We start from the raw sequence: 170,576 nt of genomic DNA, 5'->3' as shown, positions 1-170,576 counted from the left end.
GCTTAAGAGACTGGAATAAAGCATAAAAAAAACCTCCCGCCTTCATAAAACCTCCCTCACCTTGAGGCTGCGCGAAGCGCACTCGAAAGGTCTCTTGCACCGGCGGCGCCGCTGGCATGCTTCCCAGCGCCAAGCGTCAGCAGGACCCAGAGGCACTTTCTCCCAGCAAGCCCGCCAAAGCCTCCAGCTCCTCCCGCGACAACCCGCCGTGGGCCGGCGCCAGCAGGCCGCGGCCTTCCAGCAAGGCGGTGAACTCGCCCGGCGTCATGGCCCAAAAGACGACCGGAGTCAGCCCCAACCGCCCGAAGGCCAGGGCCATCAGGCGGCGCCAGTCGATGCGCCACCCGGCTTTCCCGGCGCAGCTTCGGCGGTACCGCCTCCATCCTTGTCCTCGCCCGCCAGCGCCTGGATCAGCAGTTGCGCCGCCACGGGCAGCAGGCGGGCCGCGCCGGCGCGCAGCAGGCGGTCCTCGATCTCCGGCTCCGACAGCGCCTCCGGCCCTTCCTCCAATGCCCCCTCCTGTAATGCAATGGCCAGCAGGGTGACCACCTCGCCGATGCGCCAGCCCTGGCCCGCGACCAGGCGTTCGGCCAGGTCGGGCAGCGGGCCCAACGCCGCCTCGGCGCGGGCCACGAAGGCGAAGGTGGGGCGCAGGCGATGGGTTCGGCCGTTAAGGGTCAGCATCACTTCGCCGCGCTGGGGATTCCCGGGCGCCGTCATGGCGTGCCTCCACCGGCGGTGAAGCTCACCGGCCCACTGCTCTCCAGGGTCAGCGAGAAGGTCTCGGCCTCGTTGTAGCTGCCGGTGCGCACGAAGCGCGCGATGCAGACATCGCCCTGGAAGGAGTCGCCGTTGTCGAAGGTGACGCGGGCGCGCTCCACCTGCCGCGCCACGGCGCTGGCCTGCAGGCGCGCCCAGGCGGCGCTGTCGTTGGCCAGCCCCTCGGCCTCGATGGTCAGGCGCTGCACCCCGGCGTCGGGCAGCAGTTCGCGAAAGCCCTGGGAGTCCAGGGTGGTGGCATCCTGCAGGTCGTTGTCCAGGCTGACCGCATTGCTGCGCAGCCCCGCCACCAGTTCGAAGCTCTCGGGGTCCTGGGGATCGGCCAGGTAGAGGCGGGCCAGGCGCCCGCGATAGGCTTGGTGACTCATGGCGTGCTGCCTCCTTCAGGCTGTGGAAAGTACAGGCCCTCGACCTCCAGGCGGGCCGCGCGCCAGGGCCGCTCCGCCGGTGCCGCCAGCGGCCCGCGACAGGTGAGCGCCGCCAGTTCCCCGCCCGGCCAGGCCAGGTCGGCGCCCTCCAGCAGGCGGCGTGCCCGTCGCAGCGGTGCCTCAAGCTCCTCGGCCGGCGCCTCCTGCCGCGCGAAGGCGGTGAGCGCCAGGCCAAGGCGCGCCAGGCGTACGTCCTGTACGTCCAGGTTGCTCTCCTGCTCCGGCCGCCCGATGGCCAGCAGAGGCAAGGGGGCCGCTGCCGGCACCGGCAGGGCGGTGAAGAGCGCCGGCCCGCCATGAAAGGCGGGCAAGAGTCCGGCCAGCTCGGCATCGCCGCTCAGGCGTTCGTAAAGTGCCGCCGACAGGCTCATGGCGCTGCCTCCGGCCGCACCGCCTCCAGCCGCACCTGCTGCAGGCCGTTCGGCCCTGCAGCGGGCAACAGGGCACGCAGCTCGTAGTCCAGGCCGGCGTGGCGCAGGCGGTCGCCGACCTTTAGCGCCAGATGCCCGGGCAGCCAGGCGCGTCCCGTCACGGCGCTCACATCATAGGGCGCGTCCGGCGCCCCGGCCGGCAGGCGCAACTGAATCTGGCCGAAGACCGGCCCCGCCTCCTGCCAGTCCACCTGCCACCGGCCCTGAGCGTCGCGGCTCTCGACCCGGCGCAGCCAGGTCAGGCGGTCGTTCAATCCCATCATGTCTGCTCCCTCACGGCTTGCGCCAGGGCCGCAGCAACAGGCGCGCCTCACCCGGCAGGCCCTGACCTTGCAGGTTGCGCATTACCTGCTGGTCGCCCAGGCGTTCCTCCTCCCGGCTCAGATCGGCGCCGCGGCCCAACAGGCTGCCGGCCACCAGGCGCAGGGCCTGGCGAATAGCGTCGGGCAGCGGCACCTCCCCCGGCCCTTCGCCCCAGCCCGCCTGCCAGCTTAGCGTCACCGGCACGCCGGCACGGAAACCGCTGGGGCGGGTGACGGCCCAGGGCCGGGCCGTGAAGCCCTCGGGCGCCAGGGCCGATCCGTCGATCTCGACGGCGGAGAGCGCGCTCAGCGGTCCTTCCGGCAGCTCCAGCAGGCGCCGCCGGCGCGGCGGCGTGATCTCGCAGGTCACCTGCCGTGCCGTCAGCGAGGCCGTGCCCAGCCAGGCCGCCACCAGCGCCTCGGCGGACTCGGCGGCCGCCATCAGCCGCGGATGGCCCGCATCCACCCCGGCGAAGGCGGCCAGCTCCGCCTGCGTTAGTAAAGACATCGTTACTTTCGCTCCCTTGCTCGAGAAAAAGCACGGGCGGGTCCAAAGCCAGGGACCCGCCCGTCAGTCAGGGGGGATGGGGTAAGGTCGCTCAGGCCAGGTGGGCCGGCAGGTTGTCGGCCAGCACGATGGCCTCGCCGGTGGCGTACTGGTAATCGGTGCGCGCCGTCATGGTGTACTCCACCACCCGGCGGCGCGGCTGCCACTGGCCGTCCACGGTCATCTGCCGCTGGATGCCGAAGAACAGGTTGCCCGCCGGCGTCATCATGATGCGGTTCCCCGTGGCGCCGGCCAGGTGCGGTTCGGGGATGACCGGGATGCCGAAATAGCGCAGCTCGGGGAAGCCGCCCACCAGCACCCGGTCGCCCAGGGCCGTCTGTCGGCTGGCCGTCTCCTCGGCATAGCGTTCGGCGAAGGCCACCGGCACGAAGATCGCCTGGTCCGTACGCCCGCGGAAGCGGACGGGCTGCTGACGCATTAGCAGGGCCAGGACATCGCGCGCCGTGCTGTCGGTGTCGATGCCGTGGGCCACGTCTTCCAGGTCCAGGTCGTTTACCGTCGCGTCGGCCTCGGCCAGGGCGATCCAGCCGTCGTTGATCGAGCGGAAGGGATCGCCGGTCTCGGCCTCTGCGCCGTTCCAGGCCAGGTCGTTGACGTCGTTGCCGAAGGCCTTGGCCAGCAGGCCGGCGATGGCCTGCTCGGCATCCTGCTGCTCGATGTTGTCCTCCAGGAAGGTCAGGGTCACGTCCTCGGCCCAGATCACCTCCACGGTGGACAGCCCGCGCCGGCGCACGCCCACGGCATCGGCCGGCGTGGGCGCCGTACCCTCGCTGCCCCGGCGCAGGCGGCGCGAGGTCACGGTCAGCTCGTCGGTATGGCCCTCGGGGCTGTTCATGCGCCGCACCTGCACGCGCGACAGGGCGACCTGCTGTTCGATCAGGTAGTCCACGAAGCGGTCGGCCGTCTCGGCGGCCAGCTTGCCGCCGCCGGTGAACAGGCTGGAGTCGATGGCCCGCGTCGCCGCCTCGCCCGAGCGCAGCTGGGCCAGCCGCGCCCGCACCTCGCCGGGATCCGACAGGAAGATGCCGCGGAAGGCCTCGTTGCCGCTCCCCGCCCCGTCGCGGGGCAGGATCGGCCCCGCCCGCTGCAGGCGCAGGCTCTCCCGTGCATCGGCCAGGCGCGCCTCGGCCTCGCCCAGCCGGGCCTCCAGGTCGCTGACCCTGCGGTCGCGCGGCCCGGCGCCGGCCTGCATCTCGGCCAGCAGGCTGCCGCGCAGGGCCTCCACCTCGCGCCGCACGGCGCCGGTCAGCGCCGCCTCCTCCGCCGCTGCATCCGCCGCTTCGCGGTCTCCGGCACCCTCCGGCGCCCGGGTCTCGGTCTCTGACGTCATGCTGTACTCCCTTGCTGTAGGTTGAATCTTCGAACTCGTACTGTCTGTCGGCGCCAGGGCGCGCAGTAGCGCCAGCGCCTGGGGGTTCGAGGGCACGGGCACCAGCGAGACCTCCAGCAGCTCCACGGCATCGAAGACCGTGATGCTGCGCCCGCCTGGCGCCTCCTCCTGGTGGCTCTTCAGCGGCAGGAAGCCCACCGAGACGGCCTGCAGGAAGCCGGCGCGCACCAGGCGCAGGGCCTGTTCGGCGCGCGGGTTCACCTCCGCCCCGGCGAATTCCACCACGATGTCGAAGCCCGCCGCCCCGGCGCTGTGGCGCACCACCCGGCCGATGACGTTGCCCAGCTCCGGCGCCTTGCCCTGGGCGGCATAGCCGTCGTGGCCCCAGAGGAAGACCGGGTTGCGGTCGAAGTCGCCGGTGCTGACCCCGCGGGGGTCGATGCGCGTGCCGTGGCGGTCCACCTCCGGGCCGATGGCGCGGAAAGTCACCCGCCGGCCCTCCGTCCCTTTGCCCGGTCCGTCCTCCGCAGGCAGGGCCGCCCCCTCGGCGCGGCGCAGCACGCCGGCCGCCTGGCCGGCCGTCTCCATCTCAGCTTCCATGCGCTCTTCCTTCCTTTTTGGCCCTTCAGCTCTCGGAAACGCCGGTCTCGCCGCGCGCAGCACCCGGGTCCTCGCCCAGCAGCTCGCGATAGCGGTCCAGCGTGATGGCCCCGTTGGCCAGCAGTTCCCCGGCCCGGCGCAGCAGGTGCTCGCGGTCCTCGCGCACCGGGCTTTCGAATTCGAACCACAGCCGGCCCCCTTCTGCCGGCCCCTCCGCCGCCTCCGCCAGCCGGGGCAGCAGGGCATGATTGATCGCCTCCTCGATGCGGCGCAGGCGCGGCAGCACGGCGTTTTCCTTGTAGGTCGCATCCGCCGCCTCGGCATTGGCACGGTTGGTGTCGGTGGTCAGGCCCACCTTGCTGGCCGGCAGCTTGTAGACGGCGAAGACCTGGTCGCGGCTCAGCTGCGCCAGCTCCAGGAAGGCCAGGTCCTTCAGCTGCCCGCCCAGCTGCTGCACCTGCCCGCCGCGGCCCAGCACCGCCGGCCCGCTGGCCGGGTCGCGATAGCGGTCCAGCCAGCGCTCGCGGATCAGGTCGGCCTGCTCGCTCGTCAGTTCCTCGGCGCTGGTGATGACCAGCTCCGGCGTCGCCCGGTTGCGCAGCAGCGCCCCGGCATAGGCCCGCGCCTGCTGGTCCAGCTCGTGCGACAGGGCCAGGGCCTCCACCGGCGAGGCGCCGCGCAGCGGCTCGGCCGGATGGGGATAGCGCAGGAAGATCACGTCGCGCGCCGGCAGGGTCTGTGGCGCCCGGCCCGGCACCTGCAGGCACCAGCCCGCCAGCTCCAGGCCGGCGCGGTCCAGCACCGGCCCCTCGATCCACTGCGGATAGAGGATCTGCAGCCCCGTGACCCGCGCGCGGCCACGCCCGTCCTGTTCCGTCACCAGGTGCCAGAAGGCCTCGCCCGTCAGGTCCAGGTGCAGCTGCGTCAGCTCCAGCAGGTCGCCCCAGGTCTGCAGCGCGTTGGGCCGGCACAGCAGAGGCGGAATCTCCGTCTCGTCCAGCCGCCGCCAGTGCTGTTTGCGGCCGCTTCTTTGCCAAAGGTCCCAGGGCGCGGCCCGCACGTCCTGGGCCAGCGCCCCGGCCGCCGCGGCGACCCAGCCGGCATAGGCCTCCAGCGCCTGCCGCCGCCCGCGGATGGGCCGCAGCTCCAGCTCCGACCCCTGGCGCAACAGGCCGGTGAAACCCGTCCCGCCACTGCTAAGTGGTCCCGCCACCGGCGCCGCCCGCCGTTTCGTCAGCCAACGCCACATTCACAGCCCTCCCGAGCACGCAGAGACGCCTGCGCCCGGACCAAGCCGGGCGCAGCGCTATGCAATCTTCAGTTTTCAGTGAGTCGTTCGACCCTCAGGTCACTGGCACGAAGCGTCCCAGTGTCACCAGCTCCAGGCCTTGTCGTCGAAGTCCTTGTCGAGCCCATCGGGAATCAGCGGCGCATCGTCACCGCTGGCAGCCATGCGCTCAAAAGCCGTGTTCCAGCCCTCGCGCACAGCACGGCAGGGCGTCAGGATGACGGCTCCGTTTTCGACCCGCAACTCGACCTCGTTCCCCAGGCCCATGTCCCGGGTCAAGGTTTCCGGCAGACGCACCACCTTAGACTTGCCGACGTTTTCCAGCCTGACTTTCATGACTGCTCTCCTTCACGAAGGATCCTACCGCAAGCGCGCGCGGCAGGCCAATCAAGCTTGCCCTCCCCATCACGCGAACACCTGCGGCGGCCGGGCGGCGGTCAGTTCGGCGAAGGCGCGGCTCAGCGCGTCGATCTGGTCCTTGTGGGCGCCGTTGGGAAACAAGCTCGCCTCCTCCAGAAATGCATCGTTCCAGGCGCCGCGGATCAGGCGCAAGTTCCCGGCCTCGGCCTGGGCGGCCACCGGGGCGGCGCGCGTGACCTTGTCGCCGCTTTCCGGGCTGGCCTTCACGCGAAAACCGGCCAGCCGGCGCACCAAGTAGGCCGCCTGGGCCTTGCCCGCCTGCCCCGGATCCTGGGGCAGGGCCACCAGGCAGCCAGCCCCGTCCTGCCGGGCGCAGGTCAGGATGGCGCGCTCGACCTCCAGGCCGCTGCCGCGCAGGCGCAGGATGTCCTCGATGTAGAAGATCCCCTCGGCCGAGCGGCTCAGCTTCACGCCCACGGTCCAGTCCGGGTCGCTGCCGGCGTTGGCTCTGGTGGCCGCCAGGTCCCAGCCGCGTACCGAGGTGCAGTCGGCCGGCAGGGCGCCGGCAAGAGCGAACCAGTCCCGGCGGAACAGTCCGCCTTCCCGCGGCGCCGGCCGCTGCTGCAGCTGGCCGGCGGCGGCGTAGCTGCCCAGCGTGTCCTTCAGGCGCGCGACCTTGCGTGCCGGAAACTGCTCCGGCCACAGCAGCTCACCCGCCCGCCGGCGCGGATCGGCCGGCCCCAGGCGGGTGACGCAGCGCCGGTCGGGCTCGAACTCCATGGGCAGCATCAGGTGCTCGTAGTCCAGGGCGCGGGCCAGGATCAGGCCGCTGACATCGCGCTCGTGCACCCGCTGCATCACCACCACCAGGGCCGAGCGCGCCGGGTCGTTCAGGCGCGTGGGCACCGTTTCCAGGAACCAGCGCAGCGTGGCCTCGCGCACCCGGTCCGAGTCCGTCTGCTGCACGTTGTGCGGATCGTCGATCACAAAACGGTCGCCGCGCTCGCCGGTGGCCAGCCCGCCCACCGAGGTGGCCAGGCGGAAGCCGCCGGCCCGGGTCTCGAACCGGGCCTTGGCGTTCTGCTCGCGCGACAGCTGCACCGCGCCGCCCCAGCGCGCCCGGTACCAGTCCGAGCCCACCAGCCGGCGGCAGCGCAGGTTGTCGCGGATCGACAGCCGCTGGGAATAGCTGGCCAGCACGCCGCGCAGCCAGGGCCGGCCCAGCGGCCCCCATTCCCAGGCCGGCCAGAAGACGCTGACCGTCAAAGATTTCATGGTGCCCGGCGGCACGTTGATCAGCAGGCGCGTGATCTCGCCCCGGCTGACCGCCTCCAGGTGGCGGCAGAGCGCATCGATGTGCCAGTTGCCGCGATAGCGCCGCCCCGGCTCCAGCACCGGCCAGGCCAGCTCGATGAAGGCCGACAGCGAACCCGCCGCCTCCAGCCGGTCCAGCGCCGCCAGGCCGGCCTCCGGAGTCTGAAGGGCCGCCACCTCAGCCAGAGTGGAGTGCTTGCGACCTGTCACGGCGAGGGCTCGTTTCTCCCGAATTTCCGGCCTTCAGGGACCGTCCGGCAGCATCTGCCTGGGTCCTGCCCTGCCGGAATCGCTGGACAGTCGCCGGTCAAATCCCAACCTTTGGATGAATGATTGCCGGATGCACCGGCAACACGGGCGGGTTTTCCCGCCTGCAACCGGCCGCCCCGCACGGCAGGGGCCAGGCCTCTCATAATCTGCACCCAAAGGAGGCATCATGTCTCAGAGCAATGCCCGCACCGCCAAGGACCACACCGCACAGGAGGCCTCGACGGACCCGGCGGACGCCACGCCCACACGCGGCGGCATCAGCCGCCGGGGACTGCTCGCCGGCTCCGCCGGCCTGGGCCTGGGCACGCTGATCGGCGCGCCACCGGCCCTGGCCCAGAAGGCCGGCCAGGTCCAACTGGCCGAGCACGACCACAGCGGCACCATGAGCAACCGTCTCTATTCGGTGAACCCCGCACACCCCGACATGGCGGACATTGCCGAGAACCCGGCGAACGTGCCACCGCCCATCGAGCGCAGCGAACCGGCCACCGTCCAGGTCGAGCTAGAGACCATCGAGCTGGAAGCCCATCTGTCGAACAACAGCACCTTCCGCTTCTGGACCTTCAACGGCACGGTGCCCGGCCCCATCATCCGGGTGCGCGTCGGCGACACGGTCGAAGTGACCCTGAAGAACGCCGACGACAGCTGGATGATGCACAACGTGGACTTCCACGCCGCGACCGGTCCCGGCGGCGGCGCCGAGGCCACCACGGCGGGCCCGGGCGAAACCAAGAAGTTCAGCTTCAAGGCGCTCAATCCCGGCATCTATGTCTATCACTGCGCCGTGCCGCCGGTGGCGCTGCACATCGCCAACGGCATGTACGGCATGATCCTGGTCGAGCCCGAGGAGGGCCTGCCTCCCGTGGACCACGAGTTCTATGTCATGCAGGGCGAAATCTATACCGAGGAATCCTTCGGCACCTCGGGCCTCCTGACCGAAAGCTACGAGAAGCTGCTCAACGAGCGGCCGGAATACTTCGTGATGAACGGCCACGTGGGCGCACTGACCGACCACTACCCCCTGAAGGCCCAGGTGGGCGAGTCGGTGCGCATCTTCTATGGCTCCGGCGGCCCGAACTACTCCGCCTCCTTCCACGTGATCGGCGAGATCTTCGACCGCGTCTATCCCTATGGCGCGCTGACCAGCCCGCCGCTGGAAAACGTGCAGACGGCCACCGTGCCGGCGGGCGGCGCCATCATGACCGAGTTCACCACCCAGGTGCCGGGCACCTATGTGCTGGTGGACCACGCCCTGTCGCGCGCCGAGCGCGGCCTGGCCGGCCACCTGATCGTCGAGGGCGAGGAGAACCACGAAATCTTCAACCCCATGGAAGAAGATGAGGCCTGACATGACGGCGCCCAAAGGGCGCTGACATCAAGGTCCGAAACAGCGGCGCCCCGGGGCATCACACCCCGGGGCGTCGTTCTTTTGTGGGGCGCCGTTCGTTCCGGGCCAGCCGCTTGTTCAGCAGGCGGCGCAGAAAGGCCCGCTCGGAGCGGTCCAGCTGGGCCGCGGTCAGCAGGGCCTCCGCCCGTTCGGCGCCCCCATCCGCTGTATCTCCCGCAACGTTCCTCTTTCCAGAACCGTCCGACGCCGCACCCTCAGCAGGCAAGGCCGCCGCCCGGCGCGTCATCTCCTGCACCCAGCGCCGCGCCTCCATGCGCAGGCGGGCATGGCTCAGCGCCAGGCGCCCGTCGCCCTCCGGGTCCGCCGGCTCGCTGCCGTCCGCAATCTCCAGGATCTCCTCGGCCCACTGCTGGCGCTGAAGCTGCAGGGCCAGGGCGAAGCGCCGCGCCAACTCCGGCTCACCCGCCAGCGCGGCCAGCACCGCCCCGCGCTCGGGAATGCCACGCCGCCCGCAGAGCTGCCCCAGCACCTCCCCCGCCGCCAGCCGGCGACAGAGCCGCTCGCGCCAGTCCTCGACTTCATCTTCCCCGTCCGCAGCCATCGGCCTTTCCCCACGAAAAAACCCGCCGCCCCAGGGGCCGCGGGTTCCGCTCAAACTTTTCGATGATGCGTGAACATAACCGGAACATGCCCCGGCTGTCAAGGGCAATCCAACTAAGCTAAAATTGTCGCGTTTACCATTTACAGCCTTGGGTGGTTATTCGTATGATGCCGAGAATCGAGTAAATATTTGCGAATCGGTTGAAAATGTCATCGCGTCGATCATCACCCCAAGCAAATTTTCTTTATGCTCTAATAAGGAGTGGCTATCTACCCTCTGAAATACCTCCAATAATCACAACAAAATATTTTTCTGATTATTGCAAAAATAACTTTAAGTATTTAAAGAAGAATAGAAAATCGTTACTTAAGAAAGTTACAAAATATAATACATTTACATCACCAAAGCCTAATTACGGTAGAAGAAACTTAGCTTTAGTTCACCCTCTCTCTCAATTAAATTTATCCATAGTTGTTACGGAAAACAGAAAAAATATTAAAGAATTAATAAAAAAGAATAATACATCATTTTATATATTTGAAGAAGATATAAATAATAATAAGGCCTTTAAAGGACTTGATTTTAAAGGATGGAAGAATAGGAAGAATGAAATATATTCTGAGTACAAATACATATTAAAAGCAGACATATCTAGATTCTTCTATACAGCATATACCCACTCTATACCCTGGGCTGTCATAGGCAAAGAAAAAGTAAAAAACTATTTATGCAATAATGATAGAAGACTAAAAAAGCATTGGTCCAGCGAAATAGATAATGGACTTCAATTATGTCAATCACGAGAAACTTTTGGAATACCTGTAGGACCTGATTTATCACGTATAATCGCAGAAATACTAATGAATGGAGTTGAGAATGATAAAAATTTCATAGAATATGCTAATAATAAAAACATTATTAGACTAGTAGATGATTTTTTAATTGGTTTTAATGATAAAGATAGCGCTGAAAATGCTTTAACTAATTTACGAAAATCTTTATGGGATTATAACTTACAATTAAATGAAGATAAAACTTATATAACAGAATCAAAATTTTTGTATAGAGATGAGTGGGAATTAGAGTTTGATCTAATCAATGTATCTAATAATATATTTTATCAAGAAAAAGAAATTCTTCATTTAATAGATAAAACACTTTTTCTTTGTGAAAAATACAATACTGGTGCACCAGCACACTGGGCGTGTAGGAGATTATCAAAATTAAATAATTTTCATAATAATTTTTTTATAATAATAGATGGGTTATTACGGCTTTCACGCGATTATCCATCTTGTACTAATCATGTAGCTGAATTTATTATAAATAATAAAGATATATGCCTCTCAAACGATAGACACGTAGAGAAGATTAGAAGTTGGATTATTTACCATCTTCATCAATATTTTGATCAATCAAAGGATTTTGAAATCAGTTGGGTTCTATTTGTAAGCGGATCCCTAAACATTAAGATTCGAGATATTGATATAAATTATTACGATGTTATGCCTGATCCAATAATTTTTACTATTTTTGGGTTATTAAGAGAGAACCATGTATTAGACATACCACTATCAAAATGGAAATGGAGGAAAGAGCTAAGGAAGAATGGCTTATATAGCGAGTACTGGTTGCCATTTTATGAATCCGTAAGACGAAAATGGACATCAGATCAAAAATTGATTCAAAGCGTTAAATATGATCCTGTATTTAGTAAAATGCTTAATAATAATGTTACATTTTTAGATAATGAAATATTTACTGCTGGAAGAATAGATGTAGTAGGTAGGAGGTATAGTAAATATAAATACCATGTATTTAAACAAACAAAAGATGATAGGTATATATAATTTATACTAATACATAGTAATTTTTTTCTATTTTTATTCTAGAAATTTAAGGATAATTAATTCTTGGGTGAACAGGGAGATCAGGCTTGGCGAAACTACGAAGGCAGTACAGCGTTGGATCTTACCGCACGTTACGAAGCCCTGCAGCCAGAGCTATTGCATACTGGTCTGAGTGACCTGCTGCCCAAAACCCCAGGGACCATCCTGGATGTTGGCGCAGGCTCCGGCAGGGACGCTGCCTGGCTGGCTGGCCTGGGCCATGAAGTGGTTGCAGCGGAGCCTTCGGCTGACATGCGCGCCGAAGCGCAACGCCTGCATCCGGAGGCACTTATCCACTGGGTGGACTCTTACCTGCCTGGCCTTGATGCAGTCTATCGTCTCGGCTTGACCTTCGATTTCATCCTGCTCTCCGCCGTCTGGATGCATGTTCCTCCGAATGAACGCCAGCGTGCCCTCCGCAAGCTGCTCGGCCTACTGCGCCCTGGCGGTACCTTGGCCCTGACCCTGCGGCATGGCCCAGCAGAACCTGAACGCCAGATGCACCCGGTCTCGGCCGAGGAGATTAACCGCCTAGCCAAGAGCCATGGCGCTATGGTGGTACACGAGGAATCGGCCCCGGACGGACAGGGCCGCAGTGAGATCACCTGGACCCAGATGGCGCTACGGCTGCCCGATGACGGCACCGGCGCCCTACCCCTACTGCGTCACGTCATCCTGAACGATCTGAAGACCGCCACTTACAAGCTGGGCCTGTTGCGTTCGGTCGCGCGGGCCGCCGACAGTGCCCAGGGCATGGCCCGCAGTGCCGGTGACGAGGCCGTGTCGGTTCCGCTGGGGCTGATCGCACTCATCTGGCTCAGACTCTACAAGCCGCTGCTCGACAATGACCTGCCCCAATCCCCCCTTAACAGAGCCAGCACACAGGCGCTGGGGTTTGCCAAGCAAGGCTATCAGGCCATCTGTCACCTTTCGCCCCTGGACCTGCGCCCCGGCGCAACATTCACAGGGGCGACGGCAAGTGCACTTCATCAGGCGCTGAAAGAAGCCAGCGCCACGATCCAGCAGATGCCAGCGCACTACATGACCTGGCCGGACTCCGACAGGCCCATTCTGGTCGCAAGGCGCGGACGCGTCGGCAGCGCCCCGCAAACGCTACGCCTGGAGGAAAGCTATCTTCGGCAGTTCGGAGAAATCCAGGTGCCCCTGCATCTCTGGCGGGCGCTGGCCCGTTATGATGCCTGGATCGAACCGGCCCTCGTCAACGAATGGGAACGATTGATGTTCACCTATGCCGAACGGCAGGAACGCCAGCTGGATCGCGACACCCTGGCTCAGGCCCTGCGCTGGTCGGACCCTGAGCGCAATGTTGCCTATGCCCGGAGGCTTGCCGCACCCCTGCTGGAGCAGAACCGGCTTTACTGCGTGTGGAGTGGCAAGCGCCTGTCGGCCAGGTCTCTGGACATCGACCACTGCCTGCCCTGGTCGGCCTGGCCCTGCGAGGACCTCTGGAACCTCATGCCCTCGGACAGAAAGGTGAACCAGAACCAGAAGCGCGAGAAACTGCCGGCAGCAGAGCGCCTTGCACAGGCAAGCGACACGATCATCGACTGGTGGCAGCAGGCCTATATCGACAGCGGCGAAGCCACTTCCACGCGCTTTTTCACCGAGGCCTCCTCATCCCTGCCGGTAGATGATCCTGGGAATGACCCTGGAACAGTCTTCTCCGGCCTCAGCGCCAAACGACTTGCCTTGAAGGCAGACCAGCAGATCAAGGAGTGGTGATCGATTTAACCGTTGTGACCCTATCCATTGAATAGCCAATCAATTCCACTTTTTAACTGCCTTCGATAAGCACTCCAGAAGGGGCATCCTCAAATGACAGATATCAACCATTTCCAGACCTACTCACAACGAGAAAATCACGTCACCAATAATACTCTGCTGATGCTTCGGCACGTATATCGTCTTTCCCCCTTCAAGCTTGAGCAGATTCTCAATTCAATGGTTGGCGAGGAGGTCATCGAGGTAGGGCCGCGATTTACGCAACAGAGAAGGGCTGCATACAGCGTACCTGACTGCGTTATTGAGCAGGCAAGTTTCCATATATACGTGGAGGCCAAGCTTGATTGTCCTCTCTCAGAACAGCAGCTAGACGCGCACCTTCTATCGATACACGAGCATAGCCATAAGAAGGGTTCTGCCTTTCTGGTCGGATTGGCTCCGGAAGCGCTTCCTGAAGAAATTCTGAAGCGTGTTCAATCGAACGCCGCAGAGTTTGGAATCCAGTTCAGCGTTGTTTCCTTCGCTGAACTGCTGTCCGGGCTTCAGGAAGTCTGTGAAGATGAACCTGAACTAGAAGATATTCTCAATGATTATCACTCATTCATTGCCAATGAAGGCCTGCTGCCGGATCAACACGAAAAGCTGGTCGCCTTTCTCTGCGGCACCTCATGGCATGAGAACATAACACATGGCGTTTATTATGAACCCGCATCTCGCAACCCAAAATGGGCACAAGCCCACTTGATCGGGACTTATAAGGACAAGTGCATAACGCACATAGGGAGAATCAAGGCAGTTGCTATATGCCAAAGAGGCGGAAAAGGACTCGAAGTCCTAAATGACGAATTTGGAGAATTAAAAGACGAGGATCATTATAGAATCGAAGCCGCCATTGACGGAGCAGCATACTACTATCCTGATTTTGCCCAAGAGCCACACAGATTCTATGTTGTGGAAAGCTTCTTTGAAGCAAATTTAAATAAGGCATCCTCTGGCGGCATGCTTGGACATCGATACTTCAACCTCGTCAAGGACTTCAATATTGATCTAGACAAATTCAGCGACATTGAAGCTATTGCTGAGGAGCTTAGTAACAAAACATTTAGTTAGACACATACCTTTCGGGTATCCTGGTCCTAGGTCATGTGGACTCCGCGCATCTGGTGGGAACGCTGGATGACCCTCTGTAACTATCAGGCACGACAGTCGATAGCATCTTGCGCGAAGCCATGGTCAGCAGTGGACAAAGGCAGCTCGCCAGAACCTGCCAAGTTGGATAGCAAGGAATAATCAGCCCAGTCTGTCTAGCTCCATAGTAAGGTATAGAGATGAACAGCGAACACTTCACGTCTGTGTGGGATGCCATCGAGGATACCCCGGAGCAGGCCGCAAACATGAAGCTGCGATCGACGCTGATGATGGCAATCAAGGATCACATTGTCCGCGCGGACCTCACCCAATCCCAGGCCGCCAGGCTGCTGGGCGTGACCCAATCACGTGTGTCGGACCTCATGCGCGGGAAGAGCGAGCCGTTCGGGCTGGAGTCCCTCGTCAACATGGCCACGGCCGCCGACCTGGAGATCGATTTGCAGATCAAACCGCGGACGCTGGAGACGGCGTAAGCCACCGGCCAGTTGCCTCACTCATTTGCTTTGCACACGGTCTGGACAGGGCGCTGACACGCGATGAAGCGCGCCACGATCAGCGCGCAATCGTCCAGCTGCTTGTATGTTGTCAGAAAATTTAATATGTTTCTGACAACTGTAGAAACGACCATGATATCGATAGCCGAAAACATACTGAACGAAGCCAGGAAACAACCTGAGGGCACCGTCATCACGGCCAGGGGCATGCTGCACCTGGGCAGCCGGGCGGCAGTGGACCAGGCACTCTCGCGTCTAGTTCGGAGCGGGCATTTGATGCGCATTGCCCGCGGCGCCTATGTCGTCCCTGTCAAAAGCCGCTTCGGAGCCCGCCCGCCCTCCGCCAAAAGGGTCATCGAGGCCCTGGCCGCCACAGGCGGCGAAAGCATCGCCGCGCATGGCGCGGCCGCTGCGAATGCCCTTGGCCTGACCAGCCAGGTCCCCGTTCAGCAATGCTTCGTCACATCGGGGCGCGGAAAGCGCCTGAGCCTCGGTGCCCAGACGTTGGAGATCCGACATGTGCCGCACTGGCAGATGGCCTTGAAAAGCCGGCCGGCCGGCGATGCCATTCGGGCGGTCGCGTGGCTGGGCGAACGGCATGCGCGACAGGCTTTCGCGAAGCTCCGTAAAACCCTGCCCGAAACCGAGTGGCAGGCCCTGACGTCGGCACGCCCCCTGCTGCCCACCTGGATGGCCAAGGCCGTGAGTGAAGCCGCCGCAAATGAAACCGGGGCCAATAGGTAAGGCGATCTTCGAGCTCTCTGCCGAGGATCAGGGCAAAGCACTGGAGACCGCTGCCGCTCATTCGAGCCAACCAGCCTATCTCCTCGAAAAGGTATACAAATGAACAGCGAACGTTTCACATCTGTGTGGGATGCCATCGAAGACACTCTGGAGCAGGCCGCGAACATGAAGCTGCGATCGGCGCTGATGATGGCCATTAAGGATCATATTGTCCGCACTGGCCTCACCCAGTCCCAGGCCGCCAGGTTGCTGGGCGTGACCCAGCCCCGTGTATCCGATCTCATGCGCGGGAAAATCGAACAGTTTGGGCTGGACTCCCTCGTCAACATGGCCACGGCCGCCGACCTGGATATCGATCTGCAGATCAAACCGCGGACGCTGGAGACGGCGTAGGCGATCAACCTTTCAAGCCCACGCCTCAGGCATCCTGCTTCTCTTCTGCGCCCTGAAGCTGCGCGCGCAGTTCGGTCTTCAGGACCTTGCCGTAGTTGTTCTTGGGCAGCTCTTCCACAAAGACGTACTTCTTGGGCTTCTTGAAACGCGCGATCTCCGCGCTGCAGGCGGCGTCCAGGGCGGACGGCTCGGGCCAGGCGCCGTCGGCGGCCACGACGAAGGCCACGACGATCTCGCCCCACTCGGGGTCGGGCGCGCCCACCACGGCCACTTCCCGCACCGCTGCGTGGGTCAGCAGGGCCTCTTCCACCTCGCGCGGATAGATGTTGGTCCCGCCCGAGATCACCAGGTCCTTGGCGCGGTCGTGCAGGGTCAGATAGCCCTGTTCGTCCAGCTGCCCCAGGTCGCCGGTCCACAGCCAGCCGTCGCGCAGGGACTTGGCGTTGGCCTCGGGATTGTCCAGATAGCCCTGCATGACCGAGGCGCCGCGCACCACCACCTCGCCCACTTCGCCGGCGGGCCGGTCACGCCCCTGGTCGTCCACGACGCGCACCTCCACCACGCTCTGCGCCCGGCCAACCGAGGCCAGGCGCCGCGTCCAGTCGGGATGGGCGCTGTCGGCCACTTCGCTGCGCGACAGGGCCGTGATGCACATGGGGCTTTCGCCCTGGCCATAGATCTGCACGAAAAGGGGCCCGAAGACCTGCAGCGCCTGCTGAATATCGGCGACGTACATGGGCCCGCCGCCATAGATGATGGTCTTGATCCCTTCTCCGTCTACACCCCGACGCTGGGCCTCCTCGGTCAGGCGCTTGACCACGGTGGGGGCCGCAAACATGGAGATGTTGCCGATGCGCGGCGCCAGGTCCAGGACCTCGGCCGCATCGAAACCGCCGCTTTCCGGAATGACATGGCGCGCGCCGCGCAGCACATGGACGAAGTTGTAGAGACCGGCGCCGTGCGACATGGGCGTGGCATAGACGATCGCGTCCTCGGGCTGAACCGCATCCACGTCCAGCTGATAGCTGAGCGACATGGCCATCAGGTTGCCGCCAGTCAGCATCGCCCCCTTGGGCCGCCCCGTGGTGCCGGAGGTATAGAAGATCCAGGCGGTCTGCTCGGGCGGCAGGGGCACGGGCCAGTCCATCGGCGGCGTATCGTAGAGCGCCGCAAAGCCCGCGGCGCTCACCTCGATCACCTCCAGCGCGCCAGTCAGGCCGCCCGCCGCGCGGAACGCGCCGGCAGAGGACAGGAAAACCAGCCTGGCCCCGGCATTGTCCAGGATCCAGTCCACCTCCTTGGCGTGCAGCTTGGCATTTATGGGCACCGCCGTCGCCCCGGCGTACCAGATGCCATAGAGAATCGGCAGATAGTCCGGACAGTTCGGCAGCACCACGGCCACCCGGTCGCCGGGGCCGATGCCGCGCGCCTGCAGCGCCGCGCCCAGGGCCGCGCTCTGCCGCGCGAAGGCGCCATAGTCGGCAATCTGCCGCGCGCCGTGGAACAGGGCCGGCGCCCGGGGATGGGCGCGCGCCGTGCGGGCCAGCCACTCCGCAGGGTTCATCGACGCGCCTCCAGCACCGAGCAGTAGTTGGCAACCCCGCTGCCGCCCATGTTGAAGACGGCGCCCAGCTCGGCGCCCGGCACCTGCATCTCGCCGGCGGCGCCGGCCAGCTGACGCGCCGCCAGGACATGCATGGAGACGCCCGTGGCGCCCACGGGATGGCCCTTGGCCTTCAGCCCGCCCGACAGGTTGACCGGCAGCCGGCCGCCCTTCAGGACCTGGCCCTCCTCCAGCAGGCGCGCGCCCTGGCCCGGTTCGGCCAGGCCCATGGCCTCATAGATCATCAGCTCGGCGATGGTGAAGCAGTCGTGGACCTCGGCGAAGTCCAGGTCGTGCACCTGGATGCCGGCCCTGTCGAAGGCGCTCTGGAAGGCGCGGCGCGGCCCCGGCAGCTCGGTCATCTCGCGCCGGGACATGGGCAGGAAATCGCTGACCTGGGCCGTGGCGCGGAAGGCGATCGCGCGCTTGAAATCCGCCGCCACCTCCGGCTGCGCGATCACCAGGGCCGCCGCGCCATCGGAAATCAGCGAGCAGTCCGTCATGCGCAGGGGTTCGGCGATCATGGGGTTCTTCTCGGAGACCCTATTGCAGAACTCGAAGCTCAGCTCCTTCTGCAGTTGGGCCAGGGGATTGGACAGGGCGTTGGCGTGGTTCTTGACCGCGATCCGCGCCAGGGCCTCGGAGGGATCGCCGAAGCGCTGGGCGTACTGCCGGGCCAGGTTGGCGAAGATCTGCGGGAAGCTCTGGCCCGCTTCCTCCCGCTGGTACGAGGCGCGGGCCAGGGCCTGGGTCACGCCCGGCGTGTCCAGGTGCGTCATCTTCTCGACGCCGACCACCAGGGCGATCCGCGCCACGCCGCTCTGGATGGCGTTGAGCGCGGAGTAGATGGCCGCCGAGCCAGAGGCACAGGCGTTCTCGCAGCGTGTGGCCGGCGTGAAGCGCAGGCCCTCGTCGGCCGCCAGCACCAGCGAGGCGGGGAAGGCCTCGTCCACCATGCCGGCGTTGAAGTGCCCCAGCCAGATGCCGTCCACGTCCGCACCCGAAACCCCCGCGCTCTCCAGGGCCTCCCGCGCGGCACTGCGGATCAGGTCTTCCAGGTCCTGGTCCTTGTGGGCGCCAAAGGGGGTGTGCCCCCAGCCGACGATTGCAGGTTTCATGGCCGAGCCTCCTTGCCTTTTTCTGATCCTTACTCTCACGTCTTGGCCAGCAAATCGCAACCGGATCGGTCAGCCCGGGATTGCAGAGCGCGCCTGGAGCCGCATAATCCGCAGCAGCCTGACAACAAACGGAAGACCGAGCCGCAGATGACCCAATCCCCTGCCCCCCTGTCGAACGCCTTCAATCCCGAGAGCATCCTGGACGGCCTGCTGGAGTGGGTGGCCATCGAAAGCCCCAGCTACGACCGCGACGCCGTCAATCGCATGGTCGACAAGGTGGAGAACGAGTTGCGCGCCCTGGGCGGCGCCATCGAGCGCGTCGACCAGGACCAGGGCTTTGGCGACGTGCTGCTGGCGCGCTTTCCGGGCCAGCACGAGGGGCCGGGCATCCTGATCCTGGGGCATGTGGACACGGTGCATCCCGAGGGCACGCTGGACGGCCCCCTGCCCATCCGGCGCGCGGGCGACCGGGTCTATGGCCCCGGCATCTTCGACATGAAGGGCGGCCTCTACCTGGCCGTCCACGCCCTGCGCCAGGTGCTGCGCGACGGCGGGCGCCCGAAGCTGCCTGTCACCGTCATGGTCATTCCCGACGAAGAGGTGGGCACGCCCAGCTCGCGCCCGCTGATCGAGGCCGAGGCGCAGCGACACCGCCACGTCCTGGTGCCCGAGCCCTCGCGCGAAGGCAAGCTGGTGACCGGCCGCCATGCCTTCCTGCGCTTCCTGCTGCGCTGTCACGGCCGGCCGGCCCACGCCGGCGCCGACAACCGCGCCGGGCGCAGCGCCATCAGCCAGATGGCCCGGGTGATCCAGCAGGTGGAGTCCTGGTCCGACTTCGATCGCGGCGTGACCTACTCCGTGGGCGTCATCCATGGCGGCACCTTCGCCAACGTCATGCCCATCGAGTGCACGGCCCAGCTGCTCTGCGTCGCCCCCACCGAGGCCGACATGGAGGAGGTACGCGCCCGCGTCCTGGGCCTGGCCGAGCAGAGCAAAGACCGCCACATCGAGGTCGAGGAAGGCCCGGTGCGCCCGCTGTTCAAGCCGCACGCGGGCACCCTCAACCTCTATGAAACGGCGCGCGCGATTGCCGCCGAACAGGGGCTGATCCTGGAGCACGGGCAGTTCGGCGGCGGCAGCGACGGCAACTTCACCGGCGCCCTGGAAATCCCCACCCTGGACGGCCTGGGCGTCTGCGGCGGCGGCCCGCACACCCACGAGGAACACCTGCTGGTCAGCTCCCTGGAGCCCCGCTGCCGCGTCCTCGCCGGCCTCCTGGAACGGTTGGCGTAGGGGGCGGGTGCACCTTACTCATGCTTGACGTGTCACCATCTGGTGACTTACGGTTATGTCACTATAAGGTGACATAAGAACTTCCGGCATGAACACAGCACCCCAACGCGATGCGGAGACCACCAAGGTCCGACTGCTCCAGGCCGTGGACTCGGTCATCCTTGAGGACGGCTTCGGCGCGCTGGGCGTCAATGCACTGGCCCGGCGGGCCGGTGTCGACAAGGTGCTTATCTATCGCTATTTCGAGGGGCTACCCGGTCTTCTGGCCGCCTATGCCGAAGAGGGTGACTTCTGGTGGCAGGTCGATAGCCTGCTGACCGAGCCGCTGCCCCGGCCCGGCGAGGCCGAAGCCTTGCCGAACGCGCTTGCCCGCATCTTCGAACGCCACGTCACCTTCCTTCGTCACCATCCGGTGACACTTGAGGTACTGGCCTGGGAAACGGCCGAACGCAACGAATTGACCATCGCGCTCGAAAGCGTGCGCGAGGAGCGCAGCTTGGCGCTGATGCGCAGCCTGGCGGCGCGCTTCGAGGTGCCCGCCCCAGAGCTGATGCGCCAGGTCGGGCCCATGTTCGCCCTGCTCGGCGCGGCCGCCAACTACCTGGCCGCCCGGGGCCGCCGACTGGGCCACTTCAACGGCCTCAATCTGCACTCGGACGCCGGCTGGGCCACGCTCTGCGACAGCGCCGCGCGGATGCTCGCCACCGCCGAGCTGCCCACTCCCACCGAATTGCCGAGTCCCGACTGGGAGGAAACGGAGCAACGCGCACGCCAAAGGGAGGACAGATCATGAGCCACGCCTTTACTCGTCGTCAGGTTCTGGCCGGCACCTTGGGCGGTCTGGCCGCGGGCGGCGCCGGCGGCCTCGCCTGGCGCAGCTGGACCAACGGTGTCTTCTCCGTCGGCCAAGGAGCGGCCTATGAACCCTGGCATTCCTGGCGGGCAGCGGCCGCGGAGGCCACACCCCGGGAGCCGCAAGCCCTCGTCCACGCCGGCATCCTGGCCTCCAACGCCCACAACACCCAGCCCTGGCGCTTCCACATCGAGGATGGGGCCATCGCGCTGCATGCCGACCCCGAACGCCACCTGGGCAGCTTCGATCCCTTTCGCCGGGAACAGACGCTCTCCCTCGGCTGCGCGCTCGAGAACATGCTCCAGGCCGCCGCGGCCCAGGGCCTGCAGGCCGAGGTGGCGGCACCCCCCGGGCGGATGACGCTGGATTCCGAAGGAGGCAAAGCACCGGCCGCCCGGATACGCCTGACGCCGGGCGAGCCGCGGGAGAGCGAGCTGTACCGCACGATCCCCGCGCGCCATACCCACCGCGGCGCCTATGACGGCCAGCCGCTGCCGGCGGACCTGAAGCGGGAGCTGCAGGCCTTCGCCCCCGACAGCGGCCCGCTGCGCCTTTTCCTGTTCGCGCCCGGGGACCGGATGGAGGCGCTCGGCAGGCTGATTGTCTCCAGCACCGAGGCCATCATCGCCGATCGGCAGATGGCGCGAGACAGCGCCGCCTGGTTCCGCTTCGACTGGAAAGCCGTCCAGGAACGGCGGGACGGTGTGACCCTGGATACCGTGGGCCTGCCACCGCTGCTCAACGCCGCCGCCAAGATCCTGCCGGCGCCATCCGACGAAGAGGCCGACCGGCAGTGGCTCGAGGGCACGCGCGATGTCCATGTCGCCACCGCGCCCCTGCTCGGCATGATCGCCGTCCGCGATCTCTACGACCGGCCCACCGCCCTGGACGCAGGCCGCTTGTGGCAGCGGCTGCATCTCTGGGCGACGGCGCGCGAGCTGGCCGCGCAACCGCTCAACCAACCGGCCGAGATGGTGGACCGCGAGGCGCAGCTGGACCTACCGCCCCGCACCGCCGAAAGGCTGGCGGAGATCACCGGGACCTCCGCCTGGCGGCCGACCTTCCTGTTCCGCCTGGGCCAGGCCGAGAGCACCGCTCGCCTGAGCCCCCGCCGAGCCCCGGAGCAGGTCATCATGAGTTGAGCGTTGGCAGTCCCTTGCCTGTCGCCTCTTCCCTCCCGCGACAGACCGGAGAGACTGCGGGGAGGCATCATCCGGGCTTCGAGAGAAGGAGTAAGCCTCGGCCCTGAGTTTCCTGTTTCGCCCGCTGCAGAAAGCCATAGAAAGCGGGATTCCGGCCGCCGTGACCTTGGTTCAGAAAGCCTCAATTAAACCACATTCACTCTGTAGTTTTGTATTTGATATGCAGGCCAGAGGTCCGGCGTCTCGCGATGTCAGAGACACGACCCGCCGCTCCTTCCCCGCATCCCTTGAGACAGGCCCGGACAGCAGCCGTTTGCGGTGCGCCCGGGCGAAGGACTCGACCATGCCAGCGCAAACGAAACAGACGGTCGTTCACTTTTCCGCCCCCTTCTCCCTCAATGGCCTCGACGGCATCCAGCCGGCGGGCGATTACACCATCGAGGAAGACGAGGACGAGATCCAGGGCACGACCTGGGTGGCCCGCCGGCGCCTCGCCACCTTCATCCACCTGCCGGCCACAAGCTCCGGGCGCAAGCCTAGAGAGACTGTACCGATCGACTACCTCGACCTGCTGGCCGCCCTGGCCCATGACCAGGCGCGCGACTGACCGGCCGCAACCGACAGCCCCCATCCCACACCCCGCGCCGCGGGCCAGGCCTGCGCGCAGCTTCCATGAAAGGATATCCCCATGGCCAAAGGCCAGAAACGCAGCAGCCGCGAAGCGAAGAAACCCAAGCAGCAGAAGGTGCCGCCAGCCGCCACTCCGCCCTTCGGCGGACAGCACAAGGCCAACCCGACCGCTGCAAGCCGCAAGACCCCCACTGCACGCTGACCAGCGGCGCGCCTGATCAAACAGGAGCGCTGGGTCACAAAGAACAAGGATATCCACCATGACCTCCCGAAAGACCACATCCAAAACCTCCTCCACCTCTCCGCCGGAGAAAGAGGAGGTCGGCAAATGGGAAAGCGAAGGCGGCGCTGCCGCCCCGAGAGAGACCGGCGGCCGCCGCGGTAATGCGCTGACCCGGATGGTCTGCCGCGTCTTCGGCCACTGCAAATCCAAGGACAAGGCCAGCCGGCCTTCCTCCAACGCCTCCTGACCTAGGCATGGATTGGGGCCGCCTGAAACTGGCGGCCCCTGCGCCATCCTAGCCGGATGCCCCAGGCCTACCGCAAGAGCTCGCGCGCGATGATGTTGCGCTGAATCTCCGAACTGCCTTCATAGATGCGGAAGATTCGCAGGTCGCGGAGATAGCGTTCCAGGGGGAAATCCCGACAATAACCATAGCCACCATGGATCTGCAGCGCGCGGTCAGCGATGCGCCAGGCGGCTTCCGAAGCAAACAGCTTGGCGTGCGCCGACTCGCTGGAGTAGCGTTCTCCGCTGCCGCGCAGGCGCGCCGCCTGCAAGCCCAGGGCGCGAGCAGCGGCCAGGTCGTTGGCGTTGTCGGCCAGCATCCACTGCAGACCCTGAAAATCAGCGATGGGCTGCCCCCCAACCTGTCGTTCCCGCGCATAGACGATGGCCGCATCCTGGGCCGCGCACGCAATGCCAGTGGCCTGGGCCGCGACTTCGATCCGGCCGTTGTCCAGCACCTTCATGGCAGTTCGGAAACCCGTTCCCTCCGCACCCAGGCGATTTTCTTCCGGCACGAAGCAGTCGAGGGACAGGCCAAAGACATGCCCGCCCTTCAGGCCCATGGTCTTCTCGTGCGGGGCGACCTCCAGGCCCGGCGTCTTCGCCGGTTCGACCACGAAGGCGCTGATGCCCCGAGCCCCGGCCGCGGAGTCGGTCTTGGCAAAGATCACGATGAAGTCCGCAGCCCCGGCGTTGGAGATGAAGCACTTGCTGCCGCGCAGGCGATAGCCGCCAGGCTCTGCCGTGGCTGTGCTGCTCATGTCGGCGGGGTTCGAGCCGGCCTGGGGCTCGGTCAGGGCGAAAGCGCCCAGGGCACCCTTACAGGCCGCCGGCAAAAAGCGGGCCCTCAAGGCCTGGTCTCCGCCGATCTGCAGCGAGTCGGTGGCCAGGAAATGCGCCGTCAGCAGGGAGGCCGTGGAACCGCAAGCTCCGGCCACCAGCTCCACCGCACGATAAAGTGCCGGACCGGAGAGGCCCAGACCGCCATGCTCCTCCGGCAAGTTGAGCCCCATCAGGCCCAGGTTCGCCATGGCCGGCAGGTGACAGGTCGCAAAGCGCGCCTCCTCGTCCAACGCAGCCGCGGCCGGCGCCAGCACTTCGCGTGCGAAGCGCTCGATCTGGTCCAGGACGGCGACCTCTTCCTCGCTCCAGTCCATCATGCCCGGGCTCCTTTCTTCGTGTCATCAAGTTCCCTGCGGATCTCGGCCCCATGCTCGTCCAGACCTGGCGCTGGCCGTACCTGGCCGCGTTCCACACCCGAGAAGTGCACAGGCTGTTCCGGCAACTGCAGTTCACCCAGATTTGCGTGCTGCGCGCGTACAGCCAACCCGCGGGCTCTTGCCTGGTTACTGGCGAAGGCCTCCTTCGCACTGTAGATCTCGGATGCCGGAACGCCGGCATCCCACAGGCGCTGCACGGCCTCGCTGGCACTCAGCTCCTCCGCCCAGGCGATGATGGCGGCCTCCAACAGAGGCTCGTTCCGGCGCCGCGCCTCGTCGCCGGCCAGGCGCGGATCCTCCAGCAGGTCCGGCCGTTCCAATGCCTTGCAGAAACGTGCGAAGAGGGGATCGTTCAGGACCGCCACGGCAAAGTGCCCGCCCCCGGCGGGATAGACACCGAAAGGCGCCGAGAGGGCATGACGGTTGCCCGTGCGCTGTGGCGTCTCTCCGCCCACCAGCACCCGCGCGCCGGCAGTGGGCATCATGGACAGCAGGGCGTCGAACATGGCCAGGTCCACCACGCGGCCGCGGCCCGTACGCGTACGCTCGAACAAGGCCACCATGATGCCCCAGGCGGCGAACAACCCACCTGAGACGTCGCCCAGGGATTCGCCGATCATTGTGGGCGGTCCATCGGGTTCGCCGGTCTGGTCCATCAGACCGCTCATCGCCTGCACGATAATGTCATAGGCCGGGCGTGTGGCGTTGGGCCCACTCTGCCCGAAACCGGAAATCGAGGCATAGACCAGGCCCGGGTTATCGGCCTGCAGCGTCGGCGCATCCAGGCCCAGCTTGGCCATCACGCCGGGACGGAAGTTCTCCACCAGAACGTCGGACTGGGCGGCCAGGGCCCGTGCCACCTCCAGGTCCTCAGGGTTCTTCAGATCCAGGACGATGGAGCGCTTGCCACGGTTCACCGTCTGGAACAGGGCGCTCTCGCTGCCCTTGAAAGGACCCACCTGGCGATACTCGTCGCCGGTGGGGCTCTCCACCTTGATCACCTCGGCGCCAAGATCAGCCATCAGGGCCGTGGCATAGGGCCCAGCAAGGACCCGCGTGAAATCCAGGACTTTTACACCCTGCAGAGGCTGAGATGTCTTTTCCATGGGCTGCTCCTTCATTCGATCAGGGCAGCTTAGTGACCACAGGGCTATGCCAAGAAATAATAGTTTGTCATAATAGTCATTAATGGAACCTATACCCTTCAGCTTTCGTCAGATCGAATACCTGCTGGCCGTGGCCGACAGCGGTTCGACTTCAGCGGCAGCACGGCAGCTCAACGTTTCGCAGCCTTCCATCTCTTTGACCGTGTCGCGGATCGAGGCCCACTTCGGAGCGCCGCTCTTCCTGCGCCTGGCGGGCCAAGGCATGCAGCCAACATCGTTTGGGCGAAGAAAGGTTGAGGAACTGCGCCTGCTATTGCGTCAGGCGCGCCAAACCCTTTCAGCCGAGGACGCAGATGCGACACCTTTCCAGCTGACACTGGGTGTCTTCTCGACGCTGGGGCCACTCCATGCACCCGGTCTGGTGCGCGCCTTCACCGAACGCCACCCTGGAGCCCGTGTCACCCTGGTTGAGGACGACCTCAGCGGTTTGCTGCAGGACCTACACCGCGGGCGTATCGACCTGGCGCTGGTCTATGACGTGGGCCTACCCAGCGAGATCGAACTGGTCCACCTGCGTGATGTGCAACCGCATGCCCTGGTGCCCGCCGACCATCGCCTGTCAGGGCGAGACGCCGTGTCCCTGTCAGAGCTGGCCAAGGATCCACTGGTGCTGATCAACCTGCCGCACAGCCGCGGCTATTTCCTTTCGCTCTTCCAGACGCAGGGACTCAGCCCGCGCATCGGACAGGAAACCAGCTCGATCGAAATGCTGCGATCGCTGGTGGCCAACGGCCTGGGCGTTGGCCTGCTGGCCACCGACCTGCCGCACAACCTGGCCTATGACGGTCGCCGCTTGCACCGCCTGGCACTCACCGACCTCCTGCCCCCAAGTCGCATCGCCCTGGCCCAGACCACCAACTGGCCCCCCAGTCCCGCGGCAGAAGCGTTTATCGAGCTAAGTCGGGAGATTTTGGGAGGGACAGGCTCTCACTCGCTTCTGACAGATAGCGGCCGTCCGGCACAACTGAACGATGAAGAATTTGCGACCCTTGAGAAGGTGCGCGACAAGACTCCTGCACGCCCGGTCAGCTTTGACTGAGTCCGGAGAGCAGCAACATGATTTGTGATTGAATATCGCTTGAAGGGTTGAATCGCCTTGAACGCGGCTGACTGGCAGTTCCACAGGGCGAAAGGCTTCACGCCGCCTCGAAGGACTCTATAGTTGCCAACTCCTGCTTCTTCTTCTCCGCCTCAACTTTCAGGTCATAGGCGGCCTGCATGTTCATCCAGAATTCCGGGCTTGTGCGGAAAAAGCGTGCGAGACGAAGGGCCGTATCCGGCGTAACCGGTGTTTCCTGTTTGACCAGGCGTTCGATGCGCGTGCGCGGCACGCCCAACCGCTTCGCCAAGGCGCCGGCGGACAACGCCAGGGGAACCAGATATTCTTCACGCAGAATTTCACCGGGATGAACGGGGGGCAAGATACTGGTCATCAATTGGTCCTATCGGCTTAATGATAATCGACAATCTCGACACTTTCTGCGCCGGCGTCTGTCCATATAAAACATATCCGCCATTGCTCATTGATGCGGATTGAATGCTGCCCCTTTCGGCTACCAACCAAAGCTTCCAGCCTGTTACCTGGCGGGGAGCGAAGGTCATTCAAGGACAATGCATGTTCAAGCATTGTCAGTTTACGAATGGCTGGTCGCAGCAAATCCGAGGGAAACCCTTTCGGCACTTTTCCGCGTGCCACAGTCTCGGTCTTTTTATCTCGGAAAGAGAGGATCATGCAGGCTTCCCATCTTTCTGTATCATTGCGTGATACATTCCTGATGTCAACATAAATGTATCATGGAACGATACATATTCTCGCGCCCCCCTGAATCCTGAGCTCTCAACCCCGCCTACCCCTTCACCCCCGCCGTACCGGCCAGCCGCGCAGGCGGCAGTAGAGGGCCAGGCCGGCGGCAATCTGGGCGCGGCTGTGGCCCTTGCGTCGGCGGCGCTTGCGGTCGGTTTCGGCACAGCCCAGGCCATAGCCCAGCACATCCATGATGGTGGCATGCTCCACACCCTCGGCGGTGCACCAGCGCGCCCAGCGGAAATAGAGGTCCACCAGGCGCCGCGCGCCCTCGCCGTCAGCCGGGGTGCCATCCACCCGCTCGCGCGCCAGCGCGCAGGAGGCCAGGCCCATGCCACGCGCGATGGCGGAAAAGGCGTACCAGATGCACTCGGCGGCCGCCTGCTCCTCGGCGGTGAAACTGTCCCACAGCCGCGCGTCCAGGCGACGGCGGCGCGTGCGAGCCTGGGTCAGGGTCACCACGGCCAGGGATCCATCGTCCTGCCGCTCCAGGCGCTGGCCCAGGCGCAGCTCCACGGCGGTGGTCGGCGCTTGGCGCTCCTGCCAGGCGGCTGGGGTCGAGTGTTCAGCCGTCGCCCGTTGCAGGGCCAGGCGGCGGCGTGCCTGCGCGCGCGTCATCGACGCTCCTCCCCTGTCTGTTTCAGGCGCGCCGCCGCGCGGGCAGTGGTGCCGGGCAGGCGGGGCGAACGGAAGCCGCTGCGATAGGCAAGCGTGGCCTGCCGCGGCCGGCGGCAGCCCGCCGCCCGGTCCAGGCGGCCCGCCTCGTGCTCGCGGCGTTCGCGACAGGCTGGCGGCGGCAACCCCAGAGCTCGGCGCGTGGCCGCCGTGCTCATGCGTCCCCAGGCCACCCGGCTGGACAGACGTCCGGCCAGGGCCTCCAGTTCCTTCTGCCAGTCCCTTTGCCGGCGCTCCACCTCCTGCTGTCCCGCGTCCCGATTCCCCGGCTGCCCGTTCCGCATCCTGAAAGCTCCTTCCCTTGGGCTGTCCTTGTCGCTAGGATGTATGTTCCTGTTATGTTCTTTATACAGGCAAGCCTGTTCTGTATGCAACAATTTTTCTTGTTGATAACTTGTGGAAAGGATCCTATGCTTGGCCATCATGGACGAGACGGGCGAGATACGACCGCACCGCCTGGGCGAGATCGTGCGCCGCTGGCGCCAGGCTGCCGGCCTGTCGCAGCCGCAGCTGGCCGCGCGCCTGGGCGTGACGCAGCAGGCCCTGGCCCAGTTGGAGGCCGGACAGACGCGCGCGCCGCGTTACCTACTGCAGCTGGCCCAGGTCATGGACATGGAGCCCGGCGCCCTGGCCGCCGGGCAACTGCCGCCCGGCCTGGCGGCGGGGACACAGGATGAGGCAACCGAACCGGCACCCGTTCCGCCACAGCCAGACCCTCCACAACCAGACCCAAACGTGGCCGGCCCGCCACGGCCGGCGCCGCTGGGCGCGCGCGACCTGCCGGTCTTTGCCAGCGCCCAGGCGGGGCCCGACGGCATGATGGTCTCCTACGACCCCATCGAGTGGATCGAGCGCCCAGCGCCGTTGGCCGGCGTGCCGGACGCCTTCGCCATGTACGTGGTGAACGATTCCATGGAGCCGCGCTACCGCCAGGGGGACCTGCTACTGATCCATCCGCAGCGACCGGTGCGTCCGGGCAAGGACGTGCTGGTGATCTCGCGCGACAGCCTGCCGGCCGAGGCGGACGCCGCTCTACCGCCCGACGAGACCTTGAACCTGCAGGGCGACGATGAACACAGCGCCTGGATCAAGCAGCTCGTGCGCCTGGACGCGGGACAGGTCATCCTGCGCCAGCTGAACCCCGCCCGCGACTTCGCCCTGCCCCGCCAGCGCGTGGCCGGCCTGCACCTGGTGGTGGGCGTTTACTACGACTGAGCCGTGCCTGTTGACAGGCGGCCCTCAGCACAGCTGCTTCTCCATCGCATAATTATGCAGCCACAGGTCCACAACCTGGATATCCCGCCGGTGCAACACGCAATAGCCCTGGCGCAGGAAGAAGCCGCGTGCACCCTCACTGGCCTCCACGAAGAGGCGTTCCAGGCCGGCTTGGCGGGCCTGTCGCTCGATCAGGTCATGCAACTGCACGGCCAGGCCCTGTCCGGCCGATTCCGGCAGGCAATAGAGGAAGGCAAGATGACCGTCGGGCTCCAGGTCGGCAAAGGCCAGGGGCTGGTCTTCCGGCCCCACGGCCAGCCAGCGCCAGCGGCCGTCCTCTGCCTGGGCCTCGAACTGCGCCGGCGCGGGACAGAGCCCGGCCCAGGCCTGCACCTGCTCCGGGCTGTAGTGCCGCGGCCCCAGGCCCAGAACCGACGCCCGGTAGAGTGCGGCCAGGGCAGGACCATCACCCGCCTGGAAGGGCCGGACCCTCCCCGACGCCAGAGCGCCCTCATCTTCACGCTTCCCGGATGTCTTCCCGACCAAAGGCGATGGCATCACATGAGACTCCCTTGCTCCGGACACTCTTCAGCGAGCGATCCATCATAACGCGACCCATCCTAGCGTTGGAGGTTATTTACCAAACGTTCCTTTCCGACATCCAGCTGTGACCTGGTTTGGCAAAGAAACAAGTTTCCTTGTGAGTTCCCGGCTTGTGAACAAGGCGGTGGTGGGACAGTCTTTTCAACCTGTGCGGGGCTCGAGGGAACGGGTCTTCACAGCTTGTCCAATCGAGGGGAAGCATGAGCGAGGGGTCCTCACCGCGGCCAACCGGCCCGCAAAGCAGTTCGAAAGACACCACAGGGGCGAAGGGTCGCAGCCTGCCCGGCCGCCTGTTCAACATGCCCTATCTGCTGCTGCTCACCGCCGTGCTCTGCTGGTCGGGCAACGTGGTGATCGGACGCGCGGTCTATGAGGACGTGCCGCCAATTGCCCTGGGCTTCCTGCGCTGGTCGCTGGCGCTCCTGATCATCCTGCCGTTCACCTGGCGGCGCACGCTTCAGGATTGGCCCGTCATCCGCCGCTCCCTGCCAGTGGTCCTGCTGATCTCGGCCACCGGCATCGCCGCCTTCAACACCCTGGTCTATTTTGCGCTCAACCATACCCTGGCGCTGCACGGCGCCCTGCTGCAATCGACCATTCCGGTGCTGATCGTCGTCTTCTCCTTCGTCTTCTTCCGCGAGACCATGACACCCAAGCAGCTGCTGGGCGTGGGGTTGTCCATCGTGGGCGCCAGCATCATCGTCGGCCAGGGCAACCCCCTGGCGCTGCTGTCCATCCAGTTCAATCCGGGCGACATGATCCTGATGATCGCCTTCTGCTGCTATGGCATTTACGCCGTCTTCCTGCGCAAGCGGCCCCAGGTTCATCCGCTCAGCTTCATCACCGTGACCTTCACCATCGGCGTGGCCATGCTGTTCCCGGTTTTCCTGCTCGAGCTGACCTACGGGCGCCAGCCCAGCGCCAACCTGCCGACCATCGGCGCCGTGCTCTATGTGGCCTGTTTCGCCTCGGTCCTGGCCTATTTCTGCTTCAATCGCGGGGTGGAGCTGATCGGCGCCAACCGGGGCGGCCAGTTCATCCACCTGATTCCGGTCTTCGGCAGCCTGATGGCCGTCCTGTTCCTGGGCGAACGGCTCCACTGGTACCACGGTGTCGGCGTGGTCTTCACGGGCTTCGGCGTCTACCTGGCCGCCATCCAGAAAGCCGCCAAGGCACGCTGAGCCCCCCTGCCTATTCTTATCCGCGGGCCTATTCTTATCCGCAGGCCTATTCCTTCAGCAGCTGCAGCTCGGTGCTGAACTGCCCCTCGACCGAACGGCAGCTGTTGGGGTCGGCTTCCTCCATGATCCCCTCGCGCCGGCAGATGGTGGCCGTGAAGCTGCCTTCGGCATGCCCGGTCTCCTCGCCCAGTTCCAGGCTATCGAAGCTGATGTTGGCCGCGCCCGCCTCGGCGTCGCTGACGAAGAAGGGGTTGTCCAGGCCATCGGGAAACAGGTTGACGCCGGCATCCATCACCTCGGCACTGGTACCATTGTCCGCAACCGTCGCCTCGATATTCAGCACGTTCTTCAGCAAGGAATCTGCTTGTGGATCATGACCCTGAATGGCGATGTGCGTGGTCGCCCCGCTGCTGCGGAAGGTTGCCGTGGCAGCATCCTCCGCCGGTACGGCCAGGGTTTCCCAATGCCCCTCTTCGCCGGCGATGGTGGCCTGGATACGGCCCATTGGTTCCGTTTCCTGGGCCAGCGTCGTAGAGGCCAGCAGCACTGTCCCCAGTCCCGTAGCCAGAATAAGGGCGGTCCTGCCAAGCACGAAGGTCATGATGAAGAATCTCCTGTTCCTGTTGTCAAACGCCTGCACTTATCATGCAGGGAACGGAAAGGGTAGGTCAGCGCGCGTAGAAGTCCTGGCCCTGGTCATCGATCACCAGGAAGGCCGGCATGTCCTGAACCTCGATGCGCCAGACCGCTTCCATGCCCAACTCCGCGAAATCCAGGGTCTCGACCTTGCGGATGTGGTCCTGGGCGATGGCCGCGGCCGCCCCGCCCACGGTGCCCAAATAGAAACCGCAGTGATCGGCACAGGCCTGGCGCACCTCCGGGCTGCGGTTGCCCTTGCCCAGCGTCACCAGCGAGCCGCCGGCCGCCATGAAGGGCGCGGCATAGGGGTCCATGCGCGCCGAGGTCGTGGGCCCGAACGAGCCCGAGGCCATGCCCTCCGGCGTCTTGGCCGGCCCGGCATAATAGATGGGGTGGTCCTTGAAATAATCGGGCAGCGCTCCGCCGGCCTGCAGGCGTTCCAGCAGCTCGGCATGCACCACGTCGCGCGCCACGATCAGCGGGCCCGTCAGGCTCAGCTTCGTGCCCACCGGCTGGCCCGACAGGGTCCGGCGGATCGCCTCCATAGGCTGGTTCAGGTCCAGGCTCAGCGGCGCCGTGCCTTCGCCCTCGGAGAGTTCGGGCAGGAAGCGCTCGGGATGCGCCTCCAGCTTCTCCAGGAAGATGCCGTCGGCCGTGATCTTTGCCTTCACCTGGCGGTCGGCCGAGCAGGAGACGCCCAGGCCCACCGGCAGGCTGCCGGCATGGCGCGGCAGGCGGATCACCCGCACGTCGTGACAGAAGTACTTGCCGCCGAACTGCGCGCCGATGCCCAGCTTGCGCGTCATCTCCAGCACCTGCGCCTCCAGCTCGCGGTCGCGGAAGGCGCGGCCCGTGGCATCGCCCGTGGTGGGCAGGCCGTCCAGCGTGCGGCAGCTGGCCAGCTTCACGGTCTTCAGCGTCTGCTCCGCCGACAGGCCGCCGATGACGATGGCCAGGTGATAGGGCGGACAGGCCGCGGTGCCCAGGCTGGCCACCTTCTCTTCCAGGAAGGCGTGGAGCTTTTCGGGGTTCAGCAGCGCCTTGGTCTGCTGATAGAGGAAGGTCTTGTTGGCCGAGCCGCCGCCCTTGGCCACGAACAGCAGGTCATAGCTGTCGCCCGGTGCTGCGGCGATGTCGATCTGGGCGGGCAGGTTGGTGCCGGTGTTCTGTTCCTCGAACAGGCTCAGCGGCGCCAGCTGGCTGAAGCGCAGGTTGCGCTCGGCATAGGTGCGCGCGATGCCGGCGCTGAAGGCCGCGGCGTCGTCGCCTTCGCTCAGCACCTGCTGCCCCTTCTCGCCGACCACCAGCGCCGTGCCCGTGTCCTGGCAGGACGGCAGCACGCCGGCCGAGGCGATGACGGCGTTCTTCAGCAGCGAGCGCGCCACCTCCCGATCATTGTCCGAAGCCTCGGGATCCTCGAGGATGGATCGCAGCTGCTGCAAGTGCGAGGGCCGGAAACGGTGCGCCAGGTCGGCAAAGGCCCGCTCGGCCAGCGCCGACAACGCTTCCGGCTCCACGGTCAGGAAAGTGCGCGATCCGAGCTTTTCCACCGCAAGGCCCTCGGTGCCCAGGCTGACATACTCGGTCGCATCCGCGCCTTTCTGGAATAAGGGGCTGTAATCGTTCATGCACCCAGTCTAGCACCGGCAGTTGGGGATGGCACGCTTGGTAAGGTTGGGTTCCTGCCAAGGATAAAGACCTGTGCCGAGCCGCTTCGAGGCGCTCCCTTGCGGGAGCACACCTCAGCGTGAAGGTTATTTTTTATTCAGATTCAATATCTTAAAACTATCCTCATGTTGAGGTAGCCCGAAGGGCCCTCGAAACATCTCTGCCAAACCGGTCAAAACAACCCCGAAACAGCGGCAACCTGTTGATCACCCTCCTTACCGAAAACCACAAGGAAATGTTGGGCAATTGGCGCTGAACACGGCATACTGCCTTCGCTAAGGGGACACGGCGTTCGAACGGGGGGTTCGCAATGCAAGCGCTCTACCGCATCACGGTTCTGGCGCTGCTCAGTATCGCGATCGGCACTTTGGCATCGCTGGCCGCAATCGGTTTCGTGGAGCTGGTGGCCTGGCTGAACGATGTGTTGCTGGTCGCGCCACGTGCACGGATCGTCTGGGAAACCCGGCCACTGCTGGTCATGGCGGCGACCATCCTGGCACCCACGCTTGGGGGCCTGGTGGTGGGGCTGATGCTGTCCCGCCTGATCTCTCAGGGACGCGGTTTCACACCGCCCGACGCCATCCTGGCCGTCCAGACACGCACCCCTATGCCCTCCTTTCGCGACGGCATGGTCTCCAGCCTGGCGGCCGCGCTCTCGCTGGGCGCCGGCGCCTCGGTCGGGCAATACGGTCCCATGGCCTACCTTGGCGCCCAGATCGGCGCACTGGGCGCCCGGCTGAACCTGGGCATCGCCCATCTGCAGGGGGTCGCCATCGGCTGCGGCGTCGCCGCGGCCATCTCCACCGCCTTCAACGCCCCCATCGCCGGGCTGGTCTTCGCGCACGAGGTCATCCTGCGTCACTACTCCCTGCGCGCCTTCGCGCCGACCACGGTGGCGGCGGCCACCGGCTATGTCTTCGCCAACGTGGTGTTCGAACGCGAGCCGCTGTTCACCGTTGCCTTCGAGGGCGTAAAGCACAGCTATGAATTCGTCTTCTTCGCTCTCGAGGGCATTCTCTGCGCCTTCATCGCCATCGCCTTCATGCGCCTGATCCTGGCCTGCCAGAATCTTTCGGACCGCATGTCCCTGCCCTTCGCCTTCCGGCCCATGCTGGCAGGCCTGGCCGTGGGCCTGGTGGCCCTGGAGCTGCCCGAGGTCATGGGCATCGGCTACGAGGCCCTGCGCTTCGCCACGATCGAGGGCGCCTTTGCAGGCTACGAACTGGCCCTGCTGGTAGCGGCCAAGATCGTCCTGACCGCGCTCTGCCTCGGCTTCGGATTTCCGGGCGGCGTCTTCAGCCCCTCACTGCTCATCGGCATTCTGTTCGGCGCGCTCTTCGGCATGATCGTCGCGCAGTTCGCGCCCTTCCACACCTCGGGCATCGTCGTCTATGCGATCTGCGGCATGATGGCGGTGACCAGCCCCGTCATCGGCGCGCCGTTGACCACCATCATCGTCGTTTTCGAACTGACGCGCAGCTATCCGCTGACCATCGCGGCCATGGTGTCGGTGGTCTTTGCCAACCTGGTCGCCTTCCGCCTGTTCGGGCGGTCGATCTTCGACGTTCAGCTGCTGAAGCGGGGCTGCGACCTGGCCCGGGGCCGGGACGGTGCAATCCTGTCCCACACCTGCCTGACCGACTACATGGTCACGGACTATCCCCGCTGTGACCGGAAGGACAGCCTGGGCAGCCTGCGCGCACGCCTGCGCGAACAGAGCTGGGACACCCTCTTCGTCACCGATGCCGCGGGCCAGTACCTGGGCACCATCACGGCGCGGCACATCCTGGAACAGGAGTCCGAGTGCACGGCGGGCGAGGCCTGTGTGCGCAGCCCCGTGATCTTCGACGAGACCACCAGCATCCGGGCGGCCATGGACAGCCTGGTCGATTTCCTGGGCGAAGCCGCACCCGTGATCTCCGCGCAGGACGGGCGCCTGATCGGCGTGGCGCCGGAAGGCGTGGTCATCAGCGCCTACCTGGACATCTCCCGGGAATTGCGGAGGGAAGAAAATGAAGCGGCCTGAAGCCCTGCCGGCCCTGGTTCTGGGCCTGCTTCTCATCCCCGCGTCTGGCCCTGCGGCCGAGGACGAGACCCTGACCGTGGTCTCCTGGGGCGGTGTTTACGAGGAAAGCCAGCGCATCGCCTACTTCGATCCCTTCGAAGAGGAAACCGGTATCGAGGTCGAGGTGGTGGAATACGACGGCAACTTCGAGGGCCTGCGCAGGGAGCTAGAAAACGGCGATACCGAATGGGACGTCATCGACCTGGTCTCCGCCAATGCCCGCCGTGGCTGCAGCGAGGGGCTGCTGCGCCCCATCGATCCGGACATCCTGCCGCCTGCCCCCGACGGCACGCCGGCGCGCGAGGACTTCATCGAGGGGGCGCTGCTGCGCTGCGCCGTGGTGCAACTGGTCTTCTCCACCGTGGTCGCCTATGACGAACGGGCCTTTCCTGGCGAGAAACCAACGACCATCGAGGACCTGTTCGACACCCAGCGCTTTCCGGGCAAGCGGGCCTTCCGCAAGATGCCAGGCGCCATCCTGGAATGGGCCCTGCTGTCCTATGGCGTGCCCCGCTCGCAGCTCTACGACCTGCTCAGCACCCGGCGCGGCATGGACCTGGCCTTCCGCCGGCTGCAGGAGATTCGCGAGGACATCGTCTGGTGGCAGGATCCGGGCGAGCCCGCGCGCCTGCTGGCCGAGGGCGAGGTCGCCATGGCCAGCGGCTTCAACGGCCGCTTCTTCGAGGAACGCACCCAGGGCAGCCCCATCTCGATCATCTGGGACAACCAGATCCTGGACTACGACGCCTGGGCCATTCCGGCCAACAGCGACCAGCCCGAACTGGCGGAGCAGTTCATCGCCTTCGCCACCCAGCCCGAGCGCATGGCCGAACAGGTACGGCACATTCCCTATGGCCCCTCGCGACACTCGGCCATGCGGCGCCTTGGCCTGGACGAGCGCACCCTGGCCCCCATCACATCCCAGCTGCCCACGGCGGAGCACCACCTGGGCACGGCGATCTGGGAGGACAGCGAATGGTACGCGCGCACGGAAGCCTTCCGCCAGCGCCTGTTCGACAACTGGCTGGCGGAAGGTGACCCCTTCACAGACAGCAAGGGCGGAAGCTGAGGACGCCTACTCGGCCGCCACGCGCGGCGCCACCATCCGTACCGGGCCGGTAAACGCGATAATCGCGAACAGGATAGCGCCGGCCAAGACCAGCAGCGAGCTGACAATCACCATAGGCTCCAGCTGTGCCTGCCCGCGCAGCATCAGGTAGAGCATCGGCGACATCAGAACGACCCCGACCACATAGACTCCATACTGCAGCCTGGCCAGCCGCCGCTCGGCCTGCCCCGGATTGAAGGCGAAATAGGCCCCGAACAGCGCCGGTGTCACCCAGCCCAGCAGGTTGACATGCGCATGCGCGGCCAACGTGCTGTGGTCATGTGTCGCCGCCATGTGCAGGCCCATGACTATACCCAGCAGCAGGAAAACCGCCGCCGTGCGGAAGTAAAGCAGTGAAATGAAGGGCATCGCCCCCTCCCATGAATGGCGGCCATAGTAATGCAGGGCCGCATGACAGATCTGCTATACACCAACCACAACCGCTGTCTACTGCTCCCTACGGGGTACAGGCTTCCTCTCAAGTGCTGTCAACAGCACCGCCGCTGCCAACCTGTTTCGAGGGGCCGCTGCCGCGGCCCACCTCAACATGAGGATTCTTTTATCGCACTGATATAAAATATAAAATTTTCCTCACACTGAGGTGTGAGCGTTAGCGAACCTCGAAGTGGATTGGCACAGGCGGTTCGTTCGGCCCACCCCCTCCACCGGCAGCCATTGCTTCATCGCCCCGGCATGCCAAACTGCAGGGAACAGAGTCACCACATCCAATGCAGTGGACCAACATGACGGCTTATTCCATTCTCGACCTCGCCCCCATCGTCGATGGCGGTGACGCGGCGCAGTCCTTTGCCAACACGCGCGACCTGGCCCAGCATGCCGAGGGCTGGGGCTACAATCGCTACTGGCTGGCCGAGCACCATTCCATGCCGGGCATCGCCAGCGCCGCCACCGCCGTGGTCATCGGCCATGTGGCGGGCGCCACCTCGACCATCCGGGTGGGGGCCGGTGGCATCATGCTGCCCAACCATGCACCGCTGGTGATCGCTGAACAGTTCGGCACGCTGGAATCCCTCTATCCCGGCCGCATCGAGCTGGGTCTGGGACGCGCCCCCGGGTCTGACCAGACCACGGCCCGCGCCCTGCGCCGCAACCTGGACAGCGACCCCAACGCCTTCCCGCAGGATGTCCAGGAACTGCAGGCCTATTTCGCCGAGGCCCAACCGGGGCAGAAGGTACGCGCCGTGCCCGGTGCCGGGCTGAACGTGCCCATCTGGATCCTGGGCTCCAGCCTGTTCGGCGCACAGCTCGCCGCCGCGCTGGGCCTGCCCTACGCCTTCGCCTCGCACTTCGCGCCCGGCGAGATGATGAATGCCATCGACATCTACCGCAGCCGCTTCCAGCCCTCGGCCCAGCTGGACCGGCCCCATGTCATGCTGGGTCTCAACCTCTTCGCCGCCGACAGCGACGAAGAGGCGGAGCTGCTCTTCACCTCGCTGCAACAGGCCTTCGTGGCCCTGCGCACGGGCCGGCCCGGCCCGCTGCCGGCCCCCGACGCCCGCTTCCTTGAGCAGGTAGAGGGCCCGGCGCGCGAGATGCTGGAGCATGCGCTGGCCTGCACCGCCGTGGGCAGCCCGGACAGCGTGAAGGCACAGATCCGGCAGTTCCTTGAGAACACCCGCGCCGACGAGCTGATGCTGACCGGCCAGATCCATGACCACGCCGCCCGGCTGCGCAGCTTCGAGATCGGCGCCCAGGTCATGGCGGATCTGGCCGACTGAAGCCGGAACAGATTCCGTGTGGGCCCTTCCGACCTATGTCCTGGCGGCCTTTGCCGAGATCGGCGGCTGCTTCGCCTTCTGGGCCTGGCTGCGCCTGGACAGGTCGGCGCTGTGGCTGCTTCCCGGCATGGCCTGCCTGGCGCTCTTCGCCTGGGCCCTCACCCGCATCGACGTCGACTTTGCCGGCCGCGCCTATGCGGCCTATGGCGGCATCTACATCCTCTCTTCGCTGGCCTGGATGTGGGCGATCGAGGGGGCCCGGCCCGACCGATGGGACGTGATCGGGGCAGTCACCTGCATCCTGGGCGCCATGATCATCCTCTTCGGGCCGCGGCAGGCCTGAGCCAGGCTCATGGGTCTGCCACCACCGAAATGCCTGCACCTGTGCGCCAAGCCGGCAGCAATAGCTGCACCGCCTGCGCAACCAACATGATCCCGACAGGAAAACCGCACCGGTCCAACGAGCCCGAGGCGGCAATTGAAAGAACGGGAAGTTGGTTGGGCCTCAATCCTGACTCGAAGCGATGAGCTTGCACGCGAGCTTGCCGAATTACGGAGCCATCATCCCGAAACGGCCTTACCGGGTTCTCCGCCCGATGACCAGTGAGACACCGTCCTCGCCGGCAGACTCGCTATGAGGACAGGCCGCATCGAGCTGGAATTCGTCACCCTCGCGATAGGATCTGGTCTCGCCATTCATGGTGATTCTGAATTCACCCTTGGTGATCAGGCCCCAGACATCGTAGTCGTGCGCATGATCGTCCAGCCCCTCCAGGGGCGGCAAATCCCTTCGTACGATGATATCATATCCTTGCGATGAGACCTTTTTCTCGAAGGCGGATGTGTCAGTCATGATTTGTCTACCATCTTGCAAGTGATCGGGCGTTTGCACAGGCTCTCCGCTTCACGACTTCGATGAGAGCTGTACGTCTTTGTTTCTTGCGGCCTTCGAACAGGGGCAATTCGTAGGCACCTCCTCAAAGCTATTCCCGGTATCCCGTTTCTCAAGATCCGTCAGCCCCGCCTCCCATTCGACTTTGGAACCTGGACCTACTTCTCCGGGGCGGCCTGATTCCAAAGTGACAACGACGCTAGCATCCGCTGGGTCCTTTAAATCACCCTGTGATGAACCTGGCTTAATGAGAACCGCGGCACCAGTGAGGAGCGGCGCTAAAAAAGCCGCGCCAGATCCGGAGACCCGACGCGGCAGTTGGGGGCAGGAGGGAGGATGCAGGTCTTGAAGAGTTGGGTTGGGCAGGGCTCAACGCCCGCTGTAACGGACCCGCTGCTCGATCCAGGCGAAATCGTCCCCGTTTTCCTTCAGGATCGCAACAGAGCCGTCATTCTTGATGCCACTGGGGTTGGACGCGTACTGCGCACGCGGCGCGGCCTGGGTTTCATAGCGGGCATTGGCGTTCAGCGTGGCGTTGCCGCTGTAGCCTTCCAGGCCCGGATTGGCGGCCAGCCGGCCGGCCGTGTAGGAGGCCTCGCCACCGGCCGGGCTGTCCACGCTCTGGAAGGCCGTCTGGGCCTGCACGTGGCCGCCCGCATAGCCTTCGATGCTGGGATTGGTCTGTGCCAGGGCCGGCAGGGCCAGAAGAGTGGCCAGGCTGAAACCGATGACTGTTGCGCTTTGCTTGAACATGATGGATCTCCTTTCGTCTTTTCAGATCTTGACGACATCTCTGTCGATGCCGTCTCCTTAAGACAAAATTTATGTAATTCGCGCACTACAGTCCAATCACGTCGCATCCATATTTCGTTATCATGGATCGATATCCAATCACGAGAATGTGATGACTTTGTGATATTTTGTATATTCTATATTTATTTAATTGTATCCAAGAAAAATGACTGAGCCCTGTTGCTGTTGACCGCTTCAACCGTAACGGTCAGCAGATGCTCCGCCCCGCCCGGCAGCGCCACCACAGCAGGCCAAAGCCGATCAGCGGGATCAGGATGTCGGAATAGAAGATCACCCCGGCATTGCCCGGCGCGAAGTTGCCCGCCGTCACCATCTGATAGACATGGCCGCCGGCCGCGCCCCACAGGAAGCAGGCTGGCCCCACCACGGCCGCCAGGCGCAGGCCGAAGCTGCCGCGAAAGGCCAGGAAGCCAACCACCGCGAAGCCCAGGCTGGCAAAGCCCACCTCGGCCTGGAACGGACTGTCCGCCCAGCCGATGAAGGCGGCCGCCATCGCGCCGAAGAAGACATGCATGACGAAGTTGTAGAGGAAGCTGACGCCGATGGAGAAGAACAGGAACCAGGCCAGCAGCTTCTCAGCCACATCCTCTTGCGTCGGCGGCTTTTTCATGCGCAGCAGCGCCACAACCGCGACGATCAGGCCAAGCACGAAGAAGCTCAGCGTGAAATTGGACAGGATGAACTTGATTGCGGCTTCCATATCTCGCACCCCCAAGTTGAAGACAGCTGGAAGACTACATCGCCTTCATTACAGGCGCCAGCGGTTGCGCCCTTGCCACGACACTCCAGGCGGCACGGACGCCTTGTGAGTCAACAAGAGGAGGAATTTAACTTATCGATAAAGAGACAAATCCCCCATTCCGAGGCGCACGCCCCCAAGGCGTGCCTCGAAGCAGCCTTTCCGGAGCCCATTGAAGAATATGGGGTATCGACGAACCCGCTGCCCCCTGGACCCTCGACAGTTTGGCCCCTCGACAGTCTGGGAGCCCGTCACACCAGAAGCCCTACACACGCCAAAAGAATGTCACACTTGTCTACTTGGCACGGACCATCGGGAGAAATACTTCATCTGTTACAGCCTGCCCCCATGGGCGGCGCCGACAGGATGGAAGACAAGAAGGTTTCAAGAAGACAAGCAGAGGGAGCGTTCCCCGAACCAGCCGCATTCTCGCGCCGACACAGTCTGGCTGCGACCTGCCCCGAGACAGTTTCTCGCACAAGGTACCTCCTCCCTCCTCCTGCCCTGCCCTGTGCAAGGAGGGACCTGAAGCCGCCCGGCCCCGCCGGACGGCTTCCTTTTTATCCGGGGCCTGGAATGGAACCGCAAGCAAGCCCCGGATCTCGCCTCAAGTGGATCAGGCCGCGCGGCGCTTGCCGGACCTGCCGGTCGCGCGCTTCGCTCTGGCCGGCGCGGCCGGGCGCGGATCATTGGCAGGCGCGGGCAGTCTGTCTGCGGAAGCCGAGCCCAGCGCGGAGGGCGATCTAGCCGCCCTCAAAGCCGGCGCCATCAGGCGCGGAACGGCCAACCAGCACACCAGCAGGGAAACGCCCGCAACGGCGGCGATCTCCAGCCAGCGGGTTTCGGACTCGAGATTGAACAGGAAGACGGCCAGGTGGAACACACCGAACATGAACAAAACGACAAGCGGCAGAATAACGGCGAGCCCTCCAAGATCGCTCTGGGTCCAGGCCCCGGGATTCGGGCGGCGAAACTGGCCATAGGCCAAGGCAAACAACAGGGCGGTCGCGGCCAGCATGCCGACGCCAAGAATGGCGTTCATTTTTACCTCCAGGAGGCAAGGCGCAGCGAAACCGCAGGATGCTCATGCAACCCCCGGCTCATGCGCGGATGATTTGATGTGTGTAGGTCCTGAGCGGTTTGTAAGAGGGTGATGAAAATAATGTTAGTCGCCCTGGCCTGCGTCAGGAGGGAGCTCTTAATTGATTGATAAAAAACGAAATTTCCAGTCATAGGCGACTTCAGGACGCGCCCCTTTCCACCTGCAAGTGCCCCTTCGCGCTCCCGCACCATTCCTTGACCCAAAGTATAAACTTTAGTATATACTAAGATGCGTCAAACTGAGCGAGGGCGGCCATGGATACACGCAAGACCATCAAGAAAATCGGGAACAGCGCTTTCCTCCCGCTCTCCCAGGATATTCTTAAGGAATTGAAGGCTGACGTGGGCTCGACCCTACGCGTCTCCGTATCCGAAGGACAGTTCACGGCCCAGGTTGAAGACAGCCACTACGACGAGACCTGGCGGGCCGCGGACCGCATGGCCTCACGCTATGCCCGCACCCTATGCCTTTTCGGGCAATGACACGCAGACAGCTTCGCCAGATACCCGTGCAACCGGGCAATAGGGCATGAGCGTCAACAGTTACGTCTGGCCGCATCCCCAGGCGGTGGTCGACCGGCTTGCCCGTTTCATGGAGGACCATGACGAGAAGCTGGTGGTCACCTCTCCCGATGACCTCAGCACAGGCTTCGAGCGTGCGCGAACCTACGCCGATGACGATCCCCAGGCCACTGCAGCCCTGCTCTCGGCTCTGGTCTTCGAGGGGATCGTGACACGTCATGCTCTGCTGGACGGCAACAAGCGCCTGGCCTGGCTGGCCGCCATGACCTTCCTGGTGATGAACGGCATCTACCTCGACGCCCCGGAGGAAGACGCCTACGAAGCCGGCATGTCCGTCATCCGGCACGAGACGACTGTGACGGACCTCGCCGGGTTTATCGAACGCTACAGCCGCCCACTGGTCGAATAGCTCTATCTCCTTGGCAGTAGCACGTCATTCCACGAAATTGCGCTCACGCACGCGTTTGAAGATATCATAGACAAGATGTTCTTGAGCAGCCAAACGCCTTGAGAGCCCGCACGTCCCCGCGGCGCGTCTTCATGGTTCAAGAAACCACTACAGGAGTCAGCTGAGGAAAATCTTCATACCAATCCGCATGACTGCCGGAATGGTTCTCCATCCCCGGCTTGGTCAGACAGCCTTTCGGCGTCACGTAGCTGTCGATCCGGCGCAGCGATCGCTCGTGCCACTGTATGTTGAAGGCGGCCAGTTTCGGAAAGAAATAGAGCGTCGAGTAAGGCAAGTGGTCGTGGATCCACCATGCAAGCGCACGCCAATCGGCACCGGCTTCGAAGCGATCGGCGAACCACGGGACCACGACACAGGCAGTCGCACCCATGCAGTTGTCTCCGTCGGTACGGTCCCAGATGTGATGGGCGTAATTGGCCTCGTTGCTCGAGCAGTTCAGGCCGTTCCTGTTTCCGTACGCGTTGACTTTGCAGGAGCGATAAGCCGAGCGAATGGCAACCCGGCCGAAGGTCGCGTGCAGAGGTTCGAGAAGCTCTTCACACAGCCGCTCGCCCGCAGCGATGGCGAGATCGGGATCATCCGGGATATTGGGAATGCCATGGAAAGCAGCGATCTCGGAATGGAGGAAGTCGCGCATATAGAAGCTCTTTGAAAGCCGGACTCGCCCAAGCTCCTCCAGCGCCTTCATTGTCTTTGGTTTTTTCATTTGCCCTCCCTGATCGACACACCGGTCCCCTATCCCGTCTCTCCCGCGAGTTCCTGGCTGACCTCCATGACCTTCCTGGTGATGAACGGCGTCTATCTCGACGCCCCGGAAGAAGACACCTACGAAGCCGGCATGTCCGTCACCCGGCACGAGACGACCGTGACGGATCTTGCCAAGTTCATCGAACGCTACAGCCGTCCGCTGGTGGAATAGCCCATAATTATACTAAAGATTATGAATTTTGGGTGCTATGTATTCACAAATAAATCAGGTCACCTAATCGCAATTGCCTAAAACGTATTTTCAAGTCTAGCGCCTATAATCGATGCTTTGGGCTTTGGTAGCTCGTCCCATGTGCGACCATCCAACATCCGACCAGTTTTCTTCTTGTTCACCCCCCCCCACTGCTTGAAATGGAAAGCCACATCATCAGCGACACACTGGTCACGGATATCACGCACCCATTCTGGATTGAGTGATCGTGCATTAGGGCCACTCTCCCCACCCGCTATCACCCAATCAATACTTGTTAGGTTCATTCCATAAAGTGGTCCAAGGAGAGGCTCTAAGCTTAGAAATTTGACGCATGCTCCGCTGTGCCGAAGATGGTCAATTCGGTACAGATAGTCTTCATTCTCAACACTAACACCCATCCACACATTCTCTGGCCAATCGAATTCATGGGATAGGGCTTCAAGACGCTCAGCACGCTTTGTTAGTATCTGGTACGTGTGTTGAGGAGTCTCGCGCATCGTCGAAAAGACGCGTTGCATAAAGGATAGCGGCACTTCTTCATGAAAAAGATCCGACATGGAATTCACGAATATCATTCGTCCGGTTTTCCATGTTCGCGGCAAATCAACGGTCGCTTCGTCGACTCGCACCGTACCATTCCATTTTGGCCGCCCACCAGAGATCCGTGTCGTACCGGCATACTTGGCCTGGCCCATTGCCTCCAGACGGTGTGCCATCCGCATGGCGTAACAGTTCGTACAGCCTGGGGATATGATTGAACATCCAACAACAGGATTCCACGTTGCCTCTGTCCACTCGATTGAGGAGTTAGTCGCCATCCGCTGCTCCTTCTGGAAATTTTATGAGGACATGGTCCGGATAGGTTCCTCTGCGCCGTTTGCCTTTCGTTGAATTGACTGACACAACGCCCCCTTCTTCGAGTTCCTCAATCACCGCTTTATAGTTCTTTTTGACATACGGTGTATCGACGCTATGGGTCTGATAAATATGGTTGAGAGTGACCTCCTGACCCGCAAACTTCATCAAAAGACTTTTCCGCAGTTTGCTTAAAGGCTGCGCAAGAGAGAACAATAGCGGCATGGAGGCGTCTGCTGGGGAATATGTAAAAGATGGCACGCCTTCATCTTCTGTCGAGCTTTCTTTGGCCATGATATCTTTCATGATCTCATAGCCCTTAAAATTCTTCGAAACGAAAATTAGCTTGTGCGAAGTCCGTGAACCGGCTGCATTCTTGAAGGTAAACGGCAAAACGTACCTACCACCAAGGTCTTTAATTTCGTTAGCAAGCTCCTCTAGGATTGCTGCTTCACGAAGATCAGGGGGCAGACCCGGTAGTGTCCCTCGAAGCTTGTCAGCACGCGTTTTGCTGAAAAGCGCATCAATATGAGGAGTGACGATCTCATTGGAGATTCCGGCGTTGATGCGATTATAGTTAAAGAAAAACACGCAATCGCACCCCCAGTCCTTGATAACACCTTTAACTATTTTGGATGAAAGTCCTTTGTATCCGAATGGGTCAATGAAGGAAAATGCGGGTATTAGGCGCGTTTCGTTAAAATAGTGTTCGGCTTCATCGTCAACTGCCCCACAGCGTATCACTGGCGCATACTTTAGTCTGTTAATATCTGGAAATTTTCTGATTTCTTCTTCGAGAGCTCGGGTATTGGCACTCTCAGCATCATTAAAATATGAGACAAGCATCTGAGATATCTTGGGATGGTTGATTGCAGTCCTCAGAATGTACAAGGGTGTTGACTCGGCACCGTCCTTATAGCGACCAGGGCCCGCATACAGATCTATGTATGCGATCTTACCCCCTCTTTGTTCTGCGGTCGGCATAATGACCCGTGCCCACGCAAAGAAGTACTTTGTGATAATCCGAGCCTTGGCTTCGGATTGCTCTTTTCTTTCTTCAAAAAACTTCTCGGTCATGAGGTTTTCCGAATCATTTGGTTGCTTAGAGTTTCGATAAATGCATCATAGAACAAAATAAGAACGGACACAATTTCAGATCGCTGATATACCCCAATCTACTCAACTAGATGATGTGGGGAGCAAAAAGGAAGTCTCGTTCATAGAAGCCTCGCCGTACTATTGGCTGGCATCAACGACGTAATCGGCTGTGAAATAGTGAGTCCTACAGACTGCTGATCGACATCAAGATTGTCGCATTAGAAAGAATGCGTCCTCATGCTCGAGGTGACAGCTTTCATCGCAATAGATGTTGAACAGCTGCGATGTTGTCATGGTTTGCGGCTCCACCTCACGCACTGGCATCCCTTGGCGCATCGGCTGAATCATCATCAGCGTCACCCCCCAGCTCGCTCGCCACGCTGCGGAACTGTTCCAGGGCCGATTCCAGGTTCTCCACAATCTCGGCGGCCAGCAGGTCGGGGGCCGGCAGGTTCTCGGTGTCCTCCAGGCTGTCGTCGCGCAGCCAGAAGAGGTCCAGGTTCACCTTGTCGCGCTGGATCAGCTCGTCATAGGTGAAGCGGCGGAAGCGCTCGGTCTCCTGCCGCTCGTGGTAACAGCGCACGAAATCGTCCAGGTCGCTGGGGGTCAGCGGCTTGGTGCGCAGGGTCTTGTGCACGTTGGTGCGATAGTCATAGACCCACAGCTCGCGCGTCTGCGCCTCGCGCGCCGCCGGGCGCTTGTCGAAGAACAGGACGTTGGCCTTCACGCCGGGGCTGTACCAGATGCCGGTGGGCAGGCGCAGCAGGGTGTGGAAGTTGAAACCGTCCAACAGGCGCCGGCGCAGGCCCTCGCCGGCCCGACCCGCCTCGAACAGCACGTTGTCCGGCATGACCACCCCCGCACGCCCGTTCGCCTGAAGGATGGTCATGATGTGCTGCAGGAAATTGAACTGCTTGTTCGAGGTGGTGAACTTGAAGTCTTCGCGCTCGTAGTTCTCGCGCTCGGTCGCCACCTGGCCATCCTCGCCCACCACGGTATAGCTGGATTTCTTGCCGAAAGGCGGATTGGTCAGCACCACGTCAAAGCGATCCCCGCCATCATTCGACAGGGCATCGCCACGCTCCACCGGACTGCCGCCATTGCCGACGCCGTTCAGGTAGAGGTTCATGGCACAAAGCCGCACCACCTCGTCCACGATATCCATGCCGGTAAAGGCCGTGTGGCGCAGGTCGCGCAACTTCTCCCGGTCCAGGGACTGTTCCTTCATGTGCTCATAGGCCTGCAGCAGGAAGCCGCCAGTGCCACAGGCCGGGTCGCAGACCGTCTCGCCCACCTTCGGGTCCACGCACTTCACCATGGCGTCGATCACCGGCCGCGGCGTGAAGTACTGCCCGGCGCCCGAGCGCACTTCCGAGGCATTGCGCTCCAGCAACCCCTCATAGATCTCGCCCTTCACGTCCACGTCCAGGCCGATCCAGGGCCCCTCCTTGTCGATCAGGCTGACCACACGCTTCAGCTTGGCCGGATCGGACAGCTTGTTCTGCGCCTTGCGGAAGATCGTGCCCACCAGCCCGTCTTCACGGGCCAGCGCCTCCAGGCTGCGGCGATACTGCTGTTCCAGGTCCTCGCCGTCCTTGCCCGCCAGCTGCGCCCAGCTCCACTCCGGCGGCACGGTCGAGGGCTCGCCCAGATGATCCACCCGCTCCTGGTCCATCTTCAGGAACAACAGGAAGGTGATCTGCTCGATATAGTCGCCATAGGAAATACCCTGGTCGCGCAGCACATGGGCATAGTTCCAGACCTTCTGGACCAGTTGTTCCTTGTTGCTCATCAGGATGCCTCGTAGGACTGCTCGATCAAAGGCTTCGCACGCTCCAGATCGTCATGGGATTTCAGCGTGACTTCCAGATCACCGGTGCCGAAATGACCGACATGCCGTACGTCGCGGGTAAAGCCGTCCTCCAGCTCGACGGTCCCGGGATCGATCTTCAGGTACAGCCGCACCAGATCAAGGGTCGTCTTGACCTCGACGCAGGCGAAGTTCTTGATCCGGCGAAAGGCAAAATAGTTCTTCAGGGTTTTCTTGGTCACATCGTCGCCCAGGCCCAACAGGTAGGTCTCAACATCGGAATGGAGATTCGCCAGCGCACTGCCCGCATCCGAAACCATTTCCGAGACGGTCTTATACTTGCTGGCCTTGGTGCCCCCGTTCATGGGATCCACCGAGGCTGTAGACGGCGAGGTAGCAGAAACGGCGGTAAGCAGTTCCAGCAACAACAGATCTTCGCCGAACTTGCGATAGCGAACCAACTCGATGTTTCGGCCCATCTGCTTTACGGCATGAGTGTCATACTTGGTGAAGTCCGCGGCGATGCAGATCAGGCGTGGAGCACTCCATTCGATCTGGGCAGCCGCCTCCCGTCCAAAACGGTCACGGACCAGAAGCTCGAAATCCCCCCGATGGTCCATCAGCCAGTCGAGATAGAAAAGCCCCTGGTTGATCACATTCTCCGAGCGCTCACGCTTGTATTCTATTATGGCCGGATAGCCATTCTCATCCACACCCAGAGTGTCCATGCGTCCGCCATGAGTGGTGGAATACTCGGACGCCAGGAAGCGCACGCCCAGGAGAGTTTCGAGGTTATTTTCGAAGACTGTCTGCAGCCCACGCTCCAGGGGTGCCGACGAGCTATCCAGTTCACAAAGCGACGCGCCCTGCGTCTGAAAAAGTTTTAGGTCACTCATGATGCCAGCTTTCTTGTGGACTGTCTCCGATACCGCTTCGACCTGACATCACGGTTTTCCTTGATGCGAGCAACAAGGTCAGCCGCCGATTCATCATTCGGGTCCTGGGGAACAAGACGGCCTGCAAAAGCATCTTTCAGTATGGATTGTCTCAGGGCGGCCGATCTGGTGAGTTCGGTTTTGCAGATTCGATCAATCCGGCTCACACGCTCAAATGCTTCTTTGACAAGAAGCATAATCTGAGCCTGTTCCTCATTTGACGGGATAGGAACTGCAACCGTTCGTATTTGCTCAAAGCTTAAATGCGGACGTCCTGCACCGTAGATAAAGTTATCTAGTTGATCCCTTCCTGCCCCTTTGCCGGATAAATACATCTCGACAAACGGACTTATGCTCGAATCCGCCAATCGCAGTAACGCAACGCTCTGGCACACATAGTGGCCACGAGCGTCGTTAGGGAAGCGACATACGTCCCCAGTATTAGCACCAACAATCGTTATGAGAATATCATTTCGTCTAACTTCACTTCTTAGAGCATCAGGACTGCTCGGGGGTGGATCGACCATGAACTTCTGTGAAAGATCGAAATTCATTGGCCGCACATTCTGAGCTAAAATAAAAATCCCCTTGCCTTGGCCATAGTATTTTTTCCAATCCCGGGAGCCACTTGTGAGATGCACTGATAGTTCATCTAAAGAAGCCCAAACCCATCCTTCCGGAAGGTCCGGCAAGTCGGACGTGTCGGGAGCCACCGGCTCCTTGTACTTGCTGCGGCCTTTCCAGGTTTCGCGGCGGGTCTGCAGGATGCGCTCCAGCAAGTCGCGGCTCTGTTCCAGGCGATGCGCGTTCTGCGCACGCCAATCGGCGGTCAGCTGCCCTGTAACGGCCGCCTTCAACACCAACTGGCGATAGGTGGAAAGCTGCCTCTGCACCTCGCGCAGCGCCTCTTCACCCTTGTCCAATCGAGCAAAGAGCGTTTCGATCTTCTCGACGATGCGGCGTTGTTCGTTGAGGGGTGGGAGGGGAAACTCGTAATCGGCTATGTCGTCGAATTTAACCCGTGGGCGATCACCCGATGAATGACTCATCGCATAATCAACGAATTTCCTCTGATGTATGAGATATTTGATAAAGTCGCTATCGAAGCAATCGGAAGACGGCAAAACGATGAATTCAGCTGATGCAACACCCTCAAACTTGGCGCAGTGCACCTTATTCAAATAGGGGCGGAGACGACCATAAAGCACATCTCCGGGTTCAAAATAACTACCCGAGCTTTTCATCCGTGCAAATTGATCGTGGCCTTTTAGAGAGAACGATGACGGTTCAATATGGTCCATTCCTATAAATGGAAGACGGCTATCGGGATTGGCAGGAATCTTCGGGCGAGGCTTGGGTATGAGATCACCTAAGCGCGCCTTTATCCATCCTCTTGGAAGGCTTTGCTCACCAACCGTCATCACGCCACCAAGGCTCCCTGCAGATCATCCAGCATGTCGTTCAACTCCGGTCCCAGAACCTTGCGCGCCTGTATGATCCCGCCGCGGTCGGCCAGGCTGGGGGCTTCCTGGAAATCGCGCGGCGTAATCTCGGCGTTCGCCGCTATATAGGAGGCGATAGTGCGAAGCCAGTCTTCCTGCTCGGCCGTGTAGTCCCGGCCGGCGCGTTTCTCGCGCCCCAGCCACAGGTTGAAGCGCTGTTCCACCACGGTTCCGAAGGGCTCCAGCACCTCGTCCTGGCCCAGGGCAAAGCGCACCAGGCTGACCACCTCGGTCAGCTGGTCGTCCAGCGGCGCGCCGCGCACCTTGGCCGCCTCCAGCCGGCGATAGGCCTGCCACACAGTGGCGGTGGTCAGGTAATGCGGCGGATCGCCCAGGCGCTGGACCAGCTCGCGGATGGCCTGATAGGTCAGCTTCTGCTGTCCGCGCGGCTGGTTATAGAGTATCTGCAGGGCGGTCAGCTGGTCGCGATTGTCTTCCATGAACTTGCGGAAACTGGTCACCGTCTCTTCGGCCTTTTTCCTGTCGAAGGTCGCTCCCAGCAGGCTGTCGGTCGTCATCTCGTCGATCACGATGTCCGCCTTCTGCTTGATGTCCTTCAGCAGGTCACGCAGCTGCGGCGAATCAAAGGGCTGGCAGGCCGTGTCCATCAGCTTTTCCACCACGGCGGCTTCCTGGTCCGGGGTGGCCTGCGGGCCATGCTGCTGCTGGATGGCGCTTTCCTGCCGGTCCGGGTCAATGGCGTCCAGCAGGTCGTTGGACAGCTCGCGCGGCGGCTTGCCGCCACTGGCCTCGGCAATGCGGTGGCGCTCCTCCTCGCCCAGCTTGCGGTCCAGGGCCGACAGGCGGCCGGCCAGGGAGGACAGGGCGTCCTCGTCCCGCCGCCCCATGGCCACCTGGTCCAGCAGGGCATCGAAACTGACGGTCTTCTTGCGCTCCAATGGCTGCGAAGCGTTCTTCTTGGTCTCGGAGACGCCCACGGCATCGATCAGGATGAAGCGCGTCTTGGTCTTCGCATCGGGTGTCACGGCCTTCAGGTCGGCATCGGGAATGGAGCGCACCCCACGGCCCTTCATCTGCTCGTAATAGCCCTCGGACTTCACGTCGCGCATGAAGATCAGGACCTCCACCGGCTTGATGTCCGTGCCGGTGGCGATCATGTCCACGGTCACCGCAATGCGGGGGAAGGGATCGACGCGAAAGGCCTTGATCAGGGCCTTGGGGTCCTCGCCGCTGTTGCGATAGGTGATCTTCTTGGCAAACTCGTTGCCCTCGCCGAACACCTCGCGCACGGCATGCACGATCTCCTCGGCGTGGTTGTCGTCCTTGGCGAAGATCAGGGTCTTTGGCAGCCACTGGCCGCTGCGGTCTGGGAACAGCTCGGTGAAGACCCGCTCGCGATAGGTCTGCAGCACCGTACGGATCTGGTTGGGATTCACCACCGAGCGATCCAGCTCCCTGGCACTGTATTCCAGGTCGGCATCCAGCTGTTCATAGCGCAGCTTGCGGCTGCGCTTGTCCCGCACGGGCACCTGGAAACCGGTATCCGTGCCTTCGATGCGCCCGCCCTCTTCGCTGACCTGCGTGCGGATGCGATAGATCTCGTAACCCACGTTCACGCCGTCGGCCACCGAACGCTCATAGGGGTATTCAGCCACCAGGTTCTGGTTGAAGAAGCCCAGGGTATGCTTGGACGGCGTGGCCGTCAGGCCGATGATCGAGGCATCGAAATACTCCAGCACCTGGCGCCAGAGGCCATAGATGGAGCGGTGGCACTCGTCGGTGATGATGAAGTCGAAGGTTTCGACGGGAATCTCCGGGTTATAGCCCAGGGGCGCCACCTCGCTGCCCGCCGCCTGATCCATCTCGAAGGCTGAATGCTCCTCGGCCTCGTCCTCCAGCTCCTCGCCGCGCAACAGGGAATAGAGGCGCTGGATCGTCGTGATGACCACCTTGGCATCGCGGTCGATGTGGTGGGCGTGCAGGTGCTGCACGATATAGGTGTCGGTGAAGCGATTGGCCGCCCCCGGCGGCTGGAAGTTCTGGAATTCCCGCAGCGTCTGGTCGCCCAGGTTGTTGCGATCCACCAGGAACAGGATACGCCGCGCCCCGGCATGGCGGATCAGGCGATAGGAAAAGGAACAGGCCGTGAAGGTCTTGCCCGCCCCGGTCGCCAGCTGGATCAGCGAACGCGGCCGGTCCTCGGCCAGCGAGCGTTCCAGATTGGTGATGGCCTCGACCTGACAGTCGCGCAGCCCGCTGCTGTCCAGCGGCGGCATCTTCTGCAGCCGGGCGCGCAGGGTGTCCGGTTGCTGCAGCCAGGCCTGCAGTGTTTCCGGGCGATGGAAGGCGAAGATGCGGCGCGAGCGCGGCTTCGGATCGCGCAGGTCGCGGAACAGGGTCTCCGTGCCCGTGCTCTCGTAATCATAGAGCAGGATATCGCCCCAGCTGGCCAGGTGCGGCGGCAGGGCCCCCATGTACTTTTCGGACTGCTCCGCCACGCCGCTCAGGGTCACACCACTGCGCTTGGCCTCGATCACCCCGGCCGCCTTGCCGGCGACGAACAGCAGGTAGTCGCAAGGCCCGGCCGGCAACTGGAACTCCCGCACCGCAACGCCCAGCGCCGCATTGCGATTGAAGTTCCCCATATCCTGCAACACCCAGCCCGCAGAGCTCAGAAGGCGGTCGATCTCTGCCCGGGCCTTGTCTTCGGGTGTCTGCATGCAGGGAACCTCCGTGTTGCGCGCGGTTCAGCCTAGCAAGCACAAAGAGATCTGCAACTATTGCGTTTTCTTTCTGGTCTCCTGAGCGATGAAATCCCCAGAATCATGAATCCCGGGCACGAACGCGTAGCCGCATGTGGCGGTTTTCCAAATCCAACGACGTCACCGTGGGCTTCCATACCAAGATGGAGATGATCTCGCGCTGCGTCTTCGGCTTCAGGAATTTCCAGAATTACCGGATGAGGGTCCTAGCCCTCTGCGGATGGAATGGTGTAATTAACCGGGTCTGATGGATACCCATCCCCCGTTCATGGGGAAGAGCCGGATGGAATGGTGTAATTAACCGGGTCTGATGGATACCCATCCCCCGTTCATGGGGAAGAGCCCATAAGCGCTTGTTTCAGCTTGATTTTCTGTGAAGCAGGTGGTGCCCAGGGGCGGAATCGAACCACCGACACTGCGATTTTCAGTCGCATGCTCTACCAACTGAGCTACCTGGGCGCCGGGCTGCGGGTCTCGTCGGGCGGTTGGCGCATCCCGAATGCAGCGGGCAGTTCGGGCTTATAGGAGAAGAGGCGGGTTCTGTCCAGAGCCGGGACGGATTTTTATCCGCGTCCTGCCGGAGAAAATGCTCGCGGCCGCTCTCACGCACTCTGCGGGCCAGGATCGTCGTCGTCCTCATGGCCGCCGGCGGGCAGGCTGTCGGGTGCCTCCTCGGTGGGAATGCGATAGCGCTCGCCCAGCCAGCGGTTCAGATCCACGTTCTTGCAGTGGGCCGAGCAGAAGGGGCGATAGGCCTGGACCTCCGGCTTGCTGCAGATGGGACAGCTGCGCCCCTGGCGCTTGCGCGCCTGCAGCGAGATCACCTTGGCCTCATCCGCCTCCGCACCGCTGTTCTTCTTGCCGCTTGCGCTGTCGTCACCGCCGCTCATGGCTGCCTACCCCTCTTCCAGGCTATAGCCATCCCGGTTTAGCGCGTCCGCCGCGCGGATTGCAATATCCGGCTACTGCAATTCAGTCAACTTGAGAACCGGCCCTATTGCGTGCAGTTAACTGCAAGCTGCTGTGTAAAAGTCTTGCACAGTATCCCTTAGCTTATGTCCTGAGGACATAAGCTAAGGGATACTGTCTGTCAACCAATGCAAGGTTGCACGATCGTAAGTAACTTGACAAAGATAATACCCTCCCTTATATGTCCTCAGGACATATAAGGGAGGGTATAAAATGAAATTCAACGACGCCTTCAAACAGGCGCTCCTGGATCGTGACCTCCCGATCATCACCTATTACGAGATCTTTCTCCTCGGATACGAACTCTTCTCCAGAGGTTCCAGGAAAGGAACACCTCTAAAATATATACCAAAGGAATGGAGCCTATCGCGCACATCGCGCGACATAAAACGGCTCGAAGACAACAAGGTCCTTACCAGGGATTCCGATTTCCGCTCCAACGTTTGGCGCGTTATCGAAGCCACACGCGCCGGCTCGGCCGAAGAAGTCGCCTGCCTGGCCGATCCCTTTGCTTATGTCTCTCATCTCTCTGCAATGCAGAGATACAATCTCACCGACAGAAGCCCCAAGGCGCTCCACCTCACCACACCAACACCTAAACTCTGGACCCAGCTGCGCGATGAAAAAATGCGCAAGGATATGTCTCATATCCCCACGGCTGAGCGGCCACTTCTCGTTCGCCCCGGCTTCAATCCAACCATCCGGCGCCGGCCCGTGGTCCTTCACGAATCAAGTCATCCGGCGACACCGGTTGCCATAAGCGGAGAGCAGACACGCATCACCTCCATCGGCCGGACCTTTGCCGACATGCTGACAGAACCAGAACTCTGCGGCGGCATGCGCCATGTCATTGATATCTGGGAAAGGGAAGCTGATGCCTGGATTCCTGAAATCGTAGAGGCTGTCGATCAGCTCGAGAGCAAGATTGCAAAGGTCCGTGCCGGCTACATCCTATCCGAGGTCATGGACATTTCGCACCCCCTCATCCACAACTGGGAGCAGTATGCGCAAAGGGGTGGATCCCGGAAACTGGATCCGGAAGCGGACTATGCCCCTGTCTTTTCTGAAAAGTGGATGATCTCGCTGAATGTCTGATCTCGATCCGGAAGAGCGCGCGCCAACGCCGGACATTGTTGATGTCGATGTCCGAGCCTGGGTCGAGACGGCAAGAACAGACCCAACCCTCTATCGGGATCGCCAGGTAACCGAGATCGTCCTGGCCGCCATCGGCCTGACCCCCAGTCTGCATGACACCCTTGTACTCAAGGGCGGTGCCGTCATGGCGCTTGCCTTCAAGAGCAGTCGGGTCACAGCCGACGTGGATTTCACCGCTACGGTTGAGCCCGCGGATCTCGCTGACAGGATTGGCGAGGATCTCAACGCTGTGCTGCCCCGCACGGCAACCAGGCTCGGTTACCTGGATCTGCTCTGCCGTGTACAGACCGTCAAGAAGATGCCGCGGCCTCAGGACTTTGAAGACCACAGCTTCCCGGCCCTGCTGGTCCGTGTCGGCTCTGCCAAACGCGGAACAGGCGAAGAGCAAAAACTGGAAAATGGCAAAGCCCCACGGGTTCTTGATCTCGAAATCAGCTTTCGAGATCAGGTCCATGCGTTCCAGGAACTCAATCTCACCGGCGCCAATGTGGCTGTAAGGGCCTTCACGTTGCATGAGGTCATCGCGGAGAAACTGCGGGCCCTGTTGCAACAAACCATCCGAAACCGGAACCGACGTCAGGATATCTACGATATCTCTTACCTGGTTGAGGGGCAGAACCTCGATGATGAAGCCAGAAGGATCATCCTGACCACTCTGATCGAGAAATGCCGCAGTCGGAGGATCACGCCCACGACCGAATCAATGGATGATCCGGAAGTTTATCGACGCGCCGAGCAGGACTGGGAGTCGCTTGCGCTTGAACTGGGTGATCTGCCGCCCTTTGAAGAACGCTTCGCAGTCGTGCGCGGATTCTATCTGTCACTTCCTTGGCAAGCCTTGACGTGATGCTGTGGACGACCTGATCCGACCAGGAGGAGATCATCATGTCAGATGGAACAAAGCGCCGCTCATGGCTGCCTACCCCTCTTCCAGGCTATAGCCGTCCCGGTTTAGCGCGTCCGCCGCGCGGATTGCAATATCCGGCTGTCGTCCGCGCCGTTCGGCCAGCCGGGCCAGGGCGGCGGCCGCCGGTCCGTCCAGCGCCTGGCCGACCGCGGGCGTCACCGTGACCCCAGGGCCGCGCGCGGGCGGCAAGGCATCGATTGCCCGGACCAGTTCGAAGGCCCGGGTCACTGCCGACTTGGCCCAGCCACAGCCGCCCGGCCCCACCGGCATGCAGAGCACTTCATGCAGGGGCTGGCGGCTGCGCCGCCGGGTCAGCTCGGCCAGGCCGCTGCCCTTCAGCGGCTGGATCTGCACCGGCTCGGGATCGTCGGCCACGGCGGCGCGCAGGGCCTCCATCAGCTGTTCGCGCTCGCGCTTGCCCGCCATCTCCAGGAAATCCACCACGATGCGTCCCGACAGGTCGCGCAGGCGCAGCAGGCGGGCGATCTCGGCGGCGGCGTCGAGATTGACCTCCAGAGCCTTGCGCTGGGCGCCGCCGCGCCCGTCCTGGCGGCCGCTGTTCACGTCGATGGCGGTCAGGGTGCGCACCGGCTCGATCAACAGGCCGCCGCCCCCGGGCAGGGCCACTTGGGGCAGAAGAAGGGCCTCGATCTCCGCCTCCAGGACGGCGTCGAACAGCGGGCCCGGCCCCCTGTGATGGGTCACTTGGTGGCCCGCCGCCTTCAGGGCGTTGCAGGTCGCGCTGTCGTCACAGATGATCTCGTCGTCGGCCTGTGCCAGGCCACGCACCAGGGCGGTCAGCTCTTCGCCGCGCTGCAGGCAGGCGGGCGGCTTCACGCCCGCGGGCACCGCCACTTGGGCCGGCGCCAGCTTGGCGCCCTTGTCCTCGGCCGGCGCGCGAGTCACCCGCAGGGTCAAGGCCGCGCCTTCGTCCGGGCGCGTCACTGCCTTGCCCAGGGGCAGGAAGCCGGATTGCCCCTCGCCCAGCGCGACAAAGGCGGCGTTCAGCCCCTTGTCCAGGCGCGTCACACGCGCAAGGTAGATGTCGTCCAGGGCGGGCGGGCGTTCGTCGCGCAGGACGCGCAGGAAGGTCAGCTCGTCATGCGCGTCCAGGCGGGCGATCCGGGTTTCCCCCGGCCAGGACGAGATCAGCAGCCGCCCGCTCACGGCCGGTATCCCGCGCCCCTCAGGAGGTTCCAGACCTGATCCACGGCCAGGCCCACGACATTGTCGTAGGAGCCGTTAATCCAGGGGATGAAGGCGGCGGCAAAGCCCTGGATGGCATAGCCACCGGCCTTGCCGTCCCACTCCCCGGAGTCCAGATAGGCCTGGATCTCGATCTCATCCAGGCGCTTGAAGCGCACCGCCGTGGTCACCAGCCGTTCGGAGAGCGTGCCGTCGGGGCGCACCAGCGTGATGCCGCCCAGCACGCGGTGGCGCCGGCCGGAGAGCTTTTCCAGGCAGCTGCGCGCCGTCGCCATATCCGCCGGCTTGGGCAGGATGCGCCGGCCCAGGGCCACCACCGTATCGGCGGCCAGGACATATGCACCCTGTTGCCGGGCGGCCACGGCCTCGGCCTTGTCGCGCGCAATGCGCCTGGCATAGGCCGGGGGCAGTTCGCCCTTCAACGGCGTCTCGTCCAGGTCGGCCGGGTCGATCACGTCCGGTGGCAGGCCGATCTGACGCAACAGATCGCGCCTGCGCGGCGAAGCCGAGGCGAGAATGAAGTGGGCAGCGGCCACGGCCGGCCCCCTTACTTGTAGCGGAAGGTGATACGGCCCTTGGTCAGGTCGTAGGGCGTCATTTCCACGTTGACGCGGTCACCGGCCAACACGCGGATGCGGTGCTTGCGCATCTTTCCGGCCGTGTGGGCCAGGACTTCGTGGCCGTTGTCCAGCTTCACGCGGAACATGGCGTTGGGCAACAGTTCGGCAACCGTGCCCTGAAATTCCATCAGGTCTTCTTTGGACATACCTAAGTTTCTGTCGTTGTTCTTTCAGGCAAAAGCGCCGTCGCGGCCATCCCCAAGCATTCGCCTGTCGGAAAGCGGGCGGATCATACAGTCTTTGTCTGGAATTCACAATCGCACCGCGCGGCGCATTCGCATATAGGGCGTTCGCCCCCGTGAACGCAAGAGCGGCGTCGTGATTTTTCCTACTAGCGACAAATTTAGTCTCGTTTCGGTACTACCATTCTCGATGGTTTATTTGAAGCCTGACAAAAGCTGCACTTTCGGCCCATGCCAGCTGCCATTTAGTTATCTATTGCTGACCTATATAATGATTTTTGCTCGTCAAAGCGGATGAAATGTCTTATAACCGCCGCAAAGATGACCGGCGGCCCGCCAAAAACGGGCTCCCAGGAAAAAGCAGGAAAGTCAGGAACGATGCCGAATCGCATGCTGAAATTCGTCTCCCTTGATCAGCGCATGCCGCACAAGCGCAGCGCGTCCGAGCGGAGTGAGGATTTCGAGGAGATCTACGACGAGTTCGACCCGGACTCCGCCGCCGACCAGGCCGGGCGGTGTTCGCAGTGTGGCGTGCCTTTCTGCCAGGTGCACTGCCCCGTGCACAACAACATCCCCGACTGGTTGATGCTGACGGCGGAAGGCCGCCTGGAAGAGGCCTACGAGGTCAGCCAGGCCACCAACAACTTCCCCGAGATCTGTGGGCGCATCTGTCCCCAGGACCGCCTGTGCGAGGGCAACTGCGTCATCGAACAGGCCGGCCACGGTACGGTCACCATCGGCCAGGTCGAGAAGTACATCACCGACACCGCCTGGGAGGAAGGCTGGGTCCAGCCGGTCAAGCCGACCCACGAGCGCGACCAGTCCATCGGCATCGTCGGCGCCGGGCCGGGCGGCATGGCCGCCGCCGAGCAGCTGCGCCGCAAGGGCTACCAAGTCACCATCTACGACCGCTACGATCGGGCCGGCGGCCTGATGATCTATGGCATCCCCAACTTCAAGCTGGAGAAGGAGGTCGTCGAACGGCGCAGCCGCCTGATCGCCGATGCCGGCGTGGAATTCCGCCTGAATTTCGAGGTGGGCCGCGATGCCAGCCTGGGCGAGCTGCGCGCCAGGCATGACGCCGTCCTGCTGGCCACCGGCGTCTACAAGGCGCGCGACGTGAAGCTGCCGGGCGCCGGGCTGCAGAACGTCTTCCCGGCACTGGACTACCTGATCACCTCGAACCGCAAGGGCCTGGGTGACGAGGTTCCGGATTTCGACAACGGCACCCTGAATGCCGAAGGCCGCGACGTGGTGGTGATCGGCGGCGGCGACACCGCCATGGACTGCGTGCGCACCGCCGTGCGCCAGGGCGCCACCTCCGTGAAGTGCCTCTATCGCCGCGACCGCAAGAACATGCCGGGCTCGCAGCGCGAGGTCGCCAATGCCGAGGAAGAGGGCGTGGAGTTCGTCTGGCTGGCCGCCCCCGAGGCCTTCGACGGCAGCGACAACACCGTCGAGCAGGTGCGCGCCGTGCGCATGCATCTGGGCGTGGCCGACGCCACCGGGCGCCAGACCCCGCAGCCGGTGGAGGGCTCCAACTTCACGCTGAAGGCCGACATGGTCATCAAGGCCCTGGGCTTCGATCCCGAGGACCTGCCGGTGCTGTTCAACGCACCGGAGCTGGAAACCACCAACTGGGGCACGGTGCGCGTGGATCATCGCACCATGATGTCGAACCTGGACGGCGTCTTCGCCGCCGGCGACATCATGCGCGGCGCCTCGCTGGTGGTCTGGGCCATCCGCGACGGCCGCGATGCCGCCGAATCCATCGACCGCCACCTGAAGGCCAAGGCCGAAGGGCCGGCCGTCATGGCCGCAGAGTAACATGGCCGCCGAATAAAGCCGCGAAAGGAATCGAGACAATGACCGAGTGGATGAAGAAAGCGGCCCGCAACGCACAGCTTGCCGAAGCCGAGAGCCTGAAGCAGGTCGGCCTGCAGGCGAGCGAACTGCGCCGCCTGGAACGCGAAGGCCTGTACGATCCGGCCGACGAACATGATTCCTGCGGCGTCGGCCTGGTGGCCTCGCTGGACGGCACCCCCAGTCGCGACGTGGTCGTGGCCGGCATCGAGGCGCTGAAGGCCGTCTGGCACCGCGGCGCCGTGGACGCCGACGGCAAGACCGGGGACGGCTGCGGCATTCATGTGCAGATCCCCCAGGGTTTCTTTCACGAGCACGTGGCCCGCACCGGCCATGACGCCGGCGAGGCCCACATCGGAGTGGGCATGGTCTTCCTGCCGCGCACCGACCACGGCGCGCAGGAGCGCTGCCGCGTCATCGTCGAGCGCGAGATCCTGCAGCACGGCTACACCATCCATGGCTGGCGCCAGGTGCCGGTGAACACTGAAGTCATCGGCGAGAAGGCCAATGCCACCCGGCCCGAGATCGAGCAGATCATGATCGCCAACACCAAGGGCGTGTCCCTGGCGCAGTTCGAGATCGAGCTCTACATCATCCGCCGGCGCATCGAGAAGGCGGCCGAGCAGGAGTCCATCAAGGAGTTCTATATCTGCTCGCTGTCCGGGCGTTCGATCATCTACAAGGGCATGTTCCTGGCCGAACAGCTCTCCAGCTTCTATCCGGACCTGCTGGACGAGCGCTTCGTGTCGAACTTCGCCATCTTCCACCAGCGCTATTCCACCAACACCTTCCCCACCTGGCGCCTGGCCCAGCCCTTCCGCGTGCTGGCCCACAACGGCGAGATCAATACCGTCAAGGGCAACACCAACTGGATGAAGGCGCATGAATGCCGCCTGGCCAGCGACATCCTGGGCGAAGGCATCGAGGACGTGAAGCCGGTGATCCAGCCGGCAAGCTCCGATTCCGCTGCCCTGGACGCCGTCATGGAACTGCTGGTGCGTTCGGGCCGCGACCTGCCCATGGCCAAGCTGATGACCATTCCCGAGGCCTGGAATCCCGACAGCGACATGCCGGATTCCTGGAAGGCACTCTACAGCTACGTCAACGCCGTGATGGAGCCCTGGGACGGCCCGGCCGCCATCTGCGGCTACGGCGGCCGCTGGCTGGTCGCCGGCATGGACCGCAACGGCCTGCGCCCCATGCGCTACACCATCACCAACGAGGGCCTGCTGTTCGCCGGCTCGGAAAGCGGCATGGTGCGCCTGGACGAGGCCAACATCGTCGAGAAGGGCCGGCTCGGCCCCGGCGAACTGCTGGCCGTGGACCTGCAGGAGGGCCGGCTCTACCACGACGCCGAGATGAAGGACCGCCTGGCCGCCAGCCAGCCCTTCGCCGACTGGGTTAAGTCGATCCGCGTGATCGACGACATCATTCGCCCCGACCGCGGCGAACCGCGCATCTATGACAAGGAGCAGCTGCGCCGGCGCCAGTTGGAGTTCGGCCTGAACATGGAGGATATGGAGATCATCCTCCACCCCATGGTCGAAACCGCCAAGGAAGCCGTCGGCTCCATGGGCGACGACGCGCCGCTGGCCGTGCTGTCCGACCGCTATCGCGGCCTGCACAACTTCTTCCGCCAGAACTTCAGCCAGGTGACCAATCCGCCCATCGATTCCTTGCGCGAAAAGCGTGTCATGACGCTGAAGACCCGGCTGGGCAACCTGGGCAACATCCTGGACGAGGACGAGAGCCAGTGCCGCCTGCTGCAGCTGCACTCACCGGTGCTCTCCACCGCCGAGTTCCTGGCCATGCGCGACTACATGGGCAAGACAGCGGCCGAGATCGACTGCACCTTCGACGTTCAGGCCGGCGAACACGCCATGCGCGAGTCCATCAGCCGCATCCAGCGTGAGGCCGAGGATGCCGTGCGCGGCGGAGCCACCCACATCATCCTGACCGACGAGGCGGTGGGTCCGACCCGTGCCGCCATGCCCATGATCCTGGCAACGGCGGCGGTGCACACCCACCTGATGCGGCAGAAGCTGCGCACCTTCACCAGCCTGAACGTACGCTCGGGCGAGTGCCTGGACGTGCACTACTTCGCCGTCCTGATCGGCGTCGGCGCCACCAGCATCAACGCCTACCTGGCGCAGGAAGCCATCGCCGCCCGCCACGAGCGCGGCCTGTTCGGCGAGATGACGCTGCAGCAAGCGGTGGAACGCTACATCCAGGCCGTGGACGAGGGCCTGCTGAAGATCATGTCCAAGATGGGCATTTCGGTGATCTCGTCCTATCGCGGCGGCTACAACTTCGAGGCCGTGGGCCTCAGCCGCACCCTGGTGGATGAATTCTTCCCCGACATGCCCAGCCGCATCAGCGGCATCGGCCTGTCCGGCATCCAGCAGAAGGTGCTGGAGAACCACCGGCGCGCCTGGGACGAGGAAGTGGCGGCCCTGCCCATCGGCGGCTTCTACCGCTACCGCCGCGGCGGCGAGAGCCACGCCTGGGAGGCCAACCTGATCCACATGCTTCAGGCGGCCGTGGCCAGCGATTCCTATTCCACCTACAAGCGGTTCAGCGAAGGTATCGGCAATCTGCCCCCCACCTCGCTGCGCGACCTGCTGGGTTTCAAGACCGGCGGCGTGACACCGGTGGACATCGACGACGTCGAGTCCATCACCGCCATCCGCAAGCGCTTCGTGACGCCGGGCATGTCGCTGGGTGCGCTGTCGCCCGAGGCGCATGGCACGCTGAACATCGCCATGAACCGCATCGGCGCCAAGTCCGACAGCGGCGAGGGCGGCGAGGATCCGGCGCGCTTCACGCCGCACCCCAACGGCGACAACGAGAACTCGGCCATCAAGCAGATCGCCTCGGGGCGCTTCGGTGTCACGGCCGAGTACCTGAACCAGTGCCGCGAGGTCGAGATCAAGGTGGCCCAGGGCGCCAAGCCCGGCGAAGGCGGGCAGCTGCCCGGCTTCAAGGTCACCGAGATGATCGCCAAGTTCCGCCACTCGACGCCGGGCGTCATGCTGATCAGCCCGCCGCCGCACCACGATATCTATTCCATCGAGGACCTGGCGCAGCTGATCTATGACCTGAAGCAGATCAATCCCGACGCCCGGGTCTGCGTGAAGCTGGTGGCCCGCTCGGGCATCGGCACCATCGCAGCCGGCGTCGCCAAGGCCAAGGCCGACGTGATCCTGATCTCCGGGCACAACGGCGGCACCGGCGCCAGTCCGCAGACCTCGATCAAGTATGCCGGCGTGCCCTGGGAAATGGGCCTGTCCGAGGTCAACCAGGTGCTGACGGTCAACCGCCTGCGCCACACCATCCGCCTGCGCACCGACGGCGGCATCAAGACCGGCCGCGACGTGGTGATCGCCGCCATGCTGGGCGCCGAGGAATACGGCGTCGGCACGGCCTCGCTGGTGGCCATGGGCTGCATCATGGTGCGCCAATGCCACTCCAACACCTGCCCGGTGGGCGTCTGCACCCAGGATGAGATGCTGCGCGACAAGTTCGTCGGCACGCCGGAGAAGGTGGTGAATCTCTTCTCCTTCATCGCCGAGGAGGTGCGCGAGATCCTGGCCCAGCTGGGCGTGAAGAGCCTGGACGAGGTGATCGGACGCACTGACCTGTTGCACCAGGTCAGCCGCGGCGCCCCGCACCTGGACGACCTGGACCTGAACCCCTTGCTGGCGCGCGCCGATGCCGGCGGCCTGCCCACCTACTGCGTGGTTGACGGCCGCAACGAGGTGCCGGACACCCTGGACGCCCAGATCATCCAGGACGCCGAGCCGCTGTTCCGCGACCGCGAGAAGATGCAGCTGCAGTACACCATCCGGAATACCCACCGCGCCATCGGCACGCGGCTGTCGGCCATGATCACCCGCAAGTTCGGCATGACCGGCCTGGCGCCGGGGCACATGACCGTGCGCCTGCGCGGTTCGGCCGGCCAGTCGCTGGGCGCCTGGGCGGTCCAGGGCCTGAAGCTGGAGGTCTTCGGCGACGCCAACGATTACGTCGGCAAGGGCCTGTCGGGCGGCACCATCGTCGTGCGGCCCATGACCAAGAGCCTGCTGAACACCGAGGAGAACACCATCATCGGCAACACGGTCCTCTATGGCGCCACGGGCGGCAAGCTGCTGGCCGCCGGCCAGGCGGGCGAGCGCTTCTGCGTGCGCAACTCCGGCGCCGTGGCGGTGATCGAGGGCTGCGGCTCCAATGGCTGCGAGTACATGACCGGCGGCACCGCCGTTATCCTGGGCAGCGTCGGCTTCAACTTCGCCGCCGGCATGACCGGTGGCATGGCCTTCGTCTACGACCCCGAGGAAATCCTGCCCCGGCGCGTCAACCCGGACAGCGTAATCTGGCAGCGGGTGGAAACCGAACACTACGAAAACCTGCTGCACGAACTGGTGGCCGAGCACTACGCCGAGACCCAGAGCCGCTTCTCCGAGCGCCTGCTCAACGACTGGCAACTGGAACGCGGCCACTTCTGGCAGGTCGTGCCCAAGGAGATGCTGGGCCGCTTGGAACATCCCATCACCCAGGAGGGCGACGAAAAGACCACTGCCTGAATACGCACTTCAGACTTTGAACACCCGAAGCTGCCGGCTGGCCACCCGTTATTCAGGCCGGACGGCGGCCCCTCCAACGCCCGGAGCCTTATGGTCCGGGCGTTTTTTCTGACGCGAGGACGTACGTCTCTGCGACAGAGTCGAGCCAAGCCGCCGATCTTTCGAGGCCTTGCCAACGGCAAGGCTCCTCAAGATGAGGTGTGTTATAGTAAAATATTGATAATAAAAATAGAATCACCTCATGCTGAGGTGCATTGACGCCAGTCAATGCCTCGAAGCATCCTGGCACGTACGGAGCGGCCTGGGCCCCATTGCCGGGTTTTCTACCCCCGAACGGCAAGCTATGATCCGGGCCCATGACGACCTTCAAGGACCACTTCTCAAACCATGCCGCGGATTACGCCAGCTACCGCCCCGGCTATCCGCCGGCGCTGGCGGCCTGGCTGGGCGAGCTCGCCCCCACGCGCAAGCTGGCGCTGGATTGCGGCTGCGGCACGGGACAATTCGCGTGTCTTCTGGGGGATGTCTTCGATCATGTCATCGCCACCGACGCCAGCGCGGAACAGATCGCGCAGGCCGAGCCTCATCCAGCGGTCGCGTATCACGTCGCACCGGCCGAGGACAGTGGCCTGCCGGACGGCAGCGCCGACCTGGTCACCGTGGCCCAGGCCGCCCACTGGTTCGACCTGCCGACCTTCTACCAGGAAGTCCGGCGCGTCCTGCGGCCCGCGGGTGTGCTGGCGCTCATCAGCTATGGCCTGGCCCGGGTATCGCCCGAGATCGATGCCGTGGTCCAGCGCTTCTACGACGGCGCGGCCGCAGCCTACTGGCCGCCGGAGCGGCGCCATGTGGAAGACGGCTACGCCCGCCTGAATTTCCCCTTCCTGGAGATTCCAGCTCCGAACTTCCGCATGGAAGCCACCTGGAGCTTCCAGGCCTACAGCGGCTATCTCGGCACCTGGTCCGCCGTAAGGCACCTTGAACAGGACCAGGGGCCGACGCCTTTCCACAGTTTTCTGGAGGAACTCGAACAGGCCTGGGGCGACCCCAGCGTCATCCGCCGCATAACCTGGCCCCTCAGCCTGCGCGTCGGTCAGCTATAGCGTCGACGCTTGGCCAACTGAATTGCCGCAGCGTGTGGCTTCATCCCTTCGACCGGCTCAGGACAGGCTCTTCGAGGCCTTGCCTTACGGCAAGGCACCTCTGGATGAAGAATATTTTAGTAATTCCAGTTAGATAAAGATGACCTCATGCTGAGGAGCTTTGCCATAGGCAAAGCCTCGAAGCACCTTGGCATAGACGGTGGAGCCTGGAAGAACGCCAGCGGCGCCGCCCGGCCCCTACCCTCAAAACAACGAATGCCGGGAAGGTCTTCACCCCCGGCATTCGTCAATTCCACGCTGAAAGCGTGCCTCAGTCGCGGCGCTCGCGTATGCGCTCCATGAGCTCGGAAATACGGATACGCTCGTCATCGCCGGCCATCCGGTTGAAGCGAACCTCGCCCGCCGCCGTATATTCCTGCTCGTTGATGACGCCGTCATCGTTCCGGTCCATTTGCTCGAACATCCGATTGCGCATCTCTTCGCTGTTCGCGCGGGGCGGACGGTCCCTGTGATAGCTCTCGACGAATTCGGCCATCTCGTCTCGGGCAATCCGGCCGTCTCCATCCATGTCCTGGCGTTCGAACATGGCGTTGCGCGCCGTCTCGGCCTCATCGGCATCTATATAGCCATCGTTGTTCACATCTATGCCTTCCATCCAGGCCTGCATGCGCTCCTGGTGCGCGGCCCGGCGTTCGTAATCATCGGCACCATCCGAGGCGAAGGCCGACGCCGCTATCAAGGCGGCAAGGCCGCCGGCAAGTATCGTGGCTGTGTTCTTCATCAAATCGGTCCTTCTTCTGTCGTGATCGACCGCTTTGCTCGCGTGTAACAGGTCTAGACTTGGAAATCCTTTGCGACGGCTGCAAGGATTTTCTGGTTCAGGCGGACTGCACATCCCTCAGGGTCCGTGTTTCTGGAAAGCACAGGGTCACCCGTGTGCCACGGCGCGGTTCGCTTTCGATTTCCACCTCGCCATCGTGCGCACGCATGTATTCGATCGCCGTGGACAGCCCCAGGCCAAGCCCGCCCCCGTCGGAGGCCATGGCCGAACGAACCCGCTCGAAGGGTTCGCGGATGCGGGCCAAGTCCTCGGCCGGAATCCCCACACCCTGATCCTCGATGGCAATATGCAGGCAAGCCCCCTGCTGCCAGCTGCGTACAGACAGCCGGCTGTTGTGATAGCTGTACTTGAAGGCATTGGACAGAATGTTCAGGAACACCTGACGCAGGCGCTTGGCATCCCCGCGCAGGCGCACACCCGACAGGCCGTAGCCGCGCACCACCTCCAGATCCTGGCGGGGTGTATCCTGCTGCAACAGGGCCAGGCATTCATCGAGCAGGTCATGTGGATCCAGTTCGGTTTCCTCCAGGGCCACCTCGTTGCGCTGCAGCTTCACGATCTCCAGGATATCACCGATGATGCGCTGCAGGTGCTGGCCGCTCTGCCGAATGTCGCGGATATAGCTTCGATACTTATCGTTGCCCAGCGCCCCGAACAACTCCTGCTCCATCACCTCGCTGAACCCGATGATGCCATTCAGCGGCGTGCGCAGCTCGTGGCTCATGGAAGCCAGGAAGTTCTCCTTGGCCCGATTTGCCGCTTCGGCTTGGTCCCGGTCCTGCAGGCTCTGGGCATAAGCGCGCGCGCGTTCGCGCGCTTCCAGAGCCAGGGAAATCGTATCGGCCAGCGAGGCCACGAAGGCCGTTTCCTCATCCGCCCAGTTGCGCTGTGCCCCGACATGCTCGGCGGAAACCACGCCCACAACCTCGCCCGCCACCCGAATGGGCGAATCGATGAGGGCTCCGATGTCGTACCTTTGGATATAGTCGGTTAACTGCGCCAGAAGGGCCGGGTCCTGCTGGACGTCCGGCGCGATGATGCCACGGCGCTGGGTTACCGCCGACAGATACCCCTCCAGTTCCTTGAAACTGAGTGAAATACCACTGGAACCATGCGCTTCCCGCAGATCGCGCACGCAGACAGCCTCCATCTGTGCATCGCCGAACATCCAGACCGAGGCCCGCTTGACCATCAGGATATCGGTCAGCAGGGCACAGACCTCATCGGCCACGGAGTCAACATCCCCGTCGGCCAGGGCGCGCGAGGACACCAGGCCGACCAGGGCCTGGTTCTGCATGCGATGCTGACGCTGGAGGCGTTCGCGCTCCAGGATATCCATGGCCAAAAAAGAGAAATCCAGAAGACTTTCCCTATCCTGCTCGTCGAAATCCTGCCGTGGTTTCCTATCGGCGATGCAGAGCGTGCCAAGGCGAAAGCCTTCGGACACCTTCAAGGGCGCGCCGGCATAGAAATTCACGTGAGGTTCCCCAACGACAAGAGGATTGTCGAAAAAACGCGCATCCTGCTTCGTGTCGGGGATGACCAGGGCCTCGTCCTGCAGGATGGCGTGCCCGCACAGCCCCAGATCGCGTGGAATTTCCTCGGCTTCCAGGCCATGCCGCGACTTGAAGAACTGGCGGTCCTGGTCGACCAAGCTCAGCATGCAGTAATTCACGGAGAAATGACGGGCAACCAGGCGCGTCAGGATGTCCAGTTCGGCAATCGGACCGCTATCAAGGATGCCGTAACGCTCAAGGGTTTCCTGGCGTTCCCTTTCCTCGAGGGGTCTCTCCGGTGCCTGCATCTGGACTGCCTGTTGCTTTTGGCCAGCAGCCTGCAGACACCTGCAGGTCTGGCATTCTTCCTATATATCAGACCTTGTGCAGGAAAATCAAAACCTTGTTGAGGTTTGCTGAATCAGGACAGGAGGACGGGGCGGCAGCTCCTTGCGCCGCCTGCCCTCATCCGCGCAGGCTGCCGCCCGTTGCCTTTTCCACCTGGGCGATGATCTTCGCGCTGACCGCGTCCAGGTCCTCGTCGGTCAGGGTCTTGTCCCGCGGCTGCAGGATGACGCAGAGTGCCAGCGATTTCTGGCCCTCGGGCACGCCCTTGCCGCTGTAGACATCGAAGACCTCGACGCCGGTGACCAGCTTCTTGTCTGCGCCCCTGGCCGCCCGGATCGCCTTCTCCGCAGGCACGTCCGCATCCATCAGGAAGGCGAAGTCCCGCTCCACGGGCTGATAAGCTGAAAGTTCCAGAGCAGGCCGTGCCTTGCTTGCCTTGGCCTTGGGTTCGGGAATGCTTTCCACATAGACCTCACAGGCCACCGCTCTATCCTTCAGGTCGAAGGCCTTGAGCACCCGTGGGTGCAGTTCGCCGAAGCTGGCCAGCACCTTGGGACCCAGGCACAGCTGTCCTGAACGCCCCGGATGGTACCAGGCCGGCGCATCCGCCGTGACCTGCAGGCTGTCCACCGGTGCACCGGCCGCCTCGAGTGCCTTGAGCGCATCGGCCTTGGCATCGAAGGCATCCACCGCGCGGCTTTCGGCCAGCCAGTGCCGCGTAACAGCCCGTCCGCTGCGCAGGGTGGCCGCCAGGTCGATCTGCTCCTCCGGGGCCGTGCCGGCATACTGCGGACCGATCTCGAAGAAAGCGCCATCGGGATAGCCGCGCGCCGCGTTGCGTGAAGCCGCATCCAGCAGGGTCGGCAGGATCGAGGGACGCATGACGTCCAGGTCGCTGGAGATGGGGTTGTCCACCCGCAAGGCCTCGTCCTGCCAGCCGAAGAGTCGTGCTTGCCGCTCGGCAATGAACGAGAAGGTGACGGCCTCCTCCAGGCCGCGCCAGGCCAATGCCTGGCGCACGGCCGAAAAGCGTTTCTGCTTCACGGTCAGCACATCACGCGGCAGGCTCTCGTCCCGTTTCGGCGGAGTCAGCGGCAGGGCCTCGTAGCCGTGCAGGCGCAGCACCTCCTCCACCAGACAGGCCTCGCCCTCGATGTCCGGGCGCCAGCTCGGTACGGTGCAGGACAGGGTCTCGCCCTTCATCTCGACCTCGAATCCCAGCTTCTCCAGCAGGCTCTGCTGCTCTGCGGCGGGAATCTCGACACCGCCCAGGCTTGCGACCCGGCTGGCCCGCAGGTCCGCCACCGGACGTGCCTCAGGTAGGGTTCCGGCGGAAACCGCTTCACTGGCCTCGCCGCCGCAGAGATCCAAAATCATGCGCGTGGCAACCTCGACGCCCCAGTGCGCGCTCTCCGGATCGACACCGCGTTCAAAGCGATAGCGGGCATCGGAATGGATGCCGAGGCGCCGGCCCGTGAAGGCGATGCGGATCGGATCGAACAGGGCGACTTCCAGGAAAACCTCGGTGGTGTCCTCCTGGCAGCCCGTCTCCTCGCCGCCCATGACGCCGCCGATGGCCTGGGGGCCGTTGTCGTCGGCGATCACCAATGTGTCTTCGTCCAGCGCGTAGCTGTTCTCGTCCAGCGCTTCCAGGCTCTCGCCCTTGCGCGCAAGGCGCATGGTGGGATCGCCCGACAGCTTGCCGGCGTCGAAAACGTGCAGCGGCCGCCCCAGGTCGAAGGTGACATAATTGGTGATGTCCACCAGGGCCGAAATGGGACGCAGGCCGATGGCGCGCAGGCGGTCCTGCAGCCACTTGGGCGCGGGACCGTTCTTCACGCCTCGGAAGCTGCGGCCAGCCACGTAGGGACAGGCCCCCTGGTCATCGGCCGGCAGGTCGCGCTTCCAGGTGCGCGGGCTCTCGAAACTGCCCTGCACCGGCTCGGCCTTCAGCGGCTTCAGGGTGCCCAGGCCAGCAGCTGCCAGGTCGCGGGCAATGCCACGCACGCCCAGGCAGTCGCCACGGTTGGGCGTGATGGCGATCTCGATCACCGCATCGTCCAGCCCGGCCAAAGGGGCAAAGGCCTGCCCCACATTCAGTTCACCACCGAAATCCTCGGGATTCAGTTCGATGATGCCCTCGTGCTCGTCGGAAATGCCCAGTTCGCGCTCGGACACCAGCATGCCCCGGGACTCGACCCCACGGATCACGCCGGGCTTCAGATCCAGATCGGTGCCGGGAATGTAACTGCCCGGCGCGGCGAAGACGCCGTACATGCCCGTGTGTGCGTTGGGCGCGCCACAAACCACCTGGGCCTCGCCTTCGCCCGTGGCCACACGACAGACCTTCAGCCGATCGGCATCGGGATGCGGGGCCGCCTCGATGACATGCGCCACGGTGAAGGGCGCCAGCTGCTTGCCCCTGTCCGTTACGTCCTCGACCTCCAGGCCCAGCATGGACAGGCGCTCGACGATCTCTTCCAGGCGCGCCGTAGTCTCCAGGTGATCCTTCAGCCAGTTGAAGGTAAATTTCATCGCTTATGCCCCCTTACAACCCGCGCACCATGGACGGCACATCCAGCGGCAGGAAGCCGTGATGCCTGAGCCAGCGCAGGTCGGACTCATAGAAGGTGCGCAGATCGGGGATGCCGTACTTCAGCATGGCGATACGCTCGATCCCCATGCCGAAGGCAAAGCCCTGATAGCGCGTGGAATCGATGCCGCAGTTCTCCAGGACCTTGGGGTGCACCATGCCGCAGCCCAGGATCTCCAGCCAGTCCTTGCCCGGGCCGATGACCAGCTGGCCGCCCTCGTGCGAGCAGCCGATGTCCACCTCGGCGGAAGGTTCCGTAAAGGGGAAATAGCTGGGCCGGAAGCGCACCGGCAGGTCCTCCACGCCGAAGAAGGCGCGGCAGAACTCGATCAGCGTGCCCTTCAAGTGCCCCATGTGCGTGGTCTCGTCCACCACAAGCCCCTCGACCTGGTGGAACATGGGACTGTGGGTGGCATCGTGATCGGCGCGGAAGGTGCGCCCCGGTGCGATGATGCGCACCGGCGGCTGGCCCGAGAGCATGTGGCGGATCTGAACCGGCGAGGTGTGGGTGCGCAGCACCGGACGTTCCGCGTCCTCGGGCTCGGCCTTCAGGTAGAAGGTATCCATGTCCTGACGCGCCGGGTGCCACTCGGGAATGTTCAGCGCCGAGAAGTTGTGGAAGGCATCTTCGATATGCGGCCCCTCGGCCACCGAGAACCCCATCTCGCCGAAGATGGCGATCAGTTCGTCGATGGTGCGGCTGATGGGGTGGATGTGCCCGCTGCGTTCGGGACGCACGGGCAGCGAGACATCGATGCGCTCGGCCTGCAGGCGCGCCTCCAGGGCCGTCGCCTCCAACGCATCGCGGCGTGTCTCGATGGCGTCGGCCAGGGCATCCTTCACCTGGTTCAGCGCCTGGCCCGCCTCGCGGCGTTCGTCGGGCGAAAGCTGGCCCAGCGTCTTCATGCGCTGGGTGATCTCACCCTTCTTGCCAAGCGCGCGCACACGCAGAGCTTCCAGGCTGTCCAGGTCGGCCGCCTCGGCGGCCTCGTCCAGCAGTTGTTGCTTGAGCTGTTCCAGGTCTTGCATCGGCACGTCTGTCGCAGTCTTCAGGTCAATGGGGCTCTCACGCGCGGAAAGACGCCCCGCAACAGCGGTGACAGCGGAGGGCCGATGCCGGGCGGCCTTGCGGGGCCGCAGCCGCCCGGATTCAGGAGGCGTTCAGGCCTGGGCCTGGTTCAGTGCGCTCTGTGCCTGCTCGGCCAGGGACTTGAAAGCCTCCGGCTCGCGCACGGCAATATCGGCCAGCACCTTGCGGTCCAGCTCGATCCCGGCCTTCCGCATGCCATTCATGAACTGCGAATAGGTCAGGCCGTGCTCGCGGGCGCCGGCGTTGATGCGCTGGATCCAAAGCGAGCGGAAATTGCGCTTGCGGACACGGCGATCGCGATAAGCGTACTGCAGGGACTTCTCGACCTGCTGAACGGCGGCGCGATAGACGTTGTTCCTGCGGCCGCGGTAGCCTTTGGCCTGCTTCAGGATCTTCTTGTGACGGGCGTGTGCGGTGGTACCGCGTTTGATACGTGACATGGCTCGGCTCTCCCGTCAGTCGTTTGGCATGTAATAGCGCTTGACGATGCGGGCGTCCGTGCTGCTCAGCAGCTTCGTCCCGCGCGCATTACGCTTCATCTTCTGCGGCCGTTTGCGCATGTTGTGGCTCATGAAAGCGGAGCCGACGCGCACCTTGCCGGTGGCTGTCAGCTTGAAGCGCTTCTTCGCGCTGCTCTTTGTCTTCAGTTTCGGCATTTTGTCCTCTGGTCTGGTCGCTGTTCGGACAGCAAAATAGCGGCGGCTGGGCATGCCTGTTGGCCGCACCGCCGTGCGTCGAGAGGCGGGTTATAACGGGCACGAGGCAGCATGACAAGGCCGGCCTGGAATTCACGACCGGGTGACGGGTGGCCGTCAGGAATTTGGCAGTTCTCAGGAATTTGGAAGGGCCAGGGTAAAGCTCGAGCCAAGACCGCTGTGGCTCTCGAAGCTCAATTCCCCGCCCAGCACGCCGGCCAGCTGGTGTGAAATGCTCAGGCCGATGCCGGCCCCCCGTGTGCCCGCCGCCGAGGTGGCGCGGAAGAAGCGGCTGAACAGCCTGTTCTGCTCGTCCTGCGGGATGCCGATCCCGCTATCGACCACCGAGAAGAGAATGCGGTGTCCCTCTGCACGCACATTCAAGGACACGCTCTCGCTCTCCGGGGAATACTTGAGCGCGTTGGACAGCAGGTTGCCCAGGATCTGCTCCACAAGTAGCGGGTCGGTACGGATGTAGGGCGGCACCTCGTCGGCAATGGACAGCGTGATGCTGCGCTCGGGCGTGACAGCCAGTTGCCGCTCCCGCACGCGCTCCAGCAACTGGGCAATTTCACAGTCGTGTGCCTCCACGGAGATGCCCCCGCCCTCGAGGCGTATGGCATCCAGCGTCGTGTCCACCAGGCGCGCCAGACCCTGGACTTCCGTTCGGGTCCGCCGGGCCCGCTCCTGGATATCCTCGCGCGACAGGCCGTCTCCCTGGCGCTGCAGGCGCTGCATCGAGGAGTCGATCACCGCCAGGGGCGTGCGGAACTGATGGGACACCAGAGCCACGAAACTGCGGTAGATCTCGGCCACCTCCTGTTCCCGGACCAGGGTCCGCCGCATGTGCTCCCTCTGGGCCAGCGCGCGCAGCATGGTGACGGACAGGAAAACGCCAAGCGCCAGGATGGCCAGGATGGAGACGATCACCTGCAGGATGGCTTCGCGTTGCCGGTCCAGGCGCGCACCGGTCCGGTCCCAGTGAGCGACCATGGACTCGTTTGCGGCACGTCCCAGATCCCGCTCCAGTTCGTCCAGAACGAAATGGACCTCCGTCGCCGGCGCCTCGAGCAGGCCCGCCTTCTCCAGGATGACATCCTCCAGACTGCGCAGCGCACGCGCATCCTCGGCCAATGGCGCCGCGAAACCGAGGTCCGCCATGTAGCGGGCCTGCGGCCCCTGGGAGAGCAGGTTCAATCGGCTGAGCAACACGTTGTAACGGCGTTCGACCTCGCTGCCCTCTTCCAGGCCGCCGGCCCGCCGTGCCAGCGTGGCATCCAGCAGCAGGGTGGCCGTCTGCGCCTGCGAGATGGCCCAGAGCATGTTGTCGCCCTCGTTGCGGCGCATCTCGCTTTCGGTTTCCAGCAGCCGCCAGAGCGCGAAGACCAGGACAACGGCAAAGGCCAGGATGGCGATGCCCGAGACAGCATAGGCTATGACGTCATGGCGCCGCTTCATTCGATCTCGAGCTGAATCAGCTGCCAGACCCAACGGTAGTCATAGCGGATATCCTGCAGTTCCTCGTGATCGTCGCGTGGATAGACGATCCACAAGGGGCCCTTGTCGCGTGGCGAGAGACGTTCGCCGTCCATGTGCGTTGCCGCCACAACGTCGAAGTCGTGGAAATCCTCCATGGGAATCTCGATGACATAGTCGTTCAGCGCGCTGGCCGTGACGGTCTCGCCCTCGGCCTCTACCCATGCCAGCAGGTCGCGCATCAGGACTCCGTCGAAGGTTTTCACACCGTCGGTCACCACGGTGCGGGTCTCCAGCGTCTGCGACGGCAGGGTCTCCAGCATCTCCCTGTCGAAAAGCGCCCTGTCACCGTCATTCGTCTGCCCGATGTTGCCGGTCACGGTCAGCAGGACCTCTCCCGTGGGACTGGGCAGTTCAGAAGCACCAGCAGACACAGCCCCCATCGCCAGCATCATCGTCAAAACCACGGTCGGAAAAAATGCCAGGGCATGGAACCGGCCCCTTTCGGTTTCCTTCACCGCGCGCAGTTTCCTTATGCGAACAGACGACATGCCTTCCTCCCGCTATCTGACGGATTATTGATATCTTCCGTTCAGAACAGCAGAATCCGGCAGGCCTGTCCACGCCTGCCGGCCGCTTGAAGATCCAGCTGGGACAGGAGCCATCTATGGAATGAGAAAGTGCGCCGCCGCCGGGCGGAGCACCTGGCTCCGCCCGGCGAAAGGCCTCACGAGGCGCCCTGATTGGCTTGTGCCAGGCCCCCGTCCCCGGCATCGCCCGTCGAGGCGCCATAGGCGCGGGCCTTTTCCTTCAGCTTGCCGAACTTGCCTGACAGCTGTTCCAGCTTGGACTCCCAGGCCGGATCCGGCGTCTGATCCTCGATCGTGCGGAAGTAGACCTCCATCATGCAGGTAATCGCAAAGGGCTCCAGAATGGCGGCCTTCACGCTCCAGGCAAAAAGGAGGGCGAAGACGATCCCCCCCGCCGACCAGGCGCCAGGAATCAGGTAGACGGCCAGGGCCGCCGGAGCCAGCATCAGGAGGAAGATGACAAAGGACAGGCCGTAGACGATCAACGCCAGCCAGGCCGCGTTCTTCAACATGGGCTTGTAGTTCTGGGCATAGAGCACTAGCCCGGTGCGCGCCGAGCCCCAGGCATTGGTCGAACCGGTGCGAATCGCATAGGCCAGAATTACTTCGTCTATGAATCCCACGGCAATCTTCAGGAAAGCCTTCAGAATGCTGACCAGCTGCTGAGCCCCGGGAATCGGCAGGATGGTCACGATCCCGCGGACCAGCCCCGTGATCGCCCGCAGTACGCCCTTTACCAACTGGTCCACGCCGAACAGCACGCTGGCCTGGGCGAAACGGTTGGTAACCTCCTCGCGGGCATAGGCGATCTGCGAGCGGCCTTCCGGCATTTTCTCGCCGTCCAGCAGCTTGACCAGAACGGCAATGTGACCGGCCTTCACGATGTACAGGATGTATTCACGCAGGAAGTACATCACGGCACCGACGATGCCAAAGCCGATCAGGCCGCCCCAGAAGGTCGCGCCGGCCTGGAAACCGGCATCGCCGAAGCCGCCGATGCCCCATCCGACTCCGGCGCCGACCCCCGTCATCAGCACATAGGCCACCGCAACGCCGAAATAGACGGCAATGCGCAGCAACAGGAATGGCAAGGTCTGGCCCATCAGGCCAAGCGCCCGGCCAACCGAGAAATCCCACATGGTATCCTCTCTTCCCCCATGATTCGGAAAAGAGAATCCTACGCACTATAAAGAGACGCGTCCCCGTTCGTTTAAAGGGGAACATGCAGGCGGGACTTGCCTGGAAGGCACTTTGCGGACTAACTCTACCCCGAAAGAGATACCCCATAGTTTGGGAAGACCCCCGGGAGCGGTTCAGGCCGGGAAAGGTTCAAGCCGGGAAAGGTTCAGGGAGGACCAATGGGGATGAAAACGGAACAGGCCGGGATGCGAGGCACCATCCTCTGCATCGAGGATGAGCCCTACCTGCGTCAGGATATCCTCGACGAGCTGCACACAGCCGGCTATCGCGCCATCGGCGCCGAAGACGGAGTCGAGGCCCTGGCCACCCTGGAGAATCGGCGGCCCGACCTGATCCTCTGCGATATCTCCATGCCCCAGCTCGACGGCTATGAACTGCTGGCCCACCTGCGCAGCAAACGCCCTGACCTGGCCGATGTCCCGTTCGTCTTCCTGACCGCCCTGAATCAGCGCGACGAGATTATCAGCGGCAAGCGTGCAGGGGCCGACGACTACCTGGTGAAGCCCATCGACTATGACCTGCTGCTGGCCAGCATCGAGGCCCGCCTGCAGCAGGTCCAGCGAATCAACAGCAAGCTTGGGCAGGAACTGGACTCACTTCGCGCTGCCCTGGCCAAGGCCAACGCCGGAGACCACAGTGGGTTGCACCGGATTCTCGACCTGCTGGCCTTCGGCGTGGTTCTGATCGGCGCCGAGGGGCGGCTTTTCACCAACCAGGCGGCACGCGCCCTGCACGAGGCGAATGACGGCTTGCGAATCACGCCGGAGCTGCAGACCGGATCGGCGCACCTGAATCGCCAGCTGCGCAAACAGCTCGAATCCTGTCGCTCGGCCGCGCGCCAGGGCCGGGAACTGGTCGCCAGCCTGTCGGTGCCGCGTCCCTCTGGCCGGCGCGACCTGCTGCTCATTGCCTGTGCGCTGCCCGCTGTCGCCGGGGAAGGATGCGACGATCCGTTGGCCGTGATCTTCCTCTCCGATCCCGAACGACGGCCGGAACTGCCCGGCAGCGTCCTGTCCGAACTCTTCGAGCTGACCCCCACGGAAAGCGAGGTCGCCCGCGCCCTGGCACATGGCCGGCGCACCGACCAGATCGCCGGTGATCTGGGCGTCTCCCAGACCACGGTGGCCTTCCATTTGCGCAATCTTTTCGACAAGACAGGCACGAATCGACAGGCCGACCTGATCGCGCTGGTGCTGACGGCCCTGGCCACGCTACCCCAAGGTGCACTTGATGGTGGAACGCCGGCGGCCTAAGCTCTCCTCATGACAGCCATACTGCACCGCCAGCCAAGCCAGCCCCTGCCCCTCGCCGTGGCCGGGGACGGCCCCTACCTGATCGACAGCAACAACAAGCGCTACCTGGACGCTTCGGGCGGCGCGGCCGTGTCCTGCCTGGGCCACAGCCACAAGGCCGTGGTCGAGGCCATCAAGGCCCAGCTGGACCAACTGCCCTACGCACACACCGGGTTCTTCGCCAATCAGCCCTCCGAAGACCTGGCCGCGCATCTGACAGCCCGCGCGCCCGGCGACCTCAACAAGGTCTATTTCGTCTCCGGCGGCTCGGAAGCCAATGAGACGGCCATGAAGCTGGCACGGCAGTATTTTTACGAGAAGGGCGAGCCGCAACGCCGGCATTTCATCGCCCGGCGGCAGAGTTATCACGGCAACACCCTGGGTGCGCTTTCCATCGGCGGCAATCCCGGGCGCCGCGCGGTCTATGAACCCATCCTCCTGCCGGCCAACCATGTTTCGCCCTGCTATCCCTATCGCGAACAGCCGGCCGAGGAGAGCGAGGAGGCCTATGCCCAGCGCCTGGCCGACGAGCTGGACGCGAAGATCCGCGAACTGGGCCCCGAGACCGTGATCGCCTTCGTGGCCGAAACGGTGGTCGGCGCGACCCTGGGCGCCGTCGAACCTGTACCCGGCTATTTCAGGAAGATTCGCGAGGTCTGTGATCGTCACGGCATCCTGTTGATCCTGGACGAGATCATGAGCGGCATGGGCCGCACCGGCTGCCTCTTCGCCTGCGAGGAAGACGGGGTGGCGCCCGACCTGCTGACCTGTGCCAAGGGCCTGGGCGCGGGCTACCAACCCATCGGCGCCTGCCTTCTGTCGGACAGGATCCACGACACCATTGTCGGCGGCAGCGGCGCCTTTCAGCACGGCTTCACCTACATCGGCCATGCCACCGCCTGTGCCGGCGCCCTGGAAGTCCAGCGCACCATCGAACGCGAGGGCCTGCTGGAGAACGTGCAGACACAGGGCGCGAAGCTGCGCCAGGGGCTCGAGGCGCGTTTCGGCAACCATCCCCATATCGGCGATATACGGGGACGTGGGCTCTTCCTCGGCATAGAGTTGGTCCAGGATCGCGCGACGAAGCAGCCTTTCGCTCCGGCCCACAAGCTCTTTGCCCGCATCAAGGCCAAGGCCATGGAGCACGGGCTGATGTGCTATCCCAACGGCGGCACCAGGAACGGCCAGGACGGCGACCACATCCTGCTGGCGCCACCCTTCATCATCGGCGCGCAGCAGGTCCAGGAAATCCAGGACCGCCTGGAGGCCGCCATCCAGGACGCGCTGAAAGAGATCGGAGCGGGCGCATGAGCCAGACACAGGACGCCTGGGAACCGCTGATCCTGGCCGTTGCCCCCAACGGTGCACGCAAGACCAAGGAAGATCACCCGAAACTGCCCATCACCCCCGAGGAGCTTGCCGAAACGGCCCGCGCCAGTTGCGCGGCGGGTGCCAGCCTGCTGCACCTGCATGTGCGCGACGCCGATGAACGGCACAGCCTGGATCCCGGGCGCTATCGCGAAGCCGCAGCTGCGGTACGCGAAGCAGTTGGCCAGGACATGATCCTGCAGATCACCACCGAGGCCGTTGGCATCTATGACCGCCAGCAGCAGATGGACTGCGTGCGCGCCGTGGAACCCGAGGCTGTCAGCCTGGCCGTGCGTGAACTCATCCCGGATGCCGACGCAGAAGACGAGGCCGCCGCCTTCCTGTCCTGGATGGACGAGGCCGGGATCCTGCCGCAGTTTATTCTCTACGACGCCGAGGATGTCCTGCGCTTCAACGACCTGGCCGAACGTGGCCTCATTCCTTCTCGCCATCCTTTCGTACTTTTCGTACTGGGGCGCTACAGCAAGGACATGACGTCGCACCCCCTGGATCTGCTGCCCTTTGTCCAGGCCAACAGCAAGGGCTTCCGCTGGGCCGTCTGCGCGTTTGGACCGCGGGAATGTGCCTGTGCCGGAGCTGCCGCCGCCCTGGGCGGGCATGCGCGTATCGGGTTCGAGAACAACATGCGTCTGCCACACGGCGAGACCGCCCCCGACAACGCAGCCCTGGTGCGTGCAGCCGCCGAGGCTGCAGAGGCCATGGGCCGCCCGCTGGCTGACGCCGCCATGGCACGGAAAATGCTGGCCGGGCCGCAGGAAAGCTGAAGGCTCGGAAGCGCGCCGAACCAGGACGACTGTTTACAACCTCTCCTTTAGATTGCAGATTCCAGCCATCCGGACGCCTTTGCCCCAGCGGGCATGCGTGCTGCATTTGGGGGTAGCGCCGGAGCAAAAAAGGTGTTTAATTTTACCTTGAAAGGCGGCGCAGAAGATGCCGCCGAACAACGATAGAGAACAGGTGAGCCTTGGGAAACGCCGGCAGAAGCCATGACCATAGGTGGAAAACCGCTATCCAGACGCGATCCGGGAGCGCCGCTGTCATGCGGTTGCTTGGCGAAACACTTCGCATTCCTTCCGGCCCATCGCGGACAGCCTGCTGCCGGCAGGCGTCGGCCTGACCACGGCCGACTGTATCACGGGCTCTCCGATATCAGGATTCAGCAGTAAAGAAGGATACGGAAATGAAGAAAATCGCACTCACAGCTGCCGTTGCCGCGCTTGCGGCCGGTGCCTACGGAGGCCTGACAACCCCTGACGCAGAGGCTCAGGACCAGCGCTTCATCACCGTCGGCACCGGCGGTGTCACCGGCGTCTACTATCCGGCCGGCGGCGCGATCTGCCGCCTGGTCAACCAGGGCCGCTCCGAACACGGCATCCGCTGTTCTGCGGAAAGCACCGGCGGCTCGGTATTCAATGTGAACGCCATCCGCGAGGGCGAACTGGATTTCGGTGTGGCCCAGTCCGACGTGCAGTACTTTGCCTATAACGGCGAGGGCGCCATGGAGGACGCCGGTCCTGACGAGAACCTGCGTTCTGTCTTCTCGCTGCATCCGGAGCCCTTCACCGTCGTGGCCCGTCCGGATGCCGGAATCGAGAGCTTCGAGGACCTGAAGGGCAAGCGCGTCAACATCGGCAATCCGGGCTCCGGCCAGCGCAACATCATGGACCTGCTGATGGAAGAGCACGGCTGGACGCAGGACGACTTCGAGCAGGCCTCGGAACTGCCGTCCCGCGAACAGGCGCAGGCGCTCTGCGACAACAACTATGACGCCTTCGTCTTCTCCGTCGGCCACCCCAGCGGTTCCATCGAGGAACCGATCGCCACCTGCGACGCTGTCCTGGTGCCGGTGGAAGGCGAAATCATCGACCAGGTGGTCGAGGAATATCCCTACTACTTCAACGCCACCATTCCGGCCGGCATGTACAACAACGAGGAAGACGTGAACACCTTCGGTGTCGGCGCCACGCTGGTGACTTCTGCCGACGTGCCCGAGGATGCCGTCTATCAGGTGACCAAGGCTGTCTTCGACAACCTGGACACCTTCAAGGGCCTGCACCCGGCTTTCGAAGTCCTGGACGCAAGCGCCATGGCCAACGACGGCAGTTCCGCACCAATGCATGACGGTGCCAAGAAGTACTTCGAGGAAGAAGGCCTCCTCGAAGAGTAAGCTTTGATCTGGAACCGGAGACGCCTGCCGCGTCTCCGGTTCTTTTTCCGTTTTTCATTCATCCCCATGCCGGCCTGGTCAGGCAGTCGGGTGGGTCAAGGAATGAAGACATTCGGGGCACGGCATGACGAACAGCGACACGGGCGGAACGCAAGCTTCCCAGAGCACGGCAAATTCCCCGGACGCGGCACAGGATCTGGTCGCCAAGGTTGAAACCGGCGCCCGCGTGCCCGAAGGCTTTCCCAAGCGCCTCATCCTCACGGTGGCCTTTCTCTGGTCGGCCTTCCAGGTCTGGATCGCCTCGCCCCTGCCCTTCATTGTCGGCTTCGGCCTCTTCAACTCCACGCAGGCCCGCTCCATCCATCTGGCCTTCGCCATTTTCCTGGCCTTCCTGTCCTTCCCGGGCATGATCAGCACGGCGCGTGGCTACCCTATCTTCAGCAGCATTTTCGGTATCGGCGGCCTGGTCACGCTCGTTTACGCGGCCATGGCGTTTCTGGGCGGTGACGGTGCACGCGCCGTCATATTCGCAGCGACCGGCCTGACCGCCCTGCTTGTCTGCCTGGCGTCCTTTCGTCCGGCCCCGCTCAGCCGCATTCCCCTGATGGACTGGCTGTTGGCGCTGCTGGCGGTGGCCAGTGTTCTCTATCTCTTCGTCTTCTACGAGCAGCTGACCCAGCGCCCGGGCGCACCGATCCTGGCGGACCTCGTGGTCTCAGGAATCGGCATGATCCTGCTGCTCGAGGCCTCGCGCCGCTCCCTGGGGCCGGCGCTGACGAGCATCGCGGCGGTCTTCCTGGTCTATGCCTTCGCCGGACCCTACATGCCGGACATGATCGCCCACGGGGGCGCCTCCTTCAGTCGCATGGCCTCCCAGCAATGGCTGACACAGGAAGGCGTGTTCGGCATTGCGCTGGGGGTTTCCACCAGTTTCGTGTTCCTCTTCGTGCTCTTTGGCTCGATGCTCGACAAGGCCGGGGCCGGCAACTACTTCATCCAGGTTGCCTTCGCCTTCCTGGGTCACATGCGGGGCGGACCCGCCAAGGCGGCCGTGGTCTCCTCGGGGATGACCGGCATCATCTCCGGATCCTCCATCGCCAACACCGTGACCACAGGCACCTTCACCATTCCCCTGATGAAGCGGGTTGGCTACAGGCCCGAACAGGCGGGCGCAATCGAGGTCTCCAGTTCCGTGAACGGCCAGATCATGCCGCCGGTCATGGGCGCGGCCGCCTTCCTGATGATCGAGTACGTGGGCATCCCCTACATCCAGATCATCAAGCATGCCTTTCTGCCGGCCGTCATCACCTATGTGGCGCTGCTCTACATCGTCCATCTCGAGGCCCTGAAGATGGGCCTTCAAGGCCTGCCGAAACGCAATCCAACCACGCTGATGGGCACGCTGCTGCGGGTGGGCATCACCGTCACCAGCCTGATCATCCTCTCCGGACTGGTCTACTACGGCATCGGCTGGATCAAGGTGGTGGCGGGCGAAGCCTCGCTGATCGTCATCCTGCTGCTGGTGCTTGCCGCCTACCTGGCGCTGCTCTGGCAGGCGTCACGGGTGCCGGAACTGCACATGGATGACCCCAATGCGCCGATCCTGCAACTTCCCGAGGCAGGCCCCACGGTCAAGTCCGGCCTCTACTTCCTGCTACCGGTGGTGATCCTGATCTGGTGCCTGATGATCGAGCGGCTCTCGCCGGGGCTCTCGGCCTTCTATGCCGTGGCCTTCATGATCTTCATCCTGCTGACCCAGCGCCCCATCCTGGCCGTCTTCCGCCAGGCCGGCAGTGTCGGACGGGCCGCCTGGGCGGGCGTCGAGGACCTGGTCGCCGGCTTCATTGCCGGAGCCCGTAACATGGTTGGCATTGCCGTCGCCACGGCCACCGCCGGCATCATCGTCGGTGTGGTGGCCCAGACGGGGTTGAGCCAGGTCCTGGCTGGTGTTGTGGAAAACATCTCCGGCGGCAACCTGATGATCATGCTGATCCTCACCGCCGTGCTCTGCCTCGTCCTTGGCATGGGCCTGCCGACTACGGCCAACTACATCGTGGTCGCCACCATCATGGCGCCGGTGATTGTCGAGTTGGGTCCTCAGAACGGCCTGGTCGTGCCGCTCATCGCCGTGCACCTCTTCGTTTTCTATTTCGGCATCATGGCGGACGTCACGCCACCGGTTGGGCTGGCTTCTTTCGCGGCAGCGGCCATATCGCGCGGTGACCCGATCAAGACCGGTTTCCAGGCTTTCTACTACAGCCTGCGCACGGTCATCCTGCCGTTCATCTTTATCTTCAACACGCAGCTTCTGTTGATCGGGGTCGACAGTATCACCCATGTGGTCGTGGTGGCTGTTACGGCCCAGCTGGCCATGCTGATCTTCGCTGCCGCGACTCAGGGCTTCTTCGTCACAAAGAGCCGTATATGGGAAAGCGCCGCCTTGTTGCTGGCGGCCCTGATGATCTTCCGCCCCGGGCTGTTCCTGGACCAGTTCACCGAAGCCTATCTGCCGCAACCGCCGGCGCAGCTCATGGAGATCGTCGAAAACTCCCCGCCCAACCGATACCTGCGCATGGAGGTCGAGGGGCTGAGCGACATGGGCGACGAGGTCACCAAGACCATCATGCTGAACCTGGGCGAGCCTGGAGAAAGCCCCGAGGAACGGCTGTCGGCAAACACCGGCCTCCATGTCTCCACCGCAGGCGACCAAGTGCGCATCGACCGCGTGACCCAGGGCAGCGAGGCCAGTGACTTCAACATCGGCTTCGGCTTCACCGTCACCTCTGTCCTGCTGCCCAATCCGGATCGCCCGCCAGGGGAAATCATGCTGGTCCCCGCGCTCCTTCTGGTCGGCGGAGTCTGGTACCTGCAGCGCAGACGCCGTCCGCGGGAAAGCGGACAGACCGCCCAGGCACAGACCTGAGGCCCGGGCCATGATCGAACCGGCAATCCTAGTGAACGGAAGAAACCGTCATGTACAGTGACATACTCCTGGCTGTGGATCTGGACGATCCCGACACGCACAAGAAAGCCCTGGAAACGACTGTCGAGTATGCACAGGCCTTCGGATCGACGCTGCATGTCATCAGCGTACTTCCCGACTTCGGGCTCAGCATGGTGGGCAGCTTCTTTCCCAAGGACTACGAGAAGCAGGCGCTCGAAAAGGGCAACCAGGCCCTGCATGCCTTCGTGAAGGAACACGTTCCCGAAGGCATCAAGGTTCAGCACATCCTGGCTCACGGCACGATCTACAAGGAAATCCTGCACTATGCGAAGCAGACAAACTGTGACCTGATCGTCATGGCTTCCACGCGGCCGGGCCTTGAGGATTACCTGCTGGGACCCAACGCAGCCCGCGTCGTCCGCCACGCCGACTGTTCGGTCCTGGTGGTGCGGGACTGATTCCCTCGCTTCATCGACACGCTTCAAGCCCCCCTCGTCAAACCCCTTCTGGCAGGGTATCACTTGGCCTATGAAGTCGCCGCGCCCGCAGGAACATCCCCCTACCGCAGCAGAGGCTGAACTCCAGGCTCTGTCGCTACAGGAACTGTCCGACCTGTGCGAAGCCGGAGAAGAGATCCGCACGGTAGAAGCTGTGCTTGCACGCACCGGCGACAACGTGGTCTCCGAGGTCCTGCGCAACCAGGGCGCCTTCTATGAATGGGACAGCTATCCCGCCGGCGGCGTCGAGGACAAGGAAACCCACGCCCAATACTACTACCATGCCCATGCGCCGGATCGCCGGCCGCCGGGGGAACACGGCCATTTCCACACCTTCCTGGGCCCCGAAGGCATGCCGCGCGGCATCCGGCCGGCACCGGCGGCCCCCGGTCACCTGCTGGAGGTCGGCCAGGACGGTCCCTGTCACCTGATCGCAATCTCGATGGATGGCCACGGCCGCGCGCGGGCCCTCTTCACCGTGAACCGCTGGGTGACGGGAGAAACGCTCTATCGCGCCCACGAGGTCAACCGAATGCTGGACCGATTTGCCATCGGCCATGCCCAGCCGTCCTGGCCGACAAACCGTTGGATCACGGCCATGCTGCGATTTTTCCGCCCCCAGATCTGTGCCCTGGTACGCGAACGCGATCGCCAACTCGCACGCTGGCAGAGCAGCCGTCCCTCGGAAAACGTCCTGGAGGACCGCCGCCTGGAAATCACCTCCTGGCTGGATATCGATGTCGAGCGGCAGCTGGAAAGCCTCTATGGCCTGATGGAAAATTCCCGAAGCCAGCAGGATTTCACAGCAGGCACCCACGCCACGGAAGACTGAGTCACAATGACAGCATCTACGGCGACGGCATCTGGTGAAAACTCTGCAGGTTGTCCATTGCATCGCACGCAACGAAGGGCTATAACCCGCGCGCATCCGGGGAGTAGCTCAGCCTGGTAGAGCACCACGTTCGGGACGTGGGGGCCGGAGGTTCAAATCCTCTCTCCCCGACCAGTAAATCCAGGACGAAAAGTCTGCCGCTTGCGGCAGACTTTTTTGTTTCTGCACCCTTGGCTCAATAAAGCCGCTCCACACAGAAATCGACGCTTTCCAGAAGGGCGCTCCGGATTTCGCTCTCGGGAAAAATCTCCATTGCGGCGCGCGCCTCCCCGGCATAGGCGAAGGCCCGTGTCTTGGCATCCTCCAGGGCGTTGTGACGCACCAGCAGCTGCAAGGCCTGCTCCAGGTCACCATCGCGGATGTCCTGCTCCTCCAGGCAGCGGCGCCAGAAGGCCTTCTCCGTCTCGTCCCCGCGCTCGAACGCCAGGATGACGGGCAGGGTGATCTTGCCCTCGCGGAAATCGTCGCCCACGGACTTGCCCAGCTTGGGGTCCACTTCGGCCGTATAGTCCAGGATGTCGTCCACCAGCTGGAAGGCCATGCCCAGCGCGCCGCCGAAACGGCGCAGCGCCTCTTCTTCCGCATCGGGCCGTTCGGCCACCTGGGCACCCACCTGGCAGGAGGCGGCGAAGAGCGACGCCGTCTTGGCGCGCACCACCTCAAGGTAGGCCTCTTCGTTCGTCTCGGTGTCGTTGGCGGTCATCAACTGGTGCACTTCGCCCTCGGCCAGGGTGGCGGCCGTGTCCGACAGCAGCTTGAGGACCTTGAGCGAGCCATCCGCCACCATCAGCTGGAAGGAACGGCTGAACAGGAAATCACCCACCAGGACCGAGGCCTGGTTGCCCCAGACCGCTTTGGCGGAAGCCTGGCCTCGGCGCAGGTCGCTTTCGTCCACCACATCGTCATGCAGCAGCGTGGCGGTGTGAATGAATTCCACACAGGCTGCCAGGGCCATCTGGCGCTCGCCCTCGGCCCCGCAAAGACGCGCCGAAGCAAGCACCAGAAGAGGGCGCAGGCGCTTGCCGCCGGCCGCGATGATGTGGCCGGCCAACTGCGGAATCAGGCTGACCGGAGACTGCATGTTCTCCAGGATGATCTCGTTGACGCGCGTCATGTCGTCACCCAGCAGGTCCAGCAGGGCGTCCAGTCCTGCCTTCTTGCTGTCCTGCTGGATCTGATTCGGATCGGCCATGCCGGCCATTCGCCATCTCCCATGCTTGCGCTGACCCGTGGATGCGCTAACCCGTGGATGTAGTGGCCCGTTGTTGCGCTGGCCTGCAGGATCGCGCAGTGTATCCAGGGTCCGGACCACAGGCCCTTCGGCTCCGCACAATAGGCCGTGACGAGTCTCGGTCAAGCGGAACCGGAAGTCCCGGGGTTGCTACAAAGTCACGCGCCCGGCGTGACCGAATTGAGAGGTGCTGTGTGCGCGAACTGCTACGTACCAATGATCTGGTTCGCCTGTCCTGGGTGCAGGCCTATCTTGCCGATGCCGGCATCGAGGCGGTCACCTTCGACAATCACGCCTCGGTACTCGAAGGCTCGATCGTGGCCATCACCCGGCGCCTGATGGTGATTGATGACGATTTCGAGCAGGCCTGCACCCTATTGGCTGAAGCTGATGCGGCCCCCATGGGGGAAGAGCCGACAACGCTCGAAGACAGCTCTTCCCAGGAATAGGCTTGTCCGAATGACCGCGATGTCAGTACCGCAGGCCACTTCCCCCGACGGCCAGAAGCCATCGATCGGGCAGACCACGGACAATCTTCTGCTGGACGGACGGGTCCATCTGCGCCAGCCGTTGAACGGCTACCGTGTGGCCATTGACCCTGTCTTCCTGGCCGCGGCAACACCTGCACGGGACGGCCAGACGGTCCTGGACTTGGGCTGCGGTGCCGGCGCGGCAGCTCTCTGTCTGCTGGCCCGCGTGCCGGGCTGCCATGTGACCGGCTGGGAGCTCCAGCCCGAACTGGCCGAGCTGGCTCGAGAGAATTCGGCCCGGAACGACGTCCGGGAACGGTTCGCGGCGACCTGCCGGAACGGACTGGAGCGCGTTTCCGCCAATCATGGACGCTTCGACCTGGTAATGACCAACCCTCCTTATCTGGCCGATGGCCAGGCCACACCCTCGCCTACAGCCGGCAAGAGTCTGGCCAACCAGGAAAGCGAAGGCAGCCTTCAGGACTGGCTGTGCGCAGCTCTCCATTACTTGCGCCCTGGCGGACATTTGAGCGTGATCCACCGCGCCGACAGGTTGCACGAGCTGCTGGCCGCCCTGCACCTCCGGGCAGGGGACATCGCCGTCTTTCCCCTCTGGCCACGCCAGGGGCAGGCCGCCCGGCGCGTGCTGCTGCGCGCACGCAAGGACAGCGGTGCCCCCACCCGGCTGCTGCCCGGTCTTGAACTCCATGGTGCGGGACAGCACTTCACGCCTGAAGCCGATGCGATCCTGCGCAAGGCCCAGTCCCTCTGCCTGGATTGAAGTGTCTCTGGTTAAATTCGGCACACGAACGATGAGTCGCCTGCATGTCCAACACGCCCGATAGCCTGCGCGCCGCCCTCTGGATCGTGAATCTGGCGCACCCTCTTGCCTCTCTCGACGCATGGCGCGCACAGCTCGAAGCCCGAATCCGACAGGCCCGGGCCGAGAAGGTGGAACTGCTGGTCCTGCCCGAGTATGCCTGCGAGCAATGGCTGTCCTTTGCACCGAGCGACCTGCCGGCCAGCAGCGAGATCGCATGGATGGCCGCGCAGGCCGAAACCGCCGTCCAGATCGCCGGCACACTGGCGCAGGAACATGACATCGCGCTGCTGGCCGGCAGCATGCCGGTCAAGGACCCTCAGGCCGCACAGGGCGAAATTCCCTTCGTCAACCGGGCCTGGCTCTGCCTGCCAAACGGGCGCCGGATTGGCCAGGACAAGCTCTGCCTGACACCGGCGGAACAGGATCCCGATGACTGGCAGCTGTCCCCCGGCCGGACATTGAAGCTGATTCACTGGAAGGGCCTGCGCATTGTCATCCTGATCTGCCTGGATTGCGAGCTGCCCGACCTGGCCGGCCAGGTCTCAGCTCTGCAGCCGGATCTGATTCTTGTTCCCTCCCAGACCAGCGGCCCCGCGGGCTACCACCGCGTCTTCCACTGCGCTCGGGCACGCGCCATCGAGTCCATGACGGCCGTGGCCGCCGTGGGGGTGATCGGGGCCGCCGCAACGGGCCGGCCGCGCGATGGCTATCATGCTGGCGCCGCGCTCTTCCTGCCCTGCGAGCCTGTACTGGGCGGCGATGGGGATGGCGGATCCCTGTCCGGGCACAGCGACGCTCCGGACGAAGGCCCTGTTCTGAACGTCGATATTCCGATAGAACGCCTGCGCGCGCTGCGCCGCGGCGGCGCCGAGGTCTGGCCCGGCCCCTGGTCGGCCCGTCACATCGAGCTATCCGAGGAGACAGAGCCATTCTGACGATCTACAGCGACAGTCACCGCCTGCAGCACGGCCAGTCCGAGTTGGTCGACGGGCAGTTGAAGCCCTGCTACGAGATGCCGCGACGCGCCGACCTGGTCCTCGACCAGGTGAAACAGCGCGGCCTGGGCGCCGTGGAGTCCCCCGAGGATTGGCCGCTGGAAGCGCTGACCCGCGTTCATGACCGTGATTATGTGGATTTCCTGCAGAACGCCTGGACCGACTGGTCGGCTGACGGACGCAGTCATGACGCCCTGCCACTGGCCTGGTCTGTGCGCGGGCTCAGGGATATCGTACCGCAGTCCATCATGGGGCGGCTCAGCTACTACTCCTTCGATGCCGGCACGCCGATCACGGCCGGCACCTGGCAGGCCGTCAAAGGCTCAGCCGATGTTGCGCTCAGCGGGCAGGTGCGCCTAATCCGCGAGAACCATCGCGCTGTCTTCTCGCTCTGCCGACCGCCGGGTCACCATGCGGCCGCCAACTACTATGGCGGCTATTGCTTTCTCAACAATGCCGCCATTGCGGCCCAGGCGTTGCGCGATCAAGGTGCCGAACGCGTGGCCGTGTTCGACGTGGACTATCACCACGGCAACGGCACGCAATCGATCTTCTATGATCGCGCCGATGTCTTCTTCGCCTCGGTCCATGGCGACCCGCACGAGAACTTTCCCTTTTTCCTGGGCCATGCCGACGAGACCGGCCGCGGCGCCGGCGAAGGCTTCAATGCCAACTGGCCCCTGGCCTGGGGCAGTGGCTTCGACAGCTGGCAGGACGCCTTCAACCAAGCCCTGGAGCGGTTGCGGGACTATGGCCCCGATGTCCTGGTCATCTCGCTGGGGGTGGACACTTTCAAGGACGACCCCATATCCGGCTTCAAGCTTGAAAGCGACGACTACTTCAAGATCGGCCGCGCCCTGGCTGGCCTGAACCGCCCGACCCTCTTCATCATGGAAGGGGGCTATGCCGTGGAGGAAATCGGTATCAATACAGTAAACCTGCTGACCGGCTTCGAGGAGGCCGCCTGAATGACCTTCCTGCCGAACGACCTGCGCAAGTACATTCCCATCAAGGCTGTCCAGAATCCCCCACCGTTGGTCGGGGTCATACGCCTGCGCGGCGTGATTGGTTCCGTGGGCTCCATGCGCAGCGGCATGACCCTGGAAAGCCTGGCGCCAACCCTTGAGAAGACCTTCTCCCTAAAGAGGCTCCAGGCCGTGGCGCTGATCATCAACTCCCCCGGCGGTTCGCCCGTGCAGTCGGCCCTCATCGCCCAGCGCATCCGCGACCTGTCGCAGGAGAAGAAGGTGCCCGTGCTGGCTTTCGTCGAGGATGCGGCCGCCTCGGGCGGCTACTGGCTGGCCTGCGCCGCCGAACAGATCTATGTCAACGAAAGCTCCATCGTCGGCTCCATCGGCGTGGCCTCCCAGGGCTTCGGCTTTACCGAACTGATCCAGAAGATCGGCGTGGAACGGCGTGTCCAGACCGCCGGCAGCAACAAGAACATGCTGGACCCATTCGAGCCCCGGAAAGACGAGGACATGGAGCACCTGAAGGGGATCCTCGACGAACTTCACGAAAGCTTCAAGGGCGAGGTCCGCCGCCAGCGCGTGGGGCGCCTCAAGGCATCCGAGGACGAGCTCTTCACCGGCGCCTTCTGGACCGGACGGCGCGCCGTGGAGCTGGGGCTGGTGGACGGTATTGCCGAAGCGCGCGGTGAACTGCGCCGGCGCTTCGGGGAGAAGGTACGATTGCGCGGCTTCCAGCAGCAGGATTCCTGGCTGCGCCGCCGCTTGAAGGCGCAGGCAGGCTTTCCGGGCAGCGCCGAACTTGCCCACGGCCTTCTGGACGCCGCGGAAACCCGTGCGCTCTGGGCCCGCTACGGTCTGTGACTCTCCCTGAAGATCGGAAATGCCGTGTCCGCTCGGCCACAGTCAGAAGCAAGCAAGGCCTTAACCCTTCCTTTACTCTTGTATTCACCTTATGGCGGGCTGTAGCTCTGCGCTTTAACGAAGATGGGAACAACACAACTTCATGGCACGTATTCTGCTTCTGGATGACGAGGAAGCGCTTTTGCGCCTCATGGCCGAGGTTCTGGAAAAGGATGGGCACAGCGTAACCACTTCCCTGGATGGCCGTCGCAGCGAAGATCGCGAGCTGCTGCAGAATCTCGATCTGGTCGTAACGGATCTGATGATGCCCAACGCCGACGGAATCGAGGTTGTACGCAATGTCAGAGCCGCCAACCCCAGCCTTAAAATCCTGGCCATTTCGGGCGGCGGCCGGGCGATCAGCCAAAACTACCTGCCTGCAGCCCAGGCCATGGGTGCCGATGATATCCTGGAGAAGCCTTTCCGACCCTCAACTTTTCTTGAGAAGGTGAAAGCTCTCCTGTCCGATACACCGTCGGACGTCAAACCCGAAAACTGAAGGGGAAGCGGGAATCCCCCGAGGTGACCAAGCGTTTTAGAACGCTTTCGCTCTGCAGGTAGACCACCTTGTCCAACGCCTGGGCGCCAGCCAGAGACTCATAGAAGCGCCTGGCCTTGAGATTGTGCCGGTCCACGGTCCAGATCATGCGGGTCCAGCCGCGCTCCAGCGCGATGGCCGCCAGGCGCACCATGAGGTCACGCCCGAGCCCGCGCCCACGCGCCGATTCGACCAGATAGAGCTCCTTCAGAAACAGGGACAACTGGCAATCGCTGGTCCAGAAGACGGGCGCGTAGATGGCATAGCCCAGATCCTGATTGCCCTGTTCGGCGATCAAGGCCTCGAACCCGGGATTCGCCCCCAGATAAGTCTGCAAGCGCTCGACCAACGTAGATTCCGGAACCGGGGGTCGTTCGCCATAGAAGGCATAGGTTTCCTGCAGCAGGCGCGCCAGACGCCCGGCGTCTTCGGCTTCGGCCACCCGAATGAGGTGATCAGCCAACCTGCCCTCGATGGCGCAGCAGGTGATCGGCCAGAACCAGGGCCATCATGGCCTCGCCCACCGGCACGGCCCGTATGCCCACGCAGGGGTCATGCCGGCCCTTGGTGACGATCTCCGTTTCCTGTCCGAAACGGTCCACGGTTCGCCGCGGTGAAAGGATCGAGGAGGTAGGCTTCACGGCAAAACGCACGACCAGATCCTGGCCGGTGGACAGTCCGCCCAGCACACCGCCAGCCTTGTTGGAGAGGAAGGTAACCTCGTCGCCCTCCATGCGCAGTTCGTCGGCATTCTCCTCGCCGTTCAGGGCAGCGGCCGCAAAGCCTTCGCCGATCTCGACACCCTTGACAGCATTGATCGACATCATGGCCTTGGCCAGATCGGCATCCAGCTTGTCATAGACCGGCTCGCCCAGACCGGCCGGCAGGCCCTGAGCCACGACCTCGACCACCGCGCCCAGCGAAGACCCGTTCTTGCGCGCCTCGTCCAAGCGCGCGGCCCAGATCTCGGCCATGGCTGCGTCGGGTCCGAAAAAGGCGTTGCGGTCCACCTCGGCCCAGTCCCAGCGCAGGCGATCCACGCTGTCGGCACCCATCTGCACAAGGGCGCCCCGAATGGAAGTCTGCTCCGCACCCAGGACCTGCGCCAGCACACGCCGCGCCACGGCGCCGGCCGCCACTCGCATGGCCGTCTCGCGCGCGCTGGAGCGTCCGCCGCCGCGGTAGTCGCGAATGCCGTACTTCTGCCAATAGGTATAGTCGGCATGGCCCGGGCGGAACTTGTCCTTGATATCGCCGTAGTCCTTGGAACGCTGGTCCTGGTTCTCGATCACCAGAGTAAGCGGCGTGCCTGTGGTCTCGCCCTCGAATACACCGGACACGATCCGGACTTCATCGCTCTCCTTGCGCTGGGTGGTATAGCGAGACTGTCCGGGACGGCGCCGGTCCAGGAAGGGCTGTATATCGGCTTCAGAAAGGGGGATGCGTGGCGGCACGCCATCGATCACGCAGCCGATGGCCGGCCCGTGGCTTTCTCCCCAGGTCGTGAAACGAAAGGCTTGGCCAAAGCTGTTCCCTGGCATGGCATTTACCTTCCCGGCGCGTGGCGCGGTTTCATCAGGCCTCGTTCTTGAAGCCTTCAAGCAGCTCGCGCAGCTGCGGCGCCGCATCGACAGCCATCATGCCGACGGTGTGATAGCCGGAGTCAACGTGATGCACCTCACCGGTCACACCCGAGGCAAGGTCCGAGAGCAGGTAAAGCGCGGAACTGCCAACCTGGTCCAGGGTCACGTTGCGGCGCAGGGGCGAATTGTACTCGTTCCACTTCAGGATATAGCGGAAATCCCCGATACCAGAGGCGGCCAGGGTGCGAATCGGACCGGCCGAGATCGCATTGACACGGATATTGTCTCCACCGAGGTCGGCGGACATGTAGCGCACAGAGGCTTCCAGCGCCGCCTTGGCGACCCCCATGACATTGTAATGCGGCATGACACGCTCGGCACCGTAATAGCTCAATGTCAGCAGGCTGCCGCCCTCGCGCATCATGGGCACGGCCCGCTGCGCCACCGCCGTGAAGGAATAGCAGGAAATGTCCATGCAGCGCACGAAGCTGTCGCGCTTGGTGTTGAGATAGAGGCCCTTGAGCTCGTCCCGATCCGCCCAGGCAATGGCATGCACCACGAAATCCAGGCTGTCCCAACTCTCGCGCAGTTCATCGAAAGTCGCATTGATGGAAGCATCGTCACTGACATCGCAGGACATCACCAGCGAACTGCCAAGGGATTCGGCCAGGGGGCGTACGCGTTTCTCCAGCGCATCGCCCTGATAGGTAAAGGCTAGCTCGGCGCCCTGAGCCGCCAATGCCTGGGCGATCCCCCAGGCAATCGAGCGATCATTGGCCACACCCATGATCAGACCGCGTTTGCCGGACATCAGCGTCGTCGTGTTGTTCATGCTTGATCTCGCTCTGCCGTCGACGACCCCGGCGTGATTGGCGGCCGCGACTGTAACCTCGGGATTCTGGCGCGCATCCTACACCAATGATCCGGCACGTCAAAGCCGTCCACCGCCCTGTGAAGCAGTTTCCGCATGGCCCCGTTCACCGCGTGCGCCATGTCGGATGGTCGGGCGAGGCATTCGTGCTAGTCTCTTGTTCCATGATGGGAAAAAATGATTTGGAACCTGCAGGCAAAGGCGCCCGAGACGGTGTGACAGACAAGCCACGCCAACCCACTCGACTCATGCGACTGTGGACACGGTTCAGGCTGATTTCCCTGCGCCAGATCTATTTCTTCCTGCGCTATCTCTTGCGCCGCTATGGGCAGGACCGCTGCCTGCAGATGGCCGCAGGACTCAGCTACTCTTCCCTTTTGGCGCTTGTCCCGTTGCTGGCCATTGCCCTGGGATTGCTGGCCGCCTTCCCGGCCTTTGACGCGGCCCGCGAAAGTTTGCGTGAAATGCTCTTCCAGGCCATACCCCCGGACCAGGCAGCACGTGCCAACGAACATCTCGATTCCTTTCTCAGGAATGCCGCGAAGCTGACCGCTCCAGGCATCATCGGCCTGGGGGTTACGGCCCTGCTGCTGCTCTCCAACATCAACAGCGCAATCAACATTATCTGGCGAGTCCGTCAGGAACGCCCTCTTGTGCTTCGCCTTCTCGTCTACTGGGCGCTCTTGACCCTGGGCCCGATCCTGCTGGGCGCCTCGCTGTCGATCACCAGCTACGCCTTTGCCACGGTCCACAGTTCCGGGACCCTGGAAGCGGTTTCGATACCGCTTTCGCGCTTTTTCGCCATCCTGCTCGCCACGCTTGGCTGTGCCAGTTTCTACATCCTGGTACCGAACCGACCGGTCAGTCTGACCGCCGGCCTGGCCGGCGGTCTGTTGGCGGCCGTTCTGCTGGAGGTCCTCAAATACGGCTTCGGGCTCTATGTGGGTCAGGTGCCGTCCTATCAGGCGGTCTATGGGGCGCTCTCGGCTCTGCCCATCTTCCTCATCTGGATGTACCTGGCCTGGGCAGTCATCCTGTTGGGTGCCCAGCTGGCCGCCGCGCTCCCGGAATGGCGCGCGGTCATCCGGCACGGACATCTCGATGAAGCACCCATCAACCGTCTGGTGCTGGCCCTGGCCCTGATGGAACGCCTGCGCAATGCCCATCGCCGCGGCCGGCCCCTGAAACAACGCATGCTGGTTGCCGGCCTGCCGGCAACGCCCACCGAAGCCGGAGAGGTCGTCGAGCGTTTGCGTGAAGCCGGCCTAGTGGTGGGCACCGCAAACGATACACAAATCCTGGGGCGCGACCTGTCAACGGTAACCTTGAGCGAGCTTGCCGAAAGCCTGGACCTGGCCCCGCGCAATCGCGAGGATTGGCCTGGCCTGGTACAGGATGCTCTGGCTGGTCTGCAGGCAGAACTTGAAGGCCCCTTGTCACAAACCCTGGACAGCTTGCTAGCGAACGGGCAGGATACTGAAAAGAAAGAAGAATCCAGGTCACGGGAAACACAGGCTACAACACTGCCCGCCCCGGGATCCGGCAAGCGAACGGCAATTATCGGGAGTTCCTCCGAATGAGATGGTGCTGCGCCTTGATGCTGTGGCTCTGCCTGTGCTTGGCGCCGTTGCACACTCAGGCCAAGAGCGACGAACTGAATATCGCGGCCATCCCATTTCCTTCCAGCGCCCCGCTCTTTTTGGCCAAGGAGCTCGGCTATTACGCAGAGGAAAATCTCGAGGTCACCTTCCAGTTCTTCGATGCCGCACAGCCGATTGCCATAGCCGTTGCGAACCGGCAGGCCGAAATCGGTGCGACCGCCTTTACCGCCGGTTTCTACAACCTGGCCGCCAAGGATACACTTAGGGTGATTGCGGCCCAGAGCCGGGAGGAGCCGGGCTACAGGTTCCTGGCATATGTCGCTTCCACGATCGCCTGGCAGCAAGGCCTTCGTCGTCCCGAGGAACTGCCCGGCCACAGCTTGGGTATCACCCAGATCGGCTCGAGCTTTCACCTGATGGCAGGCCTGCTGGCCGAGGAGAAGGGCTTCGATATCGACGAAATCGAACTGGTCCAGCTCGAGCGGGTCTCGCGCATGGTCGAGGCCATCCGCCGCAATGACACGGATGCCACCATCCTGCCCTTCGCCCAGGCCCGCCGGCTGGAGAATGAAGGCAGTGCCCGGATCCTCGGCTGGGTCAGCGATGAGACCCCCTACCAGCTGGGCGGAATCTTTACCTCGCGCCACATGGCCGAACAGGAACGCGATACCCTGCAGCGTTTCCTCAGGGCCTACCAGCGCGCCGCCCAGGATTACGCGGAAGCCTTCCACGACAGTGGGGAAGGTGCCCCATCCCAGAAAGAAAAGGACCTGACGGCACTGCTGCGGAACTACATCGAGGCCCCACCGAACGTGATACGGGAGGGCGCGAGCTATATCGACCCGCAGGGACGCCTGGACGTGGCTTCGATCTACCGCCAGGTGGAATGGTACAAGGAGGAAGGTCTTGTGGACCCTGAAGCTGACCCCTCGGTCTTCCTCGACCTCTCCTTCGTCGAGGGGCACTACAACGTTCCCGAGGAGCTTCAGCAGGGCAGTCGTGGCGACAAGGCCGAGCATTGACTCTGCGGTTCGCCTACGCGCTCCAGGCTTGCTTGACGGGCCGGTAGGGGCGTTCCTTTGGCATCCACATCGATGCCGACCCCTATAAGGAGAACGCGAAGGTCTCCAACGCGGCGCCGGCCAGTTTCGCCCCTTCGAGAGTTGGCTATACCTCGGAATGGACGACCCTGTCTTGTAGACAAGACAGTCCTTTACAATTCAAAATAAAATCAGGAAGAAAAAATCTTCGAATAGTTCAAAGGCAGTCACCTCTTGGCTTTGATCCAACCGTATCTGTTCGAAGCCGTTTTCCAGTTTGCTGGCGGCAAAGAGAAAACACCCGGACGCGCGCCATGATAAATATAGTGCGGAAATTTTTCGTCCGGTCCAAAAGAACCTCCGTCGAGGACAACCTCAGATTCTACATGGGCTTTTCCGAAAACCTAATCGCTCTGGGATTTTTTGGTCTCATCTTCAATTGGAAACTCGATGTCAAATACTACTTTGGCGAATCGGGGGTAAATGCCGGGCGTGTGTTGGACCGGACTTTCTGGGACGCCTTACCGATTTTCCTGGAACAGCGGTGGGCCGACATCCTATTCGCCCTGTTCATCATGGTATGGTTCTTCCTTTACCGACTTGCGGTAAAGTCGGAGATGCAAATCCTGGTCAGCCTGTACTCCCGAATCAACCCTCCGCATGACTGGGAAAAGACGATTGGCGCTCGGATGATTCCATTGTTGTCCATCGGGCTGACAATCGCATTCTTCGGCCTGGCATTGACGATGGATTACCTACCTCTCTTCTGCTTGATCATGCTGGTTTTGAACATGCAGGACGCGATGGGCAACAATATCCTGCGAAAAAACCTTGTGCGCCATTTCCTGAAGCCCGAATTCAATCCGCATGAATCTGACTTGCTGGGTCCCTTCATCAAGGAGCGGCGTACCATTGCCTTGGAATATTGGGTGTGGAAACCACAAATCGAACGGGTCAGCCTCATGATGTTTGGCACGCTGGCCGCTTTTCTGGCAGCGACCGCCCAGCCTGTATTCGGCATCAAGGTTTGGCCTTACACAGCAAATTTCATGATTATTGCTGTAATTCTGGCCAACGAGGCGATAATGAGCCGGTGGCGCATAGAACGGGATCTTGCGCTTGAGGACATTGAAGCCCGACAGGATAAGTTTGAAAGGTCAATGAACCGGGAAAGTGCGGAGGCTGATGGCACCAATACCACATAGCCTCTCGGCTTCCGTTACAACAGAATCAAGTCAGTGTTTCCGCCTCGATGACACGATCTCTCGAAAATACTGAAAATCCATCGTCTTTAAATCAACGTTTTATCCCGTTCAATCAGGCACCGCCTTTCGGTGGCTGATTTCTGCGAACGCATCGGTATGACCGACAAGTCTCTCGCCATGACCCTGCTGGCACTAGGGAAACTGGACCGCCTGGCCGAACTGCTCGATCCTGAACGTGACGACACCGCGCTGACGCTCGACAGAACGAGGCTACCTGAGTGGAGCACCAAGCCCTGACGGAAAGGATCCTCGGCGCCGGGCACGGGGCAGGACTCTGCGATGATCGACGATAAAGGCAGTGCATTCTGATGGCCGAAGCAGACGTGCTCCTGGGCAAGGGATATATCCCCGGCAGCGAGCGCAGAGTTGACAGGCCTTCATGAAACTGGGTGAATGCCATAGGTATGGTAGTAGCTCCTGGAGGGATGCAATGGGCTGGTTCGGCAGGTTTTCCTTTATCCTTGTCGTACTTTTTGCCCTGGTAGCCACCGCCTCGGCGCAGGACTCGCGGCGCATCGTTACGACGGAGAACGCCGATTATTTCGGCTTCGATCTGCGGACGGAGCAGGACGTCTCGCTGGATGGATGCAAGCGAGTCTGCCTCAACGATCCGCAATGCCGGGCCTTCACCTACAATACGGCCCCCCGCTGGTGCTTCCTGAAATCGGATTTCGGCAGCCTGAACCCCTTCGACGGCGCGATTGCCGGCAAAGTGGTGACGGCCAGCGCCGAAGCGGATATCGGAGCACCGCCCGCGCTGCGTTTCCTGCCTGCTCATGTGCTGCAGGAAGCCGAGCGCTATCGCGACACCTTGCTGCGCGAGGCCAGTGCAGACAATTCCGGCTTCGTGGCGCTCACCCGGGCAGCCGCGCAGGCGCTCGACGAGGGCGACGCGCAAGGCTCCATGCGCGACTACATTGCCGCGATCGCGATCGAACCGGAGAATGCGACCGTCTGGACTGGCCTGGCCCGTGCGGCCACGGCGGCAGAGCCGACGGACGAGCAGACTGCAGGCACCCTGGAGCGCGCCGCCACGGGGGCGGGCGTAGCCGCCTATCGCCTGTCCCGCAGCGCGCGCGGGCGGGCCGATGCGCTCGCCGCCCTTGCCGCCGCACTGGAGAAGCGCAGCCTCTTCCGCCCCGCCCTCAGCGCCTATGAGGCAAGCCTTGCCCTGCATTCCTCGCCTCAGGTGCAGGCGCACTACGCGAGTCTCAAGCGCCGCAAGGGCTTCCGCGTCGTCGACCACTCGGTGGATTCCGACAGTGCCACGCCACGCGTGTGCGTGCAGTTCTCCGAGACCCTGGAAAGAAGCGACGTCGATTACGAACAGTATGTGACGGTGGACTCTGCGCGCGCCCCCGCCGTCAACCAGGACGAAAAGCAGCTTTGCGTAACCGGCCTGCAGCATGGCGAGCAGTACCGCATCACCATCCGCCAGGGCCTGCCCTCGGAGATCGGCGAGGTGATTGCCGAGCCCGTGCCCCTCGAGGTTTATATTCGCGACCGCGCCCCGGCATTGCGCTTTACCGGCGACAACTTCGTGCTGCCGTCGACGGCCCGGCACGGCATCCCTCTCGTCTCGGTCAATGCCGACAGCGCACAGCTTTCACTCTATCGCGTGGGCGACCGCGCGCTGACGCAGCTGCTTTCCGAGTCAAAGTTCCTGCAGCAGCTCAACAGCTACGAAATCGAGGAGGTCGCCGGCACCATGGGCGCGCCGGTCTGGCAGGGCACCATCGACATCGAGTCCGAGCTGAACGAAAACGTCACCACCAGCATACCCATAGATGAAGCCCTGCCGGAGCGAGAGCCCGGCGTCTATATGATGACCGCCCTTCCCGAGAGCGTAGACAGCAAGGTTTGGGAAAACCGTGCCACCCAGTGGTTCCTGATCTCCGACATCGGTCTGTCGACCTTTGCGGGCGCGGACGGGCTTTCGGTTTTCGCCCGCTCTCTCGCCACGGCCAAACCGACGGAAGGCCTCAAGCTCACGCTGCTTGCCCGCAACAACGCGGTGCTAGGCGAGGCGACGACGGACACTGACGGCCATGCCCGCTTCGCGCCGGGCCTTACGCGCGGTGATGCCGGGCTTGCGCCGGCCGCGCTTCTGGCCGAAGGCGATGAGGATTTCGTGTTTCTCGATATGACGCGTGCCGGCTTCGACCTGTCGGACCGCGGCGTGACCGGCCGCCCGGCGCCCGGCCCCCTCGACATCTATGCCTGGACCGAACGCGGTATCTACCGTGCTGGCGACATCGTGCATGCGGCCGCACTGGCACGCGACGGCGCCGTCGAGGCAGTGGACGATCTGCCGCTCACCTTCATCTTCGAGCGCCCGGACGGGGTGGAGGACAGGCGCATCGTCTCTCAGGGCACCGCCCTCGGCGGCCACGCCGTCGATCTGGTGCTGCCGGATAACGCCATGCACGGTACCTGGAACCTGCGTGTGCACACCGATCCCGAACAGCCGCCGATCACCGAAAAGATGTTCCTGGTGGAAGACTTCGTGCCAGACCGCACGGAGTTCGATCTGACGAGCGCCACCGATAGCCTCGCCGTCGGCGGCTCGACCGAGATCGCCCTCGAAGGCCGTTATCTCTACGGCGCCCCAGCGGCCGGCCTTGCCCTCGAAGGCGAATTGACGGTCAAGCCGACACGGGAGTGGGCGCGCTTTCCCGGTTATGTTTTCGGTCTCGCGGACGAGGAGGGCGTGGAGCCCCTGCGCACGCCGCTCGCCGGATTGCCCGAGACCGACGCGGAGGGCCGGGCCGTCTTCGACGTTTCCATCGACAGCGTGCCCTCCACCACCCGGCTTCTGACGGCCGAGATGCATGTGCAGATGCGCGAAGCCGGTGGCCGCGCCGTCGAGCGTTCGCTCGAAATCGACGTTGAGCCGCAGACCCCTGTCATCGGCTTAAAGCCCGAATTTTCTGGCGGGCAGGTGGAAGAAGGCGGGACGGCGAATTTCCGCGTCCTCGCCGCCGATCCATCAGGTGAGCGTATTGCCATGCCGGAGCTGGAATGGTCGCTCTACAAAGTAGAACGGCATTACCAGTGGTACCGCAACGGCAGTGCATGGGACTACGAGCCGATTACCACCACAAGCCTGGTGCGCGAAGGCACGCTCGACGCAACGGCTGACTCGGAGCCGCAGGTCAGTGCCTCGGTGGATTGGGGCCGTTACCGGCTTGAGGTACAACACTCCGAGCCCGGCGGCCCGATTTCCAGCGTGGAGTTCGAGGCCGGCTGGTATGTCGAGGCAAGCTCGACCGAAACTCCGGACGGCCTGGAGGTCGCGCTCGACCGCGCGCGCTACGAACCCGGCGACACAGCGCAGCTGAAGATTTCCCCGCGCTTTGCCGGCGAGGCCCTGATCACGCTCGGCAGCGAGAGCCTGCAGCACAGCATGAGGGTCAGTGTCCCGGCCGAGGGCACCACGGTCGACATCCCGGTGACCAAGGACCTGGGCGCCGGAACCTATGTGACCGCGACACTTTTCCGGCCGGGCGAGACCACGGAGAACCGCTTGCCCATGCGTGCCATCGGTGTGCGATGGCTGGAGGTGGATCCGGGGGAACGGGCCCTTGACGTCGCTCTCGACCCCCCGGAAACAACCCGGCCGAACGAACGCTTGACGGTTCCCGTTTCCCTCGGGGACCACGCCGCCGGCGAGGAAGCCTATGTCACCCTCGCTGCGGTCGACGTCGGCATCCTCAATCTTACACGTTACGACCCCCCAGATCCGACCGACTGGTACTTTGGCCAGCGCATGCTGGGACTGGAGATCCGCGACATCTTTGGCCGGCTGATCGACGGATCCCTGGGAGCAACAGGACGGCTGCGCATGGGCGGCGATACCGGCGGCATGACAGCGCGCGGCAGTCCGCCGAGCGAGGAGTTGGTGTCCTTCTTCTCCGGCATCGTCCGCCTCGACGAGGAAGGCAAGGCCGAGATCGGCTTCGACATGCCGCAGTTCAACGGGACCCTGCGCGTCATGGCCGTCGCCTGGTCGAAGGACGCCGTGGGGGCGGCCTCGAAGGACGTGATCGTACGCGATCCTCTGGTGGTGACGACGAGCCAGCCTGCCTTCCTGGCCCCCGGCGACGAGACGCGAATGCTGATCGAGATCGCCAATACGGACGGACCTGCCGGCACCTACGCGCTGGCGGTCTCGGCCAATGGCCCGGCCACCATCGACACGAGCGCCGCACCAACAAGCCTCGACCTCGTGGCCGGCGGCAAGACGAGCCTTTCCCTGCCGCTTGTCGCGCAGGAGGCGGGCACGGCCAGCCTCGACGTCTCCCTCGTGCACGAGTCGGGCCCGAAGGTGGAGAAATCGGTCAGCCTGCCGGTCCGTCCCGGCGTCACGCCGGTAACCACGCGGCAGACAGTCACGCTCGCCGCCGATGGCGGGCACCTCAGGGTCGACAGCGGCCTGCTTGCCGATCGCTATATCGAGGACGCCTCTGTCACGGTCAATGTCTCGCCGGCCGGAGCCTTCGATATCCCGGCGCTGCTCATGTCGCTCGATCGCTATCCCTATGGCTGCGCCGAGCAGATCACCAGCCGCGCCCTGCCACTTCTCTATGTGAACGAGCTGTCGAAGATAGCCGGCCTCGAGCAGGAGCCTGACACAAGGGATCGCATCGAGCAGGCCCTCACGCAGCTGCTTTCCTACCAGTCTTCATCGGGCAGCTTCGGGCTGTGGGGACCGGGCAGAGGTGATCTCTGGCTGGATTCCTACATTACCGACTTTCTGACGCGGGCACGAGAACAGGGGTTTGCCGTGCCCGAACAGGCCATGACGCAGGCGCTACAGAACCTCAAGAACGATCTCGCCTATGAAACGGACGTCGAGTCCAACGGCGACAAGATCGCCTACGCGCTCTATGTTCTGGCGCGCAACCGCATGGCCTCGGTCGGTGACCTGCGCTACTACGCCGGTGCACGTCTCGACGAATTTGCAAGCCCACTCGCACGGGCCCAGCTCGCCGCAGCGCTGGCACTTTACGGCGATACGCCGCGCGCCGAGTCGACGTTCCGCTCCGCCTTCCGCCAGGCGCAATCGGCAAAGAGCGATATGGCGCGCTCCGACTACGGCTCGCGCCTGCGTGACGCTGCGGCCATGCTGGCGCTCGCCGCCGAAAGCCGGCCCCAGCCGCAGATGGTGCCGCAATTGGTGGACTTCGTCTCCGATTTGAGCCACCGCACCCGGCACATGAGCACGCAGGACGAGGCCTGGATGCTGCTGGCCTCCCGGGCCTTGAGCGAGGCGAGTGGCGACATCGCGCTAACGGTCGATGGCAGCCCCCATGAAGGCTCCTTCGCACGGCGCCTTTCCGGCGGCGAGATCACGGCAGATCCCTTCGTAATCACCAATGCCGGCACCGAACCGCAGGAGGTGGCGCTGACCACCGTGGCCGCGCCCCGCCAGCCTTTGCCGGCTGGCGGAGAGGGCTTCACCATCGAGCGCAGCTACTACCGCCTCGACGGCACGAAGGCGAATGTCTCGGAAGCTCTTCAGAACGAGCGTTATGTGGTGGTTCTGGATATCACGGAGGCCAACACCTGGCCCTCGCGCCTGCTCGTCTCCGACCTGCTGCCGGCCGGCTTCGAGATCGACAACCCGCGACTTGTCGACAGTGCCAAGCTCGAGAATTTCGCATGGCTGGCCGAAACCGATGCCGCTCACACCGAATTCCGCGCCGACCGCTTCATCGCCGCATTCGAACGCAGCGGCGACGACCGCAACTACAGGCTTGCCTATGTGGTCCGCGCAGTCACGCCAGGCGTTTACATGCATCCTGCAGCTACCGTCGAGGACATGTACCGGCCGCAGCTTTCCGCGCGCACGGCGACCGGCATACTGGAAATCTCGAGCGACTGATCATGGCCGGACGGCGCACAAGGCTTCCCCGGTGGGCGCGAGGCGCCGCCCTCGCCTTGACTACGGTCTTGGGGATTGCCGTCATCGGCATGGTCGCGCTCGACCGGCTGGACAAGGCCTACCCGCCCCCGCTTGGTAAGGACATCGTGCTTTCTCCAGAGGTGGTGGATCGCCAAGGTGCGCTTCTGCGCGCCTTCGCTGCGCCCGACGGGCGCTGGCGGCTCTCGGCTGACATCGACAGGCTCGACCCACAGTTCCTCGAGATGCTGATCGCCTATGAAGACCGGCGTTTCTGGTCGCATTGGGGGGTCGATCCCTTGGCGCTCCTGCGTGCGGCCTGGCAGCTTGCCGCAAATGGCCGCATCGTTTCGGGCGGCTCGACCTTGACCATGCAGCTCGCCCGCTTGATCGAGCCGCGGGAGGAGCGCAGCTTCACCGCCAAGTTCCGTCAGATCGCCCGCGCCCTGCAGATCGAGCGGCGGCTTTCCAAGCGCGAGATCCTGAAACGCTATCTGACGCTGGCGCCCTATGGCGGCAATCTGGAAGGCGTGCGTGCGGCCAGTCTCGCCTGGTTCGGCAAGGAGCCCCGAAATCTAGGCCTCGCGGAGGCTGCGCTGCTCGTCGCCCTGCCGCAATCGCCGGAAGCACGACGGCCCGACCGGCACCCCGGGAGGGCGCAGGCGGCCCGTGACCGGGTCCTCGCCCGCATGGCCGGGGCCGGTGTGATCGCCAGGAGCGAGGTGGCACGTGCCGCGCGCGTCGCAGTCAAGAGCACGCGCCGGCAGATACCGGCCTACGCCGCGCATCTGACCGCTTCGGTAAGGCAGGCCGCACCCGACAGGCACCGCCACAGCCTGCTGATCGACCGCGGCGTCCAGGCCAGTCTGGAGCGCGTGGCGCGCGACGCGGCGCGACGCCAGGGACCGCGCGTCTCCGTCGCCATGCTCCTAGCCGACGCACGCAGCGGTGCGGTATTGGCACGGGTCGGCTCGGCCGATTATTTCAATAGCGCCCGCGCCGGCTGGATCGACATGAGCGTCGCGGAACGCTCGCCCGGCTCCACGCTGAAGCCCTTCATTTATGGCCTCGCCTTCGAGGAAGGGTTGGTGATGCAGGAGACGATGATCGAGGATCGACCAGGGAATTTCGCCGGCTACCGGCCAAGAAATTTCGACATGGAGTATCAAGGCGACGTAACGGTGCGCGAAGCGCTGCAGATGTCCCTCAACGTCCCGGCGATCCGCCTGCTCGATGCGGTCGGACCGGCGCGGCTCGTGGCACGGATGAAGCGCGCCGGCGTCCCTCCGACCTTGCCGCCGGGGGAAGCGCCGGGGCTGGCCATCGGCCTTGGCGGCGCGGGCATGACGCTGGAAGGACTGGTGCAGCTCTATACCGGCCTTGCCAACCACGGAAAGGCCGAACCCTTGCGCTATCTCAAGGAGTCCGAGTCCGCCTCCCATCCGTCTACTGTGCTCACCCCCCAGGCCACCTGGCAGATTGCCGATATGCTGTCGGGCGTCACCCCGCCCGAGGGGGCACCACGCCTCGGCATTGCCTACAAGACCGGCACTTCCTACGGCTACCGCGACGCCTGGGCCGTCGGCTATGACGGCCGTCACGTACTCGGCGTGTGGACAGGCCGGCCCGATGGTGGGTCCGTGCCTGGTCTGACGGGCTATCGTGCCGCCGCCCCCATCCTGTTCGAGGCGTTTTCCCGTTCCGGTATCGGCTTGACACCGCTGCCGCGCGCCCCGGCCGGCGCTGTGCGCCTTGCCGCTTCCGAATTGCCGTTCTCGCAACGCCGCTTCACCTCCGCCACCCGGCATGTAGAGGCTGGGGCACCAACAGAGCCGGCCCCGGAAATTGTTTTTCCGCCAGAGGGCACAAAAATCGATCTGGGTCTGGCGCAAGGGTCGACAACGACACCGCTCGCGCTCAAGATCAATGGCGGACGGCCTCCCTTCCGATGGCTGGCCAACGGCAAACCACTGCCCAAGAGCTATCGCCGTCGCATCGCCTCCTGGACGCCGGATGGGCAAGGCTCCTCCACGCTGACGGTGATCGACGCGGCCGGCCGTAGCACCAGCGTGCGGGTCGTACTGGAATAGGAACGACAACAAGTGATCAGCCGGACGGCAACGACATTTCGCTGTGGCCCTTCACGTCGTCCGGTCGTGGCCCTGGACGAAAGAGGCAAAACCCGCCACGAAGTCCTGCAAGCGCTCGCGCAGGGCGTCATCCGTCAGGTTGCCCTCTTCATCGAAAACGGAGCCGGCACGCGAGACCATCAGACGCCCCTCGAACCAGGGCCGCATGCCGAGCGTACGCAACACCGGCAGCCAGTGGTTCTGAGCCAAGATGGTCCCGAAGCCGCCCGGCGAGGCGCCCATGATCGCAACCGGCCGGCCCTTGAAAACCTTTGAAATATCGGCCGGCGGCCGGGACATCCAGTCGATGGCATTCTTGAAGGCACCGGGAATACCGTTGTTGTATTCGGGCGTGACCAGGAGCAGGCCATTGGCCGAGACAAGACGCTCCTTCAGGCTCTCCACCTCGGCAGGCACGCCCTCGCTGACTTCCAGGTCGCCGTCATACAGCGGCACGCCACGGATCGTGGAAATGTCGACCTCCACGCCCTTGGGGGCGACGGTAGCCGCGGCGCGCAGCAAGGCTGTATTGTAAGAGTTCTCCCGCAAGCTTCCCGATAGTCCGAATATCTTCGTCATGGCTCGCTCCCTGATTCTGCTGACTCGGTCTTGCCGCGCGGCGCGACAAGCGGCTCGGGCCGGGGGTCGACATGCAGCTTGTCGCGCCCGGCTTGCAGGCCGCCCTGCACCTGCGCCTCGAATCTTTCGGCATCACGCTGGCGAATATCGGCCGTAACCTCGCCGACATCGAGGGGGGGCATGCCGAGGGCTCTCAGCCCGGCCCCGCCAAACGCCAGCGCCGATTCGAAGGTCTCGCGCACCTCGAAGTCCACGCCCGCATGGCGCAGGGCGATCGCATGTCCGCGATCATAAGAGCGTACCAGCAGGCGGCCGGCGGGGAAATTCTCCCGCACCAGCTCGACGATGCGATTGGCCGCCCGGCGGTCATCCACGCAGATCATGATGATGTCCGCGCTCTCGGCCCCCGACTGGCGCAATATGTCCAAGCGCATGCCATCCCCGTAATAGACCTTGAACCCGAACTTCCGGGCTTCCCGGATGCGATCTGGATCGTTGTCGATCAGCGAAACCTTCACGCTCTGCGCCAGCAAAAGCTGCGATGCGATCTGTCCAAAGCGCCCGAAACCGATCATCAGGACACGCCCCCTGAGACCATCGGGCACCTCGACCCCCTCCGTGGAAACGGCATCGTCCTTCAGCAAGCGGTCCGCAGCCAGCAGGACAAGTGGCGTGAAGGCCATCGAAAGGATGACGACACTTGAGAAGACCGCGTTCTCACTGGTGCCGATGACTCCTTCGCTGGTCGCCGCCGAATAGAGCACGAAGGCGAACTCACCACCCTGGGCGAACAGCGAAACGCGGCGCAAAGCCTGCTGATTGGTGGCGCCGAAGGCCCGGGCCACGCCATAGATGCCGACGGCCTTCACGACGACGAAGAGGGCCAGCAGTGCCAGGATCATGTGCCATTCGGAGACCACCAGCCCAAGGTCGAGGGACATGCCCACGGCCAGGAAGAAAAGCCCCATCAACAGGCCCTTGAAGGGCTCGATATCCGTCTGGATCTGGTGACGGTAGCTGGAACCCGAAAGCATGACGCCGGCCAGGAAGGCGCCCATCGCCATGGACAGCCCGCTCACTTCCATCAGCAGGGCCGATCCCAGGACGACCAGCAGGGCGCCCGCGGTCAGCACCTCCGTGGTGCGGGCCCGGGCCAGCAGCGCGAAAAAAGGATCGAGCAGCCAGTGGCCGGCTGCGATCACCAGCGCGATGGCGCCCACGGCAACAAGAACCGAGACGGCATCGATGCCGTTTGCCTCGCCGCCGGCAGACAGTGCCCCAAGGAAGGCGACGAGCGCCAGCAGTGGCACGATCATGATATCCTCCAGCAGCAGGATCGAAACCCCCTGCTGGCCCTGGCGACTGGCCAGTTCTCCCCGCTCCTGCAGGACGGACATGATCACAGCGGTCGAAGAAAGGACGAAGCCTGCGCCGGCGATGAAGGCGATCACCGGCGGCAGGCCAAGGGCCATCCCCGCCCCGGAGAGCAGGGCCGTACACACCACGACCTGGGCCAGGCCGAGGCCGAAGATCTGCGCGCGCAGCGCCCAAAGCTTGTGCGGACGCATCTCGAGTCCGATCAGGAACAGGAACATCACCACGCCCAGTTCGGAGACGTGCAGGATGGTCGAGGGCTCCGTGAAGATGCCCAGGACCGAGGGACCGACCAGCAGTCCGCCAGCGAAATAGCCCAGAACCGAGCCCAGTCCCAACTTGCGGAAAAGGGGGACGAAGACCACTGCCGAGCCGAGCAGCACGACCGCGGGTCCGACTGTCTGAGCGATAAAGACCTCCGCCATGGCCGCTGCCCTATCCCTGCCGCGCGCTTCGCGCGGGATTACATGTCTAAGCAGTCTGCATCATGCCATTCTTTTCAGCCGAGAGGGAGCCGAAAGGAGAGACCCGGCGTCATGACCTGCCGGGCACACGGGCCAGGCAGTCCTCCAGCTCGCGCCGCAGGGAGGGCGGCAGGCGTTCCACGGCCAGACCGATATCTTCCAGCACCTCGCGCATGCCGTAGAGCTGGTCCAGGAGATTGAGGATGACCGGCACCGCCTCGTCGTTGACGGCCATGTCGCGCTTCAATTCAACGATCAGCTTCACACGCGCCGCATCGGTCTCGTCGAAGTAGTAGGTGTCTTCCCGAACTTCGGCCAACACCCAGTTTTCCGACACGTAGCTGCGCACCTCGGTCTCGCTGATCTCCAGCCCGGCGGCACGGGTCTGTTCCACGATTTCCTGCAAGGTCACAGGCATTTCAAACCTCCTTGCGCATTGGCCCGGCTATACCATTCCCGCCTTTGCCCGCGGGTCATAGGCATGTTTCTTCGCCCATCCGGATATGAAGTCCTTCAGTTCGGAATCCGGCTTCTCGGGCAGCACGACCTTCAGCTTCACGTACTGGTCGCCACGCTGCCCGCCACGACGGGCCGGAATCCCCTTGCCCTTCAGGCGCAGGGTCGAACCGCTGTTGGAGCCCGGTGGTATCTTCATGGTCACCTTGCCCTCCACGGTGGGAACCTGGATGCTGGCGCCCAGCACCGCCTCCGACAGGCTGACCGGCAGCTCAAGGTGAATGTCATTGTCCTTGCGCTCGAAGTGGGGATGCGGCTGCACCTGGATCTCGATATAGGCATCGCCGGCCGGGGCGCCGCCCATACCGCCAAGTCCCTGGCCCTTCAGGCGCAGCGTCTGGCCATCTTCGGTCCCGGGCGGGATGTTCACGTCCAGTGTACGTCCCTCGCCCAGCTGTACGCGTTTACGCGCCCCATTGGCCGCTTCCAGGAATCCGACCTGAAGGCGATAGGAGATGTCGGTTCCGCGTTGCCGGAAGGTCGAGCGCTTGTCCTTACGCGAAAATCCGCGCCCGAAGAGATCCGAGAAGATGTCGCCCAGGTCGGCCTCGTCTCCGAAGTCGAAATGGCTGTACTTGCCCCCGCCCTCGCTGGCGGAACTCCGGTAGAAACCACCCCGCGCGGTCTCATTCCCGCTGGCGTCGATCTCGCCGGCGTCATAGCGCTTGCGTTTCTCCGGGTCCGACAGGATGGCGTAGGCCTGGCTGACTTCCTTGAACTGCTGTTCGACCTTGCTGTCGCCAGGGTTCAGGTCGGGATGCAGCTTCTTGGCAAGCTTTCTGTAGGCGCTTTTTATTTCATCGCTGCTGGCGCCGCACTTCAGCCCCAGAACGCTGTACAAATCTTTCATGGACTACCGCTGACTGTCTGTCTGACTTGATGACCCCCAAACCGGACACACGCGCCCCGGGGCGTTTCACCCCGGGGCCCATGTGACGGCTTCCTATCAGGATATAGGCAGCGTCGTCGCGTTTTGCTACTGCTGGATACGCCAGGTGCCATCCGACTGGCGACAGGCAATGCCCGTAGCCGTTTCCGTCTGTCCGTCGATGGTCACCGTTTCCTTGAACTCCCGGCAATAGCGCCCGTCGTCCGTCCGGCCATCACGAACCGGCGTGTAGCTGCCGTAGTTGCCGCTGTTGGGATTGTTCCAGGTGATCTGCTCGCCCATGGGCGCGCGTGTTGCCTGCTGTTGAGCCTGAGCGGCCCGCTGGCGATCGGCTTCATCCAGAGATTTTCCGATTTCGCTGCCAGCGATCAGGCCGATGACAGCTCCCAGACCGGTTGCAAAGGCGCGCGTGCTCGACGAACTGCCCTTGGCGATCTGCGAGCCTGCCAGGCCGCCCAGCGCCGCACCGCCCAGGCCGCCAACGGTCTGTTTGGTTCCGGGGCCCTGGCCTTGCTGACAACCTGCCACAACCAGGGCGGCGGTCATGGCAAGCGCGCACAGGAGTTTCTTGTACATCTCGTATCCCCTTGTTCCAGAATGGTCTACCTGACTTAATCAACTCGCGCCATCTCGCGGCAAGATTAGGGCATGAAGATGGCCTTGTTCTATCTTATCGGTACTGTAATTCTTCCACTCCGTGGTGTCTTGTGAGCCTTTTCAGGCACCAGAGTGACTTCACGACGCCTCAAAAGAGGCCTTCTACGCACGCAGGATGAATTGAGATGACGGAGCTATCGCTGGACCAGGCCGATCGGGACCCCTTCGCCTTCTTCGGCCAGTGGCTAGAGGAAGCCCGCGCGAAAGAGCCCAATGATCCCAACGCCATGTGCATCGCGAGCGTCGATGCCAATGGCATGCCCTCAGCACGCATGGTCCTGCTCAAGGATTTCGACCTTCAGGGCTTCGTCTTCTACACCAACTATCAAAGCCGCAAGGGCGAACAGCTGCTTCAGACTCCCAAGGCCGCCCTGCTGTTTCATTGGAAATCCCTGCGTCGTCAGGTCCGCATTGAAGGCGGGGTCGAGCAGGTCTCCGATGAAGAGGCCGACGCCTATTTTGCCAGTCGCCCGCGCCAGAGCCAGATCGGCGCCTGGGCCTCGGAGCAGTCTCGCCCTCTGGAAAGCCGCTATGCCCTGGAAAAGCGAGTTGCCGCCCTGACGGCCAAATATGCCGTTGGCAAGGTTCCCCGCCCTCCGCACTGGTCCGGTTTCCGGGTCGTTCCCGAACGGATCGAGTTCTGGGAGGAAGGCGCTTTCCGCCTGCACAATCGGATCGCCTGTCATCGCAGCGGCGACGGTTGGGCCGGCGAACGCCTCTATCCCTGAGCGAGGAACCCCTAAGTGACGACCCCCTGAACGACGGACAGGGTCACGGAGGACCACAAGTTATGTCAGCCAGGCAACGCAAGGCCGCCTTGATGCGCGGCGCCACCTACGCCTCCGTTGCAACGGCCAGCGGCCTGATCCTGCTGAAGGTCGTGGCCTGGCAGGTCACGGATTCCGTCGCCCTGCTGTCCAGCCTGATCGATTCCCTGCTGGATGCGGCGGCATCGGTCATGACGCTGTTCGCGGTACGGCAATCGCTCGTCCCGGCAGACAGCAACCATCGCTTCGGCCACGGCAAGATCGAGCCCCTGGCAGCCCTGGCCCAGGCGGGGCTGGTGGCCGGTTCGGGGCTGTTTCTCATCGCGGAATCGGTCAGCCGCCTGATCACGCCACAACAACCGGAGCACGGGGCCTGGGGAATCGCCGTGATGCTGGTCTCCATCGTGGCAACGCTGGGCCTGACCTCCTTCCAGCGCTATGTGGTGCATCACACGAAGTCCATCGCAATCGGGGCCGACGCCCTGCACTACCTCAGCGACCTGCTGATGAATGCCGCCGTCATCCTGGCCTTGGTCCTTTCCATCTATCTCGGCTGGACCCTGGCGGACCCCATCATCGCCCTTGGCATTGCTGCCATCCTGCTGCGCAGCGCCTGGAAGATTGCGCGCCAGTCCCTCGATATTCTGATGGACCATGAACTCCCCGATGCCGACCGTCAGCGTATCCTTGATACCGTCAAGGCCCACAGTGACGTTCTGGGGGTCCATGACCTGAAAACGCGCAGCTCGGGACAACAGGATTTCATTCAGCTGCATCTGGAGATCGACGGCTCGATGACACTCTATCGCGCCCATGCCATTGCCGACACGATCGAAGCCGAACTGCAGACGCTCTATCCCGGCGCGGAGGTCCTCATCCATCAGGACCCGCACATCCTGTCCGAGGACACCCATGTCTATGCGGACGAAACGGACAGGACTGCGCCGAAGTAACGCAGATAAACTGTGGAATTCCTGTCGCGGCCATGTTCTTGGTGTATGTTATGATGGATTGACGGATAACATTAGGGGCGAGGCAAATCATGTCCATAGCAGCCATTCTGGCCGTCGCGGACGGCAGTGAAAACACCACCGACGTGCTGAAGGCCGCCTTTCGGATGGGACAGCAGCACGACGCCTATGTCGAAGTCCTCCATATCGAGGCTGACCCCTATTCCAGCATTCCACTGCTCGGCGAAGGCATGTCGGGCGCCATGGTCGACCAGATGATGAACGACATCCGCGCCCGGAACAGCGAATACCGAGACGCTGCCCGGGGTTACTTCGACGCCCAGTGCAAGGCCATCGGTGTGGAACCGAAATCAGCCGATGAACTGGCCGGAGCACGCGGCTTCAATGTGGGGTGGCGCAACCTAGAGGGCAGCGAGGACGACGTCCTGGCGCACCGTTCCCTTTTGTTCGACATGGTCCTGATAGGCCGCCCCCCGGAAGATCGGGAATCGGCCTACACCCCTGCCCTGGAAGCCGTGCTCTTCAATGCGGGGCGACCGATCCTGCTTGTTCCGCCGGGCACCAGCGAGACCTTCGGGCGCAACATCGTGGTGGCCTGGGACGGAGGCGGCCAATCCGCCAAGGCGGCGCGCAATGCAATGGCCTTTCTGAAGCAGGCCGAGAAGGTCACCGTGATCAGTCTGGTACGCAAGGACGACGACAAGACCGATCCCCAGGATCTGGTCTTCTATCTCCAGCGCCACGGGATCACGGCGGAGGCGCGGCGCACCGAGATCCTGTCCTCGGCCGGGGAAAGCCTGCTGGCCGAGACCAGCGAAGTCCAGGGCGACATGCTGGTCATGGGCGCCTACAGCCATAGCCGTCTTCGCGAATTCCTGCTGGGCGGCGCCACGCAAACGGTCTTGAACAGCGCGGCGCTTCCTGTCTTCATGGCGCACTGAGCCTGCCGGCAGACCTGTCCTGGAAGTCAGGCCCCCATTGGAAGACCAACAAGGACAAACCGCCCATGTCATCGCAGACACCGCCCGAGACGGCGCAAGCTCCTGATTCGGATTCGGCCTCGAACGGAGAGGATTCAGGACAGCGCAAGACCCTGCTGCTGACCGGAGCCAGTCGTGGCATAGGCCATGCCACCGTTCAGCGCTTTTCCCGGGAAGGCTGGCGGGTGATCACCTGTTCGCGCGATGCCATTCCCCCGGAATGCCGCTACGATCCCAACTGGACGCATCATGTCACCGCCGATATCGGCGATCCCGAAGGCGTTCAGGAATTCATCGCCAAGGGCAACGAGATCCTGGGGGATATTCCGCTCAATGCCATGGTCAACAACGCCGCCATCTCGCCCAAGACGCCCTTCAAGGAACGGCTGGGCTGCCTGAACGGCGACATTGCCGGCTGGCGCGAGGTCTTCGAGTTGAATTTCTTCGCCCCCCTGGCTCTGGCGCGTGGCTTTGCTGTCCCCTTGCGCAGGGGCCAGGGTGCGATCGTAAACATCACCTCCATTGCCGGCCATGCCATCCATCCCTTCGCCGGTTCGGCCTATTCCACATCTAAGGCGGCGCTGTCAGCGTTGACGCGCGAGATGGCGGTGGAGTTCGCCGAGCTTGGCGTGCGCGTGAATGCCGTGGCCCCCGGCGAGATCGAAACCTCCATGGTCGGCCCGGAGTACGAGGCACTGATCCCGCGCATTCCCATGCAGCGCATGGGCACACCCGAGGAAGTGGCCGGGGCGGTCTTCCAGCTCTGCAGCAGCGATTTCGGCTATGTCACGGGCAGCGAGGTCTTCGTCACCGGCGGTCAGCACCTTTACTGAGCCTGGGCCGGGCTTTCGGTTGGCTGCTGCCTTTCGTCGTCCTGACGAGCGTAGCGCTGGGCCAGTATGGCGCCCAGCATGATCTGCAACTGGTTGTAGATCATGACCGGCAGAACGATCATGCCCAGTGCAGGGGACGCGGCAAACATCACCTGCGCCAGTGGCAGGCCCGTGGCCAGGCTTTTCTTCGATCCGCAGAATACGGCCGTTACCTCTTCGGCCCGCCCCAGACCCAGAAGGCGCGATCCGTAGAGCGTGAAGGCCACGGCCACCGCCAGCAAAAGTAGACAGAGCAACAGTGCCAGCCCGAGACTGTGCAGAGGCAACTTGCTCCAGAGGCCCTGGGTCACCGATTGCGAGAACGCGGTGTAGATGATGATGAGGATCACCAGCTTGTCATAGCGGCCCAGCAGGGTTTTCCGGCGGTTCAGAGCACCACCGATCCAGGGATGGAGCAATTGGCCAACCAGGAAGGGCAGCAGCAGGCCGATGAAGATATCCTTCAGGGATTCGACAAGGTCGATGCCGCCCACGGCCGTGGTGCTGAGCAGCAGGGCCGCCAGGAAGGGCGTCAGCATCAGGCCGAAGACATTCGAGCCCGCTGTGTTGCAGATCGCCGCGGGGACATTCCCCCGAGCGACCGCTGTGAGGGCAATCGAGGAGGAAATCGCCGAGGGCAGGGCCCCCATGTAGAGAAACCCTGTCAACAGGTCCTCGGGCAGCAGGCTCTCTGGCAACAGACCCAACGGCAAAACCAGAAGCGGGAAGAACAGGAAGGTCGTTGCCAGGATAAAGAGATGCAAGCGCCATTGTGTCACGCCGTCCAGCAGAGCCGCACGCGACAGGATGGCGCCATGCAGGAAGAACAGCAAGGCCACCGCCAGTGCGCTCAGTTTGCTGAAGAAATCGGCCACATGCCCTTCTGCCGGCAGAACGCTGGCCAGGACCAGGACACCGGTCATCATGGCCAGGAAGGGGTCGCGTAGAAACGGCAAGGGAAACTCCGGCAGGGCAGGCAGAATACGGCGTGCTTATAGACCGCCGGCCCGGGCGCTCACAACCCATTCGTCCCCGAATGAATTCGGCCGACCTGCCGGGATGCCCTCGTCAATGCTCGACCGAAACCCTAAGTTCAGCCGAAACGCGAAGTTCAACCGAAACCGGGGCGCTGCGGTAGCTTCATGCGCTTCAGCAGGGCCACAACGGGACAGAGACCGGTAAAGGAGGCCTGGATCAGGTGGGCGCCCATCAGTCCCGTCAGCCAGAGCCAGTTGAGGTTCACGTAAACCGCCAACAGGACGCTGATCACGATGACAAGGCCAACGATTAGCAACACCATACGTTCAAGAGACATGGCCCTTCACTCCAAAGGGGAAACCATGCCCCGATCATCTTCCTGTTGGTCCGGAAAGTCGAAGGCTCTTTTGAGAGATAGCCTCTTCAGTATTCGCCGCGGCTCTCAAGCCGTTCGCGCAGTTCCTCGAACCAGGCAAGGCGGGAACGCGACTGCGAGATCTCGAGATCCAGCCAGTCGGACAGGGCCGAGGCTTCGGCATCCTGATAACTACGCAGGTCATTCAGTCGCACACTTTCGCGGTCGAAGATCTCGATCAGCAGATCCAGTTGACGCTTCTGGTCCTCGACAGGCAAGAGGTGCAGAAAGCGCATCTTGATGGCGACAATCAGCTTGTTCAGGTCATTCACCTGGGCACGCATGTTGGCACTCAACAGCTTGCGCATCTCCTCCTGTCCGCTGTCGGTCAGCTGCAGCAGGGCATTGTCGCTCATACCCTCGCCCTCGACGGACTCGGCCAGGCCTTCCAGTTTCAGCAACTCAAGCGGTTGTGCCAGAAGATCCAGGGAGGGCCCGACCATGCGCTCCGTGAAGTGGCGCACATCGCCTGCCAGCTCGGCGTAATGGCGGGGGCGCTCGGCAAGCAGTCCCAGCGCCAGCAGGCGGATCGCCTCATTGGGCATCAGGCTGTTGTCGCGATACATGGGCTGTCCTTCACAGTGAAGAAGCGTTGGAAGACCGAATATAGGACAGCTCTGTCGTCATGTCCAGCTAAATGATAATGATAATCGTTCTTATTTTACTAGGCTCGCTTGTTCAACAGCGAAACTCTTTCGGCAACGTCGCTGCATGCGGCTGTTCAACAAGTCGTCTGCTGTAAAAGGGCATGAAGTGACCAATAGCCCGGGCCCTTCATTGCCCCTGTGCCCTCGGATCAGGTACCAACACTCAAACTGGCGCTCATCTTCCGCAGAACCGCCAGAACCGATTGCGCCGTGATGCGGCCTGTCTTCGGATTCTCCGACGGAATGTTCTCGATCTTCATTTCCAGATTTGCGCTGTCCGATACCACCTGGATGCTGTGGGTATTGCGCGTCAGATCAGGATCCGCCCAGATCTCGAGCGTCGTCTTGTCCGGACCGACCCCAGCCAGGGACAGGGCAACTGCGACATTCAGGTTGGCCGGAAAGCCAGCGGCGGCTTCACGTGCGCTGCCCTCGAAGACCTTCATGGGTTCGGTGATACCGGTCAGGTCTATGCCGTTCTTCTCAAGATATGGCGCGCCCAGCAAACCGCGAACCGGCTTGCGCGTAATCATCCGCACGGACTCGATCTTGCCTTCCGCCGCAGCCGCGACCGCATCCAGCCCCAGCAACGCACCAGAAGGAACGATGATTCGGCCACCATGCTCGGCTGCAATGGTTTGCAAGTGGTCATTGTTCAGAAGGGCGCCGGCCGACAGTGCGATGACGGTCTTGCCCGCCTTCAGAAAGGGGGTGGCAATGTCCGATAAAAGAGCGGAGGGCGCACATTCGATGACCAGGTCCGCATGCGCCTCCAGATCCTCGATCGGCAGCACGGGAACGGCCGACTTGAAGCCGCTCATGCGCTCGGTCGCTGCTTCGGGTGTGCGCGCGGATACGGCCACGAGACGGTATCCAGGTATTCCCGCATCCAGTTCCTGTGCAAGCTTCAGACCGATTGCGCCCAGACTGGCGATCGCAACCCGCACCTCCGGGTTTTTTCTATCTTTCGCGGGCCCACTGTCGGTTTCTGTCTGCAACATTTTACAACACCTTTGGACTAGATGAATGGCGCGGGGACGCTTTGGTCATTCGGCAGGCGAAAAGAAGACTATTCCGAGCCTCGTCCTTCCACAAATCATAAATCGCCGGCTGTCTGAGTCTTCACGCTGCCTTGCGAATCTCCAACCGCTCCCAGACATCGCTCAACGCTTGCACCAGTTGTTCGATATCGTCCGTGCTGTGCAGCGGTGTGGGTGTCAGGCGCAGTCGTTCCGTGCCCTGGGGCACCGTGGGATAGTTGATGGGCTGCACATAGACGCCGTGGTCCTGCAGCAGAGCGTCGCTTGCCGCCTTGCAGAGCACCGCATCCCTCACCATCAGGGGTACGATATGGCTGTCGCTGGGCATGACGGGCAGGCCGGCGGCCGTCAGGCGTTCGCGAACCCGCGCCACGGCCACACGCTGGCCCGTACGCTCGGCATCGCTTTCCTTCAGGTGCCGTACGCTGGCCCGCGCGCCTGCGGCCAGCGAGGGCGGCATGGCCGTGGTGAAGATGAATCCGCTGCCGTGCGAGCGCACGAAGTCCACCATCTGGGCCGAACCGGCGATATAGCCCCCCATCAGACCGAAGGCCTTGCCCAGGGTACCCTGGATCAGGTCGATGCGTTCCATAAGGCCCTCGCGCTCGGCCACACCGCCACCCCGCGATCCGTACATGCCCACGGCATGGACCTCGTCCAGGTAGGTAAAGGCGCCGTGGCGTTCGGCAACCTCAAGGATATCCGCGATTGGGGCGATGTCCCCGTCCATGGAATAGACCGACTCGAAGGCGACAAGCTTCGCGCAGTCCTGTGGCAGGTCTTGCAGCCTGCGCTCCAGGTCGCGTGCGTCGTTGTGACGGAAGATGCGCTTGTCCGCACGACTGTGCCGAATGCCCTCGATCATCGAGGCATGGTTCATCTCGTCGGACAGCACGACACATTTCGGCAGCTTCGCTGCAAGCGTACCCAAGGCCGTCCAGTTGGCGACATAGCCAGAGGTGAAGACAAGGGCGGCCTGCTTGCCATGCAGGTCCGCAAGCTCGGTTTCCAGCAGGATGTGCGCGTGGCTGGTGCCCGAGATGTTGCGCGTTCCCCCTGCCCCGGCTCCACAACGGACCAGGGTCTCCTGCATGGCTTCCAGCACCTTGGGGTGCTGGCCCATGCCCAGGTAATCGTTGGAACACCAGACAGTGACCGCGCGCGTCTGGGCCGCATCGTCATGGCGCAACGCACGCGGAAAGGCGCCGGCCTGGCGCTCCAGATCGGCAAAGACGCGATAGCGACCCTCGGCGCGCAGGCGCTCAAGTTCCCGGTCAAAGAAACCTTCGTAATCCATGACCGGAACTTAAGTCCTGGCACCTGCCACGCCAAGAGGCGAAAAGGTCGCGTCCCTGCAGGTCTGTTATTCGGCGGCCACGCCCGTGCGGGTGCTCCAGCTGTAGGTCTCGTCGAGCGCCTGGCCGAAACGGTCCAGCAGTGTGTCGATCTCGTCCTCAGAGATGATCAGCGGCGGACAGAAAGCCAGGGAATCCCCGATGTTGCGCAGGATCAGGCCGTTCTTCTGTGCGACGTCGTACAGGTGGAAACCGACGCGCCCCACGGGATCGAAAAGGCTGCGCTTCTCCTTGTCGGCAATCAGTTCCACCGCGGCCATCAGGCCGATGCCGCGCACCTCGCCCACCAGGGGATGGTCGGCGAAGCGCCGCAGGCCGTCCTGCAAGCGCGGTGCGACCTGTTTCACATGATCGACGATCTTGCGTTCCTCCAGGATCTTCAGGTTCTCCAGTGCCACCGCCGTGGCCACCGGGTGGGCACTGGCCGTGTAACCGTGACCGAAGGTGCTGATCTTGACCGAGTTGTCGGCCACGGCCTGATAGATCTGGTCGGTCATCAGCACCGCCGACAGCGGCATGTAGGCCGAGGTGATCTGCTTCGAGACCACCAGGAAGTCAGGATTGATACCGAAGACATCGCTGCCGAACATCTCGCCGGTACGCCCGAAGCCACAGATGACCTCGTCCGCGATCACCAGGACATCGTACTTGCGGCAGACGCGCTGGATCTTCTCCCAATAGGTCTTCGGCGGCACGATCACGCCACCGGCCCCCATCACCGGCTCGCCGATGAAGGCCGCAACGGTGTCCGGGCCTTCGCGCAGGATCATCTCCTCGAGCTGTCCGGCCATGCGGCTGGCGAACTCTTCCTCGCTCTCTCCGGGGAAGGCGTTGTGATAGTGGTGCGGATTGGCGGTGTGCAGGATTCCGTCGATGGGCAGGTCGAAATCCCGGTGATTGGTCGGCAGGCCGGTCAGGCTGGCCGAAGCCACCGTCACGCCGTGATAGCCCTTGATGCGCGAGATGATCTTCTTCTTGTTCGGCCGACCCAGCGCATTGTTGTAGTACCAGACCAGCTTCACGACCGTGTCGTTGGCTTCCGAGCCAGAGTTGGCATAGAAGACCTTGCTCAGGTCGCCCGGCGCCATGTCCAGCAGGCGCTCCGACAGCTCGATGGAAGGCTCATGGGATTTCTGGGCAAAGCTGTGATAGTAGGGCAGGCGCTGCATCTGCTCGGTCGCTGCCTTCACCAGTCGCTCCTCGCCGAAGCCCAGCGCGACGCACCAGAGGCCGCCCATGCCCTCGATGTAGTCCTTGCCCTGGTCGTCATAGACATGGACACCCTTCCCGTGATCCACGATCAGCGGGCCAGTCTCCTCGTGCCGACGCGCGTTCGTGTAGGCATGCAGGTTATAGGCGATGTCCTTCGCCGCAGGCGAATTGGGTCGAGTCGACATGACGGATCTCCTGTTCCGTGAGAATAGAGGACGCCGCTTTCGCTGGTCATCCTTGCGTGTTTGATGCCCCAAGCTATACCGCCCGACCACAGCGGCTCAACCCCTATCCCCGCAGGGCTCTTGCGCAGCGCCTGCATGCAAGGAAAGCGACGGCCGCTGGGAACCGCGGAGACGGCCGCCTAGCCAAGTTCGGCCAATCCCGACATGGCCAGGGCGCCCGCGTCTCCTGTCACCCAGGTTTCCAGCCGCTCCGTTTCGGCGCCTGCCGCCTCCGCATCGGCAGCGAAGACCCCCAGACTGGCCGGTGCAAAGACCGGACTGCGCGCACGGAAATCCAGTCCTGTCACGCGGCGCTGTGGCGCCGAATGCCGCAACAGCTCCACCATCAGGGTCGCCATCATCGGTCCATGAACCACCAGACCGGGATAGCCCTCATCCTGAGTGACATAGGGATGATCGTAATGGATGCGGTGCCCGTTGAAGGTTAGCGCGGAATAGCGGAACAAGCGCGTCGCATCGGTCTCGACACGGCGCTGCCAGCGCACGGGGCTCTCCGGAGGCGCCGGTGGCTTGGGGGACGCCTCCTGCTTGCCGGGCGCTTCACGATAGACGATGTCGTGCTCTTCCTCGATGGCCGGTCCGGCGTCCCCGGAAATGACATGGCGAACCGTGACGAAAACCAGCCGCCCGGACCGCCCTGACTTCTCCTGGACCGATGTGATCGTGGATTCGCGGTGCGCCATCCCACCGACCATCAAATCCCCGGGCCATTTCAGGCGACCCCCCGCCCACATGCGTCGTGGCAGGTCCACAGGCGGCAGGAATCCGCCGCGCGCCGGATGCCCGTCCGGACCCAACTCCGACTGCGCGGCTATGTCCCAGAAATAGGTCCAGTGCCACAGCGGAGGCAGCGCATCGCCTTCACGGAAAAGCGGATCCGGACTCTCCAGGGTTGCTCTCAGGCCGTTCGCCCGGTTGGCGTCGATCCGGTCCTCGCGCCGTTCCTGCCGCCCGATCCAGGCCGTCAGATCCGCATCCGTCATGATGGCGCTGCCCTCCTCATCTGGTTCTTGTGCTGCCTGTGTCCCGGAAAAGCTCTAGCGCCTTGCGGCGCCCATGGCCAGCCTGCAAATCGAATGAATGCAGCGGGGTTCTGGCCTAACAGGCTTATTTGTTTTAGCTTCGCCCCATGACCGAACAGACATCACAGATCTTTCCTCGCCGGACGAACATTGACGTCCTTGTCGAAAACCTGCCGCTCGATGGCCTGAAGGTGCTGGACATCGGCTGTGGCAACGGAGCCATGGTGCGGGCCCTGGCCAAACGCGGCGCCACGCCCATGGGGGTGGATCCATCGGAAGTTGAAATCACCGCGGCACGCAGCGAGTCTCCCGTCGCAGACGAACGCTACGAGGTTTCGGGGGCCGAGGCCCTGCCCTTCCAGGACAACAGCTTCGATGCGGCCATCTTCTTCAACTCCCTGCATCATATTCCGGCCGAACTGATGGCCGATGGCCTGGAGGAAGCGGCCCGCGTGGTGAAGTCACAGGGCCTGATCTATGTGGCCGAGCCCCTGGCCCAGGGCCCGCATTTCCAGGCCATGCTGCCCGTTGAGGACGAAACCGTGATGCGCGCTCAGGCCTATGACGCCCTGCGCGGCTTCACCGGCGGCAAGCACTGCCAGGAACTGCGCGAAATCGTTTACGAGGCACCGATCCTCTATCCCGACTTCCAGGCATTCCGCGACCGGATCGTAGCCGCGGATGCCCAACGGGCCGACCGGATCGCAGAGGTGGAACCGGAATTGAGGGCCGCCTTCGAGGGCTACGCCGAAAGCCAGGATGACAAGTACCTCTTCGCCCAGCCCATGCGTATCAACCTGCTGCAGGTCAAATAGTTCCGCCGTAACGAGGATCGGCCCATGGTGCAGTATCTCTCTTCACACCACAGCGCGGACGATCCCGGCGGCCTGATCGGCCAGGCCCTGGAGATGGGAGAGACCTTTCCCGGGCCGGCCGAGGACCTGTTGCTGTCCTGGTCGCTTCGTCTGGACGATCCCGCGACGGCGGCGCGCAACCTGATTGCGCAGCACGGACTTCGGGAACAAGCCGCCCCGGAAGACCCCACACAGAAGCTCAGCGCCCATCAAAGGCTTGTGGCTCTCCTGCACGAAACGGCCCGCTCCGGACAGACCGGAACTGCCAGGCGCCGTGGCGGGCGCCGGGCACGCAAGACGGCGGCTGGCGCGTAACCAGCCTTCACCCCTTTTCCCGCATCTCCGACTGCAGAACGGCAAAGCGCTCCAGATAAGCGGTCTTCGCGGTTTCCGGGTCCTGTGGCACCAGCGGCAGGCGCGCGGGCGACAGGTCATGGCCGCGTGGCGGCCGGAACAGCCGCCGCGCCTCCTTTTCCTCGAAACCGGCCAACTGGATCGCCTCCACATAGGCCGCCGCCTGGTCCGCGCGCTTGATTCGCGCCTCCACCGTCTTGGGCAGTTCGCCCGGCAGGCCGAAACGCAGGAAAACGGCGCTGGACAGGCGCTTCTCCAGGGCCTTGTAGCTCCAGCCCACGGCCGCCTTGAAGGGCGAGATCAGGTCGCCCACCACATACTCCTGGGCATCGTGCAGCAGGGCTGCAAGACGCCAATGCGCCTGTAAATCCGGCTTCATGATCCCGCAGAGATCCTCAACCAGCAAGCAGTGCTGCGCCACACTGAAGGCCCAGTTCCCGCGTGTCTGCCCATTCCAGCGTGCCACGCGCGAAAGGCCATGGGCGATGTCCTCGACTTCCACATCCAGGGGCGAGGGATTCAACAGGTCCAGCCTGCGGCCCGACAGCATACGCTGCCAGGCACGCGGATGTTGTTCAGCCAAGTGTGTCTCCAAGAGATGTGCACGACAGGTTACGCGGCCGGCAAGGTAGTGCGGCCGGACGGGCGGAGCAATAGCCAGGCCCCGGCAGCGGGGCCTTCAAGGCTCGTCCAGCTCTCCAGAGTTGATCTTTGCCACCAGGCTGTAGGCTTCAATCCAGTCTCCCATGGCTTCAGCATAGGACTCTTCAGCTTTGGCTCGACTGGTGACCCCATCGGCCATGGCGCGCGCAATCAAGGCATCCTTGTCTACCTGTTCCTCACGTTTCAGGCAGGCACCAATCTCGGAATGCATCCATTCGTACAGAGGATCTTTCTCTTCATTCATCGTCATACTCCAGGACCACGGAACACGCATAAGCTGCAGTGTTCGATCCTTGCCGTTGAAACTTTCGGGTGCAACCCAATCTCAAGGGCTTTCCGTCCAGACAGAAAACAGGAGATATCTCGCGATGGCCTTTAGCGGCGAAACCCACCCCGGCACCGTCAAGGAACGTCCAGAGGAAACCGAGGGCTTCACCCTCAACCACTCCATGCTGCGCGTACGCGACCCGGAGATCTCGCTGGCCTTCTACAGCGGCGTCCTGGGCATGAAAGTGCTGCGCAGACTGGACTTCCCGGAAATGGAGTTCTCGCTCTACTTCCTGACCTGCCTGCAGGACGGGGACACGCCGCCGGAGGAGACAGGCGAGCGGACGGCCTGGACCTTCTCCCAGCGCGGCATCCTGGAACTCACCCACAACTGGGGAACGGAGAAGGATCCTGACGCGACCTATCACAACGGCAACGACCAGCCTCAGGGCTTCGGCCACATCTGCATCTCCGTGCCCGACCTGGACAAGGCGATCGACTGGTTCGACCGCAACGGCGTGACCTACGTGAAACGGCCCGAACAGGGCAAAATGAAGGACGTCGCCTTCATCAAGGACCCGGACGGCTACTGGATCGAGATCGTCGAACCGGCCCGGTTGAAAGGCATGGGACAATAACCACTGACCCCGCCCCGGAACTCAGTGCTTTACAGGCTCCAATGGACTTACGGATGTCGGAAACTCCCCTCCTCATTGTCCGCTGAACCGTCTACCCGGGTAAAGGCGTTTCTCCCATGCTTTCGGGACCAGCTCCCAGAGCAGTTGGCCACCGAAAGAATGAGAGGTAAATGCCATGCCTGAGTACGTCATCGAAAGGAACATCCCCGGAATCGGCAATTCCGCACCTGAAGAGTTGAGGGAAGGCGCCCGAGCGTCCTGCGCCGCCCTGCGGGAAGTGGGGCCGGACATCCAGTGGGTTCACAGCTATGTCACCGACGACAAGTTCTACTGCATCTTCCGTGCGGAGCATGAGGGCTTGATTCGCGATCACGCGGAAAAGGCCGGGGTTCCAGCCGACACAATCGCGCCGGTCCGCGGCATGATGGACCCCACCTCTGGGGAATAGCCTAAACCTCGCGCCTGCCGGGTGCTCTCAACTGCGCCCGGCAGGCAGTCTCTCTGCTTCCCGCCCGAAGCGGGCACGATAGGCGGCCGGTGTCAGGCCTGTATGACGTTTGAACAGCGTCCGGAAGTGGGCGGCATCGTCATATCCCACCGCGCTGCCCACCTGCTGCACGGAGCGTGCGCCCTGCTCCAGCATCCGCCGGGCGGCTGCGACGCGCAGGGCCTGCAGGTAGTTCCGCGCCTTCATCCCGGTGGCCGCCTTGAAGCGGCGCTCGAAATTGCGCGGGCTCATGCCCAGCTGGGCCGCCAGCCCTTCCAGCTTCACGTCCTCATGGAAATGTGCGTGCAGCCATTCCTCTGCCTTGCGGATCGCTCCATCGTCGTGCCGGCTGGTCAGTGGCAACACGGCAAATCCTGCCTGGTTGACGCGAGGCATTTCCACCAGCATCGAGCGGGCGCAATCCAGCGCAATGTCATGGCCGCAGAACTTCTCCACAAGATAGAGGCTGAGGTCGATCACGCCATAGACTCCGCCCCCGCAATAGACGCCTGCGTCCTCGGTGATGAAGGCTTCCGGATGCCAGTCCACTTTCGGATAGCGTTGCGCGAACTCCTGTGCCAGTGCCCAGTGCGTGGTGGCCCGCCGCCCATCGAGCAGACCGGCTTCCGCCAGGAAGGAGACACCGGCACAGGCAGCGGCTACACCGGCGCCGTGCGCATTCCAATGGCACAGCCAATCGAGCAACGGACGATGCGCAGCAAGGGCGCCATCCACATCGAGCCCGATTGCCGAAACGACAATGAGATCCGTCTTCTCGATTTCCGAAATCGATGTCTGGGGCGACACAGCAAGCTGGTGAGCACTCTGCACCGGCTGCCCATCGAGCGAGGCCACCTGCACCCGGAACTGGGGCCGCGGGGTTTCACCTGCGAAGGCGTTCAGCAAGACGCCAGCTGAGGAGAAGACCTCCAGCGGAGCGATGGCGGTGGAAGCATAGCCGTCATTGACCAGTACCACGGTGACATCGATCATGAACCGGCCTCCTTCCTCAAGCGCTGTCGCCTGCGGGGTCGTCTATCTCACCGCTTCCAGCTCCAGCGTCCGGTCTCGAAACGCCGCGGTCTGCCGCTGCAGCCGCTCCAGAACCTGTGGATCTTCGCAAACGGCAACGTTGAAGCGCATCCAGGGGCTGGCCTGCAGGTTCGGGCGGAACACCGCACCCGGGGCAAGCATGAGGCCTTCCTTCTGGGCGGCTTCCGCGAGCGGCAGGGAATCCGGGACGTCCGGGAAACGCCCCCAGAGAAAAAGCCCTCTGTCACCGCCGTGAAAGGTTTCGATGCCGTTCTGCTCGAAGGCCGTGCCAACGCGGTGGCGTGCTTCGGTCAGCCGATCCAGAAGACGCCCCAGGAACTTGCGGTAATAGCCCTCGGTCAACAGGCGGTAGACCAGCTTTTCGGCAAAGAGCGAAGTGGTGATGCAGGTGACCATCTTGCTGTCCGCCAACTGGTCCGCCACATCGCGCGCGCAGGCGATGAAGCCGACGCGCAGGCTGCCGGACAGGGTCTTGGAGAAGCTGCGCAGATAGATCACGCGCTCCAGCCGATCCAGGGCCGCCAGGCGCGGGGCGGGCTCGGGATGGAGGTCCGAGAAGATATCGTCCTCGACCACACGGAAATCGTGGCGCTCCGCGAGTTGCAGCAGGCGGAAGGCCTTGGCGGGTGTGAACGTCGTGCTGGTGGGATTCTGCAACACCGACTGCGTGAAGTAGAGGCGCGGGCTGTACTGCGCCGCCAGGCGGTCCAGGGCCTCTATATCGGGACCGTCTTCCTGGCGCGGCACCCCGATCAGGCGGAGGCCCTGCTGGCGCAGGTTTCCGAAGAGATTGTAATAGCCGGGATCGTCCACCAGGACCGTGTCCCCGGGCTTCAGCAGGCTACGGCTCACCAGGTCCAGGGCCTGGCTGGCGCCGCAGGTCAGCAGCACCTGGTTCTCCTCCGCCTGGATATCGATCTCGGTCAACAGCGTCTCCGCAATATGCCGGCGCAGCGGGCGATAGCCCAAAGGCTCGCCGTACTCGATCAGGTGGTCCCCTTCGTTATTGGCCAGTCCGCGCATGACACGTCGCAGGTTCGCCTCGTCCAGCCACTCGGCGGGCAGCCAGGGGCCGCCCGCAAGAGTCAGGCCCCTGCCGGCCTCCAACAGTCGGCGAATCAGCCAGACCACCTCCTCGTTGTGCTGGGAGTCGTAGACCTCTTCCTGCTCACCCTGTTCCGGGGTTGAACGCGGCATGTTCTTCGATGTGAAGAAACCCGCGCCGCGCCGGGACTGCAGATACCCCATGGCAACCAGGCGATCATAGGCCTCGACCACCGTGAACCGACTGATATCCTGTTCAGCGGCAAAGGCCCGGATCGAGGGCAACTTCGTCCCTGGCCGCAACACGCCCCTGTCGATACGCTCACTGAGTGCCTCGACGATCTGATCGGTCAGGGGGGAAGGTCCCTCACGGTCGAGCTGGATCGGGATCATGACGCGCCCACCTCGTTCCTGATACTGGCTGCACCCTTGCCGAGACTTCCGTCAATCGACACTGGCAGGTTCGCTGTACCGGTACAGTCCAGCCAGCGACCTGAGTCAGTGTACATGTCCGCCAGCGGGACTGTCCAATAGCCTTCTGTATGTCCCGAATCATCGGGTCTGAAACAAGGGAGAAGGACAATGCCGTTGGTCGACATTCAAGTCATCGAGGGTGTTTTTGACGAAAGTCAGAAACAGGACATGATCAGGCGCATCACCGACGCCATGGTTGCCGTCGAGGGATCTGCCATGCGCGATGTCACCTGGGTGCGCGTGCTGGAGGTGAAGAGTGGCCAGTGGGCCATTGGTGGCAATCCGCTGACCTCCCAGGCCGTCCGCCAGATGGCGGCTGCCGAGGTTTCCTAGGCACCCTCCGATGGCACTTCAGACACAAACGATAAATGCAGGAACAAGGAGAGCGATCATGAGCACACCCCTGTACGAGCGCCTCGGGTCCGCGCGCGGCGTCTCGGTGTTGGTCGACCGGATCGTCGACGCCCATCTGGCCAATCCCGAGATCACGCCGCGATACCAGGAACTGAAGGAAGATCCGGAGCGCATGGCGCAAGCCAAGGAGCACCTCCGCAACTTCCTGGGCGAAGGCAGCGGCGGACCAGAGAAATACGAAGGCCGCAGCATGCTGGAGATCCACCGCGGGATGAATATCAGCGAGAGTGAGTACATGGCCGTGCTCGACGACATCCTGAAGTCGCTGGACGCCCATGGCGTGGACGAGGAAACCCGTCGGGACGTCCTCGCCATCGCCTATTCCCTGAAGGACGAGATCGTCCGCGTCTGAAGCCCAGGGATGGAAGGAAGCACTGACTGTCCTGGGGAACCAGGGCAGTCAGTTCGCTTCCAGGAAGCGCGGTCCCGGACCCTGGGCGCCCTGTTCGTCGCCCGGATTGCGCAGGCGACAGGCATCGATGGAAAGGCAGCCACAGCCGATACAGTCGCTCAGGTGATCGCGCAAACGGGTGAGCGTCTCGATCCGCCGGTCCAGGTCTTCCTTCCAGGCCGCCGAGAGCTCCGCCCAGTCCGTCGCCGTGGGTACGCAGCCATTGGGCAGTCGGTCCAGGGCCGCCCGAATCTCGCTCAACGGAATCCCGATACGCTGCGCTACCTTTATAATCGCGATGCGGCGCAGGACATCGCGGCTGTAGCGACGCTGGTTGCCCGGACTGCGCCGGCTGGCGATCAGGCCCTTCGTCTCATAGAAATGCAGTGTCGAGACCGCGACACCGCTGCGCGCGGCCACCTGACCCACAGACAGATCGGCCGGTCCGCAAAATTGTGATTCTGTCTTCATGAAACCCTCTTGACCTCAAGTAAGCTTCAGGTTTTATAGCAAGGGCTTCCTGGAATGCAAAGCCTATGGAAAAGGAAGCCTGACATGCAGCAGATCTACTCCGACCTCTGGCAGAGCCTGACGGAACACCCCTTCGCGGAGGCCCCTCAGGTCACGACTCACGCCTATCTTCTGACCCGGCCGGAGGGCAACGTTCTTTTCTACAACTCCAGCTACCTTCTGGAGGACGCCGACCAGATCGAGGCTCTGGGCGGCGTCGCCTGCCAGTTCCTCAGCCACCGCGACGAGATCACCCCGGCACTGGCCGACCTTCGCGCGCACTTCGGCGCCAAACTGGGCATTCATGCCCGCGAAGCCGAGGAGGTCCGGGCCGTCAGCCCGCTGGATCTCGTCTTCGAGACACGCGAGACCTGGCTGGGCGGTATCGAGGTGATCCCGACCCCGGGACACAGCCCGGGCAGCACCTCCTTCCTTTACACCTCACCGCACGGCAAAACCTACCTCTTCACAGGCGACACCATCTTCGCCAGCGAACGGGGTTGGGAGACCTACCTGATCCGCGGCAGCAACCGGGCCGACCTGGTGGACAGCCTGAAGCTGTTGCGCGAACTCAATCCCGATGTGGTGATCTCGAGCGCGGCCGTGGCGCCGGATGGCGTGCGGGAGGTGACGCCTGACCAATGGAGCAGGGCTGTGGATGCGGCGCTGGAGGAACTCGCCGCCCTGGCCTGAGGCGCAGGCGGCACTCAGTGGCTGCCGCCTTCCTCGATCTCGACTTCGACCGTCTTCTTGCCGGCCTCGCCGAAATCCAGCGTCAGCTCCAGGGAGTCTCCTTCCTCCAGGGACTCCTTGAGGCCGACCACCCAGAGGTGCGGACGCCAGGGGGCCATGGCATAGGGCTTGCCGGGGGCGATCTCGAGCCCCCCCGTCAGTTCCTCCGCCACCTCCTCGTCGCTGCGGAAGGTGACTCTTTCGGCCAAGGGGGAGGAGGCACCCACCAGGGTAATGCTCTCTTCCCCATTGTTCAGGAATGGGCCATAAACCGGCAGGCCGTCTGCATCTTCGCTCGTCGGCGGCGCCCAGATATGCCCGATGGAGAGCTCGCCGAGCTTGTAGCTGTGCGCCAGCACCGAAGGGGCTGCGACGGCAAGCAACCCCGCCAGGCTCATCGCGGACAGCAGGCTCACGAGCGCCTCCTGCCGGTTCCGGGCGGCCAGCGCCCGCCTACTGTCGTGGTGCGTCATTGCGGTACTCCACCTCTTCGGCCTGATCCAATCTATCTTCCACGCGCTGCGAGCCGGCCTTCAGGTCACGCGCGGCTTCCGCCTCTTCACGCGAGAGATCCTCCTGCCGATAGAAGGTGTAGGATAGAGTCATATCGCGCACCATTTCCGTGTTCGTATCCGCCAGCATCTCCTCGTCGATATAGAGCTGCAGCGGCATGCGTGCACTCTCGCCCGGCCCCAGCTTCTCCTCCGTGAAGCAGAAGCACTCGATCTTGAAGAAATAAGGCGCGGCCTTGTAGGGCGTCACGTTGAAGGTCGCGCGCGCCACCACCGTCTCGTCGGTGTTGTTCTCGGCGTAGTAATAGACCTTGGCCGTCTCGCCAACCGGCACCTCGACGTCACGCTGCTCGGCCCGGAAAGTCCAGGGAAGCGCGGAATCGACGTTGGCATCGAAGGTGATCCTGACCGTCGGGACATCTCCGTCCGCCGTGCTCTGCGTTCCGTCACCCTCGGTGGCCCGTGCCGTCTGGGTCTCCTCTTGGGTTTCTGTCTTCTCCTCGGACGCGGCCTGGACTGTGCCGCCGAACCCGGTCAGGTCGCAGAACATCTGATAAAGCGTAGGCGAATAAGCCACCAGCCCGCCCATGACCAGCAGGGGTGCCAGAGTCAGTGCGAGAACGCGGCGGTTGGAGCGGGGCCGCTTCTTGTCGTGATCCTTCATGAACCAGAGTCTGGGATCACAGACCCTCCGGATCAATGCGACGAGGCAGCGCAACGAAGCTTAGATGATGGAGACTTTACGGCTCCAGCCCCATCAGCGCCTGACCGCCTTCCGGATCGAAGGGGGCTGAATAGTGGTCATGGATGATCTTCCAGCCGCCGTCCTGCCTGCGCCAGATCACCGTGGCCCGCATCCAGCAGGCCTGCTCCTCGCCTTTTTCGTCCACTCCGGCGCAACGGTGCAGGTAATAACTGGTCGCCAGATCCCCGGCCGTGGCGATGTGGATGTCGCTGGCCTCCATGGAGAGCTCACCACACATGGACAGGCATTGGCGCCAGTGGTTGCCGTAGGCTTCCGCTCCCTTGAACTACAAGGCGGCGATGGCGTCATAGGCCACTACGTCGGGCACGTAGAAGTCCATGATGGCATCCACGTCCTTGGACGAGACGGTCGTCAGGAAACTGTCCAGGACATTACGGATGAGGGGGGCTGGCGCCTAAACTCATTGAGAATACGTCGCTTCTCACGATCCCGCATCTTGATTGCAAGGATGTTGCAAGAATGCGTCAGATCAGCGAGCCAGTGCCCGTGGCTCGTCCGCGTGCCTCGTGTTCCCGCTCCTCAAGTACCTCGCGCCACATTTCGTAGGTCGAGGTGACCATGAGCTCGAGTTCCTCGCGGGTGTAGAGTTCGACACCTTCATCCGTGTGGAGTCGAACCGCACGGCGTCCGTCCGACGGGTCGCCAAACTGTGCGATGGTCAGCCGAACGTCCGCGAAGTCCTCGTCAGCCGCCCTGATGCGTTCGTGCATCATCGAGAACGCGAACCGGCGACCCTCGGCGCTCAGGCCTCGCGTGCGGCGCGGCTCGATGAAAAGCGCGCTTGCTTGATCGTCGATGGCGAGGATCATTGGCAACCAGTACGTCACCTTCTGGCCCATACCCATCGACAGAGGGAAGAACTCGTGCTTGCGACCAAAGACGCGGCCCGAAGTTGCAAAGTCATGCAAACCCAAGGCAATGCGGCGGTTGTACTCGAATTCCTCATCCGACTTGGAGCGCTTCCTCAACTCCGCTTCGATCACGGTCCACGGCGTCGGTTCGGCAACACCAAGGTCCAAATCAGGCTGGATGTTGAAAATGTCGGAAAAGCAGGACCGAACCGGCTTGTAGGAGAAGATCGAGAACCCACCCTTCATCTGCTCCAAGCTATTGCGTTTCATGTCGTCGCGCTGCGGCGCGATGCGCGCAAGGTCGATGTCAGGCAAAGGGCGTATCGTCACTGGGCGGTTCTCCTGCACGAGGATTAGTGCCGACCGAAACCTTGTGGTGGCGGAATCGGTCGATGATTACATTATCCGGTATGCGCATCCCGAAAGCAATATCTGTTCTTGCTTTGTCCACGACCATGGACCAGGGCGAGTCCTTCGCGTGGGAAAGATCGACCAGGCGCCCCGGGGAAAGGTGCCCATACGACTTCATCACATCGGCCACGAGGTCGATGACTTCCATGTTGGAAGGCTTCGGCAAGTCTCGTGTCCTGCCGGTCAACGGGTCCTTGCCCACCGCGCGGGTGACGATGGGTTCCGTACCGGCTGGCTTGAACGCACGATAGACGGATGGGTGGACGGGCCCATACTGCCAAGCCTCAAAGTATCCTGATACGAGCGGTCGTTTGGTCTTGGTCAGATGGATGCCGTGCGCGAAGTAGAGCAGCTTTTGGAGGGCGAGGTTCGTGATCTTCAGCCCACGCCGATCCGCCTCATCGAGCATGAGGTTCGCAACTGCCCTTGGATCGTATGCGCCGCTCATCGCCTCATGCCTGCCGCCTTGCTTGTTCTCAGTTTGTTCGCACATTGCACGAAGTGAGGGTGATTTGGCAAGATGGGTGGTGCCGCACAAGGACTTGAACCCCTGACCCATCGCTTACGAAGCGATTGCTCTACCAGCTGAGCTAGAGTGGCGCGCCGCTTCGTTTAAACGACGGAGTAGGAGCGCACAAGCCAATAGTGCTGATATAGCATCCTTGCGTTTACTAGTCGACTTCAATGGCGAGGCAGGAGGCGTCGTCATCCAGACTCGCCTGGGTGATCAACCCTTCCAACGCCTGCCAGAAGTCGTCAAAGCTCGGGTTCAAAGATGAGATTTCTGCTATTCGAGGACGAAGCAATTTGCTGTGGAAGCCATCGCTCGTTAGCAGGATACGGTCGCCTCTTTCGATTTCGAAAGTTGCCTGAAACAAATCATAGTCGCGGCCCGCTGACATGGCGGAAAGAAGTACATTTCGTCGAGGGTATCGACGAGCCTGGTTCTTGGATAAAACACCATCATCAAGCAGCTTTTGAACTTCTGTCTGATCCTTCGTGCGGGTCATGACCCCACCGTCCCGGTAGTGGGTGATGCGAGTGTCGCCGACGTGTCCCAACCTTGCACTTTGCCCCCCAACACAGAGAAGCGAAAGGGTCGTACTGAATGACATCGGTTTATCATACTCGCTTGAGAGCTCCGAAAGTCGTCTTGAGACCTCAGCAAAAACGTCTGACATTGAGATCTCGGAATCAACAATCTCACTTACTCGCTCAAGGCTGGCGCGTGCAGCAAGTCCACCTTGCTTGGCTGAACCGACTCCATCTGCAATAGCGCACCAGTAGGTGTCTTTGACTTTGATAGGTGCCAAGATGGCGTCCTGGTTCTGTCCCTTCGGTCCACCTATGCTGAGCTGTTTGAATTTCATACCGCTCTTACTCAAGCAGTTCTTGTAGGGTCGGATGCAATCGGTCTGGCGTCACGTCAATTGACTGTTCTATATGGTGCATCCTTCTGGCGAACGGGTATTCGCCAGCAAGAATCTCGATCTTCATTCGCTCAGCAAGCGCGGGTTCACATTCGTGACCCGCCATGCGCATGAACTGCCTTTCAACGACCCACCTATTATGGCTGGTTCCAAGTTCTAGCATAGCTAACGCTATTTTCGCTTTTAGGCTAAGATCTCCCAGTCTAAAGAACACATCTGCCTTGTCCGATATCACATCGCAATAATCGAAGTCGAAAGTGCCATTAGCGGCGTATTCTGCATACAGTTCGCCCAAGCCTTGAAACATATCCGGCGAACTATCGAAAATTGACTGAATGTGACTGAGGGTGAGGGCGCGCATAATGTTGGAATTCGAGACGCCTTTGTCGGCATTGTTGTCAATCAGATTAAACGCTCGGTCCCATTCTTCATCCGAAAGATCGTCATTGGCCTTGAGGATAGCAATTACGTCTTCTTCCTCCCGCGAGAAAAACTCAACGACAGTATTATCCAGGACCTCGAACAATTCCTCGCGCAACGCCACTATAGAAGTATACCGCCGCCGCGGATGCGCTTTTGTGCATTTATCTACTATTGGCGCAAGAGGGCCAGCCACAGTTAGCTCGCTGTGCGGAATTCTGACCGCTCCTGAAAATATGTCGTGAAGGATTGCCCCAAATGAATAGATGTCTGCCTGTTCGGTAGCACGCCGGAAGTTGTTCGCGCACTCTGGTGGCCGATAGAGTGGCGTGCCGCCTGCCATGTTTGAGCCAGTAAGTGTTGATGTTTGTCCAGCGCCGGGCGTTGTAAGGCCAAAGTCGGAAATAGCATATACAGTGCTGCCGTCTTCTTGAGGCAGCTTTAGCACGTTCGCTGGCTTCAGGTCACGGTGTCGCAGTCCTATCTGGTGCAGTGCCTCCAAGCCTGCCAAAATATCAAATAGCGGCTTTTTCGGATCACCGCCGAGGGTATGATCCGCTTCTAAATCGTCTTTAAGACTTCCCTCGGCCAATGGCATTACAAACCAAGGTGGATCATCATCTAGATTTACTCCCACAACAGGGACGACGTTTGGATGGTCTACTAGTTGTTGGTAACGCACCTCACGTTCAAAGCGCTTGATCAACATTGGATGGTCCTGCTTTGGAAAGGCAGCTGGATTGAGCTTCTTCAAGGCGTAGGTGCCACCATCGTCGCCCTTTGCTTCATACACGAAACCAAAGCCACCACGGCCAATCTCTTTGCCAATATCGAATTGCATAAGCACCTCGCGTATTTTGTCGTTCTCGCGAGTTGCTCTCAGGTCGAACTAACCTTGCATTGCCAATCTACTACAATTGTCAACCAGTACTCGCCGCCAAACCCGCCCGCAACTCCTCAACCGTCCACCATGGCCGCGCCGCGTGCACCATGCGGTGACAGTTGGCGCAGAGCAGGACCAGGTCGGCCAATTTTTCGTCTCGCCCGCGACGAGCTCAGACACGGGCCGCGTGTGATGGCACTCGATGACCCCTCCCCACGCTTGCCATATCTCGCTCGAAAGTCAAATCCGCAGGCCTCATAGCAAAGGTGGCCGTGCTGTTTGAGGTAGGAGGCCTTCTTGCGCTTCACAATGGCCACGTTGCACTCCCGGTAGCGGGGCATATGGGTTAGAAGTTGCCCCTCGGCGGCTTCGGTCAGGTCGTCCTCGGGAAGTGCAAGCGCATCTCCTGCTCGGCCCTACTTTCAACTGTGGCAACAGTCATGGCTCTTTTCCTTCTCTTCAGGCGTTTCCTCGTAGCGATCATGCAGACGCACCCAGTCCATGGTGCTCTGCTCGTTGCGCCCCTTGGGCGTCATGTCCAGGAAGTGATGGGCCCCCAGCAGGACATCGCCGCCCCGGGCATAGGTCGAATAGCTGTGATAGACCGCGTCACCCTCGCGCACAAAGACGCTCACCCCATGCAGGTCCTCAGCCAGGTAGGGCGTGGTGCCGAAGTTGTAGAGGGGCTCGCCCTGCGCCACTTGCTCCGGCGTGAAGGAGGCTCCGAAGTCATAGTTGAAGTCGCAGCCATGGGACGAGACCCACTCGAAGTGCCAGTCCATGCGGCGCTTGAAGGGCAGGAACTCCGCCAGCGGGGCACGCGAGACTGCGACCAGCGAGACGTCGTGGTGCTTCAGGTGCCGGTTCGGACCATCGAAGTGATCCGCCAGGAAGGAGCAGCCGTCGCAGCCCTCCTGCCAGCCCGGTGCGAACATGAAGTGATAGACGATCAGTTGCTCATGCCCCTCGAACAGATCGACCAGGGACTTCGGTCCCTGCTCACTCTCGAAGCGATACTCCTTCTCGATGCGTACCCAGGGCAGTTGCCGGCGTTCCGCCATAACCTGCTCTTGCAGGCGGGTCAGTTTCTTCTCGCGCTCCAGGTGCGCCTTGCGCGCGGCCAGCCAGTCTTCGCGAGAAACGACTTTCTCGGGTTCCATGGTGTTCCCTTCCTCCTCAAGTTCCGCACTCATTCGAACAGGCAAAGCGCCGTCTCAGCGGCCGGCCCCGCCACGCTCTGCGGAGCGAAATGCAGAAACAATCCGCCAACGAGTAGCAGCGCGCTGGCCGCCAGGACACCGCTTGCCAACCAGCCGCCAGCCACAGAGGAGAGTATGGCCAATCCCTTGCGCCAGAGCAGCAGAACCGAGAGCAGTATGGCTCCAAACACGCAACAGAGCATGGCTCTTCATTCCCCGGCCGCAGCGCGGGCCGCCGGCGTCCCGTAGTCGTCGTGACGCTTCACCCAATCCATCAGGTTGTAGTGCGGACCGGTCTCGTTGCGCCCCTTGGGCGTTAAGTCCAGGAACATGTAGCTGGTGTCCATCAACTCGTCGCCGCGCCCGAAGGTGGAATAGGTATGGAAGACCTCGCCCTCATCATTGCGGTAGAAGACGCTGAGCCCGCTCAGGTCCTCGCTCTGGATGCCGCTCTTGGCGTAGTTGTAGACGACGTCACCCTTGGCGAGCTGCTCCGGCGTGAAGGAGACCTGGAAGTCATAGTTGAAATCGCTGTCGTGGGACGACACCCCCCTGGCGCGCCAGCCCATGCGCTGGCGATAGGCCTCCAGTTCGGCCAGTGGCGCGCGCGAGACCCGCAGATAGCTGACATCGTGGTTTTCCAGGTGGACCAGCGCACCCTCGGCGTGATCGGCGGCAAAGGAACAGCCGATGCAGCCCTCGGTCCAACCCGGCCCGAACATGAAGTGGTGCACGATCATCTGGCTACGCCCCTCGAACAGCTCGCCCAGCGACTTCGGCCCTTCAAGAGTCTCGAAGACATAGGTCTTTTCCACCTTCACCCAGGGCAGTTCGCGGCGCGCGGCACTCAATTCGTCGCGCTGGCGTGTCAGTTCCTTCTCTCTCGCCAGCAGGGCCTTCCGGGCCTCCAGCCATTCTTCGCGGGAGACGACAGCGTTCTGCAGCATTCTCTTTCTCCTGATTGGCAGAGCCGTTATGCAGGCTATGTGGAAAGTCGAACTTGACTATTAAGTTGATATCAACATATATAGGCCATGTCAAACAGTACCCCTGCACCCGAAGACAACAGTGTTCCCTATGAGACCACACTTGAAGTTCGCGATTCCTGCCTCTGCCTGCATGTCCAGCGGGCGGCGCGTGCCGTGGCGCGGCGCTACGACGAGGCCCTGCGCCCGCTGGGCATTACCAACGGGCAGTTCTCGCTGATGATGTCGCTGAACCGTCCACAACCGCCCGCCATGAAGGATGTGGCGAGCCTGCTCGCCATGGACCGCACCACCCTGACAGCCAACCTGAAACCCTTGGAAAAGCGTGGCCTCGTCCAGGTCAGGGTGGATCCCGAGGACCGGCGCGGCCGGCGCCTCTCCCTGACGGATGAGGGGCGCGAGATACTGGCTGAGGCCATGCCGCTGTGGCGCGCCACCCAGGAGGAAAACCGCAAGCTCGTCAACGAGCTCGGCCTCGACAGCCTGCTGGAGGACCTGCGCGCGCTTTCGTGACCTGAAGATCTTTCCGCCAACACAAGAATAAGGGAAAAGCCCGATGCAGGTACAGACCTATCTCTTCTTCGACGGCAACTGCGAGGAAGCCGTGAGCTTCTATCGCGAGGCCCTGGGCGCCGAGGTGCAGGCCATGATGCGCTACAGCGATTCTCCCGAACCCCTGCCGCCCGGCATGGTGCCTGAGGGCAAGGAGAACCAGGTCATGCACACCTCCTTCCGTATCGGCGAGACCACGATCATGGCCTCCGACGCACCCTGTGGCGATGCCCGACCACAGTTCGGCGGCTTCTCGCTGTCCCTTGACGCCGCCGACGAAACCGAGGCCCGGCGCCTGTTCGACACGCTCGCCGAAGGCGGCACGGTGAGCATGCCGCTGGACCGGACCTTCTTCTCGCCCTGCTTCGGCATGCTCACCGACTGCTTCGGCGTCAGCTGGATGGTGATCGTCCCGGGCGAGGACTGCCCCGAGAACGCAGCCGGTTAGGCTGATCCAGTCAGCACGGAAAAGTATCAGAATTCAGGACAGGCGGCTGCCCGCAACCCTCGCCGGTAACAGCGCCCTGACAGATACCCACGGCCTCGAAGCCCCGCTGGCCCGCACAGGCTGCGTGGAACCCGCGTGCATTACCGCATCCTGAAGCAGGACGACTGGCAAATCGTATCCCTGTCACGCCCTGAGCGCGCCATCAATGCCCGGGCCCAAAACACCTGAACTCTCACGAGGGCCGGCACAAAGGCCAGCCTTGGCCAACCCTTGTCTCAGCAGAGGCGTTGAGAACAAGACCACCGATGACAGGGGTTAAGGGAATTTAAAATAATCTCTATTAATGTATTAATTTATAATATGCGTAAAGTACTACTTATGCATACTAAATACTGAAATTATTGAACCAGCCGAAAACCGTAAAGCACGAGATATCCATGATTTTTGTAAACTTTAGTAAAGTAAATATACTTTTTATTACTTTTATTACGGCTTTCTTGTTTATATTCCCAGGATCACTGCCAGCTCAGCAACCGTCACCAGACAGTGCCGAAGCCGAGCAAGCCACCAGCAACTACGAATCCCTGCTGAATCTACTTGAAGACGAAGCCCTGCGGGAACGACTGGTAGAGGATCTGCGTAACCTGCAGGACCCTGCGACAGCAGACGACCTGGATACAACCGCAGACCCGCCGGCTGCCGAGGACAAGATTTCCCTGTCTCGGCAAATCGCCCAGACAACTCGCGCCACGGCAGAGCTGATTTTCAGTCTGCTCGACGAACTTGAGGACACAGTCAGTAATATTGAAATTGACCAGGAAGAAAGTGATGAATACCTGACTGTAGTTGGGATTACAGTATTTGAGCTTTCTATTATAATAATTTTTACGGTCGTATCATTCATACTTCTTCGTTACGGAGCACGCAGACTTTATTCCTCATTGAATCAACAGGCGGAGGCTCAGGACCGACTTGTTCTTCGCGGTGCCGTCGTGCTCCTGAGCAGCACGCTTGATTCACTTGCGGTTGTACTCGCCTGGGTCGGTGGCTACGTGCTGGCTCTCTTTGTCATCGGCGAATTTGGGCAGATGGACGACCGCCATGCCTTGTTCCTCAATGCCTTCCTGCTGATCGAGCTCATCAAGGTTGGCTTGCGCCTTATCCTCTCTCCAGGCTACTCGGTGCTTCGTCTTCTTCGCATCAACGATGAGGATGCTGCCTACTGGTATGCCTGGCTTGGGCGCCTTGTGAGTGTCCTCGGCTACGGGCTGCTCCTTCTGGTTCCGATTGTCCAGCACAACCTGTCCGACGAACTAGGGCATGCGCTTGCTGTCCTGATCGGTGCCGCGGTTCTTCTCATGGCCGTGGTCCTGGTCCTGCAGAACAGAAAGCCCATCGGCAACTGGCTTTATGATCAAGCCCGGCGTAACGATGTGACCTTTACGCGCTCACTCCTTTTCATGCTTTCCCGGTGCTGGCATCTGATCGCCATAATCTATTTCGCGGCGGTGTTTGTCGTTTCGATCCTGCACCCGGATGACGCCTTGCCTTTCATGTTAACCGCCACTGTGGAAAGCATCGTGGTGGTGCTGTTGGGAATAGCCGTAAGCTTCGCGCTTGGTCGCGTCATCTCCATTGGCGTGCACCTGTCGGATGACATGCGCCGCAACCTGCCGATGCTGGAACAGAGGCTCAACGCTTACGTGCCAACCGTCCTGCGCATTGTGCGTGTGATCGTCTTCGCCACTGTCCTGCTCGTCCTGCTCCACGCATGGGACATATTCGACCTAGCGTACTGGCTGCGTGAAGGGGGCGGTGGTGACCTTCTCAGTGTGCTGATCACGATCGGACTGATCCTGCTTGTCGCGATGCTCCTCTGGCTCGCCGTTGCATCCTGGGTCGAACACCGGCTCAACCCGGACCTGGAGCTGTCAGGACGACAGGCCAGTCCACGTGAACGCACGCTGCTTGCCATATTCCGCAATGCCTTCGCGGTCATCCTGACCATTCTGACAGTGATGATCGTGCTGTCGGAAATCGGCCTCGACATCGGCCCTCTGCTCGCTGGTGCAGGCGTCCTGGGCCTGGCCATCGGTTTCGGTGCGCAGCGCATGGTCCAGGATGTGATCACGGGAGTGTTTATCCAGCTGGAAAACGCGCTCAACGTGGGGGATGTGGTCACGGTGTCCGGCATCACCGGAACCGTGGAGAAGTTGACGATCCGATCTGCCGGAATTCGCGACCTGCACGGAACCTACCATCTCGTTTCATTTGCTCAGGTCGACTACATCAGCAACTTCATGCGCGATTTCGGATATCATGTCGGTGAATACAGGATCGCCTATCGGGAAGATGTCGACCATGCCGTTGCGCGCCTGCAGGAAGCGTACGAGGAACTGCGCACAGACACCGATATTGCCCCCAGCCTGATCGATGATCTGGAAGTTTTCGGTGTGATCGCACTCGACGATTCTTCGGTGAAGATTCGCGTTCGCATCAAGACCGAACCTGGCATGCAGTGGGGCGTGGGACGCGCCTACAACCAGCTGGTCAAGAAACACTTCGAGGCCGCCGGTATCGAGATACCCTTCCCGCACATGACCCTCTATTTCGGCGAGAACAAGGACGGAAACGCCCCACCATTGCGCCTGATGCAACTTGAGGCCGAGGCACGGAGCACCGAAGAGGAAGATCTGACGACTGAAGAACCAGGGGACCGGAAGGCGGCCCTTGCATCGGTTTCCAAAGTAAACCCCGGGGAAGAGTTCGAAAATGCGGTCACGGAGGCGGAGGACGCGGACTCGACGAGTGAAAAGGAGAAATGACTTGGGCATGGAAAGGTTCTTTGAAACCTGACTGAGGATTTCATCCGAGCACCAGCTGCAGGGCGATGGCCCACATGATCACGCCCACCGCCGCCTCCAGCCATTGCCAGGCAGCGGGACGCGCGAACAGGGGACGCATCAGCCGCGCGCCGTAGCCGAGCGAGAAGAAGAAAACGAAGCTGGCCGTGATCGCCCCCAGGGCGAACAGCCCCTGCTCACCCGGATACTGAGTCGAGACCGAGCCCAGCAGCACCACGGTGTCCAGATAGACGTGCGGGTTCAGCCAGGTCAGCGCCAGGCAGAGCCCAAGTGTCGCCGCCAAACCGGGCGGTGTCGACTGGGCCGGGTCCAGGGCTTCCTGCCCGCGCCAGGCGGCGTGAAACGCACGGGCGCCATAGACCAGCAGGAAGGCCGCGCCAGCATAGCGCAGCAGGGGCTCGAGCCCGGGCAGGCGCCGGGTGATTTCTCCGAAACCGGCAACGCCGGCCGAAATCAGCAGGGCATCCGACACAGCACAGACCAGACAGATCGCCAGCAAGTGCTCGCCGCGCAAGCCATGGCGCAGAACGAAGGCATTCTGGGAACCGATGGCAAGAATCAGGCTGAAACCCAGCGCGAAGCCGGGCAGAAAGGCCGTGGTCATGGCAGCACCTCGCAAACTTGGAACTGCCGCCTCGAATAGCATTGCGCTCTGAAACAGAATATCTAATTATTCTATCTCTAGATTAGCATTGCTTAATCATGCTCGACTACGCACTCCTTTCGGCCCTGGCCGCCGTCGTCCGCACCGGCGGCTTCGATCGTGCCGCCCGGCAACTGGGGCTGACCCCCTCGGCTGTCTCGCAGCGGGTGAAGCTGTTGGAGGAACGACTGGGCGCAGTCCTGGTGATCCGCGGCCAGCCCTGCCGCGCCACGGAGAGCGGCCTGCGCCTCTGCCAGCATGTGGAGCAGGTTGCCCTGCTTGAGGAGGATCTGCGGGACGCACTGCCGGCCGCCGGACTGGTCAGCTCACAGCTGCCACTGCGCATCGCCGTCAATGCGGACAGTCTGGCCACCTGGTTCATCCCGGCGCTCGCCGCCGTGCCGGAGCGCCTCTTCGACCTGGTCCTGGACGACCAGGAGCACAGCGCCGACTGGCTGCGCCAGGGCGAGGTGCTGGGCGCCGTCACCGGACATGGCCGGGCGGTCCAGGGCTGCGACAGCACGCCGCTCGGTGCCCTGCGCTACATCGCCACCGCCAGCCCGGACTTCATGGCACACTGGTTTCCCGAGGGCGTGACGGAGGAAGCGGCCGCCCATGCGCCCTGCCTGACCTTCAACCGCAAGGACCGCCTGCAGCAACACTGGCTGGAGCAGGCCTTCGGGCGCGAACTGACCCTGCCGACCCACTGGCTGCCCTCGACCCAGGCTTTCGTCGACGCCGCACTTTCCGGTCTCGGCTGGGGCCTCAACCCGGAACCCCTGGTGGCAGAGCACCTGAAGAGCGGCCGTCTGGTGCCGCTCCGCGCAAACCTGCCGCTGGACGTACCCCTCTACTGGCAACAGAGCCGCAGCGTCGGCACGGCCCTGGCCAACCTGCGCAAGGCCGTACGCGCCGCTGCGGCGGAGACGTTGCAGCCCATCGCAGTGGAGTGAAAAGCGCTCAGCCTGTCGGGATCTCGTTCATGACCCTCGGCACGTGATAGCCTCTCTGCACCGCGTCGCGCTCAAGCAGGCGCCGGTACCAGGCGCGCACATTGGGATAATCCGCCAGGTCGACACCCTGCCATTCATAGCGCGACACCCAGGGCCAGCAGGCCATGTCCGCGATGGAGTAATCCCCGACGATATGGTCCCGGCCGTCCAGTTGCCGGTCGAGAACCCCGTAGAGGCGATGCACCTCGTTCGAGAAACGCTCCTCGGCATAGGCCGACTTTCCGGGATTGAAATGCAGGAAATGGTGCGCCTGGCCGCACATGGGTCCCAGCCCTCCCATCTGCCACATCAGCCATTCCATGACCTTCATCCGGTCCTCGGTCGCATCAGGCAGGAACTTTCCGTGCTTATCGGCCAGGTACCAGAGGATGGCGCCTGACTCCATCAGTGTCAGGCCGCTCTCGCGATCAACGATGGCCGGAATCTTGTTGTTCGGACTGATCTTCAGGAATTCGGGCGCCATCTGCTCGCCCTCGCCGATGTTTACCGGATGAACCTCGTAGTCGAGACCCAGTTCTTCCAGAAGGATGGAGACCTTGCGCCCATTCGGCGTGGTCCAGGTATAGAAATCGATCATTCTTCCCCCTTCGCTTGCATTTTTGCTGCCCTCCACTGAGTAGCGTCATCTTCCGCACAGGCTATTCGGTTCGGCGTCGCCGAATGTTGCCTGATGGCCAGTCAACTGCATAAACTTAGAGGGTCACAGCACAGCGCGAAAGCGTGCAGCGGTGCTGTCGCCGTTACGGCCCGAAGCAAGAGGGAGCCACCTGCCGGAAGAGGTGTGGACGATGGCACAGATGGACACGGCATTACTCCGGAACCATCCACTGTTCTCATTCGGCACGCTGCAGGACGCCGACGTCTTCCATGTAGTGACCGGCGGCCTGTCGCTCAAGCGCATCCCACACCATGAAGCCTGGCTTGCGGATTACCGGGTCGTGAATGCCATCGACGGGCCGCACCCCGTTCTGCAGCCGGCCGCCGGAGACTGGGCCCCGGGCCTGCTGATTCACGATCTGCCCGAAAGCGCACTCGATCGCATCGCCTGGTTCGAATGGCCGGAGTTCCAACCCGGACGCCGGCTAGTCGTGACAGGGGGCGCCACACGTCCCTGCGCCTGCTTCCTGCCGGAGCAGACCTTCCCCGCCTCGGAGGCTCCCTGGTCGCTGGAGGGCTGGGCACGGGAGGAGAAGACGGAACTGATGGCCTACGCCGAGCTGATGATGGAGTTCTATAGAGTCTGCACGGCTGAAGAACTGGATTTGTATTGGGAGGACCTGCTGGCGCGTGTGAAGGGGCGGCAGGGGCAACTTCCCAGCCACATGGAGGCACGCTGCCTGCAACTCGGGAAGAATCCTGGCCGCTTCCTCGAGGCGTACCTGCGCCTGGTTGCATTTGAGGAAAAAGACGACCATTCCGCCGCTTCCTGACGGCATCAGGGCTGGCGCTGCGAAACCGAGTTGAATTCGGCAACCAGGAAATCCAGGAAGGCACGCAGCTTGGCCACGACATGTCGACGCGAGGGGTAGACGGCGTAGACGTCGGTTTCCACCGTCGCCCAGTCGTCGAGTGCCTTCCTCAAGCGGCTCGCAGACCGCGTCACTCGCAACTTCCTGATGCTGGCGTTATGCTGTCTGGACGCCCCCACTACAGGACAGCGTTCATGCTGGAATGGCTCAAGGAATACAGTGACGTACTCAACGTCCTGACCAACGTCACGATGATACTGGTCTGGATGATCTATCTGCACCTGCTTCTGGTTGCCTACCGGCGCCAGCGCCGGCCCAAGCTGCTGATCAATCGTGGCGGCAGTCACGACGTGAAGGCTCACTGCCTGATAAGCAACATGAGTGCCGAATCGGTCTACATACAAAGCCTGGTCGCCACATTGAAGAACGACGATCAGGAATGGACCGCAGCCGTCACCGATATTGATGAACTTCAAGCGGAGAATATCGAACATCCGCGCGAAACCACGCACCAGGGCCCGCTCGCGCCCGGCGCTTTCATGGATGTCGGCTGCTTCTCGAACCTGATCGAGCGGGCTGCCCGGAAAGCCGGGCTGTCCGAACGGGATCTCAAGGAAAAAGTCAGCGGTTTGGAGCTTATGGTGGTGGCCGCCTATGGCGCCGACGACATGTCGATCGCGGCCAAACGCAGTTTCGATCTGAAGGACAACGACGAACTCACGCCACAGACCGTTTCCTCGCAGCAGATCTCGTCCCGACACGCCCGACGCGAGGTTGACCGTTTCCTGGCCAAACACCTCTAGGGCGGCTGCAGCTGAACGGAATAGGAGAGCCTGCCCAAGCCGAAAGGCGGGATGCCGAGGCCCGCTTCCTCATGTAGTGTGTTAGGTTGGGGAATTGTCCAACGCCAAGAGAACAAGGGTCAGGAGAAGACACATGCAAATACTTCATTCTGCCTTGGTCTTCGTCGCATTCCTGTCGATGACGGCCGCCCTGTCGATGATGCCTGCCAACTCCGCACAGGCGCACTCTCCCCTGAAGAGCTCGACCCCGGCCAGCGGAGCCACCGTCCAGTCCGCACCCGAGACATTGCAGATCTTGTTCGAGAATCCTGTCATCTTCACCTCAGTCGAGGTCAGCAAGGAAGATGCAGACATAGCAGTCGAGTTCGAGCGCAGCTCGAACGCGGCAACAGAGCATTCGGTGCCCCTGCCCAGCCTGAGTGAGGGCAAGTATACTGTCTCCTGGAGCGCACTCTCACCAGAAGACGGTCACGTCATGCAGGACACCTTCTCGTTTACGGTTGCGGCCGACTGAGCGCCTGGATGGATGCCCTTGCGACGCTCAACGTCTGGCAAGCCGGAACGATCGCCCTCAAGACGGCGGTCAATTTCACGGGCCTTTCGGCATCGGGCGGACTGGTGTTCCTCCTCCTTTTCGGCCGACACTTGGCGGCAGAGGACAGGACGGGCATCAACCGAAGGACGGCTTGCCTTGCCGCTGCCGGAATTCTGGCCAGCCTGGCCGGTTTTCTCTGGACCGCCGCCCGCCTGGGAGGTGGCATTTCCAGCGCCGCCGATCCCTTCCTGCTCTCCGTCGTTTTCGAGAACAGAAGCCCGGCGCTCCTCATGCGCATCGTCGGCCTGTTGCTGGTGGCGGGGGTGCTGATCAGGGCGCGCGGCTTCGGTTACATGATCGCGGCTCTGGGCAGTGCCCTGGTCATGCTCTCCTTTTCCCCGGGCGGGCACCCCGCCTCCCTGGACCTGAGTCCCTGGCCGCAGCTTCTCATTATCCTGCATATCGCTGCAGTGACCTACTGGCTGGGCGCCCTGCTGCCCCTGCTCGTGATGACCCGGCGCAGTGACGATGAAGAACTCGCCGCCGCCGCCAAGCGTTTCGGGAACTTCGCCCTCTACATCGTTGCCGGACTCATCCTGGCAGGCGCGCTCCTTCTCTGGCTACTCTCCGAAAGCCCCGCGGCATTCATCGCCTCGGCGTACGGGCAACTCTTTCTCGGAAAGCTGCTGTTGTTTGCGCTCCTCCTGGGACTGGCTGCACACAACAAGCTGCGCGCAACGCCGGCGCTCTTCTCCGGAGACAGCCGAGCGCGGCCACGGCTAAGGGCTGCAATTCGATTGGAGATCGTGGCCGTCATCGCCATCCTGCTGGTGACGGCGACCTTCACCACGCTTGCAGCACCGCCCGTCTTGAACTGACCCGCCTTGAACTGAGGGGTAAGCCGACATAGACAGGAGAGCGAGGAGCCTGGCCGCCGACCGGGTCTGGAACGACCTTGCCCGTGTGGACAGAGCTACCGACGGATTGTTGTCATCTGTCACGCCTCCTGTCACTTTGCGCCAAGGAATTGAACGAGTTCGTAGAATGCCGGAAGACCTGAGCTACAGGTTCAGCATAGCACCGATGATGGATTGGACGGACCGGCACTGCCGGACCTTCCATCGCATGCTGTCGCGCCAGGCACTGCTCTATACCGAGATGGTGACCACAGGCGCGATCCTCTATGGCGACGCGGAACGCCATCTGGCCTTCGATCCGGGCGAGCATCCCGTAGCGCTGCAGCTGGGCGGCTCCGACCCGGCCGCTCTGGCCGAGTCTGCGGCCGCCGGCACGCATTATGGCTACGACGAGATCAACCTCAACATCGGCTGCCCCAGCGACCGTGTGCAAAACGGCCGTTTCGGCGCCTGCCTGATGGCCGAGCCCGACCTGGTCGCGCGCTGCGTTGCCGCCATGAAAGCTGCGACGACACTGCCGGTCACGGTGAAGACGCGCATCGGTGTCGATGACCGCGACAGCTACGAAGAACTCTGCGATTTCATAGCCCGGGTAGCGGACGGCGGCTGCGAGACCTTCATCATCCACGCCCGCAAGGCCTGGCTGAAGGGGCTTAGCCCCAAGGAGAACCGCGAAATTCCGCCACTCAGCTACGAGACGGCTTATCGCCTGAAAGCCGATTTTCCCGAGCTGACCATCGTCCTCAATGGCGGTGTGGAAAACCTGGACCAGGCCGAAAGGCATCTGGATCAGGTGGACGGCGTCATGATGGGACGTGCGGCCTACAAGGATCCCTGGCTCCTGGCCGACGTCGACCGGCGGCTGTTTGCACAGACGTCGCCCCTTCCCAGCAGGACAGAGGTTGCACGCCAGCTGGCCGATTACCTGCACCGACAGCAGCAGGAAGGTGTACCGCCACGCGCCATCACCCGGCATATCCTCGGCCTTTTCAATGGACAGCCCGGCGCACGACGCTGGCGCCAGGTTTTGAGCGATGCACGCCGCCTGGAAGAAGCAGGTCCAGACATCGTGAACGAAGCCCTGGACGCCATGACATCTTCCTCCAGATCACCGGCCTTCGACAGGGCCGAAGCCGCGACGGCCTGACCGGCGCCTTCCGCGCAGCGACCACTTTCCGGCTTCGGCCAGTCCCCATCGACCGAGTCCACATGAGCTCAAACCCGGAGAGACGTCATGACCGTAACCGCCCGTGAGATCCACTTGAGAAGCCGCCCCGAGGGCCTGCCCTCCCGGGAGAATTTCGAAATGGTCGAGCGGCCACTCGAAGCGCCGAAGGAAGGCCAGATCCTGCTGCGCAATCTCTGGATGTCGGTCGATCCCTACATGCGTGGGCGCATGGTGGACCGCAAGAGCTATATCCCGCCCTTCCAGCTCGGCGAAGCCCTCGAGGGAGGGGCCATTGGACGGGTGCTCGAAAGCCGTGACACCCGCTTCCAGGCAGGCGATCTGGTCTCGCACTTTGCTGGCTGGCGCGATCATGCGGTTATCGCCGGCGAGGGCGCACGCAAGATCGAAGCCGACACGATTCCCGCCCAGGCTTATTTGGGTGTGCTGGGCATGCCGGGACTCACGGCCTACGCCGGACTGACCCGAATTGCCGCGCCGAAGCCGGGGGAAACGATTTTCGTCTCTGCCGCCGCCGGCGCCGTGGGGGCGGTCGTCTGCCAGATGGCCCGGATTAGCGGCTGCCGCGTGGTGGGTTCGGCGGGCAGTCAGGACAAGATCGACTGGCTGCTTCAGGAAGCCGGGGTCGACGCGGTCATCAACTACAAGACGGTCCCGAACCTGCAGACCGCTCTTGCCAAAGCCTGCCCCGACGGCATCGACATCTATTTCGACAATGTCGGGGGCTACCACCTGGACGCGGCCCTGGCCCTGGCAAACGAAGGCGCGCGCTTCGTGCTTTGCGGCATGATCGCCCAGTACAATGCCGGCCCCGACCTGCCGGGGGTCCGGAATCTCTTCCAGGCGGTGGCGAAGCGCATCAAGCTGCAGGGCATGATCGTGCGGGATCACTTCGACCTCTTGCCGGACTTCACACGGGAAATGTCGCAGTGGATCGCGGACGGCCAGATCACCTGGCGCGAGACGGTCGTCAATGGCCTGGAGAACGCTCCTGAAGCCTTCACCGGCCTTTTCCGGGGTGAGAATACGGGCAAGATGCTTGTCAGGCTTGATGACTCCTGACCCCACGGCTGTACTTGCCCTCACTGCCAAGCCCTGAATCCAGCCTTTCCATCAAAACGCCTTAACGCTGCCGCATTCCCGGGCTTGCATGGACAGCCTTGTACAGCAATCCTCTCTGCCGGCTCTAGCCGTCCGGGAACAGGTAACAGGTTCGTTTTCAGGATAGTTTTTAGAATATGGGACAGGCTGATCGCATGCGCTTCTTGGCTTTTTCAGGGGTCTTTGCTCTGGCGACCGCTTTGCTCTATTTCGCCCTGCCGTTATCGGCCAGCGCCAAGGAAGATTGCCTGAAGGCCCTGGCGCAGCCCCAGGAAGCGCCCATGGTGGTCAACTTTGCTCCTGATTCCGCAGAACTTTCGGCCCGCGAACGCAAACGCCTGGAAACCTTCCTGGAGGACCCCAACCACATCAACGACCTCTGTGTCATCGCACAGCCGGAAAGCTTTGGAGACACCGATTACAACAAGGCCCTGGCCCGTCGTCGCACCGAGGCGGTCGTGCAGGTCCTGCGGGACAGCGGACTGAATGCGAAGGCGGTCACCCTGCTGCCGGGCGACTCCCGCGAGATGACACATCACGCCATGGAAAGACGCATCCTGATCCTCGATACGGAATGACCGCGCACACCGCGATGCACGCGCCGCATTGAAACAGGCGCGCGGAAATTAATCGCGGGCCGGTTGCGACTTTTGCAAGACCACTCTTGCGATATGACTCAACAATCGTTCAAATATGGCAAAAGACAAGACAGGCGTCACCTAGGTGGCGAAGAGGCACACGTGGAAAAGGAGACCGAGGATCATGCAGAAGAAGAAATCCCCCGGACAGATCCTGAGAGACGAGATCAGCCGTCGCCGCTTCATGGCCGGAGCCGCCGCCGTGGGCATGACCTTCGGCACGGGCGGGCGCCTGGCCTGGGCCCAGGAGGAAGAGAAGGAACTGAACTTCTACAACTGGGACACTTACATCGGCGAAACCACCCTGGAGGATTTCCGGGAAGAGACGGGCATCAACGTCTCCATGAGCCTCTTCGCCGACAATGATGAGCTCTTTGCCCGCCTGCGCGAGGGCAATCCCGGCTTCGACGTCATCGTGCCGTCGGACACCTATGTCGAACGCATGATCCTGGCCGACATGCTGATGCCGCTGGATCACGCGAAGATTCCCAATTACGAAAAGAACATCGCGGCCCCCTTCAAGAACAACGTGGAGTTCGATCCGGGACGCGAGCACTCCATGCCCTACATGTGGGGCACCATGGGCATCGGCTTCCGCAAATCCCGTGTCGGCACCCCCGACAGTTGGAAGGTTGTCTTCGATTCCGACGAATTCGCCGGACGCATCGCCTGGATCAGTGAGGCGGTTTCCATGATGGGCCAGGCGGCCATGTACCGCGGCTATTCCTACAACACCGACGATCCCGAGGAGATCAAGGACGTCGAGGAGATGCTGATCGCCCAGAAATCGAACGTGAAGGTCATTGCGCCCGACACCGGACAGGACCTGCTGCTCTCCGGCGAAGTGGATCTGGCCGTCGAATGGTCGGGCGATATCGTCCAGGTCATGCGCGAAGATGACGACCTCTCCTACATCGTGCCCAAGGAAGGCGGACTGTTGTGGGAGGATTGCCTGGCCATCCCCAAGGATGCACCGCACCCGAACAATGCACACGCATTCATCAACTATCTGTTGGACGCCGAGGTGGGCGCCGAGATCGCGGACTTCATCCGCTACGCCACGCCAAACGAAGCAGCCCGCGAACTGATGCCGGATGACTACAAGAACAATCCCGCCATCTTCCCGCCGGAAGAGGTGCTGGAGGAATGTGAATCCGCCCTCTATCGCGGCGAAGAAGTGACCCGCATGCTCGAGGAAGCCTGGACACGCATCCTCTCCTCCTGATCCGGACCAGGGGCGGGCCGCAGCGCAAGGCGATCCGCCCTTTGTCCACATTTCCGATGACTCGCTGACGAGGGGGGCTGCAGGCGAACTTCATGGAAAGCTGGCGCAAGCATCCGCTTCTATTCTGGCTGTTCATCCTGCCGCCGGGCTTCTGGCTTGTCGCCTTCTTCCTGGCACCGCTCAGCGTGATCTTCGCTCTCAGCTTCGGCGAGAAGAGCGGCATTGTCGGCATCGAGATCACCGGCACGCTGGACAATTACGTACGGGCGCTGGATCCGCTCTATCTGGGGATCATCTGGAAATCGATCCTGATCGCCGGCGGGGCCACTCTGGTCTGCCTGCTGCTCGGCTATCCCGTCGCCTTCGCCATCGCCTTCGCACCGGCACGCTGGAAGGCGCTGCTGCTATTGATCGTGATCCTGCCCTTCTGGATCAACGTGCTGATCCGCACCTATTCCCTGATCGCCGTCTTCCGCGGCCGCGGTTTCGTCAACATGGCCTACGAGTGGCTCTGGATGCGCGCCAACGATCTGCTGGCCCTGGCCGGGCTGGGCGACCAGAACCTGCTGGGCGAATACTTCACGCCCCTGCCCCTGCTCTACAACAACTTTGCGGTCTCTGCCGGACTGGTCTATGCCTTCCTGCCCTTCATGGTTCTGCCGCTCTACGCCAACATCGAACGTCTGGACCGCTCCTACATCGAGGCCAGCCTGGATCTGGGCGCCGGACATCTGCGCACCTTCCGCTCGGTGATCCTGCCGCTTACCTGGCAGGGCGCGCTGTCGGGCATCATCATCGTCTTTATCCCGGCGCTCGGATATTTCTTCATACCGGCCATCCTCGGCGGCACCGACAGCCAGATGATCGGCAATGTCATCGAGCGTCAGTTCAAGGCGGCCAACGACTGGCCATTTGGCTCGGCATTGTCGCTGCTGCTGATGTACGCAACCTTCGGCGCACTGGCGTTGCGCGCCGTGCTGGCCGGTCGCAATGCCGAAGGAAAGGGCGGCGTATGAGCGTTTCCGACACCTCCGCCAACACCACCACGAAGCCTGCCCTGCGGCGCAAGCTGCCACCCGGTCCGCTCGACTACAGCCGGCGCTGGTGGATGCGCCTGCCCCTGCTGCTCGTCTTCTTCTTTCTCTATGCCCCCATGGTCGTGCTGGTCGCCTTCAGCTTCAACGACAGCAAGCGCAACATCGTCTGGCAGGGCTTCACCACCGACTACTATGTCGCCGCCTTCAACAATACCGAATTGATGGAAGCCTTCGTCAACTCGCTGACCATCGCGCTGATGAACACTCTGGTGGCCACCCTGCTCGGGACCCTGGTCGCCATCGCACTCTGGCGCTTCCGCTTTCCTGGCCGGGCGGGCTTCGAGGGTCTGACCGCACTGCCCATCGTGATCCCCGAGATCTGCATGGGTGTGGCCATGATGGCCTTTTTCGCCCGCATCGGCTGGCCGACGGATCTGCCCTGGCCGATCAACCTGGTCAAGATCACCATCGCACATATCGCCTTTTCCTTTCCCTTCGTGGCGATCGTGGTGCGGGCACGCCTGGCGAATTTCGACCGTGCACAAGAAGAGGCCTCCACCGACCTGGGGGCCACCCAGTGGCAGAGCCTGCGCTATATCCTGCTGCCGCATCTCAGGCCGGCGCTCATTGCCGGTGCCCTGATTGCCTTCACGCTGTCCCTGGATGACTTCGTGATCACCTTCTTCACGGCCGGGCCCAACACCATCACGCTGCCGGTCAAGATCTTCTCCATGGTGCGCTTCAGCGTGACGCCCGAGGTCAATGCTGCCTCGACCATCCTGATTCTCATCACGATCGTCACAGCGACCCTGGCCATGTGGCTGCAAGGCCGCAGCCTCATGCATCCCCTGCGCTCACGAGATACGGAGTAAGGCCCCACCATGTACGCCGCCCCTGAGCACAAGACCGACCAGCGGACCATCCTGTCCCTGCGCGGGGTCACCAAGGCCTTCGGCGACTTCATCGCTGTCGAGGACGTGAACCTGGACATCGCCGAGAACGAGTTCTTCGCCCTGCTCGGTCCCTCTGGCTGCGGCAAGACCACTCTGCTGCGCATGCTGGCCGGTTTCGAGATGCCGAACGCCGGAACCATCCATCTGGATGGCAAGGACATGAGCCTGCAGCCCGCCAACAAGCGCCCGGTCAACATGGTCTTCCAGTCCTATGCCGTCTTCCCGCATATGAGCGTGCGCGAGAATGTGGCCTATGGCCTGAAGGTTGCCGGCGTGGGGCGCAGCGAAGCACGCGATCGGGTGGAAGAGGCCCTGCAGCTCGTCAAGCTGGACAGCCAGGCCGACAAGCAACCCGACCAGCTCTCTGGCGGTCAGCGCCAGCGCGTCGCCTTGGCGCGCGCCCTGATCAAGCGCCCGCGGGTTCTGCTGCTGGACGAGCCGCTCTCGGCCCTGGACGCCAAACTGCGCGAAGCCATGCAGATGGAACTTGTGCGCTTGCGCCATGCCCTGGGCATCACCTTCATCATCGTCACCCATGACCAGGACGAGGCCCTGTCCATGGCCGACCGCGTGGCCGTGATGAACGACGGGCAGGTGCAGCAGGTGGCCGCCCCGCAGACCCTCTACGAATATCCGTCCCGGCGTTTCGTTGCCGACTTCATCGGCAAGATGAATCTCTTTACCGGCCGGCTGGAAGCCCGGCACGAGGACCGGCTGGATGTACGCGTCGAGGGCCTGGGCCCGATGACGGCGCCTGTCGTGGACAGCACCGTCTTCGAAGGGCGCGAGGAACTGGACCTGGCCGTCCGTCCCGAAAAGGTCCGCGTCACTGCTGAAGCGCCCGAGGGCGAAAGCCGCGTGAAGCGCCAGGGCACTGTCAAGCAGGTCGCCTACTACGGTGACATGAGCTACGTCTTCGTCACCCTGGACGGCGCCTTCACCATCAACGCCAATGTCCAGAACGAAGCGCGCCGCAACGAACCCGCCCTGCGCCCCGGCGATCGCGTCTGGTGCTCCTGGGAAGCGCGCGACATGCTGGTCCTGCAGGATTGATTAGGTACTCGACATGAAGCGTTCGAGCAGGTCATCTGCCCCTTTCAAGGGCAGCCCGGTATTTCGCAATCTGGCGGCCTTTCCTGGATTCGAAATCCAGCCAGATGAAGTGGTTGCAGTCCGGCGTATAGGTCAGCACCAATCGGTTGTTTTACTCGAAAGAGGTTGTACCACCTCGTCGGCATGCGCAGCATCGGCCGTCAGGCCATCCAGAAGCTCTTTTTCCGAGAACGGCAGGCGGATTGTTTTATCCTCCTGATCCAACGGCTCGACAATAACCTTGTTGTCCTGGACCCGGATGCTGACCTTGCTTGAGACGTCCAGACCCGTTTTTGCTAACAGGCGGCTCCACAAGCGAATCGCTGCAGCGTTGTCCCAGTGTTTGATCCGCGTTTGCATTGGAATGCCCTCGGCAACTGATTGATCAAACTATAGCTGACCGTAGTGGACGAATCTACAAAAGGAGACACGCCAGCGATAGGAGGATCACCCCTCCACCGTGCGCTCCAGCGCGGGCCAGCGGACCGCCAGGGTGGCGGCCCGGGCCAGCATCAGGCAGACCATGGAGAACCAGAGGCCGTGATTCCCCCACAGCGGCACCGCAAGGGCCAGGACAGCCAGATAGACCAGTAGCGAGGCGATCATGGCGTTGCGCATGGCCACGGTGCGCGTGGCACCGATGAAGACGCCGTCCAGCTGATAGGACGCCACCGCCACCAGCGGCATGGCCACCATCCAGGGCATGTAGATGCCGGCCTGGCGCAGAATGTCCTCCTGATTGGTATAAAGCGACAGGATGGCCCCGCCAGCCAGCCAGAACAGCAGGGAAACTGCGGCTGCGGCCCCGGCCGCCCACAGACTGCTGACCCAGGCGGCCCGCCGAAAGGCTTGGCGCCGGCGCGCCCCGAAAGCCTGTCCGGCCAGCGCTTCGGCGGCATGGGCGAAACCGTCCAGGCCATAGGAGGTGAACTGCAGCAGGTTGATCAGGATGGCGTTGGCCGCCAGCGTCACGTCTCCCAGCCGCGCGCCGATGGCGGTGAACAGCACGAAGGCCGTCTGCAGGCAGGCGGTCCGGACCATGATGTCGCGGTTCACCCGGAACAGGGCCAGCAGGCGCGCGCGAGCGAAGAGTCGCTGGCGAGAGACCAGAACCTGCTGCCTGCGCAGCCTGCGCCAGACCAACAGCAAACCGACCGTCACCGCCGTATATTCGGCGATTACGGTGCCAAGCGCGACCCCTTCGACCGTCATGCCGAGGCCCAGCACAAAATAGAGATTGAGCGCAATATTGAGGCCGTTGAGCGTCAGCTGCACCGCCAGCACATGGGTGGCCCGGTCGATGCCCAGCAGCCAACCGCTGACGGCAAAGGTGATCAGCGTGGCCGGGGCGCCCCAGATACGCAGGTCGTAGTAGCGCTCGCCCAGGGCCGTCACCTCCGCACTGGGGTCGATTACTGCGAAGGCTGCCAGCCCCAATGGCACCTGCAGGACAATCAGGCCCAGGCCAAGGACGCCGCCCACCAGCGCGGCCCGCCAGATCACAGCGGCGCGTTCCACCGCATCCTCCGCCCCATGCGCCTGTGCGGCAAAACCCGTGGTTCCCATGCGCAGGAACCCGAAGATCCAATAGAAGACATTGAAGATCAGGGCGCCGACCGCCACTGCCCCCACATAGGCAGGCCCCGGCATGTGCCCCATGACGGCCGTGTCCACGGCCCCCAGAAGCGGAATCGAAAGGTTGGACAGGATGACCGGTCCCGAAATGCGCCAGACCCGGCGTGACCAGTTCACTTCTGTTGTCTCATGTGCCTGCAAAAGCCCGCTTTCCCCTGACTGCACCCATACGGCATTTTCTTTGCGCGCATTCCATGCGAAAAGATCGCCATGAATGACGAGAGAGGCCGGCGCGCCGGCCCCGGGAGTTTCCGCGTTTAAAGGAAGATATGCGCATGTCCAGCACGATCCGTTCCCCCTACCTTCTCTTTCTCGGTGACGCCCCCGACCAGTTGGCGGCAAAGACCGCCGACGGCATTGCCCACTGGCGCAAGGAGGGCTGTGTCGGCCAACTGCGCCTCGAGGGCTGCCAGGCTGACGTGGGCCTGACGGACCTGAGCCTGGAGCAGGGCCGCGAAGCCGGTGCCCAGACCCTGGTGATCGGCGTGGCCAATCGTGGCGGGCGCTTCTCCCAGGTCTGGCTGGACGTCCTGGGCCAGGCCCTGGAAATGGGCTATGACTTGGCCGCCGGCCTGCACAACCGCCTGGTCGATGTGCCGGTCCTGGCGGAACTGGCACAAAAGCACGGTCGCCAGCTCTGGGATGTGCGCCACCCCACCCAGGAGCTCGAGGTCGCCAACGGCAAGCCGCGCTCGGGCAAGCGACTGCTGGCCGTGGGCAGCGACTGCTCCGTGGGCAAGATGTACACCACCCTGGCGCTCGAGCATGAAATGCAGCAGCGTGGCCTCAAGGCCGATTTCCGGGCCACCGGCCAGACCGGTATCCTGATCAAGGGCACGGGCATCTCCATCGATGCCGTGGTGGCGGACTTCATCTCGGGTGCGGTGGAGTGGCTATCGCCGGACAACGAACCCGACCACTGGGACCTGATCGAGGGTCAGGGGTCTCTGTTCCATGCGTCCTTCGCCGGCGTCTCCATGGGTCTGCTGCACGGCGCCCAGGCCGACGCGCTGGTCCTCTGTCACGAGCCGACCCGCAAGCACATGCGCGGCCTGCCGGACTACCCGCTGCCCGACCTGAAGGTCTGCATGGACCGCAATCTGGAAGCCGCGCACCTGACCAACCCCGATGCCCGCTTCACCGGAATCGCGGTCAACACGGCGAAACTTCCCGAGGACGAGGCCGATGCCTACCTGGAACGTCTGGAGGACCGCTTCGGCCTGCCGGCGGTGGATCCCGTCCGCCATGGGGTCGCCAGCCTGGTGAAGTACCTGGAAGAGGAATTCTGATCCGGGCTCAGCGCCCGCCGGTGACCCGCAGTGTGGCACCGGTCACATAGCCTGCCCCCGGACCGAGAAGGTACACCACCGGATCTGCGATCTCGTCCGGCGTGGCAGCACGTTTCAGCGGTATCTGAGGAGCCAGACGCTGCGCCCGGTCCGGCGCGCCACCCGAGGCATGCAGGTCGGTCTCCGTCAGACCCGGCGCCACGGCATTCACCCGGATCCCGTCGTCCGCACACTCGCGCGCCAATCCAAGCGTCAGGCTGTCCACGCCACCCTTCGAGGCCGCATACCAGACGAACTCATGCGGCGCGCCATTGTAGGCCGAAGGCGATGAAATGTTGATGATCACGCCCCCGGCACCGCCACGTTTCCGGCTCATGCGCAGCACCGCCTCGCGACAGCAGTAGAGCGTCCCCGTCAGGTTGATGTCGATGGTTTCGCGAATCGTTTCCGGATCGGCGTCGACCAGGGGCGAGATGCGCCCAGTCACCCCCGCGCAGTTCACCAGAGCAGAAGGCATCCCCAGTTGACCCACGCAGCGATCGAACAGCCGTGCCACCGCCTGCGCATCACTGACATCGGCCTGAACGGCCATGGCGCGGCGCCCCAGGGCTTCCACCTCGCTGACCAGAACCTCGGCGGCCCTGGAATCACGACTGTAGTTGATGCAAAGGTCATAGCCTTGCTCGGCTGCCCGCCGCACGACAGCCGCACCGATGCCGCGGCTTCCGCCGGTGACCAGGAGGACAGGATTGGTCATTCATTGTGCTCCGGATCTGGATGGAACTGGAAGGCGATTCAACGCTCGCCACTCACCTGTGGCGAGGCGCCGCTGACCGCACCTGCGTCCTGCAGGCGCTGCCAGATTTCGTTGCCGGCGCGGGCGGCATGGACCTCCGCCAAGGACTTGGCCTGTGCGGCATTCCCGGCCAGGACGGCTTCGGCGATCTCGGCATGCTCGTCCCAGACCCGCGGACTGGCCGGAGCACGCTCCAACGCCACTGACAAGGCGCGTCGCAGGTGCGGCCAGGACTGCTCGGCCGTTTCCACCACCACCGGATTGCCGGACAGTTGATAGAGTTGGCGATGGAAAGCGGCGTCGGCCGCCACCAGGGCAGGCACCTCGTTGGCCATCAGGGCCGCACGCCCTTCGGACAGGACAGACTGCAGCCGATCGCGTTCGTGATCGCTCAGCTTGGCCGCCCGGCGGGCGGCCAGCTGGGCGGCCAAGCCATCCAGCGCCACGCGCAACTGATAGAAGGCCCGAACGCGCTCGGCGTCCAGCGGCGCCACCTGCAGGCCCTTGCGTCCCAACTCGGTCAGCAGGCCCTGCTTCTTCAGCATGGCCAGTGCATGACTGACCGGCTGGCGCGACACACCCAGGTCTGCCGCAAGCTTTTCCTGGGCCAGGCGTTCACCGGACTGGATTTCACCCGCCGTGATCGCGGCCAGCAGTTTTTCATAGACCTGGTCGATCAGGGCCGGTTGCTGGGCCAGCGGTTCCATGTTCCCCCCAAAGCAGGCTGCTGCCCGCGGCATTTTCGCATACGGAATTCAATAATGCCGAAAAAATCCTGTCCTGGGAAGGCCGTGAAGCCCAGCATGCCGCATGGGTTTGCGGAATCCGTTTGACGCAGGGGCCGCGGTTTTCTAGGTTCCCTGCATTATCGCCACAGGTTGCCTGTCGGCTCCGAGGAGCTCCACCGGTCCGCGAGTTTTCGCGCAGCGGTGCGAAACCTGCTGTTCGGACGTCCGGCCAGTCGACCCGACGGGAAGGAACGAATGTTCGAATCACTGCAGGAACGTCTCTCCGGCGTCTTCGAGCGCCTGACGAAACGCGGCGCGCTGAGCGAGGAGGATGTCTCCGAGGCCCTGCGCGAGGTGCGTGTCGCCCTTCTCGAGGCCGACGTCGCCCTGCCCGTCGTCAAGGACTTCATCGCCGGCGTCAAGGAAAAGGCCATCGGCCAGGAGGTCCTGCGTTCGGTGACCCCGGGCCAGATGGTGGTCAAGATCGTCCATGACCACCTGGTGGAAACCCTGGGCGGCGCCGATCCCGAGACCGGCGCCATCGACCTGGCGGCCCAGCCGCCGGTGCCCGTCATGTTCGTGGGCCTGCAGGGCTCGGGCAAGACCACGTCCTGTGCCAAGCTGGCCAAACGCCTCAGCGAAAAGGACCGCAAGAAGGTCCTCATGGCTTCGCTCGACACCAGCCGTCCCGCCGCCCAGCACCAGTTGGCGGTCCTCGGCGAACAGGCGGGCATAGCCACCCTGCCCATCGTCAGCGGCGAGCCGCCGCTGGCCATCGCCAAGCGCGCCATGAACACCGGTGCGCTGGAAGGCTACGACGTGGTCATGCTGGACACCGCCGGCCGTCTGTCCATCGACGAGGCGTTGATGAACGAGGTCGCCGAGGTCCGCGACGCCGTCAAACCCAAGGAGACCCTGCTGGTCGCCGATGCCATGACCGGCCAGGACGCCGTGAACGTGGCCCAGACCTTCAACGAGCGCGTCGGCGTCTCCGGCATCGTGCTGACCCGCGTGGACGGCGATGCCCGCGGCGGTGCGGCCCTGTCCATGCGCGCCGTCACCGGCCGCCCCATCAAGCTGCTGGGCGTCGGTGAAAAGCTGGACGCGCTGGAGAACTTCCATGCCGACCGTATCGCCGGGCGCATCCTGGGCATGGGCGACATCGTCTCCCTGGTCGAAAAGGCCGCCGAGAGCTTCGAGCAGGACGAAGCCGAAAAGATGGCCAAGAAGCTCGAGAAGGGCAAGTTCGACCTGGACGACATGGCCAAGCAATTGAAGCAGCTGACCAAGATGGGCGGCATGCAGCAGCTGATGAACCTGATGCCCGGCATGGGCAAGATGCAGGAGCAGCTCAAGAACGCCAATGTGGACGACGGCATGGTCAATCGCCAGCTGGCCATCATCTCGTCCATGACCAAGAAGGAACGCGCCCACCCCGAGATCATCAAGGCCTCGCGTCGCAAGCGCATCGCCTCGGGCTCCGGCACCTCGGTGCAGGAGGTCAACAAGCTGCTGAAACAGTTCGCCGACGCCCAGAAGATGATGAAGCGCGCCCGCAAGCTGGGCAAGAAGGGCATGATGCGCGGCGGCATGCCCGGCATGCCCCCCGGCGGCGGCATGGGCGGCCCTGGTGGCATGGGCGGCCCCGGTAGCGGTATGGGCGGTGGCGGCGGCGGCAGCCTGCCCCCCGGCCTGGGCGACATGAGCAACCCCTTCGGCGGCAAGAAATAGGATCACCCACAGCTGGCCAGGCCTCCGCGGCCCAGGTGCAGCAGCAAGACTTCGAACAACAGCGTATTCAAGGTAAAGAAAGGAAACCCGATGTCCCTGAAGATTCGCCTCGCCCGCGGCGGCGCCAACAAGCGCCCCTTCTACTCCATCGTCGTGGCGGACACGCGCATGCCGCGTGACGGCCGCTTCAAGGAGAAGCTTGGCACCTACAATCCCATGCTTCCGCGCGAGCATGAGGAGCGCATCCGCCTGAACACCGAGCGCATCCAGTACTGGCTGTCTCACGGCGCCCAGCCCACCGACCGCGTGGCCCGCTTCCTGGTCGAGCGCGACCTGATCAAGGCGAAGCCGCGTCGCGAGCAGACCAAGAAGAACCAGCCGGGCGCCAAGGCCCAGGAACGCATGCGCGAGGAAGAAGAGCGCCGCAAGCAGGCCGAGGAAGAGGCTGCGGCCGCCAAGGAAGCCCCTGCTGAGGAGGCACCTGCCGAGGAAAGCAGCGAGGAAGCCCAGGCGTAACCTGGCGGACGGACTGCAGAGGGCGGAGGCGCCATGACCCCGGAAAAGCTTGTCTGTCTGGCCGCCATTGCGGGCGTGCACGGCGTGCGTGGCCAGGTCACGGTCAAGACCTTCACCGAGGAACCGGGGTCCGTGGCGGCCTACGGCCCCTTGCAGGATGAAGAAGGCAATAGCTATCGCCTGCGCCTGAAGGGCCGGAAGAAGGGCATGCTGATCGCCGAAATCGAAGGTGTGAAGGACCGGAATGCCGCCGAGGTGCTGAAGGGCAAGCGACTCTACGTGAAGCGTGACGCCCTGCCCCAGCCAGAGGATTCGGAAGAGTTCTACTTCGCGGACCTGATCGGCCTGGAGGCACGGGACAACGCGGACCGGCTTCTGGGTCACGTCTCGGCGGTGTACAATTTCGGGGCCGGCGACCTGCTGGAAGTGCGGGATGAAACCGGCGGCGAACGCCTGCTGCCCTTTACACGCGACGTTGTTCCTGAAATCGACCTGGATCAGGGACGCGTCCTGGTGGACCCGCCGCCCGAGACAGAGGCGGGATCCGGCCAGGAAGACGAGGAAAAAAACGCGCCGAAAACCTGAGCGGGGCTGGACAAGCCAGTCGTGACAGGTCATAAAGCGCGGCTTCAAGGGATGGACTGTTGTGACGAGCGCGGGGACAGATCGACCACCCTGGACGGCAACCGTCCTGACCCTCTTTCCGCAAGCCTTTCCCGGCCTGCTGGGCGTCAGCCTGGCGGGAAAGGCACTGGAAAGGGATCTCTGGCGGCTCGAAGCTCTGGACATCCGGGGCTTTGCGCGCGATAAACACCGCTCCGTGGATGATACCCCCTTCGGCGGCGGTGCAGGCATGGTGATGCGGCCGGACGTGGTGGGTGCAGCTATCGAGGCCAGCACCGAACGGCCCGGTCCTCTGGTCTATCTCAGCCCGCGTGGGCAGACCTTCGACCAGGCCATGGCGCGCGAGTTTGCCGCAGAGCCCGGCCTTCGCCTGCTCTGCGGGCGATACGAGGGAATTGACGAACGTGTGCTCCAGGCCAGCGGTGCACATGAAGTCAGCATCGGCGACTACGTCCTTTCCGGAGGCGAAGTGGCCACACAGGTGATACTGGATGCCGTGGTTCGGCTTCTGCCCGGGGTCATGGGCAACCAGGAAAGCGGCGGGGACGAGTCATTCGAGGGGGATCTGCTTGAGTATCCCCACTATACGCGACCCGCTGAATGGCAGGGGCGCAGCGTGCCGGAGGTACTGCTTTCCGGCCATCACGAAAGGGTTCGCCAATGGCGGCGGGCCCGCGCAGAGGAAATAACCCAACAGCGGCGGCCGGACCTCTGGCACCGCTACCTTGAACGCCGCCGGACGGGCGGAAACGAGGAAGGATAGGACGAAGGCCATGAATACGATCGAACAGCTCGAGCAGGAGCAGATCGCCACACTGAACGCCAATGCAAAGCTTCCGCGCTTTGCGCCGGGCGATACGCTGCGCGTCAATGTGAAGGTTGTCGAAGGCTCTCGCGAGCGTATCCAGGCCTTCGACGGGGTCTGTATCGCCCGCAAGAATCGCGGCGTGAACTCTTCCTTCACAGTGCGCAAGATTTCCTACGGCGAAGGTGTCGAGCGTGTCTTCCCGCTCTACAGCCCGCGTCTCGACAGTATCGAGGTGCTGCGCCGTGGCGACGTGCGCCGTGCCAAGCTCTACTACCTGCGCAACCTGCGCGGCAAGGCGGCCCGCATCGCCGAGAAGACCACGGGTCTGGCCGGCAAGATCGCACAGAAAGAGCGCCAGGATCAGGCCGACCGCAAGGCCGGTCGCAAGTAACCCGGTTCCCGGCAGACGCCTTGTCTGCCCGGAAAATGTAACCATCGAGAAGCGCCGGCTGCACCAGCCGGCGTTTTTCGTTGCAGCCGGTGGTGGCGCTGCGGCCTGTGGATAAACTCGGGCTTCTCTCCTCTTGCGGTTTATGCTTAAACTCGCTGTAACAAAACCTTCATAGTTGTGTCGTCAGACTATAACCCGGCCCTACTAAGAACCGGGAACCACAACCCGAACAGCAAGGAGAAACGCATGAGAACGCGAAAGACCACCTTGGCCGCAGCCACGGCTGCCACAACCCTTCTTCTGGCCTCGCCGGCCCTGGCCCAGACCGAGGTCCAGTGGTGGCACGCCATGGGCGGCAGCCTGGGCGAGCTTCTGGAAAACATCACCGACGGTTTCAACGCCAGCCAGGATGACTACGTCGTCAACCCGGTCTACAAGGGCGAGTACAACGAAACCATGACCGGTGCCATCGCCGCCTTCCGTGCCGGCGAACAGCCGCACATCGTGCAGATCTTCGAAGTGGGCACGGCCACCATGATGGCGGCCGAAGGGGCCATCCGCCCGGTCTACGAGGTCATGGAGAACTCCGAGATCGAGTTCAATCCCGACGCCTACCTTCCGGCCGTGACCGGCTATTACACCACCACCGAAGGTGACATGCTCTCCATGCCCTTCAACAGCTCGACGCCGGTCATGTTCTACAACAAGGACGCCTTCGAGGAAGCCGGTCTGGACCCCGAGGCGCCGCCGCGCACCTGGCCCGAGCTGGAAGAGGCCTCCCAGGCGCTTCTGGATGCCGGATACGAGTGCGGCTTCACCACTGGCTGGCCGTCCTGGGTGCAGCTGGAGAACTTCAGCGCCCTGCACAACGTGCCCTTCGTCAGCGGTGCGAACGGTTTCGCCAGCACCGACATCGAGGCCCTGTTCAACAGCGACCTGCACAAGAAGCACATCGGCAAGATGGTCGAATGGCAGGAAAGCGGTGTCTTCAGCTACGGCGGGCGCTACAGCGACAGCCGGCCGAAGTTCGTCAGCGGCGAATGCGCCATGTACACCGATTCCTCGGCCAACCGGGCCTCGCTGGTCGCCGGGATCGAGGACTTCGAATTCGGCATGGCCATGCTGCCCTATTGGCCGGATGCCGAAGGGGCGCCGCAGAACTCCATCATCGGCGGTGCGTCCCTCTGGGTCCTGGAAGGCCATCCGGATGAGGAATACGAAGCCGTGGCCGCCTTCTTCGAATACCTCTCCTCGCCGGAAGTCCAGGCTGAATGGCACCAGAAATCGGGTTACCTGCCGATCACCCAGGCGGCCTTCGAGCTGACGCAGGAGCAGGGTTACTACGAGGAGAACCCGGGTGCGGACGTCTCCGTCAAGCAGATGAACCTGAACGAGCCGACGGAGAACTCCAAGGGCCTGCGCATCGGCAACTTCCTTCAGATCCGCGACATCATCAACGAAGAGCTGGAAGCTGCCTTCTCGGGTGACAAGTCCGCTTCCGACGCGCTGGACGAAGCCGTCGAGCGCGCCAATGGCGAACTGGAGAAATTCCACCGCCAGAACAACTGAGCGCACTTGATGTCCTGACCGTTTCGGCCGGGAGAGTCCTTGCCACTCTTCCGGCCGAATGGTCTTTTCTCAACAGTCGATCTGCCAGACACCCGGCCCCTGCATGCTGAAACGCGTTCACTTCCGACGATCCTACCTGCCCTATCTGCTGGTCCTGCCGCAGATCGTGATCACGCTGGTCTTCTTCATCTGGCCGGCCCTGCAGGCCCTCTATCAGTCGCTTCTTATCGAGGACGCCTTCGGCCTGAGCTATGAGTTCGTCTGGTTCGAGAACTTCATCGCCCTCTTCCAGGACGGCAGCTATCTCTATTCCTTCAAGATCACCATCATATTCAGCGCCGCCGTCACCTTCTCGGCCATGGCGCTGGGGCTGTGCTTCGCCACCATGGCCGACCGGGTGATCCGCGGGTCCAGCATCTACAAGACACTTCTGGTCTGGCCCTATGCCGTTGCCCCGGCCCTGGCCGGTGCGCTCTGGGCCTTCATGTTCGACCCGACCCTGGGGATCATCTCCAGCTTCCTGAAATCCATCGGCTATGACTGGGATCACCGCCTGGATGGCACGGACGCCATGATCCTGATCGTCATCGCGGCCACCTGGAAACAGATCAGCTACAACTTCCTGTTCTTCCTGGCGGGCTTGCAGGCAATCCCGAAATCGCTGACCGAGGCGGCCGCCATCGACGGCGCCGGGCCCTTCAAGCGTTTCTGGACCATCCTCTTTCCGCTGCTCTCGCCGACCACCTTCTTCCTGATGGTGGTGAACGTGGTCTATGCCTTCTTCGAGACCTTTGGCATCGTTCATGCGGTGACCGATGGCGGGCCGTCCAATTCGACCTCGATCCTGGTCTACAAGGTCTACAAGGACGGCTTCATCAACCTTGACCTGGGAAGCTCCGCAGCCCAGTCGGTCATCCTCATGGTGATCGTGATCTCGCTGACCGTCTTCCAGTTCCGCTATATCGAGAAGAAGGTGCAGTACTGATGGTCGAGAACAATCGCTGGGTAAAGGTCTCCTCGCACCTGATCCTGCTGCTGGGTCTGGCCGCCGTCATCTTCCCCATCTACATCATGGTGATCGCGACGACCCATACCGGGCCGGCGCTGCAGCGTCCGCCCCTGCCGCTGCTGCCGGGCGACCAGTTCTTCGAGAACCTCAAGCTGGTCCTGGGCGAGGGAATCAGCACGGCCGGCGCGCCGCCGGTGGCGCTGATGATGTTCAACTCCATGGTCATGGCGCTCGGCATCACCATCGGCAAGATCGTGATCTCGCTGCTGTCGGCCTATGCCATCGTCTACTTCCGCTTCCCCTTCCGGATGTTCTTCTTCTGGATGATCTTCATCACCCTGATGCTGCCGGTCGAGGTGCGCATCCTGCCCACCTATGGCGTTGCGGCAGACCTGGGCCTGCTGAACAGCTACACGGGCCTGACCCTGCCGCTGATTGCCTCGGCCACCGCCACCTTTCTGTTCCGGCAGTTCTTCCTGACCATCCCGGACGAGCTGCTGGAGGCCGCGCGCATGGACGGGGCCAGCCCCATGCGCTTCTTCTGGGACGTGGTCCTGCCGCTGTCGCGCACCAACATCGCGGCGCTTTTCGTCATCCTCTTCATCTATGGCTGGAACCAGTACCTCTGGCCCCTGCTGGTCACCACGGACGAGCGCTACTACACCATCGTCATGGGCATCCAGCGCATGCTGAATGTCTCCGATGCCGTACCGGTCTGGAACGCCATCATGACCACGGCCATGCTGGGCATGATCCCGCCGGTGGTGGTGGTCCTCGTCATGCAGCGGCTCTTCGTCAAGGGCCTGGTGGAAACCGAGAAATAGGAACAAGCGTTATGGCCGAGCTGCGGCTGGACAATGTCATCAAGGAATTCGGCGAGGTTCGGGTCATCCACGGCGTGGACCTCAAGGTGCAGGACGGCGAGTTCGTCGTGGTCGTCGGGCCCTCGGGCTGTGGCAAATCCACCCTGCTGCGCATGGTGGCCGGACTGGAAGAGGTTTCCGGCGGCGAGATCCACATCGACGAGCGCATGGTCAACCGGGTCGAACCCAAGGACCGGGACATCGCCATCGTCTTCCAGAACTATGCCCTCTATCCGCACATGTCGGTGCGCCAGAACATGGCCTATGGGCTGAAGATCCGTAAGTTTCCGAAGCCGGAGATCGAACAGCGGGTCAAGGACGCGGCCGACCTCCTCCAGTTGGGTGAATACCTGGACCGGCGCCCCAACCAGCTCTCGGGCGGACAGCGCCAGCGCGTGGCCATGGGCCGGGCCATTGTGCGCGAGCCCTCGATCTTCCTGTTCGACGAACCGCTGTCCAACCTCGACGCCAAGCTGCGCGTGCAGATGCGTGTGGAGATTCGCCAGCTCCAGCGCCGGCTGGGCACCACATCGCTCTATGTCACCCATGACCAGGTCGAGGCCATGACCATGGCCGACCGCCTGGTGGTGATGAACGGCGGCGTGGCCGAGCAGGTGGGCACACCACTGGAAATCTATGAAAGGCCGGCCTCGATCTTCGTGGCCGGTTTCATCGGCTCACCCTCCATGAACTTCGTCGAGGGGCGCATTTCCTCCGACCGGCAGTCGGTGGTCATCGGCCAGGACTTTTCCATTCCACTGCCCCAGGTGACCGAGGCCGCCCAGGCCGACCGGCCGGTGACCGTCGGCCTGCGTCCCGAGGACCTGCACCTGACCCAGGAGAGTCCGGACGAAGCCAGCCTGCCGCTCACCGTGGAACTGATCGAGGTGCTGGGGGCCGATACCCTGTTGCACGGCCAGGCGCCCCATATCGAGAATCCGATCATCGCTCGGCTTTCCGGCGTGCCCGAAGTCGACAATGGGCAGGTCGTGCACCTGGCCTTCCGGCCGCGCAAGCTGCACCTCTTCGACCGCGACAGCGGCAAGAGCCTGCTGAACGAGCAGCAGGCCGCCTGAACGCCTACAACCAGGCCGCCAGCATGTCCGGGCGGTCGGTGATGATGGAATCGACCCCGGCCGAGAAGAGGATCTTGGTGGTTTCCACGTCATTGACCGTATAGGCCGCCGCCTGCGCGCCCAGCAGCTGGACGTCCAGGGCCCGTGTCTTGCCGAAGGCGGCGAAGTTGCCGTGAACGCTGTAGGCCTTCAGTTCCTGTACGGCCTCTTTCCAGCCCTCCTCGAAATGATCGGTCAGGAGCGCCCGCGGCCAGTGCGGCGCCTGTTCCTGAGCCAGGTCCAGGCAGAGCCGCTTGAAGCTCGAGATCACAACAAGGGGGGCGTCCTCGGACCAGTGCGCCGCCAGGACCTCCAGGGTCTTCAGTGCCGTCTCCCGCTCACGCCCGGGACAGGGCTTGATCTCGACGTTGACGGCAATGTCGTTTTCGCGGAAATAGTCCAGCACGTCCGACAGCAGGGGCACCCGCGTGCCCTCGTACTCCGGCGCGAACCAGCGCCCGGCGTCCAGCTTCGCTATGGCGTCATAGCTGGTCTCGGCCACGGCCCCCCGGCCGTCCGTGGTGCGCTCCAGGTTTTCGTCATGGAAGACGATGACCTGCCCATCCGAGGTCAGCTTGGCATCCAGCTCGATCATGCGCACGCCGGTTTCCACCGTCTTGCGGAAACCGGCCAGCGTGTTCTCGGGCGCCAGCCCGGCCGCCCCCCGGTGACCGATGATCTTCGGCAGTTTCTTCATCTTTCGGAGTGTCTCCTCGCCTTGTAGCCGTCGAGGAAGGAGCTACCACAGCCCTTCTTCCCGGTCCATGGCCATCCCGACAGGATCTGGGTGCAAGGCCGCGACCCTCGGGCTCAGGGCCGGACATTGCGGGCCGGTCTCTCCATCCCGCGGGCGCTCCAGGATACTGGGAGATTGCCGGGGGTTACACAGCGACGCTCTCCTCTTGATACGTGCTTTCCGCCACGCCCCTGCCGGAAAGTGCAGCGAGCAGCTCGGCATCGTCACCGATCCCGGCATTGGGGGTCGTCAGCAGAGTGTCGCCGTAGAATATGGAGTTTGCGCCGGCAAGCAGGCAAAGCACCTGCGCCTCGCGCGTCAGGCTCGAGCGCCCGGCCGACAGACGCAACGTTGCGCTCGGCAGGACGAGCCGGGCCGTTGCCATCATGCGCACGAGATCGAGGGGATCGACCTGCGGCCGCGCGCCCAGAGGCGTTCCGGGGACTGGCACCAGGGCATTGATGGGCACGCTTTCGGGATGCGGACTGAAACCGGCCAGGATGCGCAGCATTGAGGCACGATCGGCCTTGCTTTCCCCCATGCCGATGATGCCGCCGCAACACAGCTCTATTCCGGCTTCCCGCACGGCGGCCAGCGTATCCAGCCGTTCCTGATAGGTGCGCGTCGTGATGATCTCTTCATAATACTCCGGACTGGTGTCCAGGTTGTGGTTATAGGCGGTCAGTCCGGCCGCGGCGAGCCGCGCGGCCTGATGCGGCTCCAGCATGCCCAGGGTGACACAGGCTTCCATGCCCAGGCTGCGCACACCCCGGACCATGTCCAGCACGGCCTCGAACTCTGCCCCGTCACGTACCCTCTTCCAGGCAGCGCCCATGCAGAAGCGCTCGGCGCCGGCAGACCTGGCATTCCTGGCCAAGGCCAGGACGGTTTCAGGTTCCAGCAACCCCTCTCGGGTCAGCTCGACCTCGCGGTGGTGTGCCGACTGCGGACAGTAGGCACAGTTTTCCGGACAGCCCCCCGTCTTGATGGACAGCAGGGCCGCCTTCTGCAGCTGGTTCGGGTCGTGATAGCGCCGATGGACAGCGTTCGCCCGGCCGATCAGTTCGAGAAGCGGCAGATCATGCAGAGCCAGGATCTCCTCATTTGTCCAGTCATGGCGAAGCGCGCCATCGGCCTCCCTTGTTTCGCGTTTCATGGTGTCGCCCCCATTCACAGCCATTTTCGGGAGAGGCGGCAGGCCAGGGGTGACATGAGCTGAGCCCCGACGGCGACGACAGCGACCTTGACCAGATCACCGGCCAGGAAGGGCGTCAGGCCGAGCGCCAGGATCGAGTCGGCCGGAACATAGAAGGCCAGCCAACCCAATCCCATTGCATACACGACAGACAAACCGGCCAGCATGGCGCCCAAATGCCCCAGCATACCCCGGCCGCGTGCCAGGACCCCCGTTACGCCGGAAGCCAGCAGATACCCCAGCAGGTAGCCGCCTGTCGGCCCCATCATATAGGCAAGGCCAAGGCCGCGCTCCGGTGTACCTGAAAAGACAGGAAGTCCGGCCGCGCCCGCAGAAAGGTAGGCGAGGAAGACAGCGCTGGCCAGGCGTGGTCCCAGCGCCACGGCAAAGGCCATGACGGCCAGGGTGTGCAAGGTCATTGGGACCGGCCAGAAGGGTATCTGAAGCTTGGCCGACAACGTCATGAGCAGGGGGCCAACGATCAAGACGAAGACAGCAAGCGACAGGCGGTGTACCCGTGATGGCGAACCTGGAGTGGCGAGTGCGCTCATGGATCATCCTTTTTATAGATAATTTATCTGTTCTATCGTTTAATGAATCCATAAATAGATGGTCATTGCAAGGACGCACCTGTCGCTGTAGCAAAAATCAATCGGACGGGATGGGGAAGGGGGTATGCGCTCAGGACGCTATTCGGAGACGGCCGGCTTGCGCCCGATCCATTGCACGTGCCGCTTCAGAACGGCACACGCCCGCTCGACCTCTCCGGCGCGCAGGGCATCGAGTATGGCGCGATGATCCCGGTCGCTCGGGAACTCCCATTCCGCGCGCCAACCGGCAAAAAGAAAACGTGCACTGGCCGCATGCAGGTCGTCAATGGCGCGCAGCAGCCTTGGCATGCCGCAAGGTGTCAGGATCAGGCGATGGAACTTCCGGTTGGCCTCTTCCCAGCTCTGAACATCGCTCGCATGGTCTGCGGACCGGCTGACCTGCTCGGCCTCGTCCAGCAGCGCACGCGTCAGGTGGGGTGCGGCGTGTTGCAAGGCCAGCACCTCCAGGGCCGCACGCATTTCCGCAACCTCTTTCATTTCATCCTGCGAAAAACCGGCCACACGCACGCCGCGGCGCGGCACGCTGACCACCAGACCCTGGGACTCCAGCCGACGGAAGGCCTCGCGAACCGGAACATGGCTGGCACTGAATTCCACGGCGATATGGTCCTGTCGCAGCTTCGTACCGGGCGCCAGCTCGCCGGAAATGATCCGCTCCGCAAGAACAGCTCCGATCCGCGCCGCAAGTGTTTCATCCGAATCCGCCATGGATTTGTAGATAATCTATTCGGTCTGACACGTCGAGATTCAGATTGCGGTCACCGAAATAGCAACAGGCCCCGCCGGAACATTCGGCGGGGCCTGTCGTGACCAGATCTATGGTGAAATCTGACTCGCCGCGATCAGCTGCTCGGCGTGGCGCCGTCCACTTCGTCCAGGTCCTCGACCAGAACCTCCACCTCGACGCGGCCGGCCTTCTCGAAGGTCAGGGTCATGTGGAAGTGATCGCCGGCGCGATATTCGCCCTGCAGGTCTTCCAGGACGATCTGGGCGCCACCGGGCTGCAGCGTGATGGAATCGCCGCCTTGCACGGCAATGGCCTGGACCTGCTTCATGCCGTAATTGCCCTCTTCGTCCATGACCGGCGCGCGAAAGCTGCTGGCCCTGGCGAAGTCCACCTCGGCGCCGACCAGGCGGTCGGCTTCGGCACCCGTGTTCTCCAGTGTCAGGTAGACGGCATTGGCGTGGGCGTTGGCCGCGTTCTCCACGGTCCAGGCGTGGCTGACCACCATGTTGGCGGCGGCGGAACGTTCGCCGTCGTGGTGGGCCAGCGCGGCGGAAAGGCTCCCGGCCAGGGCCAGGAAAACGGTCACTATCAGAATGCGCATTGCTCTTGGACTCCAATCTTGCTCAAGGAACGGCAACCTGAAAAAGGGAGTAGGACCAGGAAGTGAAGCGCCATGCAGCGGCCATCAGATTTCCTTCATGTCCGGACACACCCCGTTCCAGTCGGATGAATACGTCTGCGTCATGGCAGGTCTCCTGGCTTGCGGCTCGTCGGTCCGACCGTCTTGCCTTCCCGGCCATCCACGACAGCCAGTGACTCCAGCGACAGTCAACGCACCGCTCACAGTTGCGGGGGCAGCCCCGGTCTTTCACCGGGTTCCCTTTTCATTTCCATACCGGTGGCTTCAATGCCGCCGTTCCGGAAAACCATGACAGGTCCAAAGGATCGCAGAACCGGCACGGCCTGTCCAGCTTCACCCCACCCCCGTCCGCGGCATCGAATCAAGCGGCGCGCCAGGCCGCCAGAGCGGGTTGCAGGAGCCCGGCGCTTGCGCTAGGTTCCGCGCCTGCTCGACCCGGTCGCACAGAGGCTGTCCCACAGCCCGGCGGCCAGACCACGCGGAGAGGTGCCGGAGCGGTCGAACGGGGCGGTCTCGAAAACCGTTGTAGGGTACCCCCCTACCGAGGGTTCGAATCCCTCCCTCTCCGCCATTTCTACCCTGACGAAGGTTCTCCGCACGCGGACGCGGCGCTGAAACGCCAAGGAACCGCGCGGTTCGGGTGCGAAGCTCTGGACTGCGACGCCGGCACACTCGGCTCCGAGCGGTCTCTCTCCGCCGTTTTTCTCTCGACCTCTGGACTGAACCGGCGCCAGTACGGAACCCTAAGTATAAGAAATCAAATCAGAAACGGCCGCTGACCTACCACCCGAATTGATATCCCCTTTGCCGGGCGTCAGTCTTCCGAGAAGAAATCCTCGTCCAGTCGCTTGAACTCCAGCACGCGGCTGGAACGCACCCCGACACCGTGTTCGACCATCAGCTCCGTCAGGCGGCGTCCGTCAATCAGGATCACACGCTGCGGAATGCGTGATGCGAACTCGACGGCCTGGGCGGAGAACGTCGAGGTCGTCACGAAAACGCCCTTTGACGCGCCGAGGCCGACCAGACTTCCGGTGAATGCCTGGATCTCGGGTCGCCCGACCGCGCTTCCCGGGGCGTATCGTTTCGCTTGGACGTAGACGCGATCGAGACCGAGAACATCCTCGTTGATCACCCCGTCAACGCCCCCGTCGCCCGATTTGCCAAGCTGCTCTGACGCATTGCGATGGGAGCCCCCGTAGCCCATTGCCACCAGAAGTTCGACGATGACCTGTTCGAAGAAGCTCGGGCTGTTTTGAAGGATGCGATCCAGCAGGTCTGCGCGAAGTGCAGCGTGGACAGCTTTGTATGCGGCTTCAACCACCTCCTCAGGCGTCGCAGATGGAGGCTCCACTTCGGCAGCTGACCTTGCCCCCAAGTTTGGACCAGCCAGAGCGAGAAAATTCCGGCTGTTCGGCCTCAGGGCAGGCATGCCTGCCCTGAGGCAATTGCCAGTTCCATCGGGGCTTTGTCGCCAATGGAACTATGTGGGCGAACTTCATTATAATCCGTCCGCCACGCTTCACATTTTGACTGTGCATCAGCCAGGCTCAAAAACCAATAGACGTTCAGACATTCTTCACGTACCCGGCCGTTGAAGGACTCCGAGAAGGCATTGTCCGTTGGCTTGCCAGGGCGCGAATAGTCCAGTTCAACGCCCTTCATGTAGGCCCAGAGGTCCAGATCCTTGCTG

General features: G+C 62.9%; 173 protein-coding genes, 4 tRNA genes, 3 pseudogenes and 1 riboswitch. Of the genes and pseudogenes, 86 read left to right on the top strand and 94 right to left on the bottom strand.

Annotated elements, in window-relative coordinates:
- Positions 1-136 precede the first annotated feature (136 nt).
- From G502_RS21175 to terL, 10 genes are all read right to left on the bottom strand, one after another.
- On the bottom strand, positions 137-319 hold the full coding sequence (locus G502_RS21175) for a phage tail assembly chaperone (protein ID WP_022730058.1): 183 nt from the start codon (positions 317-319) through the stop codon (positions 137-139).
- Complete coding sequence (locus G502_RS21170; RefSeq protein ID WP_022730057.1) at positions 319-720, bottom strand: GTA-gp10 family protein; 402 nt, start codon at positions 718-720, stop codon at positions 319-321. Before G502_RS21170 ends, G502_RS21175 begins: the two co-directional genes overlap by 1 nt.
- A complete protein-coding gene (locus G502_RS21165) occupies positions 717-1,148 on the bottom strand; it encodes a phage tail tube protein (RefSeq protein WP_022730056.1) in 432 nt (143 codons plus the stop codon). Before G502_RS21165 ends, G502_RS21170 begins: the two co-directional genes overlap by 4 nt.
- Positions 1,145-1,579 (bottom strand): tail completion protein gp17, encoded by a 435-nt coding sequence (gene gp17 / locus G502_RS0117880; RefSeq protein ID WP_022730055.1) that lies wholly within the window; start codon positions 1,577-1,579, stop codon positions 1,145-1,147. Before gp17 ends, G502_RS21165 begins: the two co-directional genes overlap by 4 nt.
- Positions 1,576-1,902, bottom strand: a complete 327-nt coding sequence (locus G502_RS0117875) for a head-tail adaptor protein (protein ID WP_022730054.1) — start codon at positions 1,900-1,902, stop codon at positions 1,576-1,578. Before G502_RS0117875 ends, gp17 begins: the two co-directional genes overlap by 4 nt.
- A 10-nt stretch (positions 1,903-1,912) precedes the next feature.
- Positions 1,913-2,449: a hypothetical protein gene (locus G502_RS0117870; protein WP_022730053.1), complete on the bottom strand. Its 537-nt coding sequence runs from the start codon at positions 2,447-2,449 to the stop codon at positions 1,913-1,915.
- A 91-nt stretch (positions 2,450-2,540) separates the two neighbouring features.
- Positions 2,541-4,124: an HK97 family phage prohead protease gene (locus tag G502_RS0117865; RefSeq protein ID WP_162141005.1), complete on the bottom strand. Its 1,584-nt coding sequence runs from the start codon at positions 4,122-4,124 to the stop codon at positions 2,541-2,543.
- A 340-nt stretch (positions 4,125-4,464) separates the two neighbouring features.
- Positions 4,465-5,688: a phage portal protein gene (locus G502_RS0117860; protein ID WP_022730051.1), complete on the bottom strand. Its 1,224-nt coding sequence runs from the start codon at positions 5,686-5,688 to the stop codon at positions 4,465-4,467.
- A gap of 123 nt (positions 5,689-5,811) precedes the next feature.
- Positions 5,812-6,063 (bottom strand): AbrB/MazE/SpoVT family DNA-binding domain-containing protein, encoded by a 252-nt coding sequence (locus G502_RS0117855; protein ID WP_022730050.1) that lies wholly within the window; start codon positions 6,061-6,063, stop codon positions 5,812-5,814.
- 69 nt (positions 6,064-6,132) lie between these two features.
- Complete coding sequence (gene terL / locus G502_RS21160) at positions 6,133-7,611, bottom strand: phage terminase large subunit (RefSeq protein WP_211217868.1); 1,479 nt, start codon at positions 7,609-7,611, stop codon at positions 6,133-6,135.
- Positions 7,612-7,837: 226 nt separating this feature from the next.
- Between terL and nirK the strand changes: the two genes are divergently transcribed.
- On the top strand, positions 7,838-9,019 hold the full coding sequence (gene nirK / locus G502_RS21155) for a copper-containing nitrite reductase (RefSeq protein ID WP_022730048.1): 1,182 nt from the start codon (positions 7,838-7,840) through the stop codon (positions 9,017-9,019).
- Between the two features lie 58 nt (positions 9,020-9,077).
- On the opposite strand, the gene G502_RS0117840 is transcribed toward nirK, so the two are convergent.
- Positions 9,078-9,620, bottom strand: coding sequence for a terminase small subunit-like protein (locus G502_RS0117840; protein ID WP_022730047.1), 543 nt, complete (start codon positions 9,618-9,620; stop codon positions 9,078-9,080).
- Between the two features lie 206 nt (positions 9,621-9,826).
- Between G502_RS0117840 and G502_RS22165 the strand changes: the two genes are divergently transcribed.
- The 6 genes from G502_RS22165 (at position 9,827) to G502_RS0117815 (ending at position 16,032) form a co-directional block, all read left to right on the top strand.
- Positions 9,827-11,470, top strand: coding sequence for an RNA-directed DNA polymerase (locus G502_RS22165; RefSeq protein WP_081649881.1), 1,644 nt, complete (start codon positions 9,827-9,829; stop codon positions 11,468-11,470).
- 63 nt (positions 11,471-11,533) lie between these two features.
- Complete coding sequence (locus tag G502_RS0117835) at positions 11,534-13,252, top strand: class I SAM-dependent methyltransferase (protein ID WP_022730046.1); 1,719 nt, start codon at positions 11,534-11,536, stop codon at positions 13,250-13,252.
- A gap of 93 nt (positions 13,253-13,345) precedes the next feature.
- Positions 13,346-14,362 (top strand): hypothetical protein, encoded by a 1,017-nt coding sequence (locus tag G502_RS0117830; RefSeq protein WP_022730045.1) that lies wholly within the window; start codon positions 13,346-13,348, stop codon positions 14,360-14,362.
- Positions 14,363-14,580: 218 nt separating this feature from the next.
- Positions 14,581-14,874, top strand: coding sequence for a helix-turn-helix domain-containing protein (locus G502_RS0117825; RefSeq protein WP_022730044.1), 294 nt, complete (start codon positions 14,581-14,583; stop codon positions 14,872-14,874).
- Between the two features lie 126 nt (positions 14,875-15,000).
- Positions 15,001-15,639 carry a DUF6088 family protein gene (locus G502_RS0117820; protein ID WP_022730043.1) on the top strand — a complete coding sequence of 213 codons (639 nt, stop codon included), beginning with the start codon at positions 15,001-15,003 and terminating at the stop codon, positions 15,637-15,639.
- A 99-nt stretch (positions 15,640-15,738) separates the two neighbouring features.
- Entirely contained in the window at positions 15,739-16,032 is a 294-nt protein-coding gene (locus G502_RS0117815; RefSeq protein WP_022730042.1) for a helix-turn-helix domain-containing protein, read from the top strand.
- Positions 16,033-16,057: 25 nt separating this feature from the next.
- Here G502_RS0117815 and G502_RS0117810 read toward each other — a convergent pair whose 3' ends face one another.
- Entirely contained in the window at positions 16,058-17,596 is a 1,539-nt protein-coding gene (locus tag G502_RS0117810; protein ID WP_022730041.1) for a class I adenylate-forming enzyme family protein, read from the bottom strand.
- Positions 17,593-18,753 (bottom strand): acetyl-CoA acetyltransferase, encoded by a 1,161-nt coding sequence (locus tag G502_RS0117805; RefSeq protein ID WP_022730040.1) that lies wholly within the window; start codon positions 18,751-18,753, stop codon positions 17,593-17,595. The genes G502_RS0117810 and G502_RS0117805 overlap by 4 nt, the downstream gene beginning before the upstream one ends.
- 147 nt (positions 18,754-18,900) lie before the next feature.
- Between G502_RS0117805 and G502_RS0117800 the strand changes: the two genes are divergently transcribed.
- From G502_RS0117800 to G502_RS0117775, 6 genes are all read left to right on the top strand, one after another.
- Complete coding sequence (locus G502_RS0117800) at positions 18,901-20,046, top strand: M20/M25/M40 family metallo-hydrolase (RefSeq protein WP_022730039.1); 1,146 nt, start codon at positions 18,901-18,903, stop codon at positions 20,044-20,046.
- Positions 20,047-20,134: 88 nt separating this feature from the next.
- Entirely contained in the window at positions 20,135-20,839 is a 705-nt protein-coding gene (locus G502_RS21150; protein WP_022730038.1) for a TetR/AcrR family transcriptional regulator, read from the top strand.
- Positions 20,836-22,041, top strand: a complete 1,206-nt coding sequence (locus tag G502_RS21755) for an Acg family FMN-binding oxidoreductase (protein WP_022730037.1) — start codon at positions 20,836-20,838, stop codon at positions 22,039-22,041. The genes G502_RS21150 and G502_RS21755 overlap by 4 nt, the downstream gene beginning before the upstream one ends.
- A gap of 343 nt (positions 22,042-22,384) precedes the next feature.
- Entirely contained in the window at positions 22,385-22,648 is a 264-nt protein-coding gene (locus tag G502_RS0117785) for a hypothetical protein (RefSeq protein ID WP_026989644.1), read from the top strand.
- Between the two features lie 81 nt (positions 22,649-22,729).
- On the top strand, positions 22,730-22,873 hold the full coding sequence (locus G502_RS22480; RefSeq protein ID WP_022730036.1) for a hypothetical protein: 144 nt from the start codon (positions 22,730-22,732) through the stop codon (positions 22,871-22,873).
- A gap of 58 nt (positions 22,874-22,931) precedes the next feature.
- On the top strand, positions 22,932-23,141 hold the full coding sequence (locus G502_RS0117775; protein ID WP_022730035.1) for a hypothetical protein: 210 nt from the start codon (positions 22,932-22,934) through the stop codon (positions 23,139-23,141).
- A gap of 67 nt (positions 23,142-23,208) precedes the next feature.
- Here the strand turns inward: G502_RS0117775 and G502_RS0117770 are convergent, their stop codons facing one another.
- On the bottom strand, positions 23,209-24,339 hold the full coding sequence (locus G502_RS0117770; protein ID WP_022730034.1) for an acyl-CoA dehydrogenase family protein: 1,131 nt from the start codon (positions 24,337-24,339) through the stop codon (positions 23,209-23,211).
- Positions 24,336-25,505, bottom strand: coding sequence for a CaiB/BaiF CoA transferase family protein (locus tag G502_RS21140; RefSeq protein ID WP_022730033.1), 1,170 nt, complete (start codon positions 25,503-25,505; stop codon positions 24,336-24,338). The genes G502_RS0117770 and G502_RS21140 overlap by 4 nt, the downstream gene beginning before the upstream one ends.
- 82 nt (positions 25,506-25,587) lie before the next feature.
- Here G502_RS21140 and G502_RS21135 point away from each other — a divergent pair, with 82 nt between their 5' ends.
- Positions 25,588-26,604 (top strand): LysR family transcriptional regulator, encoded by a 1,017-nt coding sequence (locus G502_RS21135; RefSeq protein WP_022730032.1) that lies wholly within the window; start codon positions 25,588-25,590, stop codon positions 26,602-26,604.
- A 97-nt stretch (positions 26,605-26,701) separates the two neighbouring features.
- Here G502_RS21135 and G502_RS0117755 read toward each other — a convergent pair whose 3' ends face one another.
- The 4 genes from G502_RS0117755 to G502_RS0117745 all read right to left on the bottom strand — a co-directional run bounded on the left by G502_RS0117755 (position 26,702) and on the right by G502_RS0117745 (position 28,328).
- Positions 26,702-26,998: a HigA family addiction module antitoxin gene (locus G502_RS0117755; RefSeq protein WP_022730031.1), complete on the bottom strand. Its 297-nt coding sequence runs from the start codon at positions 26,996-26,998 to the stop codon at positions 26,702-26,704.
- Positions 26,999-27,015: 17 nt separating this feature from the next.
- Positions 27,016-27,297 carry a type II toxin-antitoxin system RelE/ParE family toxin gene (locus G502_RS22155; protein WP_081649878.1) on the bottom strand — a complete coding sequence of 94 codons (282 nt, stop codon included), beginning with the start codon at positions 27,295-27,297 and terminating at the stop codon, positions 27,016-27,018.
- A 123-nt stretch (positions 27,298-27,420) separates the two neighbouring features.
- The gene (locus tag G502_RS0117750) at positions 27,421-27,987 is read right to left on the bottom strand and encodes a hypothetical protein (RefSeq protein ID WP_022730030.1); all 567 of its coding nucleotides are present in this window, start codon (positions 27,985-27,987) and stop codon (positions 27,421-27,423) included.
- Complete coding sequence (locus tag G502_RS0117745) at positions 27,984-28,328, bottom strand: hypothetical protein (protein ID WP_022730029.1); 345 nt, start codon at positions 28,326-28,328, stop codon at positions 27,984-27,986. Before G502_RS0117745 ends, G502_RS0117750 begins: the two co-directional genes overlap by 4 nt.
- A gap of 139 nt (positions 28,329-28,467) precedes the next feature.
- Here G502_RS0117745 and G502_RS21750 point away from each other — a divergent pair, with 139 nt between their 5' ends.
- Complete coding sequence (locus G502_RS21750) at positions 28,468-29,259, top strand: XRE family transcriptional regulator (RefSeq protein ID WP_245560795.1); 792 nt, start codon at positions 28,468-28,470, stop codon at positions 29,257-29,259.
- A 24-nt stretch (positions 29,260-29,283) separates the two neighbouring features.
- On the opposite strand, the gene G502_RS0117735 is transcribed toward G502_RS21750, so the two are convergent.
- The gene (locus G502_RS0117735) at positions 29,284-29,817 is read right to left on the bottom strand and encodes a GNAT family N-acetyltransferase (protein WP_022730027.1); all 534 of its coding nucleotides are present in this window, start codon (positions 29,815-29,817) and stop codon (positions 29,284-29,286) included.
- A gap of 245 nt (positions 29,818-30,062) precedes the next feature.
- Here G502_RS0117735 and G502_RS0117730 point away from each other — a divergent pair, with 245 nt between their 5' ends.
- Positions 30,063-31,043: a DMT family transporter gene (locus G502_RS0117730; protein WP_022730026.1), complete on the top strand. Its 981-nt coding sequence runs from the start codon at positions 30,063-30,065 to the stop codon at positions 31,041-31,043.
- Positions 31,044-31,089: 46 nt separating this feature from the next.
- On the opposite strand, the gene G502_RS0117725 is transcribed toward G502_RS0117730, so the two are convergent.
- Positions 31,090-31,644 (bottom strand): hypothetical protein, encoded by a 555-nt coding sequence (locus tag G502_RS0117725; protein WP_022730025.1) that lies wholly within the window; start codon positions 31,642-31,644, stop codon positions 31,090-31,092.
- 67 nt (positions 31,645-31,711) lie between these two features.
- On the bottom strand, positions 31,712-33,310 hold the full coding sequence (locus G502_RS0117720; protein ID WP_022730024.1) for a FumA C-terminus/TtdB family hydratase beta subunit: 1,599 nt from the start codon (positions 33,308-33,310) through the stop codon (positions 31,712-31,714).
- A 350-nt stretch (positions 33,311-33,660) separates the two neighbouring features.
- Between G502_RS0117720 and G502_RS0117715 the strand changes: the two genes are divergently transcribed.
- The gene (locus tag G502_RS0117715; RefSeq protein ID WP_022730023.1) at positions 33,661-35,376 is read left to right on the top strand and encodes a chloride channel protein; all 1,716 of its coding nucleotides are present in this window, start codon (positions 33,661-33,663) and stop codon (positions 35,374-35,376) included.
- Positions 35,363-36,484 (top strand): ABC transporter substrate-binding protein, encoded by a 1,122-nt coding sequence (locus G502_RS21125; RefSeq protein WP_022730022.1) that lies wholly within the window; start codon positions 35,363-35,365, stop codon positions 36,482-36,484. Before G502_RS0117715 ends, G502_RS21125 begins: the two co-directional genes overlap by 14 nt.
- A 6-nt stretch (positions 36,485-36,490) precedes the next feature.
- On the opposite strand, the gene G502_RS0117705 is transcribed toward G502_RS21125, so the two are convergent.
- Complete coding sequence (locus tag G502_RS0117705; protein ID WP_022730021.1) at positions 36,491-36,892, bottom strand: hypothetical protein; 402 nt, start codon at positions 36,890-36,892, stop codon at positions 36,491-36,493.
- A 359-nt stretch (positions 36,893-37,251) separates the two neighbouring features.
- Here G502_RS0117705 and G502_RS0117700 point away from each other — a divergent pair, with 359 nt between their 5' ends.
- Positions 37,252-38,262, top strand: coding sequence for an LLM class flavin-dependent oxidoreductase (locus tag G502_RS0117700; protein ID WP_022730020.1), 1,011 nt, complete (start codon positions 37,252-37,254; stop codon positions 38,260-38,262).
- Between the two features lie 16 nt (positions 38,263-38,278).
- Positions 38,279-38,605 carry a YnfA family protein gene (locus tag G502_RS0117695; RefSeq protein ID WP_022730019.1) on the top strand — a complete coding sequence of 109 codons (327 nt, stop codon included), beginning with the start codon at positions 38,279-38,281 and terminating at the stop codon, positions 38,603-38,605.
- Between the two features lie 234 nt (positions 38,606-38,839).
- Here G502_RS0117695 and G502_RS0117690 read toward each other — a convergent pair whose 3' ends face one another.
- From G502_RS0117690 to G502_RS0117675, 4 genes are all read right to left on the bottom strand, one after another.
- Positions 38,840-39,115, bottom strand: a complete 276-nt coding sequence (locus G502_RS0117690) for a cupin domain-containing protein (protein ID WP_022730018.1) — start codon at positions 39,113-39,115, stop codon at positions 38,840-38,842.
- Between the two features lie 408 nt (positions 39,116-39,523).
- A complete protein-coding gene (locus tag G502_RS0117685) occupies positions 39,524-39,907 on the bottom strand; it encodes a hypothetical protein (RefSeq protein WP_022730017.1) in 384 nt (127 codons plus the stop codon).
- Positions 39,908-40,154: 247 nt separating this feature from the next.
- Positions 40,155-40,667: a DUF6790 family protein gene (locus G502_RS0117680; protein WP_022730016.1), complete on the bottom strand. Its 513-nt coding sequence runs from the start codon at positions 40,665-40,667 to the stop codon at positions 40,155-40,157.
- A gap of 655 nt (positions 40,668-41,322) precedes the next feature.
- Positions 41,323-41,748: a hypothetical protein gene (locus tag G502_RS0117675; RefSeq protein ID WP_022730015.1), complete on the bottom strand. Its 426-nt coding sequence runs from the start codon at positions 41,746-41,748 to the stop codon at positions 41,323-41,325.
- A 314-nt stretch (positions 41,749-42,062) separates the two neighbouring features.
- On the opposite strand from G502_RS0117675, the gene G502_RS0117665 reads away from it, so the two are divergent.
- Positions 42,063-42,290 carry an AbrB/MazE/SpoVT family DNA-binding domain-containing protein gene (locus tag G502_RS0117665; protein ID WP_022730013.1) on the top strand — a complete coding sequence of 76 codons (228 nt, stop codon included), beginning with the start codon at positions 42,063-42,065 and terminating at the stop codon, positions 42,288-42,290.
- A gap of 46 nt (positions 42,291-42,336) precedes the next feature.
- Positions 42,337-42,738 (top strand): type II toxin-antitoxin system death-on-curing family toxin, encoded by a 402-nt coding sequence (locus G502_RS21745; RefSeq protein ID WP_022730012.1) that lies wholly within the window; start codon positions 42,337-42,339, stop codon positions 42,736-42,738.
- Between the two features lie 136 nt (positions 42,739-42,874).
- On the opposite strand, the gene G502_RS0117655 is transcribed toward G502_RS21745, so the two are convergent.
- A complete protein-coding gene (locus G502_RS0117655; protein ID WP_022730011.1) occupies positions 42,875-43,504 on the bottom strand; it encodes a hypothetical protein in 630 nt (209 codons plus the stop codon).
- Between G502_RS0117655 and G502_RS0117650 the strand changes: the two genes are divergently transcribed.
- On the top strand, positions 43,505-43,717 hold the full coding sequence (locus tag G502_RS0117650; protein ID WP_022730010.1) for a hypothetical protein: 213 nt from the start codon (positions 43,505-43,507) through the stop codon (positions 43,715-43,717).
- Positions 43,718-43,794: 77 nt separating this feature from the next.
- Here G502_RS0117650 and G502_RS0117645 read toward each other — a convergent pair whose 3' ends face one another.
- The 6 genes from G502_RS0117645 to G502_RS0117620 all read right to left on the bottom strand — a co-directional run bounded on the left by G502_RS0117645 (position 43,795) and on the right by G502_RS0117620 (position 52,640).
- Entirely contained in the window at positions 43,795-44,577 is a 783-nt protein-coding gene (locus tag G502_RS0117645; RefSeq protein WP_022730009.1) for a DUF5131 family protein, read from the bottom strand.
- Positions 44,567-45,691, bottom strand: a complete 1,125-nt coding sequence (locus tag G502_RS0117640; protein ID WP_022730008.1) for a three-Cys-motif partner protein TcmP — start codon at positions 45,689-45,691, stop codon at positions 44,567-44,569. The genes G502_RS0117645 and G502_RS0117640 overlap by 11 nt, the downstream gene beginning before the upstream one ends.
- A 331-nt stretch (positions 45,692-46,022) precedes the next feature.
- The gene (locus tag G502_RS21115) at positions 46,023-47,504 is read right to left on the bottom strand and encodes a type I restriction-modification system subunit M (protein WP_022730007.1); all 1,482 of its coding nucleotides are present in this window, start codon (positions 47,502-47,504) and stop codon (positions 46,023-46,025) included.
- Positions 47,504-48,418, bottom strand: a complete 915-nt coding sequence (locus G502_RS0117630) for a DUF5655 domain-containing protein (RefSeq protein ID WP_022730006.1) — start codon at positions 48,416-48,418, stop codon at positions 47,504-47,506. Before G502_RS0117630 ends, G502_RS21115 begins: the two co-directional genes overlap by 1 nt.
- On the bottom strand, positions 48,415-49,878 hold the full coding sequence (locus G502_RS0117625; protein ID WP_081649883.1) for a restriction endonuclease subunit S: 1,464 nt from the start codon (positions 49,876-49,878) through the stop codon (positions 48,415-48,417). Before G502_RS0117625 ends, G502_RS0117630 begins: the two co-directional genes overlap by 4 nt.
- Positions 49,878-52,640, bottom strand: a complete 2,763-nt coding sequence (locus G502_RS0117620) for a type I restriction endonuclease subunit R (RefSeq protein WP_022730004.1) — start codon at positions 52,638-52,640, stop codon at positions 49,878-49,880. The genes G502_RS0117625 and G502_RS0117620 overlap by 1 nt, the downstream gene beginning before the upstream one ends.
- Before the next feature lie 131 nt (positions 52,641-52,771).
- Here G502_RS0117620 and G502_RS22905 point away from each other — a divergent pair.
- Positions 52,772-52,930: pseudogene (locus G502_RS22905) on the top strand (transposase); the annotation flags it as partial.
- Between the two features lie 135 nt (positions 52,931-53,065).
- Here G502_RS22905 and G502_RS0117615 read toward each other — a convergent pair.
- A tRNA-Phe gene (locus tag G502_RS0117615) sits at positions 53,066-53,141 on the bottom strand.
- Between the two features lie 143 nt (positions 53,142-53,284).
- The gene (locus G502_RS21105) at positions 53,285-53,572 is read right to left on the bottom strand and encodes a DNA gyrase inhibitor YacG (RefSeq protein ID WP_022730002.1); all 288 of its coding nucleotides are present in this window, start codon (positions 53,570-53,572) and stop codon (positions 53,285-53,287) included.
- 292 nt (positions 53,573-53,864) lie between these two features.
- On the opposite strand from G502_RS21105, the gene G502_RS0117605 reads away from it, so the two are divergent.
- Both G502_RS0117605 and G502_RS0117600 read left to right on the top strand, forming a co-directional pair.
- The gene (locus tag G502_RS0117605; protein ID WP_022730001.1) at positions 53,865-54,746 is read left to right on the top strand and encodes a type IV toxin-antitoxin system AbiEi family antitoxin domain-containing protein; all 882 of its coding nucleotides are present in this window, start codon (positions 53,865-53,867) and stop codon (positions 54,744-54,746) included.
- Entirely contained in the window at positions 54,739-55,653 is a 915-nt protein-coding gene (locus G502_RS0117600) for a nucleotidyl transferase AbiEii/AbiGii toxin family protein (RefSeq protein ID WP_022730000.1), read from the top strand. Before G502_RS0117605 ends, G502_RS0117600 begins: the two co-directional genes overlap by 8 nt.
- Positions 55,654-55,725: 72 nt before the next feature.
- Here G502_RS0117600 and G502_RS21740 read toward each other — a convergent pair whose 3' ends face one another.
- The 3 genes from G502_RS21740 to infA are packed head-to-tail and all read right to left on the bottom strand — an operon-like array spanning position 55,726 to position 57,685.
- Positions 55,726-56,880, bottom strand: a complete 1,155-nt coding sequence (locus G502_RS21740; protein WP_022729999.1) for a ribonuclease E/G — start codon at positions 56,878-56,880, stop codon at positions 55,726-55,728.
- On the bottom strand, positions 56,877-57,455 hold the full coding sequence (locus G502_RS0117590) for a Maf family protein (RefSeq protein WP_022729998.1): 579 nt from the start codon (positions 57,453-57,455) through the stop codon (positions 56,877-56,879). Before G502_RS0117590 ends, G502_RS21740 begins: the two co-directional genes overlap by 4 nt.
- Positions 57,456-57,466: 11 nt before the next feature.
- Positions 57,467-57,685, bottom strand: coding sequence for a translation initiation factor IF-1 (gene infA / locus G502_RS0117585; RefSeq protein ID WP_022729997.1), 219 nt, complete (start codon positions 57,683-57,685; stop codon positions 57,467-57,469).
- Positions 57,686-58,099: 414 nt separating this feature from the next.
- Between infA and G502_RS0117580 the strand changes: the two genes are divergently transcribed.
- The 3 genes from G502_RS0117580 (at position 58,100) to G502_RS0117570 (ending at position 65,270) form a co-directional block, all read left to right on the top strand.
- The gene (locus G502_RS0117580) at positions 58,100-59,548 is read left to right on the top strand and encodes an NAD(P)-dependent oxidoreductase (protein WP_022729996.1); all 1,449 of its coding nucleotides are present in this window, start codon (positions 58,100-58,102) and stop codon (positions 59,546-59,548) included.
- Between the two features lie 38 nt (positions 59,549-59,586).
- On the top strand, positions 59,587-64,167 hold the full coding sequence (gene gltB / locus G502_RS0117575) for a glutamate synthase large subunit (RefSeq protein ID WP_022729995.1): 4,581 nt from the start codon (positions 59,587-59,589) through the stop codon (positions 64,165-64,167).
- Between the two features lie 356 nt (positions 64,168-64,523).
- Positions 64,524-65,270 (top strand): class I SAM-dependent methyltransferase, encoded by a 747-nt coding sequence (locus G502_RS0117570; RefSeq protein ID WP_022729994.1) that lies wholly within the window; start codon positions 64,524-64,526, stop codon positions 65,268-65,270.
- Positions 65,271-65,580: 310 nt separating this feature from the next.
- Here G502_RS0117570 and G502_RS0117565 read toward each other — a convergent pair whose 3' ends face one another.
- The 9 genes from G502_RS0117565 to G502_RS0117525 all read right to left on the bottom strand — a co-directional run bounded on the left by G502_RS0117565 (position 65,581) and on the right by G502_RS0117525 (position 75,538).
- Entirely contained in the window at positions 65,581-66,051 is a 471-nt protein-coding gene (locus G502_RS0117565; protein ID WP_022729993.1) for an EF-hand domain-containing protein, read from the bottom strand.
- Positions 66,052-66,148: 97 nt separating this feature from the next.
- The gene (locus tag G502_RS21735; protein WP_022729992.1) at positions 66,149-67,915 is read right to left on the bottom strand and encodes a GAF domain-containing sensor histidine kinase; all 1,767 of its coding nucleotides are present in this window, start codon (positions 67,913-67,915) and stop codon (positions 66,149-66,151) included.
- A gap of 157 nt (positions 67,916-68,072) precedes the next feature.
- A complete protein-coding gene (pheT, locus tag G502_RS0117555) occupies positions 68,073-70,490 on the bottom strand; it encodes a phenylalanine--tRNA ligase subunit beta (protein ID WP_022729991.1) in 2,418 nt (805 codons plus the stop codon).
- Between the two features lie 13 nt (positions 70,491-70,503).
- Positions 70,504-71,577: a phenylalanine--tRNA ligase subunit alpha gene (pheS, locus tag G502_RS0117550; RefSeq protein WP_022729990.1), complete on the bottom strand. Its 1,074-nt coding sequence runs from the start codon at positions 71,575-71,577 to the stop codon at positions 70,504-70,506.
- A gap of 132 nt (positions 71,578-71,709) precedes the next feature.
- Positions 71,710-72,078 carry a 50S ribosomal protein L20 gene (gene rplT, locus G502_RS0117545; protein ID WP_022729989.1) on the bottom strand — a complete coding sequence of 123 codons (369 nt, stop codon included), beginning with the start codon at positions 72,076-72,078 and terminating at the stop codon, positions 71,710-71,712.
- 15 nt (positions 72,079-72,093) lie between these two features.
- Positions 72,094-72,294 (bottom strand): 50S ribosomal protein L35, encoded by a 201-nt coding sequence (gene rpmI / locus G502_RS0117540; RefSeq protein WP_022729988.1) that lies wholly within the window; start codon positions 72,292-72,294, stop codon positions 72,094-72,096.
- A 174-nt stretch (positions 72,295-72,468) separates the two neighbouring features.
- Complete coding sequence (locus tag G502_RS21730; protein ID WP_022729987.1) at positions 72,469-73,791, bottom strand: sensor histidine kinase; 1,323 nt, start codon at positions 73,789-73,791, stop codon at positions 72,469-72,471.
- On the bottom strand, positions 73,788-74,360 hold the full coding sequence (locus tag G502_RS0117530) for a putative pterin-binding protein (RefSeq protein WP_211217867.1): 573 nt from the start codon (positions 74,358-74,360) through the stop codon (positions 73,788-73,790). The genes G502_RS21730 and G502_RS0117530 overlap by 4 nt, the downstream gene beginning before the upstream one ends.
- 176 nt (positions 74,361-74,536) lie before the next feature.
- The gene (locus G502_RS0117525; protein WP_022729985.1) at positions 74,537-75,538 is read right to left on the bottom strand and encodes a hypothetical protein; all 1,002 of its coding nucleotides are present in this window, start codon (positions 75,536-75,538) and stop codon (positions 74,537-74,539) included.
- Between the two features lie 225 nt (positions 75,539-75,763).
- Between G502_RS0117525 and G502_RS21085 the strand changes: the two genes are divergently transcribed.
- The 8 genes from G502_RS21085 (at position 75,764) to G502_RS0117485 (ending at position 84,894) form a co-directional block, all read left to right on the top strand.
- Entirely contained in the window at positions 75,764-76,852 is a 1,089-nt protein-coding gene (locus tag G502_RS21085; protein WP_211217866.1) for a response regulator, read from the top strand.
- 9 nt (positions 76,853-76,861) lie between these two features.
- On the top strand, positions 76,862-78,202 hold the full coding sequence (locus G502_RS0117515; protein ID WP_022729983.1) for an aspartate aminotransferase family protein: 1,341 nt from the start codon (positions 76,862-76,864) through the stop codon (positions 78,200-78,202).
- Positions 78,199-79,044 carry a beta-keto acid cleavage family enzyme gene (locus G502_RS0117510; RefSeq protein ID WP_022729982.1) on the top strand — a complete coding sequence of 282 codons (846 nt, stop codon included), beginning with the start codon at positions 78,199-78,201 and terminating at the stop codon, positions 79,042-79,044. The genes G502_RS0117515 and G502_RS0117510 overlap by 4 nt, the downstream gene beginning before the upstream one ends.
- 416 nt (positions 79,045-79,460) lie before the next feature.
- Positions 79,461-80,447 carry a TAXI family TRAP transporter solute-binding subunit gene (locus G502_RS0117505; RefSeq protein ID WP_022729981.1) on the top strand — a complete coding sequence of 329 codons (987 nt, stop codon included), beginning with the start codon at positions 79,461-79,463 and terminating at the stop codon, positions 80,445-80,447.
- A gap of 124 nt (positions 80,448-80,571) precedes the next feature.
- Positions 80,572-83,370 carry a TRAP transporter permease gene (locus tag G502_RS0117500; protein WP_022729980.1) on the top strand — a complete coding sequence of 933 codons (2,799 nt, stop codon included), beginning with the start codon at positions 80,572-80,574 and terminating at the stop codon, positions 83,368-83,370.
- Between the two features lie 50 nt (positions 83,371-83,420).
- Entirely contained in the window at positions 83,421-83,849 is a 429-nt protein-coding gene (locus G502_RS0117495; protein WP_022729979.1) for a universal stress protein, read from the top strand.
- 70 nt (positions 83,850-83,919) lie between these two features.
- The gene (locus G502_RS21080; RefSeq protein ID WP_022729978.1) at positions 83,920-84,720 is read left to right on the top strand and encodes a DUF6969 family protein; all 801 of its coding nucleotides are present in this window, start codon (positions 83,920-83,922) and stop codon (positions 84,718-84,720) included.
- Between the two features lie 97 nt (positions 84,721-84,817).
- Positions 84,818-84,894: transfer RNA gene (locus G502_RS0117485), tRNA-Pro, on the top strand.
- Positions 84,895-84,955: 61 nt separating this feature from the next.
- On the opposite strand, the gene G502_RS0117480 is transcribed toward G502_RS0117485, so the two are convergent.
- Entirely contained in the window at positions 84,956-85,981 is a 1,026-nt protein-coding gene (locus G502_RS0117480) for a polyprenyl synthetase family protein (protein ID WP_022729977.1), read from the bottom strand.
- Between the two features lie 224 nt (positions 85,982-86,205).
- Here G502_RS0117480 and G502_RS21075 point away from each other — a divergent pair, with 224 nt between their 5' ends.
- The 6 genes from G502_RS21075 (at position 86,206) to G502_RS0117450 (ending at position 90,669) form a co-directional block, all read left to right on the top strand.
- Positions 86,206-86,460 (top strand): putative signal transducing protein, encoded by a 255-nt coding sequence (locus G502_RS21075; protein ID WP_022729976.1) that lies wholly within the window; start codon positions 86,206-86,208, stop codon positions 86,458-86,460.
- Between the two features lie 10 nt (positions 86,461-86,470).
- The gene (locus G502_RS0117470; protein WP_245560792.1) at positions 86,471-87,262 is read left to right on the top strand and encodes a tRNA1(Val) (adenine(37)-N6)-methyltransferase; all 792 of its coding nucleotides are present in this window, start codon (positions 86,471-86,473) and stop codon (positions 87,260-87,262) included.
- A 44-nt stretch (positions 87,263-87,306) separates the two neighbouring features.
- Entirely contained in the window at positions 87,307-88,239 is a 933-nt protein-coding gene (locus G502_RS22150) for a nitrilase-related carbon-nitrogen hydrolase (protein WP_022729974.1), read from the top strand.
- Positions 88,240-88,316: 77 nt separating this feature from the next.
- A complete protein-coding gene (locus G502_RS0117460; protein ID WP_281170033.1) occupies positions 88,317-89,267 on the top strand; it encodes a histone deacetylase family protein in 951 nt (316 codons plus the stop codon).
- A complete protein-coding gene (locus tag G502_RS0117455; RefSeq protein ID WP_022729972.1) occupies positions 89,268-90,131 on the top strand; it encodes a S49 family peptidase in 864 nt (287 codons plus the stop codon).
- 142 nt (positions 90,132-90,273) lie between these two features.
- Complete coding sequence (locus tag G502_RS0117450) at positions 90,274-90,669, top strand: response regulator transcription factor (protein WP_022729971.1); 396 nt, start codon at positions 90,274-90,276, stop codon at positions 90,667-90,669.
- On the opposite strand, the gene G502_RS21720 is transcribed toward G502_RS0117450, so the two are convergent.
- The 3 genes from G502_RS21720 to fabI are packed head-to-tail and all read right to left on the bottom strand — an operon-like array spanning position 90,653 to position 93,123.
- Entirely contained in the window at positions 90,653-91,171 is a 519-nt protein-coding gene (locus G502_RS21720; RefSeq protein ID WP_022729970.1) for a GNAT family N-acetyltransferase, read from the bottom strand. The genes G502_RS0117450 and G502_RS21720 overlap by 17 nt on opposite strands.
- A complete protein-coding gene (gene aroC / locus G502_RS0117440) occupies positions 91,164-92,249 on the bottom strand; it encodes a chorismate synthase (protein ID WP_022729969.1) in 1,086 nt (361 codons plus the stop codon). Before aroC ends, G502_RS21720 begins: the two co-directional genes overlap by 8 nt.
- Before the next feature lie 34 nt (positions 92,250-92,283).
- Positions 92,284-93,123 (bottom strand): enoyl-ACP reductase FabI, encoded by an 840-nt coding sequence (gene fabI / locus G502_RS21065; protein ID WP_022729968.1) that lies wholly within the window; start codon positions 93,121-93,123, stop codon positions 92,284-92,286.
- 287 nt (positions 93,124-93,410) lie between these two features.
- On the opposite strand from fabI, the gene G502_RS0117430 reads away from it, so the two are divergent.
- The 6 genes from G502_RS0117430 to pbpC all read left to right on the top strand — a co-directional run bounded on the left by G502_RS0117430 (position 93,411) and on the right by pbpC (position 105,063).
- A complete protein-coding gene (locus tag G502_RS0117430; protein ID WP_022729967.1) occupies positions 93,411-94,742 on the top strand; it encodes a YihY family inner membrane protein in 1,332 nt (443 codons plus the stop codon).
- On the top strand, positions 94,739-95,785 hold the full coding sequence (locus G502_RS21060) for an ABC transporter substrate-binding protein (protein ID WP_081649874.1): 1,047 nt from the start codon (positions 94,739-94,741) through the stop codon (positions 95,783-95,785). The genes G502_RS0117430 and G502_RS21060 overlap by 4 nt, the downstream gene beginning before the upstream one ends.
- 404 nt (positions 95,786-96,189) lie before the next feature.
- Positions 96,190-97,008 (top strand): hypothetical protein, encoded by an 819-nt coding sequence (locus G502_RS0117420; protein ID WP_022729965.1) that lies wholly within the window; start codon positions 96,190-96,192, stop codon positions 97,006-97,008.
- A 129-nt stretch (positions 97,009-97,137) separates the two neighbouring features.
- Positions 97,138-97,305: a hypothetical protein gene (locus G502_RS22345; protein WP_022729964.1), complete on the top strand. Its 168-nt coding sequence runs from the start codon at positions 97,138-97,140 to the stop codon at positions 97,303-97,305.
- Between the two features lie 193 nt (positions 97,306-97,498).
- Positions 97,499-102,955 carry an alpha-2-macroglobulin family protein gene (locus tag G502_RS0117410; RefSeq protein WP_022729963.1) on the top strand — a complete coding sequence of 1,819 codons (5,457 nt, stop codon included), beginning with the start codon at positions 97,499-97,501 and terminating at the stop codon, positions 102,953-102,955.
- A gap of 56 nt (positions 102,956-103,011) precedes the next feature.
- On the top strand, positions 103,012-105,063 hold the full coding sequence (gene pbpC, locus G502_RS0117405; RefSeq protein WP_022729962.1) for a penicillin-binding protein 1C: 2,052 nt from the start codon (positions 103,012-103,014) through the stop codon (positions 105,061-105,063).
- A gap of 51 nt (positions 105,064-105,114) precedes the next feature.
- Here pbpC and G502_RS0117400 read toward each other — a convergent pair whose 3' ends face one another.
- From G502_RS0117400 to G502_RS0117380, 5 genes are all read right to left on the bottom strand, one after another.
- On the bottom strand, positions 105,115-105,681 hold the full coding sequence (locus tag G502_RS0117400) for an NADPH-dependent FMN reductase (RefSeq protein WP_022729961.1): 567 nt from the start codon (positions 105,679-105,681) through the stop codon (positions 105,115-105,117).
- Positions 105,678-107,480, bottom strand: a complete 1,803-nt coding sequence (locus G502_RS0117395; RefSeq protein WP_022729960.1) for a monovalent cation:proton antiporter-2 (CPA2) family protein — start codon at positions 107,478-107,480, stop codon at positions 105,678-105,680. Before G502_RS0117395 ends, G502_RS0117400 begins: the two co-directional genes overlap by 4 nt.
- A 109-nt stretch (positions 107,481-107,589) precedes the next feature.
- Complete coding sequence (locus G502_RS0117390) at positions 107,590-107,937, bottom strand: chaperone modulator CbpM (protein WP_022729959.1); 348 nt, start codon at positions 107,935-107,937, stop codon at positions 107,590-107,592.
- A gap of 27 nt (positions 107,938-107,964) precedes the next feature.
- Positions 107,965-108,885: a DnaJ C-terminal domain-containing protein gene (locus G502_RS0117385; RefSeq protein ID WP_022729958.1), complete on the bottom strand. Its 921-nt coding sequence runs from the start codon at positions 108,883-108,885 to the stop codon at positions 107,965-107,967.
- A 126-nt stretch (positions 108,886-109,011) separates the two neighbouring features.
- A complete protein-coding gene (locus G502_RS0117380; RefSeq protein ID WP_022729957.1) occupies positions 109,012-109,500 on the bottom strand; it encodes an RT0821/Lpp0805 family surface protein in 489 nt (162 codons plus the stop codon).
- 206 nt (positions 109,501-109,706) lie between these two features.
- Here G502_RS0117380 and pdxH point away from each other — a divergent pair, with 206 nt between their 5' ends.
- The 4 genes from pdxH (at position 109,707) to G502_RS0117360 (ending at position 113,132) form a co-directional block, all read left to right on the top strand.
- Positions 109,707-110,309: a pyridoxamine 5'-phosphate oxidase gene (pdxH, locus tag G502_RS0117375; protein WP_022729956.1), complete on the top strand. Its 603-nt coding sequence runs from the start codon at positions 109,707-109,709 to the stop codon at positions 110,307-110,309.
- A 62-nt stretch (positions 110,310-110,371) separates the two neighbouring features.
- The gene (locus tag G502_RS21055) at positions 110,372-111,301 is read left to right on the top strand and encodes a cation diffusion facilitator family transporter (protein ID WP_022729955.1); all 930 of its coding nucleotides are present in this window, start codon (positions 110,372-110,374) and stop codon (positions 111,299-111,301) included.
- An 89-nt stretch (positions 111,302-111,390) separates the two neighbouring features.
- On the top strand, positions 111,391-112,260 hold the full coding sequence (locus G502_RS0117365; RefSeq protein ID WP_022729954.1) for a universal stress protein: 870 nt from the start codon (positions 111,391-111,393) through the stop codon (positions 112,258-112,260).
- 65 nt (positions 112,261-112,325) lie between these two features.
- Complete coding sequence (locus G502_RS0117360; RefSeq protein ID WP_022729953.1) at positions 112,326-113,132, top strand: SDR family NAD(P)-dependent oxidoreductase; 807 nt, start codon at positions 112,326-112,328, stop codon at positions 113,130-113,132.
- Here the strand turns inward: G502_RS0117360 and G502_RS0117355 are convergent.
- The 7 genes from G502_RS0117355 to G502_RS21045 all read right to left on the bottom strand — a co-directional run bounded on the left by G502_RS0117355 (position 113,126) and on the right by G502_RS21045 (position 120,046).
- Complete coding sequence (locus tag G502_RS0117355) at positions 113,126-114,127, bottom strand: bile acid:sodium symporter family protein (RefSeq protein WP_022729952.1); 1,002 nt, start codon at positions 114,125-114,127, stop codon at positions 113,126-113,128. The two genes, G502_RS0117360 and G502_RS0117355, sit on opposite strands and share 7 nt — an antisense overlap.
- 155 nt (positions 114,128-114,282) lie before the next feature.
- Positions 114,283-114,486: a YgaP family membrane protein gene (locus G502_RS0117350; RefSeq protein ID WP_022729951.1), complete on the bottom strand. Its 204-nt coding sequence runs from the start codon at positions 114,484-114,486 to the stop codon at positions 114,283-114,285.
- An 86-nt stretch (positions 114,487-114,572) separates the two neighbouring features.
- Positions 114,573-115,130: a hypothetical protein gene (locus G502_RS0117345; protein ID WP_022729950.1), complete on the bottom strand. Its 558-nt coding sequence runs from the start codon at positions 115,128-115,130 to the stop codon at positions 114,573-114,575.
- Positions 115,131-115,360: 230 nt separating this feature from the next.
- Positions 115,361-116,212: an aspartate dehydrogenase gene (locus tag G502_RS0117340; protein ID WP_051152352.1), complete on the bottom strand. Its 852-nt coding sequence runs from the start codon at positions 116,210-116,212 to the stop codon at positions 115,361-115,363.
- 121 nt (positions 116,213-116,333) lie between these two features.
- Complete coding sequence (gene hemA, locus G502_RS0117335; protein WP_022729948.1) at positions 116,334-117,548, bottom strand: 5-aminolevulinate synthase; 1,215 nt, start codon at positions 117,546-117,548, stop codon at positions 116,334-116,336.
- A gap of 66 nt (positions 117,549-117,614) precedes the next feature.
- On the bottom strand, positions 117,615-119,003 hold the full coding sequence (locus G502_RS21050) for an aspartate aminotransferase family protein (protein ID WP_022729947.1): 1,389 nt from the start codon (positions 119,001-119,003) through the stop codon (positions 117,615-117,617).
- 179 nt (positions 119,004-119,182) lie between these two features.
- Positions 119,183-120,046, bottom strand: a complete 864-nt coding sequence (locus G502_RS21045; protein WP_022729946.1) for an HTD2 family dehydratase — start codon at positions 120,044-120,046, stop codon at positions 119,183-119,185.
- Between the two features lie 146 nt (positions 120,047-120,192).
- Here G502_RS21045 and G502_RS0117320 point away from each other — a divergent pair, with 146 nt between their 5' ends.
- Together G502_RS0117320 and G502_RS0117315 are read left to right on the top strand one after the other, a co-directional pair.
- Positions 120,193-120,900 (top strand): class I SAM-dependent methyltransferase, encoded by a 708-nt coding sequence (locus G502_RS0117320; RefSeq protein WP_022729945.1) that lies wholly within the window; start codon positions 120,193-120,195, stop codon positions 120,898-120,900.
- Positions 120,901-120,924: 24 nt separating this feature from the next.
- A complete protein-coding gene (locus G502_RS0117315) occupies positions 120,925-121,254 on the top strand; it encodes a hypothetical protein (protein WP_022729944.1) in 330 nt (109 codons plus the stop codon).
- Between the two features lie 7 nt (positions 121,255-121,261).
- Here the strand turns inward: G502_RS0117315 and G502_RS0117310 are convergent, their stop codons facing one another.
- Together G502_RS0117310 and G502_RS0117305 are read right to left on the bottom strand one after the other, a co-directional pair.
- On the bottom strand, positions 121,262-121,876 hold the full coding sequence (locus G502_RS0117310) for an HD domain-containing protein (protein ID WP_026989629.1): 615 nt from the start codon (positions 121,874-121,876) through the stop codon (positions 121,262-121,264).
- A gap of 96 nt (positions 121,877-121,972) precedes the next feature.
- Positions 121,973-122,200 (bottom strand): hypothetical protein, encoded by a 228-nt coding sequence (locus G502_RS0117305; RefSeq protein ID WP_155957894.1) that lies wholly within the window; start codon positions 122,198-122,200, stop codon positions 121,973-121,975.
- 124 nt (positions 122,201-122,324) lie between these two features.
- On the opposite strand from G502_RS0117305, the gene gloA reads away from it, so the two are divergent.
- On the top strand, positions 122,325-122,861 hold the full coding sequence (gene gloA, locus G502_RS0117300) for a lactoylglutathione lyase (RefSeq protein WP_022729941.1): 537 nt from the start codon (positions 122,325-122,327) through the stop codon (positions 122,859-122,861).
- Positions 122,862-123,036: 175 nt separating this feature from the next.
- Entirely contained in the window at positions 123,037-123,309 is a 273-nt protein-coding gene (locus G502_RS0117295) for a DUF4242 domain-containing protein (protein ID WP_022729940.1), read from the top strand.
- A 27-nt stretch (positions 123,310-123,336) separates the two neighbouring features.
- On the opposite strand, the gene G502_RS21040 is transcribed toward G502_RS0117295, so the two are convergent.
- A complete protein-coding gene (locus tag G502_RS21040; protein WP_022729939.1) occupies positions 123,337-124,341 on the bottom strand; it encodes a GlxA family transcriptional regulator in 1,005 nt (334 codons plus the stop codon).
- A gap of 42 nt (positions 124,342-124,383) precedes the next feature.
- On the bottom strand, positions 124,384-125,838 hold the full coding sequence (locus G502_RS21035; RefSeq protein ID WP_022729938.1) for an aminotransferase-like domain-containing protein: 1,455 nt from the start codon (positions 125,836-125,838) through the stop codon (positions 124,384-124,386).
- Between the two features lie 189 nt (positions 125,839-126,027).
- Here G502_RS21035 and G502_RS0117280 point away from each other — a divergent pair, with 189 nt between their 5' ends.
- Positions 126,028-126,252 (top strand): tautomerase family protein, encoded by a 225-nt coding sequence (locus tag G502_RS0117280; protein ID WP_022729937.1) that lies wholly within the window; start codon positions 126,028-126,030, stop codon positions 126,250-126,252.
- 58 nt (positions 126,253-126,310) lie between these two features.
- A complete protein-coding gene (locus tag G502_RS0117275; RefSeq protein WP_022729936.1) occupies positions 126,311-126,685 on the top strand; it encodes a group I truncated hemoglobin in 375 nt (124 codons plus the stop codon).
- A gap of 48 nt (positions 126,686-126,733) precedes the next feature.
- On the opposite strand, the gene soxR is transcribed toward G502_RS0117275, so the two are convergent.
- The gene (gene soxR / locus G502_RS0117270; protein WP_022729935.1) at positions 126,734-127,195 is read right to left on the bottom strand and encodes a redox-sensitive transcriptional activator SoxR; all 462 of its coding nucleotides are present in this window, start codon (positions 127,193-127,195) and stop codon (positions 126,734-126,736) included.
- A gap of 84 nt (positions 127,196-127,279) precedes the next feature.
- Between soxR and G502_RS0117265 the strand changes: the two genes are divergently transcribed.
- Positions 127,280-127,927, top strand: coding sequence for an MBL fold metallo-hydrolase (locus G502_RS0117265; protein WP_022729934.1), 648 nt, complete (start codon positions 127,280-127,282; stop codon positions 127,925-127,927).
- A gap of 14 nt (positions 127,928-127,941) precedes the next feature.
- On the opposite strand, the gene G502_RS21030 is transcribed toward G502_RS0117265, so the two are convergent.
- The 11 genes and pseudogenes from G502_RS21030 to G502_RS0117210 all read right to left on the bottom strand — a co-directional run bounded on the left by G502_RS21030 (position 127,942) and on the right by G502_RS0117210 (position 135,385).
- On the bottom strand, positions 127,942-128,439 hold the full coding sequence (locus G502_RS21030) for a copper chaperone PCu(A)C (RefSeq protein ID WP_081649872.1): 498 nt from the start codon (positions 128,437-128,439) through the stop codon (positions 127,942-127,944).
- The gene (locus tag G502_RS21025; protein WP_022729932.1) at positions 128,420-129,142 is read right to left on the bottom strand and encodes a cytochrome c oxidase assembly protein; all 723 of its coding nucleotides are present in this window, start codon (positions 129,140-129,142) and stop codon (positions 128,420-128,422) included. The genes G502_RS21030 and G502_RS21025 overlap by 20 nt, the downstream gene beginning before the upstream one ends.
- A 76-nt stretch (positions 129,143-129,218) precedes the next feature.
- Positions 129,219-129,494: pseudogene (locus G502_RS21020) on the bottom strand (YybH family protein); the annotation flags it as partial.
- A gap of 214 nt (positions 129,495-129,708) precedes the next feature.
- Positions 129,709-130,425, bottom strand: a complete 717-nt coding sequence (gene socB, locus G502_RS0117245; RefSeq protein ID WP_026989628.1) for a type VI toxin-antitoxin system SocB family DNA replication inhibitor toxin — start codon at positions 130,423-130,425, stop codon at positions 129,709-129,711.
- Positions 130,403-131,044, bottom strand: coding sequence for a type VI toxin-antitoxin system SocA family antitoxin (gene socA / locus G502_RS0117240; protein ID WP_211217865.1), 642 nt, complete (start codon positions 131,042-131,044; stop codon positions 130,403-130,405). The genes socB and socA overlap by 23 nt, the downstream gene beginning before the upstream one ends.
- A tRNA-Thr gene (locus G502_RS0117235) sits at positions 131,032-131,106 on the bottom strand. The genes socA and G502_RS0117235 overlap by 13 nt, the downstream gene beginning before the upstream one ends.
- 71 nt (positions 131,107-131,177) lie before the next feature.
- The gene (locus G502_RS0117230; RefSeq protein WP_022729929.1) at positions 131,178-131,876 is read right to left on the bottom strand and encodes a PP2C family protein-serine/threonine phosphatase; all 699 of its coding nucleotides are present in this window, start codon (positions 131,874-131,876) and stop codon (positions 131,178-131,180) included.
- A gap of 7 nt (positions 131,877-131,883) precedes the next feature.
- On the bottom strand, positions 131,884-133,197 hold the full coding sequence (locus tag G502_RS21715) for a serine/threonine-protein kinase (RefSeq protein WP_022729928.1): 1,314 nt from the start codon (positions 133,195-133,197) through the stop codon (positions 131,884-131,886).
- A 464-nt stretch (positions 133,198-133,661) separates the two neighbouring features.
- Positions 133,662-134,399 (bottom strand): DUF899 domain-containing protein, encoded by a 738-nt coding sequence (locus tag G502_RS0117220; protein WP_026989627.1) that lies wholly within the window; start codon positions 134,397-134,399, stop codon positions 133,662-133,664.
- A gap of 29 nt (positions 134,400-134,428) precedes the next feature.
- A complete protein-coding gene (locus G502_RS0117215) occupies positions 134,429-134,629 on the bottom strand; it encodes a hypothetical protein (RefSeq protein WP_155957892.1) in 201 nt (66 codons plus the stop codon).
- A gap of 18 nt (positions 134,630-134,647) precedes the next feature.
- A complete protein-coding gene (locus G502_RS0117210; RefSeq protein WP_022729925.1) occupies positions 134,648-135,385 on the bottom strand; it encodes a DUF899 domain-containing protein in 738 nt (245 codons plus the stop codon).
- A gap of 87 nt (positions 135,386-135,472) precedes the next feature.
- On the opposite strand from G502_RS0117210, the gene G502_RS0117205 reads away from it, so the two are divergent.
- The 3 genes from G502_RS0117205 to G502_RS21010 all read left to right on the top strand — a co-directional run bounded on the left by G502_RS0117205 (position 135,473) and on the right by G502_RS21010 (position 139,249).
- Positions 135,473-135,937 carry a MarR family winged helix-turn-helix transcriptional regulator gene (locus G502_RS0117205; protein WP_022729924.1) on the top strand — a complete coding sequence of 155 codons (465 nt, stop codon included), beginning with the start codon at positions 135,473-135,475 and terminating at the stop codon, positions 135,935-135,937.
- Positions 135,938-135,980: 43 nt separating this feature from the next.
- On the top strand, positions 135,981-136,424 hold the full coding sequence (locus G502_RS0117200; protein WP_022729923.1) for a VOC family protein: 444 nt from the start codon (positions 135,981-135,983) through the stop codon (positions 136,422-136,424).
- Positions 136,425-136,921: 497 nt separating this feature from the next.
- Positions 136,922-139,249 carry a mechanosensitive ion channel domain-containing protein gene (locus G502_RS21010; RefSeq protein ID WP_022729922.1) on the top strand — a complete coding sequence of 776 codons (2,328 nt, stop codon included), beginning with the start codon at positions 136,922-136,924 and terminating at the stop codon, positions 139,247-139,249.
- 40 nt (positions 139,250-139,289) lie between these two features.
- On the opposite strand, the gene G502_RS0117190 is transcribed toward G502_RS21010, so the two are convergent.
- The gene (locus tag G502_RS0117190) at positions 139,290-139,892 is read right to left on the bottom strand and encodes a LysE/ArgO family amino acid transporter (protein WP_022729921.1); all 603 of its coding nucleotides are present in this window, start codon (positions 139,890-139,892) and stop codon (positions 139,290-139,292) included.
- 98 nt (positions 139,893-139,990) lie between these two features.
- Here G502_RS0117190 and G502_RS0117185 point away from each other — a divergent pair, with 98 nt between their 5' ends.
- The gene (locus G502_RS0117185; RefSeq protein WP_022729920.1) at positions 139,991-140,884 is read left to right on the top strand and encodes a LysR family transcriptional regulator ArgP; all 894 of its coding nucleotides are present in this window, start codon (positions 139,991-139,993) and stop codon (positions 140,882-140,884) included.
- A gap of 7 nt (positions 140,885-140,891) precedes the next feature.
- Here the strand turns inward: G502_RS0117185 and G502_RS0117180 are convergent, their stop codons facing one another.
- Positions 140,892-141,521 carry a glutathione S-transferase family protein gene (locus tag G502_RS0117180; protein ID WP_022729919.1) on the bottom strand — a complete coding sequence of 210 codons (630 nt, stop codon included), beginning with the start codon at positions 141,519-141,521 and terminating at the stop codon, positions 140,892-140,894.
- 211 nt (positions 141,522-141,732) lie between these two features.
- On the opposite strand from G502_RS0117180, the gene G502_RS0117175 reads away from it, so the two are divergent.
- Complete coding sequence (locus tag G502_RS0117175; RefSeq protein WP_022729918.1) at positions 141,733-142,374, top strand: gamma-glutamylcyclotransferase family protein; 642 nt, start codon at positions 141,733-141,735, stop codon at positions 142,372-142,374.
- Positions 142,375-142,379: 5 nt separating this feature from the next.
- Here the strand turns inward: G502_RS0117175 and G502_RS22340 are convergent, their stop codons facing one another.
- A complete protein-coding gene (locus tag G502_RS22340; RefSeq protein ID WP_211217864.1) occupies positions 142,380-142,547 on the bottom strand; it encodes a hypothetical protein in 168 nt (55 codons plus the stop codon).
- A 60-nt stretch (positions 142,548-142,607) separates the two neighbouring features.
- Between G502_RS22340 and G502_RS0117165 the strand changes: the two genes are divergently transcribed.
- From G502_RS0117165 to G502_RS0117120, 10 genes are all read left to right on the top strand, one after another.
- Positions 142,608-143,216 carry a hypothetical protein gene (locus G502_RS0117165; protein ID WP_022729916.1) on the top strand — a complete coding sequence of 203 codons (609 nt, stop codon included), beginning with the start codon at positions 142,608-142,610 and terminating at the stop codon, positions 143,214-143,216.
- Between the two features lie 133 nt (positions 143,217-143,349).
- The gene (locus G502_RS21005) at positions 143,350-143,730 is read left to right on the top strand and encodes a copper resistance CopC family protein (protein ID WP_022729915.1); all 381 of its coding nucleotides are present in this window, start codon (positions 143,350-143,352) and stop codon (positions 143,728-143,730) included.
- 8 nt (positions 143,731-143,738) lie between these two features.
- Entirely contained in the window at positions 143,739-144,629 is an 891-nt protein-coding gene (locus G502_RS21000) for a CopD family protein (protein ID WP_022729914.1), read from the top strand.
- 166 nt (positions 144,630-144,795) lie between these two features.
- Positions 144,796-145,815 carry a tRNA dihydrouridine(20/20a) synthase DusA gene (dusA, locus tag G502_RS0117150; protein ID WP_022729913.1) on the top strand — a complete coding sequence of 340 codons (1,020 nt, stop codon included), beginning with the start codon at positions 144,796-144,798 and terminating at the stop codon, positions 145,813-145,815.
- Positions 145,816-145,902: 87 nt separating this feature from the next.
- Positions 145,903-146,916, top strand: a complete 1,014-nt coding sequence (locus tag G502_RS0117145; RefSeq protein ID WP_022729912.1) for an NADP-dependent oxidoreductase — start codon at positions 145,903-145,905, stop codon at positions 146,914-146,916.
- Positions 146,917-147,092: 176 nt separating this feature from the next.
- On the top strand, positions 147,093-147,533 hold the full coding sequence (locus tag G502_RS0117140; protein ID WP_022729911.1) for an OmpA family protein: 441 nt from the start codon (positions 147,093-147,095) through the stop codon (positions 147,531-147,533).
- Between the two features lie 184 nt (positions 147,534-147,717).
- Positions 147,718-148,818, top strand: a complete 1,101-nt coding sequence (locus tag G502_RS0117135) for an ABC transporter substrate-binding protein (protein WP_022729910.1) — start codon at positions 147,718-147,720, stop codon at positions 148,816-148,818.
- A gap of 92 nt (positions 148,819-148,910) precedes the next feature.
- Positions 148,911-149,834, top strand: a complete 924-nt coding sequence (locus G502_RS0117130; protein ID WP_022729909.1) for an ABC transporter permease — start codon at positions 148,911-148,913, stop codon at positions 149,832-149,834.
- Complete coding sequence (locus G502_RS0117125) at positions 149,831-150,727, top strand: ABC transporter permease (protein ID WP_022729908.1); 897 nt, start codon at positions 149,831-149,833, stop codon at positions 150,725-150,727. The genes G502_RS0117130 and G502_RS0117125 overlap by 4 nt, the downstream gene beginning before the upstream one ends.
- 9 nt (positions 150,728-150,736) lie before the next feature.
- Positions 150,737-151,861, top strand: coding sequence for an ABC transporter ATP-binding protein (locus tag G502_RS0117120; protein ID WP_022729907.1), 1,125 nt, complete (start codon positions 150,737-150,739; stop codon positions 151,859-151,861).
- Between the two features lie 132 nt (positions 151,862-151,993).
- Here G502_RS0117120 and G502_RS22145 read toward each other — a convergent pair whose 3' ends face one another.
- Entirely contained in the window at positions 151,994-152,260 is a 267-nt protein-coding gene (locus G502_RS22145) for an AbrB/MazE/SpoVT family DNA-binding domain-containing protein (RefSeq protein WP_022729906.1), read from the bottom strand.
- An 87-nt stretch (positions 152,261-152,347) separates the two neighbouring features.
- Positions 152,348-153,652, bottom strand: a complete 1,305-nt coding sequence (locus tag G502_RS0117110) for an MATE family efflux transporter (protein WP_026989620.1) — start codon at positions 153,650-153,652, stop codon at positions 152,348-152,350.
- Between the two features lie 158 nt (positions 153,653-153,810).
- Between G502_RS0117110 and dgcN the strand changes: the two genes are divergently transcribed.
- Positions 153,811-154,824 (top strand): N-acetyltransferase DgcN, encoded by a 1,014-nt coding sequence (gene dgcN / locus G502_RS0117105; protein WP_040488445.1) that lies wholly within the window; start codon positions 153,811-153,813, stop codon positions 154,822-154,824.
- Positions 154,825-154,831: 7 nt separating this feature from the next.
- On the opposite strand, the gene G502_RS0117100 is transcribed toward dgcN, so the two are convergent.
- Entirely contained in the window at positions 154,832-155,581 is a 750-nt protein-coding gene (locus G502_RS0117100; RefSeq protein ID WP_022729903.1) for an SDR family NAD(P)-dependent oxidoreductase, read from the bottom strand.
- Between the two features lie 38 nt (positions 155,582-155,619).
- Positions 155,620-156,327 (bottom strand): GntR family transcriptional regulator, encoded by a 708-nt coding sequence (locus G502_RS20995; protein ID WP_040488444.1) that lies wholly within the window; start codon positions 156,325-156,327, stop codon positions 155,620-155,622.
- 276 nt (positions 156,328-156,603) lie between these two features.
- Here G502_RS20995 and ffh point away from each other — a divergent pair, with 276 nt between their 5' ends.
- The 9 genes from ffh to G502_RS0117050 all read left to right on the top strand — a co-directional run bounded on the left by ffh (position 156,604) and on the right by G502_RS0117050 (position 164,935).
- Complete coding sequence (gene ffh / locus G502_RS0117090; protein WP_022729901.1) at positions 156,604-158,079, top strand: signal recognition particle protein; 1,476 nt, start codon at positions 156,604-156,606, stop codon at positions 158,077-158,079.
- A gap of 90 nt (positions 158,080-158,169) precedes the next feature.
- Complete coding sequence (rpsP, locus tag G502_RS0117085; protein WP_022729900.1) at positions 158,170-158,595, top strand: 30S ribosomal protein S16; 426 nt, start codon at positions 158,170-158,172, stop codon at positions 158,593-158,595.
- 33 nt (positions 158,596-158,628) lie between these two features.
- A complete protein-coding gene (rimM, locus tag G502_RS0117080) occupies positions 158,629-159,180 on the top strand; it encodes a ribosome maturation factor RimM (RefSeq protein WP_022729899.1) in 552 nt (183 codons plus the stop codon).
- Between the two features lie 61 nt (positions 159,181-159,241).
- The gene (gene trmD, locus G502_RS0117075) at positions 159,242-159,982 is read left to right on the top strand and encodes a tRNA (guanosine(37)-N1)-methyltransferase TrmD (protein ID WP_022729898.1); all 741 of its coding nucleotides are present in this window, start codon (positions 159,242-159,244) and stop codon (positions 159,980-159,982) included.
- 10 nt (positions 159,983-159,992) lie between these two features.
- Positions 159,993-160,418 carry a 50S ribosomal protein L19 gene (rplS, locus tag G502_RS0117070; protein WP_022729897.1) on the top strand — a complete coding sequence of 142 codons (426 nt, stop codon included), beginning with the start codon at positions 159,993-159,995 and terminating at the stop codon, positions 160,416-160,418.
- Between the two features lie 246 nt (positions 160,419-160,664).
- On the top strand, positions 160,665-161,987 hold the full coding sequence (gene ugpB / locus G502_RS0117065) for a sn-glycerol-3-phosphate ABC transporter substrate-binding protein UgpB (protein ID WP_022729896.1): 1,323 nt from the start codon (positions 160,665-160,667) through the stop codon (positions 161,985-161,987).
- 103 nt (positions 161,988-162,090) lie between these two features.
- Positions 162,091-162,972, top strand: coding sequence for a sn-glycerol-3-phosphate ABC transporter permease UgpA (gene ugpA / locus G502_RS0117060; RefSeq protein ID WP_022729895.1), 882 nt, complete (start codon positions 162,091-162,093; stop codon positions 162,970-162,972).
- Entirely contained in the window at positions 162,972-163,820 is an 849-nt protein-coding gene (ugpE, locus tag G502_RS0117055) for a sn-glycerol-3-phosphate ABC transporter permease UgpE (protein ID WP_022729894.1), read from the top strand. The genes ugpA and ugpE overlap by 1 nt, the downstream gene beginning before the upstream one ends.
- Positions 163,821-163,831: 11 nt before the next feature.
- Positions 163,832-164,935 carry a sn-glycerol-3-phosphate import ATP-binding protein UgpC gene (locus tag G502_RS0117050; protein WP_022729893.1) on the top strand — a complete coding sequence of 368 codons (1,104 nt, stop codon included), beginning with the start codon at positions 163,832-163,834 and terminating at the stop codon, positions 164,933-164,935.
- A gap of 4 nt (positions 164,936-164,939) precedes the next feature.
- On the opposite strand, the gene G502_RS0117045 is transcribed toward G502_RS0117050, so the two are convergent.
- From G502_RS0117045 to G502_RS21710, 5 genes are all read right to left on the bottom strand, one after another.
- On the bottom strand, positions 164,940-165,671 hold the full coding sequence (locus G502_RS0117045; RefSeq protein WP_022729892.1) for a glycerophosphodiester phosphodiesterase family protein: 732 nt from the start codon (positions 165,669-165,671) through the stop codon (positions 164,940-164,942).
- A 184-nt stretch (positions 165,672-165,855) separates the two neighbouring features.
- Positions 165,856-166,866, bottom strand: a complete 1,011-nt coding sequence (gene bioB / locus G502_RS20990; RefSeq protein WP_051152359.1) for a biotin synthase BioB — start codon at positions 166,864-166,866, stop codon at positions 165,856-165,858.
- Between the two features lie 14 nt (positions 166,867-166,880).
- The gene (locus G502_RS20985; protein WP_022729890.1) at positions 166,881-167,456 is read right to left on the bottom strand and encodes a biotin transporter BioY; all 576 of its coding nucleotides are present in this window, start codon (positions 167,454-167,456) and stop codon (positions 166,881-166,883) included.
- A 138-nt stretch (positions 167,457-167,594) separates the two neighbouring features.
- Positions 167,595-168,224, bottom strand: a complete 630-nt coding sequence (locus tag G502_RS20980; RefSeq protein ID WP_022729889.1) for a GntR family transcriptional regulator — start codon at positions 168,222-168,224, stop codon at positions 167,595-167,597.
- 134 nt (positions 168,225-168,358) lie between these two features.
- Entirely contained in the window at positions 168,359-168,844 is a 486-nt protein-coding gene (locus tag G502_RS21710; RefSeq protein ID WP_022729888.1) for a copper chaperone PCu(A)C, read from the bottom strand.
- Positions 168,845-168,971: 127 nt separating this feature from the next.
- Positions 168,972-169,189: riboswitch (cobalamin riboswitch) on the bottom strand.
- A gap of 174 nt (positions 169,190-169,363) precedes the next feature.
- On the opposite strand from G502_RS21710, the gene G502_RS0117020 reads away from it, so the two are divergent.
- Positions 169,364-169,454 (top strand) — tRNA-Ser (locus tag G502_RS0117020).
- A gap of 243 nt (positions 169,455-169,697) precedes the next feature.
- Here the strand turns inward: G502_RS0117020 and G502_RS20970 are convergent.
- Complete coding sequence (locus G502_RS20970) at positions 169,698-170,207, bottom strand: restriction endonuclease (protein ID WP_245560790.1); 510 nt, start codon at positions 170,205-170,207, stop codon at positions 169,698-169,700.
- Between the two features lie 125 nt (positions 170,208-170,332).
- Positions 170,333-170,576, bottom strand: a pseudogene (locus G502_RS0117010) (integrase core domain-containing protein); the annotation flags it as partial.

The organism is Fodinicurvata sediminis DSM 21159 (genome assembly GCF_000420625.1).
Taxonomy (GTDB): domain Bacteria; phylum Pseudomonadota; class Alphaproteobacteria; order Kiloniellales; family DSM-21159; genus Fodinicurvata; species Fodinicurvata sediminis.
The sequence above is the reverse complement of the archived record's forward strand: the minus strand, read 5'-3'. Positions and strand labels throughout refer to the sequence as shown.

Coding starts and splice junctions, on each gene's coding strand:
- G502_RS21175 (WP_022730058.1), bottom strand. CDS start 319: ATGGCCCTGGCCTTCGGGCGGTTGGGGCTGACTCCGGTCGTCTTTTGG.
- G502_RS21170 (WP_022730057.1), bottom strand. CDS start 720: ATGACGGCGCCCGGGAATCCCCAGCGCGGCGAAGTGATGCTGACCCTT.
- G502_RS21165 (WP_022730056.1), bottom strand. CDS start 1,148: ATGAGTCACCAAGCCTATCGCGGGCGCCTGGCCCGCCTCTACCTGGCC.
- gp17 (WP_022730055.1), bottom strand. CDS start 1,579: ATGAGCCTGTCGGCGGCACTTTACGAACGCCTGAGCGGCGATGCCGAG.
- G502_RS0117875 (WP_022730054.1), bottom strand. CDS start 1,902: ATGATGGGATTGAACGACCGCCTGACCTGGCTGCGCCGGGTCGAGAGC.
- G502_RS0117870 (WP_022730053.1), bottom strand. CDS start 2,449: ATGTCTTTACTAACGCAGGCGGAGCTGGCCGCCTTCGCCGGGGTGGAT.
- G502_RS0117860 (WP_022730051.1), bottom strand. CDS start 5,688: ATGTGGCGTTGGCTGACGAAACGGCGGGCGGCGCCGGTGGCGGGACCA.
- G502_RS0117855 (WP_022730050.1), bottom strand. CDS start 6,063: ATGAAAGTCAGGCTGGAAAACGTCGGCAAGTCTAAGGTGGTGCGTCTG.
- nirK (WP_022730048.1), top strand. CDS start 7,838: ATGTCTCAGAGCAATGCCCGCACCGCCAAGGACCACACCGCACAGGAG.
- G502_RS0117840 (WP_022730047.1), bottom strand. CDS start 9,620: ATGGCTGCGGACGGGGAAGATGAAGTCGAGGACTGGCGCGAGCGGCTC.
- G502_RS22165 (WP_081649881.1), top strand. CDS start 9,827: ATGTCATCGCGTCGATCATCACCCCAAGCAAATTTTCTTTATGCTCTA.
- G502_RS0117830 (WP_022730045.1), top strand. CDS start 13,346: ATGACAGATATCAACCATTTCCAGACCTACTCACAACGAGAAAATCAC.
- G502_RS0117825 (WP_022730044.1), top strand. CDS start 14,581: ATGAACAGCGAACACTTCACGTCTGTGTGGGATGCCATCGAGGATACC.
- G502_RS0117820 (WP_022730043.1), top strand. CDS start 15,001: ATGTTTCTGACAACTGTAGAAACGACCATGATATCGATAGCCGAAAAC.
- G502_RS0117815 (WP_022730042.1), top strand. CDS start 15,739: ATGAACAGCGAACGTTTCACATCTGTGTGGGATGCCATCGAAGACACT.
- G502_RS0117810 (WP_022730041.1), bottom strand. CDS start 17,596: ATGAACCCTGCGGAGTGGCTGGCCCGCACGGCGCGCGCCCATCCCCGG.
- G502_RS0117805 (WP_022730040.1), bottom strand. CDS start 18,753: ATGAAACCTGCAATCGTCGGCTGGGGGCACACCCCCTTTGGCGCCCAC.
- G502_RS0117800 (WP_022730039.1), top strand. CDS start 18,901: ATGACCCAATCCCCTGCCCCCCTGTCGAACGCCTTCAATCCCGAGAGC.
- G502_RS21150 (WP_022730038.1), top strand. CDS start 20,135: ATGAACACAGCACCCCAACGCGATGCGGAGACCACCAAGGTCCGACTG.
- G502_RS21755 (WP_022730037.1), top strand. CDS start 20,836: ATGAGCCACGCCTTTACTCGTCGTCAGGTTCTGGCCGGCACCTTGGGC.
- G502_RS0117785 (WP_026989644.1), top strand. CDS start 22,385: ATGCCAGCGCAAACGAAACAGACGGTCGTTCACTTTTCCGCCCCCTTC.
- G502_RS22480 (WP_022730036.1), top strand. CDS start 22,730: ATGGCCAAAGGCCAGAAACGCAGCAGCCGCGAAGCGAAGAAACCCAAG.
- G502_RS0117775 (WP_022730035.1), top strand. CDS start 22,932: ATGACCTCCCGAAAGACCACATCCAAAACCTCCTCCACCTCTCCGCCG.
- G502_RS0117770 (WP_022730034.1), bottom strand. CDS start 24,339: ATGATGGACTGGAGCGAGGAAGAGGTCGCCGTCCTGGACCAGATCGAG.
- G502_RS21140 (WP_022730033.1), bottom strand. CDS start 25,505: ATGGAAAAGACATCTCAGCCTCTGCAGGGTGTAAAAGTCCTGGATTTC.
- G502_RS21135 (WP_022730032.1), top strand. CDS start 25,588: ATGGAACCTATACCCTTCAGCTTTCGTCAGATCGAATACCTGCTGGCC.
- G502_RS0117755 (WP_022730031.1), bottom strand. CDS start 26,998: ATGACCAGTATCTTGCCCCCCGTTCATCCCGGTGAAATTCTGCGTGAA.
- G502_RS22155 (WP_081649878.1), bottom strand. CDS start 27,297: ATGATCCTCTCTTTCCGAGATAAAAAGACCGAGACTGTGGCACGCGGA.
- G502_RS0117750 (WP_022730030.1), bottom strand. CDS start 27,987: ATGACGCGCGCGCAGGCACGCCGCCGCCTGGCCCTGCAACGGGCGACG.
- G502_RS0117745 (WP_022730029.1), bottom strand. CDS start 28,328: ATGCGGAACGGGCAGCCGGGGAATCGGGACGCGGGACAGCAGGAGGTG.
- G502_RS21750 (WP_245560795.1), top strand. CDS start 28,468: ATGGACGAGACGGGCGAGATACGACCGCACCGCCTGGGCGAGATCGTG.
- G502_RS0117735 (WP_022730027.1), bottom strand. CDS start 29,817: ATGCCATCGCCTTTGGTCGGGAAGACATCCGGGAAGCGTGAAGATGAG.
- G502_RS0117730 (WP_022730026.1), top strand. CDS start 30,063: ATGAGCGAGGGGTCCTCACCGCGGCCAACCGGCCCGCAAAGCAGTTCG.
- G502_RS0117725 (WP_022730025.1), bottom strand. CDS start 31,644: ATGACCTTCGTGCTTGGCAGGACCGCCCTTATTCTGGCTACGGGACTG.
- G502_RS0117720 (WP_022730024.1), bottom strand. CDS start 33,310: ATGAACGATTACAGCCCCTTATTCCAGAAAGGCGCGGATGCGACCGAG.
- G502_RS0117715 (WP_022730023.1), top strand. CDS start 33,661: ATGCAAGCGCTCTACCGCATCACGGTTCTGGCGCTGCTCAGTATCGCG.
- G502_RS21125 (WP_022730022.1), top strand. CDS start 35,363: ATGAAGCGGCCTGAAGCCCTGCCGGCCCTGGTTCTGGGCCTGCTTCTC.
- G502_RS0117705 (WP_022730021.1), bottom strand. CDS start 36,892: ATGCCCTTCATTTCACTGCTTTACTTCCGCACGGCGGCGGTTTTCCTG.
- G502_RS0117700 (WP_022730020.1), top strand. CDS start 37,252: ATGCAGTGGACCAACATGACGGCTTATTCCATTCTCGACCTCGCCCCC.
- G502_RS0117690 (WP_022730018.1), bottom strand. CDS start 39,115: ATGACTGACACATCCGCCTTCGAGAAAAAGGTCTCATCGCAAGGATAT.
- G502_RS0117685 (WP_022730017.1), bottom strand. CDS start 39,907: ATGTTCAAGCAAAGCGCAACAGTCATCGGTTTCAGCCTGGCCACTCTT.
- G502_RS0117680 (WP_022730016.1), bottom strand. CDS start 40,667: ATGGAAGCCGCAATCAAGTTCATCCTGTCCAATTTCACGCTGAGCTTC.
- G502_RS0117675 (WP_022730015.1), bottom strand. CDS start 41,748: ATGAACGCCATTCTTGGCGTCGGCATGCTGGCCGCGACCGCCCTGTTG.
- G502_RS0117665 (WP_022730013.1), top strand. CDS start 42,063: ATGGATACACGCAAGACCATCAAGAAAATCGGGAACAGCGCTTTCCTC.
- G502_RS21745 (WP_022730012.1), top strand. CDS start 42,337: ATGAGCGTCAACAGTTACGTCTGGCCGCATCCCCAGGCGGTGGTCGAC.
- G502_RS0117655 (WP_022730011.1), bottom strand. CDS start 43,504: ATGAAAAAACCAAAGACAATGAAGGCGCTGGAGGAGCTTGGGCGAGTC.
- G502_RS0117645 (WP_022730009.1), bottom strand. CDS start 44,577: ATGGCGACTAACTCCTCAATCGAGTGGACAGAGGCAACGTGGAATCCT.
- G502_RS0117640 (WP_022730008.1), bottom strand. CDS start 45,691: ATGACCGAGAAGTTTTTTGAAGAAAGAAAAGAGCAATCCGAAGCCAAG.
- G502_RS21115 (WP_022730007.1), bottom strand. CDS start 47,504: ATGAGCAACAAGGAACAACTGGTCCAGAAGGTCTGGAACTATGCCCAT.
- G502_RS0117630 (WP_022730006.1), bottom strand. CDS start 48,418: ATGAGTGACCTAAAACTTTTTCAGACGCAGGGCGCGTCGCTTTGTGAA.
- G502_RS0117625 (WP_081649883.1), bottom strand. CDS start 49,878: ATGACGGTTGGTGAGCAAAGCCTTCCAAGAGGATGGATAAAGGCGCGC.
- G502_RS0117620 (WP_022730004.1), bottom strand. CDS start 52,640: ATGCAGACACCCGAAGACAAGGCCCGGGCAGAGATCGACCGCCTTCTG.
- G502_RS21105 (WP_022730002.1), bottom strand. CDS start 53,572: ATGAGCGGCGGTGACGACAGCGCAAGCGGCAAGAAGAACAGCGGTGCG.
- G502_RS0117605 (WP_022730001.1), top strand. CDS start 53,865: ATGAAATTCAACGACGCCTTCAAACAGGCGCTCCTGGATCGTGACCTC.
- G502_RS0117600 (WP_022730000.1), top strand. CDS start 54,739: ATGTCTGATCTCGATCCGGAAGAGCGCGCGCCAACGCCGGACATTGTT.
- infA (WP_022729997.1), bottom strand. CDS start 57,685: ATGTCCAAAGAAGACCTGATGGAATTTCAGGGCACGGTTGCCGAACTG.
- G502_RS0117580 (WP_022729996.1), top strand. CDS start 58,100: ATGCCGAATCGCATGCTGAAATTCGTCTCCCTTGATCAGCGCATGCCG.
- gltB (WP_022729995.1), top strand. CDS start 59,587: ATGACCGAGTGGATGAAGAAAGCGGCCCGCAACGCACAGCTTGCCGAA.
- G502_RS0117570 (WP_022729994.1), top strand. CDS start 64,524: ATGACGACCTTCAAGGACCACTTCTCAAACCATGCCGCGGATTACGCC.
- G502_RS0117565 (WP_022729993.1), bottom strand. CDS start 66,051: ATGAAGAACACAGCCACGATACTTGCCGGCGGCCTTGCCGCCTTGATA.
- G502_RS21735 (WP_022729992.1), bottom strand. CDS start 67,915: ATGCAGGCACCGGAGAGACCCCTCGAGGAAAGGGAACGCCAGGAAACC.
- pheT (WP_022729991.1), bottom strand. CDS start 70,490: ATGAAATTTACCTTCAACTGGCTGAAGGATCACCTGGAGACTACGGCG.
- pheS (WP_022729990.1), bottom strand. CDS start 71,577: ATGCAAGACCTGGAACAGCTCAAGCAACAACTGCTGGACGAGGCCGCC.
- rplT (WP_022729989.1), bottom strand. CDS start 72,078: ATGTCACGTATCAAACGCGGTACCACCGCACACGCCCGTCACAAGAAG.
- rpmI (WP_022729988.1), bottom strand. CDS start 72,294: ATGCCGAAACTGAAGACAAAGAGCAGCGCGAAGAAGCGCTTCAAGCTG.
- G502_RS21730 (WP_022729987.1), bottom strand. CDS start 73,791: ATGAAGCGGCGCCATGACGTCATAGCCTATGCTGTCTCGGGCATCGCC.
- G502_RS0117530 (WP_211217867.1), bottom strand. CDS start 74,360: ATGTCGTCTGTTCGCATAAGGAAACTGCGCGCGGTGAAGGAAACCGAA.
- G502_RS0117525 (WP_022729985.1), bottom strand. CDS start 75,538: ATGTGGGATTTCTCGGTTGGCCGGGCGCTTGGCCTGATGGGCCAGACC.
- G502_RS21085 (WP_211217866.1), top strand. CDS start 75,764: ATGAAAACGGAACAGGCCGGGATGCGAGGCACCATCCTCTGCATCGAG.
- G502_RS0117515 (WP_022729983.1), top strand. CDS start 76,862: ATGACAGCCATACTGCACCGCCAGCCAAGCCAGCCCCTGCCCCTCGCC.
- G502_RS0117510 (WP_022729982.1), top strand. CDS start 78,199: ATGAGCCAGACACAGGACGCCTGGGAACCGCTGATCCTGGCCGTTGCC.
- G502_RS0117505 (WP_022729981.1), top strand. CDS start 79,461: ATGAAGAAAATCGCACTCACAGCTGCCGTTGCCGCGCTTGCGGCCGGT.
- G502_RS0117500 (WP_022729980.1), top strand. CDS start 80,572: ATGACGAACAGCGACACGGGCGGAACGCAAGCTTCCCAGAGCACGGCA.
- G502_RS0117495 (WP_022729979.1), top strand. CDS start 83,421: ATGTACAGTGACATACTCCTGGCTGTGGATCTGGACGATCCCGACACG.
- G502_RS21080 (WP_022729978.1), top strand. CDS start 83,920: ATGAAGTCGCCGCGCCCGCAGGAACATCCCCCTACCGCAGCAGAGGCT.
- G502_RS0117480 (WP_022729977.1), bottom strand. CDS start 85,981: ATGGCCGGCATGGCCGATCCGAATCAGATCCAGCAGGACAGCAAGAAG.
- G502_RS0117470 (WP_245560792.1), top strand. CDS start 86,471: ATGACCGCGATGTCAGTACCGCAGGCCACTTCCCCCGACGGCCAGAAG.
- G502_RS22150 (WP_022729974.1), top strand. CDS start 87,307: ATGTCCAACACGCCCGATAGCCTGCGCGCCGCCCTCTGGATCGTGAAT.
- G502_RS0117460 (WP_281170033.1), top strand. CDS start 88,317: ATGCCGCGACGCGCCGACCTGGTCCTCGACCAGGTGAAACAGCGCGGC.
- G502_RS0117455 (WP_022729972.1), top strand. CDS start 89,268: ATGACCTTCCTGCCGAACGACCTGCGCAAGTACATTCCCATCAAGGCT.
- G502_RS0117450 (WP_022729971.1), top strand. CDS start 90,274: ATGGCACGTATTCTGCTTCTGGATGACGAGGAAGCGCTTTTGCGCCTC.
- aroC (WP_022729969.1), bottom strand. CDS start 92,249: ATGCCAGGGAACAGCTTTGGCCAAGCCTTTCGTTTCACGACCTGGGGA.
- fabI (WP_022729968.1), bottom strand. CDS start 93,123: ATGAACAACACGACGACGCTGATGTCCGGCAAACGCGGTCTGATCATG.
- G502_RS0117430 (WP_022729967.1), top strand. CDS start 93,411: ATGCGACTGTGGACACGGTTCAGGCTGATTTCCCTGCGCCAGATCTAT.
- G502_RS21060 (WP_081649874.1), top strand. CDS start 94,739: ATGAGATGGTGCTGCGCCTTGATGCTGTGGCTCTGCCTGTGCTTGGCG.
- G502_RS0117420 (WP_022729965.1), top strand. CDS start 96,190: ATGGGCTTTTCCGAAAACCTAATCGCTCTGGGATTTTTTGGTCTCATC.
- G502_RS0117410 (WP_022729963.1), top strand. CDS start 97,499: ATGGGCTGGTTCGGCAGGTTTTCCTTTATCCTTGTCGTACTTTTTGCC.
- G502_RS0117400 (WP_022729961.1), bottom strand. CDS start 105,681: ATGACGAAGATATTCGGACTATCGGGAAGCTTGCGGGAGAACTCTTAC.
- G502_RS0117395 (WP_022729960.1), bottom strand. CDS start 107,480: ATGGCGGAGGTCTTTATCGCTCAGACAGTCGGACCCGCGGTCGTGCTG.
- G502_RS0117390 (WP_022729959.1), bottom strand. CDS start 107,937: ATGCCTGTGACCTTGCAGGAAATCGTGGAACAGACCCGTGCCGCCGGG.
- G502_RS0117385 (WP_022729958.1), bottom strand. CDS start 108,885: ATGAAAGATTTGTACAGCGTTCTGGGGCTGAAGTGCGGCGCCAGCAGC.
- G502_RS0117380 (WP_022729957.1), bottom strand. CDS start 109,500: ATGTACAAGAAACTCCTGTGCGCGCTTGCCATGACCGCCGCCCTGGTT.
- pdxH (WP_022729956.1), top strand. CDS start 109,707: ATGACGGAGCTATCGCTGGACCAGGCCGATCGGGACCCCTTCGCCTTC.
- G502_RS21055 (WP_022729955.1), top strand. CDS start 110,372: ATGTCAGCCAGGCAACGCAAGGCCGCCTTGATGCGCGGCGCCACCTAC.
- G502_RS0117365 (WP_022729954.1), top strand. CDS start 111,391: ATGTCCATAGCAGCCATTCTGGCCGTCGCGGACGGCAGTGAAAACACC.
- G502_RS0117360 (WP_022729953.1), top strand. CDS start 112,326: ATGTCATCGCAGACACCGCCCGAGACGGCGCAAGCTCCTGATTCGGAT.
- G502_RS0117350 (WP_022729951.1), bottom strand. CDS start 114,486: ATGTCTCTTGAACGTATGGTGTTGCTAATCGTTGGCCTTGTCATCGTG.
- G502_RS0117345 (WP_022729950.1), bottom strand. CDS start 115,130: ATGTATCGCGACAACAGCCTGATGCCCAATGAGGCGATCCGCCTGCTG.
- G502_RS0117340 (WP_051152352.1), bottom strand. CDS start 116,212: ATGTTGCAGACAGAAACCGACAGTGGGCCCGCGAAAGATAGAAAAAAC.
- hemA (WP_022729948.1), bottom strand. CDS start 117,548: ATGGATTACGAAGGTTTCTTTGACCGGGAACTTGAGCGCCTGCGCGCC.
- G502_RS21050 (WP_022729947.1), bottom strand. CDS start 119,003: ATGTCGACTCGACCCAATTCGCCTGCGGCGAAGGACATCGCCTATAAC.
- G502_RS21045 (WP_022729946.1), bottom strand. CDS start 120,046: ATGACGGATGCGGATCTGACGGCCTGGATCGGGCGGCAGGAACGGCGC.
- G502_RS0117320 (WP_022729945.1), top strand. CDS start 120,193: ATGACCGAACAGACATCACAGATCTTTCCTCGCCGGACGAACATTGAC.
- G502_RS0117315 (WP_022729944.1), top strand. CDS start 120,925: ATGGTGCAGTATCTCTCTTCACACCACAGCGCGGACGATCCCGGCGGC.
- G502_RS0117305 (WP_155957894.1), bottom strand. CDS start 122,200: ATGAATGAAGAGAAAGATCCTCTGTACGAATGGATGCATTCCGAGATT.
- gloA (WP_022729941.1), top strand. CDS start 122,325: ATGGCCTTTAGCGGCGAAACCCACCCCGGCACCGTCAAGGAACGTCCA.
- G502_RS0117295 (WP_022729940.1), top strand. CDS start 123,037: ATGCCTGAGTACGTCATCGAAAGGAACATCCCCGGAATCGGCAATTCC.
- G502_RS21040 (WP_022729939.1), bottom strand. CDS start 124,341: ATGATCGATGTCACCGTGGTACTGGTCAATGACGGCTATGCTTCCACC.
- G502_RS21035 (WP_022729938.1), bottom strand. CDS start 125,838: ATGATCCCGATCCAGCTCGACCGTGAGGGACCTTCCCCCCTGACCGAT.
- G502_RS0117280 (WP_022729937.1), top strand. CDS start 126,028: ATGCCGTTGGTCGACATTCAAGTCATCGAGGGTGTTTTTGACGAAAGT.
- G502_RS0117275 (WP_022729936.1), top strand. CDS start 126,311: ATGAGCACACCCCTGTACGAGCGCCTCGGGTCCGCGCGCGGCGTCTCG.
- soxR (WP_022729935.1), bottom strand. CDS start 127,195: ATGAAGACAGAATCACAATTTTGCGGACCGGCCGATCTGTCTGTGGGT.
- G502_RS0117265 (WP_022729934.1), top strand. CDS start 127,280: ATGCAGCAGATCTACTCCGACCTCTGGCAGAGCCTGACGGAACACCCC.
- G502_RS21030 (WP_081649872.1), bottom strand. CDS start 128,439: ATGACGCACCACGACAGTAGGCGGGCGCTGGCCGCCCGGAACCGGCAG.
- G502_RS21025 (WP_022729932.1), bottom strand. CDS start 129,142: ATGAAGGATCACGACAAGAAGCGGCCCCGCTCCAACCGCCGCGTTCTC.
- G502_RS0117230 (WP_022729929.1), bottom strand. CDS start 131,876: ATGAAATTCAAACAGCTCAGCATAGGTGGACCGAAGGGACAGAACCAG.
- G502_RS21715 (WP_022729928.1), bottom strand. CDS start 133,197: ATGCAATTCGATATTGGCAAAGAGATTGGCCGTGGTGGCTTTGGTTTC.
- G502_RS0117220 (WP_026989627.1), bottom strand. CDS start 134,399: ATGGAACCCGAGAAAGTCGTTTCTCGCGAAGACTGGCTGGCCGCGCGC.
- G502_RS0117210 (WP_022729925.1), bottom strand. CDS start 135,385: ATGCTGCAGAACGCTGTCGTCTCCCGCGAAGAATGGCTGGAGGCCCGG.
- G502_RS0117205 (WP_022729924.1), top strand. CDS start 135,473: ATGTCAAACAGTACCCCTGCACCCGAAGACAACAGTGTTCCCTATGAG.
- G502_RS0117200 (WP_022729923.1), top strand. CDS start 135,981: ATGCAGGTACAGACCTATCTCTTCTTCGACGGCAACTGCGAGGAAGCC.
- G502_RS0117190 (WP_022729921.1), bottom strand. CDS start 139,892: ATGACCACGGCCTTTCTGCCCGGCTTCGCGCTGGGTTTCAGCCTGATT.
- G502_RS0117185 (WP_022729920.1), top strand. CDS start 139,991: ATGCTCGACTACGCACTCCTTTCGGCCCTGGCCGCCGTCGTCCGCACC.
- G502_RS0117180 (WP_022729919.1), bottom strand. CDS start 141,521: ATGATCGATTTCTATACCTGGACCACGCCGAATGGGCGCAAGGTCTCC.
- G502_RS0117175 (WP_022729918.1), top strand. CDS start 141,733: ATGGCACAGATGGACACGGCATTACTCCGGAACCATCCACTGTTCTCA.
- G502_RS0117165 (WP_022729916.1), top strand. CDS start 142,608: ATGCTGGAATGGCTCAAGGAATACAGTGACGTACTCAACGTCCTGACC.
- G502_RS21005 (WP_022729915.1), top strand. CDS start 143,350: ATGCAAATACTTCATTCTGCCTTGGTCTTCGTCGCATTCCTGTCGATG.
- G502_RS21000 (WP_022729914.1), top strand. CDS start 143,739: ATGGATGCCCTTGCGACGCTCAACGTCTGGCAAGCCGGAACGATCGCC.
- dusA (WP_022729913.1), top strand. CDS start 144,796: ATGCCGGAAGACCTGAGCTACAGGTTCAGCATAGCACCGATGATGGAT.
- G502_RS0117145 (WP_022729912.1), top strand. CDS start 145,903: ATGACCGTAACCGCCCGTGAGATCCACTTGAGAAGCCGCCCCGAGGGC.
- G502_RS0117140 (WP_022729911.1), top strand. CDS start 147,093: ATGGGACAGGCTGATCGCATGCGCTTCTTGGCTTTTTCAGGGGTCTTT.
- G502_RS0117135 (WP_022729910.1), top strand. CDS start 147,718: ATGCAGAAGAAGAAATCCCCCGGACAGATCCTGAGAGACGAGATCAGC.
- G502_RS0117130 (WP_022729909.1), top strand. CDS start 148,911: ATGGAAAGCTGGCGCAAGCATCCGCTTCTATTCTGGCTGTTCATCCTG.
- G502_RS0117125 (WP_022729908.1), top strand. CDS start 149,831: ATGAGCGTTTCCGACACCTCCGCCAACACCACCACGAAGCCTGCCCTG.
- G502_RS0117120 (WP_022729907.1), top strand. CDS start 150,737: ATGTACGCCGCCCCTGAGCACAAGACCGACCAGCGGACCATCCTGTCC.
- G502_RS22145 (WP_022729906.1), bottom strand. CDS start 152,260: ATGCAAACGCGGATCAAACACTGGGACAACGCTGCAGCGATTCGCTTG.
- dgcN (WP_040488445.1), top strand. CDS start 153,811: ATGTCCAGCACGATCCGTTCCCCCTACCTTCTCTTTCTCGGTGACGCC.
- G502_RS0117100 (WP_022729903.1), bottom strand. CDS start 155,581: ATGACCAATCCTGTCCTCCTGGTCACCGGCGGAAGCCGCGGCATCGGT.
- G502_RS20995 (WP_040488444.1), bottom strand. CDS start 156,327: ATGGAACCGCTGGCCCAGCAACCGGCCCTGATCGACCAGGTCTATGAA.
- ffh (WP_022729901.1), top strand. CDS start 156,604: ATGTTCGAATCACTGCAGGAACGTCTCTCCGGCGTCTTCGAGCGCCTG.
- rpsP (WP_022729900.1), top strand. CDS start 158,170: ATGTCCCTGAAGATTCGCCTCGCCCGCGGCGGCGCCAACAAGCGCCCC.
- rimM (WP_022729899.1), top strand. CDS start 158,629: ATGACCCCGGAAAAGCTTGTCTGTCTGGCCGCCATTGCGGGCGTGCAC.
- rplS (WP_022729897.1), top strand. CDS start 159,993: ATGAATACGATCGAACAGCTCGAGCAGGAGCAGATCGCCACACTGAAC.
- ugpB (WP_022729896.1), top strand. CDS start 160,665: ATGAGAACGCGAAAGACCACCTTGGCCGCAGCCACGGCTGCCACAACC.
- ugpA (WP_022729895.1), top strand. CDS start 162,091: ATGCTGAAACGCGTTCACTTCCGACGATCCTACCTGCCCTATCTGCTG.
- ugpE (WP_022729894.1), top strand. CDS start 162,972: ATGGTCGAGAACAATCGCTGGGTAAAGGTCTCCTCGCACCTGATCCTG.
- G502_RS0117050 (WP_022729893.1), top strand. CDS start 163,832: ATGGCCGAGCTGCGGCTGGACAATGTCATCAAGGAATTCGGCGAGGTT.
- G502_RS0117045 (WP_022729892.1), bottom strand. CDS start 165,671: ATGAAGAAACTGCCGAAGATCATCGGTCACCGGGGGGCGGCCGGGCTG.
- bioB (WP_051152359.1), bottom strand. CDS start 166,866: ATGAAACGCGAAACAAGGGAGGCCGATGGCGCGCTTCGCCATGACTGG.
- G502_RS20985 (WP_022729890.1), bottom strand. CDS start 167,456: ATGAGCGCACTCGCCACTCCAGGTTCGCCATCACGGGTACACCGCCTG.
- G502_RS20980 (WP_022729889.1), bottom strand. CDS start 168,224: ATGGCGGATTCGGATGAAACACTTGCGGCGCGGATCGGAGCTGTTCTT.
- G502_RS21710 (WP_022729888.1), bottom strand. CDS start 168,844: ATGCGCATTCTGATAGTGACCGTTTTCCTGGCCCTGGCCGGGAGCCTT.